The sequence below is a fragment of the Xenorhabdus szentirmaii DSM 16338 genome (assembly GCF_002632585.1).
Taxonomy (GTDB): domain Bacteria; phylum Pseudomonadota; class Gammaproteobacteria; order Enterobacterales; family Enterobacteriaceae; genus Xenorhabdus; species Xenorhabdus szentirmaii.
The window spans coordinates 177,933-349,012 of record NZ_NIBV01000002.1; the positions used below are offsets into that span (position 1 = coordinate 177,933).

Annotated in this window: 129 protein-coding genes, 11 tRNA genes, 3 rRNA genes, 6 pseudogenes and 1 other annotated feature (1 of these 150 only partly in view); of the genes and pseudogenes, 69 read left to right on the forward strand and 80 right to left on the reverse strand. The window is 43.9% G+C overall.

The features are described 5' to 3' along the window. On the reverse strand, window positions 1–221 hold the start of the coding sequence (gene fadE / locus Xsze_RS10755) for an acyl-CoA dehydrogenase FadE (RefSeq protein ID WP_038235374.1). The gene continues 2,227 nt to the left of window position 1, outside the view; the window shows 221 of its 2,448 coding nt (coding positions 1–221); its start codon is at window positions 219–221; its stop codon lies beyond the left edge, outside the window. 252 nt (window positions 222–473) lie between these two features. Between fadE and lpcA the strand changes: the two genes are divergently transcribed. From lpcA to nqrM, 10 genes are all read left to right on the forward strand, one after another. Further along, window positions 474–1,055 (forward strand): D-sedoheptulose 7-phosphate isomerase, encoded by a 582-nt coding sequence (lpcA, locus tag Xsze_RS10760; protein ID WP_038235371.1) that lies wholly within the window; start codon window positions 474–476, stop codon window positions 1,053–1,055. 22 nt (window positions 1,056–1,077) lie between these two features. Beyond that, window positions 1,078–1,845, forward strand: a complete 768-nt coding sequence (locus Xsze_RS10765; RefSeq protein ID WP_038235369.1) for a class II glutamine amidotransferase — start codon at window positions 1,078–1,080, stop codon at window positions 1,843–1,845. 1,163 nt (window positions 1,846–3,008) lie between these two features. After that, window positions 3,009–4,352 (forward strand): Na(+)-translocating NADH-quinone reductase subunit A, encoded by a 1,344-nt coding sequence (locus tag Xsze_RS10770; protein ID WP_038235367.1) that lies wholly within the window; start codon window positions 3,009–3,011, stop codon window positions 4,350–4,352. 3 nt (window positions 4,353–4,355) lie between these two features. Beyond that, window positions 4,356–5,594, forward strand: a complete 1,239-nt coding sequence (locus Xsze_RS10775) for an NADH:ubiquinone reductase (Na(+)-transporting) subunit B (RefSeq protein ID WP_038235365.1) — start codon at window positions 4,356–4,358, stop codon at window positions 5,592–5,594. After that, complete coding sequence (locus Xsze_RS10780; RefSeq protein ID WP_038235363.1) at window positions 5,587–6,381, forward strand: Na(+)-translocating NADH-quinone reductase subunit C; 795 nt, start codon at window positions 5,587–5,589, stop codon at window positions 6,379–6,381. The genes Xsze_RS10775 and Xsze_RS10780 overlap by 8 nt, the downstream gene beginning before the upstream one ends. Beyond that, window positions 6,374–7,003 (forward strand): NADH:ubiquinone reductase (Na(+)-transporting) subunit D, encoded by a 630-nt coding sequence (locus Xsze_RS10785; protein ID WP_038235361.1) that lies wholly within the window; start codon window positions 6,374–6,376, stop codon window positions 7,001–7,003. The genes Xsze_RS10780 and Xsze_RS10785 overlap by 8 nt, the downstream gene beginning before the upstream one ends. Before the next feature lie 8 nt (window positions 7,004–7,011). Continuing rightward, window positions 7,012–7,608, forward strand: a complete 597-nt coding sequence (gene nqrE, locus Xsze_RS10790) for an NADH:ubiquinone reductase (Na(+)-transporting) subunit E (protein WP_038235359.1) — start codon at window positions 7,012–7,014, stop codon at window positions 7,606–7,608. Between the two features lie 15 nt (window positions 7,609–7,623). Next, complete coding sequence (gene nqrF, locus Xsze_RS10795) at window positions 7,624–8,850, forward strand: NADH:ubiquinone reductase (Na(+)-transporting) subunit F (protein WP_038235357.1); 1,227 nt, start codon at window positions 7,624–7,626, stop codon at window positions 8,848–8,850. Between the two features lie 92 nt (window positions 8,851–8,942). Further along, window positions 8,943–9,971 (forward strand): FAD:protein FMN transferase, encoded by a 1,029-nt coding sequence (locus Xsze_RS10800; protein WP_038235356.1) that lies wholly within the window; start codon window positions 8,943–8,945, stop codon window positions 9,969–9,971. Window positions 9,972–9,987: 16 nt separating this feature from the next. Beyond that, on the forward strand, window positions 9,988–10,212 hold the full coding sequence (gene nqrM, locus Xsze_RS10805) for a (Na+)-NQR maturation NqrM (protein ID WP_038235354.1): 225 nt from the start codon (window positions 9,988–9,990) through the stop codon (window positions 10,210–10,212). A 159-nt stretch (window positions 10,213–10,371) separates the two neighbouring features. Here the strand turns inward: nqrM and Xsze_RS10810 are convergent, their stop codons facing one another. From Xsze_RS10810 to sigJ, 5 genes are all read right to left on the reverse strand, one after another. Then, complete coding sequence (locus Xsze_RS10810; RefSeq protein WP_038235352.1) at window positions 10,372–13,467, reverse strand: MexW/MexI family multidrug efflux RND transporter permease subunit; 3,096 nt, start codon at window positions 13,465–13,467, stop codon at window positions 10,372–10,374. Between the two features lie 13 nt (window positions 13,468–13,480). Further along, window positions 13,481–14,599 (reverse strand): efflux RND transporter periplasmic adaptor subunit, encoded by a 1,119-nt coding sequence (locus Xsze_RS10815; RefSeq protein ID WP_071991750.1) that lies wholly within the window; start codon window positions 14,597–14,599, stop codon window positions 13,481–13,483. 892 nt (window positions 14,600–15,491) lie between these two features. After that, entirely contained in the window at window positions 15,492–17,099 is a 1,608-nt protein-coding gene (locus tag Xsze_RS10820) for a flavin-containing monooxygenase (RefSeq protein WP_038235346.1), read from the reverse strand. Window positions 17,100–17,165: 66 nt separating this feature from the next. Beyond that, on the reverse strand, window positions 17,166–18,326 hold the full coding sequence (locus Xsze_RS10825) for an FAD-dependent monooxygenase (RefSeq protein ID WP_051462312.1): 1,161 nt from the start codon (window positions 18,324–18,326) through the stop codon (window positions 17,166–17,168). 24 nt (window positions 18,327–18,350) lie between these two features. Further along, on the reverse strand, window positions 18,351–19,277 hold the full coding sequence (sigJ, locus tag Xsze_RS10830; RefSeq protein WP_038235343.1) for an RNA polymerase sigma factor SigJ: 927 nt from the start codon (window positions 19,275–19,277) through the stop codon (window positions 18,351–18,353). A gap of 457 nt (window positions 19,278–19,734) precedes the next feature. Between sigJ and Xsze_RS10835 the strand changes: the two genes are divergently transcribed. After that, window positions 19,735–20,034, forward strand: coding sequence for an antibiotic biosynthesis monooxygenase family protein (locus Xsze_RS10835; protein ID WP_038235340.1), 300 nt, complete (start codon window positions 19,735–19,737; stop codon window positions 20,032–20,034). Between the two features lie 342 nt (window positions 20,035–20,376). Here Xsze_RS10835 and Xsze_RS10840 read toward each other — a convergent pair whose 3' ends face one another. From Xsze_RS10840 to Xsze_RS10875, 8 genes are all read right to left on the reverse strand, one after another. Beyond that, on the reverse strand, window positions 20,377–21,477 hold the full coding sequence (locus Xsze_RS10840; protein ID WP_051462311.1) for a 3-deoxy-7-phosphoheptulonate synthase: 1,101 nt from the start codon (window positions 21,475–21,477) through the stop codon (window positions 20,377–20,379). A gap of 158 nt (window positions 21,478–21,635) precedes the next feature. After that, window positions 21,636–21,887, reverse strand: a complete 252-nt coding sequence (locus Xsze_RS10845; RefSeq protein ID WP_038235338.1) for a hypothetical protein — start codon at window positions 21,885–21,887, stop codon at window positions 21,636–21,638. Continuing rightward, complete coding sequence (locus Xsze_RS10850) at window positions 21,868–22,497, reverse strand: pyridoxine 5'-phosphate oxidase C-terminal domain-containing protein (protein ID WP_038235336.1); 630 nt, start codon at window positions 22,495–22,497, stop codon at window positions 21,868–21,870. The genes Xsze_RS10845 and Xsze_RS10850 overlap by 20 nt, the downstream gene beginning before the upstream one ends. A 44-nt stretch (window positions 22,498–22,541) precedes the next feature. After that, complete coding sequence (locus Xsze_RS10855) at window positions 22,542–23,393, reverse strand: PhzF family phenazine biosynthesis protein (RefSeq protein ID WP_038235334.1); 852 nt, start codon at window positions 23,391–23,393, stop codon at window positions 22,542–22,544. Further along, window positions 23,375–25,294, reverse strand: a complete 1,920-nt coding sequence (locus Xsze_RS10860; RefSeq protein ID WP_051462310.1) for an anthranilate synthase family protein — start codon at window positions 25,292–25,294, stop codon at window positions 23,375–23,377. The genes Xsze_RS10855 and Xsze_RS10860 overlap by 19 nt, the downstream gene beginning before the upstream one ends. Continuing rightward, window positions 25,287–25,916, reverse strand: coding sequence for an isochorismatase family protein (locus Xsze_RS10865; RefSeq protein ID WP_038235332.1), 630 nt, complete (start codon window positions 25,914–25,916; stop codon window positions 25,287–25,289). Before Xsze_RS10865 ends, Xsze_RS10860 begins: the two co-directional genes overlap by 8 nt. Window positions 25,917–26,055: 139 nt before the next feature. Then, a complete protein-coding gene (locus Xsze_RS10870; RefSeq protein ID WP_038235330.1) occupies window positions 26,056–26,532 on the reverse strand; it encodes a PhzA/PhzB family protein in 477 nt (158 codons plus the stop codon). A 581-nt stretch (window positions 26,533–27,113) separates the two neighbouring features. After that, entirely contained in the window at window positions 27,114–29,411 is a 2,298-nt protein-coding gene (locus Xsze_RS10875) for a TonB-dependent hemoglobin/transferrin/lactoferrin family receptor (protein WP_244431753.1), read from the reverse strand. A gap of 255 nt (window positions 29,412–29,666) precedes the next feature. Between Xsze_RS10875 and Xsze_RS10880 the strand changes: the two genes are divergently transcribed. Together Xsze_RS10880 and Xsze_RS10885 are read left to right on the forward strand one after the other, a co-directional pair. Next, a complete protein-coding gene (locus Xsze_RS10880; protein ID WP_038235328.1) occupies window positions 29,667–30,179 on the forward strand; it encodes a hypothetical protein in 513 nt (170 codons plus the stop codon). Between the two features lie 179 nt (window positions 30,180–30,358). Continuing rightward, on the forward strand, window positions 30,359–30,796 hold the full coding sequence (locus tag Xsze_RS10885) for a GNAT family N-acetyltransferase (protein WP_038235326.1): 438 nt from the start codon (window positions 30,359–30,361) through the stop codon (window positions 30,794–30,796). Between the two features lie 151 nt (window positions 30,797–30,947). Here the strand turns inward: Xsze_RS10885 and betA are convergent, their stop codons facing one another. The 3 genes from betA to betI are packed head-to-tail and all read right to left on the reverse strand — an operon-like array spanning window position 30,948 to window position 34,774. Then, complete coding sequence (gene betA / locus Xsze_RS10890; protein WP_038235323.1) at window positions 30,948–32,627, reverse strand: choline dehydrogenase; 1,680 nt, start codon at window positions 32,625–32,627, stop codon at window positions 30,948–30,950. A gap of 35 nt (window positions 32,628–32,662) precedes the next feature. Further along, on the reverse strand, window positions 32,663–34,141 hold the full coding sequence (gene betB, locus Xsze_RS10895) for a betaine-aldehyde dehydrogenase (protein WP_038235320.1): 1,479 nt from the start codon (window positions 34,139–34,141) through the stop codon (window positions 32,663–32,665). Window positions 34,142–34,177: 36 nt separating this feature from the next. Further along, window positions 34,178–34,774 (reverse strand): transcriptional regulator BetI, encoded by a 597-nt coding sequence (betI, locus tag Xsze_RS10900; RefSeq protein WP_038235317.1) that lies wholly within the window; start codon window positions 34,772–34,774, stop codon window positions 34,178–34,180. A 209-nt stretch (window positions 34,775–34,983) separates the two neighbouring features. Here betI and Xsze_RS10905 point away from each other — a divergent pair, with 209 nt between their 5' ends. After that, window positions 34,984–37,026, forward strand: a complete 2,043-nt coding sequence (locus Xsze_RS10905) for a choline transporter (RefSeq protein ID WP_038235315.1) — start codon at window positions 34,984–34,986, stop codon at window positions 37,024–37,026. 121 nt (window positions 37,027–37,147) lie between these two features. Continuing rightward, window positions 37,148–37,912 carry an aminoglycoside adenylyltransferase family protein gene (locus tag Xsze_RS10910; RefSeq protein ID WP_051462309.1) on the forward strand — a complete coding sequence of 255 codons (765 nt, stop codon included), beginning with the start codon at window positions 37,148–37,150 and terminating at the stop codon, window positions 37,910–37,912. A 63-nt stretch (window positions 37,913–37,975) separates the two neighbouring features. Here Xsze_RS10910 and Xsze_RS10915 read toward each other — a convergent pair whose 3' ends face one another. Next, entirely contained in the window at window positions 37,976–39,217 is a 1,242-nt protein-coding gene (locus Xsze_RS10915; RefSeq protein ID WP_038235313.1) for an MFS transporter, read from the reverse strand. A 386-nt stretch (window positions 39,218–39,603) separates the two neighbouring features. Between Xsze_RS10915 and Xsze_RS22175 the strand changes: the two genes are divergently transcribed. Next, window positions 39,604–39,771, forward strand: coding sequence for a hypothetical protein (locus Xsze_RS22175; protein WP_156935860.1), 168 nt, complete (start codon window positions 39,604–39,606; stop codon window positions 39,769–39,771). 190 nt (window positions 39,772–39,961) lie between these two features. Further along, entirely contained in the window at window positions 39,962–41,017 is a 1,056-nt protein-coding gene (gene dinB / locus Xsze_RS10920; protein WP_038235311.1) for a DNA polymerase IV, read from the forward strand. A gap of 72 nt (window positions 41,018–41,089) precedes the next feature. On the opposite strand, the gene pepD is transcribed toward dinB, so the two are convergent. Beyond that, a complete protein-coding gene (gene pepD / locus Xsze_RS10925) occupies window positions 41,090–42,550 on the reverse strand; it encodes a beta-Ala-His dipeptidase (RefSeq protein WP_038235309.1) in 1,461 nt (486 codons plus the stop codon). Window positions 42,551–42,810: 260 nt separating this feature from the next. On the opposite strand from pepD, the gene gpt reads away from it, so the two are divergent. The 18 genes from gpt to luxS all read left to right on the forward strand — a co-directional run bounded on the left by gpt (window position 42,811) and on the right by luxS (window position 60,352). Then, window positions 42,811–43,272, forward strand: a complete 462-nt coding sequence (gpt, locus tag Xsze_RS10930; RefSeq protein ID WP_038235307.1) for a xanthine phosphoribosyltransferase — start codon at window positions 42,811–42,813, stop codon at window positions 43,270–43,272. Between the two features lie 15 nt (window positions 43,273–43,287). Then, complete coding sequence (gene frsA, locus Xsze_RS10935) at window positions 43,288–44,535, forward strand: esterase FrsA (protein WP_038235304.1); 1,248 nt, start codon at window positions 43,288–43,290, stop codon at window positions 44,533–44,535. A 72-nt stretch (window positions 44,536–44,607) separates the two neighbouring features. Beyond that, window positions 44,608–45,009, forward strand: a complete 402-nt coding sequence (gene crl / locus Xsze_RS10940; RefSeq protein WP_038235302.1) for a sigma factor-binding protein Crl — start codon at window positions 44,608–44,610, stop codon at window positions 45,007–45,009. A 252-nt stretch (window positions 45,010–45,261) separates the two neighbouring features. Further along, the gene (gene proB, locus Xsze_RS10945; RefSeq protein ID WP_038235417.1) at window positions 45,262–46,365 is read left to right on the forward strand and encodes a glutamate 5-kinase; all 1,104 of its coding nucleotides are present in this window, start codon (window positions 45,262–45,264) and stop codon (window positions 46,363–46,365) included. A 29-nt stretch (window positions 46,366–46,394) separates the two neighbouring features. Then, window positions 46,395–47,648, forward strand: a complete 1,254-nt coding sequence (gene proA, locus Xsze_RS10950) for a glutamate-5-semialdehyde dehydrogenase (protein WP_038235299.1) — start codon at window positions 46,395–46,397, stop codon at window positions 47,646–47,648. 166 nt (window positions 47,649–47,814) lie between these two features. Next, window positions 47,815–48,339: a shikimate kinase AroL gene (aroL, locus tag Xsze_RS10955; RefSeq protein ID WP_038235297.1), complete on the forward strand. Its 525-nt coding sequence runs from the start codon at window positions 47,815–47,817 to the stop codon at window positions 48,337–48,339. Window positions 48,340–48,466: 127 nt separating this feature from the next. Beyond that, window positions 48,467–50,614, forward strand: a complete 2,148-nt coding sequence (gene aas, locus Xsze_RS10960) for a bifunctional acyl-ACP--phospholipid O-acyltransferase/long-chain-fatty-acid--ACP ligase (RefSeq protein ID WP_038235415.1) — start codon at window positions 48,467–48,469, stop codon at window positions 50,612–50,614. 8 nt (window positions 50,615–50,622) lie between these two features. Next, window positions 50,623–51,828: a lysophospholipid transporter LplT gene (gene lplT / locus Xsze_RS10965; RefSeq protein ID WP_038235295.1), complete on the forward strand. Its 1,206-nt coding sequence runs from the start codon at window positions 50,623–50,625 to the stop codon at window positions 51,826–51,828. 25 nt (window positions 51,829–51,853) lie between these two features. Then, on the forward strand, window positions 51,854–52,372 hold the full coding sequence (pncC, locus tag Xsze_RS10970) for a nicotinamide-nucleotide amidase (RefSeq protein WP_038235293.1): 519 nt from the start codon (window positions 51,854–51,856) through the stop codon (window positions 52,370–52,372). An 86-nt stretch (window positions 52,373–52,458) separates the two neighbouring features. Next, the gene (gene recA, locus Xsze_RS10975; protein ID WP_038235413.1) at window positions 52,459–53,544 is read left to right on the forward strand and encodes a recombinase RecA; all 1,086 of its coding nucleotides are present in this window, start codon (window positions 52,459–52,461) and stop codon (window positions 53,542–53,544) included. A 370-nt stretch (window positions 53,545–53,914) separates the two neighbouring features. After that, window positions 53,915–56,542, forward strand: coding sequence for an alanine--tRNA ligase (gene alaS, locus Xsze_RS10980; protein WP_038235411.1), 2,628 nt, complete (start codon window positions 53,915–53,917; stop codon window positions 56,540–56,542). A 247-nt stretch (window positions 56,543–56,789) separates the two neighbouring features. Beyond that, window positions 56,790–56,975, forward strand: a complete 186-nt coding sequence (gene csrA / locus Xsze_RS10985; protein ID WP_010845367.1) for a carbon storage regulator CsrA — start codon at window positions 56,790–56,792, stop codon at window positions 56,973–56,975. Between the two features lie 432 nt (window positions 56,976–57,407). After that, window positions 57,408–57,500 (forward strand) — tRNA-Ser (locus Xsze_RS10990). A 10-nt stretch (window positions 57,501–57,510) separates the two neighbouring features. Then, window positions 57,511–57,587: transfer RNA gene (locus Xsze_RS10995), tRNA-Arg, on the forward strand. An 85-nt stretch (window positions 57,588–57,672) separates the two neighbouring features. After that, window positions 57,673–57,749, forward strand: a tRNA-Arg gene (locus tag Xsze_RS11000). Window positions 57,750–57,834: 85 nt separating this feature from the next. Then, window positions 57,835–57,911: transfer RNA gene (locus tag Xsze_RS11005), tRNA-Arg, on the forward strand. Window positions 57,912–58,111: 200 nt separating this feature from the next. After that, window positions 58,112–59,671 carry a glutamate--cysteine ligase gene (gshA, locus tag Xsze_RS11010; protein ID WP_038235290.1) on the forward strand — a complete coding sequence of 520 codons (1,560 nt, stop codon included), beginning with the start codon at window positions 58,112–58,114 and terminating at the stop codon, window positions 59,669–59,671. 165 nt (window positions 59,672–59,836) lie between these two features. Then, complete coding sequence (gene luxS / locus Xsze_RS11015; RefSeq protein WP_038235287.1) at window positions 59,837–60,352, forward strand: S-ribosylhomocysteine lyase; 516 nt, start codon at window positions 59,837–59,839, stop codon at window positions 60,350–60,352. Between the two features lie 109 nt (window positions 60,353–60,461). Here the strand turns inward: luxS and Xsze_RS11020 are convergent, their stop codons facing one another. Continuing rightward, window positions 60,462–61,757, reverse strand: coding sequence for an HlyC/CorC family transporter (locus tag Xsze_RS11020; RefSeq protein ID WP_038235285.1), 1,296 nt, complete (start codon window positions 61,755–61,757; stop codon window positions 60,462–60,464). Between the two features lie 56 nt (window positions 61,758–61,813). After that, a pseudogene (locus Xsze_RS11025) lies at window positions 61,814–62,606 on the reverse strand (cytochrome C assembly family protein). Between the two features lie 189 nt (window positions 62,607–62,795). Here Xsze_RS11025 and ffh point away from each other — a divergent pair. The 5 genes from ffh (at window position 62,796) to rplS (ending at window position 66,320) form a co-directional block, all read left to right on the forward strand. Continuing rightward, window positions 62,796–64,157, forward strand: coding sequence for a signal recognition particle protein (ffh, locus tag Xsze_RS11030; protein ID WP_038235280.1), 1,362 nt, complete (start codon window positions 62,796–62,798; stop codon window positions 64,155–64,157). Window positions 64,158–64,295: 138 nt separating this feature from the next. Further along, window positions 64,296–64,544, forward strand: coding sequence for a 30S ribosomal protein S16 (gene rpsP / locus Xsze_RS11035; protein ID WP_010845359.1), 249 nt, complete (start codon window positions 64,296–64,298; stop codon window positions 64,542–64,544). Between the two features lie 18 nt (window positions 64,545–64,562). Next, on the forward strand, window positions 64,563–65,111 hold the full coding sequence (rimM, locus tag Xsze_RS11040) for a ribosome maturation factor RimM (protein WP_038235277.1): 549 nt from the start codon (window positions 64,563–64,565) through the stop codon (window positions 65,109–65,111). Window positions 65,112–65,148: 37 nt separating this feature from the next. After that, a complete protein-coding gene (trmD, locus tag Xsze_RS11045; RefSeq protein ID WP_038235274.1) occupies window positions 65,149–65,901 on the forward strand; it encodes a tRNA (guanosine(37)-N1)-methyltransferase TrmD in 753 nt (250 codons plus the stop codon). A gap of 65 nt (window positions 65,902–65,966) precedes the next feature. Then, window positions 65,967–66,320 carry a 50S ribosomal protein L19 gene (rplS, locus tag Xsze_RS11050; protein ID WP_010845356.1) on the forward strand — a complete coding sequence of 118 codons (354 nt, stop codon included), beginning with the start codon at window positions 65,967–65,969 and terminating at the stop codon, window positions 66,318–66,320. Between the two features lie 117 nt (window positions 66,321–66,437). Here the strand turns inward: rplS and Xsze_RS11055 are convergent, their stop codons facing one another. Beyond that, complete coding sequence (locus Xsze_RS11055; RefSeq protein ID WP_038235272.1) at window positions 66,438–67,781, reverse strand: anaerobic C4-dicarboxylate transporter; 1,344 nt, start codon at window positions 67,779–67,781, stop codon at window positions 66,438–66,440. Between the two features lie 496 nt (window positions 67,782–68,277). On the opposite strand from Xsze_RS11055, the gene Xsze_RS11060 reads away from it, so the two are divergent. From Xsze_RS11060 to Xsze_RS22180, 6 genes and pseudogenes are all read left to right on the forward strand, one after another. Beyond that, window positions 68,278–69,372, forward strand: coding sequence for a 3-deoxy-7-phosphoheptulonate synthase (locus tag Xsze_RS11060; protein WP_038235409.1), 1,095 nt, complete (start codon window positions 68,278–68,280; stop codon window positions 69,370–69,372). Between the two features lie 5 nt (window positions 69,373–69,377). Continuing rightward, complete coding sequence (tyrA, locus tag Xsze_RS11065; protein ID WP_038235270.1) at window positions 69,378–70,499, forward strand: bifunctional chorismate mutase/prephenate dehydrogenase; 1,122 nt, start codon at window positions 69,378–69,380, stop codon at window positions 70,497–70,499. 512 nt (window positions 70,500–71,011) lie between these two features. Beyond that, window positions 71,012–71,477, forward strand: a pseudogene (locus Xsze_RS11070) (IS1595 family transposase). A gap of 183 nt (window positions 71,478–71,660) precedes the next feature. Beyond that, window positions 71,661–73,214, forward strand: a complete 1,554-nt coding sequence (locus Xsze_RS11075) for an AbgT family transporter (RefSeq protein ID WP_038235268.1) — start codon at window positions 71,661–71,663, stop codon at window positions 73,212–73,214. A 30-nt stretch (window positions 73,215–73,244) separates the two neighbouring features. Next, complete coding sequence (gene pepT / locus Xsze_RS11080; RefSeq protein WP_038235266.1) at window positions 73,245–74,477, forward strand: peptidase T; 1,233 nt, start codon at window positions 73,245–73,247, stop codon at window positions 74,475–74,477. 82 nt (window positions 74,478–74,559) lie between these two features. After that, window positions 74,560–74,700 (forward strand): hypothetical protein, encoded by a 141-nt coding sequence (locus Xsze_RS22180; protein ID WP_156935859.1) that lies wholly within the window; start codon window positions 74,560–74,562, stop codon window positions 74,698–74,700. 81 nt (window positions 74,701–74,781) lie between these two features. Here Xsze_RS22180 and pheA read toward each other — a convergent pair whose 3' ends face one another. Together pheA and Xsze_RS11090 are read right to left on the reverse strand one after the other, a co-directional pair. Continuing rightward, window positions 74,782–75,936 (reverse strand): bifunctional chorismate mutase/prephenate dehydratase, encoded by a 1,155-nt coding sequence (gene pheA, locus Xsze_RS11085; protein WP_038235264.1) that lies wholly within the window; start codon window positions 75,934–75,936, stop codon window positions 74,782–74,784. A gap of 63 nt (window positions 75,937–75,999) precedes the next feature. Next, window positions 76,000–76,120, reverse strand: a sequence feature (Phe leader region). Between the two features lie 181 nt (window positions 76,121–76,301). Further along, window positions 76,302–76,685 (reverse strand): annotated as a pseudogene (locus tag Xsze_RS11090) (integrase core domain-containing protein); the annotation flags it as partial. A 259-nt stretch (window positions 76,686–76,944) separates the two neighbouring features. Between Xsze_RS11090 and Xsze_RS11095 the strand changes: the two are divergent. Next, window positions 76,945–78,459, forward strand: a pseudogene (locus Xsze_RS11095) (ISNCY family transposase). A 101-nt stretch (window positions 78,460–78,560) separates the two neighbouring features. Continuing rightward, a pseudogene (locus Xsze_RS11100) lies at window positions 78,561–78,794 on the forward strand (integrase core domain-containing protein); the annotation flags it as partial. 60 nt (window positions 78,795–78,854) lie between these two features. On the opposite strand, the gene raiA reads toward Xsze_RS11100, so the two are convergent. Continuing rightward, window positions 78,855–79,187 (reverse strand): ribosome-associated translation inhibitor RaiA, encoded by a 333-nt coding sequence (raiA, locus tag Xsze_RS11105; protein ID WP_038235262.1) that lies wholly within the window; start codon window positions 79,185–79,187, stop codon window positions 78,855–78,857. Window positions 79,188–79,480: 293 nt separating this feature from the next. Beyond that, a complete protein-coding gene (gene bamD / locus Xsze_RS11110) occupies window positions 79,481–80,203 on the reverse strand; it encodes an outer membrane protein assembly factor BamD (protein WP_038235260.1) in 723 nt (240 codons plus the stop codon). A gap of 138 nt (window positions 80,204–80,341) precedes the next feature. Here bamD and rluD point away from each other — a divergent pair, with 138 nt between their 5' ends. From rluD to rrf, 7 genes are all read left to right on the forward strand, one after another. Then, window positions 80,342–81,319 (forward strand): 23S rRNA pseudouridine(1911/1915/1917) synthase RluD, encoded by a 978-nt coding sequence (gene rluD, locus Xsze_RS11115; RefSeq protein ID WP_038235257.1) that lies wholly within the window; start codon window positions 80,342–80,344, stop codon window positions 81,317–81,319. Window positions 81,320–81,323: 4 nt separating this feature from the next. Next, entirely contained in the window at window positions 81,324–82,055 is a 732-nt protein-coding gene (gene yfiH / locus Xsze_RS11120; protein WP_038235254.1) for a purine nucleoside phosphorylase YfiH, read from the forward strand. Between the two features lie 129 nt (window positions 82,056–82,184). Further along, complete coding sequence (clpB, locus tag Xsze_RS11125; protein WP_038235252.1) at window positions 82,185–84,758, forward strand: ATP-dependent chaperone ClpB; 2,574 nt, start codon at window positions 82,185–82,187, stop codon at window positions 84,756–84,758. Window positions 84,759–85,249: 491 nt separating this feature from the next. Next, window positions 85,250–86,792, forward strand: a 16S ribosomal RNA gene (locus Xsze_RS11130). An 84-nt stretch (window positions 86,793–86,876) separates the two neighbouring features. Beyond that, window positions 86,877–86,952: transfer RNA gene (locus tag Xsze_RS11135), tRNA-Glu, on the forward strand. Window positions 86,953–87,147: 195 nt separating this feature from the next. After that, window positions 87,148–90,057: ribosomal RNA gene (locus tag Xsze_RS11140) — 23S ribosomal RNA — on the forward strand. An 89-nt stretch (window positions 90,058–90,146) separates the two neighbouring features. After that, a 5S ribosomal RNA gene (gene rrf / locus Xsze_RS11145) occupies window positions 90,147–90,262 on the forward strand. The 16S, 23S and 5S rRNA genes sit together here with 1 tRNA gene alongside, the layout of an rRNA operon. An 81-nt stretch (window positions 90,263–90,343) precedes the next feature. Here rrf and Xsze_RS11150 read toward each other — a convergent pair. From Xsze_RS11150 to Xsze_RS11165, 4 genes are all read right to left on the reverse strand, one after another. Next, complete coding sequence (locus Xsze_RS11150) at window positions 90,344–90,697, reverse strand: YfiM family lipoprotein (protein WP_099138307.1); 354 nt, start codon at window positions 90,695–90,697, stop codon at window positions 90,344–90,346. A gap of 119 nt (window positions 90,698–90,816) precedes the next feature. Beyond that, window positions 90,817–92,172: a CDP-diacylglycerol--serine O-phosphatidyltransferase gene (gene pssA / locus Xsze_RS11155; RefSeq protein ID WP_038238708.1), complete on the reverse strand. Its 1,356-nt coding sequence runs from the start codon at window positions 92,170–92,172 to the stop codon at window positions 90,817–90,819. Between the two features lie 204 nt (window positions 92,173–92,376). Then, window positions 92,377–95,019, reverse strand: a complete 2,643-nt coding sequence (locus Xsze_RS11160; RefSeq protein ID WP_038238710.1) for a bifunctional acetate--CoA ligase family protein/GNAT family N-acetyltransferase — start codon at window positions 95,017–95,019, stop codon at window positions 92,377–92,379. 125 nt (window positions 95,020–95,144) lie between these two features. Continuing rightward, complete coding sequence (locus Xsze_RS11165; RefSeq protein ID WP_038238712.1) at window positions 95,145–95,816, reverse strand: tRNA-uridine aminocarboxypropyltransferase; 672 nt, start codon at window positions 95,814–95,816, stop codon at window positions 95,145–95,147. Window positions 95,817–95,950: 134 nt separating this feature from the next. Between Xsze_RS11165 and Xsze_RS11170 the strand changes: the two genes are divergently transcribed. Beyond that, window positions 95,951–97,036: a tRNA/rRNA methyltransferase gene (locus Xsze_RS11170; protein ID WP_038238714.1), complete on the forward strand. Its 1,086-nt coding sequence runs from the start codon at window positions 95,951–95,953 to the stop codon at window positions 97,034–97,036. A gap of 206 nt (window positions 97,037–97,242) precedes the next feature. On the opposite strand, the gene emrB is transcribed toward Xsze_RS11170, so the two are convergent. The 5 genes from emrB to Xsze_RS11195 all read right to left on the reverse strand — a co-directional run bounded on the left by emrB (window position 97,243) and on the right by Xsze_RS11195 (window position 101,541). Next, window positions 97,243–98,784, reverse strand: a complete 1,542-nt coding sequence (emrB, locus tag Xsze_RS11175; RefSeq protein ID WP_038238716.1) for a multidrug efflux MFS transporter permease subunit EmrB — start codon at window positions 98,782–98,784, stop codon at window positions 97,243–97,245. A 9-nt stretch (window positions 98,785–98,793) separates the two neighbouring features. Next, window positions 98,794–99,999: a multidrug efflux MFS transporter periplasmic adaptor subunit EmrA gene (emrA, locus tag Xsze_RS11180; RefSeq protein ID WP_038238718.1), complete on the reverse strand. Its 1,206-nt coding sequence runs from the start codon at window positions 99,997–99,999 to the stop codon at window positions 98,794–98,796. A gap of 242 nt (window positions 100,000–100,241) precedes the next feature. Further along, window positions 100,242–100,757 carry a transcriptional repressor MprA gene (gene mprA / locus Xsze_RS11185; protein ID WP_038238720.1) on the reverse strand — a complete coding sequence of 172 codons (516 nt, stop codon included), beginning with the start codon at window positions 100,755–100,757 and terminating at the stop codon, window positions 100,242–100,244. A 129-nt stretch (window positions 100,758–100,886) separates the two neighbouring features. Then, entirely contained in the window at window positions 100,887–101,222 is a 336-nt protein-coding gene (locus Xsze_RS11190; protein ID WP_038238722.1) for a hypothetical protein, read from the reverse strand. Beyond that, entirely contained in the window at window positions 101,215–101,541 is a 327-nt protein-coding gene (locus Xsze_RS11195) for a hypothetical protein (protein ID WP_051462405.1), read from the reverse strand. Before Xsze_RS11195 ends, Xsze_RS11190 begins: the two co-directional genes overlap by 8 nt. A 1,499-nt stretch (window positions 101,542–103,040) precedes the next feature. Here Xsze_RS11195 and Xsze_RS11200 point away from each other — a divergent pair. Continuing rightward, window positions 103,041–103,526 carry a methylated-DNA--[protein]-cysteine S-methyltransferase gene (locus Xsze_RS11200; RefSeq protein WP_038238724.1) on the forward strand — a complete coding sequence of 162 codons (486 nt, stop codon included), beginning with the start codon at window positions 103,041–103,043 and terminating at the stop codon, window positions 103,524–103,526. Between the two features lie 188 nt (window positions 103,527–103,714). Continuing rightward, entirely contained in the window at window positions 103,715–103,924 is a 210-nt protein-coding gene (cspE, locus tag Xsze_RS11205; protein WP_038238725.1) for a transcription antiterminator/RNA stability regulator CspE, read from the forward strand. An 85-nt stretch (window positions 103,925–104,009) separates the two neighbouring features. Here cspE and crcB read toward each other — a convergent pair whose 3' ends face one another. The 3 genes from crcB to lipB form a co-directional block, all read right to left on the reverse strand. Further along, entirely contained in the window at window positions 104,010–104,387 is a 378-nt protein-coding gene (gene crcB / locus Xsze_RS11210; protein WP_038238727.1) for a fluoride efflux transporter CrcB, read from the reverse strand. 83 nt (window positions 104,388–104,470) lie between these two features. Continuing rightward, the gene (gene lipA / locus Xsze_RS11215; RefSeq protein ID WP_038238729.1) at window positions 104,471–105,436 is read right to left on the reverse strand and encodes a lipoyl synthase; all 966 of its coding nucleotides are present in this window, start codon (window positions 105,434–105,436) and stop codon (window positions 104,471–104,473) included. A 113-nt stretch (window positions 105,437–105,549) separates the two neighbouring features. Further along, a complete protein-coding gene (gene lipB, locus Xsze_RS11220; RefSeq protein ID WP_176553686.1) occupies window positions 105,550–106,197 on the reverse strand; it encodes a lipoyl(octanoyl) transferase LipB in 648 nt (215 codons plus the stop codon). 169 nt (window positions 106,198–106,366) lie between these two features. Between lipB and Xsze_RS11225 the strand changes: the two genes are divergently transcribed. Continuing rightward, a complete protein-coding gene (locus tag Xsze_RS11225) occupies window positions 106,367–107,827 on the forward strand; it encodes a TrkH family potassium uptake protein (RefSeq protein ID WP_038238731.1) in 1,461 nt (486 codons plus the stop codon). 82 nt (window positions 107,828–107,909) lie between these two features. On the opposite strand, the gene Xsze_RS11230 is transcribed toward Xsze_RS11225, so the two are convergent. Genes Xsze_RS11230 through Xsze_RS11250 form a run of 5 tightly spaced genes read right to left on the reverse strand, consistent with a single transcriptional unit; the run spans window position 107,910 to window position 115,988 of the window. Continuing rightward, a complete protein-coding gene (locus tag Xsze_RS11230; protein ID WP_038238733.1) occupies window positions 107,910–110,129 on the reverse strand; it encodes a TonB-dependent siderophore receptor in 2,220 nt (739 codons plus the stop codon). Window positions 110,130–110,166: 37 nt separating this feature from the next. Beyond that, window positions 110,167–111,471, reverse strand: a complete 1,305-nt coding sequence (locus Xsze_RS11235) for a lysine N(6)-hydroxylase/L-ornithine N(5)-oxygenase family protein (protein ID WP_038238735.1) — start codon at window positions 111,469–111,471, stop codon at window positions 110,167–110,169. Beyond that, window positions 111,468–113,231 (reverse strand): IucA/IucC family protein, encoded by a 1,764-nt coding sequence (locus Xsze_RS11240; RefSeq protein WP_038238737.1) that lies wholly within the window; start codon window positions 113,229–113,231, stop codon window positions 111,468–111,470. The genes Xsze_RS11235 and Xsze_RS11240 overlap by 4 nt, the downstream gene beginning before the upstream one ends. Next, complete coding sequence (locus Xsze_RS11245; protein ID WP_038238810.1) at window positions 113,228–114,232, reverse strand: GNAT family N-acetyltransferase; 1,005 nt, start codon at window positions 114,230–114,232, stop codon at window positions 113,228–113,230. The genes Xsze_RS11240 and Xsze_RS11245 overlap by 4 nt, the downstream gene beginning before the upstream one ends. Beyond that, window positions 114,216–115,988, reverse strand: coding sequence for an IucA/IucC family protein (locus Xsze_RS11250; RefSeq protein WP_038238739.1), 1,773 nt, complete (start codon window positions 115,986–115,988; stop codon window positions 114,216–114,218). The genes Xsze_RS11245 and Xsze_RS11250 overlap by 17 nt, the downstream gene beginning before the upstream one ends. Before the next feature lie 128 nt (window positions 115,989–116,116). On the opposite strand from Xsze_RS11250, the gene Xsze_RS11255 reads away from it, so the two are divergent. From Xsze_RS11255 to Xsze_RS11280, 6 genes are all read left to right on the forward strand, one after another. Next, the gene (locus tag Xsze_RS11255; RefSeq protein ID WP_038238741.1) at window positions 116,117–117,331 is read left to right on the forward strand and encodes an MFS transporter; all 1,215 of its coding nucleotides are present in this window, start codon (window positions 116,117–116,119) and stop codon (window positions 117,329–117,331) included. 19 nt (window positions 117,332–117,350) lie between these two features. After that, window positions 117,351–118,289, forward strand: coding sequence for a siderophore-interacting protein (locus Xsze_RS11260; RefSeq protein WP_038238743.1), 939 nt, complete (start codon window positions 117,351–117,353; stop codon window positions 118,287–118,289). Window positions 118,290–118,291: 2 nt separating this feature from the next. After that, window positions 118,292–119,089: a Fe3+-hydroxamate ABC transporter ATP-binding protein FhuC gene (fhuC, locus tag Xsze_RS11265; RefSeq protein ID WP_038238746.1), complete on the forward strand. Its 798-nt coding sequence runs from the start codon at window positions 118,292–118,294 to the stop codon at window positions 119,087–119,089. Beyond that, on the forward strand, window positions 119,089–120,000 hold the full coding sequence (gene fhuD, locus Xsze_RS11270; RefSeq protein WP_038238748.1) for a Fe(3+)-hydroxamate ABC transporter substrate-binding protein FhuD: 912 nt from the start codon (window positions 119,089–119,091) through the stop codon (window positions 119,998–120,000). The genes fhuC and fhuD overlap by 1 nt, the downstream gene beginning before the upstream one ends. Beyond that, window positions 119,997–121,970 carry a Fe(3+)-hydroxamate ABC transporter permease FhuB gene (gene fhuB / locus Xsze_RS11275; RefSeq protein WP_038238751.1) on the forward strand — a complete coding sequence of 658 codons (1,974 nt, stop codon included), beginning with the start codon at window positions 119,997–119,999 and terminating at the stop codon, window positions 121,968–121,970. Before fhuD ends, fhuB begins: the two co-directional genes overlap by 4 nt. A 136-nt stretch (window positions 121,971–122,106) precedes the next feature. Then, on the forward strand, window positions 122,107–122,727 hold the full coding sequence (locus Xsze_RS11280) for a TetR/AcrR family transcriptional regulator (RefSeq protein ID WP_038238753.1): 621 nt from the start codon (window positions 122,107–122,109) through the stop codon (window positions 122,725–122,727). Window positions 122,728–122,845: 118 nt separating this feature from the next. Here Xsze_RS11280 and ybeD read toward each other — a convergent pair whose 3' ends face one another. The 20 genes from ybeD to miaB all read right to left on the reverse strand — a co-directional run bounded on the left by ybeD (window position 122,846) and on the right by miaB (window position 143,811). After that, complete coding sequence (gene ybeD, locus Xsze_RS11285; RefSeq protein WP_038238755.1) at window positions 122,846–123,109, reverse strand: DUF493 family protein YbeD; 264 nt, start codon at window positions 123,107–123,109, stop codon at window positions 122,846–122,848. A 116-nt stretch (window positions 123,110–123,225) separates the two neighbouring features. Then, on the reverse strand, window positions 123,226–124,434 hold the full coding sequence (dacA, locus tag Xsze_RS11290; protein WP_038238757.1) for a D-alanyl-D-alanine carboxypeptidase DacA: 1,209 nt from the start codon (window positions 124,432–124,434) through the stop codon (window positions 123,226–123,228). Window positions 124,435–124,632: 198 nt separating this feature from the next. After that, a complete protein-coding gene (gene rlpA, locus Xsze_RS11295) occupies window positions 124,633–125,652 on the reverse strand; it encodes an endolytic peptidoglycan transglycosylase RlpA (protein ID WP_038238759.1) in 1,020 nt (339 codons plus the stop codon). Window positions 125,653–125,664: 12 nt separating this feature from the next. Next, a complete protein-coding gene (gene mrdB / locus Xsze_RS11300; RefSeq protein ID WP_038238761.1) occupies window positions 125,665–126,777 on the reverse strand; it encodes a peptidoglycan glycosyltransferase MrdB in 1,113 nt (370 codons plus the stop codon). 18 nt (window positions 126,778–126,795) lie between these two features. Further along, window positions 126,796–128,697, reverse strand: coding sequence for a peptidoglycan DD-transpeptidase MrdA (gene mrdA, locus Xsze_RS11305; RefSeq protein ID WP_038238763.1), 1,902 nt, complete (start codon window positions 128,695–128,697; stop codon window positions 126,796–126,798). Between the two features lie 38 nt (window positions 128,698–128,735). Continuing rightward, window positions 128,736–129,206 (reverse strand): 23S rRNA (pseudouridine(1915)-N(3))-methyltransferase RlmH, encoded by a 471-nt coding sequence (gene rlmH / locus Xsze_RS11310; RefSeq protein ID WP_038238766.1) that lies wholly within the window; start codon window positions 129,204–129,206, stop codon window positions 128,736–128,738. A gap of 2 nt (window positions 129,207–129,208) precedes the next feature. Then, entirely contained in the window at window positions 129,209–129,535 is a 327-nt protein-coding gene (rsfS, locus tag Xsze_RS11315) for a ribosome silencing factor (RefSeq protein WP_084616252.1), read from the reverse strand. A gap of 95 nt (window positions 129,536–129,630) precedes the next feature. Continuing rightward, window positions 129,631–130,329 (reverse strand): nicotinate-nucleotide adenylyltransferase, encoded by a 699-nt coding sequence (nadD, locus tag Xsze_RS11320; RefSeq protein ID WP_051462406.1) that lies wholly within the window; start codon window positions 130,327–130,329, stop codon window positions 129,631–129,633. Continuing rightward, complete coding sequence (gene holA / locus Xsze_RS11325) at window positions 130,322–131,353, reverse strand: DNA polymerase III subunit delta (protein WP_038238768.1); 1,032 nt, start codon at window positions 131,351–131,353, stop codon at window positions 130,322–130,324. The genes nadD and holA overlap by 8 nt, the downstream gene beginning before the upstream one ends. After that, the gene (gene lptE, locus Xsze_RS11330) at window positions 131,350–131,895 is read right to left on the reverse strand and encodes an LPS assembly lipoprotein LptE (protein ID WP_167331010.1); all 546 of its coding nucleotides are present in this window, start codon (window positions 131,893–131,895) and stop codon (window positions 131,350–131,352) included. Before lptE ends, holA begins: the two co-directional genes overlap by 4 nt. Before the next feature lie 33 nt (window positions 131,896–131,928). Beyond that, window positions 131,929–134,511 carry a leucine--tRNA ligase gene (gene leuS / locus Xsze_RS11335; protein WP_038238773.1) on the reverse strand — a complete coding sequence of 861 codons (2,583 nt, stop codon included), beginning with the start codon at window positions 134,509–134,511 and terminating at the stop codon, window positions 131,929–131,931. A gap of 193 nt (window positions 134,512–134,704) precedes the next feature. After that, window positions 134,705–135,430: an amino acid ABC transporter ATP-binding protein gene (locus Xsze_RS11340; RefSeq protein ID WP_038238776.1), complete on the reverse strand. Its 726-nt coding sequence runs from the start codon at window positions 135,428–135,430 to the stop codon at window positions 134,705–134,707. After that, the gene (gltK, locus tag Xsze_RS11345) at window positions 135,430–136,104 is read right to left on the reverse strand and encodes a glutamate/aspartate ABC transporter permease GltK (RefSeq protein ID WP_038238779.1); all 675 of its coding nucleotides are present in this window, start codon (window positions 136,102–136,104) and stop codon (window positions 135,430–135,432) included. Before gltK ends, Xsze_RS11340 begins: the two co-directional genes overlap by 1 nt. A 3-nt stretch (window positions 136,105–136,107) precedes the next feature. Further along, complete coding sequence (locus Xsze_RS11350) at window positions 136,108–136,848, reverse strand: amino acid ABC transporter permease (protein ID WP_038238782.1); 741 nt, start codon at window positions 136,846–136,848, stop codon at window positions 136,108–136,110. 147 nt (window positions 136,849–136,995) lie between these two features. Further along, window positions 136,996–137,889, reverse strand: coding sequence for a glutamate/aspartate ABC transporter substrate-binding protein (locus Xsze_RS11355; protein ID WP_038238786.1), 894 nt, complete (start codon window positions 137,887–137,889; stop codon window positions 136,996–136,998). A gap of 460 nt (window positions 137,890–138,349) precedes the next feature. After that, window positions 138,350–139,879 carry an apolipoprotein N-acyltransferase gene (lnt, locus tag Xsze_RS11360; RefSeq protein WP_038238789.1) on the reverse strand — a complete coding sequence of 510 codons (1,530 nt, stop codon included), beginning with the start codon at window positions 139,877–139,879 and terminating at the stop codon, window positions 138,350–138,352. Window positions 139,880–139,889: 10 nt separating this feature from the next. Beyond that, entirely contained in the window at window positions 139,890–140,768 is an 879-nt protein-coding gene (gene corC / locus Xsze_RS11365; protein WP_038238792.1) for a CNNM family magnesium/cobalt transport protein CorC, read from the reverse strand. Between the two features lie 72 nt (window positions 140,769–140,840). Beyond that, complete coding sequence (ybeY, locus tag Xsze_RS11370; RefSeq protein ID WP_038238795.1) at window positions 140,841–141,314, reverse strand: rRNA maturation RNase YbeY; 474 nt, start codon at window positions 141,312–141,314, stop codon at window positions 140,841–140,843. Next, window positions 141,311–142,315, reverse strand: coding sequence for a PhoH family protein (locus Xsze_RS11375; RefSeq protein ID WP_407078847.1), 1,005 nt, complete (start codon window positions 142,313–142,315; stop codon window positions 141,311–141,313). Before Xsze_RS11375 ends, ybeY begins: the two co-directional genes overlap by 4 nt. Before the next feature lie 65 nt (window positions 142,316–142,380). Beyond that, a complete protein-coding gene (miaB, locus tag Xsze_RS11380; protein WP_038238801.1) occupies window positions 142,381–143,811 on the reverse strand; it encodes a tRNA (N6-isopentenyl adenosine(37)-C2)-methylthiotransferase MiaB in 1,431 nt (476 codons plus the stop codon). Window positions 143,812–144,014: 203 nt separating this feature from the next. Here miaB and ubiF point away from each other — a divergent pair, with 203 nt between their 5' ends. Beyond that, the gene (gene ubiF, locus Xsze_RS11385) at window positions 144,015–145,202 is read left to right on the forward strand and encodes a 3-demethoxyubiquinol 3-hydroxylase (protein WP_038238804.1); all 1,188 of its coding nucleotides are present in this window, start codon (window positions 144,015–144,017) and stop codon (window positions 145,200–145,202) included. A gap of 78 nt (window positions 145,203–145,280) precedes the next feature. On the opposite strand, the pseudogene Xsze_RS22735 reads toward ubiF, so the two are convergent. The 10 genes and pseudogenes from Xsze_RS22735 to nagB form a co-directional block, all read right to left on the reverse strand. Further along, a pseudogene (locus Xsze_RS22735) lies at window positions 145,281–145,642 on the reverse strand (helix-turn-helix domain-containing protein). A 316-nt stretch (window positions 145,643–145,958) separates the two neighbouring features. Beyond that, window positions 145,959–146,033 (reverse strand) — tRNA-Gln (locus Xsze_RS11405). A gap of 14 nt (window positions 146,034–146,047) precedes the next feature. Then, window positions 146,048–146,124 (reverse strand) — tRNA-Met (locus Xsze_RS11410). A gap of 34 nt (window positions 146,125–146,158) precedes the next feature. After that, window positions 146,159–146,233, reverse strand: a tRNA-Gln gene (locus Xsze_RS11415). 82 nt (window positions 146,234–146,315) lie between these two features. After that, window positions 146,316–146,390, reverse strand: a tRNA-Gln gene (locus Xsze_RS11420). Between the two features lie 69 nt (window positions 146,391–146,459). Further along, window positions 146,460–146,544: transfer RNA gene (locus tag Xsze_RS11425), tRNA-Leu, on the reverse strand. A 5-nt stretch (window positions 146,545–146,549) separates the two neighbouring features. Further along, window positions 146,550–146,626, reverse strand: a tRNA-Met gene (locus Xsze_RS11430). A 155-nt stretch (window positions 146,627–146,781) separates the two neighbouring features. After that, window positions 146,782–148,005, reverse strand: coding sequence for a DNA-binding transcriptional regulator NagC (gene nagC, locus Xsze_RS11435; protein WP_038239066.1), 1,224 nt, complete (start codon window positions 148,003–148,005; stop codon window positions 146,782–146,784). A 12-nt stretch (window positions 148,006–148,017) separates the two neighbouring features. Continuing rightward, window positions 148,018–149,175 carry an N-acetylglucosamine-6-phosphate deacetylase gene (gene nagA, locus Xsze_RS11440; RefSeq protein ID WP_038239064.1) on the reverse strand — a complete coding sequence of 386 codons (1,158 nt, stop codon included), beginning with the start codon at window positions 149,173–149,175 and terminating at the stop codon, window positions 148,018–148,020. A 92-nt stretch (window positions 149,176–149,267) separates the two neighbouring features. Continuing rightward, a complete protein-coding gene (gene nagB, locus Xsze_RS11445; protein ID WP_038239062.1) occupies window positions 149,268–150,074 on the reverse strand; it encodes a glucosamine-6-phosphate deaminase in 807 nt (268 codons plus the stop codon). Window positions 150,075–150,473: 399 nt separating this feature from the next. Here nagB and nagE point away from each other — a divergent pair, with 399 nt between their 5' ends. From nagE to Xsze_RS11460, 3 genes are all read left to right on the forward strand, one after another. Next, entirely contained in the window at window positions 150,474–152,501 is a 2,028-nt protein-coding gene (gene nagE / locus Xsze_RS11450; protein WP_038239060.1) for an N-acetylglucosamine-specific PTS transporter subunit IIBC, read from the forward strand. 184 nt (window positions 152,502–152,685) lie between these two features. Then, a complete protein-coding gene (glnS, locus tag Xsze_RS11455; RefSeq protein WP_038239057.1) occupies window positions 152,686–154,353 on the forward strand; it encodes a glutamine--tRNA ligase in 1,668 nt (555 codons plus the stop codon). Between the two features lie 841 nt (window positions 154,354–155,194). Further along, a complete protein-coding gene (locus Xsze_RS11460) occupies window positions 155,195–157,909 on the forward strand; it encodes a beta-N-acetylhexosaminidase (RefSeq protein WP_038239054.1) in 2,715 nt (904 codons plus the stop codon). Between the two features lie 112 nt (window positions 157,910–158,021). Here the strand turns inward: Xsze_RS11460 and fur are convergent, their stop codons facing one another. The 7 genes from fur to Xsze_RS11495 all read right to left on the reverse strand — a co-directional run bounded on the left by fur (window position 158,022) and on the right by Xsze_RS11495 (window position 170,955). Continuing rightward, entirely contained in the window at window positions 158,022–158,471 is a 450-nt protein-coding gene (fur, locus tag Xsze_RS11465) for a ferric iron uptake transcriptional regulator (RefSeq protein ID WP_038239051.1), read from the reverse strand. 298 nt (window positions 158,472–158,769) lie between these two features. Next, window positions 158,770–159,303 (reverse strand): flavodoxin FldA, encoded by a 534-nt coding sequence (gene fldA / locus Xsze_RS11470; RefSeq protein ID WP_038239048.1) that lies wholly within the window; start codon window positions 159,301–159,303, stop codon window positions 158,770–158,772. 174 nt (window positions 159,304–159,477) lie between these two features. Then, window positions 159,478–159,768, reverse strand: coding sequence for a LexA regulated protein (gene ybfE, locus Xsze_RS11475; RefSeq protein WP_038239082.1), 291 nt, complete (start codon window positions 159,766–159,768; stop codon window positions 159,478–159,480). 67 nt (window positions 159,769–159,835) lie between these two features. Next, on the reverse strand, window positions 159,836–160,465 hold the full coding sequence (locus Xsze_RS11480) for a TetR/AcrR family transcriptional regulator (protein ID WP_051462423.1): 630 nt from the start codon (window positions 160,463–160,465) through the stop codon (window positions 159,836–159,838). Window positions 160,466–160,484: 19 nt separating this feature from the next. Then, a complete protein-coding gene (locus Xsze_RS11485) occupies window positions 160,485–163,610 on the reverse strand; it encodes an efflux RND transporter permease subunit (protein ID WP_038239045.1) in 3,126 nt (1,041 codons plus the stop codon). Between the two features lies 1 nt (window position 163,611). Then, window positions 163,612–164,718: an efflux RND transporter periplasmic adaptor subunit gene (locus Xsze_RS11490; protein ID WP_084616266.1), complete on the reverse strand. Its 1,107-nt coding sequence runs from the start codon at window positions 164,716–164,718 to the stop codon at window positions 163,612–163,614. A gap of 390 nt (window positions 164,719–165,108) precedes the next feature. Beyond that, window positions 165,109–170,955, reverse strand: a complete 5,847-nt coding sequence (locus tag Xsze_RS11495) for an inverse autotransporter beta domain-containing protein (RefSeq protein WP_051462421.1) — start codon at window positions 170,953–170,955, stop codon at window positions 165,109–165,111. Window positions 170,956–171,080 lie beyond the last annotated feature (125 nt).

Genomic DNA, 171,080 nt, shown 5'->3' on the forward strand with positions numbered 1-171,080 from the left:
TTTAATCCTGGCGCAGAAAATAAAGACATACGTGTTGGTGTAAAAACAAGAGGGAATAGGATAATGACGAGAGGTAATAGTAACCAATAGCTCCAAAGGCCAGTGATGCCCATTAATAATGTATAGGCAACAAGAGCTAAGCTACTTATAGTTAGACTAAAATTGCGGTAACAAAGCCCGCCAATCAAAACGAAAAATAAAATAATACTGAGAGCGGTCATAGTAAAACTCCTGTAAATCTCAGGTTGAGTTGTCAGAGGTCTGACCTGTTGTGACGTCCTTCATTTTTAGATGAGGAAAATGTATTTATCAATATATTTACATCTTAATTACAATCTAGCTCACAAAGTCGTTTTAGTTTTACACGCAATAATTTCATTCAGACGCAATGACTTCTTCTTTCAGGGGGGGGAATCCGTTACACTGGGAAATTGATATTATTAATCCCGAAGACTTTTCAGGAGCATGAGTCCATGTATCAAGATCTGATCCGCAGCGAATTATCCGAAGCCGCCGATACGCTGGCTAAATTCCTCAGTGATGACGCAAATATTGATGCCATTCAAAAAGCTGCTGTTTTACTGGCAGATTCATTTAAAGCAGGCGGAAAAGTGCTTTCCTGCGGAAATGGGGGATCACATTGTGATGCTATGCATTTTGCGGAAGAGCTGACAGGCCGTTACCGTGAGAATCGTCCGGGGTATCCGGGCATTGCGATTTCTGATCCCAGTCATTTATCCTGCGTGAGCAATGATTTTGGTTATGATTATGTATTTTCTCGTTATCTTGAAGCCGTTGGCCAGCAGGGTGATGTGTTGTTGGGAATTTCAACTTCAGGAAACTCCGGCAATATCATCAAGGCGATTGAAGCTGCCCGGGCCAAAGGAATGAAAGTCATTACGCTGACAGGCAAGGATGGCGGTAAAATGGCGGGCAGTGCAGATGTTGAAATCCGTGTGCCTCACTTTGGCTATGCGGATCGTATTCAGGAAATCCACATCAAAGTTATTCATATCTTGATTCAACTCATTGAAAAAGAAATGGTAAGAGCCTAATTGTTGTTTGTTAGGGGGAGCAATGTGTGAATTACTTGGCATGAATGCCAATGTGCCTACAGATATCGTTTTCAGCGTGAGTGGCTTATTCCAGCGTGGAGGATTTACCGGCCCGCACAAGGATGGCTGGGGGATCACTTTCTATGAAGGGAAGGGGTACAGGACGTTCAAGGATCACCAATCCAGCTGTCATTCACCTGTGGCTCAATTTGTGCAAGGCTACCCAATCAAATCAGAAGTGATCGTGGCTCATATTCGTCAGGCAAATCGGGGGAATGTTTCTCTGGTAAATACCCATCCATTTACCCGTGAATTATGGGGCAAATATTGGACTTATGCACATAACGGGCAATTGAAAGGGTATCGCAACCTGAAAACCGGCGCTTATCGTCCGGTGGGAGAAACGGACAGTGAATGGGCATTTTGCTGGATATTACATCAGTTGTCTTTGAGATATCCCAAATGCCCTTCCAATTGGCCTGCGGTATTTAAGTATGTTGCGTCTCTGGCCGATGAGTTGAGGCAACGTGGTGTTTTCAATATGCTTTTGTCTGACGGGCAATTTGTTATGGCTTATTGTTCGACTCAGTTGCATTGGGTTACCCGCCGTGCGCCTTTTGGCAAAGCGAAATTGCTTGATCAGGATATTGAGATAAATTTTCAGGAACACACTCAGCCGGGAGATATTGTTTCCGTTATTGCAACCCAGCCTTTAACCGGAAATGAAACTTGGCATCGCATTGAGTCAGGAAATTATGAATTATTTTACCTGGGCGAGAGAATAACGTGATCCTGCATTTTCAGAAGATGATGGCTTTTCTGTTTTTATCTTAACAAGATATTGCCCGTTTATTACGCTGAGGGTGGCAAGCCGGCCATTTTTAATAACGTATTCATAAATGGGCTGTTATTGTCCCCTGAACGGGTAATTATCATTCGTTTTAGGCTGGGCCATATTCTGTGAGGTTTTTCTGAAAGGATAAATATCGATTCTGATTTCGTGTTGCCTATTATAAAGAGCACTTCCGTGTATTAGTCTGTTTCATCAATATGATGATTGGTCATGATATATATTCATTGGATTTCAGGATAAGGCGTGATGGCGAAGGAATAGCAAATCTCCGGGCATAGATAAGTATATGACGGCGGTGAGCAAGTACGGCCAACAGAGCTGCAACTGGAAAGACAACAGGTATCATCGTCAATAGATTGACACCCACTGTGTATCCGCCGGAATAACCGCAGAATTTATCAAACTCATTTGGAAGAGTATGATTAATGGCTCGATAATAGCCGCTATTCGGCCTTAACTGTTTATCATTAACATGATAAAACCCTGCTGGGATTTTGAAGTTATTGATCAGAATCTTGGGATTAAGCCTGCCTGAGTAATAATGTGTTTTGCGTCGTGGCAAATGGGCAATAATTCAGAAGAATGGGAGATAAGTGATTGAGTAATGGCAAAAGAGGTATATGGAATAGCAATAAGCTAACTGAAAGATAAGAAATCGTTTTTCTCATTGTCCGGTCGTGTAAAAAGGTAACAAATGGATAAAATATCGGACCCGATATGACGGTATTTTGGCAACTTGCTGAATAAAAGGCAGCAAGGATATCTAACCGTTGTCATGTTGCCTTTCGGTTGAAAATTACCCTGCTGTAGGGAAAAGTGAGGATTACATTCGTCTTTCTCGAATGGTTAACGGTTCAGCAGAGAAATTATTCTTATTTGCTTGAGCTAAGTCACTTGATTATTCAGACAGTCAGTAGGGGAGATGTTAGAATTACCGCCGGCAAAACTTAAAAGAAAATTGTAATGATTATCGGAGTGAATAACTTGAGACATATATTGCTCAAGGTGTTTTTTATTACTGAAGTCGCTGCATTATCCAAAGGGAATACCATAGGGTAATTTGTAGTATATGATTTAACTGATAAACTTGTGCAAATCTTATGATTAAAATTAAAAAAGGACTCGACCTCCCGATAGCAGGAGCGCCTGCCCAAGTTATAGAAGATGGTCCGACAACTCGCCATGTCGCTTTACTCGGCGAAGAATATGTTGGAATGCGTCCTTCTATGCTGGTGAAGGAAGGTGAGCATGTCAAAAAAGGGCAAATTCTTTTTGAAGATAAAAAGAATCCAGGGGTATTTTTCACTAGCCCGGCAAGCGGAAAAGTTATCACCATCGGGCGCGGAGAACGTCGTGTCCTGCAATCCGTTGTGATTGAGGTAAATGGTGATGATGCAGTTACGTTTGATCGCTATGACCGTGCTGAGCTCGCGAATCTGAGCCGTGAGCAGGTAGAAAAGAATCTGCTTGCATCAGGGCTGTGGACAGCGCTGCGCACGCGCCCTTTCAGTCGTTCTCCGGCACCAGGCTCCACACCAAAGGCAATCTTTGTTACAGCAATGGACACTCAGCCGCTGGCTGCTGATCCATTAGTTGTTATTGCGACACAAGAAGAGGCTTTTGTTGATGGTCTGAATATTCTGTCAAAACTGACGGAAGGGAAAATCCACGTTTGCCACGGAACAGGAAATATTCCGACGGTGGGCAACAACGCTCAGATTATCTATAACCAATTTGTCGGTCCACATCCGGCAGGATTGGTGGGAACGCATATCCACTTCATCGAACCAGTGAGTGTACAAAAAACGGTATGGCATCTGGGTTATCAGGATGTTATTGCCATCGGCAAGCTGTTTACTACGGGTGAGCTGTACACCGATCGTCTGGTTTCTCTGGCAGGGCCTCAAGTCAAGTCGCCACGTTTAGTGCGTACCCGTTTGGGTGCTGATTTGCTTGAGTTGACGAAAGGTCAACTGAAGGAAGGCGAAAACCGCATCATCTCGGGTTCTGTGCTTTGTGGTACAAAATCAGATGATGTTTGTCATTATCTTGGTCGTTTCCATACTCTGGTTTCAGTGTTGGCTGAAGGCCGTGAAAAAGAGTTATTTGGCTGGATCGCGCCGGGAGCCAATAAATTCTCCATTACCCGTACCACAATTGGCCACTTCCTGAAAAAGAAACGTTTCGCTTTCTCAACCACAACCAATGGTGGTGAGCGTTCCATGGTACCAATCGGCAACTATGAACGTGTGATGCCGCTGGATATCATGGCAACGCATCTATTGCGTGATTTGCTTGCGGGCGATACTGATGGTTCACAGGCGTTAGGTTGTCTGGAGCTGGATGAAGAAGATTTAGCATTATGTACCTATGTTTGCCCCGGTAAATATGAGTACGGTCCGGTATTGCGTGATGTGCTGACTAAGATTGAGCAGGAAGGGTAATTCATGGGCCTGAAAAATTTATTTGAAAAAGTAGAACACCACTTTGAGGCCGGTGGCAAGCTGGAGAAGTATTATCCTCTTTATGAGGCAGTGAGCACCGTTTTCTACACACCGGGAACAGTGACAAAAGGGAAGGCCCACGTCCGTGATGCCATCGATCTCAAACGCATGATGATCTTGGTATGGATGTCTGTTTTTCCGGCAATGTTCTGGGGAATGTATAACGTAGGTAATCAGGCGATCCCGGCTCTGACCCATTTATACAGCGGAGATGCATTACAGCAGGTTCTGGCTTCTGACTGGCATTATGTGCTTGCCCAATTTCTTGGGGCATCACTGACACCTGATGCCGGTTGGGGCAGCAAAATGTTGCTGGGTGCGGCTTACTTCCTGCCAATTTATGCTGTTGTTTTTGTGGTGGGTGGTTTCTGGGAAGTTTTGTTCGCCATTATCCGCAAACATGAAATCAATGAAGGTTTCTTCGTCAGTTCTATTCTGTTTGCGTTGATTGTTCCGCCAACCTTGCCACTGTGGCAGGCAGCAGTAGGGATTAGCTTTGGTGTAGTGATTGCCAAGGAAATCTTCGGTGGTACAGGGCGTAATTTCCTTAACCCTGCACTGGCTGGCCGTGCTTTTCTGTTCTTTGCTTATCCGGCTCAGATTTCAGGTGATTTAGTTTGGACTGCGGCTGACGGTTTCTCTGGTGCAACTCCTCTGTCCCAATGGGCAACCTCAGGTAGCCACGGTCTGGTCAATACCATTACCGGGCAGCCAGTGACTTGGCTGGATGCATTCATTGGTAATATCCCGGGCTCAATCGGTGAAGTTTCCACGCTGATGATTTTCATCGGTGGTGCCATCATTCTGTTTGCCCGTATTGCTTCATGGCGCATTGTTGCCGGTGTGATGCTGGGTATGATTGCGACCTCTTACTTGTTCAATATGATCGGTTCCAGCACTAACCCAATGTTTGGTATGGAATGGTACTGGCATATGGTTCTGGGTGGTTTCGCATTCGGTATGATCTTCATGGCGACTGATCCGGTATCTGCTGCATTTACAGACAAAGGAAAATGGGCATACGGTATTCTGATTGGCGCTATGTGTGTTTTGATCAGGGTGGTAAACCCAGCGTACCCAGAAGGAATGATGTTGGCGATCCTGTTTGCTAATCTGTTCGCGCCACTGTTCGATTATCTGGTCGTTCAGGCCAATATTAAGCGGAGAAAAGCCCGTGGCTAATGATAAACCAAAAAATAATGACAGCATTGGCAGAACGTTTCTTGTTGTTTTTGTGCTGTGCCTCATATGTTCAATTGTCGTTGCTGGATCAGCCGTAGGTTTGAAATCTCAGCAGCAGGAACAGAAACTGCTGGATAAGCAGCGCAATATTCTGGATGTTGCGGGTTTATTGAAACCTGACATGACAACTGAAGAAATTAAAGAGATTTATAACAGTCGTATTCAGCCTGAATTGCTTGATTTGAAAACTGCAAAACTGCAAAAAAGCCGTGGTAATTTTGACCTGAACAGCGCCCTGCGCAGTGATGAAACCAGTACTGCTTTATCATCAGAACAAGATCTGGCGAAAATCCGTCGCCGCGCCAATATGGCAGAAATTTATCTGGTGAAAGATGAGGCAGGCAAAACGACGGAACTGGTTTTGCCTATTTATGGATCTGGTCTGTGGTCAGTGATGTATGCCTTTATTTCCATTGATGTGGATGGCGTAACATCTCGTGGTATCAGTTATTACTCTCATGGTGAAACCCCGGGTTTGGGTGGTGAAGTTGATAACCCTCAATGGCGCAAGCAATGGGTAGGCAAAAAACTTTATAACCCGCAAGGTGTTCCGGCACTTAAGATCGTCCGTGGTGGGGCAGGTGATAATCCTTATGGTGTAGATGGTTTATCCGGCGCAACCCTGACTTCCAACGGTGTTCAGCATATGTTTGATTTCTGGCTGGGTGATAACGGTTTTGGCCCGTTCCTGAAAAAAGTACGTGAGGGAGCCTTGAAAGATGGCTGATAGTAAAGAGGTAAAACGCGTCCTGCTTGGGCCGTTATTTGATAATAACCCAATTGCACTGCAAGTGTTGGGTGTGTGTTCAGCACTGGCTGTTACCACCAAACTGGAAACTGCATTGGTTATGACGATTGCTGTGACACTGGTTACGGCGTTTTCTAACTTTTTCATTTCATTGATTCGTAACTTCATTCCTGGCAGTGTGCGAATCATTGTACAGATGGCGATCATTGCATCATTGGTTATCGTGGTTGACCAGATTTTGCGGGCCTACGCCTACGAAATCTCTAAACAGCTGTCGGTGTTTGTTGGTCTTATCATCACGAACTGCATCGTAATGGGACGTGCTGAAGCTTATGCCATGAAATCGCCTCCGGTTGAAAGTTTCATGGATGGTATTGGTAACGGCTTAGGCTACGGTGTTATTTTGCTGCTGGTCGGCTTCCTGCGTGAACTGTTCGGCTCAGGAAAATTATTCGGTATTACAGTACTGGAATCTGTCAAAAATGGTGGTTGGTATCAGCCAAATGGCCTGTTCCTGTTGGCACCGAGTGCATTCTTCATTATTGGTATGCTGATTTGGGGTCTGCGGACTCTGAAACCTGCGCAGGTTGAGAAGGAGTAACAAACAAAATGGAACATTATATTAGTTTGTTTGTCCGCGCAGTTTTTATCGAGAATATGGCGCTATCTTTCTTTCTCGGTATGTGTACGTTTCTGGCGGTATCAAAGAATGTTAAAACAGCTTTTGGGCTGGGTGTAGCTGTAACTGTTGTACTGGGAATTTCCGTTCCTGCCAATAACCTTGTTTACAATCTGGTTCTCCGCGATGGGGCGCTGATGGACGGGGTGGACTTAAGCTTCCTTAACTTCATTACCTTTATCGGGGTGATTGCTGCACTGGTACAGATCCTTGAAATGATTCTGGACCGTTATGTTCCGGCACTTTACAACGCGTTGGGCATTTTCCTGCCGTTGATTACAGTGAACTGTGCGATTTTCGGTGGTGTTTCTTTCATGGCACAGCGTGACTATAACTTCAGCGAATCCATCGTATATGGTTTCGGTTCAGGTATGGGCTGGATGCTGGCGATTGTTCTGATGGCTGCTATCCGTGAAAAAATGAAATATGCGGATGTTCCGGCAGGTCTGAAAGGGTTGGGGATCACCTTTGTCACTACTGGCTTGATGGCATTGGGCTTTATGTCCTTCTCCGGTGTGCAGCTCTAAAGGCGGGAAGAATTCATGGATATAATCATTCTAGGCGTAGTAATGTTTACCCTGATTGTGTTGGTACTGACGGCAATGATTTTGTTCGCAAAATCTAAGTTAGTGAACACCGGGGATATTAAAGTTGAAGTCAATGGCGATGAGGACAAAAGTTTCTCAGCTCCTGCCGGCGACAAATTGTTGAACGTACTTTCCAGTCAGGGGATTTTTGTATCCTCTGCTTGTGGCGGTGGTGGCTCTTGTGGTCAGTGCCGTGTGAAAATCAAGGATGGCGGCGGTGATATCCTGCCGACTGAGCTTTCTCACATTAATAAGCGTGAAGCGAAAGAAGGTTGCCGTTTGGCATGTCAGGTCAATGTTAAGCAAGACCTGAAAATTGAATTGCCAGAGGAAATTTTCGGCGTTAAGAAATGGGAATGTGAAGTTATCTCCAACGATAACAAAGCGACTTTCATTAAAGAACTGAAGCTGAAAATTCCTGAGGGCGAAGTCGTGCCATTCCGTGCCGGTGGTTACATTCAGATTGAGTGTCCGCCACATGTAGCCCGTTATGCTGACTATGACGTACCAGAGGAATATCGTGAAGATTGGGATAAATTCAATCTGTTCCGCTATGTCTCTGAAGTCAAAGAGTCGACAGTTCGAGCATACTCTATGGCGAACTATCCGGAAGAGCACGGCATCATCATGCTGAACGTGCGTATTGCGACTCCGCCACCAAGAAATCCGGATGTTACACCGGGTATCATGTCCTCTTATATCTGGTCATTGAAAGCCGGTGATAAGGTAACAATTTCTGGCCCATTCGGTGAGTTCTTTGCGAAAGACACTGATGCGGAAATGATCTTCATCGGTGGTGGTGCTGGTATGGCACCAATGCGTTCTCACATTTTAGATCAACTCAATCGTTTGAATGCCAAGCGTAAAATCACCTTCTGGTATGGCGCACGTTCTAAGCGTGAAATGTTCTATACCGAAGATTTCGACCACTTGGCAGCAGAAAACGAGAACTTTAGCTGGCATGTGGCGCTGTCTGATGCTCTGCCGGAAGATAATTGGGATGGTTACACAGGCTTTATCCATAATGTTCTGTATGAAAACTACCTGAAAGATCACCCGGCACCAGAAGATTGTGAATTCTACATGTGTGGGCCTCCGGTCATGAACGCTGCGGTTATTAAAATGTTGAAAGACCTCGGCGTAGAAGATGAAAACATCATGCTGGATGATTTCGGCGGCTGATGGTTGTAACACATTGATTTATCGACAAGCGCCCACATTTTGTGGGCGCTGACAATTCAGAAAGTGCCAAAATAAGTCAGAAAGAGTAAGTTATGTTGAGTAAAAAAATGATCAACTGGGGGACATTGTTGTTTGCAGTTATGCTGCTGGCAGCATGCGGTGGTCCTGAGCAGAAAAACCTGAATGGGCAGACAATGGGGACGTATTATTCGGTTAAATACGTTGCTGATTCATCAGTACCTGCGCCGGGAGACCTGCAAAAAGAGATTGACCGTCTACTGGAAGAAGTGAACGATCAAATGTCCACTTACCGGCCAAATTCTGAATTGAGTCGTTTTAATCAAAGCTGGGACGTGAATAAGCCTTTTGCCGTCTCTGCTGCTACAGCAAAAGTGGTTAAGGAAGCGCTCAGAATCAATAAACTGACAGAAGGGGCTTTGGATGTCACTGTCGGTCCATTGGTTAATTTATGGGGATTTGGTCCAGAAGGCCGAATTACCAAAGCACCAACAGATGAAGAGTTAGCAACTCGCCGAGCCTGGACTGGGATCGAACATTTGTCTGTTGAAGGCAATAATCTGATTAAAACTATCCCTGAACTTTATGTTGACCTCTCTTCTATTGCCAAAGGCTATGGTGTTGATGTTGTAGCTGAATATTTGGGATCTCAGAACATCAAAAATTACATGGTGGATATTGGCGGTGAAGTTCGTACATCGGGTAATAATGGTAAAGGCAATCCATGGCGAATAGCGATTGAAAAGCCATCCGATGCGGGTATGGAACAGAGCGCCCAAGAAATCATTGAGCCTGGTAATATGTCGGTGGCAACGTCAGGAGATTACCGTAATTATTTTGAACAAAATGGTATTCGCTATTCTCACACCATTAATCCTAAGACAGGCAAACCGATCAAGCATAATTTGGTTTCCATTACTGTGATCGCACCGACTTGCATGAGTGCAGATGGTTTTTCTACAGGCTTGGATGTATTGGGGCCAGAAAAAGGTATGGAAGTCGCTGAAAAGCTAAATATTCCTGTCTTTATGATTGTCAAAACGAAAGATGGTTTTGAAGAACGTTATAGCACAGCCTTTAAGCCATTCTTACAGAAGAAATAAGAGAGAGGAGAGAGTTATGGAAGTCTTTATTGCTGCTTTTATCTTTTTTCTGCTGGCTTTTGCGGGTATGTCGCTGGGTTACATTATTAAGCGCAAGAGTATTCAGGGAAGTTGTGGTGGTTTGGGTAGCATTGGTGTTGAAAAAGTGTGTGATTGCCCAGAACCTTGTGATGCCCGTAAAAAGCGTGAAGCAAGGGAAGCAGCTCGTAATGCACAATTGGAAAAGAACCGCATTATTTGATGAGGTTTTGCTCTGAAAAATTGCCTTGCAGTTTAGTGTATTACTTCTGAATGAGAGGCGTTTTACAGTTATTGCAAACCATATGGTGTGCTTACATGGTGTGCATAAAAGGTAAAACGCCTAAAATACTGCCGAGAAAATGCGAGCCGGAAATCGAAATCAATGAGTTTGTTTATTGAGTCTCTTGTCAGCTTCGAACAATTGTTGCTTTCTCGGTGTCATTCCTGAGGTAGAGTGGTTTCTTGCCAGGAAAGTATAAATTGTCGGTAGTACAAATAACGTAAAAAATGTCCCTACCAACATGCCTGACACAATCACTAGCCCGATGCCAAAACGGCTATTGGCACCAGCACCACTGGCAAATAACAGCGGGATTAAGCCGATCACCATTGCCGCAGTCGTCATCAGTACCGGACGGAGACGAATTTTTGCTGCTTTCAAGATTGCCGAACGTTTATCTATTCCTTCAACTTCCTGTAACTTATTGGCAAATTCTACCATCAAGATACCGTGCTTACTGATAAGCCCTATTAGCGTTACCAACCCAATTTGTGTATAAATATTAAGCGTAATGTATCCCATCGCTAATGGGATCAGAGCACCACAAATAGAAAGGGGGACAGTGATCAAAATAATCAAAGGGTCAACAAGGCTTTCATATTGCGCAGCCAATACCAAATAAATGATGAGTAAAGCTGCTAAAAAAGCAAAAACCAGAGCATGGCTTTCTTGTTTATATTGACGGGAATCTGACTGCCAATCATAGCTGTATCCTGCGGGTAAATTATCCAGCACTCCCTCAAGGAAATTCACGGCTTGCCCCAAGGTTACTCCTGGTGCGGGAATAGCCTGAAAAATGGCAGCATTCTGCTGGTTGAACTGGGTTAATTTATTTGGCTCAACTTGCGTCGAAATTGACACCACAGTAGAAAGCGGGATCATATCTCGATTCTCCGTTCTCACAAAATGGTGTGCCAGAGCTTCAGGGGTCAATCGCTGACTGCGTATACTTTGTGGAATAACATCATATGAGCGGCCATTCATTCCAAATCTGTTGATATAGTTCTCTCCGACCAGCAACGCCAGGGATTCACCGATATCTTGCATTCTAATTCCCAGGCTATTGGCCTTGGCGCGATCAATCCGCACTTTTACCACTGGATTGTTGTAATCCAGATCGCTGTCTACAACCACAAATAATCCGCTTGCCCGCGCTTGCTGTTTAATTTCCTCCATTGTTTGGTACAGGACAGGGTAATCTTGTGTACTACGCAGTACCATTTGAACGGGCAGCCCTCCAGTGGAGCCGGGCAACGGCGGGAGCTGGAATATAAAAATACTGCTCCCTTCTACCTCACTGACTGCCATTTGCAATTGTGCCTGAATATCTGAAGCCGAACGTGTGCGTTGACTCCAGTCGGTCAAGTTGACTCCACTAAAACTTGAAGAAATCCCATCTGTTCCATTAATAATCCATGTACTCACCATTTCTGGAATGTCATTGAATACGCCATCAAGTTTGTGGGCAAATCGCTCTACATAATCTAAGTTCGCATGTTGTGGTGACTTAATGGCGGCCAGCACACCAGCCTGATCTTCCACTGGCGCTAATTCTTGGCGGGCTTGTTTATAAAGTAGGGGCAGACTTATCACCACTAATAAAGCAAACGTGCCTGTAACCCAGCGATAACGCAAAGAAATACTGAGCGTGAGGGAGTAATAGTGGGCGATTTTATCAAAAAACGCCTCAGCCACCCGTGCCATCCTTCCTTCTTGCTGTTTCGACTGTAATAAAAAAGAACTCATGACTGGCGACAACGTCAGGGCCACTATACCGGATACGATAACAGCACCTGCCAGCGTTAAAGCAAATTCTTTAAATAAGGCACCGGTCAACCCTGACATCAAGCCAATCGGTGCATAAACTGCTGCAAGAGTAATGGTCATCGCAATCACAGGGCCTGCGACTTCCCTTGCACCGGTTAAGGCGGCTTCAACAGGTGACAAGCCTTCTTCAATATGGCGATGTACGTTTTCAACGACGACAATAGCATCATCGACGACAAGGCCAATTGCCAGAACCATCGCCAATAGCGTCAACAAATTAATACTGAAACTAAATAACAGCATTAATCCTGCGGCTCCCAGCATTGATAAAGGGATGGCAACAATCGGAATTAATACACTGCGCAATGACCCAAGGCAGAGGTAAATCACTGTCATGACAATAATGAGTGCTTCCAGCAGCGTATTGGCAACTTCATCAATCGAGGCTTTAATAAAGCGGGAAGTTTCAAATGCCAAATCCACCTTAACCCCCGGAGGGAGTGTCTTTTGAATATCAGGCAATAAACGTTTGATGCCATCAACAATGATAAGAGGGTTACCTGTTGGTGTTGAAAATAACCCTAAATTTACTGCTGCCTTACCGTTCAGCATGGCACTGGTTTCAGTTGCTGCCGCACCCAGTTCCACTGTGCCAACATCTTTGAGGCGGACCAGCCCATTGCCGTCATTGCGGATAACCAGATCACGAAACTCGTCGACGTTAGTGAGATCGGTATTAACATGCACATTTGAAATGACATATTCACCTTTCACCTTACCCGGTGCGGCCTGATAATTATTTTGCCTCACCGCCGCCGCCACATCCGCAGCTGTCAATCCACGCCCTGCAAGGCGATCTGCATCCAGCCATAAGCGCATGGAAAGTCTCTGTCCGCCCATGACCTGCACTTTTGAGACACCTTCAATAGAGGAAAACATAGGTTCAACCACTCTTGAAAGGTAATCTGTCACAGATGATGCCGGCAAGGTATCACTGGAAAATGCTACGTAAGCGACAGCTGTTGATTCTCCTGATGAAATCTCAATAACCGGGTCATAAGCCTGTGTTGGCAGCTTATACCTGACCTGATTCACTTTTGCCATCACTTGAGTTAAGGCTTGGGTGGAATCACGGTTAAGTTCCATACGGATGCTCACGGTACTCCTGCCCTGCACTGAAGAAGAAGAGAGATAATCGACGCCTTCTACAGAAGAAACAGCCTGTGATATCGGCTGGGTTACAAATCCTTGCATCAAGTCGGATGAAGCCCCGGGATATTCCGTCGTGACAGTAATGGTTGAACTTTCTAATTGTGGATATTGCCGAACGGACAGTTTATTCAGGGCAAACAGCCCCAATAACAGGATCAATGTACTGACTACAAGAGCAAGTACAGGCCGGCGAACAAAAAGATCGGTAAATGTCATTTTTCCGTCTCCATTAAGAACCTGTTGCAGATGGTTTTGCTGTATTCAGTGTATCTTCAGCAACTGCAACCACTTGTGCGCCATCATTGAGTTTCAATTGACCAGATGTCACCACTAGCTCTCCTTCGGTCAATCCTTTCTTGATTTCTATCATGCCATTCCAGCGTTGCCCGACTTCAACGGAGACACGTTTTGCTGTCATCGGCTGCTGCTGTTCAGTTTGTTGTTCTGTACGTTGCGCCACAAAAACAGTATCGCCATAGGCCGTGTAGGTCACTGCCGTTTCCGGCACGGTCAAAACCTGAGCCGTATTTGGGCGTACAACTTGTATATTGGCGTACATTCCTGCTTTTAGTTTTCCATCAAGGTTATTCAGGCGAGCTTGTACTTGGACGGTACGTGATTTGCCAATCAGGGGATCAATAGCACTTATTTGAGCGGGGAAACTCTCATTCGGATATGCATCAACCTGTACGTTCACGGTCTGTCCAATATGTAATTCAGGGCTTGCTTGTTCATCTAGCGAAAAATTCAGTTTGAGATTTTTTGCATCCACTAAATTGGCAATCGCATTACCTGCATGCAGAAACTCTCCGATATGAATTTGTCGAATACCCATGACACCTGAAAAGGGAGCCCGAATTGCTTTCTGGGCAATGAGGGCTTCGGTTTGGCGAATCGAAGCCAGGGCCATATCGCGTTCTGCCAAGGTATTATCCAATTCAGCTGCCGCCGCAACCTTATTGGCAAATAATTTGCTGGTACGTTGGTATAACCTGTCAGCATTTTTCCATTGAGCCTGAAGACGGACAAGCTCCGCCTGTTCTACGGAATCGTTAATTTGTACCAATAACTGGCCTTTCTCCACATATTGACCCGACTGGAATTCAATACTGGTGACCCTGCCACTGGTTTCTGATGCCAAGCGTACTTGCCTGTCAGCTTCAAGCTCCCCGACACCATATAATGTCCGGGGGGGACTGACTTCTTTTACTTTAGCCAAAGCGACCTTTGTTGGTGGGTAGGTCATATATCCTGATTCATTATTACCGGAACTATTTAGTCTATAAATGAAAATGACAACCACCAACAATAAAGCAATTCCTAGGCTAACAACGATTTTTTTTCCTATCATTTATATCAACCTTTTCATTGTGTGAAATATTTTGTTACACTTTAAGTCATTTTTTAAATGATTCATCATTCCTGTATATCTATTGCTAATAATCTCCAACGGTCGTGATATGTCTCAGTGCAAAACGGAATGCATTTTTACGATTTATAGATATAAAAAATATACATGATAAAAGGAGGGTTCGACTAACAATTGCAATATCATTAATTCATTTTCATGAATAGAAAAGTTAATCAAAAGTTAACATGTTTAAGGTAACCAACAGCGTTTCCATTTAATTGTATTATGTTATATTGTGATTATCAAGGTGATGAAAATTACCGTCATTTCTTTGAAATATTTACATAAAACATTTAATTGTTCCTTCTATAATAATAAACTGATCCTTGAATAAGGGAGGATGTTTTTTTCACAATGACAGAAAATATGATATCGTTACACTAGTAAACTAATCCAAATACGTGATAGTTTATATCTGTTTTTTTTCAAATTGCAGCTATTTAGATTGAATTGCAACTCAAAACCCATGGAGTATAGTCAGTTATATCGCGGAATTGAGAAGAAAGATTAAAATAATTCATTCCAATTCATTATGTGATTTTTGTTGTTTTTTGATTTTGTTAGTCATAGATAATCTCATTTTTTAAAATGATATAATAACAGCGTTTACATAATTTCCATTTAATAAAAATAAGAAAGCTGTGGGATGTGTTCATCCACGCAGCTTAATTTATTGTTGGGTTTTTTAGCTAAATAAGTTGTGAGTGTTATATCAATCTATCAATATTTTTCCTTCAATGTATATGACGTATGATTGCCTTGTTATGTCAGCCCATTTTGAAAAAATATATCTTTTCAAAGTTAGTGTATAAGATTTTTTAGTTGATATTTAATGTTTTCTATTGAAGCCAGAGAAATTATTACTGCGTTCACGCTCAAAAGTTGAAATATATTCTTTAAGACCACCGAAATAAAAAAGAACACGAGGTGGGAAGCCCGGTAGGTTACTTCCGAATATCCAAGATTTCACCTGAGCAAAGACAGTATGATTGGCCAATTGTTCACAAGTTTTTGACCATTCGGAGAGTGCTTGGGGTGTGACTTCAATAACCGTCTCCAGATTCTTTTCAGACCAAGAAATAATATCACCGATGAAATTTACCTGTGTTTCAATACCTGCGGCAAGATTCGAGAATATCCCTTGTGGGCCAAGAAGCGTAAATAAATTGGGGAATCCCGGTGTAAAAACACCTAAATAAGCCGCCGGATTTTCTCCCCATGTGTCAAGGAGAGCCTCATTATTGCGCCCAACGACCTTGAAGTTCCGGTAAGCACCTTCAATTGCGTCAAATCCTGTAGCACAAATAAGAATATCAATTTCATGCTCAACGCCATCAGCAGTAATCAGGCCTTTTTCTGTTGCCTGCACGATGGGGGTATCTAACAAGCTGACTAATTCTACATTCGGTTGATTATAGACTTCATAGTATCCATCTACCGAGGCGGGGCGTTTGGCATAGCATTCTGTCGGTGTAAGGCGACGGGCCGTCTCAGGATCTTTAACAATCTCTTTGATTTTTTCGACTATAAACTGACAGGCGGCGCGGTTGGAGTCCGGATTAAAGGAAAGGTCATTGAAAGTACCAAACATAAAACCAAATCCACCCCCTTCGTTCCATGCGCGTTCAAAAACTGATTTTTGCTCTTCTGGGGAGACTTCAGTTGCGCCTATATTGGGTTCGTCAAAGCCACAAGCCAGACGGGTTTTCCGCCATTCGTCCCATACTTCGTCAAAATTTGAGAAGTAATGTTCCACTTCATTTTTTGTCAGACGACGTTGCCCTGCGGGGACAATATACTGGGCTGAACGTTGAAATACCGTCAGTTTGGATGCTACCTGGCTGGCGGCAACAATCAGCTGGGCGCCCGTTGAGCCTGTCCCCAATACCCCAACACGAAGACCATCCATCTTCACATTATCTGGCCAACGTGCGGTATGTACGATTTGCCCTTTAAATTTATCAAGATCTTTGATTTTTGGTAAAACGGGTTCAGATAATACGCCGACAGCACTGACCAGATACCGAGTTGTAATAACATCTCCATTGGTAGTTGTCACCCGCCAGATATTTTCCGCCTCATCATAAATAGCTTCACTGACACCGGTTTCAAAACGGAACAATTCAAAAATATTATTTCGGCTTGCAACACTTTCCAAATAATCCCGCATTTGTTCGCCGGTTTGATACCGGGCATAGATATCCCACTGTGGGGAAACTTCTTTGTCAAAGGAGTAACGATAAGCAAATCCATCGGTATCTGCCTGAACACCAGGATAACGATTCCAATACCAGGTACCGCCGACATTTTTACCTTTTTCAAGACCAAGTACTTTTAAGCCTAATTCATTATGAATTTTGTGAGCTGCAAACAGACCGGAGAGGCCGGCACCAATGACAATAGCATCGAATTGGGGAAGGGAAGGTTGTTCACTCATTTCAGAACTCCAGTTTTATAGATTTATTATTTATGGGTTATTATTATTGAGACAACAGAGTTAATCCTAATTCGTCCTTGTCGTTTCAGCTTTGTAATTGGCCGTTGTGATAACAAGTTCCTGAACCCGCTCTTGTGGACTGAGAGCCTGACTAGCAAGTTCACGTAAATTCATTTCCCGATTTGCTTTTACAATTCTGGATACAGCAGGTATGCGTATCTGCTCAAACTTCGCTATTGCTGTTTTGAAATCAGGGGATTCACAGATAGCAGTGGCAAGCGTTCCGGCATCAATGATTGATTGAGTCGCTCCATTTGCGCCAATCGGAAACATGGGATGAGCAGCATCACCTATCAGAACACATTGGTCATGGCTCCATTTATCCAGTGGATTTCTGTCAACCATTGAGGTTCGCATGAGTGTTTTGCTTGTGGAGATTAATGTTTGTAGGTTTAACCAATCAAAATGCCAGTCTTTAATCAGGCCGAGCAGAAAATTTGTCGCTTGGACACGATGGGTGGTTATATCAAATGGTTTATCAAGTGATATCGGTACAAGGAGAACCCAGTTAATGAGGCTCTCCCCACGCAAATCATGAGGTTTGGAAACCGGATAGGCGATGAGACGGATTCCGTCGTCACCGTTGGCGATAATCATTGTTCGGCCATCCAGAAACTTTGGCATGGGGGTCATTCCCCGCCATAACGTCATAGTACCGGAATTGAGTTGCATAGAATCCGGAAACAAGTTTTGACGCATGGCTGAATGAATGCCATCGGCACCCACAATAAGATTTTTTGCCCACTCTGCCTGACATAAAGTATCGGTAGAAAACTTTTTGCCGAAGTGAAAGGCCGCGTTTGTTTTGACGTTAGAAAATATCAGGTTATGCAGTTCGGAACGGGATATAGACACCTGAGGAGTATCAAAGCCAGCTTCTATCCCCCTTACTTCTTCGAAAAGAAGGTTTCCCGAATGGTCAACATAGCGGTGTACTCTGGTCTGTATTCCACAAGAATTCAACTTGTCAGCCAGACCCAAACGATATAAGACGGATACTGCTTCAGGTTGAATATTCAGGCCAAACCCATCTTCAGAAAACGTTGTCCGCTGTTCATAAATGTCACATTTTACACCAGATGAAGAAAGCAGGGCGGCAAGAGTTACCCCACCGATTCCAGCACCAATAATGACGACTTTCCCCGAACAATCACTTATCGCTGCCATAGTAAATAACCTCATTTGAATTGGCTAATGCCAAACAGTCAGTTTTTCTGGGTTACGCATGACCCAGATATCCTTGATTTGCCCTTCTTGTACATGGGTTGAGATCACCGTAACAGTATGACCCGCTACTTTGCCTACCAGCCCTGGTTCACCATTAACATATTCTTCTTCAATCTGGAGATCATGCTGACGTTCAAAGGCAGAGAGGAAGAAATTAATAATGGCATCCCGGCCACATAATGGTTCGGCAGCTGCGCTGGCAAGGCCGCCACTATCAGTAATGGCGCAGGCTTTTTCATCTAAAACGGCAACCAACTCCTTGATATTGCCTGTAAGCCATGCAGAGCGAAAAGCGCGATTAACGCGCAGATGTTCTTCGGAAGAGTATGCTAAATGGCGTTCCCGATTGACTCGCTTACGTCCTGAAGACGCTAATTGACGGCAGGCTTGTGGCGTTCTATTAACAATTTCACTAATTTCGTCAAAAGAGTATTGAAAGACATCATGAAGGATAAAACTGACACGTTCAGCAGGGGTCATCTTATCCAGAACTATCATCAGTGCCATAGAAACTGAATGCTCCAAGATAAGGTCATTAACAGGATCTCTGGCTTCAGGCGATTCCATGGTTGATGCCCAGCATTCGCCTTGTGAGACAGGTTCAGGTAACCACTCACCAATATAGATTTCACGTTTTGACTTGGCTGATTTAAGTTGATCGAAGCAAATCCGTGTCAGTGTTGTTCGTTGCCAAGCAAGAGGAGATATGATCTGCTCACGTTCTGTCTGAGTAAGTTTATGCCACCGTAAATACGTTTCTTGCACAGCATCTTCAGCATCTGGGATCGTTCCCAAAAACCGATAGGCCAGTGATTCAAGTTTGGCTCGGTTGGAATAAACTTGGGCCGGTTTTTCTTCATTTAATTCATTTGGCTGTTTCTGCTTACTCATTTTATTTCTCTTAACTCATACTGAGGACTATAACTAACATTTAAATAACTTATTATTTTAAAACGTTATTTAGATATAGTTTCCTCTGACTTCATAATCAAAGTAAATAATGTTGATGCTAAATTAATTCTCTTGAAAACAAGGAGTGAGTGTTGTAAATACAAATAATAAAGAAGCTAATAAGTAATTAAGTATTCCTGTAGTGTATACAATAAAACATGCTATGTGTATATATGAAGCACTAACAATTTATTAGCCTCTTTCAAAAAGTGTTCTAAACTTTAATGACGAGAATTAGGGTGAAAATGTCAGCCTCCGGACGTAAAAATAAATATTTTTTAAAATGGCCTGACATATTGCACTGCTGAATCGTCTTAGGTTCTGTTAAGATACAAGCTAGCAAGTCTCGTTTGTCTGCAAAGCTGGTATAACTTATTATTCATTAAGGAGAACGGTAATGTCCGAAGTTACATTCATCAATGTCATTGAAGTCGATCCCAGCAAACAAGCTGAACTTATCAAGCTCCTGCAAGAGGGTACTGAATCGGTCATCAGCAAGCGACCAGGTTTCATTTCAGTGACCTTGTTAGCCAGCAAAGATGGTAGCCGGGTTGTTAATATTGCGAAATGGAAAAGTATCGCTGATGTTCAGGCAACTCAGGCTGATCCTGCATCTGCGGAATTCGCAAAACGGACTATGGCAATCGCTAAGGCTAGCCCTGGAATTTATGACATTGTTGGTCATTATTCAGATTAAATTTCATTCCGTGATTTTTAGCGCCTAATATCTGATAACTTATCAGATAGGGTAATAAACCCTTAATTCGCTGAATCATGGATAAATAGATAGAAGACAGATTGGGATCTGCTTTTAATCAGATCCCAAATTACCAATAAATTTTATCTATTACATTATAGTAAAAATAAATAATTGCGAATGAATTCACATAATTTTTATTTTTGGCTTTTTCGGACAGTTTCATGCTTGATAAATTCTGAACTCATTCTCAAAGATAATTGTTTCAATATGAATGCCTGATATCATGGCATTGTACTCTATTTTCCTTAATTTAGACGTAAGGTCCGTACTCATTTAATGTTAATTAGGGAGCATTTCACTTTCTTCTTTCGTAATCCACTTAAAAGATGGTTTATTATTTAATGTTTGATAAATTTGATGTAATAATGTTTCGGTTGTTTGCCAACTGATGCAGCCATCAGTAACAGAAACGCCATATTCCATTTCACTACGAAGCTTGTTTGGTGGTTGATTCCCTTCGTTAAGGTGACTTTCAAGCATCAAACCAACGATGGCACGATTTCCATTACTGACTTGCGCGACAACAGATTCTGCGACGCTTGGTTGGCGACAGTAATTTTTATGTGAATTACCATGACTGCAATCCACGATAATTGCAGGTTTCAACCCAGCATTGACCATTTCATTTTCACATTTAGTGATCTCAGCCGGATTATAATTAGGCATAGCTCCACCACGCAGGACAATATGCCCGCTTGGGTTTCCTTTTGTTTGTAATAAGCAAGCTTGCCCCGTTTGACTAATGGCGATAAAACGGTGGGGTATTGCCGCTGAATGTATTGCATTAATCGCTGAGGATAAACATCCATTGGTGCTGTTTTTAAAACCAACGGGCATGGACAGACCTGAGGCGATTTCACGGTGGGGCTGAGATTCTGATGTACGAGCCCCAATCGCTGACCAACTAAACATGTCTTCTAAGTATGGCGGACTATTCGGGTCGAGTATTTCCGTTGCCAGCGGTAGCCCCAATTGAGCCAGCTCAACTAATAAAGAGCGTGCGGCTTTCAGACCTTTCTCAATGTTAAATGAGCCATCCATATCCGGATCATTGATGAATCCTTTCCATCCAACAGTCGTTCTCGGTTTCTCAAAATAGACTCGCATGACAAGGTAGAGCCGGTCACTGACTTGATTCGACAGCGCTTTGAGATGGTGCGCATAATCAATAGCTGCTTTTGGATCATGTATTGAGCAAGGCCCGCATATGACTAATAAGCGAGGATCTCGTCCGGCAATAATATCTGCAATCGTTTTTCGAAAATGTTTTATCTCAGTTTGCTGTTTTACAGGAAGCGGAAATTCTGCTTTAAGTTGTTCTGGTGTGATCATGATATGTTCATCCATGATATGTTCATCAAAGATAATGATATTACTCATATTACTGTGGCCTTCTTTTATTATCGTAGTTCTGTCTGAATGTGATTTGATCATTCCTTTATTATTTTTTTAACAAAGAGACTGATTTTATTATCTGCAATTTTGCTATTTTCTGATGATTAGCTCCTATCGTTTAAAAAAATTTATACCGTATTGCCCTAATAGCTCCCCGTTCTCTCAGTAGCAATATCAGCCAGGCTGTCTCCAATTTGCCCGTCACCGGGTAAACGAATTGCCGTATCTTTTTCCAAGATCCGGGGGTAAAAGGCATAACGGCTGAGGTGAGACACAACAACGGTTCCCGTTTCTTCAGAAAAATGCCATTTCATAACAGCATGAACAAAGCGGTTAGGGCCATGACAGGCCTGCGCCGCCGCTATCTGCTCAATTTCATGGCTGTAATCGTTCATTTTTCCATCCCTTTTCGGTGCGACTGTAAACCAGTCTTTTGTGTATGCGGGATGCATCGACCGCCCAGAATTCACAGCGTGCGATGATGAACTGATAGACAACAAAACGTTCAGGGCGTGGTAATTTACTTTTCCCGTCATATTTAGCGATTTCATGGAATAATGCCGGAATATCCGTGAGAGGGGCACTTTGACTAGACACCGTTGACACCGGGTCATATGCAGGGTCCCGTGCATGCCAAACCGCCTCAGCCACGTCATCGGAAGCCAATACCACTGACCCGGAAAGACTTAACTGGCGCCCCAGCTCACGCCAATAGATATGGCAGCCGGCAGAGCCTGTTGAGTCAATATCCTGACCTTTGCGGCTGGAGCGGTGCGTCGCAAATAACAAGGCATCACCATCAAAACGGACAGGAAACATCGTGCGCATTGAAATATCACCATCAACATTGCGCGTGGCCAGCGTATAGGCATCGGGCTCACAGACATCGCCATTCCGTGCCCGCGCTAACCACGCTTTTATCACTGTCTCCGGTGAGGGAGGCGGATTGTCATAGTGCGGAAAAGGCACATCCAGCAGTCCGGTTAATGACTCGAGTCTCTTCATTTTTCTCTTCCTTTCATCCCCTTTAATCGGAGCGGGCACATTGATTAAAAACGGGCGCTGCATTCTGAGAAGTAGCAGACTTGCCCTGATAATTCAGTATGGGCAGCAAGCCCCTCCCTGGATTTAACTTCGCCATACATCACGCAACGGCGGTTCAATAACAGGCCTTGTTCAATCATCACTTTTTCGTTCATCTGTATTTGCCCGGACTTAATTAAGTGCTGCACTATTGGTCCTACCACAGAACCGGTTCCGGCATCTTCCGTCACGCCATAAGCAGGAGAGAACATCCGGTTTTCGACGTTTTTCCCGTTCCAGGAAAAGCAGTTCACCGCCAAATTCTCAAAGTCTGCCAAAGCACGATGATCGGGCTGGAGTCCATGTAATGTTGAAATACTGTCTACGGCCACCAAGACATGCCGTGCGCCTGCATCATAGATTTCAATGGGTGATTCTGCTTTTTCCAGACCCAGCGCAGCCAATAGTTTCTTTTCTTCGGCAAATGGTTCAGCACTCGCCAAAGGTACGGTAATTTTGACTTCACTCAGCACTTCACTGTGGTGCACCACTGAAACCGGTACGGCGCCAATATGGGTGTGGAAAACGAAGTCATTGAGTTTATTGCGTCGAGAAAATGCACTGGCAGTTCCCATCAGGGGATGTCCTGCAAACGGTAACTCATTGACCGGTGTGAAAATTCTCACACGCGCATGCCCATCTTCAGTGCTTTCACTGATAAATGTGGTTTCTGAGAGCTGGAGTTGGCGGGCAATCGCCTGCATCATTGATGCAGATAACGCCTCACTATCGTGAAAGACCGCAACAGGGTTTCCTTCCAGTGGGGTATGGGTAAATGCATTCATGACGTGATAATCAATTACGATACTGTTAGGCATTTTTCTTTGCTTCCGGCAAGTTGTGTGTGTAAAAGCGGTTTAACAAAACGGTCCAGGATCTCAGGCCCATTGATGGTCAGAAAAGACTCCAAATGGAATTGAACCGATGCAAATCTGGCACTGCGAATGGCATGCACTTGCTGATCATCATCAAAGTACAGGGTGATCCCGGCATCATTGAGTTTGCCGCGGATGTGTTCATCTGCCATGGCGCAAAATGTATTGTAGAAGCCGACATTTTCCGGTTGACCATCAAGGCAGATCATCTTTTGTACCCCTTGGTTCGGGGGAGATAAACGAACAATGGGCAAGCCCAATAAGGTAGAAAGAATCTGATGACTCAGGCACACGGCTAAAAAAGGGTGTTCAGCGGCAATCATTTGCCGGATGACACTGCGCATGTCTTTAACGCGTTTGTCGTTCTCATCAAGCGGATTGCCAGGCCCGGGGCCGGCAACAACAAGGTCATAGGGTTTAAAATCAACATTGGCGTGAACTTTTTCAACAAAGGCGTTGGCCCCAAGAGACGCGAACAATGTCTTAAACATCGACGTGAACGTGTCATTACCATCCAGAATCAATACCCGCTTTCCGTCGAAGTGGGGTAAACAACGCATACGTTCATCAGGCGCCGTTAACCAGAAATGAGACACCTTAGTATTCCGGCTGACCAATGCTTCATGGATGGCAGGCCTGTCACTTAAATTTTCTATCGTGTTTTTATGTACGTTGACGGCCAGGGTCGGATTTGTCTCTGGTAACATTGCGCTGTATAACGATTGTGCTTTACTGCGGGTTTCATTCGCCTCATCAGCGGGATGGGAATCCCGTACTATCGTTGCGCCAACACCGATTTCAACCTGTCCCTGAGGGGAGATTTCCGCGGTGCGGATCGCAATAGCTGAATCAAGCGAGACTTGATCAGGGGAATTATTGACCAGTGCAATCACTCCACTGTAATAACGACGTCCTTCGGGTTCATAACGCTTCACCACATCACAGGCGTTTTGTACCGGGCTGCCTATCACGGTGGGGGCAGGTAAGGTTTCGCGCAGAATATCGGCAATCCCGGCATGACTTTTCCCGCGCAAGACGTATTCCGTATGGGCGACATGGCTGAGTTGCTTCAATTTTAGATCACTGACCTGTGCCCCTTTTTCACATAACCGGGACATGACTTTGAGCTCTTCATCCACCACCATGAACAGTTCATTGGTTTCTTTCGGGCAGGAGAGAAAGGTTAATAATGATTCAGTTGTTGGTCCCCCGACGGGGTACGGGTAGGTACCACTGATGGGATTCATCCTTACTTCGCCCTCACTCAGTGAGGCCTGTAATTCCGGAGAAACCCCGATAAATGCCTGTTCACCCGTATTGATTAAAAATATCCAGTAAGCCGAAACTTCCATTTTCAGTAAGCGGCGGTAAAAGCTTAATAAAAATGCAGGCTCATATTCAGCTATCGTTGCATGCAGCTTGCGATGTAAAACAAAATTAGATCCCGCCCCCTGACCGATTTCATTTTCAATGAGCGTGGAAACTCGCTGAGCAAACTGCTGATCATCCAGATTGAAATGGACATTATCCACAGTAAATGTTGTTTCAGGTAATTGATCTACCAGTGATGCCACGGAAACTTGCTGGCGTGCAAGGACGGGCAAACTCAGGATCGGCATGCCATCATCAACGGCGGAATAACCCCGCTCGCTCACTTGCCGAAAAGGCAGAAGCAGTAACTTTTCACCGTTGAACGCCTGATTGTTGACCGCATGTTCGATGGTGTCGGTTTTTTCCAGGCATAACTGGAAAATTTCAACGTCCCCTGAATTGACCGTCGGGCGATACAACATGGCAAAAGGGTGTTCAGGCGAAGCGATAATCGAAGACAGAAGGCTACTCATAATTCACCACATCAGCAGAGGTCAGTACCCGTGCACAATTGTCCGCCATATAATCGACCGCATTTTGGTGTCCGGCCTGAGTAAAATCAGCAATGGCATCAGCGACAACAAAAGGGTGAATATTGTGACTGAAGGCATCAATGCCGGTTGCCTGAATCCCCACGGAGGCATATATGCCGGTAATAATGAGAGAATCACATTGATGTTCACACAACTTGTCCGCCAAGTCTGACTGATGAAAAGCGCTGTAACGCCACTTCGTCAATACAGTGTCCTCCGGGTACGGAAAAAGCGCGTCAATAATTTGCCGATCTTCTTCTGTTGTGCGCATACCGGGTCCCCATAAATCAACAAGTAACCCGCGTTGTTCCATGGTCATTCGCCCGGGTTGGGCACTGTAAAAGACAGGAATGTTTTTTTCTCTCGCCCAACGTAATATTTTTACGGTGGAATTAATTAAATTGACTGCTGGGTTATCCGGTAAAGCGTGCACAAAGTAACGTTGCATATCATGAATTAATAATGCACACGATTCTGTTTTTATTTTCCAGGTTAATGGTTGGTGAGAAGGAATACGGATATTGCCTAAGCCATAAGACTCAGATTTTAATGTTCTGCTCATTTTATTAACTTGCCTTTTAATTACACGCGAGAGTATTACTCAGAAAAACATCTGAATTATTTTTAATTAACCATTATATTAATAATAATGGTTAATTTTTTTGAGTTTTTACTCTACAGAACCATTAATCAATAAAAACTCAGGTGGGAATACCCTGACGATTTATTTTAGGAACAACAATATCAAGGGCTTTGAGTTGATTAATAGGATTCATGAATTCTCGGTTACGTATTATAAGGCCATCACGTAATTCGAAAGAATGAATAAAATGATTTTCATAGTAATGTTCAGGGTAATTAGGGAAACGAATAATACCGCGACCATCGCATTCAACCCAAACATGGTCGGGATTATCAGTTGTGAAGATTTTGATATTGTACCATTCCCAATCAGGAAAGCATTGCAGTGACCAGTGAGCATGGCGCTCTAAGTTATTAATACCACGTATAATAATTGGTTCGCCTGTTTCTGTGGTCCATAATCCGCCTTCGCCATCTTCCGCAAAAAGTTCATGCCTTTTTAAGCGTGCTTCACCTTTGGTCAATTCCAAATATTTCTCTACAGTATTACGATTCTTTTGGCGAATCTGATCAAACCCATCATTATATTTAATCATAAAAAAACCTATTGAAATAGTGAGTGAAAAATAGCTGTATCATTTGTTAAATGAATTTTCATAATAATAATGCATTGAGCTTATGAAAATTCCTGACTTCTTACGCTGTGATAAATAAAACGTTGACCAAGCATTTTGTAACGGAACTTTTTAGTGCTATCAGTTTTAGTGCTATCAGTAATTTTTTGTCAAAAGGATTTAAATTTATTAAATAAAAAATAGACTTGTTTTTGGTTGTATAGACATTTTCTTTTAAATAAAATTACATGTTTATCATGTGATGTTAGATGGTTATCTAATTATTTTTTTATTTTAAAATTCAATGGGCAGCACGAATAATACGACTATCTATCGATATCAGAATTATTGTTGTAAATGGAACTGTTATTAATTTTAACTTGTTTTTAACACAAAACTAAACTTATTGAAACGCCAATGCAAGGGGTTTTTATTATAAGTAATTTACTTAAAACGTTATATTAGAAATAAAAAATATTAGGGTTTATTAAAAAGGGGTAATAGAATTAATCCTAACCCTTTTAAAAATTAACAGGGTTAGGGATTAAAGAGTGGCATGCAGGTTAGAATTGTTGCGAAACACTGAACTTGTAATTACGGCCAATGCCAGAAACATCTTCTCCTAGATAAGGATAATAAGCGCGATTGAACAGATTATCGATGGCAATACGTGCTTCAAAACCTTTCAAATGAGGAGGGCGCCAGCTCGCAAACAGGCCATGTAAAGCATAACCGCTGCTTTTGGGGAGTGACCAACCCTCTGCTTTGAGATCGCTACCCTCAGGTGAACGATCTTGTTTGCGGATAAAATCACCTTTCCAACCCATTGCCATTTGCCATTGTGGAATTTTAAATCCTAACATGGCATGAGCTGAAGTTGGCGGAATTTCCGCAATCCAGGATTTATCTCCCAACCATGGGTCCCGAATGGAAGTATCACGTTGCCCACGCATCGTGGATAAAGATAATTTTCCGAATAGTGTCCTGCTGTCGTAAAAGGTTTCTATTTCCAACCCTTCAATGGCATATCCCGGCAGATTACGATAGTTTGCCAGTGGCTTTCCACATGAATCTTTTGAACCACTTTCGATTTGCTCTTTACAATAAATCCCACGCCTTTTGAATATTTCATCTTTGCCATGGTTACGGAATAGTGTCGTCCGGATTTGCAGGCTGTCATCTTCAAGCATTAAATTATCGAAATCGAGAATTGCACCAAGACGTATTCCTGTCATTCTTTCAACATTAAGATTGCGGCTTGTGCTCGGCAGGGAAGTGTTATTTGACTGAACTTCATACTGTTCATCAATGACAGGAGCACGCCATGTGCGACTGATATCTGAAAAGAGAGATAAATTGGGTGTCATTTTCCACATGATGCCCAGATGGGGACTCCATCCGGTGTAAGTCACTCCGCTGTTATCATGCCCTGCTTCAGGCAATGGATTATTAAATCGCGGAGCGGCATTTCCTTTGCCTACATTTTTTACGTGGTCATAGCGAACGCCTGAGGTAATGACAAAATTAGAAAATGTCATGGAATCCTGTAAATAGAGACTGTAACTTGTCTGCTTTCCCGATGGCATATAGTAAGGTTGATAATAGCCATAATTATATTCAGCCTCTTTTACCTTACTTTTATCAAACATGAATACATTGCGCAGATGTTTATGCCATTTAGCTCCCATGACGAATTCATGTTCAATAATGCCAGTTGAAAATACACTTTTATTGTTAATGTCAGTCAGGTGGTCGGTGTAATTTACCCGGCTTTTATGGCCCAGACTGGCGCTATAGTTACCGGTGACATTTTCTGGGCGATGATCAGCTTGTTCCGTTTTTGAATAAGCCTGAGTTATTGTCAGGTTCAACCATGGATTATCTTCTGGCGCGATGTTCCATTTGGCAGAGTAATTCTGATCAACTTGATCACGGAAGACGAGTTTTCTTTCCCATGCACCATCCCAACCATATTTTTTTATATCATTGGCTGAAGGCGTATTCATCTTATCTCGCTTAGCAGCCCATGGCTGCCAACCATCGGATTCAGAGCGCATGGCTGACAGGCTCACAGTATGGGTGTCATTGAGATAAATATTGCTTTTCAATAAATAGGAGGTTTGCGTGTTTTGAGAATACTCGAAGCGTGTCCCGTCCGGGCGTTTGATATTATGGCCATCACGTTTGCTGACATAGAGCAATCCGTCAATAAAACCATCGGGATCTCTGCCGTATAAAGTACCGCTATTGATCCATTGCCTGTCATTGGTGTGGTAGCTTTGTTTGATCAAGCCCCCCCAGTTTTCATCAGGGCGCAGAAAATCACTGGCGTCTTTTGTGACAATTTTGACTGTTCCGCCAAACCCGCCATTGCCATCCAATAAATTATGCGGGCCTTTATCGACGTCTACACGTTTAATTAGCTCTGGTTCAATGAAGACGGAACCCTGACGATATTTTTCGAATCCTTTGGGGGAATCATCCAATGCTATTTTTACATCTTCGGTGTCTCCCATTCCCCAAATATTTAATGTTTGCCCTCCGGGGCGTGGAGATCCAGACATAGAAACACCGGGAAGTTGATCAAGCAATTGAGCAAAATTATCGGCTTGGGTCCGGTCAATGTCTGCCTTTTTGAGTACAGAGCTGCCAGCACTGTTGCTGTTATGTAAACTCCCGATGACAGAAAGTGCGGATAACTTTACTACCTCGCTTTTTTGCTCATCTGGTTTTTCAGTTGCATAGACGGAGCCGGAAAATACAGTACCTAACGCTAATGTGCCTGAGAATGTACCTCGTAGAATTTTTTGAATTATTGCTGTAATTGGGCGTTTTTCTAATTTTTGACTATTATTTGCCATAAATGTCCTGAAATACGATCAAGTAAAATATTTATCAAGATTATAGTTACATGAGAAAATAAAATGATCAAATGGAAATGAGAATTATTTTTATTAAGATTATTATTTATATCTTCTGGAGTTTTTTAAGTTATTGATTAAATTGATAATGAGAGTGCTGAGCTTGTGGGGTGCTGTGGTGTTGATCGGGCAAGGCTCTCATTGGTGAGATCATTTCTGTAAATGCAAGTTCCTTAATTGCAAAGGGGTTAGTCAATGAAGAAAAAGATCCTTAGTTCTCTGATAGTAGCAGGTATAGTTGCATTGATTGCGGGTTGTGATCAGGCTTCTAAAGATGTGGAAAGTACAGCGGAGAAAACTGAAGAAAGCGCGACACAAATGAAGCATGATGGTGAGCAGAAAGCGACAGGCATGATGGACAGTGCAAAAGAAGGATCACAGGAATTAAAGGATGAAGCGAAGAGAGGCAGCCAAAGCATCATTGATCAATCTAAGGAAGAGCAAAATAAAATCACTCATTCTGTTAATGAAGTGACTGATCATATGAAATCGCAAATGGCAGATGTGCAGAATAAGGCCACTGAGACAACCAATGATTTGGTGGATAATCTGAAATCAAAGACAGACGATATCCAAAATCAGATTTCTGATAAGAATAAGCAGCTTTCAGATGAAATGAAGTCAAAAACGGAAGACTTAAAATCTGAAATTGATAGAAAAATAGATGAATTGAACAATAATCATAAAGAAGATGGAGATAAAAAATAAGAAAACCAATCTATCGATGCCATATTCTATCATTGTGAAAATATTCTAATGCTGAAGGGTGATGTAAAAAATCACCCTTATTTTATATGATAATGCTAAAGGATTCTTTCTTACTTGACTTAATTATTTATATAAAAGTAGATTAGGATAATTATGTAAATAGCATTTTGGATACGGCAATGAAAATAAAATACAGTGTAGGAAGGCAAGATCCTGACTTAATTCAGCAAGCATTTTTAATTCGTCAGCAGGTATTTACTGATGAGCAGGGCTTTGCAGCAGAAATTGATATTGATGAATATGATGATATTGCCCTGCATGTTGTAATATACGATGGTGACAAACCAATTGGGGTATTGAGAGCTGTACCGCAAGACAATAACACACTTAAAGTGGGTCGTGTTGCGATATTGAAAAACTACCGGGGCCAGGGAATTGGCAGAAAAATCATGGAGTTTATTGATGAGTATGGTCGGAAAAACAGAATTTCAACGATTGTATTATCTTCACAATGCCACGCCCAGCCATTTTATGAAAGTCTGGGGTATCGAACTCAGGGAGAAGTTTATCTGGAAGATGGTGCAGAACATATTTTTATGACATTGAATTTGCCATAATTAATGTCCATGTAAAATGGTTGCATAGGTAAAATCGAAAATTCTTATTATCTTGAATCGCAATGCGGGAAAATATAATCTTACTCACAATCGTATAGGAAAGTTTCCATTTTCCCGCATTACTATTTTATATTATTGCTATCGGCGCTGATTAATGACTTTTTGACAATTGTCGAATAGGTGCATTATTAGCAACGTAATATTTTGCCTGACTACGTGGTAATGAGTTAATTCCGCGAATTTTGTCAGCAATTTTTTCAGCTATCATAATCGTTGTGGCATTTAAATTACCGGTAATGATTTCTGGCATAATAGAAGCATCAATAACCCGTAAATTCTTGACACCATGTACACGGCCTTGCCCATCAACGACAGCCATATCATCGGTTCCCATTTTACAGCTACATGAAGGGTGGAAGGCGGTTTCAGCGTGTTCACGAATAAAAGCATCCAGTTGTTCATCAGTTTGAACGGTGGCTCCTGGGCTGATTTCACGTCCACAATACGGGGCCAATGCAGGTTGAGCCATAATTTCCCGGGTAATGCGGATGGCATCGCGGAATTCCTGCCAATCTTGTTCTGCTGACATGTAGTTGAACAAAATACTGGGATGGTGGCGAGGGTCCCGTGATTTTATTTTCACCCGTCCCCGGCTTGGGGATCGCATAGAGCCGACATGCGCCTGAAAACCATGCTGTTTGACAGCATTGCTGCCATTGTAGTTGATAGCAACAGGCAGGAAATGAAATTGAATATTTGGCCAGGCAAATTTTTCATTGGTGCGGATAAAACCACCGGCCTCAAATTGATTACTGGCTCCTATTCCTGTGCCTTTGAATAACCACTCTGCCCCAATCTGAGGCTGGTTATACCATTTTAACGCGGGATAAAGAGAGACAGGCTTGAGGCATTCATATTGCAAATACATTTCAAGGTGATCTTGAAGGTTTTGGCCAACTCCCGGTAATACCTGTACAGCAGGAATACCGAGTTCATTCAGGGTATCTTTGGGGCCAATGCCAGAACGTTGCAAAATTTGTGGGGAAGCAATGGCTCCTGCACAAAGTAAAACTTCTTTGCGTGCTTTGGCTTTCGTTACGGTTGAATTATTACCTTGATAAAAATCAACACCGACCGCTGTCTTTCCCTCAAATTTAAGAACATCGGTTAATGCGTGGGTCATAATCGTGAGATTAGGACGTGGGCGAGCCTGATCCAGATAGCCGCGCGCTGTACTGGAGCGACGTCCTTCAGGTGTGACGGTGCGATCCATCGGGCCAAAGCCCTCTTGTTGGTAGCCATTCAGATCATCTGTACGTGGATAACCCGCTTGAATACCGGCTTCTATCATTGCGTGAAAGAGTTCATTATTTCCTGCCTTAGGTGTTGTGACACTGACAGGTCCACTGCCACCATGGTATGCATTTTCACCAATATCCCGTGTTTCTGCTTTACGGAAATAAGGTAGGCAATCAAGATAAGTCCAGTCTTCCAGACCGGGTTGTTTTGCCCAATGATTAAAATCCATCGCATTGCCACGGACATAGCACATACCATTAATCAATGATGAACCTCCCAACCCTTTGCCTCGGCCACATTCCATGCGCCGATTATTCATATGGGGTTCAGGATCGGTTTCATAAGCCCAGTTATAACGGGTTCCCTGCAAGGGATATGCCAGCGCAGCTGGCATTTGAGTGCGGAAGTCGAATCGATAATCTGGACCACCTGCCTCCAGCAGGAGGACGGTGGTGTTGGGATCTTCCGTTAGACGAGCTGCAAGCACGTTACCCGCTGAACCAGCACCGATAATAATGTAATCAAATACCATTGTTATCTCCTCTGTTTCAGTTATACAGTCATGGATTAAAATAGGGATTCAAAGTTCCCCAATTCCACCTGTATTGATTTGATTTGTGTATAATTTTGTAATGTAACCAACCCATTTTCACGGCCGACACCGGAGTGTTTATAACCACCGACAGGAACAGCAGCCGGAGATTCGCCCCAGGTATTGATCCAGCAGATCCCGGCTTCTAATTGATGGATTACGCGGTGTGCGCGAGACAGGTCTTTTGTCACCAGTCCGGCAGCCAAACCGTAAGTGGTGTTATTGGCCCGGACAATGACTTCCTCTTCCGTTTCGTAAGTCAGAATGCACATGACAGGGCCAAAGATTTCTTCCCGTGCAATCAACATATCATCGGTACAATCACTGAAGACGGTTGGTGCAACAAACGCGCCTTTTGCCAATTCGCCTCCCAGTAGGCGTTCACCACCACAAAGCAAGCGTGCAGTTGTGTTTTTGCCACTTTCGATATAGCGCAAAACAGATTCCATATGCGGAAAACTCACCAGTGGGCCAAAGTTAGTATTGGGATCGAGAGGTGAGCCAATGCGTATGCGTTTAACACGCTCAAGAATTTTGGCTTCAAATTGTGAGAGCAGGGATTTGGGGACAAAAACGCGGGTTCCGTTAGTACAAACCTGACCTGAACTGAAAAAATTTGCCATCATGGCAATATCAGCCGCACGATCCAGATCAGCGTCTTCAAAGATGATCAGGGGAGATTTTCCACCCAGTTCCATGGTGACTTCTTTTAAGGTAGAACCGGAGGCATTTGCCATGACTTTTTTGCCGGTAACAGTACCACCAGTAAAAGATATCTTGGCTATTTTGGGATGGGTTGTCAGATAATGCCCCACTTCATGGCCCGCACCCGTCAGGACATTGAATACACCATCCGGCAAACCGGCTTCAGTATAGATTTCAGCTAATTTCAGGGCGGTGAGGGAGGTGAATTCACTGGGCTTGAAAATCATTGCATTGCCAGCCGCTAAAGCAGGGGCGGATTTCCAAAGGGCAATTTGAATGGGGTAATTCCATGCGCCAATACCGACAACAACCCCCAGAGGTTCACGACGTGTATAGACAAAAGAAGATTCACGCAGTGGGATTTGTTGCCCTTCAAGGCTAGGGATCAAGCCTGCATAATATTCCAGCACATCAGCGCCGGTGACAATGTCAAGTGGCTGAGTTTCAGAAATAGGTTTACCGGTATCCAGTGTTTCCAGCTCGGCCAGTTCATCATTGCGTTCACGTAAGATACTGACTGCTTTGTGCAAGATCCGAGAACGCTCCATTGCTGTCATGGCTGCCCAGATTTTTTGCCCCCGATGAGCGCTTTCGACTGCCCGCTCAACATCCTGCTCTATTGCAGATTGAAATTGAGCAATAATTTCACCATTAGCGGGATTGATCGCATCAAAAATGGCGTTATCGGAATCGGTGCTATCAACGTAAGCACCATGGATATAAAGTTTCTGTAATCCGAATTGGGTCATAGATTCTCCTTAAGAGCCTATCTATTGGGTTTGAACTCAGGTCATATGAGATGCACCGAGTTTCTGTTCGATATAATCGATGGTGATTTTGAATGCCCCTTCAACATCAAAGGGGTTACTAGTTAATGCACTTCTTAACCAAATTCCGTCAATCAATGCTGCAAGCCCCTGAGCGGCCAGACGCGCTTCCGCTTTGGGAAGTACGTGTCTGAATTCAAAGCAGATATTGGAATACAAACGACGTTCATTGATTTGTTGCAAGCGATACAAATTAGGCTGGTGAATGCTGCTCGCCCAGAATGCCAGCCAAGTTTTCATTGCTGCGCTGCTGGTTTGGCTGGGATCGAAGTTTCCTTCAACAATGGCTTTCAACCGCTGTGCGGGGCTGGCATTGTCAAGCAGCCGTAAACGACGTGCCACGGCCATGCCCAACTGATTCAACAGATAACGCATTGTGGCTTCCAGCAACCCGTTTTTATCTTTGAAATAATGGCTGATGATCCCGTTGGAAACCCCTGCTTTTCGGGCTATTTGCGCAATACTTGCTTCCTGCATTCCAACCTCATTGACAACGGTTAATGTTGCATCAATGAGCTGCTGTTTTCTTATCGACTGTATTCCAATTTTTGGCATGATTTAAGGCTCAAAAAATCAATCACTCGGCGGGTATTAAACTTTTTTTTGATTGAATGTTCAATCAAAATTAAATATGTTTTATTACAAAATTTTTACAATAAAGGGAGTTTAACATTTAATATAATTAAATTTTTTATTTTTATTCAATGGGTTGTGTTTATCTGTTTTTTTTATTTTTTTATTCCCTTCAATTTAAGGAACTGCCTATGAACGAACAAGACAGTCCAAAAAGCACTCAGAAGGATACACTGAATTCTGTCGTTTTTTTTACCTCCGCTGGACTGATTATCCTTTTTGCCCTGTTCACGATTTTTTTTACTGAAGCGACAAGCCTTTGGATAAAAAATACACTGAATTGGGTTTCTAAAACCTTTGGTTGGTATTATTTACTGGCTGCCACGCTTTACATCGTATTTGTTATTTTTGTTGCCGCTTCGCGTTTCGGTACTATCAAGTTAGGACCAGAACAATCCAAGCCGGAATTCAGCCTGCTCAGTTGGGCTGCAATGCTGTTTGCCGCAGGGATAGGCATTGATTTAATGTTTTTCTCGGTGGCTGAACCGGTGACGCAGTATATGAGGCCTCCAACGGGCCAGGGGGAAACGATAGAAGCTGCTCGTCAGGCGATGGTGTGGACATTGTTTCACTATGGCCTGACGGGGTGGTCTATGTATGCCTTAATGGGGATTGCACTGGGATATTTTAGTTATCGTTACAATTTGCCTTTGACTATTCGCTCCGCACTTTACCCTATTTTTGGTAACCGGATAAAAGGCCCCATTGGTCATACCGTGGACATTGCGGCAGTCATAGGGACGATTTTTGGCATTGCAACCACACTGGGAATTGGTGTTGTACAGTTAAATTATGGTCTGAAAGTGCTGTTTGGATTTCCTCAGGGCCTGGGGGTTCAGGGCGGGCTTATACTGTTATCCGTTGTCATGGCTGCAGTTTCGGTAACATCAGGCGTAAACAAAGGGATCCGGTTTTTATCCGAATTAAATGTGTTGCTGGCTCTGGGGTTGGTACTGTTTGTCTTGTTTGTTGGTGATACAGAATTTCTGCTCAATGGATTAGTGCAGAATGTCGGGGATTATATCAATCGTTTCATGGGCATGACACTGAACAGTTTTGCTTTTGAACGACCGACAGAATGGATGAATAACTGGACGCTGTTTTTCTGGGCATGGTGGGTTGCCTGGGCGCCGTTTGTTGGTTTGTTCTTGGCCCGTATTTCCCGGGGCAGAACAATCCGTCAGTTTGTTATGGGGACATTGGTGATCCCATTTGTTTTTACTCTGATATGGCTATCAATTTTTGGCAACAGTGCACTATATGAAATCATTCACGGTAATCGCCAGTTAGCGGAAACAGTGTTGGAGCATCCGGAACGGGGTTTCTATAGCTTGTTGGCACTTTATCCTGCTTTTACATTCAGTGCCTCTGTTGCCACAATCACGGGCCTGCTGTTTTATGTGACATCTGCGGATTCCGGATCGCTGGTTTTGGGGAATTTTACGTCTAATCTCAGTGACATCAACAATGATGCTCCAAATTGGTTGCGTATCTTCTGGTCCATCGTCATTGGGATATTAACTTTGGGAATATTGATGACTGATGGTATTTCTGCGTTGCAAAATACGACAGTCATTATGGGGCTGCCTTTCAGCTTTGTGATTTTCTTTGTGATGGCGGGGTTGTATAAATCTTTACGGATAGAGGATTTCCGCAAAGCGAGTTCATTGCAAAATACTTCGCCCACGCTTGTGCATGATAATGGCTCATTGAACTGGAAGCAGCGCTTAAGCCGCATGATGCATTTCCCGGGTACGAAAAATACCAAACGGATGTTGGATATGGTGTGCCGTCCTGCCATGCTGGAAGTTGCGAAAGAATTGGTCGTCAGCGGCGCGAAAGTTCAGTTTAATTCGTTGCCACCAAATGAAGACAAGCGCCTGAACCCATTGGAGCTTATAGTCGATTTGGGTGATGAACCGAATTTTGTCTACCAGATCTGGCCACAGCGCTACTCTGCACCCGGGTTTACCTATCGGGCAAGATTGGGGAAATCTCATTATTACCGTTTAGAAACCTTTCTGGTAGAAGGAACACAAGGGAATGATTTGATGGATTACACGAAAGAGCAAATCATCAGCGACATTCTGGACCATTATGAAAAACACCTTAATTTTATTCATTTGAACAGGGAAGCACCGGGTCAGACATTGATTTTCCCAAGTGGGGGATAGAAATGTGAAGGATAAAATTAAGTGATAAAAAAAAGGATTAGGAAAATCAGGTTGACGAAGCTGCTTCGGGAGATAATATGCTCAGCAACCTCATTCTGGCGATATTCATAATGGACTGTTTATGACGATTCCTCCCGAAGCAGACAAGGTACTGTTGATCGTTCAGAAGCGATTAGCGGAATCACTGGTAGCAGTTTACCTTCATGGTTCAGCAGTGGCTGGTGGCCTTCGTCCCCGCAGCGATGTAGATTTGATTGTGGTCATCGACCAGCCGATGACCACTGAGGTTCGGAAGCGTCTTGCGGCCGATTTAATAAGGATATCAGGACGATATCCTTTTGATCCCGATGGGCGCCGCCCGATTGAACTGATTGTTTTTTCGCGTGCTGATCTCGCTGCATCACTTTATCCTGCCCGGAGCGAATTCATTTATGGGGAATGGTTACGTCAAAAGTATGAGATGGGGGAAATTCCCAAACCTGTTTGCGATCCAGAACTTACCTTGGTGCTGGCCCAATCGCGACAGGAAGCAATAGCTTTGGTTGGTCCGGATGCAAGCAACCTTCTGCCCGCTCCCTCAAAATTGGAGATTCTCCGTGCTATTAAAGATTCCCTGCCGGGTTTGGTGGAGGCGTTACAGGGAGATGAACGCAATGTTTTGCTGACATTGGCGCGTATGTGGGAGACATCAGTCACCGGAAAGTTTGTTCCTAAAGATGTTGCCGCTGATTGGGCTGCTGCTCGCCTTCCTGCCATACAGGCCGCAGTGTTGGCTGATGCGCGGGAAGCTTATTTGAGGGGATGTGAAGAAAACTGGCAAAATCGTCAGCAAGCGCTTCAGCTTACGGTGAATTCACTGCTCGAAGGTGTGATAACGAATCTGTAACCAATGGATTTCGGGTAGTCACTCGAAATCCATTCAGTATCACTGCAATTATGAAGTTTTTATTCACTTTGAATGATAGGCTTCCGGATATATTTTCTCGTAATAGCCATCTAGTTGAGATTCTGACATTTTTGAAATTTCTACATATTTGGGGGCGAATAGAACAAAAAATGAGATTAATCCCATCAACGCTGAAAAGACGATTAATAGCATTCTGATATCGTAACTTTCTATCATGTAGGTTGCAGATATCATTCCCAAAGGTATTGAAATGATACAAATGGCCAGAAATTTAGATTCCATTGTATTGCGATAAGATTCCGGTGTTGCAAGGCATCGGATCGAAGTGGTATTAATATTATAAATAACCGCACCTATTCCGCTGATTAGCATATAGCCACATAATTCTGTCAATGAACCTGCTACGGATATTCCTGTTATACATGCTGCAATAGTGAAAGCTGCAATAAAGGCACTGTGTGCTTTACAGAAGATCTTATTCATGGGTTTAATAATAATTATACTGCCAATCATCATACCGATACCAAATGTCGCTTCCGCAATGCCAACCTGCAAAGCACTTAGCTTAAATTCATTGATGATGATAAGTGGGGTGATGTAAGTCACAAGTGGAACGACAGTAAAATTGAAAAAAGAAGAAACAATAACCAAACTGGCTTCTGTCGGGTTTTTGGTAATTATCTTGATACTTCCTGTACTACTCTTATGTTGTTGCGAAGATTTTTCTTTTTGTTTGTTGCTGACACGGCAAAAACCAAGGATAGATAGTATTGCCATTGAGGAAATAAAGATCAAGGCCCCGTTAATATTTAAGTAATGGATAACGATCCCCGATATTGCAGGGCCAAGGATGATATTAACTGAGTTAACAATGCCTCTATATTTAAATGAAGATTCTAACTTATTTTTATTGCTGATTTCCGGAAGGATACTGGTTCCGATGGGTTGAATAAGTATGGCTGAAATAGAAGCAAAAATATAGATTATACCTAATGGAATATAGAGGTTTTTATCTATGAAATTAGACAGTATAAAAAGTAATGCAATAGGCGTAATACAGAATAGGACGACATTTTTTTTATTAAACCTATCGCCAAAGTCACTCATGAAAACAAGAAATAAAAATTGAAAAAGCCATGATGAAAAAATAAACCACCCAAGTTGAAATTCCAGATTTAGTACTTCAATCATCCACCATGAGAACAACATCCCAAATGCTCTTGTGGAAGAAGTAAATAAAATATCAGAGAGTTGATATAAAAAAAATGAAATATTATTTTTCATTGCCAGCCTTATTTTTATTAATGACAGAGCTTACTTATAAAGAGTGAAGATGGTACATATTAAATCTATCTATGTCACTTTTTTATATCAAATAAATATGATTAAAGGTTTTGTTTAATATATTTTGTAGTAGGATTAACTAAAAATATTATTATGAAAGAATGTTTATATTAACGGGATTGAATAAGCTGCCTATTTTAATACTTTTTGCTGTGTTCATATCATTACCAGATAATCAAGTGATCTATTGACTATTTGTGTTTTACTTTATCCATGATGAATGACTTGTCGTTGTAGCATCAAAATAGCGATATCACATTCCTTCTGGTGGTTGGGCGCAGAAATGGTGCTGTGATTAATATGGTAATAGGGAGAAAAGATTTCTTATGAAAACCGGTCAACCAAAATTTCCCGCAACTGTCTATTTATTAGGTTTAAGTTTATTTACGATGGGAAGTTCAGAATTTTTAATTGCAGGGGGATTGGCTGGTGCTCCCTTATTGGCTATAGCAACATTATTGGTTATAGCAACACTGTGCTGGCAACTGCCGTAGATATGCTTTTTCCCGGCTATTGGTCATTGGTAATTGCACGTGTGGTCAGTGGCGTGGCTTATGCCGGTTTTGGTGGATGCACGGTTACATTCGGGGAAATCAGCCCATTGAAATAGCACCAGAGAATTAACTAGAGTTTCATGATCTGTTTCTGTATATTTATACAGTGATTTGGCCTGAAGGAGATCAGATGCGCAAAATTATTCATATTGATATGGACTGTTTCTTTGCTGCCATTGAAATGCGGGATAATCCGTCACTCCGTAATATCCCTATCGCTGTAGGTGGAAGCGCAGATCGGCGGGGGGTGATCAGCACGGCGAATTATCACGCTCGTCGTTTTGGTGTACACAGTGCAATGTCCACAGCAATGGCATTGAAACTGTGTCCGCAACTGAAGGTAATCCAAGGGCAAATGGCACTTTATAAAGAAGTGTCTCAACATATCCGTCATATTTTCTCCCGTTACACTGATCTGATTGAGCCTCTTTCATTGGATGAGGCTTATCTGGATGTCACGGATTGCCGTCATTGCCATGGTTCAGCCACATTAATTGCTCAGGAAATTCGGCAAGTGATTTTTGATGAGTTGCAACTGACTGCATCGGCTGGTGTTGCTCCTATCAGGTTTCTGGCCAAAATCGCATCTGATATCAATAAACCGAATGGTCAATATGTGATTGCTCCTGAAAATGTAGACGCCTTTGTGAAAACGCTGGCACTGCGTAAAATTCCCGGCGTTGGAAAAGTCACGGCTAAGCGCTTGTCGGATATGGGGCTGGAAACCTGCTCGGATGTTCAACATTACGATAAGCTGGCGTTGATAAAGAATCTGGGCAAATTTGGTCTGGTGCTTTGGGAACGCTGTCATGGCATTGATGAACGGCAAATCACACCAGAGCGTTTGCGTAAATCTGTCGGCGTGGAAAAAACGTTAGCACAGGATATTCATGAATGGAGCGACTGCGTAGCATTGATTGAAGAACTTTATCCTGAACTGGAAAAGAGATTAGAAAAGGTAAAACCTGATCTCCGTATTGCCCGTCAGGGGATCAAATTAAAGTTTGATGATTTCCAATTAACGACACAGGAACATGTTCATCCTTTATTGGATAAATCCGATCTGCTCTTAATTGCAAAACAGGCTTGGGAAACGCGTCGGGAAGGGCGGGGAGTCAGATTGGTCGGGTTACACGTCACCTTACAAAGCCCCCAATTGGAACGTCAGCTTTTATTGGAGTGGTAAATTCAAGGCAATGAAGAAAGAGTGGGTCCTCCCCCATACCGGATGGCCGGGGGAGGAGGTTATTGCCGAATGTTATTCATTAACCGGGATCGCTTTCAAAATGGCAGTAAGCAGTTGCCAATACTGACCGACACTCTTAATGTGAACTCTTTCATCAGGTGAATGCGCACCACGGATCGTTGGGCCAATGGATACCATATCCATGTCAGGATACGGTTTTTTGAACAACCCACACTCGAGGCCTGCGTGGATCACCATGATATTGGGTGTCTTATCGAAGAGTTGCTGATAAGTTTCGCGTACTAAATGCATAACTGGTGAGTCAGCATCGGGTTGCCAGCCGGGGTAGCTGCCACTTGCCACAGATTCAGCTCCTGCCAGTCTCGCCAGAGAATGAAGTGTTTCCACAACGTAATCTTTGCCACTTTCAATCAGTGAACGGATCAGGCAAACCACTTCAACTTTCTTGTCATCCATAATGACAACGCCAACGTTCAGAGACGTTTCTACAACGCCTTTAGCGACGTCACTCATACGGATAACACCATTTGGCATGGTATTGAGTATGGATAAGAATCGGGTTTGGCAATCTGCTGTTAATGCTTGTGAAGATGTTTCGATTTCATCTAATAAAAGGATGAGGTTCGCTTCAACAACAGCATATTCATTTTTCAGTATTTCCAGATAGCTATCTTTCAACTGATGCAGTTTTTCTAATTTGTCTGCGGGAATTGCAATGACAGCAGAACCTTCACGCGGAATGGCGTTGCGCAGCGTACCACCTTGCAAGTGAATTAATTTCAGATCCAATTCATTTGCATGTGCAGACAGGAAGCGAGCCAATAATTTGTTGGCGTTACCCAGTCCCAGATGAATATCACCGCCAGAATGCCCGCCTTTTAATCCCTTGAGGGTGAGTTGCAGAGTTTTGTAGCCAGTAGGTAAAACTTCACGGGATAGTTGCAACGTTGTAATAAAATCAATGCCGCCTGCGCAGCCCATGTAGATTTCGCCTTCTTCTTCTGAATCGGTATTGATCAGAATATCGGCTTGTAACCAGCCAGATTTCAGGCCAAATGCGCCATCCATTCCGGCTTCTTCAGTCATGGTCAACAAAACCTCTAATGGACCATGTTTGACAGATTCATCTGCCAGTACTGCCAGAGCAGAAGCCATCCCGATACCGTTGTCAGAACCCAGGGTTGTGCCGTCAGCTGTCACCCAGTCACCGTCAATGTAAGGACGGATAGGATCTTTGGTGAAATCATGTTGGGTATCATTGTTTTTCTGGGGAACCATATCAAGATGGGCTTGAAGTACGACTGCCTTGCGGTTTTCCAGGCCTTTTGTCGCGGGTTTTCTGATCAGGATATTGCCGATTTCATCTCGCTCTACATGAAATTCCTTGTCTTGGACCCATTTAATGATGTGGGATGCCAATGCTTCTTCATGATAAGACGGATGGGGGATAGAACAAATTTGGGCAAAAATATCCCATAGTGGTTGAGGGGATAATGTTGATAATTCGGACACAGCGAATCTCCTGTAACGACATCGGGGTGAGATGAAAAACGGTAATGTTTGATACATTGGGAAACTTTTCACTGTGTTGTTGTCCCAATGTCTATGTCACGTGTGAGAATACCATTTTATTACCCACAATGCGCCGTCAGAATGAGGGGTTACCTTGTTTTTGCTGGTTTTTGTCCGTTCAAATCACTATAATCTCGCGCAACCTTTTTTCCGCAAAAATCACTTTTCTGAAATATTCTTAGTTTCCAGGATCAAATTTTATGAGTGAAAAATATATTGTAACGTGGGATATGTTGCAAATACATGCCCGTAAATTGGCACAACGTTTACTTCCTGTAGAACAGTGGAAAGGCATTATTGCTGTTAGCCGTGGTGGCCTTGTGCCAGGAGCCTTGTTGGCACGTGAATTAGGTATTCGCCATGTTGATACAGTGTGTATTTCCAGCTATGACCATGATAATCAACGTGAACTGACTGTATTAAAGAAAGCAGAAGGTGACGGTGAAGGATTTATCGTTGTTGATGATTTGGTTGATAGCGGTGGCACTGCGAAAGCAATTCGCCAATTGTATCCTAAAGCCCATTTTGTAACGATTTTTGCAAAGCCTGCCGGTCGCCCTCTTGTGGATGATTATGTTATCGATATTCCCCAAAACACGTGGATTGAGCAACCGTGGGATATGGGTGTTATGTTCGTGCCGCCTATTTGTGATAAACAGTAAGATTTTTCTTTTGTCATGACTAAACAAAACCTTTCAGAATCGTTGTTTAAACCCCGGTTTAAACATCGGGAAACCTCTACACTGGTAAAATTTACCCGCCCACAGTCTGTAACTGCCAGTGATAGTATGCTTGGTGGGAAGCGCCGCGAGCATTGGTATCGGATGATTAATTGGCTCGCTTGGATCTGGAGGGGAATCGGTCCGCTGGAAATCCAGGATGTTCTCAGCCGGATTGCTGTAACAGATGCCGAGCGCAGTACTGACCATTTGTTGGATACTGTGATCGGCTATCGTAAAGGTAATTGGGCATTTGAGTGGTCACAACTTGCCATGCACTGGCAGCAAGAAGCATTGCGTGCTGAAGAGTCAGGACAAGCCGGCACATATTGGTTAAAAGCTTCAACGCTGTATAGCATTGCAGCATATCCTCATTTGCGTGGTGATGAACTGGCTGATCAGGCGATGGCCTTAGCCAATAAAGCGTATGAAAATGCAGCCCGTTTCTCCGATTATGAAGTGAAAAAATGGGAATTTCAGTTGGAAGAAGGCAAAAGTGCAACCGGATTATTGCATATTCCCTCTCATGTTCAGGGGCCTTTTCCCACGATTTTAGTTTGTACCAGCCTTGATAATGTGCAGAGTGATTATTGGCGGCTATTCCGCGATCATCTTTCTCCTCTTGGTTTTGCTATGTTGACGGTGGATATGCCTTCTGTCGGGTATTCTGCCAAGTTGACATTAACGCAGGATACTTGTGCACTTCATCAACAAGTTTTACAGCAGTTGGATCGTGTGCCGTGGATTGATCACACACGCATAGGCGTATTTGGTTTCCGTTTCGGGGCCAACATTGCTGTTCGTCTGGCTTATCTGGAACCCAAGCTCATCAAAGGGATAGCGGTGGTAGGCCCGATTGTGCATGAATTATTGCATGACGAAAAATTACAGCAGAAAATTCCGTCAATGTACTTTGATGTACTCGCTAACCGTCTGGGTATTTACCACGTGGATGAAAAACGGTTACGTTCAGAACTGAATTGCTATTCATTGAAAAAACAAGGGTTGCTGGGGCGTCGTTGTTCTGTGCCTATGTTTTCTGTGTATTGGGAAGACGATATTTTCAGCCCGAGAAAAGACTCTAAATTGATAGCCATGTCATCAATGGACGGCACATTGCGGGCAATTCCTGCTACATCAACTTATAGTGGTTTCACTAAGGCTTTACACGAAATAAGTGTATGGTTGAAAGATAAAGTTATCTAAAATAAAATTTATTACTTGATATTTTTTAATCATTTGATACAAAGGTATTCTATCTATTAAGGAGACCTTTGTATGGCTTTACCCGCAAGTTATTCTAAAAATAAGTTGTTAAAGCGTTTTTCTGCACTTGGGCCGTATGTGCGTGAATTAAAATGCGAAAATGGTTATTTTTTCTTTGACTGTCTGGCGGTTTGTGTCAATGCGAAAGTCGCACCAGAAAAACGGGAGTTTTGGGGATGGTGGTTAGAGTTGGAAGAAAAAGGGAACGAGTTTGTTTATAAATATCAAATTGGCTTATTTGATAAACACGGTGAATGGCGTGTTATGAATATTAAGAAAGCATCTGATCTTGAACATCTCGAATCAACCTTGCAGGCATTTCACAAACGCTTGAATGACTCTTTTAATACTCTGAAATTGACATTAACCCCTTCCGAAAACACGATTGCTTTTCAAACCCCGGTTGGGGCGTAGATTTTACCCTTAACCTGCTTTTTATAAATTTTGCGTTATGTCTGTTGGCATAACGCTTCTCTCCTGTTAAAACTGAATATCATTTTTTTAAGCGTTTTTTATCAAGACAATTTTTTCAAATTTTAATCACTATAACCTTTTGATCACTATCAGTTTGTTAATTAATAACAACTTGTTAATAATTATCAATGTTTAATAACTATCAATGTTTAATAACTATCAATGTTTAATAACTATAATGGTAAAAATATGATGAATGGCAGCCAGACATTGGTTGTGAAACTGGGGACGAGTGTATTGACTGGTGGCTCTCGTCGCCTGAACCGGGCCCGAATTGTTGAATTGGTCAGACAATGTGCTCAACAGCATGAAAAAGGCCACCGCATTATTATTGTGACTTCCGGAGCAATTGCAGCCGGGCGTGAACATCTGGGCTATCCTGATCTTCCCGCGACGATAGCATCAAAACAATTGTTGGCCGCGGTTGGACAAAGCCGGTTGATCCAATTGTGGGAACAATTATTTTCTATTTATGGCATCCATGTCGGACAAATGTTGTTAACTCGGGCCGATCTGGAAGATCGTGAGCGTTTTTTAAATGCAAGGGATACACTTCAGGCTTTGCTTGATAATCATATCGTTCCCATCATTAATGAAAATGATGCTGTTGCGACAGCAGAAATTAAGGTTGGTGACAATGATAATCTCTCTGCGCTTGCCGCCATTTTAGGCAGTGCGGATAAATTATTGCTCCTGACGGATATAGAAGGGCTTTATACTGCCGATCCTCGCAATAATTCGGATGCAGAATTGATCTCTGAAGTTTATGACATCAGTGATGAACTGAAAATGATGGCCGGAGACAGTGTTTCAGGCTTGGGTACCGGAGGAATGGCGACAAAACTTCAGGCCGCGGGCGTAGCCGGACGCGCAGGAATTGATGTTATTATCGCGGCAGGCGATAAACCCAATGTCATTGCTGATGTGATTGATGGAAAATCGGTTGGAACGCGTTTTCATGGTTTGGTCAACCCGATGGAAAATCGTAAGCGTTGGATCTTCGGGGCACCGCCGGCAGGTGAAGTTATTATTGACCAAGGGGCGGAAACCGCAATTTTGGAAAAAGGGAGTTCGTTGTTGCCAAAAGGAATTAAAGACGTTTCAGGCGATTTTTCTCGTGGTGAAGTTATCCGTATTCGCGGCTTATCCGGTAAAGATCTGGCTCATGGCGTTTGCCGTTATAACAGCGATGCCTTACGTTTGATTGCCGGCCATCATTCTCAACAAATTAACCAGATATTGGGTTATGAATATGGTGCGGTTGCGGTTCACCGTGACGACTTGGTCGTAAGCTAATTAATTGATCGTGAATTAAGGATTTCACCATGCTGGAGCAGATGGGAAAAGCAGCCAAAGCAGCATCATGGCAGTTGGCGCAATTAAGTACTAATCAAAAAAATCAGGCGTTGCATCATATTGCTGATTTATTAGAAGCTGAAATAGAAATAATTCTTGCTGCCAATCAGCAAGATATGAATCAAGCCCGCGAGAACGGAATGAGTGAGGCTTTGCTCGATCGGTTATTGCTGACGCCTGAGCGATTAAATGCAATAGCCAATGATGTGCGTCAGGTCTGTCGGCTGGCTGATCCTGTCGGGCAAGTTATGGATGGGCAATGGTTGGATAGCGGGTTGCAGTTGAGCCGGCGCCGGGTACCTTTGGGGGTCGTTGGCGTGATTTATGAAGCTCGGCCCAATGTGACGATCGATGTTGCCTCCTTGTGCCTGAAAACCGGTAATGCAGTTATATTGCGTGGTGGTAAAGAAACTCATCATACCAATCAAGCAATGGTGAAGGTCATTCAGCAGGCGCTGGAACAAAATGGATTACCCGCGGCGGCAGTTCAGGCGATAAATAAACCCGATCGCGAATTAGTTTCAGAACTGCTGAAAATGGATCGTTATGTCGATATGCTGATCCCTCGGGGTGGGGCCGGATTACATAAACTTTGCCGTGAACAATCTACGATCCCAGTCATTACTGGAGGCATTGGTGTTTGTCACACATTCGTGGATCAAGACGTCAATATTGAAAAAGCACTGGAAATTATTACCAATGCGAAGGTTCAACGTCCGAGCGCCTGTAACTCGTTGGAAACTTTATTGGTACATGAAAAGATTGCCTCTGTTTTCCTGCCGGTTTTAAGTCATAAAATGAAAGAGCAGGGCGTGACACTGCATGCCGGTGCTGCCGCAATGGCGCTATTGAAAGAAGGGCCGGCAACCGTTGTTGAAGTGGCTGAAGAAGACTATTGCGATGAATGGTTATCACTGGATATGAATGTTGAAATTGTCAGTGATATTGCTCATGCCATTGATCATATTCGTACATATGGCACTGCGCATTCTGATGCGATCCTGACAGAATCTTTGCAGCAGGCAGATTGCTTTGTCCGTCAGGTGGATTCTGCTGCTGTTTATGTAAATGCAAGTACTCGCTTTACTGATGGAGGTCAGTTTGGCTTGGGCGCTGAAGTGGCTGTCAGTACTCAAAAATTACATTCAAGAGGCCCGATGGGGCTTGATGCACTGACCACGTACAAATGGGTTGGTTATGGCGACTATCTACCTCGTTGCTAATCATATTCTGTTTTGGCACACACTCATTTGACAATGCGAGTCACACTTAACATTAAGTGTGACTTTTTGTTGAATGAAAAATACTTTTTTACACTAGTGTAAATATTTAGTTACTATACTTTGTGTTTAATCTTAAATTTTATATCCCCTTCAGGAAAACAACGAAATGAAACAGACTGTATTTATTGTAGGTGCGCGTGGGGCAGGGAAGACGACAATAGGTAGGTTGTTGGCTGAAGCATTATCGTATCAATTTTTTGACACTGATGAGAGTATCCAAATTTCCAGCAAAATGACGATTGCCCAGATGGTTGAAAAACATGACTGGCAATACTTTAGGAACTTTGAAAGCCAGATACTTGAAGAGGTGAGCCAGAATGAATGTGTTATTTCTACTGGCGGAGGAATTGTGTTGTCACCGAGAAATCGCAGCCATCTGAAACAGAATGGTATTGTGATTTATTTGCAGGCACCCGCAAAAACCTTAATTGAGCGGCTATCCCTTAATCCCGAGGATGAACAACGCCCCAGCCTGACAGGAAAATCCATTACCGAAGAAATTGAAGGAATATTGACGGAGAGAGAGCCATTATACAATCAATGTGCTGATTTCACCGTTGATGCCAGTTTGTCAGTGGAAAATATTGTACTAAGTATACAGTCTTATATTTTAAATCAGGAAAACAAGTAAATTTGATATATTAAGGTGTTAAAGGTTTATTTTTTATTAAGGCGGGGAAATTTTATATACAGATTGCTTATACAATTTATAGTATGACTCTACTTTTTCACTGATTAATTATATTTACTATATGGATATGCTCTTAAATTTTATTCGGTTACTTATTCGTATTTGCTTTAGGGTGACTATAGAAGGTGATAAGCAGCATTTAAAACATTCTAAATGTATCATCACTCCCAACCACATCTCGTTTCTGGATGGCCTTTTGATAGGATTGTTCCTGCCAGTAAAACCCGTGTTTGCTATTTATACCAATATTGCTAACCGTGTTTTTTTCAGGTTCATCAAATACTATGCAGATATTGTACTTCTGGACCCTACGAATCCAATGGCTGTCAGGACGTTAGTCAAGGAAGTGGACAAAGGGCGCCCGATAGTGATTTTCCCTGAAGGGCGTATCACGGTGACAGGCTCCCTCATGAAAATTTATGATGGTGCGGCATTCATTGCCGCTAAATCGGGAGCGAAAGTCGTACCAATCCGCATTGATGGTGCAGAGCAAACCATTTTCGGGCGATTGAAAGGGGTGATGAAACTCCATTGGTTTCCCAAAATTACCATCAAAATATTACCCGCCGTCGATTTACCCATGCCGGAAGCACCTGATTCAGCAACATGTCGTCGTTTAGCAGGAGAACATCTTCATGACATCATGAAGAATGTGAGAATGCAAACCCGGCCAAAAGAAACGCTGTTCAGCGCTTATCTCTCTGCGCAAAAGCGTTTTGGCCGTTTCAAACCTTGCATTGAAGATGTGGGTTTCAAAGAAGATAGTTATCATTCATTGTTGAAAAAAATATTGGGTATCAGCCGGATATTGGAGCGCTTTACAGAAGAAGGAGAACGGTTTGGTTTGCTGTTGCCAAATTCAACGGCAATAGCAGCTGCGATATATGGTGCTTCATTGAAGGGGCGTGTGCCTGCTTTATTGAACTATACGGCAGGCAGCCAAAGCATTAAGAATGCCATGCAGGCAGCGTCGCTCAAAACCATCGTGACATCCCGTCAGTTTTTGGAAAAAGGAAAATTAACGCATCTGCCGGAGCAAATAACAGAAGCCAACTGGGTATATCTGGAAGATGTGAAAGATACAATGAGTCGGGAAGATAAACTTTGGATCTTCTGGCATCTGCTTTTCCCTTCCAAGGCGATGATTGCTTCACAGAAACCGGATGATGATGCCTTGATTTTATTTACATCAGGTTCAGAAGGTACACCGAAAGGGGTTGTCCATAGCCATGCAAGTTTGTTAGCGAATGTTGAGCAGATAAAAACGGTTGCCGACTTTACTCCACTTGACCGCTTTATGTCTTCTTTGCCACTGTTCCATGCTTTTGGTTTGACGGTAGGACTATTCACGCCATTAATGACAGGAAGCCGTGTATTCCTTTATCCGAGTCCGTTGCATTATCGGGTCGTACCTGAGTTGGTGTATGACTGCAATTGTACCGTTTTGTTCGGAACATCGACTTTTCTGGGAAATTATGCCCAGTTTGCCCACCCTTATGATTTTGCCCGTTTGCGCTATGTGGTAGCGGGTGCAGAAAAATTGTCAGAAAGTACCAGAAACATTTGGCAGGATAAATTTGGTATCCGTATCTTAGAAGGTTATGGCGTGACTGAGTGTGCCCCTGTTGTGGCAATCAACGTTCCCATGGCTGCCAAATCAGGAACTGTCGGGCGGATTTTACCGGGTATAGAAGCTCGTTTGTTGCCTGTTCAGGGAATTGAAAATGGGGGACGTCTGCAATTACGCGGGCCGAATGTCATGAAAGGGTATCTGCGCGTTGAATCGCCTGATCAGCTCGAACCTCCCTCGGCTGAGGATGAAAAAGGGAATAATCAGATTGGTTGGTATGATACCGGCGATATTGTTTCCATTGACGAAGACGGCTTTTGCACAATTAAAGGGCGCGCGAAGCGTTTTGCTAAGCTTGCAGGGGAAATGATTTCACTTGAAGCTGTAGAGCAAATTGCTTCACGTCTTTCTATTGATGCACTGCATGCAGCCACTGCTAAAAGTGACCGAATCAAAGATGAAGCATTAGTGCTGTTTACGACAGATACTAACTTGAATAGAAATGCGATGCTGGGAATGGCGCGTGAAATAGGAATGACGGAGTTAGCCATTCCACGTGATATTCGTTATGTGAAGCAATTGCCTTTGCTTGGAAGTGGTAAACTGGATTTTGTCGCATTGAGAAAAATGGCTGAGCAGGAGTAAAGGAAACAATGAATCATACAACGGAGGCACAGCCATTATTAAATAGGGGAATGAAGGCTGTATTGTTGTCACAGTTTCTCTCTGCTTTTGCTGACAATGCGTTGTTTTTTGCCATATTGGCCCAGTTGAAAGTTGAGGCTTACCCTGACTGGAGTCAGCCGTTTCTGCAAATAGTTTTCGTGCTGACTTACATTGTTCTTGCCCCTTTTGTGGGGCAATTTGCCGATCGGTTCTCAAAAGGGCGTGTCATGCTCTTTTCCAATGGCATCAAATTACTCGGTGCCATCAGCATTTGTGTCGATATGAATCCGTTTCTGGGATATCTCTTAGTCGGGATTGGGGCAGCGGCTTATTCTCCCGCGAAATACGGTATCTTGGGAGAACTGACAGATGGCAGGCGTTTGGTCAAGGCTAATGGCATGATGGAAGCATCAACGATTGCAGCCATTCTGGTAGGCTCAATTACTGGCGGCTTCCTCTCTGATGTGAGTTTGATTTTGGCATTAGGGCTTTGCGCCTTGTCATATTGGGCGGCAGTTGTCATCAATTTCTATATCCCTCGTTTAGTGCCTGCGTATCAGGCGGGATGGGAAAAAAGTTGGGCTCCCCAAAAAATGCTGGTGGATTTTGTGGCTGTTTGCGTTTCACTTTGGCGTAATCAGGAAACCCGGTTTTCACTGGTAGGCACGAGCCTGTTCTGGGGTGCGGGTATAACACTGCGCTTTTTGTTGATTGCTTGGGTTCCCGTTGTATTTGGGATCGATGGAAATACAATACCAACATTGATGAATGGGGTCGTTGCTGTCGGGATTATTGTTGGAGCCGCTCTGGCAGCTCGTTTGATCACATTGAAAACGGTCCGTCGCTGTATGCCTGCCGGTATCTTAATCGGCATTATGGTAATTCTGTTTGTGGCTCAGCAATCAATGTGGCTTTCTTATTTCATACTGATTGTACTCGGCATATTTGGTGGTTTTTTTGTCGTTCCGTTGAATGCATTATTGCAGGAATATGGCAAGCAAACGATAGGGGCGGGTAAAGCGGTTGCCGTGCAGAACCTAGGTGAAAACAGTGCCATGCTGGTGATGCTGGGGCTGTATTCGCTTTCCATGGCTCTGGGGGCATCAGCCATTGCCGTTGGTGTTGGTTTTGGTATCTTACTCTCTTTGGCGATAGGCGGATTATGGATTTGGGATCTGCTTCGGAAAAATTAACTTCTTATAGAATTAAAGGCCTGCTATGGATGAAAAAATCCTGAATCAGCTTAGTATTGAACTAGGGAAGAGATTAAAACAGGAAAAATTATCTGTGACCTGTGCAGAATCCTGCACAGGAGGCTGGATTGCCAAAGTGATCACAGATATTGCGGGAAGTTCGGCCTATTTTAATCGCGGTTTCGTGACATACAGTAATGATGCTAAACATGAAATGCTGGGTGTTTCATTGGCATCATTGGCACAATTTGGTGCAGTAAGCGAACAGATTGTAAAAGAGATGGCGGAAGGGGCATTAAAAGTGGCCAATGCAGATTTTTCTGTTGCTGTCAGCGGGGTTGCAGGCCCTGAGGGAGGCAGTGAAGAAAAACCAGTCGGTACGGTTTGTTTTGGGTTTGCATTCCGGGTTGATGGCGACATAGCATCTGTAACCTATCGCCGCTATTTTCCCGGAGAACGAGATACCGTGCGTCTGCATGCCGTCATTTTTGCTTTAGAAACACTGTTGGAAGAAATCGTGAAAAATTCACTTGATGCTGTATGATTATACAGTATAATCATACAGCACTTAGTATCATAAAAGCTTATCAGCAGTGGGGCAGCCCCTTCATTGCTTGCGAAGGAGTAAACATGGCTAACAACAACAACGATGAAAACAAACAAAAAGCGCTAGCAGCTGCGCTGGGCCAAATTGAGAAACAATTTGGTAAAGGTTCCATCATGCGCTTGGGTGAAAACCGCTCAATGGATGTTGAAACCATCTCTACCGGTTCCCTGTCACTGGATATTGCATTGGGTGCAGGTGGTTTACCAATGGGCCGTATCGTTGAAATATACGGGCCAGAGTCTTCCGGTAAAACAACGTTGACTCTGCAAGTCATTGCTGCTGCCCAACGTGAAGGCAGAACGTGTGCTTTTATTGATGCTGAGCATGCTCTTGATCCGATTTACGCCAAGAAACTGGGTGTAGATATTGACAACCTGTTGTGTTCCCAGCCTGATACGGGTGAGCAAGCTTTAGAAATCTGTGATGCATTATCTCGCTCTGGTGCCGTTGATGTTATTATCGTTGACTCAGTAGCGGCATTGACGCCAAAAGCAGAAATTGAAGGTGATATCGGTGATTCTCATATGGGCTTGGCAGCACGTATGATGAGTCAGGCGATGCGCAAGCTGGCCGGTAATTTGAAAAACTCAAATACCTTGTTGATTTTCATCAACCAGATCCGAATGAAAATTGGTGTCATGTTTGGTAACCCTGAAACGACGACCGGGGGAAATGCACTGAAGTTCTATGCATCTGTTCGCTTGGATATCCGCCGCACTGGTTCTGTGAAGAATGGTGATGAAGTGGTTGGTAGCGAAACTCGCGTAAAAGTTGTCAAAAACAAGGTTGCCGCGCCATTTAAACAGGCTGAGTTCCAAATTCTTTATGGTGAAGGAATTAATACACTTGGCGAGCTGATTGATCTCGGTGTTAAACACAAAATGGTAGAAAAAGCGGGCGCATGGTACAGCTACAACGGCGATAAAATCGGGCAGGGTAAAGCGAATGCGACTATCTACCTGAAAGAGCACCCAGAAATTGCAAGTGAACTGGATAAGAAACTGCGTGAATTGTTGCTGAACAATGCGGGAGATTTCAGCAGTGCAGCATCTGATTATGTAACCGAATATGAAGATAACGGAGAAGAGGTCAATAACGAAGAGTTCTAATTGCTCTTGTTATTTTTGCTACTTTCTCTGTTGTAATACATATTCTGTTATAAGACATATTTTGTTGCGATATATAGTGACAGCCTGCTTTTCCAGAAACCACACCTATATCGGGTGTGGTTTTTGTTTTTTATGGGGAATATGCATCTTTGAAATAGGTGTATTGAAACTGGCTTAACGAACAGACTTTCAGAAAATTCCCAGACGAATTACAATGCTGGAAAGCGAATGGATTTATATGGGATTTTACTTCTTATGGAAGACTCTCTATCTTAACCCTACTTTAATTTATTCGTGAGTTGAAATGGTGGTGTATATATCATTTCAACCATTCATGAATCTGTTTTTTCAGCTTGATTTCGGGACAATTATGAGCAAAAGCACCGCTGAGATCCGTCAAGCGTTTCTTGACTTTTTTCATACTAAAGGGCACCAGATAGTACCAAGCAGTTCGTTGGTGCCAACCAATGATCCAACATTGTTGTTCACCAACGCAGGGATGAACCAGTTCAAAGATGTCTTTTTAGGATTGGATAAGAGACCTTATTCTAGAGCAACAACGGCTCAGCGCTGTGTTCGTGCTGGCGGTAAGCATAACGATTTAGAAAATGTGGGCTATACAGCCCGTCACCACACTTTCTTCGAAATGTTGGGTAACTTTAGCTTTGGCGATTATTTCAAACAAGATGCTATCAAATATGCATGGGAATTATTGACCGGCGAAAAGTGGTTTAACCTGCCAAAAGAAAAATTGTGGGTGACTGTCTATAAGACAGATGATGAAGCCTATGATATCTGGCTTAACGAAGTCGGTGTTCCAGCAGAAAGAATTATTCGCATAGGTGATAAAGGGGATAAGCCTTATAACTCTGATAATTTCTGGCAAATGGGTGATACCGGGCCATGTGGTCCTTGTACAGAAATTTTCTATGACCATGGTGAGCATATCTGGGGAGGGCCTCCTGGCAGCCCGGATGAAGACGGTGACAGATATATTGAAATCTGGAATATCGTATTCATGCAGTTTAATCGCCATGCTGATGGCACAATGGAACCTCTGCCAAAACCTTCTGTCGATACAGGAATGGGGCTAGAGCGTGTCAGTGCAGTATTGCAGCATGTTAATTCCAACTATGAAATTGACTTATTCCAAAATCTGATTGCTGAAGTTGCCAAAGTAACCGGGGCAGAAGATCTCACCAATAAATCATTGCGTGTTGTTGCGGACCATATTCGCGCATGCTCATTCTTGATTTGTGACGGCGTCATTCCATCTAATGAGAACCGTGGATATGTTCTTCGCCGTATCATCCGTCGTGCAGTTCGTCACGGTAATATGTTGGGTGCGAAAGAAACCTTCTTTTATAAGTTGGTTGCCCCACTGATCAAAATCATGGACGCCGCGGGCGAAGAACTGAAGCAACAGCAATCCTTAGTTGAACAGGTGTTGAAAACTGAAGAAGAACAGTTTGCTCGTACTTTGGAGCGCGGCTTACAGTTGCTGGATGAAGAGCTGGCGAAATTATCTGGTGATACGCTGGATGGTGAAATCGCTTTCCGCCTGTACGATACTTATGGTTTCCCTGTTGACTTGACTGCCGATGTTTGCCGTGAGCGTAACATCAAAGTTGATGAATCCGGCTTTGATGCAGCGATGGAAAACCAGCGGCGTCGTGCTCGTGAATCCAGTGGTTTTGGCACGGATTACAATGAGCTGATCAAAGTTGACGGGCGTAGTGATTTCTGTGGCTATAAAGAAAATTCACAGCAGGCAGTGATTACGGCTATTTTCCGTAACGGTGAAGCCGTAGAGCAAATTCACGCAGGTGAAGAGGCGCTCGTTATTCTTGATAAAACGGCTTTCTATGCTGAATCTGGTGGTCAGGTCGGTGATACGGGCAAGTTGTTGAACGATAGTGGTGTATTTGAAGTCACTGATACCCAAAAATACTCTCAAGCAATTGGACATATTGGCAAACTGATCAGTGGCAGCCTGCGTATCAGCCATTCAGTTAATGCTGAAATTGATGTGGCTCGCAGAGATGCAATACGTTTGAATCACTCTGCAACCCATTTACTGCATGCGGCATTGCGTCAAATCCTGGGAGAGCATGTTGCTCAAAAGGGATCTTTGGTCAATGATAAATATCTGCGCTTTGACTTTTCTCACTTTGAGGCAATGAAGCCAGAACAGCTTCGTCAGGTAGAAAATTTGGTGAATGAAGAAATTCGCAAGAATTCACCTGTTGTTACAGAGTTAATGGAGCTGGAAGAAGCGAAAGCTAAAGGTGCCATGGCATTGTTTGGCGAAAAATATGACGAAAAAGTGCGTGTGCTGAGTATGGGCGATTTTTCTGCCGAACTATGTGGTGGAACGCATGCAAGCCGCACTGGTGATATTGGGTTGTTCCGTATATCCAATGAATCAGGTACAGCAGCAGGAATTCGCCGTATCGAAGGCATTACAGGGCAAACTGCGTTGGATTCTGTCTATCAACAGGCTGATTTATTGCAAGATATCGCTTATATGGTGAAAGGGGATATCAGTGGCCTGAATGAGAAAGTGAAAACGGCACTGGACAAAACGAAGCAATTGGAAAAAGAGTTGCAACAGTTGAAATCTCAGCAGGCAGCTCAGGAAAGCTCTTCTTTGGCTAATCAAGCCAAAGAGATCCAAGGCATCCGTTTACTGGTGACACAATTAGGTGATACAGATCCTAAAATACTCAGAACAATGGTTGATGACCTGAAAAACCAATTGGGTTCAGCAATTATTGTGCTTTCTACAGTGAGTGGTGATAAAGTCAGCCTAATTGTTGGTGTAACAAAGGATTTGACTGCTAGAATAAAAGCTGGCGATTTAATCTCTTTTGTTGCCCAACAAGTTGGAGGTAAAGGAGGAGGTCGTCCTGATCTGGCTCAGGCCGGAGGGACGAATGCAGCAGCTCTTCCTTCTGCATTAACTAGTGTAGAAGAATGGGTAACATTGCGGTTATAGTTGGTACTACCGTGACAGCAGCGGCATCATAGGAACGTTTTTTTATGATGCCGAGTGTTTTTTATTGTGGAATTGTTGAAATGTTGGGCACATACTTATATTTTATCTATCCTATAGATATGGAGAATGTGTCCAAAACTGCTTATAGTTTAAGTAGATATCATTGCTTTACGTTTTCACGGTGTTTGATGGATAATAGCGGGGAAACCTAGAGACCCGACTCTTTTAAATTTTCAAGGAGCAAAGAATGCTTATTCTGACTCGTCGAGTTGGTGAAACACTCATGATAGGCGATGAGGTAACAGTCACAGTACTGGGAGTTAAAGGCAACCAAGTTCGCATTGGTGTGAATGCACCCAAGGAAGTTTCTGTTCACCGTGAAGAAATTTATCAACGGATTCAGGCAGAGAAGTCTCAGCCTACAACTTTTTAATTCAAGAATGGCGTCCACGCTTTTTTAAAACTTGGGCGCTACTCTACCCCCTTGTATCTCAAATTCAGCCACACCTCTTTTTTTCTACCTTAATTCTATTCTCTCATGTCTTTTCATTTTCTATCAGTTGAAAAAGCGCTGTTCATGGCGGTATAGCGATGAATAATTATTGTTATAAATTTTAAGGGTCATTATAGGATTTCCCTGTAGATAATATGTTCTTTTAGGTGCTAAATCATGCGTTTTGCGTGCTAAGTGTTCAAACGGAAAAAAGTTGCGAAAAATAGTTTGACTTATCAGGCAGGGAAAGTAATATGTGCGCCATCGCAACGACGAAGAGCTTAAAGAAAAGCTTCTGAGTAAGTTTGAGAAGTGAAGCTTCGAAAGCAGTTTCTAAGCAAAAGCTTCTAAGTCGTGAGTTTTAAAGAATATGGTGAGGTGGCCGAGAGGCTGAAGGCGCTCCCCTGCTAAGGGAGTATGTGGTTAAGAGCTGCATCGAGGGTTCGAATCCCTCCCTCACCGCCATTAAATAAATGCATCCGTAGCTCAGCTGGATAGAGTACTCGGCTACGAACCGAGCGGTCGGAGGTTCGAATCCTCCCGGATGCACCATTTAAAATCCGCGATTTTTAGGTATCTCAATTCTGTCAAGTCAGGCAATCAGTAGCGCCTATTCAGAAAATAGTAAACCGACAATGCATCCGTAGCTCAGCTGGATAGAGTACTCGGCTACGAACCGAGCGGTCGGAGGTTCGAATCCTCCCGGATGCACCATTTAAAATCCGCGATTTTTAGGTATCTCAATTCTGTCAAGTCAGGCAATCAGTAGCGCCTATTCAGAAAATAGTAAACCGACAATGCATCCGTAGCTCAGCTGGATAGAGTACTCGGCTACGAACCGAGCGGTCGGAGGTTCGAATCCTCCCGGATGCACCACTTAAAACCCTTGTTTCTTATATATAAGACAGGGTTTTTTTGTATTTTCCTTCCGAAAAATAATATTTCCTTTATTATTGTTTGATTGTTTTTTTGAGCGATCATGCATTATCTCCCCTATGTAATCAGCGACAATTTGAGTGGTTTCATATAAAGTAAACTATTAGTAATAATCCTTTTAAACTCCACGGGAGGTCAAATTGATCCCGGACGTATCAAAAGCATTGTCATGGCTAGAGGCAAACCCAACCATATTGAATGGGATTTGTCGTGGTATTGAACGTGAAACATTGCGTGTTACTCCAGACGGTCATTTAGCTAAAACTGGGCATCCAAAATCGCTTGGTGCTTCTTTAACGCATAAATGGATTACAACTGATTTTGCCGAATCTCTATTGGAGTTTATTACCCCTGTTGATAACAATATAGATAGAACCATTGGTTTTCTTAAAGATTTGCATCGTTATACGGCTAGGAACTTGAACAATGAGAAAATGTGGCCTTTGAGTATGCCATGTTTTATCGATAAAGAAGAAAATATCACCCTGGCGCAATATGGAAAGTCCAATGCAGGGCGCTTTAAGACTTTATACCGGCAGGGGTTAAAGAACCGCTATGGCGCATTAATGCAGACTATTTCCGGCGTACATTATAATTTCTCCTTGCCAATCAGTTTTTGGCAGGCTCGATTAGGTGTTCAAGATGCGGAAACAGGAAAAGAACAAATTTCGGATGGTTATCTTTGTTTGATCCGTAATTATTATCGTTTTGGATGGGTGATCCCTTATTTGTTCGGAGCATCACCAGCAATTTGTTCCTCATTCTTGCATGGACGAAATACGACATTATCCTTTGAAGAAACAGAGAAAGGGACTTGCTATTTGCCTTATGCGACTTCGTTGAGGATGAGTGACCTGGGGTATACAAATAAATCGCAAGGTGACTTAAATATTACCTTTAATAACCTTCAGACGTATGTAAAGGATCTTAAAAAGGCAATTCGTAAGCCATCAGCAGATTTTGCAGCAATAGGTATCAAAAAAGATGATGAGTATTTACAACTAAATACTAATGTTCTGCAAATTGAAAATGAATTGTATGCACCTATCCGTCCTAAACGCGTCACGAAAGAGGGGGAATCGCCTTCAGATGCTTTGTTACGAGGAGGTATAGAGTATATTGAAGTGCGCTCTTTGGATATTAATCCTTTTTCTCCCATTGGCGTCGATGAGACTCAGATTCGTTTTCTTGATCTTTTCTTGATATGGTGTGCCTTAACGGACTCTCCTGAAATGGAGAAAGAAGAACTTGATTGCTGCCGCCAAAATTGGAACAAGGTGATTTTGGATGGACGCAAGCCAGGGTTGCATATTGGCATTGGTTGTGGTGCTGAACAACAGCCGCTCAAGGTTGTAGGGCAAGAGCTATTCAGGGATTTAAGCCGGCTTGCTGAAATATTGGATGCCTGTTCCGGAACAGAATATCAGGCCGTTTGCAAAGAGCTCGTCGCTATGTTTGATGATCCATCATTGACATTCTCTGCACGTACTCTTGGTCAAATGAAGGAACATGGCATAGGCGGATTCGGGCTTGAATTGGCTGACAAGTATCATCAGGAACTGCTTGGAGAGCCCTATTCAATCTTAAATGATGAAAAATTTTCTGCTGAACGTCATGCTTCGGTATCGCGGCAACATAGCTTAGAGCAGAAAGATGACATGAGTTTTGAAGAGTATTTAAAACTTCATGCTGGGAGTTAAAAAAAGAAAGTGGCCACCAAAGGTGGCCAAATAAAATATCTCAGAGAATAGGGATGATAACAATTTTGCGCGTCTTCATATCTATGACCAATCGCTAGTGAAAAGGTTTCATTCCTCTGAAAATATTTTCCGTGAAAAAAATTTGACGACTTAGGAGGTAGAATCATGCCTTTATTGGACAGTTTTACAGTTGACCATACACGAATGGCGGCACCTGCTGTTAGAGTTGCTAAAACGATGAAAACACCACATGGTGACACCATCACAGTATTTGATTTACGTTTTTGTGTTCCAAACCAAGAAGTGATGCCAGAAAGAGGAATTCACACGCTTGAGCATTTGTTTGCGGGTTTCATGCGCAATCATTTAAATGGTGATGGTGTTGAAATCATTGACATTTCTCCCATGGGATGCCGTACTGGCTTTTATATGAGTTTGATTGGTGCTCCGGCAGAAATGAGAGTGGCTGAAGCATGGAAAGCCGCAATGGCGGATGTACTGAAAGTTCAGAATCAAGGGCAGATCCCTGAATTGAACATTTATCAGTGCGGTACTTATGAAATGCACTCGCTAAAAGAAGCTCAGGGTATTGCTCAGAAGATCCTTGATTCTGGTGTTCGTGTTAATTTGAACGAAGAATTGGCATTGCCTGAAGAAAAACTGGTGGAGCTTCGAGTTTAGTTTGTTTGTTAATCCCTGTACATAAACTGATGTACAGGGGTTAATGATTCAATGAAAAAAATGTTGCATGCCAAACCTAATTTATAAGGAAGGATGCTGACATTTTAGTTTATTCATCGAGCTTCATGTTTTGCTCGTTCGTCTGGTTCAGTGGTGTAACACGAACTTGTTTAATCATATTGTCGTGGACTGCGAGAACCTCAAAATTATAGCCATTGATTTGGACTTGAACGTTCAATTCAGGGATCTCACCTAATTCTTCCAGGATCATACCATTCATTGTTCTTGGCCCATCTTCGGGTAAAGCCCAACTGAACGCCTTATTAAGCTCTCGGATATTTGCCGTACCACCCACTAAAACCGTCCCATCGCTTTGGGGAAGGACTTCTTCAGCCAAAGTAGGAGACATAGACGTGGTAAAGTCACCGACGATTTCTTCCAGGATGTCTTCAACAGTCATGAGGCCCTGAATTTCGCCATATTCATCAACGATCAAGCCTGCTTTTTCTTTATTGCGTTGGAAATTTACGAGTTGGACATTAAGCGGCGTACTGACAGGAATAAAGTAGATTTTATCTGCCGCTTTAATTAATGTTCTTTTGGTAAATTCTTTTTTCTCCATCATCAATCGATAGGCTTCACGCACGCGTAACATACCGATGGCATCATCAAGCGAGTCTCGATAAAGCACAACCCGGCCATGCGGAGAATGTGTTAATTGTCTAATGACAGATTTCCAATCGCTATTGATATCAATGCCAAAGATCTCATTACGGGGGATCATAATATCGCCGACAGTCACTTTCTCGAGATCCAATATTGAGATAAGCATGTCCTGATTGCGGCGTGATAGGTTGGCGTTTGATTCATTAACGATGGTCCGTAGTTCATCCTTACTGACTGCATCATTACGGATATTAGATGTTTTGATGCCAATGCAGCGCATGAGTAATAAGCTAATCCGATTAAATGCCCAGACAAGAGGCAACATAATTTTTTCTAGCGGGCGTAGTAAAAAGCTACTCGGGAAAGCGATTTTTTCAGGATAAAGCGCGGCAATCGTCTTTGGCATGACTTCAGAAAAGATTAGGATCACAAAAGTCAGAATCCCGGTTGCGATAGCAACACCTGCGTCCCCATAAAGACGCATACCAACAATAGTCGCAAGGGAGGATGCCAGAATATTGATGAGGTTATTACCGATGAGAATAAGGCTGATGAGCCTGTCTGGATGCCGCAGCAATGACTCAACTCTACGTGCAGGGTGACTTCCTTCTTTAGCCAGATGACGCAAGCGATAGCGATTTATTGTCATCATGCTGGTTTCTGAGGCAGAAAAATAAGCCGAAACAATAACCATGACAACAAGAATAATAATGAGTGTGCCTGTTGAGACGTGCTCCAAAACAGAATTCCTTCCTAAGATTTATATGAACTAGTTACGGTGATTCCTTGTATGACTTAATCAACCATAATTTCCTGTAATTAGCCTGCTGCCGAAAAAAGCCAATGTTAAAATAAATGCACCAATTAAATTGAACCAGATAACACGTTTCCCTCGCCATCCCTCACGATAATGCCCCCATAACAAAACAACGTAAACAAACCATGCAATAATAGATAAAACAGATTTATGAATATTTTCTTTACTGAAAATGTCATCCATGTACATGATGCCAGTGCATAATGTTAATGTTAGTAAAATTACACCAACTTGGGTGATATGAAACATTTTCCGTTCAATTACCATGAGTGGGGGAATACCGGAAGTAAAAGAAAGTTTTTTCTTTTTAAGACGATAATCTAGCCAACCAACCTGTAATGCATAAAGTGCCGCAATGAGTAAAGTGGAGTAACCCAGTAAAGCGAGGCCAATATGAATGAATAACTCAATACTATTTTCAAGATGTGTGATGAATTCTCCAGGCATCATACTGGTCAGTATTAAGTTTATCATGGCGAAACTGTAAACAATTGGTAATAAAAACCATGCCCGGCCACGAAAAGCAACGATAGTCATAATAATGCTCATGAGTAAACTGACAATCGAGCCTAAATTCAATAAAGTAAGATTTTGACCACCATTGACATGAAATATTTGATATTTCAATGCAACTGCATGATTCACTAATGCGACAGTTGCTAACAATAGTGCCAGTTTCTGATAGTTATTTTGTTGGCGCAGTAAACCTGGCACGATGAGCGTCAGGCTAATGAGATAAGCAAGTAAAGCAATAATTGAAAATATCAGCATAACGTTTATCGTTTTCGCAATAATGTCAGGTTGAACTTAAAATTTAAGTATACCGCGAGCTGGGAGTTGCCTCCAACCGTTGTGAGTAATACTTGGAAATCTCTTTGCAGAGATTATGTGAGCATCGTGTTATAATTCGCTAAATTTGCCTTACGGGTAGACCTATTTGTAGATATCTGAGCTGAGACAATGTTTGATAATTTAACTGACAGACTATCGCGCACATTGCGCAATATCAGCGGTCGTGGGCGGCTGACTGAAGAGAATATTAAAGATACGCTGCGCGAAGTTCGTATGGCTTTGCTCGAAGCTGATGTTGCATTGCCTGTTGTTCGTGATTTTATTTCACGAGTCAAAGAGAGCGCTGTAGGACATGAAGTTAACAAAAGCCTGACGCCTGGGCAGGAGTTCGTCAAAATTGTTCAAAATGAACTCGTTAAGGCGATGGGAGAGGTTAATAGTGAGCTTAATCTTTCCGCTCAACCTCCTGCCGTTGTGCTTATGGCTGGCTTGCAAGGTGCTGGTAAAACAACCAGTGTTGCCAAATTAGGTACATTGCTTAAAGAAAAAAATAAGAAAAAAGTTTTGGTTGTTTCTGCTGACGTTTACCGGCCAGCAGCAATTAAGCAGTTGGAAACGTTATCTGAAGCAGTTGGAATCGATTTCTTCCCTTCAGATCCACAGGAAAAACCGGTTGATATTGTCAACAAAGCCCTTCAGCATGCCAAGTTGAAATTCTATGATGTGCTTTTAGTCGATACAGCAGGTCGTTTGCATGTCGACGAAGCAATGATGGATGAAATTAAAGCGGTTCATGCATCCATTAATCCTGTCGAGACATTGTTCGTTGTTGATGCAATGACTGGTCAGGATGCTGCAAATACGGCAAAAGCATTTAATGAAGCATTGCCGTTAACCGGTGTTATCCTGACAAAAGTAGATGGTGATGCCCGTGGTGGTGCAGCACTTTCTATCCGCCATATTACAGGCAAGCCAATTAAATTCCTTGGTGTTGGTGAAAAAACAGATGCCTTGGAACCTTTCTATCCGGATCGCATTGCATCCCGAATTCTGGGTATGGGAGACATGCTTTCATTGATTGAAGAAATTGAAAGCAAAGTTGATCGTAGCAAAGCGGAAAAATTGGCATCAAAACTGAAAAAAGGCGATGGCTTTGATTTGACTGATTTCCTCGAGCAGCTCAAACAAATGCGTAACATGGGTGGAATGACCAGCATGTTGAGCAAAATGCCGGGTATGTCGCAGATCCCGGATGCGGTCAAATCTCAGATGGATGATAAGGTTCTGGTGAAAATGGAAGCCATTATCAATTCCATGACCCGCAAAGAACGTGAAAAGCCTGAAATTATTAAAGGCTCACGCAAACGCCGTATTGCAGCAGGTTCAGGTACGCAGGTGCAGGATGTCAACCGCTTGTTGAAGCAGTTTGATGAAATGCAGCGTATGATGAAAAAAATGAAAAAAGGTGGTCTGGCGAAAATGATGAAAGGCATGAAAGGCATGCTGCCACCAGGATTTATGGGTCGATAATTAATAAAGTCACGAAAGAAAAATGTTCTTTGGATTGCTTTTTGCGCCAAAGTGAGTAAAATTTTCGGGCTTTTAAATGGACAGCCGGACTCCGTTCCTCGATGGAGTCTGGGTGTTTTGCTAACTAATGAGGATGTTATGGTAACAATTCGTTTAGCTCGTGGTGGCGCAAAAAAGCGTCCGTTCTATCAAGTAGTCGTGACCGATAGCCGCAATGCGCGTGATGGTCGCTTCATTGAGCGTGTTGGTTTCTTCAACCCAATCGCTTCAGGAAATGCAGAAGCTCTGCGTTTAGATCTGGACCGTATCGAACACTGGGTTGGTCTGGGTGCATCTGTGTCTGATCGTGTTGCGGCACTGATCAAAGACGCTAAAAAAGCAGCTTAATCTGTCACGGTGGTAACAATGAGCAAACAATCTGGCCTGAAGCACCCTGTTGAGCCAATCGTATTGGGAAAATTAGGGTCAGCGTATGGCATTCGTGGTTGGCTCAGAGTTTTTTCTTCCACCGAAAATGCCGAAGACATTTTTGAATATCAGCCGTGGTTTATTCAACGTTCCGGGCAGTGGCAACACATCGAGCTGGAAACGTGGAAACACCATAACCAAGATATTATCGTCAAAATCAAAGGTATTGATGATCGGGATGCGGCGAATTTATTCACTAATTGTGAAATAGTGGTGGATTCTAATAAATTGCCAGAACTGGAAAACGGTGATTATTACTGGAAGGACCTGATTGGTTGCCAAGTAATAAATACTGTGGGTTATAACCTTGGCATCGTTGATGACATGATGGAAACGGGTTCTAACGATGTGATGGTAATCAAAGCAAACCTGAAAGATGCATTCGGTATCAAGGAGCGGTTGGTTCCGTTTCTTGATGGGCAGGTTATCAAGAAAGTCGATCTCGCTACCAAAACTATTGAGGTAGATTGGGATCCTGGTTTTTAATCTCCGGTAAAAACGGTTTAAATGAGTGGGACGCAGTATGTGGATTGGGGTTATTAGCCTGTTTCCTGAAATGTTCCGCGCAATAACCGATTACGGGGTAACTGGTCGGGCAGTAAAAAATGGCCTGTTGAGTATTGAATGCTGGAGTCCACGGGATTTTACCTACGACCGGCATCGTACTGTTGATGACCGCCCTTATGGTGGTGGTCCAGGCATGCTGATGATGGTACAACCGCTAAGGGAAGCCATCCATGCAGCCAAAGCTTCGGCAGGTGAAGGTGCAAAGGTGATTTATCTTTCACCTCAGGGACGCAAGCTCGATCAACAAGGGGTTTGTGAACTGGCTGCAAATGAGAAGTTAATTCTGGTTTGCGGTCGTTATGAAGGTATTGATGAGCGTGTTATCCAAACCGAAATAGATGAAGAATGGTCTATCGGTGATTACGTTCTCAGTGGAGGGGAACTTCCTGCCATGACAATGATTGACTCAATATCTCGGTTTATTCCGGGGGTGTTGGGGCGTCAGGCATCGGCAGAAGAAGATTCATTTGCTGATGGATTGTTGGATTACCCACATTACACCCGCCCTGAAGTGTTAGACGGTATGGAAGTTCCTCCTGTTTTACTGTCAGGAAACCATGCTGAAATTAATCGCTGGCGAATGAAACAATCGCTTGGCCGAACTTGGTTAAGAAGGCCCGAACTTCTAGAAAGCCTAGCTCTGACTGACGAGCAAAGGATGTTGCTATCTGAATTCCAACGAGAATATCAAGATCAGGCAACGAATTAATCCAGACATGTCCTGTGTGGGGAATGTCTTTGATATATCAGTTTACCTAGGGTAAGAGAGTTATTATGAGCAACATTATTAAACAACTTGAACAAGAACAGATGAAGCAAGACGTACCTTCATTCCGTCCGGGTGACACCGTGGAAGTTAAGGTATGGGTCGTTGAAGGTTCTAAAAAGCGTCTGCAGACATTCGAGGGCGTGGTTATTGCTATCCGTAACCGCGGTTTGCACTCTGCATTCACTGTTCGTAAGATTTCTAACGGCGAAGGCGTTGAGCGTGTATTCCAGACTCATTCCCCAGTCGTAGACAGCATCAACGTTAAACGTCGTGGTGCTGTTCGCAGAGCTAAACTGTACTACCTGCGTGAGCGTTCTGGTAAGGCGGCTCGTATTAAAGAGCGTCTGAACGCAAAATAATACGCTTTCGCTACATCCGAAAGTTATCGTTAAAGGCCAGCAACTTGCTGGCCTTTTTTCATTTTAACGATCTTAATGCATCCCAATTTTGTGATTGTATAAAATCACAGGAAAAGATCACAGAAAAGAACTGGATAAAATATAGCCTACTGTGCAAGCGCTGCTGACACCAATCAATCCCGGTAAAATGAAGCTGTGATTAATAATGAACTTCCCTATTTTTGTTGTTCCTGAACGGTCAAAGCCAATGCAAGCCAGATCACTTGGATAAGTAGGCAAGACAAAATAACCATAAGCAGCAGGGAAAAAAGCAATCAGAAGCTTGGGGTCAACACCTAGTTGCAACCCCATCGGTGCGATTGCTGTTAAAGCGGCTGCCTGACTATTCACCAATTTTGACACCAAGAAAAGGGCAAGTGCATAAGTCCATGGTTTGGCTTGAACAACGTCTTCCAATGCGAGTTTTAGTTCACCCAAGTGTGATTGGAAAAAAGTATCACTCATCCATGCTACGCCGAAGACTGAAAAAATAGCAACCATGCCTGCTTTAAATACAGCGCTATTGGCGATTTCATTCGTTTTGACTTTGCATGCCATTAACATAATGGAGCCTGCAATGAGCATCATCATCTGGATCACCAGATTCATGGAAAGAGGCTTTAAAATTCCTTTTGATTCGAAAGCGGGACGAAGATTTGTACATGTACCAAATAAAACCACAACGGCAATTGCTGCAAAGAAAATCCAGGTTGCCCAGTAAGCCTGTTTAGGAAAAACCTGATTCAATAATGTTTCTGAACCACCGTAAATAAATTCACGTTGTTTGGGATCTTTGATTTTTTCTTGGAACTCTTCATCTTTATCAAGATCTTTTCCCCGGCGCAGGCTCCATAATGCAGCAAGCATTACTCCGGCGAGTGATGCTGGTATTGAAACAGCCAAAATTTCTAAGATGCCGTAAGCTTTGCCGATACCGTGGTTGGCAGCAATAATTGACACCAAAGAAACGACGGCAACGGAAACTGGAGAAGCAGTAATCGCCATTTGTGAAGCGACAGAAGCAACTGCCATTGGGCGTTCGGGACGAATACCTTTTTTCAGGGCAATATCACCAATGATTGGAAACATGGTATAAACCACATGACCTGTGCCACAAAGAAAAGTGAGTGTCCAGGTTGTTAAGGGCGCCAAAATAGTAATGTGCCGAGGATGACAGCGAAGAAGCCGCTCAGCAAATTGCATCATGACATTGAGTCCTCCTGCTGTTTGCAAAACAGATGCACACCCGATCACGGCAAGTATGGTGAGCATGACATCCACAGGAGGCTTACCGGGTTCCAAGTCAAAAACAAATGTCAGCAGAAAAAGCCCAATTCCACTGATCAGTCCTAATCCCATCCCCGCATAACGCGTACCGATTAATAAGCATATGATTATTATGGCAAATTGCAGCGTTATCATATCTATCCTTAATAAATAATTAAAAAAATAAAATCCGCCAATACAGATTGTTAATCTGTACCCTCTGGCAATTCTTTATAAATGTTGTTTTATAATTTCATATAAACACTAAAAACACTTGATAATATTATTTAAATATTAATTTAAAAATGGGATTTAGATCTTGTTTTTATTATTTGATTTTAAAAGAAATTTATTTGTATGTTAAATGGTTCTTGGATGGTTAATAAGATATTTCCATTGGAGTGGAATTGTGAAACCCTATTCACATTAAATTAACTTAAAAAAATTCTTATGTATTTTTCATATAAATTAAAAGAATAATAAATTATTTTTCATTCACTAAGTTAATGGGTGTTTATTGTGATGTGTAATTTTTTATTTACACTATTGTTGATTTATTTACATTTTTGGATTGTATTCTTTACGATGCGTGGTATGTTATTTGTCAGGAACTTACAGAAAGATGAAACAGGCAGAAAAGGCAGGTAGAGGTATGATTATGCAAAAAGATGCAATTAATAACGTTCATATTCTTGATGAGCAGGTTCTTATCACTCCGGAAGAGCTGAAAGAAAAATACCCTCTGAGTAACAATGACCTGCATTTCATCACAAACGCCCGTAATACTATTGCTGACATTATTCAGCATCGCGATCCTCGTTTATTGGTGGTATGTGGTCCTTGCTCAATTCATGATGTGGATGCTGCTCTGGATTATGCTCGCCGCTTAAAAACGCTTTCCGGGGAATTGAGTGACTGCCTGTATATTGTTATGCGTGTTTATTTTGAGAAACCTCGTACAACAGTGGGTTGGAAAGGCTTAATTAGTGATCCATACATGGATGGATCTTTTGATATGGGGGCAGGGTTACATATTGCCCGCGGTTTGTTACTAAACTTAGTAGAAATGGGATTGCCTCTGGCGAATGAAGCACTGGACCCCAATAATCCACAGTACTTGGGCGATTTATTCAGTTGGTCTGCAATTGGTGCCAGAACAACTGAATCTCAAACCCATAGAGAAATGGCATCGGGTTTATCTGTATCGGTTGGATTTAAAAACGGTACAGATGGTAATTTGAATACGGCAATTAATGCAATGAAAGCCGCTGCGATGCCTCATCGCTTTATGGGAATAAATCAGTCAGGTCAAGTTTGCTTGTTGCAAACGCAAGGCAACCCAAATGGTCATGTGATATTGCGTGGCGGTGCGACGCCGAATTACAGCGCGGAACATGTTGAGGATTGTGAACGTCAAATGATTAAAGCAGGATTAATACCATCATTGATGATTGATTGTAGTCACGGTAACTCCAATAAAGATTTTCGCCGCCAGAGTGTTGTTGTGGATTCTGTTGCTGAGCAAATTATGGCGGGCAATCAATCTATTATAGGCATCATGTTGGAAAGCCATATTAATGAAGGGAACCAATCTTCCGAGCAGTCCCGCTCTGAAATGAAATATGGCGTTTCAGTCACTGACGCTTGCATCAATTGGCAAACAACGGAGCAGGTTTTAAGGAAACTGCATCAACAAATTGCTCCGCATTTGGCGAATAAGAACGTCGTAATGGAAAAAGCAGGGTAACCAAGATGGCTCCAGAATTGTCCGAACTGAGGGAAAAAATCGATGAAGTTGACAAAGCTTTGCTGACTTTACTCGCTAAACGCATGAATTTAGTGGCACAAGTCGGAGAAGTAAAAAGTCAATTTGGGTTGCCTATCTACGCGCCAGACAGAGAGGCAACCATGCTGGCTTCTCGTCGGCAGGATGCAGAAAAGATGGGAGTCCCGCCTGACTTAATTGAAGATATCTTGCGTCGCATCATGCGAGAGTCATATGTCAGCGAAAACAATAAAGGCCACAAAAAACTGTTTCCCCATTTGGGGCCTGTCGTTATCGTCGGTGGTTCAGGCAAAATGGGAAAACTGTTCAACCGTGTATTGACCCTGTCTGGTTACGAAGTCAAGGTGCTTGAGGCTGATGGCTGGGATAAAGCTGATTCTATATTGGCAGATGCGGGAATGGTGATTATCAGCGTTCCTATCCATTTGACAGAGGAAGTCATTCGTCGTTTGCCTCCTTTGCCAAGGCAATGCATTTTGGTTGATTTGGCTTCGATTAAGCACAGGCCCTTAAACGCGATGCTTGAGGTACACCAAGGGCCTGTTTTAGGGCTGCATCCTATGTTTGGGCCAGATGTTGGCAGCTTTGCCAAACAGGTTGTTGTGTATTGTGATGGACGCCAACCAGAAGCGTACCAATGGTTTTTGGAACAAATCGCGGTGTGGGGCGCGCGTTTGCATCAAATAACCGCAGAAAAACATGATAAAAATATGAGCTTCATTCAGGCCCTGCGCCATTTCACGACATTTTCTTATGGAAAGCATCTGGCAAAGGAAAGTGTTGATTTACAGCAATTGCTTGCATTATCTTCGCCTATCTATCGATTGGAATTAGCGATGGTGGGAAGGTTGTTTGCACAAGATCCTCAGTTGTATGCCGATATCATTATGTCCAGCCCTGAGAATATTGAATTGATACGCAGTTATCACCAAAGTTTTGGTCAGGCTTTGGAACTATTGGAAAAACAAGATAAAGCGGCTTTCATTGCCAGTTTTAACCAAGTAAGTGAGTGGTTTGGTGAAGAAGCAACCCGATTCATGAAGGAAAGTCAGGTTCTTTTACAGCAGGCCAATGACAGTAGAATATAGCCAATTGATAAGCTAATATTAGAAACCGGATGTTTTCATCCGGTTTTTTTATATGTGTGCCGAGCATGGTGCGTAGCGCTGTTTGTTTCCTGTGGTGGCTAACAGACGACTCGAAATTAAAAGCCCTCTATAGCATTAATGTTTGCTTAAACCTCGGAAACCATTCGCCTCATTCATCTCAATGAAAGCATTCATATTGAGCTTTCCTTAAAGTAAAATGCAAATGCAAGATTGTTGTAATGTGGAATCTCTAAGAGGGAATGCTGACATTAACCAATTAGTATTGAGGTAAGAATACGATAGTCAGGCATTTTTATGGTGGCTAATTCTGAATTGATCACAAAGAGCCTGAATAGTGATATTTATCTATCTAAATTTTATTTATCTTAAGTCTTTTTAAGATAGAGTATATTATTAAGTAATGACTGCTACTAACAATTCATTGTAAATAAATTACATTAGATATTATTTAAGGAACAGTCCTGGATAACTAATATAATTCGGATAGTTCCATGAGAAAAAATCGACTCAGCCAGTATAAGCAAGGGCGGTTATTAACACTGTTTATTGCAGCCTCTACAGCATGAACAGCAACTGAACTTGTGGGTATCCATAAGGAATACGGCCGTATACTATTTTCTCCGCCTTAGAGTACTCAAAAGTTATACCCGATGCAAAATCGAGAACCTTATTGCCCATAATCGAGTTGAAAATTTACCTTGATGGCATTGTCTATACCGACAATTTTGCCAGTTATAATGTCCTTGATGTGAGTAATTTTAAACACTATTGAATCAATCACAATACCGAGTTTGTTGATCAAAAAAATCATCAAAATCACATTAATGGGTATCGAGAATTTTTGGAATCAGGCTAAGCGCCATCTGCGCAAATAACGGTATTCCTAAGGCTCATTTTGATCTGTATCTGAAGAAATGTGAGTGGCGATTCAACACTCCAGGGGCAAAGAAGCAATGAGCTATTATCTAGGGCAGCCCCTTATTTAATTATATTTGTTATTTATAAAAGTAAATTTATTTAATGCGATGTTTGGTGGTGGGGTTATTCTGTAACATATTATTAATAAAGTATTTTACTTGTCATAAAGGGTTGTTTACTGTAAGACTGTTTCTATTTTAATAACATAAGTAACTTGCAAATATGACAACAAATACACTCCCTAAAAAAAAGGGCTTCTTAAATCGTGTTGAGCGTATTGGTAATGTTATGCCTGATGTCACAATGCTATTTATTTACGCTCTGATCATCTGTTGGTTTTCATCTTATCTGCTTTCATTCGTGGATTTTAATTATTATCACCCTGTGTCGAAAGAAAAAATCGCTGTTGTAAATATGTTTAACTATGAAGAAATCATATTATTCATTACTGCGGCAGTGAAAAATTTTATTAATTTTCCTCCACTCGGAATAACCATTGCTGCAACATTGGGGATTGGGATTGCCGAAAGTAGCGGCTTTATTAATTCCGCACTGAAGAAAATGCTTTCATTCATTTCTCCGAAGATGTTGACGCCAACTGTTGTTTTTGTGGGAATAGTGTCACATCTCGCATCAGATTCAGCCTATGTGATCCTTATGCCAGTGTCTGCCATGATGTTCTACTCTTGTGGCCGCCATCCATTAGCAGGTATAGCAGCCGCATTTGCTGGCCTTGCAGGAGGCTTTACTGCAAGCTATACGCCGTCAGTCATTGACCCAATCATGCAGAGTTTCACGCAAGATGCGGCACAGATGATGGCACCAGGTTATAGCGTTAACGTACTGTGTAATTACTTCTTCAGTTTAGGCGGCACCTTTGGCGTTATTCTCACTTGCTGGTTTATTACTGAAAAAATTGTTGAACCTTGGCTAAATAAAAACTGCCCGATCACGGAAAATGATGTCGATACTGACGCTGAACAAAATTTAAGTAAGATCTCACCCATTGAGCACCGCGCATTCCGTGTTTCTGGATTACTTCTTTTAGCATTAGCCGTAGGCTTATTTGCTCTGTTATGGCCTGAAAACTCACCGCTGCGGGGGCCGGATGGTAGTTTGACAAGCCCGAAAGCACCTATTATGCAAATTGTTGTGCCATTACTGCTCCTGTTCTTTGCTATTCCAGGGGTCGTTTATGGCTATATGACCAAATCTTTCACTTCGACAAAAGATGTAGTGAAAGCGATGGAAAATATCACGAAGTCATTAATTCCATTTATTGTTTTCGCTTTCTTTGCAGCGCAGTTCCTTTATTCATTCCAACATTCAAACCTTGGCTCTCTATTGGCACTGTCAGGCGCTGAGTTATTACGTACATTGGATATGCCGGCTGGGTTGACAGTGCTTGGCGTCATTTTGTTGACTGCGATACTGAATATTATGATCACGTCAGCGACCTCCAAATGGGCAATTATGGCGCCAGTATTGGTTCCCATGTTAATGGCGGTGGGTATTTCACCTGAGTTAACTCAAGCAGCATTCCGCGTGAGTGACTCTGCAATGAACGTTAGCACACCAATGTTTCCGTTCTATCCACTGATCCTGATGTATTGCCAAAAATACTATAAAAATGCGGGCATCGGGACACTGTGTTCCATGATGATACCCTTTACTGTCGGTCTGTTAGTGATTCTGACTGCAACATTATACGTGTTCTGGGCATTTGAAATTCCAATTGGTTTTGACAGTGGTTACACATGGCAGCCTGGGTCGTAATCGGGCTGTATAGTAAGGAGGAATAAAAAAATGAATGAATTAGGCAAACAACTTGAACAACGTTTTTTTCGTTACCTTGCGATTGAAAGCCAGAGTGATCCTGCAAGTACGGTCGTTCCAAGTACGGAAGGGCAGCGTGACCTTGCAAAACTTTTGGCTAAAGAACTTGAATGCTATGGTTTAAAAGACATTTATATCGACGATCACGCTATTTTGTATGCAGTTCGTCAGGGTAATAAGCCATCAGCGCCAAAAATTGGTTTTGTCACCCACTTAGATACCGTGAATGTGGGTCTGTCACCCGTTATCAAGCCGCAAACTTTAAAGTATGAAGGCAAAGATTTGTGCCTGAACACACAAGAAGACGTGTGGTTTAAAACGGATGAGCATCCAGAAGCAGCGCCATATGTTGGTGAAGAAATCATTTTCAGTGATGGTACCAGCGTGTTGGGGGCAGATAACAAAGCAGCAGTCACTGTCGTGATGGAATTAATGGATAAACTGCAAAATGCCGATTTTGATTGTGGCGATATCTACGTTGCATTTGTTCCTGATGAGGAAATTGGCCTGCGTGGCTCTAAAATCATGGATCTGTTACGTTTTAAAGTCGATTTTGCTTACACCATTGATTGTTGTGCGTTAGGTGAAGTGGTTTATGAAACTTTTAATGCGGCTTCCATTGAAGTCACTATTAAAGGCGTGACTGCACACCCAATGTCAGCAAAGAATGTGATGTTAAACCCAATTCGTGTGGCACATGATTTTATTGGTTGTTTTGACCGCTTTGATACACCAGAGCATACAGAACACCGCGAAGGTTATTTCTATGTCACTGATTTGGTTGCCAATCCAGATAACGCAAAAATCAAAATGGCAATTCGTGATTTTGATCGTACAAGCTTCAATGCACGTAAACGTTATATCGGTGAAGCCATTGAACTTATCAGAGCACGCCACCCACGTGCGAAAATCGATTTCAAAATTGAAGATGTGTACAGCAATATCAGTGATTCACTCGGTGATGACCGTACTGCCATTGATTTAATTTTCGATGCACTGAAAGTACAAAATGTTGAGCCTAATGTTATTCCAATGCGTGGTGGTACGGATGGTTCTGCGTTATCCGCTCGCGGTGTTTTGACACCTAACTATTTTACGGGAGCACTGAACTTCCATTCACGTTTTGAATTTTTACCAATCAGCTCTTTCGAGAAAAGCTATTTGGTTTCAGAGACAATTTGCCGTTTAGTTGGGCAAAAATAACCATTTAGATTGAAGTGATACCTATGGAGGCATTCCTGTACCCGAACCAGAATGTTAATACGGGCAGGAACATAGGAAGAGCATGGAGATTGGCGAGCAACCCATCTTCTGGAGCATGGTGGAGCTTGGAAACCAATCAAATGAACCAAGCGATAAAGGCAGCGTTGTTCAGAAAGTTTGGCCTAATATCACTGTCGTAGCAGTAACGGTATTGCCGCGTTAGCATGAAGCGCAGTATACGGCACTGTACATACGGTGCCGTGGAAGAACGGCGGGAATGCTCCCGCCTCCGACTCGACCAGAGTTAGATGGGATCGATAGGAATAACATTTTCTGATGGATAACATCCCAGTACTTTTAAAAAATGCGTAATGTCAGATAGTTCTTTAAGTACTTGTTGCATTTTTATGGTGCGCAAGTTGGCTTGCACATCAATATAAAACATCTCTTCCCACGGTTTGCCGTTTATTGGGCGAGATTCAAGTTTACTCATCACAATATTATGTTTCTTCAAAATAATGAGTGCATCAACCAAAGCACCGGCTTGTTGTCCCGTTGACATAATAAAAGTTGTTTTGGCCGGAACTTGCTCTGACACGTCAATAGGTTTGCGAGCAACAACAATAAAACGGGTACTATTATCTTGTTGGTTCGCCAAATTGCTCTCTAAAACATGCAAGCCATAGAAAGTGCCACCAATCTCACTTCCCAGTGCTGCAACATCTGGCGAATTGAGTTCAGCTACTTTTTGCATAGCAGCAGCTGTGCTTTCACAATAGATGATATTCCAGTGAGGATACTGGTTGAGAAATTGGCTGCATTGCTGGAAAGGTTGTGAATGGCTATAGACGGTTTTTATCCTCGAGGTATCAGTTTCTGCTGTAATCAATAGGCAGTGATTGATGGGCAGCGTTATTTCTCCGACAAGTGACAAAGGTGTATGTTGCAATAAATCATAAACTTCATTGATTGCTCCGGAACTTGTATTCTCCAATGGTAAAATACCGTAGTCTGCCTGACCAATCTCAACCAATGAAAAAATATCTGAAAACTTGTGACTACTACACTCAACCAACTGATTAAAATGCCGAGCGGCAAATTGACGAGCTGCAATATGTGAGTAGGAACCTTTTGGCCCCAAAAAAGTAATGCGGGCAGAATTGTAAGAGGTTTGGTTCAGATGTTGTTGCAATAATGCCTGTTGAGTCAGCACGGAATCTTCAATTATCATCTGAAATAACCGCGTGATATAGAAACCATCCAATCCGTGGTGTTTTCCTTTATTAATCAATACATTCAGTAATTCTTGTTCACGGTTTTTATCTCGGATAGGACGGTGGTCGAGAAGTTTTGTCTGGGCAACATCTCCTGCTAACTGCCGACGTTTAGCTAATAAGTCCAATAAATTGGCATCAATATGATTAATTTCTTCTCGTAACTTCACTAAATCTCGTTCCATAGCTTTTTCCTGACATTCTTATTATGGGGAATTTGTGTTGTGGGCATGTTCCATGACCGATAAAACAAAAAAACCTCCGCTAGTCGGGAGGCTTTTGCGTCTTCTTGATTTCTCTTTAAAACGAAGCAACCTCCTTTATGGGAAGGTAAAAAAGAAAAATAAGAAAGACAGAATGTGGATCATTTTTTTGTGAGTGTATTAATTTATCAATTCAATAATGTACTTTAATTAACCTATTTGACGAGCACTGTCAACAAAATGTTCATTATTCCAACTGTATGTCGTATGGGTAGTTGTATACCCTTTGGGTACTAGCTTAGACCCGACCTGGCAGTTACCGGTTATTTATACAGGTGTCTGTCAGGTTAAATCTGGTTCAGATTTTTTTCTGTCCAGAGACTTTTTTCATCAACCAACATTTTCCTTGGCGTTCGTCCACAACACATTTTTCCTTGATGCGTTCTTTCATTATTGTAATACCATAGTCAGTTATCGAGATCCGCCTGAAGACTTTCCCGATCACTATAAAGTTTCTTGCGGAATGTCACTTGATAAAACGCCTGTAACATCGTTTTATGGAAGCGTTCGCAGATACCATTCGTTTGAGAATATCGGGCTTTCGTTTTCGTATGGCCAATGTCATTCATCGCCCAATAAAGTTCATAATCATGATGCTCGACACGGCCACAGTATTCGGTTTCCCGAGCGGTGAGTATCCTCAGCGGGGGAAGTCGTTGTGCTTCATAGAATACGCTCATTGAGCAAGTCTGCTTTTGTATAACCGCTTGGACACTTTTATCAAAACCGGTAATACTCAACCTTGCAAGGGCTCATTGTCAGATCAAATTGAGACTAAGACACTTAATTCTGTGAACACCGAGGGACTTTGTCGTATCTTAACTACCAAGCGATTCTGTCGTTTTAAAATAATTACCAAGGGAAATTGACGGATCTATTTGATCAGTGATTCTCTGAATATTCCTTATACGTATTCAGAGGTTGCGAAGGATGATTATGATGGATTCTAAAACTCAGCTCACCGTTGATGTGATCGCCAAGGTCGCTCAGGGGAAAATGAGCATTCTCAATGCTTCCAAGCTCTTGAATAAGTCCCACCGAACTATTGAACGTTATCTTCAGCGATATCAGAAGGTCGGTATCCAATTTGCCATTCACGGTAATGCAGGCAGAAGCCCAGCCAACAAAATCCCAAATTTCCTCAAGAAACAGGTTCAGTCCCTTATCAAAGAAAAGTACTACGACTTGAATTTGCAGCATCTGGCCGAGTTGCTGAAAAAGCATGAAGGTATCTTGGTAAAGCGTGAGATGCTGCGTTCGTGGGCGCATGATATCCATCATGTGAAAAGGTCTAAGCGTCGACGGACTCAGGTTCGAAAAAGGCGCGAGCGGATGGAGTCGGCGGGTTTACTGCTTCAAATGGACGGCAGCCCTCACCGCGGGTTCGGGAACAAAAAATCTTTCTTGATAGCCCTCATCGATGACGCAACCAGTGAAGTTCATGCCGAGTTTTTTCAGTCGGAAACGACCGAAGGTTGCCTTAAAGTCATGAGAGGCTACATTGAGAAAAAAGGGCTGTTTAAAGCGCTATACGTCGATAAAGCCGGTATCTTCGGCGGCCCAAAGCGCTGTCACTTCTCCCAAATGCAAAGAGCCTGCGAGGAGCTGGGGATCGAGATCATCTTCGCCAACTCACCACAAGGTAAAGGTCGTGTCGAACGCGCCTTCGATACCTTCCAAGACCGTCTAGTTCCTGAGTTACGGCTGAGAGGGATCAGCGATATGCAGAGCGCGAATCAGTACCTCCAGAAAGAGTTTATTCCTGAATATTGGCAGAAAAACATCATGATCAATGCTAAAAATATTAAGTCCGAGTTCAAGCCTGTTCCTGCGCATATTGACCTCGATACGGTCTGTGTTCAGAAGGATTATCGGAAAATTCGCCGTGACCATACGTTCAGCTACTACAACAAAATGTACCTTATTGACTCTCCTCTGAGGCACGCTATCACTCACCAGAAAATAGAAGTCCGAAAGCATTATGATGGCAGCATCGTCGCCTGCTTCGCTGGCCGAAAACTGATGATATCTGAGGTAACAGAGCCGACGATGTATGACTTAGAAATCTAGAGAAAACTGGATGCAATAGAACTGGCAGAAAAACTGGGTAATGTCTCTGAAGCGGCTCGCCTCAGTGGCTGCTCACGAGAAACTCTCTATAAAAATCGCAGGCTACTCAAGGAGAAAGGCCCGCTAGCGTTAAAGCGCACGCTCAATCCAGACCATCACCACAAAAACCGAACGCCAAAAGAACGGGAGGAAACGGTGATTGCCTTCTCGCTGGAAAACCCCCATCTGGGCCAAGTTCAACTCGCAGCCCAACTCAGGAAAAAGTACGGGATAGAGATAAGCCAGTCCACGGTTCGGTGTATCTGGCTGAGACATAAGCTCAACACGGTAGCCCTGCGAGTAGAGAGAGCAAAATCATCGCTAGCTGTTGCTTAGCGATGATGATTAGTTGAGCATTCTATGCAGAGACTGGTATGCTGGAACGATAAAGTCCCTCGGTAATTAATCCGTCAGTCTCCCTCGGTAATCACAAAATAAATGGTATCTGCGAACGCTTCCATAAAACGATGTTACAGGCGTTTTATCAGGCGACGTTCCGAAAGAAACTTTATAGTGATCGGGAAAGTCTTCAGGTGGATCTCGATAACTGGCGGTGGTATTACGATAATGAAAGAATGCATCAAGGAAAAATGTGTTGCGGGTAAACGCCAATGAAAATGTTGATTGATGGAAAACGCCTCTGGGCAGAAAAAAATCTGAACCAGATTTAACCTGACAGACACTTGTATAAATAATCGGTAGCTGTCAGGTCGGGTCTGAGCTAATACAAATCATATCTCGGAGTCAAAGTTGGACTCTTTAACACTGTTATCGGCGCGACGTGCTTCTGATTTATGCTGAACTTTATTGAGTTGGCGCTCCAATTTTGTCAGCAACTCGTTGATGGCAGCGTACATGTCATCATGTTTTGAACTGGCAACCAAGGTGCCATTTGGTGTTCCAATAGTTGCATCAACCAAGAATCCTTGCGGTTCTTTTGATAGTACGATATGTGGATTAATTAGGTTGACTTGCCATTTGCCCAACTTATTCAGACGGTCTTCTACATGGCTACGAATTGCGGGGGTAATCTCCATTTGTTTGCTGGTAATGTTTATTAACATATAGTTACCTCTCTGTGTTACTCCATCTTTGATGGATTCAGCATACCTCTCTTTTAAGTAAAAATAATGATCTAAATCACTTTTGCCGAGTACTTTTGGGTGAGAGTAGTAGAATTGTGACAGCCAATAGATATATGGAGAATATTTGTTGCTAAATAAGGTTCAATGTCCCATTATTCATCGGTTATGGTGTGATAATATCAGTTGTAAATGTTGTCATTTTGAACTTTTTTGGTTATAAAAAAAACAGCAGCCACTAAGTAGCCACTGCTTTTGAATGTAGTTTCGAGAGATTACTGAGGATTGGCTGCAATCAGTTTCGCCACCTTGTCTGCCTCAGTTTTTAGCCCCAAATTTTTATAGGCCGATTCCATGTAAGGCAATGCTTCACGAGTCGCATTCGCGTCAGGGTAATTGCGTAGCATTTGCTCTATACGATTGATAACAGCCACATAAGCGCTTCGTTTAGTGTAGTATTTCACAACCGCCAGTTCATATTTCGCCAAGCGTTCTTTGAGGAATATTAAACGCTTTGTTGCATCGGCGGAGTATTGGCTGTTTGGGGAATCATGCACAAGTTGGTTGAAATCACGGAATGCAGCGCGGGCATGTTCAGGATCACGATCTGAACGGTCGACACCAAAGAACCCCTGCAAGGCGCTATCATCCAGGGCCTGTGACACCAATCCCCGCATATACAGTACATAATCGATATTGGGATTCAGGCGCATGAAACGTTCAATGGATGCAAGCGCTAATGGAAACTCGGCTGATTTGTAATAGGCGTAGATCAAATCAAGCTGAACTTGTTGAGAATAAGGCCCAAAGGGATAACGGTTATCTAGGGATTCCAATTGTTTGATAGCCGCTTTATAGTTACCTTCTTGCAGCTTTTCCTGCCCGATTGAATAAATTTGAGATGGCGGGATATCAGGAACAGCATCCTTATTGCTGGAGCATCCAGATAAAACCAGGCTCAATGTGGTCGCTGCCACCAGATATTTCATGCGAATCATCACGTGTTGATTACCCTCTGAGTGTTTTCTGGGAGACTGTCCGTGAAGCTCCCGGCAAAATATAGAGTTACAATAGCACACTATTTTAAATGAAACGGCCTTGCCGTCAAAACTCAACGTAAAATATAGAAGTTATATATGGCACAACAAATCCGACTGAATGCAATAGTCGCTGAATCTCAGCTTGGTCAGCGTTTGGACCAGGCTTTAGCTGAATTGTTTCCTGACTATTCAAGGTCACGTATAAAAGAGTGGATCTTGGACAATAAAGTTCAAGTTAATGGTAAATTAATTAGCAAACCCAAAGAAAAAGTTTTGGGCGGTGAAGAAATTTCCATCGATGCTATCATTGAAGAGGATGCCCGCTGGGAACCACAAGATATTGAACTGAATATTGTTTATGAAGATGAAGATATTCTGGTCATTAATAAACCGCGTGACTTGGTTGTTCATCCGGGGGCGGGTAACCCGGATGGTACTGTACTGAATGCGTTGTTATACCGTTATCCTGAAATTGTAGATGTTCCTCGAGCAGGTATTGTTCATCGGCTAGATAAAGATACAACCGGATTAATGGTTGTTGCAAAAACAGTACCAGCACAAACCCGTCTGGTGGAATCTTTGCAGTTGCGTGAAATAACCCGTGAATATGAAGCTGTTGCCTTGGGATGCATGACGGCGGGCGGTATGGTTGAAGAACCTATTTCCCGTCATCCAACTAAACGAACACATATGGCGGTACACCCAATGGGTAAACCGGCGGTGACCCATTATCGTGTCATGGAACATTTTCGTGCGCATACCCGTTTGCGTTTGCGTTTAGAAACAGGAAGAACACACCAAATTCGTGTGCATATGTCACATATTAAACATCCTCTGGTCGGTGATCAGTTGTATGGTGGGCGTCCCCGTCCTTTGAAAGGGGCTTCAGATGAATTTCGCGAAGTGATGCGCAACTTTGATCGTCAGGCATTGCACGCCACTATGTTGCGTCTCTATCATCCGATTACAGGTATTGAGATGGAGTGGCACGCGCCATTGCCAGATGACATGGTCAAATTGATTGACGTGATGAAAGCGGACGCTGAAGCTTTCAAAGATGAAATGGATTGGTAACTAAATGGCATCGCTGATTTTTCCCGATTGGCCACAACCCGATAATGTCGGGGCGTGTAGTACGACTCGTATGGGGGGCGTGAGTTTGCCTCCTTATGACAGTTTGAACCTGGGTAATCATGTTGGAGATAAATCAGAACATGTAGAGCGAAATAGAAGTCTATTGGCTGAATATGCTCAGTTACCACGAGAACCAGTCTGGCTGGAGCAAATACACGGAACTGAAGTTATCACTCTTGATGGTCAGGCCGTAGGGAATTATCAGGCGGATGCTGCTTATACGAATACTCCGGGGCAGGTTTGTGCTGTGATGACAGCTGATTGCCTGCCTGTCCTTTTATGCAGTGCTTCAGGTGATGAAGTTGCGGCAGCTCATGCAGGGTGGCGCGGGTTATGTTCAGGAATATTGGAAAACACAGTATCTCGGTTTAATGCAAAACCTGAAATGATCCGGGCGTGGTTAGGTCCGGCTATTGGGCCTGAAAAATTTGAGGTAGGGCCAGAAGTCAGAGAGGCTTTCATTGCCACGAACTTTGATTTGCAACAAGCTTTCATCCCCTATGGTGATAAATATCTGGCAAATATCTATTTATTGGCTAAATTGAAGTTGCAGTCTTTAGGTATAACAGAAGTTTTTGGGGGAACCGCGTGTACTGTCACGGAGGAAAGACACTTTTTCTCTTATCGCCGTGATGGTAACTCAGGGAGAATGGCAACTTTGATTTGGTTGCGATAACCTACTTCATGGGACGATCTTTGGCGTATAGCGGGCAATCTCCAATTAACTTTTCAGAATACCTTGAATATTTAAGGAATGACCTTATCTAATCTCCAGTAGCAAATTCTGACCAGTATTGGAGGTGTTATGCGTCTGGATCGTCTTACCAATAAATTCCAGCTTGCTCTCGCTGACGCCCAATCCCTCGCATTAGGGCGTGATAATCAATTTATAGAACCCACCCATTTAATGAGCGCGTTGCTCAATCAGGAGGGTGGCTCCATTCGTCCCCTGTTGACGTCGGCAGGGGTGGATACAAGTAGTATCAATAATCAAATTAATCAGGTCCTGGACCGATTGCCGAAAGTAGAAGGCAGCGGTGGTGATGTTCAGGTATCCAATGAACTGGGCCGTTATTTAAATCTGTGTGACAAACTTGCGCAAAAATCAGGGGATAATTTTATCTCCTCAGAACTTTTTATTCTCGCAGCAATAGATGAACGTGGAATATTAAGTGACATACTGAAATCAACTGGTGCAACCAAAGATAAAATCACTAAGGCAATAGAACAGATGCGTGGCGGTGAGAAAGTGAATGATCAAGGCGCAGAAGATCAGCGTCAGGCATTAAAGAAATATACCATTGATCTGACGGAACGTGCCGAACAGGGCAAATTAGACCCTGTTATTGGCCGTGATGAGGAAATCCGCCGCACCATTCAGGTATTGCAGCGCCGTACCAAAAACAACCCAGTTCTTATTGGTGAACCCGGAGTTGGGAAAACAGCCATAGTTGAAGGTTTGGCACAGCGTATTGTTAATGGTGAAGTTCCGGAAGGGCTGAAAAACAAAAGAGTTTTGTCCCTTGATATGGGAGCGTTACTGGCTGGCGCTAAATATCGTGGTGAATTTGAAGAACGCTTGAAAGGTGTTCTGAATGATCTCGCTAAACAGGAAGGTTCTGTAATCCTGTTTATTGATGAATTACATACCATGGTCGGAGCAGGTAAAGCAGAAGGTGCAATGGATGCCGGCAATATGCTGAAACCGGCCTTGGCGCGTGGGGAACTACATTGTGTTGGGGCAACGACACTGGATGAATATCGCCAGTATATTGAAAAAGATGCCGCTTTAGAGCGCCGTTTCCAGAAAGTTTATGTGGCAGAGCCGACTGTTGAAGACACGATTGCTATTTTACGTGGCCTTAAAGAACGTTATGAACTGCATCATCATGTACAGATCACAGATCCGGCAATCGTTGCTGCTGCTACATTGTCTCATCGCTATATCTCAGATCGTATGTTACCGGACAAAGCCATCGACCTGATTGATGAAGCGGGGGCAAGTTTGCGCATGCAGATGGATTCTAAACCGGAAGCATTGGATCGTCTGGAACGCCGTGTTATTCAATTAAAACTTGAGCAACAGGCACTGAAAAAAGAATCTGATGATGCCAGTAAAAAGCGTCTGGAAATGCTAAATGACGAATTAGCAGAAAAAGAACGTGAATACTCTGAATTAGAAGAAGAGTGGAAAGCAGAAAAAGCAGAACTCAGCGGCACTCAGAATATTAAAGCTGAGTTGGAGAATGCTCGTATTGAATTAGAAAAAGCGCGTCGTAGTGGCGACTTGGCGAAAATGTCAGAAATTCAATACGGAAAAATTCCGGAACTGGAAAAACGGTTGGGAATGGCAACAGAAACCGAAAGCCGCCATATGAAATTGTTGCGCAATAAAGTAACGGATGCAGAAATTGCTGAAATACTTGCTCGCTGGACCGGCATCCCGGTATCCAGAATGCTGGAAAGCGAAAAAGATAAATTGTTGCGGATGGAACAAGAGCTGCATAAACGCGTGATTGGCCAGAATGAAGCTGTGGATGCAGTATCAAATGCAATCCGCCGCAGCCGGGCTGGATTGTCTGATCCTAATCGCCCTATTGGTTCTTTCATGTTTTTGGGGCCAACGGGGGTCGGTAAAACGGAACTGTGCAAAGCTCTGGCTAATTTCTTGTTCGACAGTGATGACGCTATGGTGCGTATCGACATGTCGGAATTTATGGAAAAACATGCAGTTTCAAGGCTGGTGGGTGCGCCTCCAGGATATGTAGGATATGAAGAAGGGGGATATCTGACAGAAGCTGTGCATCGTCGTCCTTATTCAGTCATTTTGCTGGATGAAGTAGAGAAAGCACACCCAGATGTTTTCAATATATTGTTGCAGGTATTGGATGATGGCCGTCTGACTGATGGTCAGGGAAGAACGGTTGATTTTCGCAATACAGTTGTGATTATGACCTCTAACTTAGGTTCAGATATGATCCAAGAACGTTTTGGTTCACTGGATTATACGGGAATGAAAGATATGGTGATGGAAGTTGTTGGTCACCATTTCAGACCTGAGTTCATTAACCGTATTGACGAAGTGGTTGTGTTCCACCCATTAGGAAAAGAACATTTGGCATCTATTGCGAATATTCAGTTGCAACGTTTATATCGTCGTTTAGAAGAACGTGGTTATCAGGTCATTATGACTCCTGCTGCATTGGAAAAATTGAGTGAAGCTGGTTTTGATCCTGTATATGGTGCTCGTCCGTTAAAACGCGCTATCCAACAAGAGATTGAAAACCCACTGGCCCAACAAATTCTCTCTGGCAAATTGATCCCGGGTAAATTAGTGACTTTGGATCTGGAAAACAATCGAATTGTAGCAAGGCAATAAAGCTACAGAGCAATAAGTTAGTCTGGGGCAAATGCTTTCTTATATAAAAAGACATGTTAAAGATAAAAAGAGGTGGAAAATTCCCCTCTTTTTTCTTTTCTTAGACGAATAAATCGACTATTTAGGTTGTTTTGGGTGATAAGTGAACGCTTGAACGTTTTTTTTAAAAAAACTATTGCCAGTCTCAGAAAACGCCCTATAATGCGCCACCACTGACCGACGCTGAGCTGAGACATGCCGCTGAGGGACGTGAGAGAAAAGCGAAAATAAACGCTTGACTCTGGAGGCGAAAAGCGTAAGATACGCAGCCTCGCAACCCGGAAGAGCCTTCCCGGTTGCGCTGCTCTTTAACAACTGAATCAGACAATCTGTGTGGGCACTCGCAGGACACTATCAAACGCCGAAAGGCGAAAAGATTAAAGTCTTGAAGAGTGAACAACAGTTAATTCATTACGAACTAACAGTATAATTCTTTGAGCATCAAACACTTTTAATTGAAGAGTTTGATCATGGCTCAGATTGAACGCTGGCGGCAGGCCTAACACATGCAAGTCGAGCGGCAGCGGGAAGAAGCGTGCTTCTTTGCCGGCGAGCGGCGGACGGGTGAGTAATGTCTGGGGATCTGCCCGATGGAGGGGGATAACCACTGGAAACGGTGGCTAATACCGCATGACCTCTTGGGAGCAAAGTGGGGGACCTTCGGGCCTCACGCCATCGGATGAACCCAGATGGGATTAGCTAGTAGGCGGGGTAACGGCCCACCTAGGCGACGATCCCTAGCTGGTCTGAGAGGATGACCAGCCACACTGGGACTGAGACACGGCCCAGACTCCTACGGGAGGCAGCAGTGGGGAATATTGCACAATGGGCGCAAGCCTGATGCAGCCATGCCGCGTGTATGAAGAAGGCCTTCGGGTTGTAAAGTACTTTCAGCGGGGAGGAAGGCGTAGGTCTGAATACGGCTTACGATTGACGTTACCCGCAGAAGAAGCACCGGCTAACTCCGTGCCAGCAGCCGCGGTAATACGGAGGGTGCAAGCGTTAATCGGAATTACTGGGCGTAAAGCGCACGCAGGCGGTCAATTAAGTTAGATGTGAAATCCCCGGGCTTAACCCGGGAACGGCATCTAAGACTGGTTGGCTAGAGTCTCGTAGAGGGGGGTAGAATTCCACGTGTAGCGGTGAAATGCGTAGAGATGTGGAGGAATACCGGTGGCGAAGGCGGCCCCCTGGACGAAGACTGACGCTCAGGTGCGAAAGCGTGGGGAGCAAACAGGATTAGATACCCTGGTAGTCCACGCTGTAAACGATGTCGATTTGGAGGTTGTGCCCCTGAGGCGTGGCTTCCGGAGCTAACGCGTTAAATCGACCGCCTGGGGAGTACGGTCGCAAGATTAAAACTCAAATGAATTGACGGGGGCCCGCACAAGCGGTGGAGCATGTGGTTTAATTCGATGCAACGCGAAGAACCTTACCTACTCTTGACATCCACGGAATTTGGCAGAGATGCCGAAGTGCCTTCGGGAACCGTGAGACAGGTGCTGCATGGCTGTCGTCAGCTCGTGTTGTGAAATGTTGGGTTAAGTCCCGCAACGAGCGCAACCCTTATCCTTTGTTGCCAGCACGTGATGGTGGGAACTCAAGGGAGACTGCCGGTGATAAACCGGAGGAAGGTGGGGATGACGTCAAGTCATCATGGCCCTTACGAGTAGGGCTACACACGTGCTACAATGGCAGATACAAAGAGAAGCGACCTCGCGAGAGCAAGCGGAACTCATAAAGTCTGTCGTAGTCCGGATTGGAGTCTGCAACTCGACTCCATGAAGTCGGAATCGCTAGTAATCGTAGATCAGAATGCTACGGTGAATACGTTCCCGGGCCTTGTACACACCGCCCGTCACACCATGGGAGTGGGTTGCAAAAGAAGTAGGTAGCTTAACCTTCGGGAGGGCGCTTACCACTTTGTGATTCATGACTGGGGTGAAGTCGTAACAAGGTAACCGTAGGGGAACCTGCGGTTGGATCACCTCCTTACCTAAAGATAGTGGATTTTGTGCAGTGCCCACACAGATTGTCTGATGAAAGAAGAATGAGCAGCGTCTGCGAAGAAGACTTGATGTCCCCTTCGTCTAGAGGCCTAGGACACCGCCCTTTCACGGCGGTAACAGGGGTTCGAATCCCCTAGGGGACGCCACTTTGCTCAGGCCCTGGGTGAAAGACGGTGCCAGTCGATATTGCTAAGCGTGGCTTGCGAGCCGGTTTAGCAATATTTTGCTCTTTAACAATCTGGAACAAGCTGAAAATTTGAAACAATCAGCTTATCGTCAGCGACGGTAAGACTGATGAGTCTCTCAATAGACTCCAACCTGAAGACACCTTCGGGTTGTGAGGTTAAGCGACTAAGCGTACACGGTGGATGCCTAGGCAGTCAGAGGCGATGAAGGACGTGCTAATCTGCGAAAAGCGCCGGTAAGGTGATATGAACCGCTATAGCCGGCGATGTCCGAATGGGGAAACCCAGTGCAATCCGTTGCACTATCGTTTGATGAATTCATAGTCAAGCGAGGCGAACCGGGGGAACTGAAACATCTCAGTACCCCGAGGAAAAGAAATCAACCGAGATTCCCCCAGTAGCGGCGAGCGAACGGGGAGGAGCCCAGAACCAGCAACGGCTTGTGTGTCAGTGGAAACGCCTGGAAAGGCGTGCAGTAAAGGGTGATAGCCCCGTACACGAAGATGCACAGGCCGGGAGTTCGATGAGTAGGGCGGGACACGTGGTATCCTGTCTGAACATGGGGGGACCATCCTCCAAGGCTAAATACTCCTGACTGACCGATAGTGAACCAGTACCGTGAGGGAAAGGCGAAAAGAACCCCGGCGAGGGGAGTGAAAGAGAACCTGAAACCGTGTACGTACAAGCAGTGGGAGCACCCCTTGTGGGTGTGACTGCGTACCTTTTGTATAATGGGTCAGCGACTTATATTCTGTAGCAAGGTTAACCGCATAGGGGAGCCGCAGGGAAACCGAGTCTTAACTGGGCGTTAAGTTGCAGGGTATAGACCCGAAACCCGGTGATCTAGCCATGGGCAGGTTGAAGGTTGGGTAACACTAACTGGAGGACCGAACCGACTAATGTTGAAAAATTAGCGGATGACTTGTGGCTGGGGGTGAAAGGCCAATCAAACCGGGAGATAGCTGGTTCTCCCCGAAAGCTATTTAGGTAGCGCCTCGTGAATTCATCTTCGGGGGTAGAGCACTGTTTCGGCTAGGGGGTCATCCCGACTTACCAACCCGATGCAAACTGCGAATACCGAAGAATGTTATCACGGGAGACACACGGCGGGTGCTAACGTCCGTCGTGAAGAGGGAAACAACCCAGACCGCCAGCTAAGGTCCCCAAGTCATGGTTAAGTGGGAAACGAAGTGGGAAGGCTCAGACAGCCAGGATGTTGGCTTAGAAGCAGCCATCATTTAAAGAAAGCGTAATAGCTCACTGGTCGAGTCGGCCTGCGCGGAAGATGTAACGGGGCTAAACCATGCACCGAAGCTGCGGCAGCGACACGTTTGTGTTGTTGGGTAGGGGAGCGTTCTGTAAGCCGTTGAAGGTGGCCTGTGAGGGCCGCTGGAGGTATCAGAAGTGCGAATGCTGACATAAGTAACGATAAAGCGGGTGAAAAACCCGCTCGCCGGAAGACCAAGGGTTCCTGTCCAACGTTAATCGGGGCAGGGTGAGTCGACCCCTAAGGCGAGGCCGAAAGGCGTAGTCGATGGGAAACAGGTTAATATTCCTGTACTCGGTGTTACTGCGAAGGGGGGACGGAGAAGGCTAGGCCAGCCGGGCGACGGTTTGTCCCGGTTTAAGCGTGTAGGTGGGGCGTCTTGGTAAATCCGGACGGCCAATAACACTGAGGCGTGATGACGAGGCACTACGGTGCTGAAGTGGTTGATGCCCTGCTTCCAGGAAAAGCCTCTAAGCTCCAGGTAACATTGAATCGTACCCCAAACCGACACAGGTGGTCAGGTAGAGAATACTCAGGCGCTTGAGAGAACTCGGGTGAAGGAACTAGGCAAAATGGTGCCGTAACTTCGGGAGAAGGCACGCTGGCGTCAGGTGAAGGGACTTGCTCCCGGAGCCGAGGCCAGTCGCAGATACCAGCTGGCTGCAACTGTTTAATAAAAACACAGCACTGTGCAAACACGAAAGTGGACGTATACGGTGTGACGCCTGCCCGGTGCTGGAAGGTTAATTGATGGGGTTAGCGGCAACGCGACGCTCTTGATCGAAGCCCCAGTAAACGGCGGCCGTAACTATAACGGTCCTAAGGTAGCGAAATTCCTTGTCGGGTAAGTTCCGACCTGCACGAATGGCGTAATGATGGCCAGGCTGTCTCCACCCGAGACTCAGTGAAATTGAACTCGCTGTGAAGATGCAGTGTACCCGCGGCAAGACGGAAAGACCCCGTGAACCTTTACTATAGCTTGACACTGAACCTTGAGCCTTGATGTGTAGGATAGGTGGGAGGCCCGGAAGTGCGGACGCCAGTCTGCATGGAGCCATCCTTGAAATACCACCCTTGAATGTTTGATGTTCTAACGTCGGCCCGTTATCCGGGTCGCGGACAGTGTCTGGTGGGTAGTTTGACTGGGGCGGTCTCCTCCCAAAGCGTAACGGAGGAGCACGAAGGTTAGCTAATCACGGTCGGACATCGTGAGGTTAGTGCAAAGGCATAAGCTAGCTTGACTGCGAGAGTGACGGCTCGAGCAGGTACGAAAGTAGGTCTTAGTGATCCGGTGGTTCTGAATGGAAGGGCCATCGCTCAACGGATAAAAGGTACTCCGGGGATAACAGGCTGATACCGCCCAAGAGTTCATATCGACGGCGGTGTTTGGCACCTCGATGTCGGCTCATCACATCCTGGGGCTGAAGTAGGTCCCAAGGGTACGGCTGTTCGCCGTTTAAAGTGGTACGCGAGCTGGGTTTAGAACGTCGTGAGACAGTTCGGTCCCTATCTGCCGTGGGCGTTGGAAGATTGAAAGGGGCTGCTCCTAGTACGAGAGGACCGGAGTGGACGCACCACTGGTGTTCGGGTTGTCATGCCAATGGCATTGCCCGGTAGCTACGTGCGGAAGAGATAACCGCTGAAAGCATCTAAGCGGGAAACTTGCCTTGAGATGAGTCTTCCCTGACTCCTTGAGAGTCCTAAAGGAACGTTCGAGACGAGGACGTGGATAGGCTGGGTGTGTAAGCGTTGCGAGACGTTGAGCTAACCAGTACTAATGAACCGTGCGGCTTAACCTGACAACACCGAAGGTGTTTTGTGGAGTATAAAGAAGAGACGGGTTTCAGATGAGAGAAAACAGCTTGTTCGGGATTGAAAACAGGATTTGTCTGGCGGCAAGAGCGCGGTGGTCCCACCTGACCCCATGCCGAACTCAGCAGTGAAACGCCGTAGCGCCGATGGTAGTGTGGGGTCTCCCCATGTGAGAGTAGGACACTGCCAGACATCAATTAGCCAGAAAAGCCATCCTTAATCGGATGGCTTTTTTGCGTTTAGTGGACTGAAAAGATTTATAGATTAAAGCCATTACTTCATAGATTGATACAAACTGTAGCCTGTGATCGCGCCGGCTATATCATAAGCAATATCATGCCAACTCCAGCCTGTACCTGATGGGCGGTTATCATAAAATTCTTTTGCTACCCCAAAGCTCATTGACAGTAATACACCGAATTGTGAACTTGCGCGATGTCCCCAATGTTGGCGATCAGCATAAGCATTTCCGGCGGCAGCAACGACTGCGGAAAACAGAAAATGTTGAGCTTTGTCTTTACCGGTCCAACTATCATTGGTTTGGTGTATATTGACACAAGAGGCATTTAATAGAAGAGGAGAGATTATTAATATATTTTTTATAAAAGTGATGGCATTTTTTCTCATTGTAAATCGCACTATGATTTATTGTGAATGAAATCATAGCTGTTTGATAAATAAGATACAAAAAATCCCCTCAGTGAATAGCGAGAGGATATTTAAAATTTGATAATTATTTATCTACTTTACAGTATTCTGTTAATTAAACGATCAACGCGAATTCGACGAAGACGGCGTATCAACTTGCGGACTTTGACAGGATAAAGCTGAATACTTTCCAATTCTTGGTAATTATTAATGACTTTTGTATGATTACGGATGCAATCTAATTCCATTGAGCGTTGTTCTTGCATTTCTTGATGTGGATCGTGAATAAGAATTGCATTTTCTAGATCAAGTGCCCATGCTCGTGGATTGAGGTTATTTCCGGTAATCAATTGCCATTTATTATCAATCCAGACGCCTTTCAAGTGATAGGTATTATCCTGATCTTTCCAGAGCCGAACGGTTAACTGCTGACTATCGATAAATTTTTGTAACCGGCCCATGAAGCGGCGCAGATTAATTTCATAGAGATAAGGCAATGCTCCTATGATTTTAAATGGCTCTTCAGGTGGGAGATAAAAATCATTAGCTGTTTTGTCTCCAATGATGATCTCAACCTGTTTCCCCTGACGAAGCAATCGTGATATCGCACGCACCAACACGGCAGGCAGGTTGAAATAAGGTGTACAGATAATCAATTTACTTTCAGTACAAGACATCAAGTGATAGATGGTGCTATTCAACTGATTTTTCTTACCCAACCCAACCAACGGTGTTACAGCCAGTTCTTCATTTGAGGCCTGATTTTCCACATAGTACTCAGAGCTGCGCAGTGAGGCACGAAACTGACGGGTCAGATTTTTAATTTCAAGGTTACGGGGGCGATTATGGCAGGCCAAATTTTTTACGGCATCGGCAGTAAGAATACTGTTATCGATATATTGCTTCATGACAGCCGCCAGTTTTTCATTCTGCAATAAATGATAACGGTCATAACGATATTTTGCATGACGGTGCAGATAAACATCATTAATGCTGGCCCCGCTATAGATGACCGTATCATCAAAGATAAAGCCTTTTAAATGCAGGACACCCAAGGCTTCACGCGTATTCACCGGAACACCCAAAACGGATATATTGACATCAGGGTAGCGTTCAGCCATAGAACAATACCAATCGGCGTTTGTTGCCGTTGCTGCTGCACCAATACGACCACGTTGAGCACGATGCCAATCAACGAGGATCTTGATATCCAGTTCAGGACGTTTTTGTTTTGCAGCATATAATGCAGTCAGAACATCTCGCCCAGCATCATCATTTTCTAAATATAATGCTGCAATATAAATATGCTTTTGGGCATTTGCGATTTGTTCTAATAAGGTGCTGCGGAATACTTTAGCTTGGTAGAGTGTTTTTATGCCAGCAACTGACTGTGGTAGTTTCGGCAGTTGTGCAAGGTGTTGTTGGTATTTTGCTTGCTTAAATTTGGACAACATCACAGTGCGTTTTTTCTCTTAGTTTAGATGGAGGATGTTCCATCATAAGGTGTATGAATCAAAATGATCTGGCAATAATAGCATTAGTTTGGCTCATTGGGAGTATCAATTCGTTCTCCGGGCCTGATTGGTTTAAGTCTGTGCGGTTTATCACGAAGTAAGGATTTTTATGAATTTTGCCACATAAACTAAAGTTTCATTTGATTAAAGCTTCAATACAAGATTAACAATGCCATCTTCTAACTGAATATCAATTGAAAATCCCAGTTTCTTTGCCAGCCGGATCATATTGCGATTTTCTGGCATAGTAATGGCAGTCAGGCTTTGAATACCGTGTTCCTTTGCATAATGAATTAATTTAGTCATGAGGTTATGACCTAATGTCATTCCTTTTAAGTCTGAGCGGACTAAGATCGCAAATTCGGCTTCGACATTGTCAGGATCAGCCATAGCGCGTGCAACACCAATAATCTCAGGGGTTGTTGTAGGGTAACGTATCGCAACAAACGCCATTTCCCGATCATAGTCAATTTGAGTCATATTAGCGAGATCGTCATGGGTAAATTCACTAATTTCACTAAAATAGCGGTAATACAGATCTTCTTTTGTGACCTGACCTATAAATGCTTTTAGCAAGGGTTCATCTTCTGGCAATATCGGGCGTAACAAACATTCAAGATCTTCTCTTATAAAAATAATTTCTTCCAACTCGTTGGGGTATGGACGGATTGCCAGTCTATCGTGGGGAAGTCCGGTCACCGGAGCTAACTCCATTGACACATCCAATAAAGTAAATTCATTGCCAGAAGCAAGCAGTGGATGAATGTTCATGCGAACAATTTGGGGGCAATCAATAAGCAGATTGGAGACTCTGACCAATAATTGGCTGAGTGCCGGAATATCTAGTGGCAACAACGAACCACCGGATTTTATTTTGCCGCTTTTAATTGCCTGAATAACTAAGTAACGGGCTAATGCCATATTAAGGGGAGGAAGGGCGACAGCAGCTTGAGTTTCATTTATCCAATCGACACCTCCTTCTCCAAGCATAATTAATGGGCCAAATACCTCATCTTGTTCAATGGAAATCCTGAGTTCTTGCGCACCAGCACGATTGGCCATGCTTTGCACTAACAGGCCTTGAATCTTGGCTTGCGGAAAAGTCTGTTTCACACGCTCTATAATCGCTTGCGCAGCTGCTCTTACATCGTTGGCATTTCGAAGATAAAGCATAACTCCCTGCACTTCTGATTTATGCGGAATATCCGGAGAGCGGAGTTTAAGCGCAACAGGATAACCGATCTTTTCTGCGATACTAACCGCGTCATCACTGGAGTGTGCGATCCAGCTGGGTAAAGTATTCAGGCCGTAAGCGTCAAGAATTGTCTGTATTTCATGGGTATCCAGGTTAACACTTCCGCTATCAAGAGCTTGCTGTATACATTCATGGGCCCGGGTAGTATTCGATGTAATGCCGATAGGCAGGGAAGGGGTTTCTTTTAGTTGTTTTTGATTTCGTCGATATTCCACCATGTGCATAAAGGCGGTAATTGCGCCTTCTGGAGTCCGGTAAGTAGGAATACCTGCCTCACTGAATAAACGCCGGGCTTCCAATGAGGAATATTCACCACACCAATTAGTGAAAATAGTCGGCCATTTTCCGCGAGGATGTTCCTTGATGAGTTTGATGGCTTCAACGGCTGTGGTATGGCTATGGGATATTGCACAGGGAGAATGAATCAACAATAACGCATCATAATCATGGCTTTCCAAAAGCAATTTGAGCGCTGCAATATATTGTTTAGTTGAAGAATCATCACCGATATCTAAAGGGTTACGCAGAGCAACTGTCTCGGGGAGTATCTCTGAGAGTTGATTGATCGTTTCTTCCCCTAATACAGCAAGTTTTCCCGTTCTCCTGAGAAGCTCATCTAATGCCATTGCTGCGGGCGCAGCGCCATTACTGACAATTAACAAACGCTCCCCCCGCAAAGGCCGCATAAAACTTAATGTTTCTACGGCAGAAAACATCTCATGAGTATCTTGCACACGCAGTAATCCCGCTCGTTGTATAGCAGCATCATAAGCGGCATCAAAATTTTGTTGTTCTCCGAGTAATTGTTGCGCTTTTCGGGTTCGACTGCTTTTCACAATCAGAATGGGCTTATTGCGTGAGGCACTTCGGGAGGCAGAAAGAAAACGTCGTGCATCACTGATATGCTCGAGATGTAACAAGATAGCGCTGGTTTTGCTGTCCCTTGCCAGAAAATCGAGCAGATCATCAATATCGATGTCAACGCTGTCTCCCAAGGCAATAAAATATGAAAATCCAATATTGCGATGATTGGCCCAGTCCAGAATGGTGTTTGATATTGCGGCTGACTGCGAAATAAAAGCCAGCTTACCTTTTAGGATCGGAATGGGGGAAAAACTGGCATTTAACCCGATCCAGGGTGCGAGAATACCGAGACTGTTGGGCCCCAGAATGCGGACATGATGTTTCTGACCACACTGTTTCAGTTCAGTAAATTGTGAGGGGGGCGATGATAAAATAATAACTGTTTTGCATCCATGTTGAGCCAATTGCTCCAGCAAAGGTAAATTGCGGCTATGATGAGTGCAGATCACAGCAAGATCCGGAGTTAATGGCAACTGACTGATAGAATGGTAAGCCAACACCCCCAGAACAGCGCGTCTGCTTGGGGTGACGGGAAGGATCGGGCCAGTAAATCCTCCCATTAACAGATTCCGCATCAGCATTGAGCTGGCTTTTTCTGGTTTTTCAGAAGCACCAATGACGGCGATAGATTTAGGTCGTAACAGTGCTTCGAGTCCACGTTGGCTCATTTCTGGGCTCCTCCTCGGTCACTACATTAATAAACAATCACCGGAGATTAAACAATAACCATGGATAACTTTAGCTACAAGCATTTACTTTAGCGTGGATTATTAATAATTATTGTGATGAATTCCTACAGATGATTAGATTTTCCGGCCAGATATTGTTCACGAAAATGATTAAAATGATTGAGCAATGATTGTGATGCTTGAGTATCACCAGCGAGTTCTAATGCCGCCGCAGCAACTTCAGCAGTACAATGTTGTTCTTGTCTGGATGGTACCCGAAGTAAATAGTCCACTTTAGCGAGACTGTTAATTGATAACAGAGGAATATGATCCAAATATGGGCTTTTGCGAAACATTTTTCTTGCTTCAGGCCAAGTACCATCCAATATAATGAACAAAGGGGGTTTAGAATGCGCAGGAATTTGCTGATACACCGTACGGGGAGGAACGGCGTAACTATCCGGGAAAATCAAATAAGGTTGTCGGGCCGGGTCACGTAAAACTTCCAACATATGATGATCCGGTTCTGTTCTGGACCAGAGAAAAGCATGGGTGTCCGGTAAAATATCTGCAATCAGCTTTCCAGTATTGCTGGGTTTCATAGGCTCAGTATCAAACATGATGAGACAGAATTGACTGGTTGCATTTTCAGGTGAAATCATTTCACAGAGACATTTGTTTTGGGGGAGTAAACAATGCAGGCAACGTTGCACACGGCAACCTCTGGCCAGAAAAGGACGAGTAGAGCGGGCAAGACGGGATTGGCGAAGTTGATAAACAGCGTTGTTATTTCTCATTTAAGAACTCAAACATGTTCGTGGATAAAGCCAGTAAAAAATTAACGTATATTTTAATTGATTGTTGTTGCCAGAGGTAGCTTCGGGCGCGAACATCGGGTAATCTTCGCGCCATAGCGCAGTTGGAGAAATAAATGAACGATTCTTATAGTGGTAAAAATGGCAAAGTCAAAGTGATGTATGTCCGGAGTGAGGACAACAGCGATAGTCGTAAAGACAATGACTCTGGTAGAAACAACAATGGCCGTGGCAGGAACAACGACCGCCGTAGGAACAGTGACAGCCATAAAAATGATAAACGCCCATTTGGCAAAGGGCGTGAGCAGAGTGACCGTCGTCGTAGCCCTGAACGCTCAGAGCGCTCTGAGCGTTCAGGGGACAGCTCTCCCTGGAGAACCATTTCCCGGCCTGAGGGAGAACCACTCAAGGCAGATCACGGTGGGATCAGCGGTAAAAGTTATATCGATCCTGAACAGCTTCGTCGTCAGCGTTTGGAAGAAACCCGTATTTATGGGGAAAATGCCTGTCAGGCGATGTTCCAGAATCGCCCGGATGCAATTGTCCGAGCTTGGTTTGTTCAATCAGTGACCCCGCGTTTCCGCGAAGCCTTAAAATGGATGGCGGCAAATCGCAAAGCTTACCATGTGGTTGATGATCAAGAGTTAGCTAAAGCATCAGGTACAGAGCATCATGGTGGCGTCTGCTTTTTAATCAAGAAACGCAATGGATTGGATGCAAAAACTTATTTGCAACAAGCTCCGGCAAAAGATTGTGTGCTGGCATTGGAAAATGTAGGCAACCCACATAACCTTGGGGCAATTATGCGTAGTTGTGCGCATTTTGGCGTACAGGGTGTGATCTTGCAGGATACTACAATGCTCGAATCCGGTGCAGCTGTGCGTACAGCTGAGGGAGGCGCAGAGCATATCAAAGGCATTGATGCTGATGGTTTTACTGATACGCTGAATACTTTCCGCAATGAAGGTTACACAATCGTAACCACATCAAGCCACAAAGGAAGTACCAAACTGGCACAAACAACATTACCAGAAAAAATGGTTTTGGTATTAGGTCAAGAAAGTGATGGCTTAAGTGACAGTACATGGGAAGATGGGGATATCCGCCTTTCCATCGGGGGTACAGGTCAAGTTGAAAGCCTGAACGTCTCTGTAGCAACAGGTATTATGCTGGCGGAATGGTGGCGTCAGAATAAATCGTAATTCATTTATCTGACACATTTCAATTTACTTCATAGCTATTAGCTATTAGCTATTAGCTATTCCAATGAATTTCAAGATGCAGCCGGCAAAGCTGCATCTTGAAAGACGATGAATATCTATTTCATCATTAAAAAGGGAAGTATGGGCAGCATATGGCAAGAGCCAATTATTGAATTTGTTGCCCCATAACCTCTACCATTCTCAGGTTAATGTGCCCCTCCATGATCTTTTCCCCCTGCCGAAAATGGTGGTTTTGCTATCCAAACCAATAAAGTCAGGATCAAAAATACGCCTGCGGATAGCCAAAAGATTTCGTTGGCTGAGATAATTAATCCTTGGTGCGTGATCTGTTTTGCCAGATAAGCAGAGATTTGTTGGTCATTCATACCTAACTGAGCGAGTTGATGATGAACTTGCTGATACTCAGGATTATATGGATTGATGTGTTCTGTGAGGTTTACATGGTGTAGGGATTCACGTTGTGTCCACATTGTGGTCGTGATAGATGTGCCTATTGAACCAGACAGTATACGAGTAAAGTTTGACAGGCTGGACGCTGAGGCCATGCGCTCAGGAGAAAGCCCTGATAAGGTAATGGTTGTCAGAGGCATAAAGAAACACGCCATGGCAAAACCTTGAATGAACTGAGGCCATGCTACCGCAGTGAAACCGATGTCCGGTTCGAACGTATATGCCCGCCAATAAAAACAGATCGTATAAACGATGAAACTGAAGGTCACGAGGTAGCGCATATCGACTTTATGCCCAAATTTACCAATGATTGGGGTCAATAGCAGTGGCATCAATCCTATAGGTGCGGCGGCAAAACCCGCCCAAGTTGCGGTATAGCCGTAAACTTCCTGCAATAACTGTGGCAATAAGACAATTGTGCCAAAATACAGCATAAAGGCGAGGCTAATACTTAAAGTGCCGATGCAAAAATTTCGCTCTTTAAAGAGTACTAGATCGATAATCGGGTGATCGTCAGTTAATTCCCAGACAACCAGGGTTATCAGTGCAGTAACAGAAATTACCGTAAGGGCGATGATCTCAGTAGAATTAAACCAATCGAGTTCCTTACCTTGATCGAGCATGATTTGCAGACTACCGACACCAAGTACCAACAAAAACAATCCGACAACATCAATCGGATTCATTTCTGTTTTTGTCTCTCGTCCGCGCAATAATTGCATGATGACAAAGATAATGGCGATACCAAACGGGATGTTAATAAAGAAAATCCATCCCCAATGGTAGTTGTCACTGATATATCCCCCAAGGATAGGCCCACAAATGGGTGCAACCACGATCATAATGGACCAAAGTGCCAGAGCCATATTCCGTTTTGCCGGTGGATAATTATTCAGTAGCAAACTTTGACATAGAGGAAGTACAGGGCCGGCGGCCAGTCCTTGGATGACACGGAAAAAAATCAGCATACCGAGGCTGTTGGAAATTCCGCATAACCAAGATGACAGAGTGAAAATTGCAATAGCCCAAAGAAATAATTTCACTTCCCCAATGCGCTTTGCCAGCCAGCCAGTAATGGGAATGGAGATAGCATTTGCTACACCAAAAGAGGTGATAACCCAGACTCCCTGTGACGTCGATGCTCCCAGATTTCCGGCAATTGTTGGAATGGCGACATTAGCAATGGTAGAGTCGAGAACAAGCATAAAAGTTGCCATTGAAAGCGAAATCGTCAGAAGGGCTAATTTTGTGCCTGTCAGAGGTTCTCTGTTTACCATGACTCCCCCTTAAATTGGGTTACCTGAGTTACTATTAATGATATCAGTAACTATTTGATTAGCAGGAGCCATATCTATTGTTAATGCATTGGTATGATAGGCAGGGTCAGTGCGTTCAGTGGTTGCCAGTGTAGTTCCATTTGTGTTCGATGTATTTATTGTCACAGTTGTTGATAAGCCGATTCGCAAAGGATGCTTTTCTAACTGTTTTGGATCAATCTCAATACGGACAGGCAGACGCTGCACGACTTTAATCCAGTTTCCGCTGGCATTTTGTGCCGGCAATAGGGAAAAAGCGCTGCCGGTTCCCATATCAATTCCGATGACTTTCCCAGTATAAACAACACTATCGCCGTAGAAATCACTGGTTATCTGGGCCGGTTGCCCTATGCGCATGTCTGCCAGCTGGGTTTCTTTGAAGTTGGCTTCAATCCACATGTTATTAGTGGGAACGATAGCCATTAATGGTATCCCTTGATTGATGCGGGAACCGACCTGAACACTCCGGCGCGCAACATAACCATCAACAGGGCTGACAATTTTGGTTCTTTGTAACGTCAGCCAAGCATCACGAATGGCGGTAGCCGCTTTTTCGACTGCCGGTTGTTTTTCTAATGGTGTATCCAAAATGATGGCTTTGTTACTTTGGTATTGAGCGATGGCAATATCTAAATCAGCTTGGGCTGACGCGACATTATCACGCATATGTTGTAATTCTTCTTTACCGATTAAATCCTTGGCGCCCAAAATTTCTCTACGATGAAGGTCATTTTGTTCTTTTTTGAGTGCGATTTTTTTCAGCTCAATGGTGGCTTGGTATCTTTTACTGTCAATCATGTGCTGATGAGTGGCACGAACGACATTGGCTAATTCGCTTTCGGCTTTTTTCAGGGCCAACTCAGCATCATGGGAGTCAAGCTTCAATAGTGTATTTCCGCTTTTGACCAAATCAGTGCCATCAAAATTGACAGAAATGACGCTGCCTGGAATCTGCGACATGATCTGTATTTGATTGCCCACAACATAGGCGTTATCGGTTTTTTGCTGATAACGCAGAGTGGAAAACCAGTAAATTGAATAAATAATGCCAACAATAAAGAAGAGTAGAATGAATAACATGATGATATTACGGCGTTTCTGTTTTTTAGTGCCCTTTATCTTTTTATCACCATGTATTGGGTTAGGCGGAAATGATGTTTTCTCACTAACACTCATATAGCGAATCTCCGTGTTGTTTTAAGCGATTTATATGCTGTGCGTAACTGTATTCGGATCAGATCGTTTCCAGTAGTGCAGTTTTGCACTACTGGAAAGGCGAACGATATGGATTTAATTATTATCTGAAGATAATAGTTAGCCATATGAAGTATCAGATGATACTGGCTAGCAGAAAAGTTTTTTTAGATCTTGTTGCTATTGCGTGATTTTTTGAGCTAAAAATTAACCCCAATTTATAATCACTTATTTAAACAGTCACCAATGCTATCTAATTGAGTTAATACTTTTCGCATCAATTTTTCTAATTGCTTTTGTTCCTCCATATCAAGAATAGACCAAAGTTTGACCAGGCATTCATGCTGAGGTGGAAGTAAACCATTCAGGAAGCTTGAACCTTTTTCTGTCAGATGAAGATGGAGACAACGACGATCGTTATGGCTTTCCTTTCTTTCTATCCAGCCTTGCTTTTCTAATTCGTCAGCAATTCGAGTTGCATTTGTGCGGGAAGAGCCTAATGCAGCACTAAGTTCTGATGGCTGAATGCTACGACTTTCTTTGGTATCCAGAATCATCAGTGCCATAAACAAGGTTTCATTGATTCCTTGTGCTTTCAGCATGTTATTACGATTTTCCAGAATTTTGCTCTGAACATGCATTGACAAGCGAGTGAGTAATATCTCTTGATAGGGCAAACTTTTTTGCTGTGAAACACGGCAATTAAGCAACTCTTCTGTGGGAGTGAATGAACTTTCCATTGTTTAGATACCTTATTAGTTTTAACCGGTAAAGTAACTTCTGTTAAAAACCATACAAATACTATATTAAAAGTTAAATTTAGCAATTGTAGTTATTTATTATCATCATATTTCTTTTAATATTGATACCTAATTCATAAATACCTTGAATGCTATGCCAAAAACAACCGTTGCATATTGTGTTGAAACGATGATGTTTTGGGGGTTATGGAGCAGCAAACAGAGAGTTAGGCATCCTATTAAATTTAAATTGGGATAAAATTTATTGTGTTGTTTCACCACACCAGAAATCCCGGAAGTGATGAAACACGGGTAAACACGTTCGATACTCATATTATTGGATATGGCGCGGACTCTTTCCATTTTCTTGATAGGAGCAACGCCAGAGCCTGAAGACATGCAGCAGAATAAAAAGCTGACAGAACCGACAACAGAGCCGATAAAGGACATTTTATTATCAGTCATATGATTCTCTATTATTCATCTGTGTGGTTTTTCCCTGCAAAAAGAGAAAACGCCATGACGATATGCCGATACCAGATAATGTTGGGGTAACAAACTGATTGATGACTGAATAGGTGAAGCACGAAAGAAAGATAACGTTCAGAAGAGCAAGTGTCAGTTTGATTGCATTTAAACCTAATGCAAAAGAGATGCGAACATAGCCAATAGCTATAGAGAGAATATCAGAGATATCTTCTTTAAATGGAGAAGCATTGTTCGGCTTGGGTATCTCAGCAACCGATATCAGTATATCAGGGACAGATTTATCAGTTATCGGCATGGAACGTTTTACTTTTTGTTAATAGGTAAAACAACATTAGCAAAATATGACGAATGTGAAAATATGAAACATATAAATAATTCAATTATTATTATCTACTGTAAGGTTTTTAGGCTGGTTTTAGAAAAAATGATAGTCTGCAATCAACTTTTGTTAATATTTTTATAACTATATTTTGTATAACGACACCGAACTGAAAGGATCATGAGTTGCTTTTAGCCATACAGCCACTGTTTTTAGATATGATTTACCCGTTATTTTGGTCAGAAGATGTTTCTACAGTGTATTAGCCGGTATGAGTTACCTGTTTGATTTTTATTGTATTGGGTATCTTGACAAGCGAGGATCATTTTTTAACACATTATCTCTTTTAACACATTGCATTGAAGGCCATTTGCGTGAACCATAACCTCATTTTTATTTTGCAACACAATTTATCTCTATGTTGACGTATTATTGGTTAATAGGTTGATAACTTTTTATTGAACGAACTTAGTTCATTGAACAGAGCTAGGGAATATAAAGCTGATTGAGATGAAACACAGAGGCTATCCCATCGAAGTGTAAAGAAGGGCGTAACCGATAACGCTAAGATTTAAAAGGCGACAGACAGGTATATTGATCGCCAGAGAAGGAAGGTTATCGCATTTATTGTTAATTAATGGCTTGTTATAACAGTATATAGGCTTTGAGCCTACCCCGTATATTTATCAATTTCCGAGCATAAAGCACGTCGTTAATTGTATTCAGGTTTATTAAAGATTGTGATTTTTATCGTATTAACGTAGGTGGTTATAAATGAAGAACAGATAATGAATATCTCTATAATAAATTTTTGATTTTTTTAGTAATAAACATTTTTATTCTGTTTTTCGTTAAGATCATTTCAGCTGTTTTTTAACGAATATATTAAATAATTTATTGATATAATGGTAATGAAATGTACGTTTTGTTAATGATGCTGTTTTTTAAAGGTTTTTTAAAATCTCCCTCGTTGAGGTGTTATCCTTATTAATTTCTGCCTATGTAATTTCATTATAACCCTCATTATTGTTTTTTTTAAAAGTCCTTAATTGCTGCGTATAGCCCGAGTGTTCATTCGGTTGATGAATGGAATAATGATGTAGGATATGCCACTGTGTTTGCCATAAATAATAACGCTACTGGTAAAAACGCTTAGTGAGACTTATAGTTAAGTATAATAAAACTTAACATTTTTATCTCAGGATGAGATGGTTTTTTTATGATACGAGAGCTATATGTTGTTTTATTTTTATAATTGATATCTATATGTGGTGTTTTTTCTTTTTTCGATTCGAGATTGCCAAAAATACAATGTCATATATTATTGGCAGATCCATAATTTTAATTATCAGTGAGCGTAATGGTTTCTTTAGAAAATTGTCAGATGTGTAACCGAATTCATCATTGCAAATTGATGAAAGAGCGACTTAGTCTAGAGCAGAGATTTTTAATAATAAATTAAATGGAGGTAGTTTATGTACCATCATTACCTGAATACTCCAGAAGGCTTTCCTAAACCTTATGTACATATCACTGCGGATGATGAAGGAGTGACCAGTGTTTATTTCGTCAGTGAAAAAAGCGAATTAGAATCTAAAAATGCTATTACTAAACAGTGTGCTAAAGAATTACAGGAATATTTCAAAGGAAAAAGGCTGAAATTTACAGTTCCTTTAAACATGCAGGGGACAGAATTTCAAAAACGGGTTTGGCAGCAACTTTGCGACATTTCTTATGGAGAAATGTGGAGTTATAAACAGTTAGCATTAACATTGGGATCAGTAAATTATTGCCGTGCAGTTGGTATGGCAAATTCACGCAATCCCATTGCGTTAATTGTTCCTTGCCATCGCGTGATTGGTCATGATGGTAAGTTGGTTGGTTATACCGGAGGTCTTGATATCAAAGGATGGTTGTTGAATCATGAAAAGGCTAAAAACGCCAAAAGTAAACAAAGCTGAAATAATGTTCTAATTTATTTGTGAAATCACAATTGGCGTATACAATTAAACGCTGTGGCTGCGCGTAAGAACATTTTTTTGCGTTTTTATTATTATTTCGTGATCTATGTTGCAGACAATAGACTATATTATTTGTTGTACTGTATGCGACGCTAAGTTCGTGTCTATTTTTATTAAAGGTAAGTTTGATGTCTAAAATTACAGGTAACGTTAAGTGGTTTAATGAGTCTAAAGGATTCGGTTTTATCACTCCAGCTGATGGCAGCAAAGATGTTTTTGTTCACTTTTCCGCGATTAAATCTGAAGGGTTCAAAACTCTTGCTGAAGGGCAAAAAGTAGAGTTTGAAATTACTGAGGGTGAGAAAGGCCCATCTGCTGCAAACGTTGTCGCGATCTAATTTCTAATCCCATATTTCGAAAAACCCGTTTTTATAGCGGGTTTTTTTATGCTCTTCATTTTTTTCATTTTTGACTTGAGTTTGCTCAAGACAATTTACTCATCACAATAAAAGCAAGTGCCGTCATTAACAATGATCCCATTACGTTAATGAAAATGCCGAATAACGCCCAGCTTACCTTTCCCATTTGTAATAAGTTAAATACCTCAGCAGAAAAGGTCGAAAACGTGGTTAAACCGCCACAGAAGCCGGTTGTCAGCATCAGCTTCCAAGCCGGATCGATATGATTGGCTTTATTGAAATAAGCGAGGCCCAGCCCAATGATAAATGCTCCGATACAATTGGCCGTCAGAGTACCAACGGCAATTGGACAGGAGGTATTATTCAAGCGGAGGCTAATGAACCAGCGCAGTACGCTACCCAAGCCACCACCGATAAATACAGCGAATACAAGGTTTATCATTACACAATTCACATAATATTCATCATGATAGTGGCAACTTGTTATTTAAATGACTGTGTTATTTAAATGATAGCAGCAACAAGTTATTTAACTTCCATGCCCTTAGCTTGCAAGTCAGCATGATAAGAAGAACGAACAAATGGGCCACAAGCCGCATGAGTAAAGCCCATTTCCAGCGCCGCTTCTTTCATTTCTTCGAATTCAGCAGGGCTGACATAACGCTGAACGGGTAAGTGATGGCGGCTGGGTTGCAAATATTGCCCAAGAGTCAGCATGGTGACGCCATGACGACGCAGATCGCGCATAACTTCCAGGATTTCTTCATTGGTTTCACCTAATCCTACCATCAAGCCTGATTTGGTCGGGATATCAGGATGAGCTTCCTTGAATTTTTCCAGTAGCTTTAATGACCACTCGTAGTTAGCACCAGGGCGGACTTGACGGTAAATTCGCGGAACGTTTTCCAAATTGTGGTTGAACACATCGGGAGGTGTCGCCGTTAAAATGTCCAGAGCACGATCCATGCGGCCACGGAAATCAGGAACCAGAGTTTCTATCTTAATAGATGGATTTTTTTCGCGGATGGCAGAAATACAATCAGCAAAGTGTTGAGCGCCACCGTCGCGCAGGTCATCACGGTCAACAGACGTGATAACGACATAGCGAAGCCCCATATCTTGAATAGTCTGTGCGAGCTTGATGGGTTCATTTGCATCAGGTGCATTAGGTCTGCCATGAGCGACGTCACAGAACGGGCAACGACGGGTACAGATAGCCCCAAGGATCATAAAGGTTGCGGTGCCGTGGTTAAAACACTCAGCAAGGTTAGGGCAGGAGGCTTCTTCGCAGACGGAATGCAACCCATTTTTGCGCATAGCAGCTTTGATGCCCTGAATGCGGCTGGAATCCGCAGGAAGTTTGATTTTCATCCACTCAGGTTTACGCAACAGTGCTTCACGTTCTGTGGCGACCGTCTTCACAGGGATTAAAGCCATCTTGTCTGCGTCGCGGTATTTGACACCACGTTCCATCTGAATTGGTTTACTCATAATCGTGCCGGTTCCAGTTATATTCTTCAGATTTTGACTTACTGCTTAATATAAGAACAATATCAAGCCAACAAGCCCATTCAAATTTTTTTGAAAAATGTTAAAAAATTATATCATCTTTCATTGATGAGTTGAAATCCCAAGATCTGACAGAATTTTTCCACCAGAATGGGTTGTACATCTTCGATAGCCACCCCAGTAACGAGGTCACTGAGTTGGATCATTTGCATGCCTGCATAACCACATGGATTAATGCGTAAAAAGGGTTGTAAATCCATTGAAATATTCAGTGCCAGACCATGGAAAGAACAACCTTTACGGATACGCAAACCAAGGGAACATATTTTACTGCCGGCGACATAAACACCGGGAGCATCAGGACGTGCATAGGCTTCTACGCCAAAATGAGACAACGTCATGATCACGGTATTTTCGATAGCAGTGACCAATTGGCGTACCCCAATTTTTGACCGCTTCAGGTCGACCAAAACATACATGACTTGTTGCCCGGGAGCATGATAAGTGATTTGCCCACCTCTGTCTGACTGAATGACAGGGATATCTCCTGGTGCAAGTAAATGTTCCGCTTTACCGGCTTGACCTTGTGTAAATACTTTTTCATGTTGGACAAGCCAAATCTCATTAGGTGTTTCCGCAGTACGCTGCTCAGTAAACTGATGCATGGCATCAGAAACGGGTTCGTAAGGCTGAATACCTAATTGGCGTAAGATAACCGTGTTATGTTGCAATGGGCGCTTCATCATTTGTTAACAAAAAGTGCCCGTCAGTATAACTCCCTAAAATGATTCTCACCAGTTTGGGAATGCCTTAACTTAATAATAATGTTAATTAGACGAATATTTTTTCATTTTGTATTATCATGGTGATATATTTCGATGTTTTCCCTTTAATCTCTGTTTGAGCTAACAGATGGTCAGAAAAAACCAACTTCTCATTGTTGGGCACCTTTGTAGTTTCTTGGTGCTCTTATACAGCACCACCATGTTGCTGCCAATTTTTGTTGCATTGTTGTACAAAGAAAAAAGTGTTTTTGCTTTTTTTGAAACTTTTATTATTGGAATGATTTTTGGCGGGATTGGTTGGTATTTCACCCGTAAAATTAAAATACAGCCTAGTACACAAGATGGATTTCTTATTATTGTACTATTTTGGTTATTGTTTTCATTACTGAGCGCCTTGCCTTTCGTCCTCGATAAAAGCCTGAATGTCAATCTGGTGGATGCAATGTTTGAAGGCGTATCGGGAATAACGACCACGGGTGCAACAGTACTGAATGATGTTTCTGCCCTGCCCAAATCCGTTCTCTATTATCGCGCTCAGCTCAATTTCATAGGCGGTTTGGGGGTGGTCGTCCTTGCGGTTGCTATTTTACCGTTGCTGGGGATTGGGGGAGCAAAACTGTATCAATCAGAAATGCCGGGGCCTTTTAAAGAAGAACGATTGACACCACGTCTTGCTGACAGCGCGAAAAGCTTATGGGGCGTTTACCTGATGCTGGGAGTCGGGTGCATTTTCAGTTTCTGGGCTGCTGGGATGTCGTGGTTTGATGCGATTTGCCATGGTATTTCTACCGTGTCCCTAGGTGGGTTTTCAACCCGGAATGAAAGCCTGGGTTATTATGACAGTGCAGCGATTGAAATGGTCGGTGGCATTTTTTCGATACTGTCAGCCGTTAACTTTACACTTTATTTCGTCGCACTGACACGCAGGAGCTGGAAGCCGCTGCTAAAAAATGCAGAACTGCAGTTTTTCTTGCTGGTTTTGGCGATAATCGTTGGCATCATTTGGCTGGAATTATACCGCTCAGGTATGTACGGCGTGAAAGAGGCCTTTGTTCACGGTTTTTTCATGACCAGCTCAATGATGACCGACAACGGTTTGGCGACTTCGGATTACGCCCAATGGCCACCCCATACTATTTTAATGCTGCTGGCAGTCAGTTTTTTTGGCGGCTGTGTCGGTTCAACTTGTGGCGGCATCAAGGCACTTCGCTTTATGATCCTGGCAAAACAGAGTGTCAGTGAAATTAATCAACTTGTTCATCCAAACGCAATTTCAACGATTAAAATTGGTCAATCGGCAGTACAGGAAAGGGTATTGCGCTCAGTCTGGGGGTTTTTCTTTCTGTATATCTTTTTCAGTTGCTTCTTTATATGGGCACTGAATTTGCTTGGTTATGATCTGGTGACATCATTTGCCACAGTGGCTGCCTGCATCAATAACATGGGGATTGGATATGGGGAAACGGCACAAGGCTTTGGGGAGCTTGATGCGGCTGCAAAATGGATGATGTGTGCGGCCATGTTATTGGGACGATTGGAAATTTATCCAATATTGATTTTGTGTTCAAAAGCATTCTGGCGTTTTTGAACTGATAATGAACTGAAATGATAATGGATAATCGAATACGGTGGGTTTTCCAGTATCCGATTATCCACCTTGGTTAGCCGTATTAGAAAGTCGCTGAATAACTCAGGCCAAATGTTCTTCCACGCCCTTTGTAGTTATATAACTCAGCGGCACCATAGGCCGGGCTATAAAGGACAGAAGCCCGTTGTCCCCAAACTGAGGTGTAATCTTTATCCAGTAAGTTTTCGATACTGAAACTGATCTTCCCGACAGGCAAGTGGTAAGTCCCCAGAAAATCGATGGTATTGTACCCATCTAACTTTTTACCTTTATTATCAGAGACATCGAAGGTTTGTTGGGATTGCAGCCGGAATTCCCAGTCATCGGGTGCCCAATTGACATAAGCGGTCATTTTAGAGGGGCTAGCAGTCTCAATTGACAGTTTTTCCCACTTATCTTTTTTCTGCGTTTCTGATTTGAGAATGTTGAACGTTGTGCCTGCTGTCCAGTCACTGTTGTCAAAGAGATAATCTACCGCACCTTCTATACCGTAAATCCTGCGTTTATCGGGGCTTATCTCAATTCTCATGTCTTTCTTTATGATATTGATCGAGATATCAGACAATGAATAATAAGCCGCTATTTGTGTACGCAGGTTATCGCCGTTATAGCGCCATCCCAATTCATACGAATTGACCTTAATGCCTTTCAATTTAGAGTCATTGACATTGATGCTTTTTACCAAAGGTATGTGTCCATTGACACTTTTACCATAGTTGCCTGAACCATAATATTTTCCGACATCGGGTAACTCGAAGCCTTGGGAAAAATTAAACCAGACCTGTTGGCGTTCGGGCAGGTTGGCGAGTATGCCGGCATTAAACAAGTAATTATTGTAACTTGTTGTGCCTCCCGGAACAGCATCCGCGGAGAGTATTTTGCTGGTGGCAATAGCTTGCTGTTGATTATACGGAATAAAGTCATCAATCTTATTTTTCGTATATTGATAACGCAATCCGCTACTGACGGTGAATATGGAATTGATATCGTAGTTGGCCTGCAAGAAAGGCGCCAGGTTTGTGATGCTATATCCCGGATAGCGACCCACATTATAGGCATTCTTGAGTTTCATGCCGCTATGTTCTTGCGCTGTCTTCAAATCGAAAAATTGCTGATTGGCGCTGAATTTTTCATGGTCAGCGTCAAAGCCGTAGGTTAACGAGAGATTTTTAACCGGTTGGCTATTTAGGGTGAATTTACCGCCATAAAAATCTGTTTTTTGTTCCGATGCACTAATACTGATAACTTCTTTCTTTTTGGTTCCTTTCTTGTTACCGAGAGTCGGAAATGGATAGAAAGCAAAAGATTCATCCCGATAAAAGAGTTGGGTGACTAAATCTTGCCCCAAAAAATCGGTGTTGGAGTATTGCAGACTGATGAGATGACGTGTAGTGCCCGGAACACGGTCTGAATCCAGCCCACTGGCATTATGGGCGCTCCCTTTGCCCAATACGGCTGAAAAATCCTTGCCAAGATTTATGCCATGTTTTCCATCCGCTTTACTCTTGTAATATTGCGTTGTCAGCTGTAATTGCTGATGTTCATCAATGTTCAGGGTGCCGGTTCCCATAACATCAAGGCGATCGGAATATTGCAGGCCGGTTTGGGTATTATCGATAAGGACTTGATTATGCTTGCCATCAAACCAACCGCCATAACGTTGATAGGAGACAGAAAGGCGTCCTTTTATATTTTCATTTCCGCCACTGACTGCGGCGGCAATATTCTCATCATGATCTGAGCTGTTTATCAAGCCGCTTTTAGCACCGAATTGCAGATCAACTTGCCCGCCTTCCTGTCCTTTTTTGGTGACAATATTAATCAATCCTCCCGTACTCCCGCCACCATAGAGCGAGGTTGCACCAGAAATCACTTCAATACGTTCAATATTGAAAGGATCGATGGAATCCAGCTGTCGGCTGTCGGAACGGGAGGAGTTCAAACGCACACCATCAATCATGACGGCAATGGAACGCCCGCGTATATTCATTCCGTGATTAGTCCGTCCCTGACTGCTGACATCCATGCCTGGAATTAATTGTGCCAGTATGTCTTTAAATTCCTTGCCGCCATTGACTTGTTGTTCTATATCGTGACTCTCAATCACCCAAGAGGTTTGTGCCATTTGGGGAATGCTGCGATGGGTACGACTGGAAGAAACAACAATGGTGTCTTCCTTTGACTCCGCAGCAGCAAAGACAGATGGAGTCGAAATCACAGACAAGCAGGGGAGGATAATCCCAAAAGAACTATGCTTTATCATTGCCTACCTTCATGTTGGTCAAATAAATTAATAACAGTTAGAACGCAGAAAAAAAAGGTTGCGTTGTTGATTCACTACGCCACTTGATTACGCCGGGAGAGTGTGACAGATCAAAGTGGTTTTTACCTAGTGCCCGATTCAAAATATGTGCTGAACGCCATGCCATCAAACTCATTTGTGGCTCTGCAATTCCATGGCTTTGCATACCTGCATTCACAGCAAACAGGCAATGACTATCAGGACCATCCCAACCTAAAGTAAAGTCGGGGGCAATTTGGTAGCCGCCATTTTGAGTCATGTGCAGGCGTTGCATTAACGGTTCAAGGAATTTGGACTCTGATGGCTGATAACCCGTCGCAAAAATAACGGTATCACTGTCGATATACTCTTTCCCGTTATCCAACAGATGTTGAGTCACCAGTTGATAACTTTCCCCCTGTTCTTTTACGTCCAGCAAAGCCCGGCTGGGTAACAACTTAACCCAAGGCGTTTCACGCAGCACTTCAAATCGATGGTACATTGCCTGATAGATGGAAAGTAATGAATGACTTGTAATCCCATCAGAGGTCATCTTTTGTTCTTCCAGCATGCGTTTTTTGATTTCAGGCTCAAGGCTATAAAAGCTCTCGACATACTCCGGTGTGAAGTATTCGTTGGAGAATGCAGCTTCATCCAGAGCATTATAATTATTGCGTCGTGAAACCCAGTTAAGTTGTTTGGGGGTGCCCCATTCACCGCGAAAAATATTGAGGAACAGGTCGGCACCACTTTGCCCGCCACCGACAACAGTCACACGCTTATCCGTTAAATCAGGAGTACGCAGCATCATTTCTCCTGCATGAAAACACTGATTATTCTGTATTTTTACGCATTCCGGCAGTTTAAATCGTTTGCCGATGCCCATGCAAACATGACGCGCTAAATATTGATTATTTTGTGTTGTCACCTGAAATAATTTTTTTTGGTCATCGAAAGTGACATGTATGACTTCTTCGCCAAATTGCAGGGAATCCAAATTATTTGCGGCCCACGAAAGGTAATCAGCAAACTCTTCGCGGGAAACTGTGCGTTGTTCTGTGGTCAGGAAGCGGTAAAACTTTTTCCGTTTAACCAAATAATTAAGAAAACTATACGGGCTTGTGGGGTCTACAGCACTCACCAGATCTTTTAAGAAACTGGTTTGCATGTGGCATTCAGGCAGGAGTATTCCTTCATGCCAGGAAAAACGGGACGCCCGTTCTAAAAATAGGGTATTAAAACCAGGGATACCACTACTAAGAGCAGCAATACTAAGATTAAATGGTCCTATACCAATACCGATGAAATCATAGGGCTGGCTCATAGTTCAGATTCCTTTTTGGCAATATAAAGAGGGTTAGTAAGATCTTGGCGGTATTTTGGCAGCATACGATTTCCGCCATCATGTTCGGAATAAGTCAGTTTTACAGGGTTCAGGACAACCCGAATAATTTGTGGTTTGAACAGATCAAATAATTCAAAGCGATTATTCATCTCTGGGTTCTGTGCTTGATATTGTTGTAATATTTTTGTCAGAATTTGATAAAACTGAAGCTCATCGACGCCATATTTTTCCAATAAAGGTGAAATGAAGCGCAATACCGTGACAAAATTTCCGGTCTGTAAATCGTGAATGAGATAGTCAGCAGACAAACGCACAGTGACATCTTTAACGATTTGGGGCAAAGAAGCCGCTTCAGGAAAATCTTGGTCGACTAGGCGCATATCGCCTTGAAAATCCTTCAGTAAAATTCGGTGAGGCACATTTTCTTTCATCACTAATGTGATGTTCTGGCCGTGGGCAATTAATGACACACCATAGCGACACATCAGATGGTAAAAAGGGATGATGACGGTCTGGAACATACGCTCCAGCCAGTTTTCCATGCACAAGCCAGAACGTTCAACATAGGCTGCTATCAGCGGTATACCTTGTTGATCACTTTCCATTAATGTCGCCATCAAAATGGCTTGTTCACCATTCTGCAGATAAGGTGACGGGCTCTCACGCCAGATAACCCCAAGCATTTCCTGATAACGGTAAGGTGCTTCAGCCAGCATCGCATAGGTTGGATGTGCCATGTAACCCGCTGCCGGTTCACCAAGGATCTGCGCACCGCTGGATAATAAAACGGGATCTTGTGCAAATTGTTGTTGTAACCAGTGTGAGGCAGCAGGGCCAGCACTGATGTATTTCCCGGGAATGCCGCGATAACAGGATGTATTGTAGATAGTCAGGGGTAGCTTGATATCAAACGATGTTTTGCGGCTGACATTTGTCAATGTACGCAATGATTGTTGGGCAAGATATTCATCTCCAAACTCACCCAGTTCGACCAGTTCCTCAGAGGCGAGTTGTGGCAGAAAATGAAGCGCAATTTTTTGCTGCCATTGCCACGGGTGAATAGGAACGGGGAGCCAATCATCATTAAGCGCCAGCTCCTCCCAGCGTTTATTGAAACGTTGGCGTTCACTCTGATCCATCGCACTATCCAGCAATGTATTTAAAGAGCAGGAACTATCCATGCTCCATACGAAAATATCGCGCTTGGCGGCTATCCAGTGCAACCTGAATTGCCCCTGATATTCAGGAGCATAACGATGCAACGCCTCCAATCCCCAGCCCCGGCGGCCTTTATTGAAAATAAATTTGGGATGGGCAGACAGCAAACATTGAAGCTGGTCGGGGTTAAGATCAATTAAGTCCTGAGCACTCATATTGCGGCGCATTGACAATAATTGCAGATCACCCCGCAATGTTGCGTACAAATCTTCCATGTGCTCTGCTATTTGAGCATCATTCATCTCCAGTACTTTGGCGAGTTGGAGTAATGAGTAATCGGCATCTAGCGGCTCATGATTATCCGTTTTCAGTGAGTTGGGTTCGATGAATAGCCATCCCCAGATACCGCGTTTTGCGGAGAAGGTATAACCCACATTACCCAGTTTAATGTGCCAATGATCGCCTGCTGATGTTGCATTCAGTGAGCGCTCATATTCTAGTTCAGCCAAGATTTTGGCTATCATTCGGCGGTTGACGTATTCCCAGCCAGCATGTGACCAATTTGTGTGATTGAGCTTCATGACACCCCCTCTCCACGGAGCATTTCTCTGCCAAAAAAGTCATGGCGCTGATTCATGATGAGCCGTGAGCGTTTATGTGGAAAATCAAATTCTTTGATGGTCTTATAACCCGCAGTTGGCAGATGGCGGAATAAGCGTTGGTTATCGAAACGGGGTTCGGCGACAATACGTGTGGTTTTGGGTTCATCCAGATATAAATAATGTGTCAGACCTCGTAGCCAACTGCGTATATATTGCGCTCCCCGCCACTGCTCCTCACCGACAAGCATATGCAGTCCGCGATCAAACGGTTGCCAACGGTAGTGGCGGCCAATGCGATCTTCTGGTGCCCAATAGACTTCAAAATAACCGAATGGCTGATCATCAAAGCAGCCCAGAAGGGGATAACAGTAATTGGCTTCAAGCTGGCGTTGTAAATATTTTTTTTGTTGTTCTTGAGGCCCGGCCATTTCCCAAAATGCATTGACGCGTGGCGTATTCATCCAATGGGTAAATTGTTCAACGTCCTGTGATAAATCAGGCAAACGGAAGCTTAGCCAATGTTTGATTTCCGGATCATAACGACGATAAACTTCGCCTTCTGGTCGTGATGGACGCACTGGCAGCCATAATTGGCGTTCGGTTTCGTAGTGCATCTGATCGCTTGTATTCACCTGATCGCTTGTATTTACCTGATCGATTGAGGGACGAGGTGAACCCACTAACCACACAGGAAGTTGATAGAAACTTTCTCTTGCCAAATAATCGCCTTGAGCCAAATTGAACAGCGCCAACGCTTGTGGCTCGTTATTCCATTCATGATAAGGCAGGCTGACCCCGCTAATTTGCGGGGCCATGATCAGTAATTGATCCAAAGCCTGGGCCAGCCAGCCATCTGGGGTTGGATTCAGGAAATGCAAAATAGCACTTCCATCCAAACCGAGACTGATGGGCAACTCTTTTTCTAATATCTCGCAGCGGAAGCCACCAAGAGAATGTACTAAATTAGCTTGCGGCATTATTGGTGAGTCCTTGCAGATCGTGGGTAACGACAAGTGGGTTAGCAAAGTCAAAATAAATAATTGCGGGATCGACAATCGTATTTTCATTGTGATCGTGCAGGTAGCAGAAGAAATTACCTTTACAATTCCAGTGGGGACTATCGAGTACATAATCCAGACACAGCGTGTTTTGTGCGGTTGTCCGTAACTGGATAAGTGCATCACGTACTTTACCCATCAGGTTTTCTTCCCGATCAAAACCGGCTGCTCCCATTGCCGCAGTGACTGCCAAGGTGGAGTTGACCAGCAAATAATAAGGGAAATAGCGCAGTAATTGGCTGTCTGTGAAGCGGTTTTCTGCTTCGGCCTCACCAATTTCCCCGAGCCATGAAGCTGCACTTTGAGTAAAACCACTACCTTGGCAATCCCGGTATAGCAACCCGATAGGTAAATCTTGTTCCATTTCCACAAGAATATTTTGCTGATGTGCTAACAGGACTAAGCCATAATTTGCCTCTGCACTGAACAGCGGCAGTAAAATATGTTGGCAGTAAGCATCCAGCCAACAATGGGCAGATTGTTTTAATGATAGATTGAGGCGGGTGCTCAGGCGGCGTATTGACGATGCCAATAAGCTATCTCCCCCGTCAGGGGCAGGCTGTGTAAGAGTAACCAGTACGTTGGTTTGCACATCAGGACGGCCAAACAGTAAATTAGCGCGGAATGCCATCAGGCTCTCTTCACGGATAGTTCCGTCAATATCGCGCAAACCGGCCCAACCATCTTCCTGCATGACACGCATTGTCGGATAGCGTGCTTGTAACTCTTGCCAGCGAGGTGTTTTTGCCAACCGAGCCAAACGCATTCCTCGATTAACTTCTTTTACTGATAGTGTCCTGATTGAATTGGTCAGGCGAACACTTAAAGAGTATTTGATCATGTCATGATTGGTTTCGCTGTACAGAGAGCGTGACGAACTGGTCGGAAGCCATCGGGTTCCGGCTTCGCCTAAATCATGTAAATGCCCTTTTTGTACCAGTGCCTGAGTCCAATCCTGGTTTAACAGGTATTCTGCCTGCCATGGATGCATCGGAACTAACCAAGTCTCATCAGAAAAGTAAGACAGCAGATGCGGGGCACTTTCGGCAGTGAAACGTTGTAAACGCTGTTTTAATGTCAGTTCCAGGCTATCACCGCAAATATAAGAAGAATTTACGGCGAACCAACGCAGTGGAAAACGTGCAGCAAAATCAGGTAAATAGCGCCTGGCTTGTGCGGCATCAAAAGGCTCATGAGATTTTGGGGCAGGGTGAAAAGCATGTCCTGCTAACAGCCCTTGTTCTGCTTCGGCAAAATTTAAAGGTTTGTCGCGCAGCATTGGCCAATCCAATCGGATATTGATTGCCTGCCAAGTATTATCGTGGCTTTCCATTACCCGTTGGTAAAATCGTTCTATCGTTACATCTGATAATGTTCCGTGTATTTTCAGTTTTTCCAGCAATAAACTGACGAATTCTTTCATATCCAGAATGCGATACTCAGTATTGTCATTCTGATACAGATGTGGCGGAAACAAGTATTGATGGTGATGAGTGGGAGAAACATAACGTAACGCAATACGAACGGATTGCGTATCGGAAAGCGGAATATGTAATTGTGGGTATTGTAATTGATTGGTAGGTGAAAAAATTTCCCAATCTTGAGTTTCACGGATTAAGGCATTGATAAAACATTGTGCAGCAATATCAGTTTTTAGATGACAAGATTTTGAATACATTGGATTTAATCTAAACGCTATTGATAATTGTTATCAATATGATATTCATTTGATTTGTTAAGTAAAGTGTTTTGTGTTTATATTTACAACTAACGAGTTATTTTTGATATTGATAACACAAGAATAATATGCAGGTTCAACACCATCATTTTTTTGACCGGAATCGTTCATCTTCAAATTGGTCTCTGGCATTTTGCGCGGGATTATTGGGTATTGGACAAAATGGTTTGCTCGTCGCACTGCCTACGCTTGTAGACATGACACACCTTTCTCTCTCTATTTGGGCCGGGTTATTGACACTGGGTTCCATGCTATTTCTGATAGGCTCCCCATTTTGGGGGAAACAAACAGAAATTCGTGGCGGAAAATATGTCGTCCTGGCCGCATTATCAGGGTATTTACTGAGTTTTATTATATTGGCCCTGGCGGTATGGGGGCTTTTTAGTGAGAAAATCTCTGTTCCGATTGGGTTGTTTTTGCTTATTGCAGCCCGGGTTATTTATGGATTGACTGTATCCGGCATGGTACCTGCGTGCCAGACCTGGGCGCTGCAACGTGCGGGGGCGGAACGCAGAATGTCTGCACTGGCCACCATTAGCTCAGGTTTAAGTTGTGGCCGCTTATTGGGGCCTTTATGTGCAGTTGCGGTATTAAAATTGCATCCCTTGGCACCTTTGTGGCTGATGGCGATTGCTCCGCTTATTGCCATATTGATTATTTCCAGAGAATACAATGATCCGCCTTTGTCAGCACAGGAAAGTCAGCAACAAAGCCGGCTGCGGATGAGTATGCTTCCCTACCTGTTGTGTGCAATGCTCTTGGCTGCTTCAGTCAGTTTGATGCAATTGGGACTGGCCCCTCACTTATCGCTTTTATTCGAACAGCAAACTACCGTGATTAGCAATCATGTAGCAATTCTGCTGAGCCTGTCAGCCGTCGCAACATTATTGGCCCAGTTTTTGATGATCCGTCCCCAAAAATTCACTCCATTACAATTGATGTTGTTGGCGGGTGTTTTTATGGTGATTGGATTGATATTCATGACCACTCAACAAATCTCTCTGTTTTATTTGGGATGCATGCTGGCTTCATTTGGCGCTGCAATGGCGACTCCCGGATATCAGCTTTTACTGAATGAACAACTTTCCACGGGCAAAGGTGCCGGATTGATTTCCACCAGCCATACAATGGGTTATGGCATGAGTGCGTTGGCCGTGCCTGTTATTGCTTTATGGTTTGGTGAATCTCAATTGATTACGGCATCGTTGGTTTTCGCTGCATTATTCAGCGCCATCGCAGTAGGGCTATGGAATCGTCAGAATTTGCCATCCAAAGATAAATAGATTTCAAGGAGAAGTTTCGATGTCTTCAACTTACGGCGTTTTTGATTTGTACTTAAAAGAACGGATTGTTGTATCACCATCAATATTACGTTGTGTTTTTCAAGGCAATGACGTGGATCAAATGCAACGACATGCTCCCGATCAACGTATAAAATTACTGCTTCCGCAACCAGACAGCGTTAAATTGAATTTCGGTGATGAAAACGATTGGTACCGTGGGTATCAGTCTATACCTAAAGAACAACGCCCGCTCATGAGAACTTATACCATCAGGGAATTGCGGACTGAAAAGAAAGAGATGGATGTGGAATTTGTGTTACATGACCACCACAGCCCGGTGTCGAATTGGTTGTCGCAAGTTCAATCAGGCGATCTTTTACAAGTTGTTGCTCCCAGAAGAGAACAGCAAAATGGTATGGAAGGAAGTGGTAAAAAAGGAAATGGCATCGAAGGGTGTGAATGGAAGCCTTCCCCACAAGTACGCCAATCACTTTTGATCGCTGATGAAACCGCTTTGCCGGCAGCGTTGGGTATTCTTGAACAGTTAGCGGAAGATGATGCTCCCCCTTATGTACAGGCATTTTTTGAAGTGCCTGTGACAGAGGATTGTGTCAATCTGGACCATTTCACATTTGCTGATATTTTCTGGCTTCCGAGGGATGGACAGGAAAAATATGAGCATGGTGAACGGTTGGTAGAGGCTGTTCGCCAACATGTCGTTATCCCTGAATCAGCAAACATTCAGATGCAATCCACTATCGAAGAGGCATCATCTGAGGATAAACTGTGGGAAAGAGCAGAAAATGAAAATAATCCAAACAGTTTTTACGCTTGGGTAGCAGCAGAATCATCGACAGTAAAAAAGCTGCGCCATTATCTAATTCTTGAGCGGCACTTAGATCGCAGCACAATTAATTTTATGGCGTATTGGTCTAAATCTTCACCCAGAGGTCGTTAGGCTTGATTGAGCGTATTTCATCATCAACATCTACTTTTGTTTTGCAGCAAGTCAGCTTTGAGGTGCCAAACCGGCGACTACTCAACAATCTTTCTGTGACTTTTGCTTCCGGTTTAGTGACTGGATTGATTGGTCATAATGGTTCTGGAAAGTCGACATTGCTCAAGATATTGGGACGCCATCAATTCCCCGGAGAAGGCACGATACAGTTGCGGGAAAAACCTCTCACGCAATGGAACAATAAGGCATTCGCACGTGAAGTGGCTTATTTGCCACAACAGTTACCACCGGCGGAAGGGATGACGGTGCGTGAACTGGTGGCAGTGGGGCGCTACCCCTGGCATGGAGCACTGGGCAGATTCAGCTCTGAAGATCGCCAGCGTGTTGAAGAAGCCATCAAGCTGGTGGGGTTAAGTTCAATGGCACATAGATTGGTTGATAGTTTGTCCGGCGGCGAACGACAGCGAGCATGGCTAGCGATGACAGTGGCGCAGAACAGCCGTTGTTTGTTGCTTGATGAACCAACTTCAGCGTTAGATGTGGCTCATCAAGTTGAAGTCTTGGCGTTGATTCAACGCTTGAGCCGTGAGTGTGGGCTGACAGTCATTGTTGTTTTGCATGATATTAATATGGCTGCGCGTTATTGTGATCGTTTGGTTGCATTGCGTGGAGGCGAGCTGATTGCCCAGGGGATACCTGAACAGCTCATGCAGGAACCCGTCTTGGAACAAATATATGGAATACCCATGGGGATCTTGCCGCATCCTGCTGGTGGTGCTCCGGTAAGCTTTGTCTACTGATGAATAAATTTAACCTTAATCTCACGCGTCGTCATTTTATGACGACGCTGGCACTTTCGCCATTATGGCTGCCATCATTGGCTCGTTCTGTGACTTCTCCACACACCGCACACCTTAATCAGCAACGTATTGCCGTGCTGGAATGGTTGCCTGTGGAACTCCTGATGGCATTGGGTGTGATGCCTTTAGCGGTAGCTGATGTCCATAAATATCATTTGTGGGTACAACAACCTGAGCTGACAGCTCAGGTTGTTGATTTGGGATCGCGTACTGAACCCAATATGGAATTGTTGCAACAATTGTCACCCTCTCTCATTCTCTATTCGCAAAATTATGGCCCTTCAATAGAAAAAATGTCCTCAATTGCGCCCACAATGGGATTTAGCTTCAACTCCAGTCGCCGAACGCCGTTGGCTCAGGCTTTTTATTCACTGAAAATGCTGGCTGAGCGGCTTGATCTCCATGACCAATACACTTTGCATTTACGACGCTATCACCAGCAGATGGAGCGAAACCAGCAACGATTGCGTCTTTGGGACGATGTACCCATTTTGCTGTTTACATTGCTTGATAACGATCATGCGATGGTTTTCGGTCAGGGAGGGTTATTTCAGGATGTTCTCGATCAGTTGGGGCTACGGAATGCATGGCAGGGAAAGACAAACGCTTGGGGAAGCCAAATAATTGGTCTGGAACAGCTGGCGACCATTCAGGAAGCCCGGGCTGTTTTTTTCAGTCATGGGAATGAAGCACTGTTCGCTCGTGTGAAGAAGACACCATTGTGGCAAGCATTACCGTTTGTCCGACGTTATCCGGTCATTATGCAACCGGCTGTGTGGTTTTATGGTGCCACATTATCGGCTATGCGTTTTAGTGACTTATTGGCAACAGCGTTGGAGAAACAGGGATGAGAAGCTTGTGGGCAGTACCTTTGTTATTGCTATTTCCAGCATTGATGCTGACGTTTTATAACCTGCAACAGCAATTACCTGTTTTCCAATGGTGGCAATCTTTACTTTCTCCAGATGTGGATAATATCCGTCAGATTGTAATGCATTACAGTATGTTACCGCGTTTGGTCATCTCTTTGCTGGTGGGGGCCGGGTTGGGATTGGCGGGATTGCTGTTTCAGCAAGTATTGCGCAATCCATTGGCAGAGCCTGCAACGCTGGGGGTATCAGCGGGAGCGCAATGCGGGGTGACAGTGGCATTATTATTGGCCATCCCACCCGAAAGTTTGTTGATGCAACTCGCCGCCTTGGCAGGCTCGGTGATTGTTGCATTGGTGGTATTTGGTTTGTCATGGGGACGGCGGCTATCCCCAATAACGTTAATCCTTGCTGGCTTAGTGATGAGCTTATATTGCGGAGCCGTCAATTCTCTTTTGGCACTGTTCAACTATGAAAAATTGCAGGGGATCTTTGTTTGGGCCAGTGGTTCTCTGGTCCAGCATGAGTGGCAGGTGACGAAGTGGTTGATATTGGTCTTGTTGATTGCTTTGTTATTAACGTTATTGCTGTTGCGCCCGTTAACGTTGCTTGGGTTGGATGATGGCGTGGCAAAGAATTTGGGATTGGGGCTGAATAGTGCCAGACTGTCAGCATTATCATTGGCTGTTGTATTGAGTGCGGTAATGGTTAATGCGGTTGGGGTTATTGGTTTTATTGGCTTGTTTGCCCCCTTGTTGGCCCGAATGTGCGGAGCAAGGCGATTAGGGCAGCAAGTGATAATGTCCCCTTTGATTGGTGCGCTTCTTTTGTGGTTGACTGATCAGGTTGTGCAATGGCTGGCTACTGTCTGGCGCAGTATTCCCACAGGTTCTGCGGTTGCGTTATTAGGTGCGCCAATATTGCTATGGCTCCTGCCGCGTTTGCGTACTGGCGGACAAAAATTACCCTCACCAATGGCAGGGCAAACCCTTATCGAACGTCAGTCATTTGTGCGCTGGATAATATCGGCAACACTGTTCCTGAGTATTGTGATTGTCGTTGCATTGTTATTTGGCCGCAGTGCAGAAGGCTGGCAATGGGCGCAGGGAGAACAAATAACTGAATTGTTGCCTTGGCGCTGGCCGCGTGTGATGGCGGCACTGTGTGCAGGAATGATGCTGGCCGTTGCGGGAACGTTGATCCAGAAATTGACAGGAAACCCAATGGCAAGCCCGGAGGTTCTAGGAATTACATCAGGGGCTTCACTGGGCGTTTTAGCATTATTGTTGATGGCATCCGGTAATGTTTCTGTTTGGTTGCTTCCCGCCGGAAGTGCAGGTGCGGCCCTGACATTGCTGTTGATTCTGTTTGTTTCTGCCCGTCAGGGATTCTCAGCACAGAGAATGTTGTTGTCTGGCATTGCCATCAGTACCGTATTCGGCACATTAGTGGCATTAGTGCTTGCCAGCGGCGATCCCCGGACAGGAATGTTATTGGCATGGTTATCCGGTTCTACTTATAACGTGGAACCAACCCAAGCGCTTTTTACCTTGGTCGTCGCCATCATGTTGATAGCATTGACACCATTGTGTCGCCGCTGGTTGACCGTTTTACCTTTGGGAAGTATGAGCGCTCAGGCTGTGGGAGTTCCTCTGATTCGTTCACGTTTACTGATCCTGCTGCTTGCTTCAGCGCTGACGGCAGCAGCCACTCTGATGACCGGGCCATTGAGTTTCGTTGGTCTGATGGCTCCTCATATGGCACGGATGATGGGATTTAAGCGGGCTATGCCGCAGTTGGCGATGGGAATGCTGTTGGGGGGAGGGTTGATGTTACTGGCTGATTGGTGTGGGCGAATGTTGCTATTTCCCTATCAGATCCCCGCAGGCTTGCTGGCTGCTTTTATTGGTGTTCCTTATTTCATCGTATTATTGCGTCGGCAGGTGGGATAAAACTCAGATAACCGTGAATCAATGAATCAGCCCATGCTGTCGCCGGCTTTTATGTTGTCAATAACTTTTATACCAATTAGTATCTATATTGTCGTTACAGATACTATATTGTTGTTATAGATAAAAGGAGCTCAAAATGGCACAGATGGGGCGTCCCCGCACTTTCAATCGTGATGAAGCCGTTCGGCAGGCCATGCTCCTGTTTTGGGAGCATGGCTATGAATCCACCTCATTGGCATTACTTAAGGCTGGTATTGGAGGAGGCATTAGTGCGCCGAGTTTTTATGCGGCCTTCGGCTCTAAAGAAAATCTATTCAAGGAAGTTGTTGAGTATTATGTCGCCACCTATGGGCAGGCCATAGCGTGTTTGTGGGATGAAAGCTTGTCACCCCGAGAAGCTCTCGAACTGGCTTTGCGCCGTTCTGCCAAAATGCAGACAGAAGAAAATCATCCGAAGGGGTGTATGTTGGTATTGTCAGCGAATACATGCGCACCGGAACATAAACATGTGCAAAAATTGCTGGCAGAACAACGGGCAAAAACGCTTGAGATGCTGACAGCCTGCATCAGGAGAGCAATGGAAAGAGCTGAATTGCCAGTGGACACGGACATCAGTGCCTTTGCTGTCAGTTTCCTGAGTTTTCTCCTCGGATTGTCGAGTTTATCAAGGGATGGCATCTCTTTTGATGTATTGGATGCGGCGGTGACAGAAGCCATGTGTAATTGGGATATACGCAGCCATTCTATTCAGAAATGACAGTACTTAGAAATGACAGTACTTAGAAATGACAGTATTCAGAAATGGCAGGTTAATATTTGTGGTTCGCTTTAAAATGGAACGCTGACTTAAAAATCAGCGTTCATTAACGGCATCATTATAGTACAACGCGCACTAATTCTAAGTTGCCCAGCTCTTCATACAACGTCTCAACTTGTTCAATGTGTGTCGCATTGATAGTGATGGAGACGGAATGGTAATTACCTTTGCTGCTTGGTTTCACTGCCGGAGAATAATCGCCCGGTGCATGGCGCTGAACGACTTCGACAACTTGATCCACCAGCTCAGGTTGGGCCAATCCCATGACTTTGTAGGTGAAAGAGCAAGGGAACTCAAGTAGTTCATTTAATTTCGTTTTCATGGGCGTTCCTCATGTACTTGCTACGGCAGAATAGCAGACCTGCCGTAGCGTGATAATTTTCTAGCGATATTGGACTAATATAAGGCTCAATGCTGGATTTTCAAGAGTTCAGGATATTAACCAAACCAGTGATGAAACATCAGTCGGATATAGTCGATCATGCGGCTGAAGAAACCACCTTCTTTTACTTCGTGCATCACAACCAATGGACGTTGTTCAATGGTCTTGCCGTCAAGCTGGAAATTGATTGTTCCAACAACCTGATTTTTGGCCAGTGGTGCATGAAGCTCTGTGTTATTCAACACATAACTGGCTTTCAGATCTTTCAGGCGGCCACGGGGAATGGTGAGATAAACATCTTTATCAACACCCAATTGAACTTTATCCGTTTCACCAAACCAGATTGGCTCAGAGGCAAATTCTTTACCGACTTTCAGCGGGGAAACAGTTTCAAAGAAGCGGAAACCCCAGGTCAGCAATTTTTTACTGTCCGTTTCGCGCCCTTTAAACGTCGGGCTGCCCATGACTGCGGAGATCAAACGCATATCGCCTTCAGTGGCGGAAGCAACAAGGTTATATCCCGCGCTATTGGTGTGGCCGGTTTTAATGCCATCAACGTTCAGACTCTTGTCCCATAGCAAACCATTGCGGTTTGGCTGACGGATATTATTGTACGTAAAATCTTTCTCTTTATAGATAGCGTATTCATCGGGGACATCACGGATCAGGGCCTGGCCAATCAGTGCCATATCACGGGCTGAGCTGTATTGTCCTTCGGCATCAAGGCCGTGAACCGTTTGGAAATGTGTATTTTGTAGCCCCAGACTCTGTACATATTTATTCATCAGGCTGACGAATGCGTCCTGACTTCCCGCGACATAATCAGCCATTGCGACACAGGCGTCATTGCCTGACTGTAAGTTGATCCCACGGGACAGCATAGCGACAGAAACTTGATCCCCAGGTTTTAAGAACATTAAGGATGAGCCCTTAAATATCGGGTTGCCCGTAGCCCACGCATCTTTACCGGCAGTCACGATGTCATTGGGGCCGATTTTCCCTGATTTAATGGCCTGACCAATCACATAGCTGGTCATCATTTTAGTCAGGCTGGCAGGATCACGGCGGTCATCCGCATGTTTTTCAGCCAGTACTTTTCCTGAGTTGTAATCAATCAAAATATAGGCTTGTGAATCCAGCTCGGGAACACCGGGGATCATCGTCTTGAAATTATCATCCGCGTTAGCGAACGTTGAGACACAGGCAGAGAGAGCGATGCCCAATGTGGTACTTTTAATAAAACGGGAAGTAACTATGTATTTCATGATTGATTAGATAACATCCGTGAGAAAGGGATTGATAATGTTTGCCATAATAACAAATGAAAAAAAAGCTGACATTAAACAAAATTGAGTGGGTAAAGGGTTTACACTTTTTTACTCTATTTTTGTTCACTGTATGATTGCCGGCAGACAGGTATCATCCGCTGACAATCATATTTCATCTCTTCTGGATAAGACGGATCAAGGAGCGATGATAAAAGAAGTTTGATTCATTTGTTCCGTTAGCTTTTTTTGCAGCTGCGTAGCTTGTTGACGACTGTTGAATGGGCCTAACTGAACACGGTAGACATTACCAAACTGGATAATACGACCGGATACGTTAAAACGCTGGCTCAAAGATTGTTGCCACTCTTTGGCCCTTTGCTCAAGGCTGACAGCACCTACTTGTACCATATAATTTCCCGTTGGGGCTGCATTCGCGGCTGCTTTTGAATCAACGGCTGCACTTGTGGTGACAGTTGTGGTCGCCGTTGCGGCCGTTATCGGTTCAGGTGTGATCACAGACTGACTTTCTGTATGATTTCCGTTCTGTTGCGGGTCAACACTTGGCGCTTCATTTGTGCTCTGTTCAGCCATATTATCCATTACAGGAGGTTGGCTTGATGACTGGGCACTAAAACTTGGCCTGTCGGGTAATGCATAACTTCGTTTGATGATTGTTGATCCCTCCGTGCCCAGACCGGAGAGCGAACCATCGGATGAAACCAGAATGCCATCCAACTTAATTTTACTTTGTGGCATTAAGTTCAGACGCTCTGCCGCTGCACGTGATAATTCAATAATTTTGCCCGGTGCGTTGTAAGGACCGCGATCGTTGATTCTGACAATTATCATGCGCCCGTTACTTAAATTAGTAACACGTACATAGCTCGGAATGGGAAGTGTCGGGTGAGAGGCCGTTAAAGCATAAGGGCTGGCTTGTTCACCGATTGCAGTCAGTTTTCCATTGGTGCTTTCACCAAACCAACTTGCATAGCCAGTTTGAGTAAAGCCAGCCGGATCTTGCACAATATGATAGGTTTGCCCATCCCGTTGATAATCCTGATTGGCGCTTGGGTGATAAGGCTCATATTGAGGCTCTGCACCCAAAACATCACGGGTTGGTACCGGTGTAAGGGAAGGGGCCTGCTTATGACCTGTTGTAGTACAGCCTGATATTAGTACTGCCACGATGCCAATGATAAGCAATTGCTGACGCATGAAACTTCTTCCTCATAAACTTTTGGACAATAATTTACGATGTGTATGTATCGACATAATAATGCCGAAACCTGCCATTAAGACAATTAATGCGGACCCCCCGTAGCTAATGAGGGGAAGGGGGACGCCAACGACTGGCAGGATACCGCTTACCATGCCAATATTTACGAAAACATAAACAAATAAAATCAATATTAACCCACCGACCATCACTCGCCCGAATGTATTTTGGGCTTTGGCAGCAATAAACAGGCCGCGCACGATGACCATTAAATAAAGCCCGAGCAGTACAAGAACGCCTATGAGCCCTAACTCCTCAGCCAAAACGGCAAATATGAAGTCGGTATGTCGTTCAGGAAGGAATTCAAGTTGTGATTGTGTCCCTTGCAGCCAACCTTTTCCAAATAACCCACCTGAGCCAATGGCAATTTTGGATTGGATGATATGGTAGCCTTTGCCCAGAGGGTCACTTTCAGGATCAAGTAACATCATGACACGGTCACGCTGGTAGTCGTGCATCAGGAAAAACCACAGTATAGGAATAAAACAGGCCACTAATAGGGCAGCTATGCCAATTAATCGCCAGTTCATTCCTGCCAGGAACAGAATGAACAGACCAGAAGCAGCCACTAAAATGGATGTCCCTAAATCGGGTTGTGCAGCCACAAGCAGTGTTGGTAAAAAAGTCAGGAATAACGCTATGCCGGTATTTTTTAATGAAGGTGGACAAAGATCGCGATTCATAAAACGGGCGACCATCAAAGGGACGGCAATTTTAGCAATTTCTGAGGGCTGAAATCGGACAACGCCCAAATCTAACCAGCGCTGGGCTCCTTTACTGATTTGCCCGAACACATCAACCAAAATAAGCAGTATGACACAGACAATATAGAGATAAGGAGCCCAACTTTCATATATGCGTGGAGGGATCTGAGCCATGACAATCATGACTATCAGCCCCATGATAACCTGTCCTACTTTACGCTCCATCATATCGACATCTTGCCCGCTGGCACTCCACATAATGAAAAGGCTATAGGCCAGTAATGCCATCACGCACAGAAGCAGTGGAATATCTATGTGCATTCGGGTCCAAAAAGGAATTTTGGTTTGAGAATCTGTCATCGTCTTACTCAATTTAATTTATGTTCTGGCAGCCGGTATTCCGGGCGTTGCTGGCGTCGCGGCAGGCTGGGCCGCTTGATTATCCCTGAGTAAAATGTGGTCCAGAATTTGACGAATAACTGTACCGACAGGTGGCCCTGAACCCCCATTTTCCAGAATGATAGAAACCGCAACAGTCGGATTATCATAAGGTGCAAAAGCAATCATTAGCTTATGATCCCGCAAGTGTTCAGCAAGTTTGCTCGCATTATAGGTTTCATAACGGAAAACCTGAGCCGTACCTGACTTGGCGGCTGCTTTATACCGTGTTCCGGCAAAGAACCGGCGGGCTGTACCATTGGGGGCGTTGGCAACGCCATACATTCCATCTTTGGCGATTTCCCAATAGCCGGAGTGAATATCCCCAATCGGCTCACTGACTGGCGGGTGATAGGGATGCATTTCACCGTTGACGCGCGTACTCATCAAGAAATGCGGTGTTTTCACTTCGCCATCATTGATTAATATCATCAAGGCCTTCACCATTTGCATAGGCGTTGCAGTCCAATATCCCTGCCCGATACCTACGGAAATAGTATCTCCTTGATACCACGGTTTTTTATAGCGTTTTAGCTTCCATTCACGGGTTGGCATATTACCCGGACTTTCCTCTTTTAAGTCAATTCCGGTAAATTGACCATAGCCAAATTTTGACATCCATTCTGACAATTTATCGATACCCATGTCATAGGCGACTTGGTAGAAAAAAGTATCCGAAGATTCAACAATCGCTTTATGGACATTCAATTTTCCGTGGCCATAGCGTTTCCAGTCACGGTAACGTTGTTCAGAACCTGGTAATTGCCACCAGCCGGGATCAAATATTGTTGTATTCTTTGTGATGACATCACTGCTGAGGGCTGCGGAAGCAACAAAAGGTTTCACCGTTGATGCCGGAGGATAAGCACCTTGGGTAGCCCTGTTGATCAGGGGCCGGTTTGGGTTGTTGAGCAAGGCGCTATAATCTTTGCTGGAAATTCCGTCGACAAAGAGGTTTGGATCGTAACTCGGGTTGGATACCATAGCCAAAACCTCCCCGGTGCGGGGATCGGTAACCACAACACCTGCACGGCTGGTTGTCAGTATTTCTTCGATATAGGTTTGCAGTTCTAAATCGATAGATAAATAAATATCTTTACCTGCTTGTGGTGGCTGTTCATGCAATTGCCGGATGACTTTGCCGCGATTGTTGACTTCGACCTCTTCATAACCGGGTTTGCCATGGAGAGTGGTTTCATAATAACGCTCAATACCTAATTTGCCGATATCATGAGTCGCCGCGTAGTCTGACAAAATGCCCTCTTTATCGAGACGTTCCACATCTTTGTCATTGATTTTGGCTACATAGCCAATGACATGGGTCAATGCTGAACCATAAGGATAATAGCGGCGTTGATAGCCTTTGATTTCCAGCCCCGGAAAACGGTACTGATTGACAGAGAATCGGGCGACCTGAACTTGTGTCAGTGATGTTTTCAACGGAATCGAAGTAAAACGGCGTGCCCGTTGACGCTCTTTTTTGAAGGCTTCAATATCTTCATCAGTCAGCCCGATAACAGAACGCAACTCTTCCAATGTCTTATCGAGATCGGCAACCTTTTGCGGCACAATTTCCAATTGATAAATCGTCCGGTTTGTTGCCAGAGGTGTACCATTGCGGTCATAAATAATGCCCCGGCTCGGGGCTATGGGAACGAGTTTAATTCGGTTCCCGTTCGAGCGGGTTTGGTAATCTTCGTGGCGGGTGATCTGGAGGTTATAAAGGTTGGCAATCAGGATACCTGTTAAAATAATAATACCCATAAACGCCACAAGTGAGCGACGTATAAACAAGGCTGATTCAGCCGAATGATCACGAAAAGGCGTTCGTTTATTCTTCATCCCATTGCCAGAATTCACGGTGATAGATTACCCTAGATTTATTCCCGGTGATAAGGGTGGTTAGTCGTTATGCTCCACGCTCGATAAAGGCTCTCTGCAACCAAAACACGAACAAGAGGATGTGGCATAGTCAGAGGAGAAAGCGACCAGCTTTGTTCTGCTGCGGCTTTACAGGCAGGTGCCAGGCCTTCAGGGCCGCCAATCAGCAAGCTGACATTTCTGCCATCTAATTTCCATCGTTCAAGTTGTTGTGCTAATTGCGGCGTATCCCAGCGAGAGCCCGGAATATCCAGCGTGACAATGCGGTTGCCTTTTCCAACGGCAGCAAGCATTTGTTCGCCTTCTTTTTCTAAAATACGTTTGATATCAGCATTCTTACCTCGTTTTCCGGCTGGAATTTCAATCAGCTCAAAAGGCATATCCTTGGGAAAACGATTTAAATAATCAGTGAAGCCGGTCTGAACCCAGTCCGGCATTTTTGTTCCTACAGCGACCAATTGTAGCTTCAAACTCAACTCCAGAGTTTTTCTAATTCGTACATGCGGCGGCTGTCTTCCTGCATCACATGAATCATGATTTCCCCAAGATCCACAACTATCCAGTCTGAAATACCTTGTCCTTCAACACCTAAAGGCATAATGCCTACTTCGCGGCAATCATCAATCAAATTATCTGCCACAGACATCAGGTGGCGGCTTGATGTTCCGGTACAGATAACCATGCAATCAGTTATGCTGGATTTTCCGCGAACGTCTATAGAAACAATATCCTGTGCTTTGGAATCTTCAAGTTTATCAATAACAAATTGTTGTAGTTCTGTGCCTTGCAAAAGGATCACCTTTATTTCATAAAAATGGGATAAGTAACGCAGAATAATAACATGCCAATCTCAGTAATAGTAAACAACTTAACGACAAACCACGCATGTTCCCCTTACTGTCGATAAAGTCCCTGTGAATCAATATAATCTTGTATTGATGGCGGGAGCAGATCATTACAGCTTAGACCCTGCTGTTGACGTAGGCGAATCTCTGTTGCTGAGATATTTAATAATGGAGTGGCCGCTAAATAAATATAACCGTGTGGTTTTTGGCTCAATAGATTTGGCGTATCAATTTGGTGTTGTTCAAGCCACTGCTGCATTTCTGGTGTTGAAAGCTTGCTTTCATAGCCCGGACGGGAACAAACCAGCAAATGGCAATTATCAAGCAGTTTTTCCCATTTATACCAGGTATGGATAGTTTGTAATGAATCCTGACCGATAATGAAGGCCAATGGGCATTGTTCTCCCAACTCCTGCCGGAAGGATTTCAAGGTGTCTATCGTATAAGAGGGGGTTTGACGGTCTAATTCTCGCCTGTCCACGGTAAAAAGAGGTTTGTCCTGAATCGCCAGATGAACCATTTCCAAACGTTGCCGGGCAGTGGCTTCAGGTTGAGGGCGATGGGGCGGAACGTGATTGGGTAATAAAATAACCTGTTTTAGCCCGACTTGTTGCGCCAATACTTCTACCGGGCGTAAATGACCATAATGAATAGGATCAAATGTGCCGCCGAACAGTGCCTGAATAACGGGTAAATTGTTGTCGGTTGTTGGCTTAAGAGGTGTGATTGGGTCGAGATTATCAGTCATTCAAGAAACTCCCTGGTAATTGTTTTCCACATAGCAGCATGGAAAGCGTTTCCAGATCAGCCCAAATGGATTGGCTATAATCCTGTTTGACACGCAGTTCCATCTGGGTCAGTAAGTGTATGGCAGATTGCAGTTCTTGCTGTGAAATACGCTGTAATGCCGCAGTTAACAAAGGCCTGCGATTTTGCCAGATTTTGTGCTGATCAAACGACGTCTTCAAGGGCACGGTTTTTCCTCGGCGTTTAATGATCAGAAGTAGCATCAGTTCTCGCTGCACAGTACGAAGTAAAATAACCGGTTCACTCTCTTCTTGCCGAAGCTGCTTAAGTATATGCCATGCTCGTTTTATTTTGCCTGCCAGCAGGGCATCAACCCAATGGTAGGGGGAAAAATGAGCGGCATCATTCACCGCCTCTTCAACACGAGGAAGTGTCAGCCGGCTATCGGGGTAGAGCAAAGAAAGGCGTTCCAATGCCTGAGACAGAGCCAGTAAATTTCCTTCATAGCAATAGCACAGAAGCTGGTTGGCCTCATTTTCCAGAGACAGCCCCATATTTTTGGCACGCTGTGAAACCCATTGCGGCAGGCGACTTTGTTCTGGGGCCAAGCAACTGACATAGACGCCATTTTTGCCGAAAGCCTGAAACCACGGGCTATTTTCCTGCGCTTTTGTCAGTTTGTGCCCGCGTAATACCAGCAAGATATCCGGATGCAATAACTCTGATAGCTTGGTCAACCGTTCAGCGATGGCGGCATTGGGGCCATTTTCTGGAAGTAGAAGAATGAGTAACTGGCGACTGGCAAACAAGCTGAGTGATTGGCATAAACTGAAAATTTCATCCCAATCAGTATGGTTGTCCAGTGCGAAAGTAAAATGCTCCAAAAAACCGTGTTGTTCAGCCACCTTGCGAATGTTGTCTTGGCTTTCTTGTAAAAGCAAAGGCTCATTGCCCCAGAGCAAGTAGCTGTTTCGCAGCCCTTCATTGAGCTGCGAGAGGAGTTGTTCAGGATAAAGTCGAATCATTGTTTCAATGTAGTCGCAGTTTTCTGTTTTTCTTCCGCTTTCAGAAGTTCTGCACTATGAATAGTCAACAGTTGACGTATAAGTTGATGGGCTATTTGCTCACGCATCTCCTGTTTGACGAGTTCATTTTCTGCATCTTTTGCCAATGTTTCCAAAGGGTTATCGAAGAAAGAGCGATCAACCCTTGCCCGCAGTGGATAGATACTGCCGTCAGGCATCAGAACCTGAGCATCAACGTTCAGCACTAATTGGCGCTCTGCGGCTTTACCATCCTGAAAAACGGAGACTGTTTCTTTGTTTTCACTGTCCCCCATAAGTTTCAGGATAGGTACTGAAGCATCACCGTGATCAATAATAGTGACATTATTCAGGCGAAGCTGTTGACGCATTGCCCGTGCCAGCGGCCCGTAGGGGTCACCTGAGCTCAGTTGCAATATTTGCAGCTCTTTGGGTATTTGTGTTGTACCTCGGAGATGAAAGCCGCAGCCGGCGGTGACTAGCACCGCCAAACCGAGTAACAACGTGATAATACGATGTCGCAGATTATTTTCTACCACAAACAGGGCCTCCTGTTATCAGCCAACAACCAGGTTCAACAACTTACCCGGAACATAGATGACTTTGCGAATACTGACACCTTCAAGATATTTGGATACACCGTATTCCTGTGTTGCCATTTCCTGAACATGTTCTTTTGTTGCATCTGCCGGTACAGTAATACGGCCACGAACTTTACCGTTGATCTGGATGATGACCAGTTTAGTATCATCAACCATTGCCTGTTCATCTGCTTCTGGCCATGCTGCAATATCAATGTCATTGCTATTGCCAAGCGCCTTCCACATAACGACACAAACGTGCGGCGTGATAGGGGAAAGCATGCGAACAATCGCAGTCAGCGCTTCTTGCATTAGGGCGCGATCTTGCTCAGTCTCCTGCGGAGAGCGAGTCAATTTGTTCATCAGCTCCATGATTGCAGCAACAGCGGTATTGAATGCCTGACGCCGGCCAATATCATCGGTGACTTTTGCGATGGTTTTGTGCAGATCACGGCGCAGATCTTTTTGTTCAGCCGTCAATTTGCTGACATCCAGCGGCTGGGTTGCCCCTTTGCCGCTGTGCTCATAAACCAGACGCCATACACGCTTCAGGAAGCGGTTAGCACCTTCAACGCCAGATTCCTGCCATTCCAGAGTCAGCTCTGGCGGCGCCGCAAACATCATGAACAAACGGACAGTATCAGCGCCGTACTTATCGACCATAACTTGTGGATCGATACCATTATTCTTCGATTTGGACATCTTGCTCATGCCGGTATAAACCAGTTCATGGCCTTCTTGGTCCGTTGCTTTCACGATGCGGCCTTTGTCATCACGCTCAACTGTGACGTCAGCCGGGGAAACCCAGACTTTTTCGCCACTGTTGCCGGTGTAATAGAACGCATCAGCCAGAACCATACCCTGGCACAGCAGATGTTTAGCCGGTTCATCTGAGTTGACCATGCCGGCATCGCGCATCAGTTTATGGAAGAAACGGAAATACATCAGGTGCATTATCGCATGTTCAATACCACCGATGTATTGATCTACTGGCAGCCAATAGTTGGCCGCAGCCGGGTCCAGCATGCCTTTATCATAATCAGGGCAAGTATAGCGTGCGTAATACCAGGAAGATTCCATGAAAGTATCAAAGGTATCTGTTTCAAACCGTGCCGGCTGACCATTGATCGTGGTTTTCGCCCACTCCGGATCAGCTTTGATTGGGCTGGTAATGCCATCCATCACAACATCTTCAGGCAGAACAACCGGCAGCTGATCTTCTGGCACTGGAACGACAGTGCCGTCTTCCAGTGTTGCCATCGGAATTGGCGCTCCCCAATAACGTTGGCGGGAAACCCCCCAGTCACGCAGGCGGTAATTGACTTTGCGCTGGCCTACCCCCATTGAAACCAATTTATCAGCAATGGCATTGAAACCTTCTTCATTGCTCAATCCATCGAATTCACCGGAGTTGCACAGGGCATTTTTGTCTGTCAGTGCGGCTTCTTGAATGTTTGGTTCATTACCGTCATTATCCAGAATCACGGCTTTCATCGGCAGGTTATATTTGGTCGCGAATTCCCAGTCACGTTGATCGTGTGCAGGAACAGCCATTACCGCACCAGTGCCGTATTCCATCAGAACAAAGTTAGCAACCCAGATAGCGATTTTTTCATTGGTCAATGGATGAATCACGAACATGCCCGTTGACATGCCTTTTTTCTCCATTGTCGCCATATCAGCTTCAGCAACTTTGGTATTGCGACATTCATTAATGAACTCGGCCAATGCCGGATTGTTTTCAGTCGCTTGCTTAGCCAGAGGATGGCCCGCTGCTACAGCAACATAGGTTGCCCCCATGAAAGTGTCTGGGCGAGTTGTGTAAACAGTGAGTTTTTCTTGACTGTCAGCAACATTAAACGTGATTTCAACACCTTCAGAACGGCCTATCCAGTTGCGCTGCATGATCTTGACCTGCTCAGGCCAATCTTCCAGCTTGTCCAGATCGTTTAGCAGTTCTTCTGCGTAAGCGGTAATTTTGATGAACCACTGAGGGATCTCTTTACGCTCAACCTGAGTATCACAACGCCAGCAGCAACCATCAATAACCTGCTCATTTGCCAGAACGGTCAGATCATGTGGACACCAGTTAACCGCAGAGGTTTTTTTGTATACAAGACCTTTTTCGTACAATTTAGTGAAGAACCACTGTTCCCAGCGATAGTATTCTGGTGTACAGGTTGTGACTTCACGATCCCAGTCATAGCCGAAGCCCAGCATTTTCAACTGGTTTTTCATGTACTCGATATTGGAATAAGTCCAAGGCGCTGGAGCGGTATTATTTTTTATCGCAGCACCTTCTGCTGGCAGGCCGAATGCATCCCAACCGATAGGTTGCAGCACATTTTTACCCAGCATACGCTGATAACGGGAAATTACATCACCAATAGTGTAGTTACGGACATGACCCATGTGTAGTCGGCCAGAAGGATAAGGCAGCATGGACAGGCAGTAATATTTTTCTTTACTGTTGTCTTCTGTCACTTTAAACGTTTGCTTCTCTTGCCAATGAAGCTGGACTTGTTGCTCTATGTCTTCTGGACGATATTGTTCTTGCATGGCACCGATGATCCTATGGTGAAATAAAGCTACGCCTTTAGCGAGCATGGTTGTTTATGAAATCTAAGACTCCATAGCATAGCTGATAAGGGACAGGCGCAACAACTCTTGTTAAAGCCGGAATGCTGAAAATTATCTATTTTTGGGGAAATTCAAGGTCGGCGGCTGCGTAGCCATCCGCCGACGAAGAGGATCAGTGCAAAATTTTTGCCAGAAAATCCCGGGCACGTTCTGATTTTGGATTAGCGAAGAAATCTTCCTTTTTACTGTCTTCGACAATTTTTCCTTCATCCATGAAAATAACCCGATGTGCTACTTTTTTGGCAAAGCCCATTTCATGGGTAACCACCATCATGGTCATGCCTTCCTTTGCCAGTTCAACCATCACGTCCAGCACTTCATTAATCATTTCAGGATCGAGTGCAGAAGTTGGTTCATCAAATAGCATGGCAATGGGGTCCATGCAAAGTGCGCGGGCTATGGCAACACGTTGTTGCTGACCACCAGAAAGTTGGGCCGGGAATTTATTGGCATGACTGGCTAATCCAACACGCTCCAGCAGCTTCAGCCCTTTTTCTGTGGCGGCTTTTTTATCCCGGTTCAATACCTTTACTTGTGCCAGTGTCAGGTTTTCAATGATAGAAAGGTGAGGAAACAGTTCAAAATGCTGGAATACCATTCCTACTTTAGAACGTAATTGTGCCAGATTTGTTCTTTTATCATTAACTTGTGTTCCGTTTACCAGAATTTCACCTTGTTGAACAGGTTCAAGTCCGTTGACCGTTTTTATCAGCGTGGATTTTCCAGAACCAGAAGGCCCACAGACGACGACTACTTCGCCTTTTTTGACGTCAGTCGAACAATCAGTCAAAACCTGAAATTGGCCATACCACTTGGATACATTTTTCAGGGAAATCATCAAACAGTCCTTTTCTTTAAGTAGTTAACCAGCATAGACGCGGAGAAACTAATCACAAAATAAACCAACCCGGCAAACAGAACCATCTCAATCTGAGTACCGTCTCGTTCACCAATATTTGTCGCTGTACGGAAAAAATCCGCCAGACTCAGCACATATACCAAAGAAGTATCTTGGAATAATACAATGCCTTGCGTTAATAGTAATGGGATCATTGCCCTGAATGCCTGTGGCAAAATAACCAGACGCATGCTTTGCATATTCGTCATCCCCAGCGCCAAAGCCGCTGATGATTGACCACGGGAAATACTCTGGATACCAGCCCGGATAATCTCGGAATAATAAGCCGCTTCAAAGAGCGAAAACGCTACCATCGCGGAAATCAAACGGATATCGGTTTTTGGTGATATACCTAGAACATTTTGCAATAAGTTAGGCACTATTAGATAGAACCATAACAGAACCATCACCAGAGGAATTGAGCGGAAAAGGTTAACATACAAGGCTGCAAACCAGCTCAATGCCTTGACGGATGAGAGGCGCATCATTGCCAGGATCGTGCCCCAGACGATACCGACGATAATGGCGATGCCGGTAATTTTAAGCGTGATTACCAACCCGTTCAGAAGGAAGGGCAGGCTGGGTATGATAGAACTCCAGTCAAACTGATACATTTCTTATCGTCCCCCCAAGTTGCCCGGTAAACGCACTTTTTTCTCAAGCATGCTCATAAGTAGCATGATAACGAGATTAATCCCCATGTAAGCCAAAGTGATCGCGGTGAATGATTCATAAGCATGTGCTGAATAATCCAGCAATTTACCGGCCTGTGCTGCCATATCAACTAAACCTATGGTGGAAGCGATAGCTGAGTTTTTTACCAGATTGAGCATTTCAGAGGTCATGGGAGGAATGATCACCCGATAGGCATTTGGCAGCATCACGTAACGGTAGGTTTGTGGCAAAGTTAACCCCATTGCCAGCCCGGCCGCTTTTTGCCCCCTTGGAAGAGACTGAATGGCAGCACGAACCTGTTCGCATATACGGGCGGCAGTAAATAATCCCAGACACAAGACAGAAGAAATAAAAAATTGAATATTGGGGTCCAATTCCATTTTGAACCAATTGCTTAAGTTTTTTGGCAGAAATTCTGGTACGACCAGATACCACGTAAAAAACTGGACAATGAGTGGAACGTTGCGGAATAACTCAACGTAGCAAGTTCCAAGCCCAGAAAGAAATTTATTCGGAACAGTGCGGAGAATGCCGAACAATGAACCAACAACAAGTGCAATCACCCAAGCACAGATAGAAAGAGCGATTGTCACTTGAAAACCTGAAATCAGCCACCCTAAATAGGTGGTATTACCAAAAGGGGCAGCTTGTAAAAAGATGCCCCAATTCCAATCAACAGACATAACCGTGCTCCCTGAGGTGGGGGTTGGCTGTAACGCCTAAAAACGATCCATTTTTTTAATAAATTAAGTCAAAAACGAGCTAAAAAAATGAGGTAGGGAACGGCTACCTCACACCCATCTTGCCAATGAAATCGGGAATTTTCAGTGTTAATCCAAAGCTTTATCGTTTGGTGACTTAAATAATGCTCTCATCTCATCTGACATGCCGAAGTTCAGGTTCAGATTTTTGGGAGGAATGGGTTCTTTGAACCAGCGATCAAACATTTTTTCTGCTTCGCCAGAGGTTTGTACTTTCACAATGACATCATCCATCAACTTCTTGAATTGAGGATCATTCTTGCGCAGCATACAACCATATGCTTCTTCGGATTGTGCTTTGCCAACAATGATCCACTGATCCGGTTTTTTCGCTTTTGCACGTTCACCCGCAAGTAATGCATCATCCATCATAAATGCGACTGCACGACCTGATTCCAATGTACGGAATGAATCACCGTGGTCTTTTGCACTGATGATGCGCATTTTCATTTTTTGCTCATCATTGAGTTTATTCAGCAGAATTTCAGATGTCGTACCGGAGGTTACAACGACATTTTTCCCGGCCAAGTCGCCAAATCCTTTGATACCTGAATCTTTATTTGTCAGGAGGCGAGTACCAACGGAGAAAATTGTGTTGGAGAATGCCGCTTGTTTTTGTCGCTCAAGGTTGTTGGTGGTAGAACCACATTCAAAGTCAAATGTCCCGTTTTGCAACAGAGGAATACGGTTCTGAGAGGTAATCGGCACCAGTTTGATCTGTAAGTTAGGTATATCCAGTTTTTTCTTCACGGCATCAACAATGAGGTTGGAGTAATCCTGGGAATAGCCAACGACATTTTGCTGATTATCGTAGTAAGAAAAAGGAACAGAAGACTCTCTGTGACCGATAGAGATAACACCATTCTCTTTGATTTTTTTAAGTGTTCCGGTTAATTCTTCCGCGTGAACAACTCCTGTTGCGCTCAGTAACGCGACGGTTAACACCAACTTACGCATATACAACTCCTTTATTTGATTATTTTTTTACGAAATAGGGTTTTGTTGCAGATAACTACGTTGATGAAGAAAATTGTTTATCGAAACGATTTCCTGAATCATTTTGTTTATACAATGTGAAAAAGTAATTCATTATGTTGCTTTTTTGAAACCATAATGTTTCCGTTTCGCGACATACTTCGCACTATAAATAAACAATTGCACTTAAACATGATGAAAGTGAATAATATTGAATGTCGTTCACATTTTGAACTATTTGGATTAATATATTTTATCTTTGTCAATAAAAAGACTATTTCTCTTTATTTTTTTAATGACTGGTTTTATTGATTGGATAGTTGATTTTTTCTACTGAAATTGTCTAGGAAGAGTATTTTGTTAATTAATTGTGAAATCAGGGTATTTTATTTATACCCTGATTTCATTTAATGACTATGCAGGTAATGACAATGCTGAAAATAGGAAATTAAACTTTCCTAAAGTTACGCAAAAAGGCAAAAATGAGAAACAATACTGTGGCTCCCCATACTGGCCAGTCACCAAACCGAAAATAAGGTGTTATTCCTGTAGCTGGTGTGACATTGGCATTCAATACCTGCCGTGTAAATTGCGGGATTTCTGCCTGAACAGAACCATCTGGCCGGACGACGGCGGTGATACCGTTATTCGTGCCTCTTAGTAAGGGGCGACCCAGTTCAAGGGCACGCATTCTGGCCATCTGGAAATGTTGCCATGGGCCGATAGAGCGCCCAAACCAGGCATCATTCGACACGGTCAGCAGAAATTCTGTATCGGGTTTAAAATTATCCCGGACTTGTTTACCCAAAATAATCTCGTAGCAGATAGCAGCAGTAATATTATGCCCTGCCACAGAGAGCTGCGGTTGGATGTAGTCACCACGGCTGAATGATGACATTGGCAAATTGAACAAGGGAGCCAATGGGCGCAATATCGATTCCAGAGGCACAAATTCACCAAACGGTACGAGATGATGTTTGTCGTAGCGAATAGGGGCAGGGTATTGATAAGGCGTTTTGTCACCCAAAACGATCACGCTGTTATAGAATTTGTGACCATTTGATGCCGGTCTGACATCAACAATGCCGGTGATAAGGCTGGTATTGTGCCGCCTTAGCCATGCATCCTGTTGGGCGAGGAAATAATGCTGGTTATATTCAGAATCGGGGATGGCGGATTCTGGCCAGATGATGATTTGAGCCTTGCCAATGAAAGGAAAACTGTCATTCAGGTAAATATCCAGCGTATTTTGAAGTGCATCAGGTTCCCATTTCAGATCTTGGGGAATATTGCCTTGAACCAATGCAATATTGGTGTTTTTTTCTGGTAGCAAGGTATACCACTGGTAGTGCTTCATGGGCCATGGCAACAGCAACAGGATCATGGCAATGGCAGCGGATAACGGTTTTTTGTGGGCAACGGCAAAAACCAGTAGCCCACTGATTACCATCAACATGAAAGTAATGCCTTCCACACCCAAAACAGGTGCGATGGCTTTCATTGGGCCATCAATCTGACTATAGCCGAATTGCAACCATGGAAAACCCGTTAATACCCAGCCCCGCAAAAATTCAGTGAATTGCCACAGTGCCGGGCCGGCAATCACTAATCTGATGAGATTGGCTACGGGAAAAAAGCGGTCCAGCAAACCTGCAAATAGGGCAGGATAAAGGGCAAGATAAGCAGATAGCAGGAATACCAGGAAAATATTAACGGCGGTTGGCATTCCCCCAAAATTGGCGATACTGACATAAACCCAGTTCGCGCCACTGCCGAATAAACCAAGCCCCCAACATAAGCCGATAAAAAAAGCCTGACGGGTCGTTCTGTTTAATGTCAGGATTTGCAGGCCAAAGAGAGAAATGAGAGCGGCGGGCCAAAGATCAAAAGGTGAAAAAGCCAGCGTTCCACTGGCTCCGAAAAGAAGTGCCAGCACCACCCGCAGCCGCTGGCAACTCATTAATGAGGCTTTGTTCATTCAGATCCTATTATTGTTTATCGAGTTTAGGAACTTCAGCATCATTCGGTATTTTAACATGCACCTGAATGATTTTACGGCTATCAGACATTGCCACTTTGAAAAGATAGTCATCAATCGTGATGGATTCACCACGGGAAGGAAGATGACCAAATGCCTGCATAACCAGTCCGCCTATGGTATCAACTTCTTCGTCACTGAAATGGGTACCGAACACGTCATTGAAATCTTCAATTTGAGTCAATGCCCGAACCGAATAGGTATGACGACTTAACGGACGAATATCATTATCTTCTTCGTCATCATATTCGTCTTCTATTTCACCCACAATCAGCTCAAGAATATCTTCAATGGTAACAAGTCCGGAAACACCACCAAATTCATCGATCACAATCGCCATGTGATAGCGTTGGGAACGGAACTCTTTGAGCAGGCGATCAACTCGTTTGCTTTCCGGCACCACGACAGCTTGGCGGAGCACTTTATCAATACTGAAAGGCTCTGCGTTTGTACGCATGAATGGCAATAGATCTTTTGCCATCAGTATACCTTCAATGTGATCTTTATCTTCGCTAATCACAGGGAAGCGCGAGTGGGCAGAGTCGGTAATAACATCCAGACATTCGTCCAGAGGTTGATTGCGTTTTAAGGTAACGATTTGTGAGCGTGGGATCATAATGTCACGCACGCGTTGGTCAGCGATATCCATTACCCCTTCGAGCATCTCTCGGGTATCAGGATCGATGAGGTCATTCTGCTCAGAATCACGGATTAATTCCACTAAATCATCACGGTTTTTAGGTTCGCCGTGAAAAAGCTGATTAAGAAGCGCAAAAAAACCTTTCTTAGGATCAGGGCTATCGTTACTTGAAGGATGGTCGTCGCTCATGGCGTTTTAATGAAAATTCCCCAATAATAAAATCGTAGATTGTAATGTTTAACACAAAAATGTGAGTTGTGGTTATTCTTTTTCCGTCAGGTAAGGATCAGGATAACCCATTTTTTTCAGAATCTCCGTTTCCAGAGACTCCATCTCCTCTGCCTCATCGTCTTCAATGTGGTCATATCCCAGAAGATGAAGACTGCCGTGAACAACCATATGAGCCCAGTGTTCCTCGGCCGTCTTTTGTTGTTCTTCTGATTCTTTTTCAACAACCTGACGACAGATGATTAAATCCCCCAATAAGGGTAATTCAATTTCAGGCGGAGCTTCAAAAGGAAAGGATAACACATTGGTTGGTTTATCTTTCCCGCGATAAGTGAGGTTTAAATCATGGCTTTCTGCCTCATCAACCAAACGAATGGTCACTTCACTTTCTGCCTGAAATTGAGGTAAAACACCTTCCAGCCAGCGCTGGAAAAGGGCTTTCTCGGGAAGCCCTTCTGGATTTTCACATGCAATTTGTAAATCTAATATCACTGAACCTGAACTCATTGTGCTTCCTGTCGGTGTTTTTCATTGAGCGCCTGTTTACGCTTCTGTTCTGCGGCTTCCCATGCTTCATAGGCAATAACAACTTTTGCAACCACAGGATGACGGACAACGTCCTCACTGTACAAAAAGTTAAAGCTCAGGTCGTCAACATCGGATAAGACTTCCACTGCATGGCTCAAACCTGATTTTTGCCCTCTGGGCAGGTCAATTTGGGTTACGTCCCCCGTGATGACCGCTTTAGAATTAAAGCCAATCCGTGTCAGAAACATTTTCATTTGTTCAATAGTGGTATTCTGACTTTCGTCGAGAATAATAAAAGCATCATTGAGTGTGCGTCCACGCATATAAGCCAGTGGTGCGACTTCAATAACGTTTCTTTCGATCAGCTTCTCAACTTTTTCAAATCCCAGCATCTCGAACAGGGCATCGTAAAGCGGGCGCAGATAAGGATCAACTTTCTGGCTTAAATCACCCGGCAAAAAACCTAATTTTTCACCCGCTTCAACAGCAGGGCGAGTCAGCAGGATACGACGGATTTCCTGACGCTCCAGTGCATCAACCGCAGCAGCGACAGCCAGATAGGTTTTTCCTGTTCCCGCAGGCCCAATCCCAAATGTAATGTCATGATCAAGTATATTGGCAATATATTGTGCCTGATTAGGGGTACGGGGCTTGATCACTCCCCGTTTAGTTTTGATATTTACGGCCTTGCCATACTCAGGAATGCTTTCTGCGACTTGTTCCAGTATGCGGCTTTCGGTGATAGCCAAATGCACTTGCTCAGGTTCAAGGTTGGGTATCATGCCGCGCACAGGCGCGGTTTCGACGTAAAGATGACGCAGAATTTCAGCTGCCGCATTAACACACAATGGCTTGCCTATTAGTTTGAAGCGATTGTCACGACGATTGATTTCAATGCCCAAACGACGCTCAACTTGCTTCAAGTTATCATCAAGTGGTCCGCACAGACTCATCAAGCGCTGATTGTCTGTGGGCTCCATAAAGATCTCTTGTGTTGTTATTTTTGGATTTATTTGTGTCACTGATTATCTCTATGTTGGGGCGATTACGGCTGGTAAAAGCCGACGCCGATTTCATCTTCCTTACGAGTACGAGCAATGACTGATTCAGGGGATTCATGAACACGTAAATCCATTTCATCTTCAGTTCGAATGACTTTACCACGCAGGGAGTTGGTGTATACGTCAACAATTTCAACATCAACAAATTTACCAATCATATCAGGCGCCCCTTCAAAGTTAACCACCCGGTTATTTTCAGTGCGGCCGGAAAGCTCCATGATATTTTTGCGGGACGGGCCTTCAACGAGAATGCGCTGTGTGCTGCCAAGCATTGCACGGCTGAAACTCATGGCTTGCTGATTAATACGCTGTTGTAGTAAGTATAGACGCTGTTTCTTCTCTTCTTCACTCACATCATCAGGTAAATCAGCTGCGGGGGTTCCCGGACGCGCTGAATAGATAAAGCTGAAACTCATGTCGAAGTTAACATCGGCAATCAATTTCATGGTTTTTTCGAAATCATCCTGTGTTTCACCCGGGAATCCGATGATAAAGTCAGAGCTTATCAGGATATCCGGGCGAGCTTTGCGTAAACGACGAATGATGCCTTTATATTCGAGAGCGGTATGAGCACGCTTCATCAGGGTCAGAATGCGGTCAGAACCACTCTGGACGGGCAGATGCAGGAAGCTCACCAATTCCGGAGTGTCTTCGTAAACGGCGATAATGTCGTCAGTAAACTCAATGGGATGGCTGGTGGTGAAGCGAATGCGGTCAATGCCATCAATGGCGGCGACTAAACGCAACAGCTCTGCAAATGTGCAGATATCCCCATCAAATGTTGCACCACGATAAGCATTAACGTTTTGTCCAAGCAGGTTAACTTCGCGTACCCCTTGTGCAGCAAGCTGGGCAATTTCAAACAGAATATCATCGCAAGGGCGGCTGACTTCTTCTCCACGGGTATAAGGCACTACACAGAATGTGCAGTACTTATTGCAGCCTTCCATGATAGATACAAAAGCGCTTGGGCCTTCAGCGCGAGGTTCGGGCAGACGGTCAAATTTCTCGATTTCCGGGAAGCTGATATCAACAATCGGACTGCGGGTGCCTTTGACGTGATTAATCATTTCAGGCAAGCGATGCAGGGTTTGTGGCCCGAAGATGATATCGACGCTAGGTGCGCGCTGGCGAATGAAATCCCCTTCTTGAGACGCGACACAGCCACCTACGCCAATAACAATTTCAGGATTTTTATCTTTCAGATTTTTCCAGCGGCCCAGCTGATGAAAGACTTTTTCCTGCGCTTTTTCACGGATTGAACAAGTATTCAGGAGTAAGATATCTGCTTCTTCGGCGACATCGGTTAACTGATAACCGTGAGTGGTTTCCAGCAGGTCGGCCATCTTGGATGAATCGTATTCATTCATCTGACAGCCCCAGGTTTTGATGTACAGTTTTTTTATCGTCGACATTTTTTGTATCCGGTGTTTCCAGTGGAATGATGCTTCAACACTGAAAAGCGCAAAGTATTGCACATAGTGTATTTAGCATAATATTGTTGGCTATTGTAGTCATTTGAGGCACCAGTGACCAGACTGTAACACCGGATATTCTCAGCCGGAAAGGGAAAATTCCGGTACACTATTTTAATCAATAAGTTAATGGCGTGATGAGTATGAATAATCCACAACAAAAATTCGATATCGTTGTCGTGGGAGCGGGCATGATTGGTGCCGCGACAGCACTGGGATTGGCTCAGGAAGGTTGGCGTGTTGCGTTGTTGGAGCATCAGCCACCAGCGCCTTACGATGCGGTGAATGAACCCGATGTTCGTGTCTCTGCGATTAGCTGTGCTTCTGTGGATTTACTGAAACAATTGGGAGCATGGAAAAATGTATTGCGGATGCGCTGTGCTCCTTACCGAAAATTAGAAACATGGGAACAGCACGATTCTAATGTCATTTTCGATGCCAAAAATTTGGGGCTGCCAGAGCTGGGCTACATGGTGGAAAACCGGATTTTGCAATTGGCATTGTGGCAGGAGTTTGAACATTATCCCAATTTAACCCTGTTTTGCCCTTCCGCACTGAAATCGATGCAGCGTTCTGATGATCAAAAATCCTGGTTGGTAACCTTGGCGGATGGGACGGAAATCAATAGCCGTTTAATCATTGGCGCAGATGGCGCCCGTTCTCAGGTTCGTCAATTGGCAGGCATTGGCAGCAAAGGATGGCAATATCGGCAGTCCTGTATGTTGATAACGGTCAAAACTGAGCAGCCTCAACAAGATACAACATGGCAGCAATTTTTTCCTTCCGGCCCGAGAGCTTTCCTGCCGCTGTTTGAACAATGGGCGTCATTGGTCTGGTACGATTCTCCAGCCCGTATCCGCCAATTGCAGTCGATGACAATGGCACAGCTTGAGCGGGAGATTTTTCAGGCATTTCCTGCCCGTTTGGGTAAAGTCACTCCGGTTGCAGCAGGTTCGTTTCCTCTGGTTCGTCATCATGCCAGCCGTTATGTTCAGGAAGGCCTCGTTTTGTTGGGCGATGCCGCCCACACCATCAATCCATTGGCAGGGCAAGGAGTGAATTTGGGATATCGGGATGTTGATACTCTGCTCAAAGTACTGACCGATGCTAAAGAATTGTTGGAAGAGTGGGATTCTCTGGCGGTTTTACAGCGTTATCAGCGCCGTCGGATGCCGGATAATTTAGTGATGCAGGCAGGGATGGATCTTTTCCATACTGCGTTCAGCCATGATTTACCGGGATTGAAAACAGTGCGCAATCTGGCATTGATGGCGGCACAGCGATCTGGTGCGATGAAAAATATTGTATTGAAATACGCATTGGGATTGTGATTGATTCTCTTTTATCGCCAAGAAATCATGTTACTTATAAATGGCTAAAACATAATTTAGGTTTGAAATAATCAGCCCTTATGGGGCTGATTTTGTTAGTTTTATAAGAATATTTGCAGGAATTCCAAACATATTGTGCAGATTTCGGATCATAGGTAGAGTCAGATTGCGCTTGCGATTGAGAATTTCATAAACACGATTGGATTTACCAATGGCGGGTTCCAAATCTTTAACTGTTAATCCTGATTGCTCCATTTTGTATTTAATCGCTTCAATAGGATCGGGGGATCAATTGGATCATGTTCCGCCTCATAAGCTTCTATTAGCAGCACCATGATTTCCATATAATCAAATTCAGAAATTCCAATTTCAGGTTGATTATCAAACAATAGCGCAATTAACGCATTTTGATAATTTTGCTCTGTTCTAATGGGTTTAATGGTTGTTCTGCCTCAGGATGCTTTTCCCAAAATGCTTTTAATGATGCAACGGATATTATTTTTATCAATCCACGCTAGTCCCGGAATGGGACTTATGCAAGTAATAGTATAATTTTCAAACCATCACATTTAATTAACGATATCTTGCATACTATCTGGCAGCCATTTTATAAGCGGGAATTGCTGTACTTGATGGTGATTAAGAAGTCTGGGAAATTGGGATAGTGCTATCAATAATGGGGTTATTTTGATTGGTAATAGAAAACAAAAAAGCCACCTTTGGTGACCTTATTCATCTTCCATTTATCTAAAACGTTGGCTGGGGTACCAGGATTCGAACCTGGGAATGCCGGAATCAGAATCCGGTGCCTTACCGCTTGGCGATACCCCAACTGAGTTTGTAAATGGTGGCTACGACGGGAATCGAACCTGTGACCCCAGCATTATGAGTGCTGTGCTCTAACCAGCTGAGCTACGTAGCCATTTACATAAAAACGTTGAAAACCTTCAGTAAGATGGCTGGGGTACCAGGATTCGAACCTGGGAATGCCAGGATCAAAACCTGGTGCCTTACCGCTTGGCGATACCCCAACTGAATGTTATCAATGCAACCTTGTTACTCTTAGAATATGAGTTTAACTCTTTTTTGTTTTATGTGGTTGTCTCAGTTAAATGGCTGGGGTACCTGGATTCGAACCAGGGTATGCCAGGATCAAAACCTGGTGCCTTACCGCTTGGCGATACCCCACCTGAAACAACATACTAAAACTTAAAACAGCGACTTGAACATATTCTAAGTACAACCCGATAAAGAAAATGGTGCGGGAGGCGAGACTTGAACTCGCACACCTTGCGGCGCCAGAACCTAAATCTGGTGCGTCTACCAATTTCGCCACTCCCGCAAAGATGGTGGCTACGACGGGAATCGAACCTGTGACCCCAGCATTATGAGTGCTGTGCTCTAACCAGCTGAGCTACGTAGCCATCTTTTTTCGCTTTGCCTTCATCGGCGGTGCGGGGCGAATTATGCGTATATCAGACAGATGCGTCAATACCTTTTTTAAAGAAATATGCATAAAAGTATTTGTTTGCATGTCCTGTAATCACTTTGCTGGCAAAGTCAGCAAAGTGAGGTGAAATCATCCACCCAGAAGATGTTGCAGCAGTACACCATTCAGCATGGCACGTTTTGTTAGTGCAAAAGCGCCAATTGCAGAACAATGGTTCAGCTCTGAAACAACAACAGGGAGCTCTTCACGGAATTCCTTGAGCGCCTGCGTATTGATGCAACTCTGAATTGCAGGAATCAACACTTTTTCAGCTTCTGTGATTTCGCCTGCAATGACGACTTTCTGGGGATTAAATAAGTTAATCGCGATAGAAATCGCTTTGCCAAGGTAATAGCCGACTTGCTTGATGACTTCAGTTGCCAGTGGATCACCTGTGTTGGCAGCCAGGCAAATGGCGTGAATGTTGCAGTTATTCAGGGCAAGCTGACTGGGAAAACCTTGGCGGAGCTGATGTTGCACTCTGGCTTCTATGGCGGAATTGGATGCGATGGTTTCCAGACAGCCAAAATTACCGCAATGGCAACGTTCACCCAGAGGCTCAATTTGGATATGACCTATTTCACCTAAATAGCCCCGCTTGTTAAGCAGGATATTGTTGTTGATGATGACTCCCGCCCCTGTGCCCCGATGAATACGGACCAGAATGGAATCTTCGCAGTCCCGGGTTGCCCCGAAATAATTTTCAGCCAGTGCAAGGCCGCGAATGTCGTGCCCAATAAAGCAGAAAGTTTTGAAACGATCTCTGAGATTTTTAACCAGCGGCCAGTTTTCCACTTTGATATGTGGCATATAGAGGACAATACCTTCATCAGGATCAACCAAACCGGGAAGGATGACTGAAATGGCAACCAATTCACGGATTCGGCGTTGATTTTTATCGATGAAATTTTCAATGGAGGCAATAATTCTTCTCTCCACATCGGATTGGGTATTTTCCGGAATAGGGTAGTGTTCCTCTACCAATACCTTTCCGCTCATATCGAAGAGTGCGACCGTGGCATCATGTCGGCCAAGCCGGATACCAATGGTATGGAACCGGCTGTTTTCGGTAATGATGGAAATGGCACGCCTGCCGCCGGTAGAAGCCTGATGTTCAACTTCTTTTATCAGGCCACGTTCCAGTAACTGACGAGTAATTTTAGTCACGCTGGCAGGAGCAAGCTGGCTTTCTTCTGCAATTTGGATGCGTGATATTGGCCCATGCTGATCAATTAGCCGGTAGACCACGGCCCCATTAAGCTGTTTGACGAGATCAATATTTCCAATTTGCTTCTGTGCGCTTTCATTGCTCATCAGTTTTTATACTCACGATAGTTTAACTTCATTCCCGTTCACAATGGTTTTGCTTATTTTGAAATCGTGAGTAAACGCCGTCAAATTCGCGACCTTGCCGGATTCAATGGTGCCGAGGTGTTTATCAACACCGATTGCCCGAGCAGGGTAAAGCGTTACCATCCGCAACGTTTCATCCAAAGCAATACCAACATGTTCAACACTATTTTTGACACAATCAATCATGGTGATCGATGAACCGCTCAGTGTTCCGTTTTCATCTATACATAAGCCGTTTCGATAATATATTGTTTTATTGGCAAAGGTAAATTGCTCCATGGCATCGGGCGCCAATCCGGCAGGTAAAATCGCATCAGTGACTAATATCAGTTTTTCATTCTTTAATTTCTTGGAGTTGCGAATATTTGGCCACGATACATGCAACCCGTCACAGATAATACCTGCATAGACATCAGGTGAGTCGTAAATCGCACTGACCAATCCTGGTTGGCGACCGGAAATAGAAGGCATCGCATTATACAGATGAGTGGAGAAAGTAATGCCTTTCCGGAAACCATGGCGGGCTTCTTCATAAGTGGCATTGGAATGCCCTGCGGAAACAATAATGCCGGCTTCAACTAATTGTTGAATATATTTGTGTCCCACTATTTCAGGTGCAAGCGTGATCTTGGTAATGACATCAGCATTAAGGCACAGATAATTAACCATTTCAGGTGTTGGCTTACGGATGTAGGCTGGATTGTGAGTTCCTTTTTTGATGGGGCTGATATAAGGCCCTTCAAGATGCAGCCCCAATGCCTGGTTGGCATTTTTTTTCAGGTAGGCCCCCATCACTTCGATGGCTTTTATCATCAACTCATCGGGGCTGGTAATGAGGGTTGGTAAAAAGCTGGTACAGCCGTAACGCTGATTGGTTTCCTGCATTGCATGCAGCGTTTCTTCGGTAATATCTTCCAACCGCTCATTAAATTGGGCACCGCCACAACCATTGACTTGCAGGTCAATAAATCCGGGAGCGAGATTCGCGCCGTGTAAATCGTGTTTTTCAATCTGCTCAGGTAATTCATTTGTCGGACAAACTTGTTTAATGAAACCACCCTCAATGATAACCGCATGGTTATCAAGCCTGTCATATCCGGTATAAATAATACCATTGGTTAATGCATACATATTGGTTTCCTGACTTGTATCCCCGTTGTCTTTCAAGCTACCGTGTGTTATCGCATGGCTGGTTGTATCTTGAAATCCAACGGGTATAACTATTAACTGGCGAATTCATTGATAATATCGACTTCCAACTGATGGAAATACTTAACGGTTTTTACCTTCAGATCCATTGTCGCAGGCTCGTCACAGACAATAAGTGATTTAGGGTGCATTTGTAGGCAACTGACAGTCCACATATGATTGATATTGCCTTCTATTGCGGCCTGTAACGCTTGTGCCTTATTCATTCCTGTCGCCAGGATCATAATTTCTTCGGCATCCATTAAGGTTCCTACTCCGACAGTCAGTGCATATTTTGGAACTTGTTCAACATCGTTATTGAAAAATCGAGAATTGGCTGTTCGGGTTTCAATGGTCAGTGTTTTGATGCGTGTACGTGAGGAAAGCGAAGAAGCCGGCTCATTGAAGGCAATATGCCCGTCATTGCCTACACCTCCCATAAATAAGTGGATTTTGCCATAGGCTTTGATCTTATTTTCGTAACGCCGGCACTCAGCATCAGTATCTGTCACATTTCCGTTTAACAAATTGATATTTTCTTTGCAGATATCAATATGGTTAAAGAAATTTTGGTGCATAAAGAAATGATAGCTTTGGGGATGATCTTCAGGCAAGCCAATATATTCATCCATATTAAAGGTCACAACATGTTTGAAGCTCACTTTTCCGGCTTGATACAGAGCGATCAGTTCTTTGTAAGTTGCCAATGGTGTGCTGCCGGTGGGTAACCCAAGCACGAAAGGGCGTTCGGCAGTTGGCTTAAATTCATTGATTCTGCTTACTATATGATGTGCGGCCCATCGGCCCACATCACCCGCTGTCGTTAGGGGGATCAACCTCATGATTACCTCTTAAAAATGGTTCATTAATTTTATCAGCCCCATACACGATAAGCATGATACCTGAGATATCAATACCCTATGTGATAGGTGTGATAGCGGCAAGGTAAAACCACGCATCATACCTGTCGTGGTCGGGTAATTCCTCACATAACCCGTCAAAGATATTTTTAATAGTAAAATAAGTTTGGCGTTCAGGCTACATTTTTGATTGAAAAAATACCAATTCTGGTGATTTCAATCACATATCAGAAGTATTTAATTTGCGATGAAAAATAATTTTTTTAGACTAAAAATGTTCTAACGAAAAATAAGTATATCCGGTGAATTTCAAAAGAATGGCGCTATTGCGTCATTAATTAACTAAAAGACTCCATAAACGGAGCTTCAAAGGGGGCGTAAGTGAATATTCTAAGCTACTTACAACGGATTGGTCGGGCATTGATGGTGCCTGTAGCAACATTGCCCGCAGCGGCAATATTGGTTGGTGTAGGTTATTGGATAGATCCGACGGGTTGGGGGGCTGATAACGCGTTGGCGGCATTTCTGATAACGTCAGGTAATGCCATTTTGGACAATATGGGAATGCTGTTTGCGGTGGGCATCGCCTATGGCATGTCGAAAGATAAGGATGGTGCTGCTGCCCTGGCGGGCTTAATCGGGTTTATTGTTGTGATGACACTGTGTTCTCCGGCAGCGGTATCAATGATCAAATCGATTCCGATTGAAGAAGTACCCAAGGCATTTAGCAAGATCAATAACCAATTTATTGGAATCTTGGTTGGTGTACTGTCTGCTGAACTATACAACCGTTACAGTAACGTCGAATTGCCACAGGCTCTGGCTTTCTTCAGCGGTCGCCGTTTAGTTCCCATCCTGAACTCTTTCTTGATGATTATCATTTCTTTCATCCTGATGTTTGTCTGGCCGATCGTCTACGGTTGGCTGGTGGCATTCGGTGAAAGCATCATGGGGTTTGGGTCAACAGGTGCAGGTCTTTACGCTTTCTTTAACCGCCTATTGATACCCGTTGGTTTGCATCATGCTTTGAACTCCGTATTCTGGTTTGATGTTGCTGGTATTAATGATATTCCCAATTTTCTTGGGGGACAGAAGTCCATTGAAGCAGGAACTGCGGTTCTGGGAATGACCGGTCGCTATCAGGCAGGTTTCTTCCCTATCATGATGTTTGGCTTACCTGGTGCAGCATTGGCGATTTATCACTGCGCCCGCCCTGAAAATAAAGCTAAAGTTGCCGGTCTGATGATGGCTGGTGCATTTGCTGCATTTTTTACAGGGGTAACCGAGCCGCTGGAATTCTCTTTCATGTTTGTTGCACCCTTACTTTATGTGCTGCATGCCATTATGACGGGAATTTCAGTATATATCGCAGCGGCAATGCATTGGATTGCCGGCTTTGGGTTTAGTGCAGGGTTTGTTGATATGTTGCTTTCCTCACGCAACCCGCTGGCGGTTCACTGGTACATGCTGATCCCGCAAGGTCTGGTGTTCTTCTGCCTTTACTATGTCGTATTCCGCTTCACTATCAGAAAATTTAACCTGATGACACCGGGGCGCGAAATATCAGCCACCCCTCCGACCGGCACAAATGATTTTATGGCGGAAAAAGAACGTTCACCCGAGAACAACATTCAGAAAGAGGCATATCAGTATATTGCCTCAGTCGGGGGATCAGATAATCTGACGAACATTGATTCATGCATCACACGCTTACGTTTATCCGTGCACGATTCCGGTTTGATCAATGACAAATTGGTAAAACATCTTGGTGCTGCTGGTGTTATTCGCTTGAATAAACAGAGTGTCCAAATCATTGTCGGTACTCGGGCAGAGTTGGTTGCCATGGCAATGAAAGACATATTGGCGGAAGAGCATGTTGCGGCAGCAACAGAAACAGCACAGCCTGAGGAAAAAGTTCAGGTAAAAAAAGAGAGTCAGGAAAAAAGTGAGTCTGTTCTAACGTTAGTTGCTCCTCTAACAGGCGAACTGATCAAATTGGAAGATGTTCCTGATGAAGCTTTTTCCAGTAAATTAGTTGGAGATGGCATTGCAATAAGGCCGACATCCGATACGGTTTTCTCACCCGTTTCAGGTACGGTGGTAAAAGTTTTTGATACCAACCATGCAGTTTGCATTGAATCAGATAACGGCGTCGAAGTTATTGTTCATATAGGTATTGATACCGTTTCATTAAATGGAAAGGGCTTTGAACGTCTGATTGAGGAGGGAATGAAGGTAAAAGCAGGAGAACCAATATTGAAATTGGATCTTGATTACCTGAACGCTCATGCGAAATCAACAATAAGCCCGATCGTAATCAGTAATATTGACGATTATTCGGCTGTGATCATCATGGCCCAGGGAGAGGTGATTGCAAAAGAATCAAACTTATTTCAGGTACTGGAATAAGTTACCATTCATCAAATAGGTTTATTTTATAGCGGGAAGCATGTTGTCTTCCCGCTTTTTTTCGCTTTAACGTACTAACTTTACCTATTCCGCTATTTCCCATTAACTAAGTGTTGTTTCTCAGTGCCGCTTGTTAGATTATAAGGGGTTATATTGAAGCGCTTTTTGCATTGAGGAAAAAACGATGAGTGAGGCAGATGCCCGCCCGACAAACTTTATTCGTCAGATTATTGATGAAGACTTGGCAACTGGTAAACATACATCCGTACATACCCGTTTCCCGCCTGAACCTAACGGCTATCTGCATATCGGCCATGCTAAATCGATATGCCTGAATTTCGGCATCGCTCAAGACTATCAGGGACAATGCAACCTACGTTTTGACGATACAAACCCGGTTAAAGAAGATATTGAATACGTTGAATCCATCCAGAATGACGTCAAATGGCTGGGGTTCGAATGGAGTGGCAATATCCGTTATTCTTCTGACTATTTCGATACGTTGTATCAATACGCCATTGAACTCATCAACAAAGGATTGGCATATGTTGATGAATTGAGTGCAGAAGAGATCCGTGAATATCGCGGTACGCTGAAAGCACCGGGTAAAAACAGCCCGTATCGCGATCGCAGCGTAGAAGAAAACTTGGCCCTGTTCGAAAAAATGCGTGCTGGTGGATTTGAGGAAGGCAAAGCGTGTCTGCGTGCCAAAATTGACATGGCATCCTCGTTTATTGTCATGCGTGACCCGGTGATTTACCGCATTAAATTTGCTGAGCATCACCAGTCAGGCAATAAATGGTGCATCTACCCGATGTACGATTTTACGCACTGCATTTCCGATGCATTGGAAGGGATCACCCATTCTCTCTGTACGCTGGAGTTTCAGGATAACCGTCGTTTGTACGATTGGGTATTGGATAACATCACCATTGATTGCCATCCGCGCCAGTACGAGTTTTCTCGCCTGAACCTGGAATATACGGTGATGTCAAAGCGCAAGCTGAACCAATTGGTGACAGAAAACATCGTTGATGGTTGGGATGATCCGCGCATGCTCACCATTTCTGGTTTACGCCGCCGTGGTTATACAGCTGCTTCTATCCGTGAATTCTGCCGCCGCATTGGTGTTACGAAGCAAGACAATAACGTCGAAATGGCATCATTGGAATCCTGTATCCGTGATGATCTGAATGAAAATGCACCGCGTGCGATGGCGGTTCTTGATCCGGTGAAACTGGTGATTGAGAACATGCCGGAAGGTGAAGTTATCCTGACAATGCCTAACCATCCGAATAAGCCGGAAATGGGCAGCCGTGAAGTGCCATTCAGCCGTGAGTTGTATATTGATCGTGCTGATTTCCGTGAAGAAGCGAACCGTCAATATAAGCGTCTGGTATTGGGTAAAGAAGTGCGTTTGCGTAATGCATATGTGATTCAGGCAAATCGCGTTGAAAAAGATGCGGATGGCAATATCACTGTCATTTATTGTCAATACGACGAGCAAACACTGAACAAAGATCCGGCTGATGGCCGCAAGGTTAAGGGTGTTATTCATTGGGTAAGTGCAACGCACGGTATCCCAGCGGAATTCTATCTGTATGACCGTCTGTTCAGCGTAGCAAATCCGGGCGCAGAAGATGACTTCCTGTCTACCATTAACCCTGAATCACTGACAGTGCGTAAAGGGTTTGTGGAGCCGGGATTGGCGAATGCACGTACGGAAGAGAACTATCAGTTTGAACGAGAAGGTTATTTCTGTGCTGATTGCCGTCTTTCAAGTACTGAACGTTTGGTATTTAACCGGACTGTTGGCTTGCGTGACACATGGGCAAAAATTTCTCAAGGCTAATTCAGGGATCATCGCATTCAGGTGAATTAGCTTAAATAAAAAAAGCGTGATTATTTTCACGCTTAACCGACTGACAAACCCCGTTGGAAATAACGGGGTTTTTTGTTTTTATCATTAGTCATCATATTTATTACCCCTTGCCATTTTATTGCAGCTTAAAACGCTTTCTCACCACAGGAAAATATACTATGGCCCATACACAATTGACCTATATATAATTGACCGAAATAGAAAGATACCCGAGAAAGAGAGACAGATGAGAATACGAATGGATTAATCAAGGGGTTATTTCCTGAAAGAAACCGATTTTAATCAGGTATCAGAACTGGAATTAAATCTCGAGGCAAACTGATTAAATAAATGCCCTCAAAAAAATAGGTTAAAAAATGCCGAGTGAATTATTCAATGTTTACTTTGTTCATAACGGTGCTGTACTTATTATGTTAATGAAAAAAGTGAAATTAGATTGACTTATAGTGAGGCAGTATATTATTTGAAAAGTATTGAGTTATTTTGTGGGATGTCATGTCGATAAATAAAAATATAAAACGGGCAGAGGTTATTAAATAACAATTAAATTATTTTCTTTCTTAAATGATTTCCATTTGATGGATATATTTCAATCAAAGCCAAATGACGAACAAAACAGTGCTTTTTGGTAATCGAAAGCGTGATTATTTTCACGCTTTTTTGATGTTTAAAAGTATTGTAATGAAAATTAACTCCTTCAATTAAGATTAAAAATTGCCTTATAGTCACATATTGTGTAGGGTTATTGCCTATTCAGGTCTGTACAATATTTACCCAGTGGAAAGAATGATAAATTCGGACGAGGTAATTCATGAAAACCGTTAAATTCTGTACCTTGGCAGCCTTCATCACGGCAGTTGGATTTATGGGAAGTACTCATGCAGAAATGTCATCCGCAGCACCATTACAGATGTCATCGCAACAAGTCGTGGATTCATTGAGCCAGTTAAAGGTCAATTTCAGAGTCCTTGATAATCAGGCAGGTGCACATGGTACTGATTGCGCCATTTTAGGTGCAGACTCAGCGGCTTGTAATCGGGTTATTATTACGCTGAGTAATGGTGATCAGGCCATTGTTTCTTCTGATTGGGAAATTTATTTTCACAGTATCCGTCAAATCCTGAAACTCGAACATGATCAATACAAAATCACGCATGTTACCGGTGACTTGCATAAATTAACCCCTACCGAGAAATTCAAGGGAATCAAAGCCAACGAAAAGGTTATCCTGCCCATTATTGGGGAGTATTGGCAAATTTATGAGACAGATTTTATGCCGCGCTGGTATGCGGCGTCCGGCAATGCAATCCCGAAGATACTGAACAATACAGGTACCGAAGATATCAGCCAATTCTTATCCGAGCTGAATGGCGATCTATGGAAGCGCATAACAGCTGATAACAATGTATTGATGACACCTGAAAATCGTTTTGTAAAAAATCAACAGGTGACAGAAATTGCCCGGGATCAATTACGTGGGCAAATTATTCCCACACCCAAAGAATTAACGGTTCATTCACAGGATGTGGATTTATCCCGTGGGGTAAAACTGGAATTGGGGGGATTGAGTGAAGCTTCAATTAAGCTCATCAGGGCACGTTTTACTGATCAAAACATCCCATTAACGGATAGTGGATATCAGATTGCGACGCAAATCAATGCCAATAAATTCACGGGGCAGTGGCGGGTAAACGGTGCGTATTCATTGGATATTACTACCAAGGGAGCACAAATTATCGCATTTGATCAATCCGGTGTATTTTATGGATTGCAATCCCTGCTGGCTTTATTGCCGGCTGATGGCATGCCCAAAATTGCGACATTAACTGCAAAAGATGCCCCAAGGTTTGAATATCGGGGAGTATTTCTTGATGTGGGACGTAATTTTCACAGCAAAGAAGCCGTGTTGCGTTTGCTTGATCAAATGTCCAATTATAAATTGAATAAATTTCACTTCCATTTGAGTGACGATGAAGGCTGGCGCCTGGAAATTCCCGGCTTACCGGAATTGACTGAAATCGGGAGTCAGCGCTGCCATGACCTGAGTGAAACACGGTGTTTATTGCCACAGTTAGGCTCAGGGCCATATCACAATAACATGGGCAGTGGTTATTTCAGCCGTCAGGATTACATTGATATCTTGCATTATGCCAAAGCCCGCCAGATAGAGGTGATCCCTGAAATTGATATACCCGCTCATGCTCGTGCTGCGGTGGTATCCATGGAAGCGCGTTATAACAATCTTATGGCGCAAGGAAAAAAGGAAGAAGCCGGCGAATACCGTTTGCTTGATCCGACTGATACCTCAAATACAACATCAGTGCAGTTTTACGATCGCCACAGTTACCTTAACCCCTGTATAGACTCTTCCAGACGATTTATTGATAAAGTCATCGGTGAGGTTGTTGCCATGCACAAAGAAGCGAAAATGCCGTTGAATACATGGCATTTTGGCGGAGATGAGGCGAAAAATATCCGTTTGGGAGCAGGCTATCAGGACAAAGATGGGCCAATTGTGCCGGATAAGGGGATCATCAATCAAAAAATTGAAGACAAGCCATGGGCTAAATCTCAAGCCTGTCAGAAGATGATAACGCAGGGCGTGATTAAAGATGTTGATGAGCTTGCCAGCTACTTTGCCATTGAAGTCAGTAAAATTGTTGATTCACACGGCATAGAGACAATGCAGGCATGGCAGGATGGGTTGAAACATGCCAAGTCAGCAAAAGACTTTGCCACTAAACATGTTGCGGTGAATTTCTGGGATACCCTTTATTGGGGAGGGTATGAATCTGTGAACGATTGGGCCAATAAAGGTTACCGGGTCGTCGTTTCCAGTCCGGATTATATCTATCTTGATATGCCGTATGAAGTTAATCCAAAAGAGCGGGGCTATTATTGGGCAACCCGATTTAATGATGAAGCGAAAATCTTCAGTTTCGCCCCGAATAATATGCCCCAAAATGCCGAAACCTCCGTTGATCGCGATGGAAATTACTTCAATACCCACAGCAATAAGCATTGGCCGGGAGCTTATGGGATTTCAGGGCAATCATGGAGTGAGACGGTACGCACGGATGAACAGATGGAATATATGATTTACCCTCGTTTACTGCCTTTGGCTGAACGTGCATGGCATCAGGCGAGCTGGGAGCTGAATTACCAGCAGGGCAGGGAATATAAAGGTGGAATAACGCATTATGTTGATATGAATGTACTTAATCGTGATTGGGAGCGCTTTGCCAATCTGATCGGGCAATATGAATTGGCTAAACTGGATAAAGCCAACATTTCATACCGTCTTCCCGTGCCGGGGGGCAGAGTGGTTGAGGGAATGTTTGAGGCCAATATTGCCTTGCCCGGTGTTGCTATCCAATATTCATTGGATGAGGGTAAAACATGGCAAGTTTATAATGATCGGCTAAGACCTCACGTCAGTAAAAATGCAAGCGGTGGAAGTGTAAAAATACGGTCTGTCAGCAGTGATGGTAAGCGTTTTAGTCGAATAGAAGAAGTGAAATTCTAACGGTGATAATTAAATGAACTGCCGATTAGATGAGCTAATCGGCAGTAGTTAAATTAAGTCAATTCGAAGATAAGAGAAAAATAACGTTAACTATCTCTTACCATACCTGTTTTCATGAATGCTCATCATGAAGTGAGTTATCTTCGCGGCAGTCACCTGAAGCGCAATGACCATATAAATAAAGGCTATGGTTTGAAAGCTTAATCCCATAGCGTTTAGCGATATCTCTCTGGCGCTCTTCAATGAAATCATCACTGAATTCAATAACTTTACCGCAGTCGAGACAAATCAGATGGTCATGGTGGTGCTGCTGAGTGAGTTCAAAAACCGATTTACCGCCTTCAAAATTATGGCGAGTGACAATGCCGGCATCATCGAACTGGTTCAGTACGCGATAAACAGTGGCGAGGCCAATCTCTTCACCGATATCAATCAGCTTCTTGTAGAGATCCTCCGCACTGACATGATGGCATTCTGGGTCCTGTAGCACTTCCAAAATTTTCAAGCGCGGAAGTGTTACTTTAAGTCCAGCATTTTTCAATGCTTTATTGTTGTCGGTCATGCGGATTCAGTCCTGTAACTTGGGTTGAGTGAACTTATGATACTTGGGGGTATCGTGAGGGAATCATAGTTCTGTTTCACGTTGTTGATTATAGGCATGGATATCCAAAATGAAAACCATGCCAATCCCGATATCATGACACATTATGCAAGAATATACTCAATAGATCTCAAATTGTGATGTGTTGACAAAAAATTGAGCACGGGTGCCCAAGGTATAAAGGGAAACAAACTTAGCCAACAAAACAGCAAATTGAAAAATGGAGATGACTATCTTGCATTGAAGGGAAGCAATGTCCTTATGCGTCCAAAATTTCAGACAGGCTCATTTCAGCCGTGATCTGCTGTACCCAAGTATCAACTCTTTCATCGGTCAATTCGGGTTGACGATCTTCATCAATGGCCAGACCAATAAAGTGGTTATCGTCGGCCATCCCCTTAGAGGCTTCAAAATGATATCCTTCGGTTGGCCAGTGACCGACGATAATCGCGCCATGAGGTTCAATAATATCGCGAATGGTGCCCATGGCATCACAGAAGTACTCTGCGTAATCTTCTTGATCGCCACAACCGAACAGAGCAACCAGTTTCCCTTCAAAATTAACTTCTTCCAGTGTCGGGAAAAAATCATCCCAATCACACTGCGCTTCGCCGTAATACCAGGTTGGAATGCCAAGCAGCAGAATATCGAAGGCTTCAATGTCTTCCTTGCTGCTTTTGGCAATATCGTGGACTTCAGCAACATCAGCACCGCCCAATTTTTCCTGGATCATCTTGGCGATGTTTTCTGTGTTGCCGGTATCGCTGCCAAAGAATATACCTATTATTGCCATAAAATGGGTTAACCTCTTGTTTTATATGTGTACAAAATCCATACACATCACGCTGAAATCAGCTAGAAAAATGTCAGATTTAATAAAATGAAAAGCGTTATTTTGACCAAACATTGATGACAAATCTGTCAAATTTGTGTGGTGATGACGTTTCATTGCTGTTGTATAAAGCCGTTAATCGGCAAGGTGATTTTGCTCTGCCAGTTGGGCCAGCAGCATTTGTTCAATCAGCTCACTGCGACTGATATTGCGCTGCTTTGCCAGGAGATTCAGTGCATCGACGGCCTCTTCGTTGAGCTTAAGTTCTACTCGACGCAGTCCTTTAACTTTATCTCGTCGCAACTGGTTGCGTTTATTTATCCTAAGCTGCTCATCTCTGGACAGCGGGTTTGTTTTCGGTCGCCCAGGCCGGCGTTCATCTGCGAACAAATCCAGAGTGGTGCGATCAGTTTGTTCTTTTGCCATAAATTCAATGTAAAGGGCGCATACCAACAATATAGCGGGCAATAATACCTTAGCTGGGCGAGAGTCGCTACTGCTTGATGGGGGAGATTGTTGGAATCGGCATGGGTGGCGTAAACACTTTTCGTATCATACAGGTAAGAAAACCAAAATCATCAACCCATTTAAAATCAGTACCCAGCCCTTTTCTGCCGATTGAGCCATCAATGGTTGTCAATAACCAAAATGTGGCCTGCTCGGCATTTATCTGCTTGTCGATTTCTCCGTTTTCAATCCCTTTATGGATTAATGACGTTAAATGATGCCTGATTTTCTTATCACTCCTGACAAGAATGTCATTAACCGCAGGATTGCGGCTGGCTTCAGCAATAATTTCAATGCCAAGACGTGCATAATCAGGATCATTATAGAGATGAAGCAATGCAGTGATTATTTTTTCTATGGTTGTAATGGTGGAGCTTTCATCATCCGCACAGGCGGAAAAAATCTTGTCATAGTCATGGCTTTCTTCTTCTGCAATAGCTTCAATGATGGCATTTTTAGTGGGGTAATAATGAAACAGATTACCGGGGCTCATGCCGGCTGCCTTACAAATTTCAGCCGTCGACGTTGCATGAAACCCCTTTTCGATAAAACAGGAGATGGCGGCATCAAGAATATGCTTGCGTTTGGCCTTCTGTTTTTCCGTCAGTTTTTTCACTGAGTGTGTCCTCTTTTTGTCAGCGATAATCGAGATCGTCTTTTGTTACCGATGACAACTTTTTGAGATAGGGCATAAGACAATTTTTCAAATCATCCATGTAACTATAAACAACAGGTACAAATAATAAACTCAATAATGTTGAACTTAATAAGCCGCCAATAACTGCAATTGCCATTGGCGCCCGAAAACTGGCTTCTGCCCCGCTGGTGAGGACCAGCGGGATCATGCCGGCAATCATGGCGATTGTTGTCATAATAATCGGTCTGACACGCTCTCTGCCCGCCTGAATAATGGCGTCATGCCGTGACATACCGGAGCGCGCTCTTTCGAGGATAAATTCAACTAATAAGATAGAGTTCTTGGTGACAATGCCCATCAGCATTAATAGGCCAATGATAACGGGCATGTCAATCGCGGCATTGTAGAGAAGCAAAGCGATGATCGCACCTCCAATGGCAAAGGGCAGGGCAATTAAAATGGTCAGTGGTTGCAAAAAGTCCTTGAACAGGATGATCAGAATGGCAAGCACCATCAAAACACTGAGAAGCATGGTGGAGGAAAAACGCTCAAACATTTCATCCATGTATTCCACATCACCATAGACAATTCTTGTCACTTCCGGTGGCAAATTCGTCAGTGAGGGCAACTCATTGATGCGTTCTAATGCAGTCCCGATTTCAATGCCATGGAGATCCGCCTCAATAACGGCCTTGCGTTGCCTGGAAATACGCTCGATTTTGTCCGGACCAGAAGCAAAAGAGATATCAGCGACAGATTTGATAGGCACATTGATGCCGGAAGTACTGTTCACGTAGAGGTTATTCAAGACGGTCAGGTTATCTCTGTCCTCTTTAGACAATAAGACACGAATGGGAATTTGCCTGTCCGGTAAATTAAATTTAGAGACATTGGCATCCCCCGCGCCAATGGTTGCTATTCTGATGACTGAACCAATGTTGTCAGTGGTGACACCGGCTCTGGCAGCTTCGGCAATATTGGGGGTGATAATGACTTCACGCCGTGGCAAGGGCTGTAAGATCTGGATGTTTGCCAGACCATTAATCCCCATCATTTCCCGGCGTAGTTGACTTACCGTCTGAGAGAGTATTTCAGGATTATCACTGGCCAACACAATTGATACATCTCTGCTACCTTCATTATTGCCTACATTATACCGGATATCCGGGATTTCATTTAATATCGGGGTCAATGATTGTTCAAACTCCCTTTGTGACAATCGACGTTCATTGACGGGAACTAAATTAATCATAATAGTGCTTTTATTTTGGCTGGTTTCGCCGGATGAATCATCTGCACCGGCAATGGAAAAAATATCGACAATTTCAGGGCGGTTTTTCAACTTCTCAATAATTCGTTGCAAAATTTCATCACTTTGCGCAGCCTGTGTTCCCGGTGGCGCTTCCACTTCGATGTTGGCAATACTGACATCGGATTTAGGCAAGAAACTGGATGGCAATAAATCAACCAGAATCAATGATCCCAAAAGAAATACAGCGGCAAGCGCTAATGCAGTCTTGCGGAATTTTAATGTTTTATCCAAGACAGAAAGATATTTTTTGATCCATTCAGGGGGTTCAGTTTCTTCTGCTTTGTTCTCTTTTTCAGCCGACTGTGCCTCAGATGATAGTTTGGGTGATGATTTTCTGGGTAGCAGCAGGTAAGCGGACATCAGGGGCGTGACCAGTCTGGCAACCAGTAACGAAGATAATACGGCTGTGGATACCGTAATGCCGAACGGAACAAAATATTTGCCGACGAATCCACCGACAAAACTGACAGGCAAGAAAACAGCAACAATCGTCACCGTAATTGCGATAATGGCAAACCCAATGGCATTTGATGCTTTAATCGCAGCAATGTAAGGCCTTTCACCCCGTTCAATATATTTTTCGATATTCTCGATTTCGACGATGGCATCATCCACCAAAATGCCAATCACCAAAGTTAGCGCCAGCAGCGTAATGCTATTTAATGTGTGATCAAATAAATGCAGGACAATAAATGTTGGCAGTATAGATAATGGTAAAGCGACGGCGGCAATCAGCGTCGCCCGCCAGTTTTTCAGGAAGAAAAACACCACAATGACCGTTAATGCCGCCCCTTCTATCAATGTTTGCATGGTCAGGTTAAAACCTGATACGGTATATTTTACGTTTGATGTCACCAGCTTGATATTGATATCCGGATTATGCTGACCAATATTGTTCAATTCTTGTGTAACACCTTTTTCTACTACGGTATCACTGGAGCCTTTTGCACGGTATACCGCGAAACCAACAACCTGTTCGCCATTTAAACGGGCAATCGTGATTGTCTCTTTATGGGAATCACTGATAGTTGCAATATCACCCAAGGTGACCCAATCATTTTTATCCAAGGGCAGTTTTAATTGACGCAGATAATCCACTTCATTCTTCGAACCTAATATGCGGATAGTGTGATTTTGCCCGGCAAAAGTCATATTTCCGCCAGGAATATTGACGTTATTCTGAAGCAATAAATGGTTAATATCGGTAATGCTGAGTTTCAATGCCGCCATTTTTACGGGATCAGGTTCAACCAAAATTTCCCGGCTTGTACCGCCCAGGCGGGTTATCTTCTGAACGCCTGTAACCGTTAGCAATTTTTTGCTTAAGGTATCATCCACAAACCACGATAACTCGGTCAGGCTTTTATTTTTTGACTGGACGGTATAATTCAGAATTGCGCCGCCTTCGACATCAACCCGGCTGATTAGGGGTTCTTCTATTGTTTGGGGTAATTCAGCCCGGATTTGGGTAATTTGTTCACGGATATCATTAACGGCAACGTTAGGGTCTATGTTCAGATTGAACTCAACGATTGTCATAGAGACGCCATCGCTGATGGTTGAGTTAATGTGCCTGATCCCGGGCAATCCTGAAATAGCGCGTTCTACTGGTTGGGTAACGGCATTTTCCATTTCAGAAGGAGAAGAACCATTTTGTGTGACAGTGACAGTCACAATTGGAAAATTAATCACAGGGTTAGCATTGATGGGTAATTGAAAGAAAGAAAATAATCCTGCGATAGTCAGAGTGAGAAAAATAACAATCGTCGGGATTGGCTTCCTGATCGCCCATTCAGATAACTGGAATTTCATCTTATTTTTCCTGTGATGTCATAGAAACAGTGTCCATTTCCTGTAGGAATGGCGAAGCAGAAACAATGACTTTATCTTTTGATGATAATCCTGACTTTATTTCAATCCAGTTATCAAACACCTGTCCGGTGACAACCTGTTTTTTCTCGACAACATTATCCTTACCCACAATAAAGACGCTCGCGGTATTTTTATCAGACATATTGGCAGCACTATAAGGAATGGCATTGATTGTTTCGGGTTTAAATTGAAATAGGGCAGAGCCGAAATCGCCCAGCTTGATATCTTTGGGAACATTTTCAAGGGAAACCCTGATTTTTCCTATTTGAGTTATGGGATCAATTTTGGGGGAAATGTACCTCACTTTGCCGGAGATTTTCTCTCCCTCAGTCAGGGAGACAATCGTAGCAGAGCCGGGCGTTATCTGTTTTAAATGAGAAACATAGGCTTCAGCGGAAAATTCATATTGGTTATTTTCAATTAACTTAAACAAGAAGTTGGTATCAGTCATCATGCCGCTTATGGCGACACGTTCACTGATAATCCCGTCTGTTGGTGCAATGATGGTGGTTTTGGCTCGTTGCGTTTTTTCTTCGGCCAATTGTGCCTGTAACTGTCGGTATTCTGCTTTTGCGGCATTTAAGGCAGATGATGATGAATTTGCCTCCATGATGAACTTGTCGAATTCACTGGCAGAAATGACGCCGGTAGCATTCAGCGATTTTGCTCGCTTAAGCTCAGACTGGGCCTGATTATTCATGGCCTCATTTTGTTGAATCAAAGCCCGGGCTTTCTCCAGCTCCGCTTGTGCTCTTTTGACTTTCTCATCCTGAATCGGCGTTTCCAGCGTCGCCAAAACCTGCCCCTGTTTGACATGATCGCCTTCTTCAACCAAAACACTGGTAATGACAAGCTGGGTAAGTGCAGGGGTTATCGCAATTTCATTTTTGGCAACCACAGATCCCAGAATTTTAATAGAAGGAGCAAATGGTACTGCCTGCATCGTTGTGGTGGAAACACGCATTTGCTCCTGAGGGGGCTTGGCATGGGCATGAAAAATGAACATGGAAAAACAAAAGCCAAGAAGAAAGGGGAGATTTCTTGCCATTGATCGTCCTTACAGATGGTTACTTAAGCGAGAAGTCTATTTCTAGACAGATTAGTCTATCTATTATTTGTGTGCAATAAAATTTGATGGTTGCAACAAGGCGTAATAAGGAACAGATCATAAATCGTTTTAGGCAAAAGCATGTGCCAGTTTTTTTGAGGAGGGGGGATTAATTGGTATTAAATACTTTTGTTAGTGATACCTTTCTCCGTTTAACACCTGCAATTTCTTTGTCGGCTTCCTGCCCGGATTTCCATTGCATAACTGAAATAAAAAACGACCCCTTATTGTTGGCAGATGCAATAAAGGGGCCGTTTTTTTAACTTTTATATCATGGTATTGAGCTGATAATAGTATCCGGACTCGTATACCTTAATAAAATACAGCCTCTCATTTTTTACAACTGACAAAATGATTTGGTGATGTGCCATAATAAAAGAGCTCATTGCCAGTCTCTAGGTTTTTCCTGTAAAATCTTTTAGCTTGAGCTGAATCTAATTCATAACTGCTGGTTGTATAATAAACGCCCGGCCAACCATACTTATCAGTCATATTTGTTTCCTGTTCCATTAGATTTCTGGTTTCTTCTATAGTTGCAATGCCATTAGTACAATGCCTTGATATATTGTCCCAATTACCTATTGGATAATCTTCTTTTCCAACTGGAGTGCTAACGAGATCTTTTGCTTCACCACTTGCTTTGAGCTCTTCAAATAACTTTGGTCTTTCAAACGTTATCTTCCCGGCAGTCACTGTTTCTGTCATATGCCCCCAATATTTGGCCAGAGATGTATTCGGGCTGGTAATTACGGTAAAAATAACATCCTGTTTTTGTTCATTCAGTTTATTTCCGTCATCATTCACTGTGACCACCAGTTCTGTCCTTGTCCCAATACCATCAGGATCAGTGACCTCGATAATGAGATCCCCTTTTTCATCCGTATGTCCAGTGTAAACATCCCCGCTGCCGTTACTTTCCAGTGCACCAGTTTCCTTTTCCAATTTTACTGTCACTATTTCCGGAACCTGTTTACGATTCTCGGCTTTCAGATTGATGGTCACAGGTACGCCACCTATATCTCTGCCATCTTGTCCTTTCGTATGGATGGTCAGTTTAATGGTTTCACCTTTCTTGGCCATAACAGCATCAGTGCCATCTGCGTCCACTTCAGCTTTATCGGGTGTTATTTTGAAACTACCCGCGATCCCTTTCATTGTACCATCCGCATTGACTAGCCCACTGTCGACGAGCTGGAGGCTGTTGATCGTTTCGGGTTGACCATCTTTCTTATTCTCATTTTTTCCCTGTACCGTTAACTCAATGATTTTGCCATAATCTTCTTGCTTTAATGGGTATGAGGGAACCTTATGAGGCTGTTTGTTAATATCTTGATTTGCTTCTACAAATTGATTCTTGGACGCGACATCCCTTGTGGTTGTTCGTTCTTCACCAACAGCAAAAGCGCCCCATAAATACCGAGAATTATCTATTGAGTCCCCTTGATTATTGTCAAAAGTATAGGTTGCGATCAGGTGTTTCTGGCCATCCTTCTCCTCTACTGACATATTCATGTCTTTGATTATTGGTGCATTTTTGGGGTCCATTACCCTGCCGAACCCATCTCCTGCACCCGACAGGTTTTTACTGTCACCAATATCTCCGTATTGTTTGCTTGTATTCACCTTTATAGGGGTATTGCTACGTGCCTCACCACGCTTTTTAGGATATACCCGGAGTTCGATGAACTTTTCGAAGTCCTCCTGTTTGGGGATATAAAGGGGAATATGCCCTGATTTGTCTACGGTGCCTGATGCACCTGCTATTAGCTCTGCTGAGTTTTCATTTGGCTTAGCAGGCTCATCTGGCGTACTGCTCAGGCGATACCATTCATACTCAGATTTATCATCCGGAAAGCCTTTATTGGCATCAAAGTGATAAGTGGCCGTTAACTCATGGTCCATCACCAAAAAGCCGTTAAGCGTCAGTTTGCTGATAATCGGCATAGCGCTTGGGTTTACGATAGTGCCGTTTTCCTGACCTTTTTCATCTCGTCCGCCACCTGAGGTATTGTTCGTCGGATCGTCCGGATCTGTGGTGAGAGTACCAATGGCATCCCAACTCTTCTGTTGGAGTCCGTTAACCGGCAGAATGGATACAACAATCAGCTTACCAGCCACTTTCTCTGCATCACTTTCTGCCAGACTGATATCCACCTGACCTTTTTGGCCATTCTGGCTGGTCTGGGTAATTTTTTTCCAGTCTTTGGTATTGACTTCCTTTTCCTCACCTTTTATTTCCCAGGCATAAAGTGATTGATCCCTTGCATCTCCACCATTCGGCTCAAACTTATAGTGAGCCTTCAGGATCATTGGTAAAGTAAGTTCACCGGTGAGTTCAAGATCGTCAACCTTAGCAGTGGCAGTTGGATCAGAAACCCCACCGCTGCCATTGCCACCGGTAATTCTCCCGGGGTTATTCGGATCGTAGACGGCCAGGGCGGTTTCCGGGCCGTTGGCCCGCAGATCGGCACCATTCGCTGCCAATATTGAGACTTCCAATACTTTATTGTTGTCACTCTCCTGAATGACGTAGGTTATTGGTTCACCGTTATTAACCCGGCCTTCCCCGTTTTTCTGTGCCAGCTCTATCGGTTCTTTTGCGCCAGCCGATTTCGCCAGTTCCACCACCCGGGCGGCCGTTGTGCCTTTTTCACCCCAGACATAGAACGAACGGTCAGTGGCATTACTGCCATTGCTTTCAAACTTATAGTTTGCTTTCAATGTCTTGCCTATGGTTAGCTCTCCCTCCAGATAATCGATGCTAACACTTGGTGCTTTGTTTTCATCAAACTCCAGTTCAATGGGCTGTTGGTTTTTTGTGCCGTCAATGGTCGTGTTCAGCACCCATTTGCCTGTCTTCTTACCGGCGGTGATTTCCACTTCATACACCCCATTGCCGATTTCTTTCACTTCCCCGATACTCGGGTCTTTGCCTTCTCCCGTTAGGTTGGAGTTATCAGGGATTACTTTGATACTGTCTTTGGCACCTGAGATAGGCTGTCCTTTTTGATCATTCAATGTAATCTTCAGGATTTTCTTGGTAACGCCATCCGCCGGCAGGGCCTTGCCATCGACTGGCTCAACACCGGGGCTTTCAGGGTTCAAGATTTCTGCCAATGACTGTCCAAACGTGATGGTTTCCGGTTTTCCTATCTGCTTACCAAACGCTTCCGGCGTTAATTTCCATTTGCCTTTTTTCTCCCCGGCGGTGACAGTCGCTACATATTTACCACTGCCCGGTGAGGTTTCTTTGAATTCGCCATAATGCGGCATACTGCCTGTGCCATACAGTTCATGGTCATCCGGTAGCAGCTTGATCTCTTTTTCCACGCCGCTGATGGGGCTACCATCTTTGTCGTTCAAATCCACCTCAATCTCCATGGTTTCCCCCGGATTGAGCGGCCCACCATTTTTGGTTGTAAACGTGGATTTGCCCGGATCAACCAGATCAGCCTTATTGGTGGCGAAGTTGATGGCGGTTTTGTTTTCCAGTGGCTTGCCGTCTATTTTAGTGGTAATTTCCCACTTGCCAGTTTTATCCCCTGACTTGACTTTCACCTTATATGTGCCACTGCCAGCGGGCTCTTCCCACACTTTGTCGATGACCGGTTTGTTTTTCCCGTTCCCGGTCAGCTGGTCACCGTTATCCTCAAACGTAATACTGTCTTTGGCATTCGGGATCGGGCGGCCTTTTTTATCTACCAAGTGCAGTGTCATGATGGTGCTGTCTTCATTATCCGCTGTCAGCACGTTCGTTTCCGGCGTAAAGACCGAGCCTTTGGGATCTACTATCTCCGACAGTGACTCACCAAAGGTTACCTGAGTTGGTTTCAATTCCTTACCATCAACATTTGGGGTGATTTTCAGGGTACCCTTTTTCTTGCCGGCGATAACCTTGGCCTTGTAAATCCCACTGCCGGCCGGATCTTCTTTGATGCTGGTGACAGTCGGCTCCGGGGCTTGGCCGTACAGATCACTTTTGTCTTCTGTCAACTTGATTTTGTCTACTGCTCCGGTAATCGGTTTGCCGTCCTTGTCAGTCAGATGGAGGACAATATCTGTCTCGTCACCTTCGTTTTTCAGATTACCATTGTCCGGTTCAAATTTGGTTTTGTCCGTATCCACCATGTTGGCTAATGAATCCCCGAAATCAATGACAGTCGGGGTCAGTTCATTTCCGTCAACTTTGGGATTGATAGTCCATTTGCCATGTTTGGTACCGGCGGTAGCCGTAATTTCATAGATACCACTGCCTTCAGGGACTTCCTTGATTTCCGTGCCCAACACAGGATCTTTGCCGTCACCCGTCAGTTTAGATTTATCATCTGTCAGGGTAATGTTGCTTGCCGCGCCGCTGATTGGCTTGCCGTTCTTATCCGTTAATTTCAGGCGGATAACAGTTTGGGTTTTGCCATCGGCCACCATGGATTTATTGGCCGGCTCAAAACCGGAACCCGTCGAATCGACGGCAGAAGCGATGACCACTATCTGAGCTTCCATTCTCTCTGAGGCATTTCCTTGTTTGTCATAGGCTACACCAGACAGGCTGTAGGTATTATTGCCTTTCTCATTGTATGGCGGCAGGGTCAGCAGGTAATGCGTTCCGCCACTGACCGATGAGGCGGCGGCACTTTTGAATAACTCGCCACCTTCACTGCGAGTGGACTGGACGTTCGCGGCTTCCAGTTTACCGCCCCCTGCCACCAGATTGGCAGTATCCCAGACAATCTCTTTCAGGCCATTTTTCGTACTGACGCTGACATTCAGGGGAATGATGGCACCACCGCGCCCACTAATCCGGTTTTCCATCATCAGGCGTATCAGGTTTTTCTTGCGGTATTCCAGCACGATTTGGTTATTACGTTCGACCAGATCATAGCGCCCGCCTTGCAGGGTACGTTTGAAGGCCACGGCATCAGGATCAATCTGTTTTGACCACGGGGTGCCAATCTCATAATTGAGGCCAAAATTCAGCAGGGTTTCCCCGCCACCGCTGGCACTTTGGCGGCGATCAAGCCCCAGCTTCACCAGCGGGATAGGGGTGTAATTCATGCCGAGGGTAAAGGCAGCCGGATTTTTCTGTCGCTGTTTTTCACTCAACAAACCCACTTCATCTCCAAAGTATTGCTCGTAGATGAACTTGCCCCCCAATTGCGGATAGGTTGGTAGATATCCTTCTGCCCGGAGATCAAAACCATTGGCCGGACGCTCTTCATACTCAGCCAGTTTCTTGCCATCTTTCCAGCCACTGGCACGGAAATAGCCGTTGGCCCCGAATTTAATAAAGTCACGGGCATACTCCGCACCAATCCCGAAGCGGGTATGGTCCCGGGTAATATCATGATCAAGAAAGGCGTTATAGCCAAACATGCCGCTGTCAAAGAAATGGCGTTGACCCAACCCGAAATTTGCCGTTGTACGGCTGTCAATGTGGCGTACACCAATTTGGGTAAATGTCAGGTGTTTCTTGGTATCGTACAGTGGCAGCAACATATCAAACTGGCTGCCGTCCAGCCGCCCGCGATCATCAATATTGGCCTGTATTCTTACGTTACCGTAGCGTTGCAGCCAATTGCGCACGGCCTGATTCGCTTCACCGACGGCCATCCCTTGCAGCTGGCTCTTGGTATTGTCCACAATGTTGCCACTTTTCAGCATACCGGCGGCACGAGATGCCGCATTGGCTAACCAATGTTCCGTTGTGCTCGGTTCCGTGTTTTGTTGACCAATAGCTTTTTGATTCATGTTATTTTGATCAATGGCTTCTTGGTGGATGGCATTAGCGGGAATTTCCGCAGCGGAAGCGTGCTTCTGGTTATCTGCCAACAGCTTGTCAGACACAGAATGTGGAACTTCAATCTCATCGCCGGCACTTAGCGCAGTAAATGGTTTATTGAATGTCCGCTGTTGATTGAGTTTTTTTAATTCTGTGACCGTCAGGCCATGGCGTTTTGCCACGGTTTTGACACTTTCACCGGCGCTTAATCGGTAAGGGCGAGTTTGCTTAGTATGCGCAGAAGCCTTCTGGACTTGATGCTCATTGGGAGCCATTGCCACAGCAGGGGTAAACGCTGCTGCCACGGGAAAGGCGACTTGAGCAAAGATATTCACCCATGCTACCCGTTTGAGGTGGTGACTAGATTTTTCTGCCCACTGCTTGTCTTGTTTTTCTAACATATTTATTAACCTTCTGAATCAACATAACCCACACCAGATGTCATTTAATTCTGGTGGTATTGACTCGTCCCAGAGTAGTGCTGCCATCCCTTTTTAGTTGACAATTAGTACCAAACTGTCAACTT

Bases quoted from the DNA above. Each gene is read 5' to 3' on its own strand.
- Xsze_RS10855 (WP_038235334.1), bottom strand. From the start codon at position 23,393: ATGCCTAACAGTATCGTAATTGATTATCACGTCATGAATGCATTTACC.
- Xsze_RS10850 (WP_038235336.1), bottom strand. From the start codon at position 22,497: ATGAAGAGACTCGAGTCATTAACCGGACTGCTGGATGTGCCTTTTCCG.
- Xsze_RS11495 (WP_051462421.1), bottom strand. From the start codon at position 170,955: ATGTTAGAAAAACAAGACAAGCAGTGGGCAGAAAAATCTAGTCACCAC.
- crcB (WP_038238727.1), bottom strand. From the start codon at position 104,387: ATGATAAACCTTGTATTCGCTGTATTTATCGGTGGTGGCTTGGGTAGC.
- Xsze_RS11190 (WP_038238722.1), bottom strand. From the start codon at position 101,222: ATGACTGATAATAAAATGTCCTTTATCGGCTCTGTTGTCGGTTCTGTC.
- rplS (WP_010845356.1), top strand. From the start codon at position 65,967: ATGAGCAACATTATTAAACAACTTGAACAAGAACAGATGAAGCAAGAC.
- mrdB (WP_038238761.1), bottom strand. From the start codon at position 126,777: ATGACAGATTCTCAAACCAAAATTCCTTTTTGGACCCGAATGCACATA.
- Xsze_RS10875 (WP_244431753.1), bottom strand. From the start codon at position 29,411: ATGGCAAATAATAGTCAAAAATTAGAAAAACGCCCAATTACAGCAATA.
- Xsze_RS11060 (WP_038235409.1), top strand. From the start codon at position 68,278: ATGATTATGCAAAAAGATGCAATTAATAACGTTCATATTCTTGATGAG.
- rimM (WP_038235277.1), top strand. From the start codon at position 64,563: ATGAGCAAACAATCTGGCCTGAAGCACCCTGTTGAGCCAATCGTATTG.
- nagA (WP_038239064.1), bottom strand. From the start codon at position 149,175: ATGTATGCATTAACCAATGGTATTATTTATACCGGATATGACAGGCTT.
- pssA (WP_038238708.1), bottom strand. From the start codon at position 92,172: ATGTTGTCCAAATTTAAGCAAGCAAAATACCAACAACACCTTGCACAA.
- Xsze_RS10910 (WP_051462309.1), top strand. From the start codon at position 37,148: ATGACGATTCCTCCCGAAGCAGACAAGGTACTGTTGATCGTTCAGAAG.
- mrdA (WP_038238763.1), bottom strand. From the start codon at position 128,697: ATGAAGAATAAACGAACGCCTTTTCGTGATCATTCGGCTGAATCAGCC.
- Xsze_RS11260 (WP_038238743.1), top strand. From the start codon at position 117,351: ATGTCTTCAACTTACGGCGTTTTTGATTTGTACTTAAAAGAACGGATT.
- lplT (WP_038235295.1), top strand. From the start codon at position 50,623: ATGAATCATACAACGGAGGCACAGCCATTATTAAATAGGGGAATGAAG.
- Xsze_RS10915 (WP_038235313.1), bottom strand. From the start codon at position 39,217: ATGAAAAATAATATTTCATTTTTTTTATATCAACTCTCTGATATTTTA.
- Xsze_RS11340 (WP_038238776.1), bottom strand. From the start codon at position 135,430: ATGATTTCCCTGAAAAATGTATCCAAGTGGTATGGCCAATTTCAGGTT.
- Xsze_RS10765 (WP_038235369.1), top strand. From the start codon at position 1,078: ATGTGTGAATTACTTGGCATGAATGCCAATGTGCCTACAGATATCGTT.
- Xsze_RS11375 (WP_407078847.1), bottom strand. From the start codon at position 142,315: ATGGAGCCCACAGACAATCAGCGCTTGATGAGTCTGTGCGGACCACTT.
- rpsP (WP_010845359.1), top strand. From the start codon at position 64,296: ATGGTAACAATTCGTTTAGCTCGTGGTGGCGCAAAAAAGCGTCCGTTC.
- Xsze_RS11230 (WP_038238733.1), bottom strand. From the start codon at position 110,129: ATGATAAAGCATAGTTCTTTTGGGATTATCCTCCCCTGCTTGTCTGTG.
- fhuB (WP_038238751.1), top strand. From the start codon at position 119,997: ATGAGAAGCTTGTGGGCAGTACCTTTGTTATTGCTATTTCCAGCATTG.
- Xsze_RS11075 (WP_038235268.1), top strand. From the start codon at position 71,661: ATGACAACAAATACACTCCCTAAAAAAAAGGGCTTCTTAAATCGTGTT.
- Xsze_RS11240 (WP_038238737.1), bottom strand. From the start codon at position 113,231: ATGAAGCTCAATCACACAAATTGGTCACATGCTGGCTGGGAATACGTC.
- nagC (WP_038239066.1), bottom strand. From the start codon at position 148,005: ATGAGCAATGAAAGCGCACAGAAGCAAATTGGAAATATTGATCTCGTC.
- Xsze_RS10880 (WP_038235328.1), top strand. From the start codon at position 29,667: ATGAAGAAAAAGATCCTTAGTTCTCTGATAGTAGCAGGTATAGTTGCA.
- frsA (WP_038235304.1), top strand. From the start codon at position 43,288: ATGACTAAACAAAACCTTTCAGAATCGTTGTTTAAACCCCGGTTTAAA.
- luxS (WP_038235287.1), top strand. From the start codon at position 59,837: ATGCCTTTATTGGACAGTTTTACAGTTGACCATACACGAATGGCGGCA.
- holA (WP_038238768.1), bottom strand. From the start codon at position 131,353: ATGATTCGACTTTATCCTGAACAACTCCTCTCGCAGCTCAATGAAGGG.
- crl (WP_038235302.1), top strand. From the start codon at position 44,608: ATGGCTTTACCCGCAAGTTATTCTAAAAATAAGTTGTTAAAGCGTTTT.
- yfiH (WP_038235254.1), top strand. From the start codon at position 81,324: ATGGCATCGCTGATTTTTCCCGATTGGCCACAACCCGATAATGTCGGG.
- nqrE (WP_038235359.1), top strand. From the start codon at position 7,012: ATGGAACATTATATTAGTTTGTTTGTCCGCGCAGTTTTTATCGAGAAT.
- glnS (WP_038239057.1), top strand. From the start codon at position 152,686: ATGAGTGAGGCAGATGCCCGCCCGACAAACTTTATTCGTCAGATTATT.
- dinB (WP_038235311.1), top strand. From the start codon at position 39,962: ATGCGCAAAATTATTCATATTGATATGGACTGTTTCTTTGCTGCCATT.
- proB (WP_038235417.1), top strand. From the start codon at position 45,262: ATGAATGGCAGCCAGACATTGGTTGTGAAACTGGGGACGAGTGTATTG.
- csrA (WP_010845367.1), top strand. From the start codon at position 56,790: ATGCTTATTCTGACTCGTCGAGTTGGTGAAACACTCATGATAGGCGAT.
- Xsze_RS22180 (WP_156935859.1), top strand. From the start codon at position 74,560: ATGGAGATTGGCGAGCAACCCATCTTCTGGAGCATGGTGGAGCTTGGA.
- Xsze_RS11055 (WP_038235272.1), bottom strand. From the start codon at position 67,781: ATGATAACGCTGCAATTTGCCATAATAATCATATGCTTATTAATCGGT.
- ybeY (WP_038238795.1), bottom strand. From the start codon at position 141,314: ATGAGTTCAGGTTCAGTGATATTAGATTTACAAATTGCATGTGAAAAT.
- fhuD (WP_038238748.1), top strand. From the start codon at position 119,089: ATGAATAAATTTAACCTTAATCTCACGCGTCGTCATTTTATGACGACG.
- Xsze_RS10905 (WP_038235315.1), top strand. From the start codon at position 34,984: ATGAACGAACAAGACAGTCCAAAAAGCACTCAGAAGGATACACTGAAT.
- lipA (WP_038238729.1), bottom strand. From the start codon at position 105,436: ATGAGTAAACCAATTCAGATGGAACGTGGTGTCAAATACCGCGACGCA.
- Xsze_RS11200 (WP_038238724.1), top strand. From the start codon at position 103,041: ATGTACCATCATTACCTGAATACTCCAGAAGGCTTTCCTAAACCTTAT.
- Xsze_RS10800 (WP_038235356.1), top strand. From the start codon at position 8,943: ATGTTGAGTAAAAAAATGATCAACTGGGGGACATTGTTGTTTGCAGTT.
- ybfE (WP_038239082.1), bottom strand. From the start codon at position 159,768: ATGGCAAAAGAACAAACTGATCGCACCACTCTGGATTTGTTCGCAGAT.
- gpt (WP_038235307.1), top strand. From the start codon at position 42,811: ATGAGTGAAAAATATATTGTAACGTGGGATATGTTGCAAATACATGCC.
- rlpA (WP_038238759.1), bottom strand. From the start codon at position 125,652: ATGCGTCAGCAATTGCTTATCATTGGCATCGTGGCAGTACTAATATCA.
- Xsze_RS11225 (WP_038238731.1), top strand. From the start codon at position 106,367: ATGGTCAGAAAAAACCAACTTCTCATTGTTGGGCACCTTTGTAGTTTC.
- gltK (WP_038238779.1), bottom strand. From the start codon at position 136,104: ATGTATCAGTTTGACTGGAGTTCTATCATACCCAGCCTGCCCTTCCTT.
- Xsze_RS10860 (WP_051462310.1), bottom strand. From the start codon at position 25,294: ATGAGTAGCCTTCTGTCTTCGATTATCGCTTCGCCTGAACACCCTTTT.
- Xsze_RS10840 (WP_051462311.1), bottom strand. From the start codon at position 21,477: ATGAGTAATATCATTATCTTTGATGAACATATCATGGATGAACATATC.
- rluD (WP_038235257.1), top strand. From the start codon at position 80,342: ATGGCACAACAAATCCGACTGAATGCAATAGTCGCTGAATCTCAGCTT.
- Xsze_RS10810 (WP_038235352.1), bottom strand. From the start codon at position 13,467: ATGACATTTACCGATCTTTTTGTTCGCCGGCCTGTACTTGCTCTTGTA.
- Xsze_RS11280 (WP_038238753.1), top strand. From the start codon at position 122,107: ATGGCACAGATGGGGCGTCCCCGCACTTTCAATCGTGATGAAGCCGTT.
- lnt (WP_038238789.1), bottom strand. From the start codon at position 139,879: ATGAACAAAGCCTCATTAATGAGTTGCCAGCGGCTGCGGGTGGTGCTG.
- emrB (WP_038238716.1), bottom strand. From the start codon at position 98,784: ATGGTAAACAGAGAACCTCTGACAGGCACAAAATTAGCCCTTCTGACG.
- raiA (WP_038235262.1), bottom strand. From the start codon at position 79,187: ATGTTAATAAACATTACCAGCAAACAAATGGAGATTACCCCCGCAATT.
- clpB (WP_038235252.1), top strand. From the start codon at position 82,185: ATGCGTCTGGATCGTCTTACCAATAAATTCCAGCTTGCTCTCGCTGAC.
- sigJ (WP_038235343.1), bottom strand. From the start codon at position 19,277: ATGAGTAAGCAGAAACAGCCAAATGAATTAAATGAAGAAAAACCGGCC.
- Xsze_RS11235 (WP_038238735.1), bottom strand. From the start codon at position 111,471: ATGAGCCAGCCCTATGATTTCATCGGTATTGGTATAGGACCATTTAAT.
- Xsze_RS10820 (WP_038235346.1), bottom strand. From the start codon at position 17,099: ATGAGTGAACAACCTTCCCTTCCCCAATTCGATGCTATTGTCATTGGT.
- pheA (WP_038235264.1), bottom strand. From the start codon at position 75,936: ATGGAACGAGATTTAGTGAAGTTACGAGAAGAAATTAATCATATTGAT.
- Xsze_RS11490 (WP_084616266.1), bottom strand. From the start codon at position 164,718: ATGGCAAGAAATCTCCCCTTTCTTCTTGGCTTTTGTTTTTCCATGTTC.
- Xsze_RS11350 (WP_038238782.1), bottom strand. From the start codon at position 136,848: ATGTCTGTTGATTGGAATTGGGGCATCTTTTTACAAGCTGCCCCTTTT.
- lipB (WP_176553686.1), bottom strand. From the start codon at position 106,197: ATGAAGCGCCCATTGCAACATAACACGGTTATCTTACGCCAATTAGGT.
- dacA (WP_038238757.1), bottom strand. From the start codon at position 124,434: ATGAAATACATAGTTACTTCCCGTTTTATTAAAAGTACCACATTGGGC.
- pncC (WP_038235293.1), top strand. From the start codon at position 51,854: ATGGATGAAAAAATCCTGAATCAGCTTAGTATTGAACTAGGGAAGAGA.
- Xsze_RS11250 (WP_038238739.1), bottom strand. From the start codon at position 115,988: ATGTATTCAAAATCTTGTCATCTAAAAACTGATATTGCTGCACAATGT.
- fldA (WP_038239048.1), bottom strand. From the start codon at position 159,303: ATGGCAATAATAGGTATATTCTTTGGCAGCGATACCGGCAACACAGAA.
- trmD (WP_038235274.1), top strand. From the start codon at position 65,149: ATGTGGATTGGGGTTATTAGCCTGTTTCCTGAAATGTTCCGCGCAATA.
- Xsze_RS10845 (WP_038235338.1), bottom strand. From the start codon at position 21,887: ATGAACGATTACAGCCATGAAATTGAGCAGATAGCGGCGGCGCAGGCC.
- betI (WP_038235317.1), bottom strand. From the start codon at position 34,774: ATGCCAAAAATTGGAATACAGTCGATAAGAAAACAGCAGCTCATTGAT.
- Xsze_RS10770 (WP_038235367.1), top strand. From the start codon at position 3,009: ATGATTAAAATTAAAAAAGGACTCGACCTCCCGATAGCAGGAGCGCCT.
- Xsze_RS10775 (WP_038235365.1), top strand. From the start codon at position 4,356: ATGGGCCTGAAAAATTTATTTGAAAAAGTAGAACACCACTTTGAGGCC.
- nqrM (WP_038235354.1), top strand. From the start codon at position 9,988: ATGGAAGTCTTTATTGCTGCTTTTATCTTTTTTCTGCTGGCTTTTGCG.
- aroL (WP_038235297.1), top strand. From the start codon at position 47,815: ATGAAACAGACTGTATTTATTGTAGGTGCGCGTGGGGCAGGGAAGACG.
- tyrA (WP_038235270.1), top strand. From the start codon at position 69,378: ATGGCTCCAGAATTGTCCGAACTGAGGGAAAAAATCGATGAAGTTGAC.
- Xsze_RS10825 (WP_051462312.1), bottom strand. From the start codon at position 18,326: ATGGCAGCGATAAGTGATTGTTCGGGGAAAGTCGTCATTATTGGTGCT.
- ybeD (WP_038238755.1), bottom strand. From the start codon at position 123,109: ATGAAAACGAAATTAAATGAACTACTTGAGTTCCCTTGCTCTTTCACC.
- nadD (WP_051462406.1), bottom strand. From the start codon at position 130,329: ATGACTGATAATCTCGACCCAATCACACCTCTTAAGCCAACAACCGAC.
- corC (WP_038238792.1), bottom strand. From the start codon at position 140,768: ATGAGCGACGACCATCCTTCAAGTAACGATAGCCCTGATCCTAAGAAA.
- Xsze_RS10870 (WP_038235330.1), bottom strand. From the start codon at position 26,532: ATGATTAAATATAATGATGGGTTTGATCAGATTCGCCAAAAGAATCGT.
- ffh (WP_038235280.1), top strand. From the start codon at position 62,796: ATGTTTGATAATTTAACTGACAGACTATCGCGCACATTGCGCAATATC.
- recA (WP_038235413.1), top strand. From the start codon at position 52,459: ATGGCTAACAACAACAACGATGAAAACAAACAAAAAGCGCTAGCAGCT.
- nqrF (WP_038235357.1), top strand. From the start codon at position 7,624: ATGGATATAATCATTCTAGGCGTAGTAATGTTTACCCTGATTGTGTTG.
- betB (WP_038235320.1), bottom strand. From the start codon at position 34,141: ATGACCCAATTCGGATTACAGAAACTTTATATCCATGGTGCTTACGTT.
- Xsze_RS22175 (WP_156935860.1), top strand. From the start codon at position 39,604: ATGAAAACCGGTCAACCAAAATTTCCCGCAACTGTCTATTTATTAGGT.
- emrA (WP_038238718.1), bottom strand. From the start codon at position 99,999: ATGAGTGTTAGTGAGAAAACATCATTTCCGCCTAACCCAATACATGGT.
- Xsze_RS11160 (WP_038238710.1), bottom strand. From the start codon at position 95,019: ATGAGCCAACGTGGACTCGAAGCACTGTTACGACCTAAATCTATCGCC.
- cspE (WP_038238725.1), top strand. From the start codon at position 103,715: ATGTCTAAAATTACAGGTAACGTTAAGTGGTTTAATGAGTCTAAAGGA.
- nagB (WP_038239062.1), bottom strand. From the start codon at position 150,074: ATGAGGTTGATCCCCCTAACGACAGCGGGTGATGTGGGCCGATGGGCC.
- pepT (WP_038235266.1), top strand. From the start codon at position 73,245: ATGAATGAATTAGGCAAACAACTTGAACAACGTTTTTTTCGTTACCTT.
- Xsze_RS10785 (WP_038235361.1), top strand. From the start codon at position 6,374: ATGGCTGATAGTAAAGAGGTAAAACGCGTCCTGCTTGGGCCGTTATTT.
- Xsze_RS11195 (WP_051462405.1), bottom strand. From the start codon at position 101,541: ATGCCGATAACTGATAAATCTGTCCCTGATATACTGATATCGGTTGCT.
- miaB (WP_038238801.1), bottom strand. From the start codon at position 143,811: ATGTCGACGATAAAAAAACTGTACATCAAAACCTGGGGCTGTCAGATG.
- proA (WP_038235299.1), top strand. From the start codon at position 46,395: ATGCTGGAGCAGATGGGAAAAGCAGCCAAAGCAGCATCATGGCAGTTG.
- leuS (WP_038238773.1), bottom strand. From the start codon at position 134,511: ATGCAAGAACAATATCGTCCAGAAGACATAGAGCAACAAGTCCAGCTT.
- betA (WP_038235323.1), bottom strand. From the start codon at position 32,627: ATGGTATTTGATTACATTATTATCGGTGCTGGTTCAGCGGGTAACGTG.
- aas (WP_038235415.1), top strand. From the start codon at position 48,467: ATGCTCTTAAATTTTATTCGGTTACTTATTCGTATTTGCTTTAGGGTG.
- Xsze_RS10865 (WP_038235332.1), bottom strand. From the start codon at position 25,916: ATGAGCAGAACATTAAAATCTGAGTCTTATGGCTTAGGCAATATCCGT.
- Xsze_RS11255 (WP_038238741.1), top strand. From the start codon at position 116,117: ATGCAGGTTCAACACCATCATTTTTTTGACCGGAATCGTTCATCTTCA.
- alaS (WP_038235411.1), top strand. From the start codon at position 53,915: ATGAGCAAAAGCACCGCTGAGATCCGTCAAGCGTTTCTTGACTTTTTT.
- mprA (WP_038238720.1), bottom strand. From the start codon at position 100,757: ATGGAAAGTTCATTCACTCCCACAGAAGAGTTGCTTAATTGCCGTGTT.
- fur (WP_038239051.1), bottom strand. From the start codon at position 158,471: ATGACCGACAACAATAAAGCATTGAAAAATGCTGGACTTAAAGTAACA.
- Xsze_RS11170 (WP_038238714.1), top strand. From the start codon at position 95,951: ATGAACGATTCTTATAGTGGTAAAAATGGCAAAGTCAAAGTGATGTAT.
- lpcA (WP_038235371.1), top strand. From the start codon at position 474: ATGTATCAAGATCTGATCCGCAGCGAATTATCCGAAGCCGCCGATACG.
- ubiF (WP_038238804.1), top strand. From the start codon at position 144,015: ATGAATAATCCACAACAAAAATTCGATATCGTTGTCGTGGGAGCGGGC.
- Xsze_RS11165 (WP_038238712.1), bottom strand. From the start codon at position 95,816: ATGAGAAATAACAACGCTGTTTATCAACTTCGCCAATCCCGTCTTGCC.
- Xsze_RS11485 (WP_038239045.1), bottom strand. From the start codon at position 163,610: ATGAAATTCCAGTTATCTGAATGGGCGATCAGGAAGCCAATCCCGACG.
- Xsze_RS10885 (WP_038235326.1), top strand. From the start codon at position 30,359: ATGAAAATAAAATACAGTGTAGGAAGGCAAGATCCTGACTTAATTCAG.
- Xsze_RS11460 (WP_038239054.1), top strand. From the start codon at position 155,195: ATGAAAACCGTTAAATTCTGTACCTTGGCAGCCTTCATCACGGCAGTT.
- Xsze_RS11150 (WP_099138307.1), bottom strand. From the start codon at position 90,697: ATGAGAAAAAATGCCATCACTTTTATAAAAAATATATTAATAATCTCT.
- Xsze_RS10835 (WP_038235340.1), top strand. From the start codon at position 19,735: ATGTCCGAAGTTACATTCATCAATGTCATTGAAGTCGATCCCAGCAAA.
- bamD (WP_038235260.1), bottom strand. From the start codon at position 80,203: ATGATTCGCATGAAATATCTGGTGGCAGCGACCACATTGAGCCTGGTT.